The following is a 224025-nucleotide window of genomic DNA, read 5'->3' as shown; positions in this document are numbered from 1 at the left end:
CCTGGTCAACCGGCAGGATAACGGCGTCGGGCACTTTCCGCGCGGCGATGCGCAGCGGCATACCCGAGCCGACGCCGTACTCCCTGGCCTCGTAGGACGCCGTCGAAACCACTGCCCGCTCGGTGGGGTCGCCGCGGCCGCCGATAATCACCGCCTTGCCCGCCAGTTCGGGCCGGCGGAGCACCTCTACGGCCGCGATGAACTGGTCAAGGTCCACATGCAGCACCCACGGTTCATTCACAAGCCCCAGTCTGCCCCGGCCACGGTCTGCGCACCACCGTCTCCGCCGACCGCCGTCGAAATCGCTGGAACGGTGTCCGGACGCTGGAACGTTCCGGCGGCCCGGCATCGTTCCGGCGATCCGGCATCGTTCCGGCGATTGCGGGACTTTCCACATAACGACGGTGGCCCTCGCCCCGGACGGCGGAGGCACCTGAAGCTTGGTGGATGACACAGCTCTCCGCACCTTTGCCACAGCTGCCCGCCGCAGGAAACCTGTGGCGTACTGACCAACTGCATGCCAGCGGACTCAATTCGAGAGCCATCCGGCGCCTCGTCAGCCACGGAGGCCTGGTCCGCCTGAGGTACGGCTGCTACATTCGCGCCTCCTTCTGGGAGAAGCAGTCTGCCGCACTTCGCAGCGTGCAGTTGATCCATGCCCACGCCCACGGGACACTGACTACTTCAACGGGAAGCTTCGTCTACAGCCACACCTCCGCCGCACGCCTTCACAAGCTCTTCCTGTGGAATGCGGACGACCTGATTCACATCCTGCTTCGGGTCCGGCCGTCCAGCGAGCGGCTCGGGAAGGATGTCCGGGGTCACAGCCGGCCCTACACCGATTCGGAAGTAACAACCATCGGAAGGCTTAGGGTGACGGCCCTTGAGCGAACAGTCGTGGACTGCTGCATGATGCTTGAATACCGCCAAGCACTGATACTCGCCGACCAGGCGCTGCGGCTTGGTGCCGACTTCGATCGCATGAAGGCGATGGCCAACAATCTCTCGGGCCATAGCGGAGTAAGAAACCTCCGGCTCGCACTTGCCCACGCGGATGCCAGCGCCGAATCAGCCGGAGAAACGCTGACCCGTGAGCTCCTTGCACGCCTGAAGCTGCCTACGCCCGAGGCGCAGGTCGAGGTCAGGAGCCGGCTGGGCGTGCACCGTCTCGATTTCGCCTGGAGAAAAAAGAAAGTAGCTCTCGAGTTCGACGGGAAGGTCAAATACTTCGACTACGCACCCACGGCCGAGGTTCTGTTCCAGGAGCGGCGCCGGGAGAAGGCACTCACTGAAGACGGGTGGCTGTTCGTCCGGGTGGAGTGGAAGGATCTTTTCCGGGAGCAGGAGTTCAAGAACCGAATCCTCACAGCCCTCTCCCAACCTGACAGCGTCCGGATCGCCGGAACAGTGCCCGGACGCTGAAGCGTTCCGGCTACCCGGCACGTTTCCGGCGATTCAGACCTCCCGGGCGCCGCACAAGCCGGAGAACGACGACGGCGGGCCGCCCCCTAGAGGGTGACCCGCCGCCGTCGTACTAGCGAGAAGTCCTAGCTGTACAGCTCGCTCTTGGGCTGGTTGTTCTTGACCTTCTGCCAGCCCAGCCACAGGACCACCGCGAAGAACGGGATGGTGGCCAGGGTCCAGAGGCCCAGGTAGAAAACCTCGCCGCTCTTGCTCGTCATGGTGTCGAAGCCGATGAGCACGGTGATGGCGAGCAGGCCCACCAGGCCGGCCCAGCTGGTCCACGGCGAACCGGGCATCGGCAGGCTGGACGTCACACCCTTGCGGTGGCGCAGCACAATCTGGCTGGCGAAGATGGAGCCCCAACAGAAGATCACGCCGATGGAGGCCGAGTTCAGGGCCAGGTCGAACGCGTAGGAGCCGCCCAGCCAGATGTTCAGCAGGATGCCCACCAGGTAGAAGGCCGCGATGGCGAGGATGGCCGCGTACGGGACGTGGCGCTTGGACATCTTGGTGAGCCACTGCGGGGCGTGGCCGTTGTTGGCCATGGTGCGGAACACGCGGCCGATCGAGTACAGGCCGGAGTTGCAGGAGGACAGGGCCGCGGTGATCACGATCATGTTCATCACGTCGCCCACCCAGGCCAGGCCCATCTGGCCGAAGACCGTGACGAACGGCGAGGTCCCGGCCACGTACTGGTCGGACGGCAGCAGCATGGCCAGCAGGGTGACCGAACCGACGTAGAACACCACGATCCGGAGGACGACGGCGCGGATCGCCTTGGGCACTTCGCGTTCCGGGTTCTGCATCTCGCCGGCGGTGATGCCCACCAGTTCGATGCCGTTGTAGGCGAAGATCACGGCATTGAGGACCAGGACCATCACCAGGGCGCCCTTGGGGAACATGCCGCCTTCCGCGGCAAACAGGTTCGCTACGGAGGCGTTGCCGTCACCCACCTGGGCGTTGGTGATGACCATAAACGTGCCCACCGCCAGGAAGATCAGGATGGCGCCCACCTTGAGGCAGGAGGCCCAGAATTCGAACTCCCCGAACGCCTTGACGCTGAGCAGGTTCACTGCCACCAGCAGCGCCAGGGCGGCGATTGCGGAGGCTTCCACCGGTACGTTGGGGAAGAAGAACTGGAAGTACAGGCCGATGGCGATCAGTTCGGCGATGCCGGTCATGCCCCAGTTGATGAAGTACATCCAGCCGGAGAGGTAGGCACCCTTTTTGCCGAACATCTCGCCGGCGTAGCTGACGAATGAGCCCGAGGTCTGGCGGTACATGATGAGTTCGCCGAGCGCCCGCATCAGCAGGTAGGCGATGACGCCGGCAATGGCGTAGGAGAAAATCAGGGCCGGGCCGGTGGAGGCCAGGCGTCCGCCGGCACCCATAAACAGGCCGACGCCGATGGCGCCGCCCATGGCGATCATGGTGACGTGGCGCCTGCCCAGCGTTTTGCTGTAACCCTCGGCGCTGAGGGTGGGGTCGACGGCGGTGGATGGTGCCGTGGGGTTCTGGAGATCTGCGGGGGTACTTTGAGGCACAACGGTTCCTTGTGGGTTGGGGGTTGGCCGCATCCGGAACACGGATGATTCCGCTCACAAAATTCGGTGGAATGCCGGTTAGGCAACCGAATGTGGTCGGAATCTCGCGTGGCACCGAAGCTTCGCGCGGCTCGTCTATCCTACAAGACGCGAAGGGGTGCCACGTGACGCGCACTACACGGGCATCTGGAGGACCAGATTCTGCTGCCGGTCCACCGATGCCGTGTACGGGCGCAAATTCTCCGCGCCTGTAGTCGAACAGCCCGTCACCAGGTCAAACGCGTGCTGGTGCAGCGGACACACCACCACGTCAAGGTCGATGGTTCCGTCCGCCAGCGGGCCGCCCTTGTGCGGGCAGACGGCCGGGAGCGCCCGGAGCGAGCCGTCGCGGAGCCGGAACACGGCAACCTGCCCGCCGTCCACGGCAAACGCCCTGCCCTCGCCCAACGGAATCTGCTCCACCGGGCCCAGGACGAAGCTTTTTCCTCCTGCTGTTGCCCCGCCACCCGTCGGACCGCCACCCATCGCACCGCCACCCATCGGACCGGCAGTCATCGGACGGGCACCTGCGGCAGCACCGTCAGCGGCAGGGAGGTGCGGAACTGCCCCGGGGTCATCGGGTCCACACGTTCGATCCAGGGGTCCTCGTAGCTGTCCACCGAGTCCTGCATGGCTGCATCCAACTGCGCTGCAAGCCCCTCCGAATCGGCCACAATCACGTCCCGCAGATGCTCAATGCCAACCCGCGGAACAAACGCATACGTCCGTTCCAGCCAGTTGGCGCGTTCCCGGTAATACTGCATAAACCTCCCGGCGAGGACCTTCACTTCTTCGGGATCCTCAACGGTTGCCAGAAGATCGCCCTTGCGGATATGGGCGCCGGCAGCGCCACCCACATAGATCTCCCACCTGCCGCCTTCCACAGCCACCACGCCAACATCCTTCACCAGCGATTCGGCGCAGTTCCGGGGGCACCCGGACACTGCCAGTTTCAGCTTGGCCGGTGCCTCGATCCCCTGGAAACGCGATTCGATCTCGATGCCCAGCTTGGTGGAATCCCCTGTTCCGTAGCGGCAGAAATCCTTGCCCACGCAGGTCTTCACGGTGCGGAAACTCTTGCCGTACGCGTAGCCCGAGGGCATGTCCAGGTCAGCCCACACCTGTGGCAGGTCCTCCTTGCGGATCCCCAGCAGGTCGATCCGCTGCCCGCCGGTGAGCTTGATCAGCGGGACCTTGTGCTTTTCGGCAACATCGGCGATCCGGCGAAGCTGCTGTACCGAGGTCACGCCGCCTTTCATCTGCGGCACCACCGAGAAGGTGCCGTCGCGCTGGATGTTGGCGTGCACGCGGTCGTTGATGAACCGGGCGTCGCGTTCGTCAATGTACCCGTCAGCCAGCATCATCTTCAGCAGCGAGGCCAGCCCCATCTTGGACTTCGCATCCTCGCCGCCGGGCGCGAGGGCCTGGAAGACGGCCGAGACCGAGCGCAGCCCGCGCTTCCGGATTTCCGCCATCAACGCCGCCTTGTCCAGGGGAATGGCGGGGACGTAATAGTTGGCCGCAGGGTCCTCGTCCACGACTCCGTCCGCAGCCCATTCCACAACCTGCCGAACCAGCAGTTTGCACGAGCCGCACCCTTTGCCGGCGCGGGTGGCGTCCATCGCTCCGGCGACGCTGGAGCACCCGCCCTGCACGGCGTCCACCAGTGTCTTTTTGCTGACGCCGTTGCAGTTGCACACCTGTGCGTCGTCACTGAGATCGGCCACTCCGGTGTCCCCGTCCGGGGTGCCGAGATCGAACATCAGCCCGATCCGTTCCTCAGGCAGGGGCAGCCCGCGGTCGTACGCCTGGGTCAGGTAGGCCACCTTCCGGCTGTCGCCGAGAAGCGTGGCGCCCACCATCTTGTTATCCCGCACCACGATGGATTTGAAGACGCCGCGGCTGGGTTCGGAGAAGACGATGTGCTCGTCGGTGTCGAGTTCCGGCCCCTGCAATCCCATGGAGGCTACTTCGACGCCGGCCACCTTCAGTTTGGTGGCGGTGCGGGAACCCAGGTACAGGGCGGAGGTGTCCGTCCCGGTCACATGGCTGGCCAGGACCACGGCCTGTTCCCAGAGCGGTGCGACGAGGCCGTACACCTCGCCGCGGTGCTGGACGCACTCCCCCACCGCGTAGATATCGTCCTCGTCCTGGACCCGGAGCCGGTCATCCACCACGATGGCCCGCTCCACCGGAAGGCCGCTCAGCACGGCAAGCTCCACGTTGGGGCGGATTCCGGCGGCCACCACCACCATGTCGCAGGCGATCCCGGTACCGTCGCGGAGGCTGACCCCGGTGACCCTGTCGTTTCCCAGCACGGCCGTGGTGCGGCTGCCGGTCAGTACCCCGATACCCAGGGCCTCCACGCTGCGGCGAAGCACCGCACCGCCGTCGGGCCCCATCTGCGCGCTCATCAGGTGCCCGGCCGAATGGACCACGTCCACGTCGATGCCGTGACTCCGCAACCCGTAGGCCGCCTCAAGGCCCAGCAGTCCGCCGCCAATCACCACCGCCCGCCGGTGGTGCTCATGCTGGGCGTACGCCACCATTTTGCGGGTGTCATCGATGGTGCGGAACCCGAAGACGCCCTGCTTGACCTGCCCGCCCGGGGTGTACAGCCCGTCCATGGGCGGCATGTGGGAGCGGCTTCCGGTGGCGATGATCAGGGTGTCGTAGGGCGTCACCCTGCCGTCATTGGAAAAGACGTGCTTGGTGAACCGGTCAATCCGGTCCACCCTGACGCCGGCGTGCAGTGTGATGCCGTTGTCCTGGTACCAGGACAGGGAGTTGAGGAAGATGTCGGCGTCGCTTTCCTCCCCGGAGAGGACGTGGCTGAGCATGATCCGGTTGTAGTTCCCGTAGGGTTCATCGCCGAACATGGTGATGGTGAACTGTCCGGCGCCCCCGCGGGCGAGGATTTCCTCCACCGCCCGGGCTCCGGCCATGCCGTTGCCGATGACCACGAGCCGGCGGCGCACGTGCCCGGCTGGCGCCGGTCCGGACGGCCGGGTCCGCGGGCTGTCCATCACGCTGGTCATCAGTGTTCCACCATGCCCAGGTCGATCACCACGGACCCGCTGACGCCCTCCGGAGCAGCAAGGTGAAGCTCGACGGCGGACCCGCCCTCGATGTCCTCCACCACCCGCAGCGGAACGTGGACGTCGCTCTTGGCGCCGATGGGAAAGTACCGCATGGGCACGCCGTTGCGCAGCAGGACAACCGTGATCAGCTCGGAGCTTGAGTTTCCTCCGCGGAAGTAGAGCGTCTGGTTGATGACGCCGTCCGGGACGTAGTGGGAGAGCTCGCTGTGGATGGGCACTGGCTTTTCCATGCCCGCACCCTGGAAGGGGAAGATGCCTTGCAGGAAAAGGTTCTTGGTCAGCATGGCGTTCCCTTTCGGCCGGCAGCAACTGGTACAGCCCATCCTGCTGCGCCGATGTTTCGGCCGGCCGGTTCCCCGGTAACGATCCCTTAACGCAAAACTCACGGTTTTCCGTAGCCTGGAAGGTTCAGGCGGGAGCGAGCACGCCCTGGTCCATCGAGTAGCGGATCCAGCGGCCTGCGGTCCGGCCGCCATTCCCGGCAGCGGCGTCCCCGGCAGCCGCTCCTCCGGCGGCCTGCTGGCACTCGGCAAACCACTTCCGGAGGGCACGGTCGTGACTGACCATCACCAGCGTTCCAGTGAACCCGGCGAGCGCCGCCTCCAGCTGTTCCACCAGCACGGGTGCCAGGTGGTTGGTGGGTTCGTCCACTATCAGGGTGCCGTAGCCGCCGAGCAGCAGCCGGGCGAGGGCCAGCCTGCGCTGCTGTCCGGCCGAGAGGCTGCCGACCGGAACATGGAACTCGCTGGTGCGGAACAGTCCCAAGCGCAGCAGGGCCTCGGCGTGTTCGTCGATGTTCCCGCCCAGGCCTGTTGCGAAGGCGGGCAGCAGCCGGAGCGACGGACGGGTTGGGAGTTCAAGTTCCTGCTGCAGGTAGCCCACCCGGTCCGGCCGGGAAACACTGCCGCCGGCAGGGGCCAGGGTTCCGGCGAGCACGGACAGCAGCGTGGACTTGCCGGCACCGTTGGGCCCAACGATCAGGATTTTCTCGCCGGCGCGGGCAAGGATGTCGGTGGCCTGGAGCCTTCCCGGGACGGTGACGCCACGGGCGGATAAAACCGGACCATCGGCGCTGTCCGGTGAGGAAACAGCCAGGGATTCCGGCGCGGCGAGCCGCAGCGGCACCGGCGGCTGCTCAACCGGGCTGGCCTCGAGCCGCCGCAACCGTTCCCGGGCATTGCGGACCTGGCTGCTCGCGGCCCGTTCCCAGGTGCCCGTTTTGAAGCCGAACGCCATCTTGTCGGCGTCGCGCTTGCGGCCGTACCCCATGTTCCCGGCCCGCGTTTCCGCCTGCTGCTTCTCCGCGGCCATGGCGTCCAGCCAGCCGTGGTACTGCTGGACCCAGCGTTGGCGCTCGGCGGCCTTCTCCCGGAGGTAGCCGTCATAGCCGTTGCCGTAGCGGGTCACGGTGCGGCGCTCGGCGTCCACTTCGATGACCGTGGCGGCCACCTTGCGGAGCAGCACCCTGTCGTGCGAGACCACCACCACGATGCCGCGGTGGGCCGCCAGCCGTTCCTCCAGCCATGCCACGCCCCGGGCATCGAGGTGGTTGGTGGGTTCGTCCAGGAGCAGGATGTCCGCGGGGTCGGCCAGGACGCAGGCCAGCGCCACGCGTTCCTGCTCGCCGCCGGACAGCGATCCGAGTGTCCGGTTCCGGTCCAGGCCGCCCAGGCCCAGCCGGTCCAGCGCAGCTTCCACCCGGGATTCGGCGGCGTAGCCCTCACGCAGCTGGTACTCGGTCTGCAGCCTGCCGTAGGTTTCCAGGTCGTCGTCTGCGGCGTCGGCCAGCCCGGCCTCGAGCCGGTCCAGCTCCGCTTCCAGCGCGCGGAGGGACTCGAGGGAAGCGTCAATGGCCCCGCCCACGGTGAAGGATTCCGGCAGCCCGTGGGTCTGGGCGAGGTAACCCACCCGGCCGCTGGCGGTGGCGGTGCCCTCCTGCGGCTGTTCGGTCCCGGCCAGGATCCGCAGGAGGGTGGATTTGCCGGCGCCGTTTTCGCCCACCACGGCCACGTGCTCACGGGCGGTGATGGTCAGGTCGATGCCGTCCAGCAGCAGGCGGTCCCCATAGCCGTGGGAGACGCCGGAAAGGTTCAGGTGTTCAGTCAAGGGAAGTCCTCGCAAGCTCCGAAGTGTGGCCGCGGGAGCTGGACGCCTGCATGCGATGCTCGACCAACGGCCTTGGATTTTGGGGGAACAGTCCGGCGCGGCCGGGCTGCTGTCAGGACTTCATCGCTCCAGCCTGCCCGCCGGCGCCTATTGAGTCAAGCGGGGGTTGAGTCACGCTGTTGCCTTCCCAGGCACCCAAGGTACGACGCCGGCACCCACCGAGGGCGCCGCCGTCGTCCGCCCGGAGGTGGTTGGCTTATACGGCGAGCGCCGCCGCTTTCCTGCGGCGGGCCTTGGCCAGCCGCGTACCAATCAGGCCCTGCCGGGGACTGAAGAGATAGACCACGGCGAACACCACGCCCTGGGTGAGCACCACCATGGCCCCGGATGCGGTGTCCAGGTAATAGCTGATGTAGATGCCGGCCAGTGAGCAGACGGCGGAGATCACCGGCGCGATGACCAGCATGCGCGAGAAACGGTCTGTCAGCAGGTAGGCGGTGGCGCCGGGGATGATGAGCATGGCCACCACCAGCACCACACCCACGGTCTGCAGTGCCACTACCGAGGTCAGCGCGAGCAGGCCCAGCAGAAGGGCGCCGAGCCGTTTGGGTGAGAGCCCGATGGCGTGCGCATGGGTGGGGTCGAAGGCGTAGAGGGTGAGGTCGCGCCGCTTGAGGATCAGGATGGCGAAGGCCACCACGCCCAGCACGAGGACTTGGATCAGGTCGGGGACGCTGACGCCCAGGAGGTTGCCGAAGATGATGTGGTTGAGGTCGGTCTGGCTCGGTGTCACCGAAATCAGCACCAGGCCCAGGGCGAACAGGGAGGAGAACACGATCCCGATCGCGGCGTCCTCCTTCACGCGGCTGGTACTGCGGACCACCCCGATCAGGGTGACGGCGACGAGGGCGAAGACGAGTGCCCCCAGCGCAAACGGGGCGCCGACGATGTAGGCCAGCACCACTCCCGGCAGCACGGCGTGGGAGACGGCGTCGCCCATCAGGGACCAGCCGATCAGCACCAGCCAGCAGCTCAGCACGGCGCAGACCACGGCGGCCAGTGCGGTGGTGAGCAGCGCCCGGACCATAAAGTCGTAACCCAGCGGTTCGAGGAGCAACTCCATTATGGGTTCCCCCTCTTGTGGCCCGGCAGTTCCCGGTCCAGCACGTCCAGGCCGAACGCCATGGCAAGGTTCTCCGGCTGCAGCACCACTTCAGGCGGCCCGTGCATCAGGACTTTGTGCATCAGGAGGATCGCTTCGTCGCACAGCTGCGGCAGGGCATGCAGATCGTGGGTGGACACCAGGATGGTGCAGCCGTCGGAGGACAGTTCGCGCAGGAGCCGGGTGATGGTGGCCTCGGATCGCTTGTCCACACCGGCGAAGGGTTCATCCAGGAGCATGGTGGTGGCGCCCTGGGCGATCCCGCGGGCCACGAAGGCGCGCTTCTTCTGGCCGCCAGAGAGCTGGCCGATCTGGCGCCCGGCGTACTGCCCCAACTCCACCCGGTCCAGAGCTTCGTCCACGGCGAGGCGGTCCGCCTTCGAAGCGCGGCGGGTGAAGCCCTGGTGGCCGTAGCGGCCCATCATCACCACGTCGCGAACGGACAGTGGGAACTGCCAGTCAACGTCCTCGCTCTGCGGCACATAGCCGATGCCGCCCTGCTTGCGCGCCTTGGAAGGTGACGCTCCGTTGATCCGGACGGTGCCGGCGTCGGGCTTGATCATTCCCATGATCACCTTGAACAGCGTGGACTTGCCGGAGCCGTTCATGCCCACCAGGCCGCAGATCCGGGCGGGTTCCAGGGCCAGGGACGCCGCGTCCAGCGCCAGGACGTCGCCGTAATGGACGGTGACGTTGTCAACGAGGATGGCCTGCGCGGTCATGGCACAGCTCCTGCGGTGGCTCCGGCAAGTGCTTTGGTGATGAGGCCGGCGTCGTGCCGGATGAGGTCCAGGTAGGTGGGCACCGGCCCGTCCGCCTCGGACAGGGAGTCCACGTAGAGGGTGCCGCCGAACTTGGCGCCGGTGGCCCCCACCACCTGCTGCATGGGTGCATCCGAGACCGTGGATTCGCAGAAAACCGCTGGGACTTTATTGGCCTTGACGTATTCGATCGCCCGGGTGATCTGTTGCGGGGTTGCCTGCTGTTCGGCGTTGACGGCCCAGATGTACACCTCTTTGAGCCCGGCGTCGCGGGCCAGGTAGGAGAACGCGCCTTCGCAGGTGACCAGGGCGCGCTGGTTCTCGGGAAGGCCGGACAGGCTCGTGACCATCTGGTCCTGCACAGCCTGCAGCTCGGCCTTGTAGGCGTCCCCGTTGGCCTTGAAGACTCCCGCGTTCTCAGGATCCAGGTCGCTGAAGGCCTTCACCATGTTGTCCACGTAGATCTGCACGTTCACGGGCGACATCCACGCGTGCGGGTTCGGCTTGCCCTGGTAGGAGTCCTCGCTGATGGACACCACCTCCACACCGTCGCTCACCACGGCATGCGGCACGTCCAGGCCTTCCACGAACTGGGCGAACCAGGCCTCCAGGTTCAGTCCGTTGTCCAGGATGAGGTCCGCCTTGGAGGCTTTCCGGATGTCGCCGGGGGTGGGTTCGTAACCGTGGATCTCGGCGCCGGCTTTGGTGATCGACTCGACGGTGAGCTTGTCCCCGGCAACGTTCCTGGCGACGTCGGCCAGCACCGTGAAGGTGGTCAGGACCACCTTCTTGCTGCCGCCGTCCGTTCCGGTCGCCCCTCCCGAGCAGGCTGTCAGCAGGAGGGAAAGCACGACGGCGGCTGCCGCGGCCAGGCGCAAGCGCTCCTTGCGGAGGGCGGGGGTCCGGGCGGCTACTTTGGCGCACCGAAATAAAAGTTTAGGCATACCGAATATTCTAGGCGACCCCTGAATCCTCCGGCAATGCTGTTACGGCAGTGCAGTGGGATGTGTGGGGATAGGCTGAAACCATGGCCATTGCACACCGCCGACCACCAGCTCCGCAGCCAGAGCTCTACCGGTTTACGGCACTGGACTTCACCACCGCGGGCCTTTACGTGGCGATTGCCGGGTTCTTCGCGGTGGCCGGCCAACTGGTGGAACCGTTCCTGCGCCAGATTGCCCCTACCCCCGCCGCGGCCTCCTATGCCACAAACCTGCTCTTCTATGCCTCGGTGGGAATTCTTGCCCTGCTTGCTGCCCGGCGCGTGGTGGCCCGTGACCTGCGGGTCCTGGCAACCAGGCCGTGGTTCACCCTGCTGATGGTGCCCGCAGCCGTGATCGCGATGATGATCCTCTCGGCCATCGCCGTGGCGGCCAGCGGCAGTGTGGCGACGTCCGAGAACCAGGCGGGCCTGCAGGCGCTGATGCAGCAGGTCCCGGCCTGGCTGATGGTCCCGCTGCTGGTGGTGGTGGGCCCGTTTGTGGAGGAGTACATCTTCCGCCACCTGCTGATCGGCAAGCTGAGCCGGCGGGTCAACATCTGGGTGTGTTGCCTCCTGTCCGTGTTCCTGTTCGCCGCCCTTCACATCGTGGGCCAGGAAGCACTGACCCTGACCGTCCTGCTGCCGTACCTGGCCATGGGGGCAACGCTGGTATTTGTGTATGTGTGGACCGGCAGGAACCTGATGTTCTCCTACTTCGTGCACGCCGCCAAGAACCTGCTGGCAGTGGTTTTTATCTACGCCATCCCGCCCGAGGTCTTCGAACAGCTCCAGCAGGTCCAGGCCTAAAAGCAACGCGGGGTCAGGCACGGCCCAATGAGGCCAATTTTTTGGGCCAAAAGTGACCCCGCGATGCTGTCGCAATGGCCCCGGCCCACGTAGCTTGGTGCCATGGGACTGAATATCCAGATCGTCATCGACTGCCGCGATCCGCACCACCTCGCAGAGTGGTGGGCGGAATCCCTCGACTGGGCGGTGGAACCCCAGGACGAGGGCTTCATCCGCTCCATGATCGAGCAGGGCTACGCCACCGAAGACCAGACAACAACCCACAACGGAAAACTGGTGTGGCGGGATGCGTGTGCCATCCGGCCGACTGAGGAGCTGGAGGCGAAGGCACCGCAGCGGCGGCTCCTGTTCCAGACGGCGCCGGAGGAAAAGACCGTCAAGAACCGGGTGCACTGGGACTTGAACCTGGCAGGCCGGGACAAGGATGACGTGCGGCGGGAACTCGAGGCCCGCGGCGCAACATTCCTGTGGACAGCCAATGAAGGACCGCATTTCTGGCACACCATGGCTGACCCTGAAGGCAACGAGTTCTGCATCAGCTGACCCCGATTACTAGACTTGGACGGTGAGCAACCAAATCCCCGCCCCTGTGTCCGACGTCTTCGATCCCACCCGCTGGCGTGTTGTGTCCGGCTTCGAGGACTTCCAGGACATGACCTACCACCGGCAGGTGGAAAGGGATTCCGACGGCGGCTGGGTGCGTGACCTGCCCACGGTCCGGATCGCTTTCAACCGGCCCGAGGTCCGCAACGCCTTCCGGCCCGGCACCGTGGATGAGCTGTACCGGGCTATGGACCACGCCCGGATGTCACCGGACGTCGCCACCGTCCTGCTCACCGGCAACGGCCCCTCCCCCAAGGACGGCGGCCACTCCTTCTGCTCCGGCGGGGACCAGCGGATCAGGGGCCGGGACGGGTACCGGTATGCCGACGGTGAGACCCAGGAAAGCATCGACCCCGCCCGGGCCGGCAGGCTGCACATCCTGGAAGTCCAGCGGCTGATGCGGACCATGCCCAAGGTGGTCATCGCCGTCGTCAACGGCTGGGCAGCCGGCGGCGGGCACTCCCTGCACGTGGTGGCTGACCTCACCATCGCCTCCCGGCAGCACGGCAGGTTCAAGCAGACCGACGCCACGGTGGGAAGCTTTGACGCCGGCTACGGCTCCGCCCTGCTGGCGCGGCAGATCGGCCAGAAGGCTGCCCGGGAAATCTTCTTCCTGGCCCGCGAATATTCCGCAGAGGACATGGTTCGCATGGGCGCCGTCAATGAGGCGGTGGACCACGAGCGCCTCGAGGAAGTGGCCCTGGAGTACGCCGCTGACATCGCCCGGCAGTCTCCGCAGGCCATCCGGATGCTGAAGTTCGCTTTCAACCTTGCCGACGACGGGCTGGCCGGCCAGCAGGTGTTCGCCGGCGAGGCCACGCGCCTGGCCTACATGACGGACGAGGCGGTGGAGGGCAAGGAGGCGTTCCTGCAAAAACGCGATCCGGACTGGTCCGGCTTCCCGCACTACTTTTAAGGCAGGACCGGCCATGAGTACCGAACCTGCCGGCGCCCGCATCAGCGGCGCCCTCAACATCGATCCCGCGCTGAAGGCCCTTGCTGCAGCCCTTCACGGTGAAGGCCCTGCGGTGGAACTTTCCGTCAACGACCAAGGCCACCTGATGGTGGGCCACGTGGAAACCCCCGGCTGCGACGACGCCGTCGCCGTGGTCCGCACGTCCGGTTCCACCGGGACCCCCAAGGCCACCGTCCTCACCGTTGAATCCCTGGCCGCGTCCTCCATGGCCACGGCCCTGGCGCTCAAGGGCGAGGGCCAGTGGCTGCTGGCGCTGCCCCTGCAGTTCGTCGCGGGCATCCAGGTCCTGGTCCGTTCCCTCTTCGCCGGCACCCGCCCGTGGGTGATGGACATGTCCGGCGGGTTTACCCCCGAAGCCTTCACCGCGGCAGCCCTGGAGCTGACCGATAAGATCCGGTTCACCTCCCTGGTCCCCACCCAGCTGCAGCGGCTGCTGGAGGATCCGTCACCGGAAACACTGGCTGCGCTCCGCCGCTTCAATGCCGTCCTGCTGGGTGGGGCTCCTGCTTCCGCTTCGCTGCTGGCCGCTGCCAGGGATGCGGGCGTCCGCGTGGTCACCACGTACGGTTCCGCCGAGACCTCCGGCGGCTGCATCTACAACGGGTTTCCGCTGGAAGGTGTCTCGGTCCGGGTGGACGGGGACGGCCGGATCCTGCTGGGCGGCGACACCATCGCCGCCGGCTACCTGGAAGCCCCGGACCAGGAGTCCGGCACCTTCTTCGAAGAGGACGGCGTGCGCTGGTACCGCACCAGCGACCTCGGCACCATCGACGAGGACGGCCGCCTCACCGTCCTGGGCCGCGTCGATGACGTGATCATCACCGGTGGCATCAAAGTGTCTGCCGCGCACGTGCAGGAACAGCTGGAAAAGTCCGACGCCGTGGCCGCGGCTTTTGTGGCGGGCGTCCCGTCCGCGGAATGGGGCCAGGCCGTGGCGGCTTACGTGGCACTGGCCGCAGAAGGCCCCGGGACGGGTACCGGGACCGCCTCCGAAAGCGGCGATGACGCACCCAGCCGGGACCACGCCGTCGTCCTTGAACAGGAATGGCACCGGACCCTGGGCATCCTGGCGCCCAAAACCGTGCTCGCCGCCCCCGCGCTGCTCATGCTGCCGAACGGAAAGCCGGACCGGCTGGCCATGGCCGCCGAACTCAACGCCCTGCACGAGGGAAAGTAGAGTAGACCTGCACCACCTGGCAGGACCCCCATCCTGCCGCCTTCCCCAAACCAACGCGAGGTACTGACCGTGGCCACAGCCGCACAATGGATCCAAGGCGCCCGACTCCGGACGCTGCCCGCTGCGATTGCGCCGGTGCTGATCGGCTCCGCCGCCGCCTACGAGATGGATTCGTTCCTCCTGTTCAACGCCATCCTCGCGGCGCTCGTGGCACTCCTGCTCCAGGTGGGCGTGAACTTCGCCAATGACTACTCGGACGGCATCCGCGGCACGGACGATGACCGGGTGGGCCCGCTCCGCCTGGTCGGTTCAGGCGCCGCGAAGCCCGAACACGTCAAATATGCCGCTTTCGGTACGTTTGCTGCCGCCATGGTGTTTGGCCTGGTCCTGGTGGTGATCACCCAAAGCTGGTGGCTGATCCTGGTGGGCCTGGGCTGCGTGATGGCGGCCTGGGGCTACACCGGCGGCAAAAACCCCTACGGCTACATGGGCCTGGGCGACGTGTTTGTGTTTGTGTTCTTCGGGCTGGTGGCCACACTGGGAACCACCTATACCCAGGCAGGGCAAATCAACCTTCCGGCCATCATCGGTGCGATCGGCACCGGGCTGATCGCCACGGCGCTGCTCATGGCCAACAACGTCCGGGATATCCCCACCGACATCCAGGCCGGCAAGAAAACCCTGGCCGTGCGACTGGGCGACAAGCATGCCCGCGAAAGCTACGTGCTGATGCTTGCCGTGGCCATCATGCTGGTGGTGATCCTGGCCCCGGGACGGCCGTGGATGCTGATTGTCCTGCTGCTGATTCCGGCCTGCCTGATGCCTGCGTGGCTGATGATCAATGGCCGCAAACGCAAGAGCCTGATCCCCGTCCTGAAGCAGACCGGGCTGATCAACCTCGGGTACAGCCTGCTGTTCTCGCTGGGCCTGGTGCTCAGCCACGGCTTCTAGGCTTTTGCTGCTGCCCGCCTGCTGTTGCCGGCCGGCTGTTGCCTATTGGGTGCCGCTACGGACGCTTGGGGTCCTTGGCGTCATTGCTGATGGCGATGTCCGGGTTGGCGTCCAGGAGCGCGTCCTCGGCGTTCGCGTCCTGCACTTCGCCCGCTGAACGCAGCGGCTTGGCCTTGCCGGAAAAACGCTGGTGCAGGGCTGCTGCTGCCGCGTCCCGCTGCTTCTGGAAGAACAGGTAGCTCACGGCGAAGGCGATCAGTGCTGCGCAGATGACGGACATCAGCACACCGAGCTGCAGGAGCATAAAAACCACAAACAGGGGCGCGAAGAGTGCCAGGCGGATCAGGGAATATTTCAAAAAGGCCACTATTCAAGTTTAGCCGCCTCCCGCCGAAGGCCCCCGCGCCTCCTGACGATAGACTTAATGGCATGCTCCTCCGTGTGGCTTTGGCCGTGACAGTCCTCGTCATCTTTGTGTATGGCCTCGTGGACGTGATCCGCACTGATGGGCGACTCACCCGGGGAATCTCCAAACCGGCCTGGATTGTGGTCATGATTGTCCTGCCCGTGATCGGCGCAATCCTTTGGCTCCTCATCGGCCGGCCGCGCGGCAGCTCCCCCCAGCAGAGCCAGCGCCATCCCACCGCGCCGGACGATGATCCGGACTTCCTCCGCAACCTTGAAGCGCGCCGGCGCAACCAGGCAGAAGCGGAGCGCCTGAAGCGGCTCAAGGAGGAAATGGACGCCAAGGCGAAGAATCACGGCGACGGCAAGGCCGGCGGCATGGACAAGCACGAAACCGGCAAGCACGAAACAGACGAGCACGATACCGACGAACTTAAGTAGGGGCTTATGGTTCAGGAACCTGAGGGAGAAGACCGGCTGCGGACCACCGCCAAGGGGGCCGCAGCGCCGCCTTCACCCTCAGGACCGCCTGCGCCTCCGCCCAGGCCCGGTGTGTCCTGGTCCGCCCCCGCACCCATCCTCGCCGTCCCGGAGGCGCCGCGCAGCGTCCGGAACGCGAGGCTGCTGTGGATTTTCAGTTTCGTAGCGGGACTTGCCGTCCTCGCCGGATCCTTCATGACCCGCGATTCGCATCTCGAGCGGCTGAAAGCCGTAGTGGAGGGGATGGCGCAGGGCGGGGATGCCGAGGCCGTCACCACGGCAACGGCCGTGGTCTTTTGGGGCAGCCTGGGTGCTGTCCTCCTGGTGATCCTGCTGGAGGCCGCCATGCTGGGCGTGGTGATGGGCCGCAGGGGCTGGGCAAGGTGGGTGCTGCTCCTCCTGCTGGCCGGGCACGCCGTGGTCCTGCTGGTGGCCGCTGCCTTCCTGGTTCCCGACGGCGATGCCGGCAGCTATGTGGTGCTGCTCTGGGGCCTTGGTCTCCTGCTGGCTGTTGCCGGACTGGTGTTCTTCTTTATGCCCTCCGCCAACGCCTGGCTGAAGTCCGGCCGCTAGATGTACTGACGCTGACGTCCTGACGCTAGGCAGGCTGCCCCGCCAGCTGGGCGCATTCAGCGACCACGGCCTCGCAGCTGCGGATGACCACCCTGCAGACTTCGACGGCGGAACGGTCGGTGAACGGGTTTTCCGCCAGGGCATGCCAACGGTCCAGCCGGCGGCGTGCTTCGGCAACCAGCTGGTCCGGGCCTGCATCGGCGTCCAGCCCCAGCCGCACATGTGACGCTGCACCCCAGCCTCCGATCAGGCCTTCGGCTTCAGTTGCAAGTTCCGCGGGAAGGGTGGTGCCGGTGGTCCTCAGCGTAGCCAGCAGCCTCAGTTCGCGGAACTCGTGGGCGTTGACCTGCAGCCGTTCCAGTGCCCCTGCCAGCTGGCCGGTTCCTTCGCGGGGAGACGTCCGCAGCAGCGTTTCCACGCCCACCAGCGCTGTCCTTGCCTTGAGTGCGTCGGCGCGGGCCTGGAACTGGCGCCCCAGCAAGTCAAGCAGCGGGTGCAGTCCGCTGCGCCGGGCGAGTTCGTGCGCCAGCGGCGTGGGCTCGGAAAACCCGTTGCGGATGAGGACCACTGCCAAACGGATGCCGAACACGCCGTACCTCTGCAGCAGCGAGGCGCGCGCCGCCGTCGTCAATCCCTCCGGCCCTGCGGAGCGCAGGAACCGGTCCGCGGACAGCAGCAGCTTTTCCCGGTCTTTCCGTTCCATTCCGGCCAGCAGTTGGAGGGCCTCGAAGTCGGCCTGGCGCATGCTGCGGGCGCTCTGCGCCAGGAGCCCGGCCACCGGGACCACCCCCAAGGCCAGCTTCCGCAGGCTGTGGTCCCGGCGGTATCTTTCGGCGATTTCCCCGGCGGAGAGGAGGGAATCGATCCGCCCGGCGCCCACCTCATCTGCCCGGGAGAGCACAGCCAGGGCATTCACGGTTCCGGACCTCCCCGCCTCGGTGTCCTTGAACGACTCGAGGAACCGCAAGTCGGACGCGTGCATGTGGCGCATCAGGTAGATGATGGCGTCGGCTTCGGACGGCGTGTCCGCCGGGGTGAGGAAGGTGGTGGACCGTGCCGCCACGTCCGTTGAAAGTGACGCGATGCCCGGGGTATCGATCAGGGTCATGTCCCGCAGGCCCGGCGACGGCCATTCCACATCGAGCCGGTCAACATCGTCCGCTGTGATGTCGCCCAGGACAAACACCAGGCGGCCGTCCACGCGCTTGACAGGAAGGCTCCGGGGTTCGCCGTTGACGGGATAGAGGGTGATCCGGGGTGTGTGGCCATAGCGGTACCAGGTGACGATCCGGGTGCATTCAGCAGTATCCGTGGGCGCAATTTCTTCGCCGAGGATGGCGTTGAGGAGGGTGGACTTCCCGGCCTTGACCATGCCGGCGACGGCGATGCGCAGCGGTTCATCCAGCCTCCTGGCATAGCCCTGCAACAATGCCACAGCTGCCGGGTCGTCCTTGTAGACGTCCAGGGCCTGCCCTACGAGGTCCGCCACCCCCTCAATGGTTGAGGCCGTCATCCCACCGCCGCCACAGCCGGTGCCACCTCCAACGTGCGGGCTGGGCCTGTTGGCGGCTCGGAGTCCGAGGGTGCAGGCTTGGCGGCCCGCGCTGCGCTTGCGGCCACTTCGGCGGCCACCGCCTCAGCAGCGCGGGTCAGGGCGTCAACCTTCTTGAGCTCAGCCTTGATCTCGCGGATGCGTACGTCCTTTTCCAGGGTGTAAGTCGTGGCGGCTTTCTGGGCCGCTGACACTGAATCCGCCAGGGAGCGGTGGTGCTCGTCCGCGATCTCCGTGAAGTGGTCCCTGGTGGAACGCTGGACCAGCCGCAGCCGGTCCTTCAACTGCTTGCCCACCTGGAAGGTCACGTCGTCCAGTTGGCGCCGCACCAGGGCCTTAGCCTCGGCCTGGCGCCGCTTGAGCCGGGCTTCCTTGTCCTCCCGGTAGGCCTTGCGCCCCAGCAGGAGGCCGGCGCCCACGGAGAGTGGATTGATGAGGGCCATGCCGAAGATCCCGGTGATAAGGCCGAACATCAGCACGCCGCCGTAAGACCCGCGCATGCCGATCAACACTTTTTGCATGGCATTGACGCGGCCGTCGTCGAGCGTGGGCATATCGTCCACCGGGTCGAGCGCGTCGCCTGAATCCGAGACGTGAAGGACGGGAAGGGTCACCTCGTCCGCCGCAAAATGCTCGGCCACCTGGGCGGCCAGCCACTGCGCCCGCTCGCTGGTCCAGACAAACGTGTCCGATATGGCCGCCGCAGCGCACTCTTCGAGCCACTTGGAAAACTGCGGCCAGGTGGGTCCCGGATCGCCGAGGTCGATCGCTGCCTCGGCCTCGCGCTGGATGCGGCGGAGGCGGTCCCGCAGGTCGTACTCCATATCGGCGATCAGGTCGCTGATGCCGTCGTTAAGGGTGATTTGCCACCTTGCGGACCGTTTGCGAAGCTCGTCAGCCTCCGCCTTGGCCGCTTCAAGGCCGGCGAGCATTTTCGGCGTGTTCTCAGGGTTTTCCAGTGCTTCGAGCTCCGACTGCAGCGACAGGCGGAGGTTCTCGGCGACCGACAGCAGGTCCTGGCTGACGGAGCGGCGCTGAAGGCGCTGCGCCTTGCCCACGATTTCGTCCCGGACGTGCGTGATCAGGCGGGGGAAGCCGGATTCTGAATTCAATTCAGCGTCCTGAAGGCGTGCGGCTTCGAGCCTGAGGTCCGAGGAGACGGCAAACAGCGGAATGTCCGGGGACACCTGGGCCAGGTGCCCCCTGTCGATGTCCTGGACGCGCCGCCAGTCCGGGTAAATATCGGTCTTGGACAGGACACCCACAACGCTGGGGGTAATACGCATGGCCTGGCGCAGGAAGCGCAACTCCGGTTCGGTGTACTCCTGCGACGCGTCCGACACCAGCAGCATGGCATCGGCGGTGGGCAGCGCGGTGAGCGTGGACAGGGTGTGGGAGGAGTTCAGTCCCCCTACGCCCGGAGAGTCAATGACGGTAAGGCCGCCCGTAAGGAGTTTGCGAGGCAGGTACACCTCACCCGCCACAAGCTTTTTGGTGTTTCCGGGGTTGCCCCGCTCGGAAACATAGGAGGGCAAGTCGGCGATGGGGACTGGCCGGCGTTCTATGGTGGTTTCGTCGCCGGCGTCAGAGTCCCCCTTGGGAACAAGGATGGCAGCGGAAGCCGTGTCACCGTAGCGGACAACAGTGGGGACGGAAGTGGCGATGTCGTCGTCGACAGGACATACCGGGGCGTTCACGAGAGCGTTGATGAGCTTGCTTTTGCCTTGCTTGAATTCGCCCACAACGATCACGCGGATGCTGGGGTCTTTCAACCTCTTCAACGTGTGGTCGAGGCGTTTACGAAGATCCGCGCGGTCTCCTGTGCCTGTCAGTTCGAGGCCGTGCTCAACCAGCCTTACGAGTTGCGCTGCCGTCGCCGGTGTTGTTGGTTTGGCCTGTCCTGCTTCTGCCACAGCGTGTCCTTTGCCTCTGGTCTTGATCGGGAACGAGGGGTGGGCCGGGAAGAGCCCGGCAGGAGGTGGATGCCTCCTGCCGGGCGCCTGCCGTACCCCGAGACTAGTTCTCGATGGTGGCGTCGTCGCCGGCGACTGCGGCGTTGACTTCCTCTACATTCACTTCCGTGCTCGACTCCTGGGTGAAGGAATCCTCCACCGTGAAGGAATCCTCGACCTCGATCGGGTTGAAAGAATCTGTCGCAGTGTTGGTGGTGTCGTTGAAGGAATCCTCCAGCTCAACGTCGACTTCAGTGGTCTCCTCGTTGAAGGAGTCCGTGAGGGTGACGTTATTGGTGGTCTCCTCGGTGTTGAAGGAGTCTTCCAGCTCAACATCCACGTCGACGTCGGTATTGATGGACTCGTCCCTGTTGAAGGACTCGTCGATTTCTACGCTCTCATCGTTGAAGGAATCGTCGATTTCGACCTCGGTGTTCGTCGAGTGGTCGTCGTTGAACGAATCCTCAACATCGACATCCAGATCCGTGTTGAAGGAGTCGTCGATATCCGTGTCCGTGTTGCCAACACTGGCATCGCGTCCGGCGTTGATGGAGTTGTCGGTCGAGTTATCCGTTGAGTTGTCCGTGTTGTAGGAGTCCTCGATGTTGTTGGAATCCTCAACGTCCGCGTCGTCGCCGGCTGCGATGGCGCGGTCGCCCGAGGCCACCACGGAATCGTTGTCGAACCACTGCCGGACGTCGCCGTCAGCCCAGATGTTCTGGTTGACCGACTGGTCGGTGATGGTGTCCCGGTCGTCCACCGTGGAGGTGTAGGAGTAGTTGTTCACCACATGGTGCAGCTGCTGGATGGCGTGTGCATGGTCGTCGTTATCGTGGTGCCCGCCGCCGTGCCCGCCACCGGCCGGCGGCGGGGTGTAACCGCCGCCACCGTTATGGTCGGTGCTGGCGCTGTTGCCGCCGGTGTTGTAGTCCCGGTCGAACCGCGAAGCGTTGATCGTGACCGGTGCGTAGTCCAGGACAACCGGCATGGCTGCGTCAACGTCAGCCGAGCAGACGCCCCCAAGGCCATGGTCTTCAAGAACGCGTTCCGGATCATCCAGGAAATCCTGGGCGGCCTGGCGGTCGCCGAAGAGCTGCATCAGGAACTGGACGAGATCGTTTGCGAGTGTCATTTGATGGTCCTCAATCTTCTCGAAAGTTGCGGATCGCCCGGCGTCCTTACCGGGCTTGAATCAAACGTAGGGTTACCTCCGGGGACCGGGCATCGGTCCATTTCCCCCTGCCGGCGATTCCCCCTTCCGGGCAACCGCCGGCAGGTCCGTTAGGGGCTTTAGGGGCTCATTCCTGTTCGGGGGTTTCGGGGGCCAGGGCCAGCCGCAGCCTGGCCAGCAGGTCGGAGCGGCTTTCAGCTCCGAGGCGGCGCCGCATGCGGGCGATGTGGTGTTCGGCAGTCCGCGGGGAAATGTAGATTGCCTCCCCAATCTCCCGGTACGTCTTGCCTTCCAGCACCAGCCGTGCCACTTCCTTTTCCCGCTCGCTCAAACCCGAGCCGTCCGGATGCATGCCGTTGGCCGCTTCGGCCGCCGGGGTGCCGGACTCCGCAACGGGAGCGGTTCCGTTTCCGCCCGGGTTGGACTGCGGGTGAAGATCCCTGGCGCAGGACAGCAGACGCACCATGTCCTTGCGTTCTTCGGCGCGCGCCGCTGCATGTCCGGCCAGCCTGGCGCCTTCCCACGGCATGCCTACCCTGCCCAGGCTCCGCGCTGCCGCCTCAACATCTGCAGGCTGGAAGTTCCCTGCCAGCACCGAAACCCAGGCCTTGCCTGCGCGGGCGAGGACGGCGGCGAGGTGGCTGTGGTTCGCCGCCCGTGCCAGCGCGGCGGCGTGCGGCGCAAGATCTGCCGGGCTCTCGCTGAGCAGCGCCGCCTGGACGGCTGCCCAGTGGAACGGCACCGCCCAGAGGGGCGCATCACCAACGCGCCCCAAAAGCTGGTTCGCCTCGTCCAGGTAATACGCCACCCTGCGGGTCTCCCTAAGCCGGGCGGCAGCGATCATCAGCTCTCCCCACGGCAACAGGCTGTAGAGGTCCACCGCTGTGTGCAGCATCGCTTCGCGCGCCCGCTCCCAGGCCAGGATGAGTTCCGGGATTTCGCCGTTCCGCCGTGCGAGCCCCACTTCCAGCGCCGCGCACAGGAATTCATCGCGCGGGACCAGTGGCCAGGGGTTCGCCTTAGAGGCCTCATTGATGGCAAGCCGGGCGTCGTCCACCTTGTCCTGCTGCATAAGCGACCATGCCTGCAGCAGGAAGAGCCTTGGCTTGGCGGCGTTTCCGCCCTGGCCAGCGGCTGCGGCCGACCGGCACACTGTTTCAGCCAGGTGGGGTTCCCCATGGTGCAGGGCGAGGAGCGCGGCCAGTGCTGCCGGGGTGTCCGGAAGGGGAAGGGCTGTGCCCGCGGCGTTGAGCATGTCCGAGGCGTGGATCAGCACCGGGAGCGCCTGGTGCGGGTCCTGGGCCAGCGACTCAAGGATGCCTTTCCCGGTTTCCGCGAGGGCCGCCGCCAGCAGCGTGGGAGCTGCCGGCGGGGCGTCTGCCCGGAACAAAGAGGCGGCACCGGCTAAATTGCCGCAGCCGATCATGGCGACGGCGGCCATGGGCGCGGAGGGTCCTACCCTTGCCGCACCGAGCCAGCTGTAGGCGTCGGCTCCGCGGGCGAGCATCCCCCGCTGCGCCCACACTGCCGCCGCAACATCCACGCCGCGGCGAACGTCGGGAGGATCAGTGCACACCAGGAGGGTGTCGATGATCCGGGCAGCCGTATCCAGGTCCCCATCGGCTGCAGCAGCCTGGGCACGCCGTGCTGCCATGGCAATGTCATCGGCACCGGCCAGCAGGGCCTCGTCGTAGAGCTGGACGGCCAGTCCTGGATCATGTTCCAGGGCCTTGTCAGCCGCGTGTTCCAGCTCGAGCGCGACGCGGGAGTCGGCCAGGCCGCCACGGGCCAGCTCGCGGGCGAGGTCTCCGAGCGGCTGGCCGTCCGCCGCATACGTGGACACGAGTTCACGCTGGAGTGCATGCACCCTGGCCGTTGACGCCACGGTCAGCAGGGCATGCTGGGCCGGCCCCACCACCGTCCCGTCCGGAGCCAGCAACCCGGTGGATTCCGCCCACTTCACCAGGGCGTCAAGGCTTTCCACCTCGCAGCCGTCAATCTTCCGCTGCAAGTCCGCTGGCAACGGACCCGGTAATACGAAACCTACGGACAGCGCCAGCAGGAGCTCGCGGACCGCCGCGTTTTCGCCTTTGAGCTGCCTGGCCATCTGTTCGGCAGCGTGGGGCGATTGGCCGGGGTTCAATTCCGACGCCAGGAAAACATGGCCTTCCGCGTGTGAATTATGGCCAACCATCCTAGACCGCCGGCACGGTGGGAACGGGTGTCACCGGCTCCGTCAGGGTGGGTGCGATGGTGGGAGCCGGCTCCACTACAGGAGGCGGAGCAATCACGGTGGCCGACGCCGTGACAACAGGTTCCGGGGCGGGTGCCGGCGCCACCGTAGTTGCGGGAGGCGGCGGTGGCGGCGCTTCCGTGGTGACCGGTGGAGGCGGGGGCGGCGCTTCCGTGGTGACCGGCGGAGGCGGGGGCGCTTGCGTTGTGGTGGGATCAGGAACCGGGGTTGTCGGTACTGGCGTCGTAGGATCAGTCGTCGGCAGACCCGTCACCGGATCAGTGGGCGTCGGCGTCGGCGTTGCAGGATCAGTTGTGGTCGGTACCGGCTGGCCCGTCACCGGATCAGTCGTTGTCGGCACCGGCTGGCCCGTCACCGGATCAGTCGTTGTCGGCACCGGCTGGCCGGTCACCGGATCAATGACGGTTGGTGTCCCGGTGGGATTGGTGGTTCCGGCAGCAGTACCGCCGCCCGCGGAACCCCCGCTTCCACCGGCGCCGGCTCCTGAACCGGCAGCAGCGCCGTCTGATCCTGCCGGGCCGTTCCCTGCTGCCGCTTCCTGGGACGGCCGGCTGGTGGGAGAAGCCTCCACGTCGAGGCCCACTACGCTGGCCGCCTCGGCCCTTTTGTTCACCCCGGCTTCGATGCCGGCCAATGGCACGCCCGCTGCCGCAGCCGCCGGCGCACCCGCGCCGCCTCCGCCGCCGCCTGAACCGCCCGCGTCGGCAGCAGCAGGGCCCTCGTCAGCAGCCGCGCCCGCCTCCCCGGGCGCAAAGATGGCTGTCAGCTCACTCAACCCTGCCGGACTCTGCGCCGCAGTGGCAGTAAGGACGGTCACCAAGGCTGCGGCGGCTGCAATTGCCGTCAGCCGGACGGTCGGCTTAGGCGCGTGCGCGCCGCCGTGGCCGTGGCCGTGGGCAGCAGCGGCGGCGGCTGCTGAAAGGGCGCCGCCCGTCGCCGTACCCTTGCGTGACCAGCTGGCATGGTGGGCCACGTGCCCGCTGACCTCCGGGGAGGGAACCGCTTCTGTCGGCGTCTCACCGGCCGCTGCCTGGGCCTCCGCCCGGGCGAGCACCGCGGACACCGCGGCACCGAGGCAGATGGAGGATTTGGGGTCGGCGTCCACGGCGATGGGCCGGTCCAGCGTTTCGGAGATCAGTTGAGCCACCAGCGGGATCCGTGATGATCCGCCAATCAGCAGCACGGCGGAGAGGTCCTCCGGTTCCAGCTCCAGCTGCGCCAGCGACTGCTCCAGCGCCTCGACTGTATCGCGGACCGAATCCTCAATCAGCGCTTCAAAGTCTGCGCGCACCAGGCGGATCTGCTGCTGGAAGCCGGGCAGGAGCACGGAAATGCTGGCCTCGCTGTCCGAGGACAGCGCTTCCTTCGCTTCCACGCATTCGCGCCGCAGTCTTCCCAGGGCACCGCGCACGCCTGCATCGGCAAGGTCAAGCGCGGACAGGACGTCGCCGGTGTGCCCGGCGACGTAGCGGAATACCGCCGCATCGAAGTCGGCGCCACCCAGGTTCTCGATTCCCTCTGGGCGCCCCACCAGCTGGAACCGGTTGCCGCCAGCCTTCCGCAGGACAGCGGTGTCAAAGGTTCCGCCGCCAAGGTCGTAGACGGCGATGGTGCTGCCGGCCTCTACCCGGACCTGCGAGGCGTAGTACAGGGCCGCCGCCTCCGGTTCGGGGACGAGCGAAACGTGGTCCAGGCCTTTGGCGGCAAGGGCCGCCAGGATCACGGAAATCCGGTGGCTGCCCCAGGCAGCGGGGTGGGTGAGGATGACTTCCGACGGCGGAGCTCCCTCGCGCTCCGTGGCCCGGTCCACTACCCAGCGGGCCATCGTGGCGAAGACGTCTTCGGCAGGCAGTGACAAATCCCCCACCGAAATGGGGACAGCATCACCGACGCGGCGCTTGAATTCGCGCACCACCCGGCCGGGGGAATCGAGTCCGCGGCGTTCTGCCGCCTCCCCCACCAGCAGGGAGCCTGTCTCCGGGTAGTACAGCACCGACGGCACTGCTGCACCGCGGAGGCCCAGCGGCAGGGACTCGGGAGCAGGGGAAGCTTCCTGGCCAAATCTGACCACGGCGGCAGCGGTGAAGCTGGTCCCGACATCAATGGCGAGAACGTAGTTCATGGGAACCTCAGGAAAAACTCGCGTTTCGCCTGCAAGCTTCATCACTGGCGAACGTCACCAAGGTAGCATCACGGCACGACGGCGAACACCCCTATTGCTACACCGATTGGTTATTTTCCTGCGGCTCCCCCGAGTTACGGAAGAAACCCCTGTTCAGAGCCCGGAGTACGAGTGAAGCCCGTTGAAGAACTGGTTCACGATAGTGAAGTTGAAGATGACGCACAGGTAGCCGACGATCGAGAGCCAGGCCGCACGTGTTCCAGTCCAGCCGCGGGTTGCGCGCGCGTGGAGGTAGCCTGCGTAAACCACCCAGATCACAAAGGTCCATACTTCCTTGGTGTCCCAGCCCCAGAACCGGCCCCACGCCTTTTCCGCCCAGATGGCACCGAACATCAGGGTGAACGTCCAGCCGATGAAGGCAATGGCGTTGATCCGGTAGGACAGGTTTTCCAGGCTCAGCGCGGACGGCACCAGGCGCATAAAGCCGAGCTTGTCCGCACCCCCGGCTGCAACGGTTTTTTGCCGGTGGGACTGGACCAGCTGCAGGGCGGACATGGCGAACGTCAGGGTGAACAGCGCAGAGGAGAGCACGGCGATGGACACGTGGATGATCAGCCAGTAGCTCTGCAGGGCGGGGACGAGGTGCCCCACCGGGGTCCAGTACGCCACCGAGGCAGCCACCAGCATGATGATGCCCAGGCCCACTACGAACGTCCCGAGGAACCGCAGGTCGCGCCGGATCAGCACCAGCAGGAAGACGGCAATGGCCACGAATGCACCGGTGGTGAGGAATTCGTACATGTTGCCCCACGGCACGCGGCCGGCGCCCAGGGCGCGGGTCAGCACGCCGGCGCCGTGGATCACTGCGCCCAGGACGGTCAGCGCCACGGCCACCCGTGCGGGGGCGCGCCGTTCGGCGGCGTAACGCATATCGCCGTCGGCGGTGATGGCTCCCCCGCCCCCTGCGCCTGCCGGACGGGCAGTGGACGACGACGGCCGTTCAGCCCTGCCCGCCGGTCCGGCCAGGTGGGACTCACTCCGGCTCCCCGCGCCTGCAATGGCCGGCACCTTGACCGACTCTTCAGCCTGCGCGGCTTTGAGGTCGATGGCCCGCAGGGCCTTGCTGCTCTTGGCAAGGTCCCAAGCGAAAGCGATGAAGGCCACCGTGTACGTGCCGGCCGCCAGCAGCATAAAAAGCTCGCTGTACTGGCCCATGGTTTCGTTGATTCCGAACGGCATTACTGGTCCTTTTCGGGCCCGGAGGGGCCGGCTGGGGTGCGTGGGGCGGTGATGGCAGCGCCTGCGTCATTATCGGGGACACGGCTGGGAGTTTGCTGTGATTCGCCGGAGTCCGCATTTTCAGCCAGCTGCCACTCCACGGACAGCAGCTTCCGGACGGCATCCGCTTCACCGGCGAGCCGGTGGTCTTCGCCGCGGGCCAGGAGCCCGTATTCCACCATGGTGCGGCCGTCCTCGTGGGTACCGGTACGGATCCAGACGCGGCGGCGGTTGACGTACAGGGACAGGATCAGGCCGGCTACGGCCAGGAGCGCAAAGATCAGGGCGTAGAGCTGGCCTGGGTTGTGATGGATGTCCACCCCGATGTAGCGCTTCACGCCGTCAAAGCTGATGGTGCCCTTGCCGTCCGGGAGCGTGTAGCTGGTTCCGGGGGCCAGGGTGATGCCGCCGGCGTCAAGGTTGCGGGCGTTCAGCGGGGTCAGGTCCTTGACGTCCAGTTCGAAGACGTTCTGCGGGGATCCGGCATCCAGGCCAAGGTCCCCGTAGTAGGAGTTCAGGGTCAGCTGCGGGTTGAACAGCTCAGGATCGCCGCTGAAGGAAACGCCCTCATTGGAGACGAACGCGGTGGGCAGGAAGAAGCCGGCGAAACCCAACTGGTCCGGTTTGGCGTCGGGGACCTTGATCACCACGGACGAGTAGTAGTTGTCCCCTTGCAGCTTGGCCACCACCGGGCCCTGCATGGCCACGTTGCCGGCGCCGTCCTTGATGGTCACCACCGGGGCGTAGCCGTTGCCGGTGAGGTAGATGCTGGTGCCGCCCAGGGTGACGGGATCGTTGACCTTGAGGATTTCCTGCTTGGCCGGCGCTTCCGGGTTTTCCTTGGTGGTCACGGCGGCGGAGAAGTCGATGGGCTGGCCGAATTTGCCCTGGGATTCGCGGTCGAACGTGATGTCGAACTTGTCCAGCTGGAGGGAGTAGGGCTGGAGCTGGCCGGACTGGAAATTGGTGCCCGGAGTGAACTGGTCGTAACCCACCAGGGTGTTCACGAACGTATCGCCCTCCACCAGGATGCGCTGGCCGCTGTAGCCAAACAGTCCGCCGACGGCCACTGACACCAGCACCCCGATCAGCGAGGTGTGGAACACGAGGTTTCCCACCTCTTTAGCGAAGCCGCGCTCGGCACCGAGGGAGGGGCGTCCGCCGTCGGCGTCGCGCACCTCCACGCGGTAGCCGCGCTTCTTCAGCAGCCCGGCGGCACTGGTGATGGCTTCCGACGCCGGGATCCCGGCGTCGGCCGGAATGACCAGCGTGCCGTATTCGGGCAGGCGCGAAAGCCGCGCGGGGGTCCGTGGCGGCTGGGAGCGCATGGCCTTGTAGTGGGCGATGGCGCGCGGCACCACGCAGCCGATCAGGGAGATGAACAGCAGCAGGTAGATGGCCGAGAACCAGGCCGAGGAGTAGACGTCGTACAGCTGAAAGGTGTCCAGCAGCTTGCCGTAGTCCGGGTTGTCCTTGATGTACTGCGTGACCACGGACGGGTTGGCCGGCCGCTGCGGGAACAGGGACCCGGGGACCGCCGCGACGGCGAGGAGCAGCAGCAGGAACAGCGCGGTGCGCATGCTGGTCAGCTGGGTCCAGGCCCAGCGGAGCATGCCCACGGGCCCCAACGCCGGCAGCGCAGCGTCAGCCTTGGCCTCAGCTACCGGGGTGGAGGACTTTTTCTTTACGTTCACACGCTCGCTCATCAGATCGGCAACTTCACATCGGTTTGGAACCAGTACTGCAGCCCGGTGACCCAGGTTCCCCAGACGCCGCTGGCCATCAGCAGGCCAAGGAGCACCAGGATGCCCCCGCCGGTACGCTGGATGGCCAGGCGGTGCTTGCGGAAGAACGCCATCACGCCCATCCCCCGGCGCAGCGCCAGGGCGATCAGCAGGAACGGGATCCCGAGCCCCAGGCTGTACACAAAGGCCAGGAAGGCACCCTTCGCCGCGGACGAGCCGCCGGACAGGCTCAGGAGCTGGACCGCGGAGTAGGTTGGCCCAATGCAGGGCGCCCAGCCGAGCCCGAAGGTCAGGCCCAGCAGCGGCGCGCCCCACAGCCCGGCCGGCGGCTTGGCATGGATCTTGGCATCACGCTGCAGCCAGCCGAAGCCGCCCATAAACACGATGCCCATCACCATCACCAGGATGCCCAGGAGCTGGGTGATCCAGGCGTTCTGCGGGCCGGTGATCAGGCTGCCCAGCTGACCGAACGCACCGCCCAGCAGGACGAAGATGACGGAGAAACCCAGCACGAACAGGCCAATGCCCACCAGCATCCGGCCGCGCTTCTGCTTTTCCAGGTCCACGCCGGATAAGCCCGTGACGTAGCCGAGGTAGCCCGGCACCAGCGGCAGGACGCACGGGGACAGGAAGGAGACCAGTCCGGCCAGCAGCGCCACCGGAATGGCAAGGAGGAGCGAGCCGTTGAGGATGGCTTCGGCGAAGGGGCTGTTCACGGCTACTCGGCCACGGCGGCAGCGATGAGGGCCTTCAGGGTGCCCTTTTGGATTTCGCCCAGGACGCGGGAGGCCACGCGTCCCTGCTTGTCCAGCACCAGCGTGGTGGGGACGGCTCCGGGGGGAACCAGCCCGGAGACGGCCAGGAGGACGCCGCCGTCCTTGTCGTCAAAGCTGGGGTAGGTCACGTTGAAGGACTTCTCGAAGGCTTCCGCGGTGGCTTTCTCATCGCGAAGGTTGACGCCGTAGAACTGCACGCCCTGGGGCTTGAACTCCTGGTGGAGCTCCTCGAGGATGGGCGCTTCCACCCGGCAAGGGGCGCAGGCGGCGAACCAGAAATTCAGCACGGTCACTTTGCCCTGGAAGTCCGACGGCGTCACGGCAGTGCCGTTGAACAGTGTCCCGTTGACCTGCACGGCGGATTTGCGGTCCGCGGCAGCGAACTCCGTGACGGAGCCGTCGCCGGCAACGTAGTTCTTGTTGTCCCCTGCCCTGGCCTGCTCGGCGAGGGCATCCTGCTGGGCACAGCCCGAGAGGCCCACGGTGAGGGCGGCCAGCGCGAAGCCGCCGGCAGTCAGGACGCTGCGGCGGGAGGCCGCCCGTACGGCCGGATTGTTGCTGTCAGTCACTTCTAGGCTCCAGGGGTGCTGGCGGCACCGGGAAGAAGGGACGCCGCGGGTTCGCTGTACATAACGCGCACAAGTGCGCCGTCGTCGTCGAACACCAGCGACGTGATGGAGGTAAGGGTGCACTCGCGCTTGCGCGGATCGTGCCACAGGGGCTTGCCTTCGGCACTGAGCCGGGTTGCCCAGATGGGGAGCTGGTGGCTGACCATGATCGCCTCGGGTCCGTCCGTCCCGAACTCGCCGTCTGCCAGCTCGATGGCGCGCAGGCGCGCCTCCTGCACGGCTGCCATGACCCGGGCGGCCTGCTGCTTATACGGTTCGCCCCACGAAGGCCGCAGGGGATTAACCAGGCGCGGCCAGTGCTTGGGCCGGCGGAGTTCAGCCTTGGTGACCTTCATGCCCTCGAAGTAGTTCTCCGCTTCGATGATCCGCTCGTCCGTGTGGATCCGCAGTTGCAGGGCTTCCGACGTCGGCCGGGCAGTTTCCTGCGCGCGGTCAAGCGGCGAGGCCGCCAGGTAAGTGATGCGGGCGCCGCCGGCAGCGCGCTGCCGGAAGTGCTCGGCGAGCATGCGGGCCATCTCCTGCCCCAGCTCGGAGAGGTGGAATTCGGGCAGCCTTCCGTACAAAACGCCGTCAGGGTTGTGGACCTCGCCGTGGCGGAGCAGATGGACAGTGGCTTGGGGCATGTTTACCAGTTTCTCAAAGATGGCGTGCGATCCGAAATCTTCTACCCGTTCTTTCTACAAAGAGTAGAACTGAAGTTTATGAAGAAATGTTCCGGGATCGGGAACAAAAGATGCAAATGCATGTTTATAGTAGATGCAGCAGTTAGTTGAGGCTTCAACAGATGAAGCTTCAACACGTACACCCGACAAACAGGCATCACTCCTAAGGAGCAACATCATGGCACTTCCCGCAGACGTCACCACCGGCACCTGGACCCTCGACAACTCCCACAGCGAGATCGGCTTCACCGTCCGCCACGCCGGCATCAGCAAAGTCCGCGGCCAGTTCACGGAAGCCGCCGCCACCCTTGACCTCGCCGAGGACGTGGCCGATTCCAAGATCAGCGCCACCATCAACACCGCCAGCTTTGACTCCGGCGACGCCAACCGCGACGGCCACGTCAAGGGCGAGGACTTCTTCGACGTGGAGAAGTTCCCCGAAATCTCCTTCGTCTCCAACGGCCTGGTGTCCAAGGGCAACAGCTACGAACTGTCCGGCGACCTGACCATCAAGGGCGTCACCCGTCCCGTCACCCTCGAGACCGAGTTCAACGGTGTGGCCGTGGACCCGTTCGGCAACACCCGCGCCGGCGTCTCCGCCGAAACCACCATCAGCCGCAAGGACTTCGGCCTGACCTGGAACGCAGTCCTCGAGACCGGCGGCGTGCTGGTCAGCGACAAGGTTGCCATCAACCTCGAGCTCGCCTTCATCGCCCCCGCGGCCTAATTCTTCAACGGTCAGGTTTCTTCACCTGAAGAACCCGGATTAAACGGAATCCCCGGCACCGGCTTCGGCCGGGGCCGGGGTTTCCGTTTTTAGGTCGTGCCGCCGTTTTGTCCCACCCTGCACCGTGAAGCCAGAACTCGTTGCGCAGGGGCAGTCCCTGCGCAACGAACCGCGAAGTCACTGCGCTCACGGGCCCGCCGCCGGGGTACTAAAACCCGTGGCGCGGCTACAGTGAGGGCCATGAGCAACTTTGAGGATGCCAGATCCCGCAACGGTTTCGCCGCGATGTTCTCGGTGGCCGGCCTTCCCACCGAACTCAAGGTCTCCTTCTGGATCTGGTTCGTCGGCGGCATCCTCGGCCTGCTCGGCGGACTGCTCGGCATGCTCGCGTCACTGACCCTCTTTGCCGCAGCGCCCGGCGCGGCCCTCGGGGTCCTGTTGCTGATGTTGTTGGCGGCCGCCGTGGGCACCGCACAGATCGTCTTTGCCTTGCGGATGAAGGCAGGAAGGCAGTGGGCCCGGCTGGCCCTTACCATCCTCACCGCCGTTACCCTGGTCCTGGCGCTGGCCAACCTGGCGATGCGTATAGGGCAGGGCGGCAACTGGACAGGCTTCCTTATCAGCCTTGCAGCAACGGTCCTGCTGTGGCTGCCCCGGTCACAGGCATGGTTCGCTGCTGCCGGCACCACGCGCGGCAACAGCTGAGCGGCGCGGCAGTCATCTGCGTTTAAGCAGGCGTATCCGCGGAACGGCGGGCGGAATACCTCCCTGGAATGACCCCCAAGCGGCCGGTCCGGGGGTACGGTGGACTTAAGCCATGCTGGGGGTAGGGCGCAGGACCGAAACCCGGCAGCCCACCTGGATCCCGACATGCAAAAGGACAGCTCATGAGTAATCCTCCCGTCCCGCCTCCCGTGCCCAACGACCCCGAGCAGGGCAACCAGCAGCCGCGCTACGGTGAGAACGCTCCGCAGTACGGCCAGCAGCCCGGGCAGAACCCGCCCCAGTACGGTCAGAACGCCCCCCAGTACGGGCAGTCCGGCGCACCCCAGTATGGGCAAAACGCCCCCCAGTTCGGCCAGAACGCTCCCCAGTATGGCCAGAACCCGCCGCAGGCGCCGGGCTACGGACAGCAGCCGTATGGCCAGCAGCCCTACGGCCAGTCCCCCTACGCCCAGTACCCGTCCGAGCAGCCGCAGGCCGCGGGCAGCACCGGTGTGCCGCAGCTGGTCAATATCTCGTTCTGGCTGCTGATCGCTTCGGCCGCGATTTTCGTGATCTCGATGCTCACCGGCCTCACCCAGCTCGATGACCCGGTGTTCCGCCAGACCTTCGAGCAGCAAGTGGAGGGCACCGGAGCGGGAGTCACCTACGAGGACATGAAGGGCGTCATCGCCGGCACGCTGGTGGTGTTCGCCATCATCGGCGCCGGGCTGTACCTGCTGGTGGCGTTCTTCATCCGGAAGGGCAAGAACTGGGCCCGCATCCTGGGCACCGTGTTCGCGGCGCTGTCCATCTTCGGTCTGTTCGGCGTTCCTTCGCTTGGCACCCTCGGCACCCTGCTGGGGATCGCCGCGATCGTGCTGCTGTACCTGCCGGCGTCCGCTCCGTACTTCCGGAAGCCGCAGCCCTTCGCCAACCCGTACGGCGGCGGCATGGGCAACCCCTACGGCCGGTAACCAAGCATTTCCCACACCTGCGGGCGTGGGTTCCGGAACTGCCGGAATCAGGCAGTCTGCTCCGGGGCCTGCGCCCGTTGTGCGTGGTAGGCCAGGATCTGCAGTTCCGTGGCCATATCCACCTTGCGGAGGTTGACCCCCTCCGGTACCTGCAGCATCACGGGGGCGAAACTCAGGATGCTGTGCACTCCGGCGGCCACCACCCGGTCGCAGACGTCCTGCGCCACCGCGGCCGGCAACGCCAGCACCACCATGTTGGCCCCGGTCCGGTGCAGGACGGTTTCCATGTCCGCCACGTCGCTGACCCGCAGCCAGCCCACTTCGTTGCCCACCACCATCTGGTCGGCGTCGAAGATGGCCACAACATCAAAGCCGCGGGATTCGAAGCCGCCGTACCGTGCCAGGGCCTTGCCGAGGTTGCCGGCGCCGACGATGGCGACCTTCCAGTCATGGGTCAGGCCAAGCGCCGCGGCGATGTGCCGGCTCAGGTACTGGACCTCGTAGCCCACCCCGCGGGTGCCGTAAGAGCCAACGTGGGACAGGTCCTTGCGGAGCGTCGCAGAGCTGACGCCGGAGGCTTCGGCGAGGGATTCAGAGGAGACGCGCTCCACCCCCTCGGCCAGCAGGGAGTTCAGGGCGCGCAGATAGAGCGTCAGCCGGGCCACCGCAGCGGGCGGAATCTGTTTGGCCGGCGTGCCCGTGGTCTCCGGAAGGTCCGGGACCGCCTGGGGGGTTGAATCCAGCGAAGCCACCAGTCCCTCCCTCGCATCGCGTTGTGACTCCACTTTAGAGCCCTCCCGCCGTAGCCAACAAAGCAGGGGGAAATAAAGCAGGAAGCAACGATGCCCGCCACATCACCGGTACTGCTTCCCTACTGCGCCATGGCCCGCTGCAGAACGCGTTCCAAACGGATCTCGTCAATCTTCCAGAAATCGCGCTGCACACCGTCCACCAGCACCACCGGAATCTCCTCCGCGTACCGGTCCCGCAGCTCCGGCTGGTTGTCCACCAACTCTTCGGTCCACTCAAGGCCCAATGCGGCAGTAACCCGGCCCACGGCGTCGCGCGCTTCCTCGCAAAGGTGGCAGTCAGCTTTGGTGATCAGGACGACGCGCGGTGTAGCCATGGGTTAACCGTAGTCCCGTTCGCGGTGCCCGGCGACGCCGGCGCCGTCCGCGCAGTGGATTGACTAGACTCGACTCCATGCCCGAGGAGAAGTACGTCGCCGTAGTCACCAAGCCGGTTGCTGCGCCGCAGCCCGGTGAGGCGGCGTTCTTCGATGTGGACAATACCCTCATGCGCGGTGCCAGCCTGTTCCACGTGGCCCGGAAGATGCACCAGCGCGGGGCGTTCACCCTGGCCCAGGCAGCCGGCTTCGCCTGGAAGCAGTTCAAGTTCGTGGCCCGCGGCGAAAACATGGACGACGTCCACGCGGTCCGCGATTCCGCCCTCACCCTGGCGGCGGGCATCACGGTGGATGACGTCAAGGCGCTGGGCGAGGAAGTCTATGACGAGATGATCGCCTCCAGGATCTGGCCCGGCGCCAAGGCCCTCGCCGAGCAGCACCTGCGGGTGGGCCGGCGCGTCTGGCTGGTCACGGCCACCCCTATCGAGGTGGCCACGGTGATCTCCACCCGGCTGGGGCTCACCGGCGCCCTGGGCACGGTGGGGGAAGTTTCCGAAGGCATGTATACCGGCCGCCTGGTGGGCGACATCCTGCACGGCTCCGCCAAGGCCGTGGCGGTCCAAGGAATCGCCAACGCCGAAGAGCTGGACCTCAAGCGGTGCTGGGCCTACAGCGACTCCTATAATGACATCCCCTTACTCACGCTCGTTGGCCACCCGGTGGCCATCAACCCGGACGCCCGCCTGCGCCGCCACGCCCGCGACAACAACTGGCCCGTCTACGACTTCCGGGCAGGCCGGCGCGCAGCAACACTGGGTCTCAAGGCAGCCACGGTATGCGGCGCCGTGTACGGACTCTGGAAGGGCTTTGCCCGCATGCGCGGCCCCCGCGCGTAAGAACCCGGCGTAAGAGTCCGTCGAATCATAGGCTTGTTCGCGAATCCGAACCTTGACGGCCAGGATCTGCGAACAAAACCGGGACAAACCAACAGGAAACAAAAATGCCCGCCGCCTCGGAAGGCGGCGGGCATTTCCACGCTGTTCGAAGTATCTCTACTTCTTGTTGCGGCGCTGGTGACGAGTCTTGCGAAGCAGCTTGCGGTGCTTCTTCTTGGCCATACGCTTGCGACGCTTCTTAATAACTGAACCCACGAAAGTTCCTTACAAACTAGATGCAGTACCTGTCTGATGGAGAATGTTCGTGGACAGAGCTACGAACTGAACAACTGACAGATTCTTACAATGACGTAAAACGTTCCTTAACAGGGTACCGCCTATCCGGGGCGGCTTCTGACCGAATGGCTCCGACCGGCCGAAACGGAGGTTTGCGGCGTAACCGCGTCAGGCGGTTTCGGTGTGGCCGTCCACCACAGCACCCTTGAGGTACTGCTCCACGGCGTTCTCAGGAACCCGGTAGGAGCGGCCGAACCGCACCGCGGGCATCTCGCCGGCGTGGACCAGCCGGTAGACGGTCATTTTGGAGACGCGCATGACCTGGGCTACTTCAGCCACGGTCAGGAACTTCGCGTTGGAGAAGTTCTGTTCTGCCGACATTTCCCTATTTTCCTTTGCTGACGGATGGACAACAGTGACCCCAGGTACATGCCAATGCGGTGTTCCGATGCTGAGCCATCCACCAACCACCTTCTAGATACTCTAGATGTTCCTGTGGCCAATGTGAAAGTAGTGCGCTCCCCTATTTCGCTTCCTAATTAACTCCGCGATCAGCTGCGCGGCGCTTGCGGGCCGAGGCCGCGAGCTGGTCCAGCACGGCCACCGAGACATCCCATTCCATGCAGGCGTCCGTTACGCTCTGGCCGTACACCAGCTCCGACCGGCCGGCAGCATGCTCGGCGACATCGAGGTTCTGCGCTCCGCCTACCAGGAAGCTTTCCAGCATGACGCCGGCGATGGCGCTGGCGGAGGAACCGCCATCCTCCAACTGGGCACCGATTTCCAGTGCCACTTCGGCCTGGCGGTGGTGGCTCTTGCCACTGTTGGCGTGGCTGGCGTCCACGATGAGGCGCGGGTTCAGCTGCTTGCCGGCGAGTTTGGCCGAAGCCGCCTCGACGTCGGCAGCGGAGTAGTTGGGGCCCTTGCGGCCGCCCCGCAGGATGACGTGGGTGTCCGGGTTTCCGGCCGTGGCCACCAGCGCTGCGCGGCCGTCGCCGTCGATGCCGAGGAAGGCCTGGGCTGCCGCGGCGGCACCGCAGGCGTCGATGGCCACCTGGAGGTCGCCGTCGGTCCCGTTCTTGAATCCGATGGGCATGGACAGACCGGAGGCCAGCTGCCGGTGGATCTGGCTTTCTGTGGTGCGTGCCCCGATGGCGCCCCAGGAGATCAGGTCCGCCATGTACTGCGGGCTGATCGGCTCAAGGAACTCGGTGGCCGTGGGCAGGCCCAGCGCCGTGACCTGCTGCAGGAAGTGCCGCGCGGTGCGCAGGCCGGTGACCATGTCATGGCTGCCGTCCAGCCGCGGATCGTTGATCAGGCCCTTCCAGCCCACGGTGGTGCGGGGCTTCTCGAAGTAGGTCCGCATCACGATCAGCAGGTCTTCCTTGTGCTTTTCGGCCTGGCTGACCAGCCGGCGGGCGTATTCCAGCCCGGCCTTGGGATCGTGGATGGAGCAGGGCCCCACGATGACCAGCAGGCGGTCGTCCACGCCGTCCATGATGGCGCGGACCTCATCGCGTCCGCGTTCGACGACGTCTGCCGCCTCAGCTGCCAGCGGCAGGTCCGCGATGAGTTCCTGCGGAGTGGGCAGCGCGGTGAATTCACTGACGCGCAGGTTGGACGTGGATTTCGCCGGTGCTTCGCTGCGGGAGTTGCCGGTGGCGGTAGGGGCGGGGGCTGTTGCGGTGCTCATGTGCGGGTCCTGTTCCAGATGGGAAGCGGGCCCAGTTCAGAACCCGCCGGAGAAACGGCGAAGGGCAGAGAATAATCTCTGCCCTGTTGGCTCTGAAGGAAAGTTGGATGCGTGTCAGCTAGACGCGGGCCCCTCCAGAGCCAACGAAAAATACGCATACCAACGGTTTGTCATGCCATGAACCATAACCGGCAAACCGCCAACCCTGCAAAAGTGTTACGTGGCGTCACGGGAGAGGGAGGCCACCAGCTCCGCATGCTTCTGGTCCGTCAGGCGGTACCAGTACATAATGCCGACGGCGGCCAGCACCAGGGCCCCGGGCAGCAGTCCCGCCGCGGCCCGGATGGCGAGCGTTGCCGCATCGGACTGCTCCGCCGTGCCCGAAACATAGCCGCCCCAGGCCAGTGAGAAGGCCACCAGCCCGCCGCCGAACCCCATGCCCAGCTTCCGCGTGGCGGCCAGGAGCGCGTAGTTGATGCCCTGGACCCGGACGCCGGTTTTCCACTCCCCGTATTCCACGGTGTCTGCGATCAGCGCCCAGGTGAGGATGCTGACCGAGGCAGATGCCAGGAGCCCCAGCACGAGGCCCGCCAGGCCGAGCCATGGCGCGTCCGCAGGCGCCAGGAACACCAGTACGCCGCCCACTACCCCCAGGGCCCCGCCGGCGCTGTAGACGGCACGCTTGCCCCAGCGCGCCACCGGCCGCGGCAGCAGCACGGCCAGGGTGAGGGTGATGAGCACCTGGGCGCCTGCCATCACCGGAAACAGGTCCACCCGGGACAGCACGTCACGGAGGTAGAAGAACTGGGCGGCACCCGTGGCTGATGTGCCGGTAACAAAAAGTATGGAGCTGAGGCACAGGACCACCAGCGGCGAATTGGCCTTCAATGCGGCAATGCTTTGGCCGAGGGTCACTTTGGGGACGCTGCCGGCAACCCGTTCTACGCAGACGGCGCCGGTCAGGACGTACAGCCCGGAGCCAACAACGGCGAAGGCCAGGGTGAGCCAGGTGAAAATCTGCTGCATGTCGTGCCCGGCCCCGAGGAGCGGTGCGATGAAGAAGCCCAGGGTGGCGCCCACTGACAGGCCGCCGATGGTCCTGGCCCCGCCCAGCCGGGCGCGGTCCCTGGCGTCCTGGGTCATGGCTCCCACCAGGCAGCCGTAGGGCACGTTGACCATACTGTAGGCGACGCAGACCAGGCCGTAGGTGCAGTAGGCGTAGAGGAGTTTCAGTGCCGGGTCCGCGTCCGGAACGTGGAACACGGCCACACTCAGCAGCAGGGGAATGAAGCCGAACATCAGGAACGGCCGGAACTTTCCCCAGCGCCTGCTGTGGACTCGGTCCACAATCCGGCCGGCGGCGATGTCCGTGAAGGCGTTGAAGATCCGTGCCACCAGTAGCAGTGTTCCTGCGGCTGCTGCCCCGATCCCCGCGACGTCCGTGTAATAGACAAGCAGGAACATGTTCCCGGTACTGATGATCATGCTGTTGGCGGCGTCGCCCGCGCCGTAGCCGAAAACACTGAGCTTGCTGATTTTCTTCATTGCTTCCTTGTTCTGCGGCATGAGAAACCGTTTTCTCACTCCGCAGAAAGGAACTTACCCCAAAATCTTGCGAAGAAACAGCAGCTGCCTGATCCAGTGGTGCTCCTGGCCCCCTTCGTGGTTGTTGAAGCGGTATACCTCGATCTCCTTGGCCGCCCCGGTTCCCGATGAACCGGTGCCGCCGGAGCCGTAGGCATTGAAGCTGGCGAAGACCGTGGACGGCGGGCAGATGTCGTCCATCTGGGCGGCCGAGTAGAGCGCCGGCACGGTTGCCCTGCGGGCCAGGTTGACGCCGTCGAAATAGCGCAGGACTTCAAGGATGGGCTGGTACCGGTCCCGGTGCCGCGCCAGGAAGGCCGCGATTTCGGGGTACGGGCCGCGCGGGGTGATGTCGATGGCGCGGGGGAAGTCCTGGAGGAAGGGTACGTCGGGCAGCGCGGCGATGACGCCGTCGAGCCTTCCTGCCGCCAGTCCGGCGACGGCCACCACAATGCCGCCGCCCTGGCTGACGCCGGCCAGCACCACCCTGGACGCATCCACGTCCGGGTGGGACTGCGCGGCTTCCACGGCACGGAAGGCATCCACGTACACGCGCCGGTAGTAATAGTCCTCGCGGCTGCCCGCTCCCCTGGTCATCAGGCCGGCGTGCGCCACGTCTCCGGCAGAGGGATGCGGATCGGGCGTCTCGCCCAGGCTGCCGCCGTAGCCCTGGCCGCGGGTGTCCATGATGAAATGCGCATAGCCGGCCTGCGCCCACCGCGTCTCCTGGTTGACCAGCCCGCGCCCGCCGGAATAACCCACATACTGGACCACCACGGGCAGCGTGCTGCCCGCTTCCCGGTTGGCGGGGAGGTGCAGCCAGCCCTTGATGGGGGCGCCGCCGTACCCGGAAAACGTCACGTCGAAGGTATCGATCACCGAGAGGTAGTTCTCCACCGGTTCAAAGGAGGCATCCAGCGGAAACGCCTGCGCCTCCCTGATGGTGGTGTCCCAGAATTCGGCAAAGTCCGCCGGCGGCGTCACGGTGGAGGTATAGCCGCGGAGCTGGTCAAGCGGGAGGTCGAAGAGGGGCATCGATGTCCGTCCTGTCGGTTGAAGGTCCATGAACTGGGGTTTGTCGGTGTGGCAGCGGACCCGGGCTTCGACGGTCAGCGCACGACGATGACGTCCAGGCGGCGGGGCCCGTGCACTCCCTCGACGCGCTCCAGCTCGATATCGGACGTTGCGCTGGGTCCGCTGATCATGGTCAGCGGCCGGGTCCCGTCCAGGCGGCGGAGGGCCTCGGGAAGGATGGCGGTGACGTCCCGCAGATGGACCACGCACACGTGGTGGTCGGGAATCAGCGAGATCGCGCGCCGGCCCTGGTCCGGGCTGCCGTCGAGGATGATGGTTCCGGATTCGGCGACCGTTACCGCGCTGGAGGTCACGACGGCGTCAATCGCGTCGAGTTCCGCCACGGCCCGTACGCCGTGGGCGCCGCCGTCGTACTTGATCCGTGCGGGATCCGTCTCCCAGGCAAGCCAGCCCGGCTCCAGTCCCGCCGGAACAACATAGGACGCGGCGCCGGCAAGCAGCCCCTGGATGGTGGCCGGCACGTCCGCCTCGGCCACCACGGTGACGCCGGCCTTGTAGTCCTCGAGCCGGTCCACCAGGATGTGCGTCAGTTTGTCAGGGCCAAGTTCGACGGCGGAACGGTAGCCGCGGGGAACCTCCGGCACTGCGGGGGAATCCTTCAACGCTGTCCGGACGGCGTCCAGGATGTGGGCGCGGGCGCTCATGCGGTCTCCTCGGGTGCCTTGGGTGCCTCGGGCGACTGGTGTTCCTTGGCCCACCAGTCCCGGAAGGACTGGGACGGGGGTGCCGGGATGTCACGGCTCTGGGTCCAGCCCGCCGCGATGCCTGGCAGTTTCTTGATTTTCTTGTCCCGCCCCGCTGCGAGGCGTCCCAGCGGGAGGAGCTTCTCCGCGGCGCTGAGCCGGCGGCCGTCGGAGAGCAGCCACGACGCTGCTTTGAGCCCGACGTCCATTTGCGCGGGCAGTCCGCCGCGGTGCGCATCCACATCCTTTCCGCGTAGGTGCACCAGGATGTCCGGGATGTTGATTTTGACCGGGCAGGCGTCGTAGCAGGCCCCACACAGTGAGGATGCGTAGGGCAGCGAGCCGTTTTCCTCGGCTTGGATGCCCGTCATGAGCGGGGACAGGATGGCGCCGATGGGGCCCGGGTAGGTGGACCCGTAGGCGTGGCCGCCGGTGCGTTCATAGACGGGGCAGACGTTGATGCAGGCGCTGCAGCGGATGCAGTGCAGGGCCGAGCGCCCCATCTCGTCGGCGAGGGCGTTGGTGCGTCCGTTGTCCAGCAGGACCACATGGAACTTCGAGGGTCCGTCGCCTTCGGTGACGCCGGTCCACAGCGACGTGTAGGGGTTCATCCGCTCGCCGGTGGAGGACCGCGGCAGCAGCTGCAGGAAGACTTCGAGGTCGGAGAACGTGGGCAGGAGCTTCTCGATGCCCATCACGGTGATCAGGGTTTCCGGCAGGGTCAGGCACATGCGGCCGTTGCCCTCGGACTCCACCACGCCGAGCGTTCCGGAATCGGCGATCCCGAAGTTCGCCCCCGAAATCGCCACCCTTGCCGAAAGGAACTTGGCTCGAAGGTGTGAGCGCGCCGCCATGGCGAGCTTGCGCGGCTCGTCGGTCAGCTCCGGATCGACGCCGGGCATCTCCTTGAGGAAGATATCCCTGACTTCGGTGCGGTTCTTGTGGATGGCCGGCACCAGGATATGGCTGGGCTTGTCGTGGCCGAGCTGGACGATAAGCTCGGCCAGGTCGGTCTCGAAGGCGTCAATGCCGTGCTCTTCGAGGTACTCGTTCATGCCGATTTCCTGGGTGGCCATGGATTTGACCTTGACCACTTCATCCACGCCTTCGGCTCTGACGAGGTCGAGGATGATGCGGTTGGCCTCGTCGGCGTCGCGTGCCCAATGCACCACGCCGCCGCGGGCGGTGACGTTGGCTTCGAATGCTTCGAGGAGTTCGGGAAGGCGTGCCATGACAGCGGTCTTCAGGGCACTGCCGGCGTCGCGCAGTTGCTCCCAGTCCGGCAGCTCGCCGGTGACGTTGAGGCGCTTGCCGCGAATGGTGGAGGTGGCGTGCTTCAGGTTCTTCCTGAGCTGCGTATTGCCGAGCTCGCGGCGGGCGGCGGAGGGGAACTTCTCCTGGGCGAACAGGTTGCCTGACCCGGGCCGCAGCCCCGGCATTCCAAGCTGGGTGCGGGACATTACCTGACCATCACTTTCACCGTTTGTCCGGCCGGTCCCGGGACGGCGGCCGGTTCTTGTTCCGTGCTGGCCAGGATTTCCGCCAGGTGGAGGGTGGCTACGCCGTCTCCCTGGCGCGACAGGCCGCCGCCGATGTGCATCAGGCACGAGTAGTCCCCGCCGGCGCACACGGAAGCACCCGTGCTGCGGATGTTCGCCGTCTTGTCCGCCAGCATTGCCGAGGAAACGTCGGCGTTCTTGACCGAGAAGGTGCCACCGAAACCGCAGCACTGGTCGGCTTCCGGCAGGTCCACCAGTTCCAGTCCCTTCACTCCGCGCAGCAGGCCGGCCTGGCGGTCACCCAGCTTGAGCAGGCGCATGCCGTGGCATGAGGGGTGGTAGGTCACGGTGTGCGGGAAGTAGGAGCCAAGCTGCTCCGCGGGGCTGGTGACGCCCAAGACGTCCACCAGGAGTTCGGACAGCTCGTAGGTTTTCTTCCCGACGGCGACCGACCGCTCCTCGAGCCCGGCGTCCCCGGCACGGCGGGCCACCATGGGGTGCTGGTGCTTCACCGACGCCACGCAGGAGCCCGAAGGCGCCACGGCAACGTCGTAGTCCTCGGACTCGAAGGCGCGGACATGGTTCGCTACCACCGGCACGGCTTCCTTGAAGTAGCCGCTGTTGACGTGCATCTGCCCGCAGCAGGCCTGTCCGGCCGGAAACACCACCTCGTGGCCAAGCCGTTCCAGGACCTCTACCGTGGCCTGGGCCGCGCGGGGATACATGCCATCCACAATGCAGGTGGCAAAAAGTGCGATTCTCATGGGTTCGTTTCCGGGGTGTCAGTGCTGTTCAGAGAGTGTGTTTGACGGCTCGTACTGCTCAAGGCTTGTGCCTGCGGCCACCAGGGTACGCAGCCGGGTGAGGCCGCCGTCGACCACTCCGGCCGCGCGCGCCTGTACCAGGACGTTGCCCAAGGCCGTGGCCTCAACGGGTCCGGCGATCACCATTTTCCCCGTGGCGTCGGCGGTGAGCTGGCACAGGAGGCGGTTCTGGGAACCGCCGCCCACCACGTGGACCACCTCGACGGAGCGGTTGGCGAGGCGTTCGGCGTCGCGGATGGTGCGGGCGTACCCGGCAGCGAGGCTGTCCATGATGCAGCGGGTGATGGCTGCCGGATCGTTCGGCAGCACCTCGCCCGTGCGGCGGACGGCCGCCCGGATCCGGTCCGGCATGTTGTCGGGGGCGATGAAGTAGGGATCGTCCGCATTGACCTGAGGCCCGCCGGGCGGCAAGGCAGCAGCCGCCCCCAGGAGTGCTGTGAGTTCCAGCTGGAACCCCTCCTGCGCCCAGGTCCGCTGGCATTCGCTGAGGAGCCAGAGCCCGCCCATGTTGCGCAGGTAGCGGATGGTGCCGTCCACGCCCCGTTCGTTGGTGAAGTTCGCTTCGCGGCTGGCCTCGGTGAGCACGGGATGCTTCAGTTCCAGTCCCACCAGTGACCAGGTGCCGGAGGAGATGTAGGCGAAGTCCTCCGCCTGGGCAGGGACAGCGGCGACGGCGGACGCCGTGTCGTGCGAGCCGACGGCCACCACGCGGGTGTCCTGGGGCAGCCCCACCTGCGCGGCGATGTCCGGCAGGAGCCTGCCCACCGTGTCGCCCGGCTGGACCAGAGGCGGGAACAAGTCCTTCCGCAGGCCTAGGGCGGTGAAGAATTCGGTGGCCCACTCCCCCGCCACGGCGTCAAACAGCCCGGTGGTGGAGGCGTTGGTCGCCTCGGTCCGGCGCTGCCCGGTGAGGAGGAACGCGATCAGGTCCGGGATCAGGAGCGCCTGCAGGCCGTCCAGGTCCGGCTCGGTGGCGAGCTGGTAGATGGTGTTGAACTGCAGGAACTGCAGCCCGGTGGTGGCGTAGAGCCGCGCGGGATCCAGTTTGCGGTGCACGGGTTCGACTGCGGCTCGGCTGCGGTCGTCCCGGTAGCTGAACGGCTGGGCGGTCAGCTCGCCCGCGGCGTTGACCAGGCCGTAGTCCACGGCCCAGGTGTCGATGCCGATGCTGGCCACCCGCTCACCTTGCACGGCGGCAACGGTCGCTGCCGCACGCAGGCCTTCAAGCACCTCGGCGAAGAGCGCGTTGAAATCCCAGCGGAGGCCGCCGTCGATCTCCACCACGCCGTTGGGAAAGCGGTGAACCACTTCCAGCTCCACGCTGCGGTCCGAATCGGCGTGGACCCGGCCCAGGATGACCCGGCCCGAGGAGGCGCCGATGTCGACGGCGGCAAACGCGCTGGCGGGGGCCGCCGCGGAGACTGCCCCGGCCGGGGCAGTTTCGGTGGTGCGGTCGCGGCTCATCGCAGGAAGGCTGCGGCCACTCCGGCGTCCACGGGGATGTGCAGGCCGGTGGTGTGGGACAGTTCGTTGCTGGTGAGGACGGCGGCGGCATTGGCCACATGCTCGGGCAGGACTTCGCGCTTGAGCAGGGTGCGCTGGGCGTAGTACTCGCCCAGCTTCTCCTCGTCCACGCCGTAGACCGCAGCGCGCTTGGCGCCCCAGCCGCCGGCGAAGATGCCGGAGCCGCGGACCACGCCGTCGGGGTTGATGCCGTTGACGCGGATGCCGTACTCGCCCAGTTCGGCGGCAAGCAGGCGCACCTGGTGGGCCTGGTCCGCCTTCGTGGCGGAGTAGGCGATGTTGTTGGGGCCGGCGAACACGGAGTTCTTGGAGGAGATGTAGATGATGTCTCCGCCCAGGCCCTGCGCGATCATGACCTTCGCTGCGGCCTTGGCCACCAGGAACGAGCCCTTGGCCATGACATTGTGCTGCAGGTCCCAGTCCTTCTCGGTGGTTTCCAGCAGCGGCTTGGAGATGGACAGGCCGGCGTTGTTGACCACCAGGTCCACACCGCCGAACGCCAGGACCGCGGCGTCGATCGCGGCTGCGACCTGGGCCTCGTCCGTGACGTCCGCCTGGACGCCGATGGCAACGTCCGGGCCGCCGAGCTCTTCGGCGACCTTCTCGGCGTTCTCCAGGTTCAGGTCGGCGATCACCACGCACGCGCCTTCCGCGGCGAGGCGGGTGGCGATGGCCTTGCCGATGCCCGACGCCGCACCGGTAACCAGCGCGATGCGGGTGGCGTGGGACTTGGGCTTGGGCATCCGTGCCAGCTTGGCTTCCTCCAGCGCCCAGTACTCGATCCGGAACTTCTCGGATTCCTCGATCGGGGCGTAGGTGGAGATCGCCTCGGCGCCGCGCATCACGTTGATGGCGTTGATATAGAACTCGCCGGCAACCCGGGCGGTCTGCTTGTTGGCGCCGAAGGAGAACATGCCCACGCCGGGCACCAGGACGATGGCCGGGTCCGCGCCGCGCAGTGCCGGAGACTCAGCGTTTGCATGGCGGTCATAGTAGGCCTGGTAGTCCTCGCGGTAGTCCGCGTGCAGCTCGTGGAGCCGGGCGATCGAGTCCTCTACCGAGGCGTCGGCAGGCAGGTCCAGGATCAGCGGCTTGACCTTGGTGCGCAGGAAGTGGTCCGGGCAGGAGGTACCCAGGGCGCCCAGGCGCGGGTGCCCGGCTGCTTCGAGGAAGTCCAGGACGACGGCGTCATCGCTGAAGTGCCCCAGCTGCGGCTTGTCCGTGGAGGCCAGGCCGCGGATCACGGGTGCCAGGGCTGCGGCCTTGGCGCGGCGCTCAGCCTCCGGCAGGGCGGCGTACCCGGGAAGCTTGGGGCCGAAGGGCTCGGCCTTGCCGTTGTCCTTGATGTACTTCTCGGCCTGCTCGATGATCCACAGCGAGTTCTGCTCGGCCTCTTCGCTGGTGGCGCCCCAGGCGGTGATGCCGTGCCCGCCCAGGATGGTGCCAATGGCCTGCGGGTTGGCTTCCTTGATCGCGGCAATATCCAGGCCCAGCTGGAAGCCGGGGCGGCGCCAGGGAACCCAGACCACCTTGCTGCCGAAGATCTTGGTGGTCAGCGCCTCGCCGTCCACCGCCGTGGCAATGGCGATGCCGGAGTCCGGGTGCAGGTGGTCCACGTGGGCGGCGTCCACCAGGCCGTGCATGGCGGTGTCGATCGAGGGAGCCGCGCCGCCCTTGCCGTGCAGGCAGTAATCGAAGGCGGCAACCATCTCGTCTTCACGGTCCACGCCCGGGTAGACGTTCTTCAGGGCGTTCAACCGGTCCAGCCGCAGCACCGCCAGGTTCTCCGCCTTCAGCGTGCCCAGGTCTCCGCCGGAGCCCTTGACCCAGAGCAGCTGGACGTCCTCGCCCGTCACCGGGTCTTTCTCCGTGCCCTTGGCGGAGGTGTTGCCGCCGGCAAAGTTGGTGTTCCGCTTGTCCGCACCCAGGCGGTTGGAACGGGAAATCAGGTCTTCAACAGTCTTGTTACTCATAGCTTTTTAGGCGCCCCATCCGGCTTGCTGGCCGCCTACGCGGTCCTCGTTGATCTTCTTCTGGTAACCGCTGGCTTTGAAGGCGGCCAGCGGGTCCGCGGGCAGCCCGCGGGATTCACGCCACTCGGCCAGGACGGGCCGGATGTCGGTGTAGAAGGCATCGTTGAAGATGCCGTTGGCAGCGAGCACGTCACCGGCACGCTGTGCTTCGGCCAGGGCCGCGGTGTCCACCAGCAGGGCCCGGGCAGTCATTTCCTGCACGTTCAGGACCGAGCGGATCTGGCCCGGGATCTTTTCCTCCAGGTTGTGGCACTGGTCCAGCATCAGGGCCACCCCGGAGTCCTTGCCGTAGCCGCCGCCGCGGATCACCTCGTGCATGATGCGGAAGAGCTGGAACGGGTCTGCGGCACCCACGATGAGGTCGTCGTCGGCGTAGAAGCGGGAGTTGAAGTCGAAGGAACCGAGCTTGCCCAGCCGCAGCAGCTGCATCACAATGAACTCGATGTTGGTGCCCGGCGCGTGGTGGCCGGTGTCCAGGCAGACGAACGCCTTCTCGCCCAAGGCCAGGGTCTGGGCATAGGACGTGCCCCAGTCCGGAACATCGGTGTGGTAGAAAGCCGGCTCGAAGAACTTGTACTCGAGCACCAGGCGCTGCTCGTCGCCCAGGGCGGCGTAGATCTCCTGCAGGGACTCGGCCAGGCGGTCCTGCCGGCCCCGCATGTCATCCTGCCCCGGGTAGTTGGTGCCGTCCGCCAGCCAGATCTTCAGGTCCTTCGAACCCGTGGCGTGCATGATCCCGATGCAGTCCAGGTGGTGGTCGATGGCGCGACGGCGCACCGCCTCGTTGGACGAGGTCAGCGAGCCGAACTTGTACTCGTCGTCCTGGAAGGTGTTGGAGTTGATGGTTCCCAGGCCCACGCCCAGGCCGGCCGCGTACTCCTTCAGGGCGGCGTAGTCATCCACCTTGTCCCAGGGAATGTGCAGGGCCACGGTGGGGGCCAGGCCGGTCAGTTCGTGGACCTTGGCGGCGTCCGCCAGCTTCTCCTGCACGGTCCGCGGCGTGCCGGGGGTGCCGAACACCTTGAACCGGGTGCCTGAATTTCCATAGGCCCACGAGGGGACCTCGATGGCAAGCTCCCCGAGCCTGCCCAGCGCCGTTGCTACGTCATTCATGATGTGGTTCTTTCCGGTGTCTTGGTGTGTGGTCTTGGTGGTCTGGCAGTTATGGGACGGCCCCGCTGCTGGAGCGCCTGGTGTCTTTTTGTGGTTGCCAGTGTCAACCGGCGGAGGACTCTGCCGCTGCCAGCTGGCTGTCGAGGTTGAAGACTTCCTCCAGGACCTGGAACCCCTCATCGGGCGCCTGGTCCGTGTTCTCGAAAAGTGTGGCCATTTCCGCCTGCCAGCGCGCGTTCACGTCAGCAAGGGCCATCCTTGCCCTCGCTGCGTCGAAATCGTCGCACTCCAGGTAGCCGATCAAGAGTCCGTCCTCCGCAAGGAAGAGGGAGTAGTTGTTCCAGCCGGCGTCCTTCAGGGCCTGGAGCATTTCCGGCCATACCGCGGCGTGGCGGCGGCGGTACTCGGCCATCAGCGCCGGTTGGACCGACGAACGGAAGCACACCCTCATTTGGAACTCTCCTGAACTCGCGCATCTTTGAATCGTTTCATTGTTACGATTCAAAGTACTCTTGAACGTAAGTAGGTGTCAAGCATTCCGGAGCCCTCTTCTTGGCAGCACCGGCGATGCCCAGGCATGGGGCCCATCAGCACGGAGAATCATGAACCGCACAGCCAGCATCAAGGACGTCGCCAACCATGCCAGCGTGGCGGTGGGCACTGTTTCGAATGTGCTGAACTACCCGGACAGGGTCTCGCAGCGGACCAAGGAACGGGTACTCCGCGCCATCGACGAGCTCGGCTTCGTCCGCAACGACGCTGCCCGCCAGCTGCGCGCAGGCCACAGCCGCACCATCGGGCTGATCGTCCTGGACGTGGGCAACCCCTTCTTCACCTCAGTGGTGCGGGCCGCGGAGGATGCGGCCGCCCTCCAGGGCAGCGCCGTGCTGCTGGGCGACAGCGGCCACGACGCAGGCCGCGAGGCCAACTACATCGACCTGTTCCAGGAGCAGCGCGTCCAGGGCCTGCTCATCTCTCCCGTGGGCGACGTGACCGAGCGCCTGGACCTCCTCCGCGAGCGCGGCGTGCCCACCGTCCTGGTGGACCGGCTGGCGGACGAGGAAAAGTTCAGCTCAGTGGCAGTTGATGACGACGCCGGCGGGTACCTTGCTGCCCGGCACCTGCTGGACACCGGCCGCCGTCGGCTCGCGTTTGTGGGCGGCTCCACCTCCATCCGCCAGGTGGCGGACCGCCTGCAGGGCGCCCGTCGGGCGGTTAAGGAAGAGCCGGACGCCACCCTGGAAGTGCTGGCGTCCGAGGGCATGACGGTCCTGGCCGGCCGCAGCGTTGGCAACACGTTGGTGGAACGGGACCGCAAAGACCTGCCGGACGGGATCTTCTGCGCGAACGACCTCTTGGCACTGGGGATCATGCAGTCGTTGACCATGACACACACCCTCAGGATTCCGGAGGATATTGCCTTGATCGGCTATGACGACATCGACTTCGCCGTCTCCGCCGTGGTGCCGTTGTCCTCCATCCGGCAGCCAACGGAAGCCCTGGGCCGGACAGCCATCGAGCTCCTGGCCGAAGAGGTTGAGGCCCGGAATCCACGGCACCGGGCAGTGATCTTCACTCCGGAACTGGTGGTCCGGCAAAGCACTGGCACCCCGTCCGCGGGCTGACACGGGCAGGCGCTTACCCGTTCTCCTGCTGCTGCAGCCACTGCATCGACTCGGTCCTGGACGTGAAGAACCGGGTGGGGCAGGGCGGGATGTGCACGCCGAGGAAGAAGTTCGCCAGGATCCGGTCCACGGGACTGGCACCCAGGAGGGCGATCCGGTTCGCAGCACAGGGGATGGAAAACACCGAACGTGCCGCCCTGGTGACCGACTCGGTGGTGGCCATGTCCACCAGCATGGGGTACGTCCTGTCCCCCGCTATTTGGTTAACAGCAGCCATGGCCGCCTGGGCATCGTGTTGCTCAATGCGGACTTTAGGTTCCCAGATAAGGTGGATCACGCCGTCGGAACGCAACTCCAAGGTGCCCTTACCGCCATCAACCACTACAGGCTCCATGCCCTGCTCCCCTCCCTGTGCAGACTCCCCCATTCTGCCCCTACTTTGCCACCCCGGGGCCAACTTAGACGCATACCGCGTTCCAAGCACTCTTCCAGCCCGTTCCCAGGCTTCATGGACCGAAGCCACAGGGCCGCAGGATAAGAAGGGAACATGACACATCACGGCAGCCCGGTACCGGCCCTCATTGTCCTGCTGGGGATCGACGGCGCCGGCAAGTCCACTGCAGCCAGGGAAGTGGAAGCGCTGCTGCCGGACATCCCGGTGCTGGTCCTGGGCAACTTCTCCGGGCGGAAAACCATCTCGGCCCTGGCGCAGCGCTTTAATGTGGCCTTGCCGGTCCAGGTTGCGGATGTCCTGGAGACCGCGGTCCGGGTGTTCAATGTCCTGCTCAACCATCTGCGGGCAGCGCGTTTCGACGGCGTAGTGGTGATGGACCGGCACCTGTACTGCCAGCTTGCGCTGCGGAAAGCCCGCGGGATCCGCCGGCGCCGGTTGCTGTCGGCGCTGTTGAGGCTGTTGCCGCAGGCGCAGGCCGTGGTCTACTTCGATGTTCCGGCGAAAGTGGCGCACGAACGGATCATGGTGCGGGGCGAGGACCAGGAGACCCTCGAAGATCTTGAGAAATTCCGCAAGGGGTACGCCGCACTGCCCTGGTATCCGGACTTCACCGTGGTGGGCGCCGGCGGCAGTACCGAGGACAGTGCACGCCAGCTGGGGCGGATTATCGCCGGTATGGCGGCACCCGCTGCGCCCCCGGCCCCGGGCCGGTAACCCGCGGGCATATTCTCTTGCGGCAAACCGTGCCACTGCTCTTGTGGGCCGCGGGGAGCAGAAGCAAGGATTGGTTATGGACGACCTTCGGCACACAGCCAGAGTTTTGCTGCAGCGGAAGGATCTTGGCCTGATCGATCTCTGGGTTCTTTACTGGAACCACGGCGGGCACTGCCATCCCTTTGACTTTGACGCATTTATCCACGATGTGCTGCCAGCGGCGTGGTTCGACATGGGAGCGCTTCAGGAAGCTGTGGAGGAATTGTCCCTGGAGGCGATTGCCTGATCCAGCCCGTACCCCGTCAAGAGGGCTAGATTTCTTCAACCACGAGATTCCGGTAGGCCGCACGCAGCGGAGCCATCTGCCGGAATCCCACGTAGCCACCGCCGAGCACCTTGTCCGAGGGGTCCTGCCAGTCGAAGAGCGGCAGTCCATTGATGGAGAACGCCACCCGCGGCCCGTCCTTCACCACTTCCAGCCGGTAAAAGTCCACAGCGTCCCCCGCCGGCGGCAGCGGGTCCGCGCCCTGTGCCACCAGCTCAAAGCCGGCGCTCTTGCGCAGGTTGCAGGTCCGGAAGGCCCGCTCGGACTCGTATTTGTGCCGGAAATAGGACACGTGGAGGGCATCAATATCACCGGAGTGGTACTGCGGGTAGTAGCCGGTCCGGGGTGTGAGCGCGGGGGAAAACAGGCCCTGCCCGCCGTGTCCGTTGGCTGCGAAGAACAGCATGGCCAGCCCGGGTTCCTCAAGCGGCAGGAACTCCCAGCTGATCCGGATCCCGTCCTGGAAATCCAGCGGGCACCAGAATGTCCAGTGCGCGTGGTCCCCGAATTCCTCGGCGTCCAGTGAGCCGGACAACTCAAGGGCCTGCCCGTGGCTGCCGACATTCAGCGGCCCTTCGGCCACCCAGTCCGCGACGTCATCCGGACCACTGAGCGCGTTGCGGTAAAGCACCTTCGTTCCCATGTCCGCGGCCCCCACTCAGCCGCGGCCCGCCGTCGTACCGGACAACTGTGCCAGGTCCCCCGGCAGCAGCCCCAGCAGCTGAAGCTCGGCTGCCACTTGCCCCGCCACCAGGGCGGCGCCCTGCTGTGAGAAGTGTGTGTTGTCAGTCAGGCCGTCCGGCCAGTAGGCATGCGTCCCGGGTTCGAAATGGCAGAAGAGGGCCTTCGAACCGTCCCGTCCCAGCCGCAGGTAGAGCCCGCGGGTCCAGGCGTTCAGGTCGATGACCGGCACGCCCAGCTCCAGGCCGATCTCACGGACCACTTCCGGATAATCCTCCAGGCTCGCCTCCAGGGCAGCGTCCGACGACGGCCGGGCCAGGAAGTGCCGCCGCTCCACGGAGGTGCACAGGACAGGCAGCCCGCCCAGGGCCCGGACCTGGGCCACCATGGTGCGCAGGTTGGCGGCATAGCCGGTCCGCGCCGCGAGGTGGGGCTTCTTCTGGTCGTTGTGGCCGAACTGGATCAGCACCAGGTCGCCGCCGCCCGCCTCGGCCAGCAGACTGTCCCACAAACCCTCATCCCGGAACGACTCCGTGCTGGCCCCGCCCTTGGCGAAGTTGTGCACGGTGGCTTGCGTGCAGACGTGCGGGGCGAGCTGGGCTCCCCAGCCGCTCATGGGGTACTCGTACGTGGGGCAGTTGGCGACTGTGGAGTCTCCGGCGAGCAGGATTTTCATGCTGTGCTTTCTGTTGGCGGGTCAGCCCTTGACGGAGCCGATGAGCATGCCCTTGGCGAAGTGCTTCTGCAGGAACGGGTAGAAGATGAGGATGGGCAGGGTGGCCACCACAATGACGGCGAACTTGATGCCCTGTTCCGGCGGGATGTAGGTGGGGTCCACGTTGCCCGTGCCCAGGAGATCTGATGCGGCCGTGACCTGGCGCAAGTACATCTGAAGGGTCCACTTGGAGTTGTCGCTGAGGTAGAGCAGGGGTGACATGAAGTCGTTCCAGATGCCCACGGCGTAGAACAGTGCAAAGGTGGCCAGCACGGGTTTGGACAGCGGGAGCAGGATCCGCCAGAGGATCCCGATCTCGGTGGCCCCGTCCATCTTGGCCGATTCCTCCAGCTCAGCGGGGAGTTCCTGGAAGAAGTTCTTGATGATGATCAGGCTGAACGGGTTGATCGCCGCCGGCAGGATCAGGGCCCAGTAGGAGTTCAGCAGGCCCAGGTCCTTGACCAGCAGGAAGGTGGGGATCATGCCGCCGGAGAAGACCATCGCGAAGACCACCAGCGACAGGATCACCTTGCGTCCGCGCAGGGTCTTTTTGGCCAGCGGGTAGGCCATGGTCACGGTGAATGCGAGCTGGACCAGGGTGCCGACGGCGGTGACCAGGATGGTGGTGACCAGCGCCCGGATGAACGCGGGCGTGGAGAAGATGTATTCGTACGAGCCCAGGGTGAGCTGCTCGGGCCAGACGAAGAACGCGCGCCGGGTGATTTCCGCTTCGTTGGCGAAGGACCCTGCGATCACGTAGATGAACGGCAGCAGGGTGATGATGCCGATCAGGGACAGGAAGACGTAGTTGACGGCATCGAAGATCCGCCCGCCGGTGGTGTTGTGGATTTTCATGGCTAGAACAGTCCGCTCTGGTTGAAGCGTTTGGCCAGGGCGTTGGTGCCGAAGATCAGCACGATGCCCACCAGGGATTTGAAGAGCCCCACGGCGGTGGAGTAGCTATAGGCGCCCTGCGTGATGCCCACGAAGTAGACGTAGGTATCGAATACATCAGCCACACTGCGGTTCAGGGCGTTGGTCATCAGGTAGATCTGTTCGAACCCGGTGTTCAGCATCTGCCCGATGGCCAGGATCAGCATCACGATGATGGTGGAGCGGATGCCCGGCAGGGTGATGTGCCAGACCCGGCGGAACCGGCCGGCCCCGTCGATGATGGCCGCCTCGTACTGGTCCTGGTCCACGGTGGCCAGGGCGGCCAGGAAGATGATGGTGCCCCAGCCGGTGTTCTTCCAGATTTCCTGCAGCACAATCAGCGGCCTGAACCAGGCGGGGTCGGACAGGAAATCGATGTTGGTGCCCATTACGTTGTTCAGGAACAGGAACAGCGGGCCGAAGTCCAGGGCGAACAGCAGGAAGCTCAGGGACGCCACGATGGTCCAGGACAAAAAGTGCGGGATGTACACAAGGGTCTGGACCGTGCGCTTGAGGATGCTCAGGCGCACCTCGTTCAGCAGCAGCGCCAGGACGATGGTCAGCGGAAAGGCTATCCCCAGGTTCAGGAACGCCAGGATCAGCGTGTTGCCCAGCAGCCGCGGGAAGTCAGGATTGGCGAAGAAGTCCTGGAAGTGCTGGAACCCCACCCACGGGCTGCCGTTGACACCCAGGAACGGAACGTAGTCCTTGAACGCGATGCTGACCCCGTACATGGGCCCGTACCGGAAGACAGCGAAGTACAGCACGCCGGGAAGCAGCAACAGGTAGAGCCACTTGTAGTGCGCGAAGTGGACGGAGAAGCTGCCCCGCTTCCGGGGAGCGGGCACGGACTGCGCCCGCTCCCCGGCCTGGGTGTCAATGACAGGGGCTGCCATCTACTTGGTGTCCTGCCAGAGCTTGTTGATCTCTTCCTTGACCTTGTCCCCGCCGCTGGTGTTCCACAGCTTGATGGCGTCCTTCAGGCCCTGCTCATCGATCTGGCCGGCAAGGTATTTGATCCGGGCATCGGCCACGATGTTGTCCAACTGGGCGCCCTTGGCCACGTACGTGGCAGAGACGTAGGGGGCGGCGGGGTTGTAGACCGCGCTCTTGAGGTCCTCCGCCATCACTTCGGTGCGCTTGTCGAAGACCTGCTGTTCATACTCGGTGGGCTGCTTGACCGGGTAGAAGGTGTTGCCGGCGACGTTCATGCCCAGCTGCGCGTAGCTCTTGATGTCCGTGGTGACCGCCTTGCCTTCCTCGGTCTCGGGCTTGATGGTGGCAGCCTTGCCGTCCTCCACCGTGAAGTTCACGCCTTCGATGCCGTTGTTGAGCAGCACGGCCACGTCCTTGCCGTTCATGGTGTTCAGGAATTCCAGCACGGTCTTCAGTTCAGCTTCCGTGCGGACACTGGACTTGGGGATGGCCAGGAAGCCGGAGTAGCCGTCGGTGGGGTGGGCGTGGAGTTCGCCGTCGGGGCCTTCGAGGTTGCCCACGAAGCCCACCTTGTTCTGGAAGTTGTTGGGGTCCGCCTGCTTGAACAGGTTGATGAGGACGCTGACGCGCGAGTCGACGTCCACAATGATGCCGCCCTTGCCGTTGAAGAACGGCTCGTTCCACTTGGTGGGGTCGAAGGTGGCAAAGTCCGGATTGATGAGCTTCTCGTCCACCATCTTCTTCACGAACCGGTTGGCTTCGAGGAATTCCTCGGTCTCAAAGCTCGGGACAAGTTTCCCGTCCTTCTCGGTCCAGCGGTTGCCTGCGCCGTACCACTCCTCGATCAGGTCATACGGGCTGTTGGTGCCCAGCGCGCCCCACTTGGGGATGGTGATGCCCCAGGTATCGTCCTGGCCGTTGCCGTCGGGGTCCTGCTCGGTGAAGGCCTTGGCCACCTTGTACAGGTCCTCGGTGGTCTTGGGCGGCTGGAGGCCCAGCTTGTCCAGCCAGTCCTGGCGGAACATGACGGCGGCGCGCATGGGGGCACGTCCGCGGAAGACGCCGTACACCTTGCCGTTGATGCTGGCGTTCTGCTGGATGTCCGGGAAGGTGGTCTTCAGGTTCGGGTAGTCATCCAGCTTGTCCGTCAGGTCCCAGAAAGCGCCGGCTTCAGCGTTCTTGACGAATCCGGGGGTCTTGCCCTGGATGACCATCACGTGCGGGATCTCAGAGGAGGCGAGGGTGATGTTGGTCTTGTCCTCGTAGGAGGCGTTGGGAGCCCACGTGATATTGACGTCCTTGCCTGTCAGCTCCTCGAGCTTCTTCTGCACGGCACCGTCTGCCGACGGCGGCTGGGCCTCGAGGAAGGGAGCCATCACGTTCACCGTGGAAATGTCGGCGGACTGCGTTTCACCCCCGCCGCAGGCCGTCAGGGTGAGTGCCGTGGCGGTAACGACGGCGGCGGCCAGGGAAATTTTTCTGCGGATCATGATGTTCCTTTTCCACTTCTTTGGGGTTTGGTTTTGCCGTCACCGGGCAGCATTCAGCCAGGTAACAGGAAGTCGGTCTTCGTTATGGTCGAGCGGGCGCGCCCAGCGCCGGATTCATCGGGCCGGGAGTGCCTGGCGATGCGCCGGGCCGGCGGCAGGAGCCTGCTGTTGTTCGGCAAGAGCGGCCATGGACTCATCGTTGGCCGTGAAGTAGCGGTCGCACAGCCATCCGGTCAGGAACAGCCAGGCTCCCACGCTGAAAAACGGGATCAGGCCGGGGACTGCGCCACTGGCGTAGACCACGGCGGCGGATACAAAAAGCAGGATGACTGTCCCTGCCAGGTGCCGCACGGCGAACCGCGATGACATCAGGAAGTACTGCGCCAGGGGCAGCTCATACCGCGCATACATCGGAAACAGGTAGCAGACAACGCCCGCCAGGAAAATGGCCCCAACGAACGTGGCGGCTGCGCCCAGCTGGGACGGAAGATCACCGCCCTGTGAGAAGCGGTTCCAGTTCATGGTGAGGGCCACTGCCACGCCAATCACCGGCAGCGCAAGTGCGTTGCCGCGGACAAAGTTCCGGACAAATTCACGGGCGAAACCAGGCAGGAGCCGGGCCGCTTCGCCGGCAGCCCTCTTGCGCACCAGGATCTGGGCGGCAGCGGTGGCCGGGCCGGCCCCAAAGACGCCGAGGCCCAGCACAGTGAAGGTCAGCCACAGCAGGTTCAGGCAGGCGATCCAGAGGAGCGTGTCAAAGAACGAGTACGCGCGGCTGTTCCACGAAGACGCAGGCATGGCACGGCTCCCTTCGGTTCTCCATCGTTGCAGAAACGAGGACTATGGTGGTCCACGTCACGTAGGTAATCGGTTTCTCGAAAATCTAGACGGGTTTACAGGGCAGGTCAAGCCAAATTTTGAATCGTTACATTACTGGACGGAAGCGGTGCCTGTGCTTCACACTGGACCTTGGAAAGCGCTTGCCCCGTGGGTTGGCGTCGAAAAAACTGTGCCCTCCGGGGCGAATGGAGCACCATGGGAACGCCAGCCGCCACAGACGCCGGGACTCAAGCCACCGGGGATACTCCTGCTATCGGACCCAACGGATCCGGCGGCACCGAAGCCACAGCAAGCGGCCGCAAGGAAACATCTGCCGGCCAGCTGTCGCCCGGGCAAGCCGGAGGGCCCGCGGCCAGGGTGGCGCTGGTAGGTGTCCACGGCTTCGGCGCCCACCACCTGCGGAACCTGGAGCGCCTCCAGGCAGCCGGCGTCGTCGATCTTGTTGCTGTGGCCGATCCCAATCCCCCGGCGCCCGGATCGGTCCCGGAAACAACGCACGTCTTCCCGGCCCTGCCGGATCTGCTCGCGGAGACGGGCGGCCTGGATCTCATCATCGTTGCCACTCCCATCCAAACCCACGCACCGCTGGGGCTGGCAGCCCTGGCCACCGCCGCCGACCTTTACCTGGAAAAGCCGCCCGTCGCCTCGCTGGCGGACTTCAACCGGCTGCGCGACGCTGCCGCCGCCTCCGGCCGGAGCGTCCAGATCGGTTTCCAGAGCCTGGGCTCGCACGCGCTGACGGCCATCGAAAGGCTCCTCGCCGACGGCACCATCGGAACGCTGCAGGGCATCTCGGCAACCGGCCGCTGGGTCCGCGACCGGGCGTACTACAAGCGGTCCCGCTGGGCCGGCAAACGTGTCATCGACGGGGTGGATGTGGTGGACGGGGTGGCCACCAATCCCCTGGCCCACGCGGTGGCGACAGCGCTGAGAATCGCCGGGGCCCGCACCACGGCGGACATCGCCTCCCTGGAAACCGAACTGTACCGCGCCAACCAGATCGAGTCCGATGACACGTCTGTGATCCGGATCCGCACCAGCTCGGGCGTGCCCATTACGTGTGCCCTGACGCTGTGCGCCACGGAATCCGTGGAACCGTACGTAACCCTCCAGGGTTCCGCGGGCACCGCCGTCTTCCACTACACCGAGGACCGGCTGACCGTTGAGGCGGCAGCCGGCCGTACCGAGCAGGTCTTTGGCCGGGACGACCTGACCGAGAACCTGCTCGCCCACCGCCGCAGCGGCGCCGCGCTCCTCAGCCCGCTCCTGGACAGCGGCGCCTTTATGCTCGTCCTGGAGGCCATCCGCACCGCCCCGCTGCCGGCACCAATTGACGGGAAGTACGTCCGGTGGGAGGGCGCGGAAGAGGCAGCGCATGCAGTGGTGGTGGACATCGAGGATGCCTTGGAACGCGCAACCGGCCGGCACGCCACATTCAGCGAACTGGGGCTCCCCTGGGCCGCCTCGGCTCCGCACGCCTTCAACCTGCCGGCTTCCTGAACGGCGTCCCGGATGACCCGCCCGCCGGTAGCTGAGCAGCTGCCCGTCGTGACCGTATCCGGCCAGCTCCACGCCACGGGTTTCACCACGGACGGGCTGTCCCCCTGCCTGACGGCACGGCCCCGCCCAACCTTCAGCTGGCTGCTCGGGCAGTCCGAGGACGCCGATCCGTCGCGGGCCCGGCAGACCGGCTACGAGCTTGTGGTCGAGGACTGCGTTGGTGCGCTGTTGTGGAGCTCGGGGCAGGTTGCCTCGGCCCGCTTGTCCGCTGTGTTTGGGGGGCCGGCGCTCGACGACGATAGGGACTACGCCTGGCGGGTCCGCGTGTGGGATGCGGCGGGTATGCCGGGCGCCTGGTCGGAGCCCCAGAAGTTCAATACCGGCCTCACCGACGCCGGCTGGGATGCGGACTGGATCCACCGTGCTCCAGGCGGCCGCCCGCCTCTGGAGGTCCTGGACGGGGCGCTGCGCGTGGCCGGCACACCCATTCTCCCCGTCCCTTGCCTTCCCCTTCAACGCTTCCGGCTGGACGCCCGCCTCCGGCCCGTGATGGGCATGGCCGGGATCCTGCTCCGGACCACCGGCCCCGGAACGGGTTTGCTGCTGGAACTCAGTGCGGCCGGTGACGTAGTGCTGCGCCGGGCCGCCGACTGGGAGATTCCGGCCCTGTCTGTTCCCGCCACCGACGTCCTTGCCACCGCTCAGACTCCTGCCCGCGCCAGCCAGCCCCTGGCGGAGTGGCGGGACGTAACTGTCACCGACGACGGCGAGCAACTCACCGTAGATGTGGACGGCCACCGGCTCCTGGTTGTCAACGAGCCGTCGGTGCCGGGGATACCGGGACGTGTTGCCCTCCACCAGGCCCCCCGGAGCCAGGCCGAATACGCTTCCCTCAGGATCACCGACACCGCAGGCGGACATCCCGGGGAGCCCGTTCTGGACCATCAGTTCGATGCCGGCACGGAGCTAGCGCATGCCTACCGCGCCCACTGGACCGGCACCACGGCCCACCGCCAGCCTGATGAGTGGACGCTGTTCAGCACCACCATCACGCTCACTGGAACAGTTGCGAGGGCTCGTCTCTTTGTGGCGGCGCACCATCATGCCCAGCTTTCCCTGGGCGGGATTCCCTGCCTCAGCACCACGTCCTTCGGCTACCCCGGCGAAGGGTATTACGACGCCGCCGACGTCACCGGGCTGCTCGCCGGGTTCGCCCCGCTGCACACAGCCAAGCCCGCGAGACCAGCCAAACCAGCCAGACCATTCGAGCCAGCCAGGCCGGGCATGGCGCCCCAGGCAAACAGCAACGTGTCCCTCGCGGCGCTGCTCCACTGGTACGGTCCCGGCCAGGGCCGGGCCGCCGGGCTTCCCGGCCTGCTGGTCCGTCTCAGTGTTGACTACGCGGACGGGCGGCGGGAGGTTTTCGCCTCCGGCCCGCACTGGCAGGCGGCCGAGGCGCCGTACCGGCAGTCGGGCTACCGCAACGACGAGGGTGACCCCGTGGAGCACCTGGACGGACTGGCCGCGGCTGCCCTGCCCGCCGTCGAACAACTGCCCCCGGCACTGAGCTACCGCGCCCACCCCTGCCCCGAATTCCCGGGCGTGCACCCGCGCCGGACCCTGCTTGCGGAAGAGTTTATGGCCCCGCAGGCATTCTTGACGGCCGACGACGGAACATTGGTGGCAGACTTCGGCCAGGTCATTCCCGGCCGGCCGGAGGTGGACTTCCTGGACGGCGTTCCCGGCCGCACCGTGATGATCCGGGCCGGATACGTCCTGCGGGCGGACGGCAGGGTGGACGCCGGCAAGACGGCCAGCCAGAACACGGACATGTCCTTCCCTTTCACCCAGTCGGTGGGGCCGCAGCAGTACCGGGCCTCGGTGCACCTGGGCTTCCGGTACCTCGAACTGCCGGCCGTCGAGGCCGGCGACCTGTCCCGGGTAGGGGCAGTGGTGGTGCACGGCCGGCATCCGGCCGAAGGACGCTTCAGCAGCTCCGATGACACCCTCAACGCCGTGTTCCAGCTGCTGCGGGACTCCGCGCTATACGGTGTGCAGGAGCAGTTCGTGGATACGCCCACCCGGGAGAAAGGCCAGTTCCTGGCGGACGCCGTCAACATTTCCTACGCCACCATGTCCCTCTTCGGCGAGCACGCGTACACGGCACAGGCGCTGCGGGAATTCGGCTGGTCGGCGGGCCGCTACTGGACCAGCAATGAAGAGAAAGGCCGCTATAACGCGGTTTATCCCAACGGCGACGGCAAGCGCGACATCCCGGATTTCTCCCTCATGATCCCGGAGTGGGCCGAGGAGTACTGCCAGCGCACCGGAGACCTGGCGCTGGTCACCGAACTGCTGCCGCACCTCTGCGATACTGCGGACTACGCCTTGCGGCACATCCCGGCTGACGGTCCGACGGCGGGTCTGGTCACCACACTCGGCGGCGGCTCCGGCCCCTACCTCCACGGCATCGTTGACTGGCCGGCCCCCGGCCGCTTCGGTTACGACATGGGATGCGCCGCCAAAACCACCGTCAACGCGCAGGCGTATTCGGCACTGATGTCCACGGCGCGCCTCTGTGCCGCTGCCGGGCGCGAGCAAGCCGCCGTCCACTATGCACGGCATGCCCGCGAACTGGCCGCAGCCATCAGTACCCGCCTCCGTGTGGACGGGGTGATGGTGGACGGGTTGCGTGCAGACGGGACCCCCAGCACCCACGCCTCCCAGCACGCCACCTCGTTCCCGCTTTCCCTGGGCATCACGGAGCCGGAGCATGCCGGGTCCGACGCCCGCAGGATCGCTTCCATGGGCATGCGGCAGGGGCCCATGACGGTACACCGCCTGGTCCGCGCGCTGCTCTCCCAAGGCCACACTGACGCTGTCCTGGACCTCCTCACCAGCAAGGACCAGCCCGGGTGGGCGCAGCTCCTGGAGCGGGGCGCCACCTTCACGTGGGAGGCATGGGACCTGGTGGACGGGACCGACTACAGCCAGTCCCACGCCTGGTCCGCATCCGTGGTCAAGGAGATCCTGGAGCACCTGCTGGGCGTGCGGTACGCCTCCGCCGGCGGTTCCGAACTGGTCATTGAACCGCCGCTGTGCCGCTTGGAACACGCGCGCGGCGCCGTGCCCGTGGGCAGCGGCAGTGCGGAGGTCGGCTGGAACCGGAGCGGCGACCAGCTGAAGCTTGAGTGCGCTGTGCCCGCCGGCATCACGGCGGTGGTCAGGCTGCCCGCCGGCACTTACGGGATCCAGGGCCCGACGGCGGGACCCGCCGTCGAACGTTCCGCTCCGGAAAGTGCCGCTACAGCCGGCGCGGATCGCGATGGCGGCACCGCCGGCAGCGGGGTGAAGGTGGAATTCCGCATCCACACGGGAACCTGGACCTTCACACCCGGCGGCTGATTCCCCGCTTAGTCCCAACCAAGTAGCACATAGCTTGTAACGAGACTTGCTGCTACCTGGTTGGGGTGGGCCAGGGCGTTTCTAGTCCCGTTGTTTCCGGGCGTTCCGCCACAGCAGCAGGCCAATGACCGCGGCGGACAGCATTCCCAGCGCGCCGGTGGCCACCAGCCCCAGCCGCACCCCGAACTGCTCCGTCAACCAGCCGGCCAGCAGGCCTCCCATGGCGTGTCCGCCCAGCAGGAGCGGCAGGTACAGGGCCATCACCCTGCCGCGGATTTCCGGCCCTGCCTCGAGCTGGACGGCAGTGGCCGCGCTGGTCAGGAACAGCAGGGTCATCAGGCCCACCACCACCAGCATCACGGTGAAGAGAACGAGGTTTGGCATCAGGGCAGCAACCAGCTGGGCGAGCCCGAAGAGGCCGGCGGCCAGGACGATTCCCTTCCGGCCCAGGCTCCGCAGGCGGGCGGCCAAAAGCGCACCGGCCAGGGCACCAACCGCACTGACCGTGTTGAACAGGCCGAACCCTTCAACCCCGTTGTGCCACACGCGTTCGGCAAAGGCGGCGAGCACCACGGGCCCGTTCATTCCGAACATCCCCAGCAGCCCTGCCAGCGCGATGATCAGCAGCAGCGAGGGGCGTTCCTTGACGTACCGGAAACCGGCCAGGAGCTGGCCCCTCCCCCGCTCCGCCGGGGTACTTTGATGCAACTCCGCGGGGCGGATGGCGGCGATCAAGCACAGGACCAGCACGCAGAGCAGGGAGTTGGCGGCGAACGCCGCTGCTGATCCCGCCTGGGCAATGACGGCCCCGGCCAGCGCCGGTCCTGCCATGGCACCCAGCTGGCCGATGGCGTTATTGAGTCCGATGGCAGGCCGGAGGGCGGCGTCGCCCACCACTTCATTAACGAACACCTGGCTGGCGGGCTGGTTGATGGCTGACGTTATCCCGAGCGCCACGCAGCTGGCGTAGACGGCCCAGACGGTGATGGTCCCGCTCGCTGCCCACGCGGCCAGACCCATGGCGAGGAGTGCGATAACGCCCTGGCACACGAGCATGATGCGGCGCTTGGGAAAGAGGTCCACCAGCAGGCCGCTGAGCGGGCCCACCACCAGCATCGGCAGGAATTGCAGGGCAACAGCCACACCCACCGCGGCGGGACTGCCGGTCAGCTGAAGCACCAGCCAGTCCTGGGCCAGGCGCTGCATCCACACACCCACACTGCCCGTGAACACCAGAGCCAGGAAGAGCCGGTAGTTGCGCTGGGTCAGGGGCTGGTACCACGGGGGCTGGTTCTGCGCGGGACGGAGGGACTGCTCGGAACGCTGGCGGTCGGAAGACACGTCGGACTCAACTCGATAGTGACGGACAGAACCAGGCGTACCTGGTGCGCTTCAGATGGTGGTGCTTCAGGCGCGGTGGGAGCGCAGTTTGACGGCTGCCGCGGCCAGGATCAGGGTGCCGGGGACCACCACGAACAGTGCAGCGAGCATCCAGACGAACACCACTGCCCCGAAGAGCGCGGCAACCAGCAGGAGGGATCCCGTCCAGTCCCGGACGGACACGGCCTGCCCGGATTCGAGAGCGGAGCGCCAGGCACTCCGGCCGTCAGTGTGGGGGCCCGCGAAGCCGGACCAGGCCGCTGAGGTGCGCAGGAGCAGGACGGCGCCTGCGGCGGCAAGGATCAGGGTGGCCGGCAGCACCACTTCCCGGCCGGGCAGCTGCCCCACCCATGCGAGCAAAAGGTTAAGGACAATCACGACGGCGGCTGCCGCCGTCGTGATTCCCAGCTTCCAGCTGCCCGGCAGGGCAGCCTTGAACGTGCTCCAGAGGCTGCGGACGGAGTCGTCCCGGCCGGAAAGGTGCCGTTCCAGATGGGCGATCCCCGCCGCATAGGCGGCGGGGATCGTGACGAGCGGAATGGACAGCACCAGTACCAGCACGCCGGCCAGGAGGGTCTCGGAGAACAGTGCGAAGCGGTTGACCGGGACGGGTTCGTGGTGGTTCGGTGCGGGTGTGGTGCTGTCCATGACGCTCATTTTAAGTATCGGTCTTCCGGTTCTTAGCCTTTGAGGCCCTGGGTGGAGACGCCTTCGACGATGTAGCGCTGGAACACGAGGAAGAAGATCAGTACCGGCAGCAGGGCCAGGACGGACATGGCGATCATGGCGCCGTAGTCCGAGCTTTGGGTCTGGTCCACGAAGAGGCGCAGGGCCAGCGGCAGCGGGTACTTTTCGGGGGTGTTCAGGTAGAGCAGCGGGCCCAGGAAGTCGTTCCAGCTCCAGATGAAGGAGAAGATCGAGGTGGAGATCAGGGCCGGCTTCATCAGCGGCAGCATGATGGAGGTGAAGATCCGGACGTGCCCGGCGCCGTCGATCCTTGCTGCCTCGTCCAGCTCACCGGGCAGGTTGCGCATGAACTGGACCATCAGGAAGACGAAGAACGCGTCGGCGGCGAGGAACTTGCCGATCAGCAGCGGCACGTAGGTGTCCACCAGGCCAAGCTGCTGGAACACGATGTACTGCGGGATGATCACCACGTGGAACGGCAGGAGCAGGGTGGCGATCATCATGCCGAAGAAGATGCTCCGGCCGGGGAACTTGATCCTGGCGAACGCGTACGCGGACACGGACGCCGAGAGGATGGTGCCCACTACCGCACCAATCGCGAGGATCAGCGAGTTGGTGAAGAACTGCAGGGTGGAGACCCCGCCGATGCCCTCCATTGCGGTGACGAAGTTGTCGAAGCTGAAGTTGTTGGACCACAGCGACGTGTTCGCGCCGCCGATTTCGGCGTTCGGCTTGAAGGACGAGGCGATCATCCACAGGCCCGGGTAGAGGACCACGGCCGTGAGCGCGAGGGCCACGATGTGGAAGAGCGTGCTCTTGGCGCGCTTGGTCCCGGCCGATTCGGACTTGGGGTTGTAGTGCGGCACCTGTGCGTCCGGCGTGGACTGGGTGGGGGTTGCCATGGTTGTCATTTTGCATCACCGCTGTAGTGGACCCAGGACTTGGAGGTGCGGAAGAAGATCAGGGTAATGATGCCCACCACGATCACCAGGAGCCAGGCCATCGCCGAGGCGTAGCCCATCCGGAAGTCGCTGAAGCCGCGCAGGTACAGGTAGAGGGTGTAGAAGAGGGTGGAGCCGGCCGGGCCGCCTTCACCGTTGGAGATGATGTAGGCCGAGGCGAAGATCTGGAACGCGTGGATGGTTTCCATCAGCAGGTTGAAGAAGATCACCGGGGAGAGCATGGGCCAGGTGATGTTGAAGAATTTCCGCACCGGGCCGGCACCGTCCATGGACGCCGCCTCGTAAAGGTCCGCCGGGATTTGCTTCAGGCCGGCCAGGAAGATCACCATCGGGGCGCCGAACTGCCACACCGTCAGGAGGATGAACATCGGCATGGTCATGGAGGGGTTGCCCACCCAGCCGCCCAGGTTGATCCCGAAGAAGGACAGGCCCTGGTCCACCGGACCGGAATCGCCGAACATGGCCTTCCAGACGATCGCGATGGACACGGACGCGCCGATCAGGGACGGGGCGTAGAAGGCGGAGCGGTAGAAACCCTGGCCGCGGCGCTTGCTGTTCAACAGCATGGCCACCGCCAGTGCCGCGGCGAGCTTGAGCGGGGTACCGAAAACCACGTAGCCCACGGTCACACCTACCGACTGCAGGAACCGTTCGTCCTGGAAGAGGGTGGTGTAGTTGTCCAGGCCGATCCATTTGGGCGGATCGAAGAGGTTGTAGTTGGTGAAGGACAGGTACAGCGAGGAAATCATGGGCCCGACAGTGAGGGCGATGAATCCCAGCAGCCAAGGCAGCAGGAAGGTGTAGCCGGCACGGGCGTCCGCCCCGCGCTGCTTCGACTTGCGAAGCTGCGCGGGTGCGGACGACGCCGAACGCCTGCTCAGTGTTGGGCTTTGAGTCACGAGTTCATTCCGTCAGTTGTGGACGTCTTGGTCAGACAGTCTGCCTGATCAGGCGTTCTGCTTGATGAGGTCTTCGGCTTCCTTGAACCATGCGTCGGCTGCGCCGTCGATGGTCAGTTTGCCGTAGTTCAGGTCGGAGGAGACGCGCTTGAAGGAAGCTTCGAGGGTGCCGAAGCCGACGATGGGCGGCTCGGGAGCGTCCTTGAGGTACTTCTCGATGGACTTCTCGTAGTCCACCACGAGCTTGTCCGTACCTTCGAAGGTGGTGCCGTCACGCTGGGTCTTGGAAGCAGGAACGCCGCGGGAGGTCTTGAAGATCTGGCCTACCTCGGGGTCGTTGACCATGAAGTCGATGAAGCGGGCTGCAGCGTCCTTGTACTTGGTCTTGGCGCTGGCCACCATCAGCATGGACGGCTTGAGGAACAGGCCCAGGTTGTCCGGGTCATCCGACGGGACCGGAACGAGCTTGAGTTCCTTCGCGCCGCTGTCGCCGAGGTAGCCGGCCATGAAGTTGTCCCAGGTGACCTCGGTGGCGGTGACGTTGGAGCCGAACGGGGACTTGGGGGCGAGCTGGGTGACGCGCTCTTCGGAGACGATGGCGGGAGTGCCGCGCAGGCCGGCGGTGGTGTTCCACCATTTCTTCATGTCGTCCTTGGTGAAGCCGAGCTTGCCGTCTTCAGTGAACGCTTCGATGTTGTTCTGCCGCAGCCAGATGTTGAACATCCACCACACGCCGGTGTAGTCGGTGGAGCCGAAGAGCGCTCCGTTGCTCTTGCCGCCCACCTCGGTGAGGAAGTCGTTGAATTCCTTGTAGGTCCACGAACCGTCCGGCTCGGCGATGCCCAGGGATGCCAGCTTGGCCGGGTCGTAGTAGACGGCGAAAGCGTTGGTGCTGGTGGGGATGCCGTAGGTCTTGCCCTTGATCTGGCCCGAGGGCAGCAGGGACTTTTCAAAGGCGTCGGTGTTGATCTTCACGGTGCCGAGGTCCAGGAGCTGGTTGCGCTGGCCGTAATCGCGCAGGTAGGACAGGTCCCACTGCATAACGTCCGGCAGGCCGCCGCCGGCTGCCTCGGTGGCACGCTTCTGCCAGTAGCCGGCGAAGTCGGTGAAGTTGCCGTTGACCTTGACGTCCGGGTTCTTCGATTCGAACAGGGCAATGGCCTTGCGGGTACGCTCGGCGCGGTCATCGTTGCCCCACCAGGTGTAGTTGATGGTGACTGGCTTCTCCGCGGTGCCGGTTTCCCCTCCCGAGGAGCTGGAGCCAGTTCCGCAAGCCGCCAGTGCCGCGGCAGATGCGGTGCCGACGGCTACGGTGGTGAGGAAATGCCTTCTGTTGATCATGGGAGCCTCCTTGCTCGATGTGTGCAATCCCTCCGCCCAAACTACAACGTGAGTAGTGAGCTGGCTTACACGGCTTCTGAAACGATACAATATAGGCATTCCCGGAAATGGGCAAGCGTTTTCCAAAGATCTGATTTTCGCGCCGGTTCCATCTTCCCAGCAGACAAAGGAGTCCCATGAATTTGCAGGAAACCTCCAGCCCGGCCAGCGTCTGGAACAACATCGAAGGCATCGCCTACGGTGGCGACTACAACCCGGAGCAGTGGCCCGTCAGTGTCCGGCTTGAGGACCTGGAGCTGATGAAGGAAGCGGGTGTGAGCTTCCTCAGCGTGGGTATCTTCTCCTGGGCGTTGCTGGAGCCGGCCGAGGGCACGTACGACTTTGGCTGGCTGGACGAGGTGATGGACAACCTCGCGGGCATCGGCGTCAAGGTTGCCCTCGCCACTGCCACCGCCGCTCCCCCGGCGTGGCTGGTACGGAAGCATCCGGAGATCCTGCCGGTCACGGCTGACGGAACCGTGCTGGGACCGGGGTCGCGGCGGCACTACTCGCCGTCGTCGGCCGTTTACCGCCGCTACGCCACTGGCATCACGCGGGTGCTCGCGGAACGTTACAAGGACCACCCGGCCCTGGCACTCTGGCACGTTGACAACGAACTGGGCTGCCACGTCTCCGAGTTCTATGGCGAAGAGGATGCCGCCGCTTTCCGGGCCTGGCTGGAGCGCCGGTACGGGAGCATTGATGCGCTCAATGCTTCCTGGGGCACTGCATTCTGGTCCCAGAATTATGGTTCGTTCGAAGAGATCCTGCCGCCCGCCGTCGCCCCGTCCACGCTGAACCCGGGCCAGCAGCTGGACTTCCAGCGCTTCAACTCCTGGTCGCTGATGGACTATTACCGGGAGCTCGTTGCCGTCCTGCGCGAAGTAACTCCCGGCGTGCCATGCACCACGAACCTGATGGCATCCAGCGCCACAAAGTCCATGGACTACTTCGACTGGGCCAAGGACCTGGACGTCATCGCGAACGACCACTACCTGGTGGCCGCGGACCCTGAGCGGCAGATCGAACTCGCGTTCAGCGCGGACCTCACGCGCGGCATTGCGGGCGGCGACCCATGGATCCTGATGGAACATTCGACGTCGGCCGTCAACTGGCAGCCGCGCAACCAGCCCAAAATGCCCGGCGAGATGCTGCGCAACTCGCTGGCGCACGTGGCCCGCGGCGCCGATGCTGTCATGTTCTTCCAGTGGCGCCAAAGCTTCGCCGGGTCCGAGAAGTTCCACTCGGCCATGGTGCCGCACGGCGGGCGGGACACCCGGGTGTGGCGCGAGGTGGTTGACCTGGGTTCGGCCTTGAAGCGGTTGGCCCCGGTGCGCGGCTCACGCGTGGAGTCGCGGGTTGCCATCGTGTTCGATTACGAGGCCTGGTGGGCGAGCGAGATCGATTCCAAGCCGAGCATCGACGTGAAGTACCTGGACCTGCTGCGGGCCTTTCACCGGTCGCTGTTCCTGCGGGGAGTGTCCGTGGATATGGTGCATCCGTCGGCGTCGCTGGAGGGGTATGACCTCGTCCTGGTATGCACCCTGTACTCGGTGACTGATGATGCTGCGGCCAACATTGCCGCGGCCGCCTCCGCCGGCGCCACAGTGCTGGTGAGCTACTTCAGCGGGATTACGGACGAGAAGGACCATGTGCGGCTGGGCGGCTACCCGGGCGCGTTCCAGGAACTGCTGGGCGTGCGGGTGGAGGAATTCCACCCTCTGCTGGCGGGCACCCAGCTGAAGCTGAGCGACGCCACGGTGTCGTCGATTTGGAGCGAGCACGTCCACCTTGCCGGCGCGGAAGCCGTGCAGACCTTTACGGAGTATCCGCTTGAGGGCGTTCCGTCGCTGACCCGGCGTGCGGTGGGTTCCGGTGCAGCCTGGTACCTGGCTTCGTTCCCGGACCGGGACGGTATCGAGTCTGTCGTTGACCGGCTGTTGGAAGAGTCCGGTGTTGCGCCCGTTGCGGTTGCCGATCCTGGCGTGGAACTGACGCGCCGCCGTTCCGACGACGGCCGCGCCTTCCTTTTCGCGATCAACCACTCGCGGTCTTCCGGGTCGGTCCAGGCTTCCGGTGTTGACCTGGTCTCCGGTGAGCGGTTTGACGGTACGGTTCCTGCCGGCGGTGTTGTGGTGGTTTCGGAGGACTGATCCGCTTCGGTTATCCACATACTTCAGTTATCCACATAGGAGCGTTGGCACTCAGGTTTTGCCGGCGCCGTTTGGCAGAGTTGACCTATGGAGGCCATTGGGGATCAGCTCGCAGAGTTCGACGGCTCCGCCGCCGCGCCTGCGCTGGTTCCCGATGGTTCCTTAGGCGCTGATGCTGCGCCTCAACCCGGGGTGACGTCTCACGCTTCTCGGTTTGCTGCCCTTGGCGGCAGTTTTGTCAGACCCCCACACGAGAATGGGGTTATGGAAGCCATTGGGGAGCGGCCTGAGTACTACGGCGGTAACGTCGTGGTGCTCGGGCGGGCGGGGGCTGCTACCCCTGCTGCCCCTTCGGGCCTCAGGGTTCCCGTAGTGGACAGTTCCGGTTCTCTCCCGGGCTCATACGCGTACGACGACGGGTCCCGGCTGAGTCCCGGCTGGCGCCTGCACGCTGTGCCCACCGGGGCTGCCGAGCCCACGGTCGCTGATGCCAAATCAGCAGGGTCGGCAGCAGGGTCCACAACAGGGCCCGCGGATGCTGATGCCGAACCAACCGCCTTCGCAGAGGCTGAATCCCAACCAGCGGTGCCACAGCAGGCTGATTCCGCAGTCGCCGCGCCGTCGCTGGCTGATGCCGAGTCAGCGGTGCCCGTAACAGGGCCCGGGGCGGCAGATTCCCTCCGTGCCGCGGAGCCGCTGGGTCTGGCGGAGCTCGGCAGGCTCGTGGCGCAAGCCGCTGCTGCCGCGCCGTCGATACTTGCCGGGGCCAGCTATGTTGAAGCCGCCAAATACGCCGCTGGAGTGGAGGACCTCTCCCGGACTGTGGAGTACCTGCAGGTCCTGTCCGCCGGGACCGTGGACCGAACCCGCACCCAAGCCATCGCCGCCGCGGACACCGCACGCGCCAACCGGTCCCGCACCGGCAAGGGCTGGGTCACCGGCTGGGACAACGGCGTCGAAACCCTCAACGAAACAGACACCAACTGGCCCGGCCCATCTACAGCCCGGGACGCCGGGAACGATGCCGCAACAGGGACCGTCGGGCGGGGCCGGGACCGGGTGATCACGTCACCGGCCGATGACGGCTGCGCCAACACCGGCGAGTCCCTCCGGCTCCTGCTGCGGATCGGCAAAAGCGAAGCCAACCGCCGCCTGGCCCTGGCAAAAGACATCCTGCCCGCCAGCACCCTCACCGGCGACACCATCCCCGCGCCCCGCCAACACCTCGCCGCCGCCCTCACCCCCACACCCACCAGCACCAGCGCCAGCACCGGCGCGGGCACTCCCAACACCGAAGCCAGCACCGGTCCGGAAGACGGCACTGGCACCGGGGACAGCACCGGCAGCGAAGAGCCCGCGGGCACCGACAACCGAGTGCAGGGCACAGCCGCTGCTTGCCCGGCGGTCTCGTCCCGGGCCGGGACCATCATCGCCCTGACCCTGAACCGGCTCCAGCACCTCACCACACCCGCGAAACTGGCCCTGATCGAAGAAAACCTCACCGCCACCGCGGCCACATCAGACCCCGACTTCCTCGCGCGCGTCGCCCGCCGCTGGGCCGACACCATCGACGCCGACGGCACCGAACCCAGCGAAGAAGCCCTCCGCCACACCCAAGGCGCGTTCATCCGCAAACCCCGCCACGGCCTGCACCACCTCGAAATCTTCGCCACCACCGACCAATACGAACACCTCCTCACCGTCATGAACACCGCCACCAACCCCCGCACCACCACAACCAACACCAGCAGTGGCAGTAGCGGCGATCAGGACGGAAACACTCAGGACAGGATCTGGAACGAGAACAACACCGGCCCAGACCTGGACCGGCGCACCCGGCCACAAAAACAACTCGAAGGACTCGTCGGCGCCGCCAAGATTGCCCTGGCCACCAACACCCTGCCCGCCACCGGCGGCAACCGCCCCCAAATCATCGCCACCATCAACTACCAAGACCTCTTCCCCCACCACACCCCCACAAACACCGACCCCGGCACTACCACAGGCACTGCCACAGGCACCGGCACGGGGAACCTCGTGTTCACCGGCCCCGTCGCCGCCGCAACCCTGCGCAAACTCGCCTGCGACGCCGACATCATCCCCGCACTCCTGGGCACCCACGGCGAACTCCTGGACCTCGGCCGCAAAACCCGGCTCTTCACCCCAGCCCAACGCACCGCCCTCACCGCCCGCGACCAAGGCTGCGCCTTCCCCAACTGCACCATCCCCGCACCCTGGTGCGAAGCCCACCACATCACCTACGGGTCCCACCACGGCACCACCAACACCAACAACGGCGTCCTGCTCTGCAGCGGCCACCACCACCTCATCCACAAAGAACAATGGACCATCACCACCCCCAACAACACCCCCTGGTTCACACCCCCAAAACACCTCGACCCCCACCAAAAACCCCAACAAAACACCTACTTCAAACCACCCCCACCACCAACACCCCGCGAATGAACCACGTATGCCCACCAAACCAGCGGACACCCCGCACCGCAGCGCTGCGGCCGGCCCCGTTACTGACCCCACGGCCTCCTTCTGTCACCGAGCATTATTGGGGTTAGCTGCCTAGAAAATTTGCTTCAAGGAGCAGAAGGCTTAAACAGCTCCGTCCCGGGAGGAACCGAAAGGTTCCCGCCGGGACGGAGCTGCCACCCGCCGTCGGACATTCTGGGCGGAGGAGGCGTCCACCCAAGTTGTCCAGAGCCGTGTTGGCGGTGTGAAGACTAACTGCTGATCGCGGACTTCATCTCGTCGTGCGCCTTCTTGCCTGCTTCCTCAGTGGACAGACGCTCGAAGAGAACCTCGGAGGTGTAGCGCTTGATGATTTCCTGGATGGCGCCTGCGCCCTTCGGCGGCGGGGCCGGGGCCTCACCGAGCTCGTCCTTGATCTGGTCGATAAACTTGACCACCTTGACGTCGGACGGTGTCAGCTTGGATTCGATGGCTGCACGGACTTCCGAGTTGGGGTAGACGCCACGGTCGGCCAGGAGGGCCTCGCCGGCCTTGACGTTGTTGGCCAGGAAGTTGATGAACTTGGCGGTTTCCTCAGGGTGCTTGGTGCGTGAGGAGGCCGACCAGAACTGGGATGCCTTGTACCAAAGCCCGGCGTCATCGGCCGAGCCGGTCTTGGTGGGGAACCGAAGGATCTTCAGGTCGCCACCGGAGGCCTTTTCCAGGGCAGGAGCCTGGTTGGACCACCAGAAAGCCATGCCGTTCTTGCCGGTGGCAAGGCCGCTCTGGTCCAGCGGTGCGGCTTCGGCCTCTACTACCTCGGACGCGGACGGAACCGCCTTCTTCTCGCTGAGCTCCTTCAGGAACGCCCACCACTGAGCGATGTCACTTGGCTCAAAGCCCAGCTTGCCGTCAGAGGTGTAAAGGGACTTGCCGTTCTGGCGGAGCCATACACCCAGGGACGCTTCGTCGGTTCCGTAGGCAGCCGCACCGTAGGTGCCCTTCGGGGACTTTGCCGTGATTTCAGCGGCGATGCGCTCGAAGTCCTGCCAGGTCCATTTGGAGTCGTCGGGCAGCGGGACGCCGGCGGCTTCGAAGACCTTGGGGTTGGCCAGGATGGTGGCGGCATTGATACCGGCTGCAATACCCGTCAGGCCGTCCTCGCCCTTGCCGGCATTGAGTGCCGCTTCGTCGAGCTTCGACGTGTCGATCTCGTACTTGGAGAGGTCAAGGAGGGCACCCCGGCTGGAGTATTCAGTGATGTACTTTTCGTCCATTTGGATGATGTCCGGCGCATCGTTTGCGGCGACCTGGGTGGCCAGCTTGTCCCAGTAGCCGCTCCAGTCGCCGAATTCCGGCTTGATCTTGATGTTGGGGTTCTCGGCTTCGAACTCCTTGATGGCTTCCTGGGTCAGCTGGGCCCGCTTATCGCCGCCCCACCAGGAGAACCGCAGTTCAACGGGACCGTCGGCGCTTTGCTGGCCTGATCCCCCGCCGCAGGCGCTGAGGCTCAATGCCATAACGACGGCGGCCGCGGCTGCTGCGACGCCAGTCTTGCGGAAGGGGCGGCGTGCACCCTGGGATGGTGTGGCTGCCGGCTGCTTGCTGGCAGCAGAGGCAGAGCGGGAAAAAAGCGGCACTGGTACTCCGATCTTCTTTGATCATGTTGCTGGGGGTGCGATGGAGGGAAGGAAGTCGAAATTCACTATAGAGCAGAAACCGGAAAGCGTTTTCTGATTCTAATGCTACAAGTCGACAACTTGTAATACAAGATGTTTTTTCAAAGTCTTCCGCGAGCAGAAACGGCCCGTCGGTTTGACGGGCCGTTTCATTGGCGGGACTGTCGGTTCAGCAGGCCGCCAGGCCTGAGAAGCCTTAGCCGGAAGCCTCAGTTGGACGAGCTTGAGGCTATTTGATGCCGGTGGTGGCGATGCCCTTGATCAGGAACCGCTGGCCGAAAAGGAAGACCAGGAACACGGGCAGGAGCGAGACGATGGACATGGCGAACAGCGATCCCCAGCTCGTGGCGGACTGGGAGTCCACAAAGGCCCGCAGGGCTACTGGAACGGTGAACATATCCGGGTCCGTCAGGTAGATGAGGGCGCCGAAGAAATCGTTCCAGGTCCAGATGAACGTGAAGATGGTGGTAGTGGCCAGTGCCGGAACCATCAGGGGCAGGATGACCCGCAGGAAGATTCTGGGGTGGCCGGCGCCGTCAATCCTGGCGGCCTCGTCCAGTTCGCGGGGAATGCCGCGGATGAACTGCACCATCAGGAAGACGAAGAACGCATCCGTGGCCAGCAGCTTGGGAACCAGCAGCGGCCAGAAGGTGTTCACCCAGCCGATCTGCGAGAACAGGATGTACTGCGGAACGATGACCACGTGGAACGGCAGCATGATGGTCAGGAGCATGATGCCGAAGAACAGCTTCTTGCCGGTGAACTGCAGCCGGGCGAAGGCGTAGGCGGCCATCGAGCAGGAGATCAGGTTGCCCAGGATGGAGCCAATGACCACGATGGCCGAGTTGAGCATGTAATGCCCGAAGGGGTGGGTCAGGGCGGACCAGCCGGAGGTGTAGTTGCCCATCTCCAGGCTGTTCAGCCACAGGCCGGGCTCGCGGAAGATCAGCTCGTTGGGCCGCAGCGAGGACACCACCATCCACAGCAGCGGGTAGATCATCAGGCCGCCGGCCAGGATCAGGATCGCGTGCTTGATGAGGGCTTTGGTGCGCTGCGAGCGGCTGAAAGCCAGGGTGCCGCGGGACTCCCGGACTTTGGGCTTGCGGTGGGTCGTAGGCTTGCCGGCGCCGGCTGACTTCTTGTCCGGGGCGGGCAGCTCAAGCTTAGTCGTCATAGAAAACCCAATACTTAGAAGCGATGAAGTTGATGGCGGTGAAGACGCCGATGATCAGCAGCAGGACCCATGCCATGGCGGAGGCGTAGCCCATGTCGAACTGGCCGAAACCCTTTTGGTACAGGTACAGGGTGAAGAACATCGTGGAGTCCGAGGGCCCGCCGTTGCCACCGGAGACGATGAACGCCTGGGTGAACGACTGGAACGAGCCGATGATCTGCAGGACCAGGTTGAAGAAGATGATCGGGCTCAACATCGGCATGGTGATCCGCCAGAACTGCTGCAGCGTGGTGGCGCCATCAACCTTGGCGGCCTCGTAGTACATGTTCGGGATCTGGCGCAGGCCTGCCAGGAAGATGATCATCGGCGCGCCGAAGGTCCAGACGTGCAGCAGAATGATCGAACCAAGCGCCGTGCTGGGGTCCGAAATCCAGCCCGGGCCCTGGATGCCGAACATCGCCAGGACCTGGTTGACCAGGCCGGTGGTGCCGAAGATCTGCTTCCACAGAATGGCCACAGCCACGGATCCGCCGAGCAGGGAGGGCAGGTAGAACACCGACCGGTAGAACGGCAGCCCGCGAAGCCCCTTGTCCAGGACGAGGGCGATCAGCAGTGCCACGGCGAGCTGGAGCGGGACACCGATGAACACGTAGGTGAAGGTCACGCCCAGCGAGTTGTGCAGGCGGGCATCGGAGAGCATCCGGGTGAAGTTCTCCAGCCCCGTCCATTCCGGCGGCTGCAGCAGGTTGTAGTCCGTGAAGGACAGGTAGAGGGACATCAGCATGGGGCCGATGGTGATGGCCACCAGGCCAACCAGCCACGGCAGCAGGAAGATGTAGGCGGCCTTGTTGTCCCGGCCGTTCGCTTTCTTCTCCTCGGCGGTGGCTTTACCCTTCCGCCGGGAGAACGAGCTCAGTTCACTGATGGCGCTCACTGCGGCAACCCCGTTCCGGTCAAGCGCGCCGCTGCAGCCGGCATTCCTGCCGGGCGCGGTGCCCTGGGTATGTGTTTAGCGGCCATGTGGTCTCCTTTGGTCATCGTGGCCTCCACGTTATGGTCATCGCCGGAGCGATCATGGACGCCCACCTGTTCGCGCTTCCCTACGAGGGTGGCATCGGATCGGCGATCGTCCCGCGCGCCACCTGCGGGTGGTGCGGATGAAAAGCGGCTCCGTACCAAAGTAAACGGTTTCTTGACTCTTGTATAGCCCTTTGTTAGTTTTTGAGAAAGCGTTTTCTGTAGCGGGCGTCACATCACCCGTATTACTAAGACAAGGGGCAGGACAATGCGGTTTGGTCTCAAAAAGTCGTCCATGGCAGCAGCCGGAGCATCAGCAGTTCTGGCGCTGGTCCTCACTGGCTGCGGCAGCAGTCCGCAAGCCGGAAAGGTAGGCACGGTCGAAGATCCGGTCACCATCCGCTTCGCCTGGTGGGGCAACGACTCCCGTGCCAAAACCACCCTGGAGGTCATCAAGGATTTTGAGGCCGCCAACCCCACCATCAAGGTGCAGGGCGAAAACACCGAATTCAGTTCCTACTGGGACAAGATGGCCACCCAGATTGCCGGCGGCACCACACCCGATGTCTTCGCCATGAGCGGCGCCTACCCCAGCGAATACGCCACCCGCGGCGTCCTGCTGGACCTGGACAAGGTCAAGGACCAGATCGATACCTCCAAGTTTGCCGCCGGGACCGTGGACCTCGGCAAAATCGAGGACAAGCAGTACACCATCACGGCCGGCGTTAATGCCATGTCCATGGTGATCGACCCGAAAGTCTTCGAAGCCGCCGGGGTGGAACTGCCGGACGATGAAACCTGGACCTGGGATGACTATGCGGACATCGCCGCCGAGATCACCAGGAAGTCGCCGGCCGGAACGTTCGGCACAACTCCCATGGCCAATGACTCTTTCCTGGCCGTTTGGGCCCGCCAGAATGGTGAGGACCTCTATACCGACGATGGCAAGAAGCTGGGCATCAGCGAGGACACCGCCACCAAATGGTTCGAGCTGAACAAGAAGCTGATGGAAACCGGCGGTGCGCCCTCAGCATCCCAGACGGTTGAGGACGGCTCCGCCCAGCCCGAGATGACACTCATGGGCCAGGGCAAGCAGGGCATGAAGATCTCCTGGAGCAACCAGATGAACTCCTACTCCGGTTCACCGCTGGTCATGATGAAGCTGCCCGGCGAAAGCAAGCAGCCGGGATCATGGCTGCGCTCCTCCATGGAATACGCCATCTCCTCCAAGTCCGCACACCCCAAGGAAGCAGCCCTGTTCATCAACTACCTGGTGAACAACGTTGACGCCGCCACCAAGATCAAGAGCGACCGGGGCATGCCCGCCAACACCGAGCTCAAGGCCGCCATCACTCCCCTCCTGAAGGAATCCCAGCAAAAGGAAGCCGAGTACCTGGACCGCCTGGCCGAGATGGACATCGAGCCGCCGCTGCCGTTCCCCGCCGGATCGTCTGCCACCATGGAGGTCCTCAACCGGTTCAATACGGACGTATTGTTCGGAAAAATCTCCCCGCGTGATGCCGCCAAGGGCTTCATCCAAGAGGTCAACTCGAACCTTGGCTAGTCCCTGGTCCGTCCCCCGCCGCCAACAGCAATGACCACATCAACCCAGGAGGCAGGCCAGTGAACCGCAATACCGGCCTGAGCCGTGACGCCATGCCAAGTAATGATGGTCAGTCCTGCCCGGCCTCCCGGCCGCCACGGCCCAGCGCCATCGCCGGCTACGAGGACTGGCCCAAGTACGTCCAGGAGCACCCCCGGTACCAGGCCGCGAGCGCGGCAGCCCAGCAACTGGCCGACGCCCTCGGCGTACCCGGTGCGCTGCCGTCATCTGAGGTGACGGTCCAGTGGGAGGACACGCACGACGGCGTCACTACCTCCCAGCTCAGCTGGCAGCTGGGCTTCGGTCCCCGTACCACTGGCTGGCTGATCCGCCCGGCCGGCGCCGCTGGTCCCCTGCCCGGGGTCCTGGCCCTGCACTGCCACGGGGGCAACAAGTTCGGCGGCGCGGACCGGCTGGTGGAACTCCCCGAGTCCCATCCCTCGGCCCAAACGGCGCGTGCCGGCCACTATGACGGCCAGGCCCTCGCCACGAACATCGCACGGCGCGGATTCGCTGTCCTGGCTCACGACACCTTCGCCTGGGGCAGCCGCCGCTTCAACCTTGGCGTCCCGCCCTGGCGGACGGCTTCGGCTCTCAAGGCGAGGCAGGCGCAATGGCGGGAGGACGGCGTCGTGCCTTCCGACGCCGACCTGTACAACGCCGCCGCCGGATTCCACGAGGACACTGTGGCCAAGACCGCCGGCCTGCTGGGCACCAGCCTGGCCGGCATGGTGGCCCACGACGACCTCGCGGCCCTGGACGTCCTCGCCGGGCTGCCGGGCGTGGACCAGGACAGGCTGGGCTGCATCGGATTCTCCGGCGGCGGCGGCCGCTCCCTGGCCCTCGCCGCACTGAATCCCAGGATCCGGAGCTATGTAGTGACCTGCATGATGACCACCTTCCAGTCGCTCCTTCCCGCCCACTTGGACGCACATTCGTGGCTGCTCCAAACTCCGGGCCTGTGGCGCCTGGGCGACTGGCCGGAGCTGACCGCAAGGTCGGCGGCCAGCCGGCTGCTGGTGCAGTACGCCCTGGCTGACGAACTCTTCCCCGAAGACGGCATGCGCGAGGCCCACGCCATCCTCCAGTCACTGCACCCGCATGGAACCTATACCGGAAGCTTCTGGCCCGGCGGGCATGTGTTCACCTCCCGGATGCAGGAGGAAGCCCTCGAGTTCCTTACCGCCACCCTTCACGGGCAATCCACCTTTCAATCCGCCTCCAGCTTTCAAGGACCATCTTCATGACGCAACCCTCCGCCACAGCGGAAAGCAGGCCTCACGCCTCCGGGGACAACCCGGCCTCCGCTGACCCCGCAGCTGTTCCACGCTTAGCCCTGGTAGGTGTCCACGGCTTCGGTGAACGGCACCTGGCCAACCTGGCACGGCTCGAGGAAGCCGGCGCCGTCGAGCTCGTCGCCGTGGCAGACCCCAACCCGCCCGCGCCAGGACGGCTGGCGGAGTCGGTGGCCGTGTTCGATGATCTGGCACAGCTACTGGCAGCGGACCCGGGCGTCGACGTGGTCATTCTTGCCACCCCCATCCAGACCCATGCTCCCCTGGCCCTCGCCGCTTTGTCTGCCGGCAAGGACGTCTATGTGGAAAAACCGCCCGTGGCGTCCCTCGCCCAGTTTGAACAGCTGCTGGCAGCGGCTGAAACCGCAGGGCGGCGGGTCCAGGTCGGCTTCCAAAGCCTCGGCTCCCACGCGCTGCCCGCCATCCGGAACCTGGTGGACTCCGGCGCCATCGGTGACGTCCTCGGGCTGAGCGCCAGGGGCGAATGGCTGCGGAGCAAGTCCTACTTCAAGCGCTCGCGCTGGGCCGGGAAGCGCAGCCTGGACGGCATCGACGTGGTGGACGGCGTGGCAACCAACGCCCTGGCACACGCGGTAGCCACGGCGCTCCACATGGCCGGGGCCCACACGGTCGCGGATGTCCAGTCCGTGGAGACCGACCTATACCGGGCCCACGCTACCGAAAGCGATGACACCTCCATCCTGCGCGTGCGCACCGCCAGCGGCACCACGCTGCTCTGCGGCCTGACGCTGTGCGCGCCTGAGCAGCAGAAACCGTCCGTGACAGTGCACGGCACACTGGGCGAGATCACGCTGTACTACACCGAGGACGAGGTGGTTATCAGCACCACCGACGGCGAACGCCGCGAAACCTTCGGCCGCACCGACCTCCTGGAAAACCTGCTGGACGCCCGTTCCACCGGCGCGCCGCTGCTGTGTTCGCTCGCTGACACCGGTGCCTTCACCACGGTCCTGGAAGCCATCCGCACCGCACCCGCACCCCAGCAAATCAGCCCGGACCACATCACCTGGGAAGGCGACGGCGACGACGCGCATCCGGTGGTGCACGGAATCGGGCCTCTGCTCGAACGCGCGGCCAAAGCGCAGGCCACGTTCGCCGAACTTGGAGTGCCGTGGGCCCGGAAGCTGCCGCCGGTCCGCACCTTGACGCTCGACGGCCACGACGTCGGGGAGTACCAGGACGGCAGCAGGATCCGCGCGGTGTCTTCGCCGCGGCCCTACCTCCACCCGGTCCGCACCCTTGCCGGAACCGTCGTTACGGATCACCAACCGCTGGACCACGTGTGGCACCTCGGTGTCGGGGTGGCCCTGCAGGACGTGGACGGCATCAATTTCTGGGGCGGCCGCACCTACACCCGTGAGGCAGGACAGTACGTCTGGCGCCCGGACCACGGCAGCATCACGGCCACCTCTGTGGAGGAGACCGCTGCCGGCCACCACGGCGGCCGGCTGCACGAAACATTGAACTGGAACGGGCCCGACGGCACCGCGGTCCTGGTTGAGGAACGCACCTGGGCCTGGTCCGGCGTCGTCTCCTCCGCCTGGCAGCTGTCCCTCGACTTTGCCCTCTCCCCCGCCGGCGGAAAGCCGGTGAGCCTGGGCAGTCCCGGCTCCAACGGACGGCATGAAGGCGGCTACGGCGGCTTCTTCTGGCGGCTGCCCGAGTGCGATGGAGCCAGGGTGTGGACGCCCGCCGCTCAAGGCGAATCCGGCGTGCACGGTTCAGTGGCCCCTTGGCTCGCCTGGGCCGGAGAGTTCGGAGCCGGCAGCGCCACGCTCGTTTTTGTGGCCGCGGAGGGTTGCACCGATCCCTGGTTCGTCCGCGTGGCCGGCTACCCGGGCGTGGGCCAGTCACTTGCGTGGGACACTCCGGTCATCGCCCGGCCGGGCAGCCCCGTCCAACGCAGCATCACCGTTTTTGTGGCCGACGGAATCCTGGGCACAGCAGACATCGAAGCATTGATCAACCGGCAGGGGAACCGTTCATGAGCCAGACAACAACTGAAACCACACCTTTTGCGGGCAGGGCTGCCCCGGCATCCTCGGAAGACCGCGCCGTCAAACGGCGTCGGGTCCTGGACATCCTCGATGCAAAGGGCCGGGATTCGCTGCTGCTGACCACCAACACGGCCCTGACCTGGTACCTGGACGGCAGCCGGGTGCACATTAGCCTGGCCGGGGATCCCATCGCCGCCCTGTTGGTGGACCGCGATGGCGACCACCTCGTCACCTTCAACAACGAAGCCGGCCGTATCGCTGCCGAGGAACTGCCCGCCGGCGTCGCCATGCACACCGTGCCCTGGTACGGCAACCTGCACGAGGCAGCTGCCGCCGTCGGAAGTGCTGGAAGTGGCGCTGCTGGAGCCGGCACGGCACCGCTGGCCGAAGGGGACGTAGCTGCCGAGCTGCGCGCCGCCCGCCAGCAACTGCTCCCGGCCGAGAGCGCGCGCTATGCCCGCCTCAGCGCCGAGGTCGCCGGGATGATGACGGACGTGCTCTCGTCTGCCCGCCCGGAGACCACCGAGTTCGAGCTGGTTTCCGCTCTGGCGGCCCGCATTGTCGCGGCCAGCGCAGAGCCGCTGGTCCTGCTCTGCAACGGCAGCAGCCGCAGCGAATTCCGGCACCCGCTGGCCACGCACTCACCGGTTGGCCGCCGCGCCATGGCAGTGGTGTGTGCCCGCAGGGACGGCATGGTCGCCAACATTACCCGCTGGGTAAGGTTCGACGGCGGCACAGCGGAAGAGCGCGACGCCGAGGCACGCATCGCAGCAGTCGAGGCCGACATCTTCGACGCCACCGTCCCCGGCGCCCGGCTGGACCGGATCTTCGCCGAGATCAAGGCGGCCTACGCCCGGCATGGCTTCGGCTCCGATCAATGGGAGCTGCACCACCAAGGCGGTCCGGCAGGCTACGCGGGTCGCGATCCCCGCGTCACCGCATCCGCCACGGACACTGTGGTCCTGGACCAGGCTTTCACCTGGAACCCGTCCGGACCGGGCGTCAAGATCGAGGACACGGTCCAGCTCACCGCGTCTGGCCTGCAGGTCCTGACCGTCGATCCGCGGTGGCCCTCGACGACGGTCAATGGCCTCCAGCGGCCGGCCACGCTCCAGCTCTAATCAAACGCTCTCTCACTTAATGCGCTGAAAAGCGAAACGCTCTCTCAGTTAATGGGCCAAAACGCGAAACGCTCTCTCAGTCGTAGCCGGTCACCGGCAATCGACTGAGAGAGCGTTTCGTATAAACCAACATCAACTGATAGAGCGTTGGGCCCAACCCCACATCAACTGATAGAGCGTTGGGTTTATAGCCACATCAAGTGAGAGAGGGTTGCTAGGGGAGGATGAGTTCACCGTTCACGCGGCGCGGTATGCGCAGCGGATTGCTTTCGTGCAGGGCCGGGTGCAGGACTGACTCGGGCGCGTCCTGGTAGGCGACCGGGCGCTGGAACCGGCGGACCGCCGTGGCACCCACCGAGGTGAAGAGCGAGGTGGTGGCCGGGTAGGGCCCGCCATGCTGCTGGGCCCAGTTGACGGCGACGCCGGTGGGCCAGCCATCAAAGAGGACGCGGCCGGCGAGTTCGGACAACTGCTCCACCAGCGCCGAGATGTCCTCCCCCGGCTGGGCGTGCACCGTGGCGGTGAGGCTGCCCGGGACCTTGGCGAGGACCGCGGACAATTCCTCCCGGTCCGTGTATTCGATCAGCATGGTGGTGGGGCCGAAACACTCCTCGAGCAACTGCCCAGGGTTCTCCAGCACCTTGGCGGCCGTGGTGGAGAAGACCACCGGGGCTGCGCCGTTGGCCACCGCATCCTGGTCCACGCTGCCGCTGACCACGTCCACGCCCTGCACGGACGCGAAGCTGCGCAGGCCGCCAGGGTAGGCCTCAGCGATCCTGCTGGTGAGCATGCCCAGAGCGGGCTTGTCCTTGCTGGCCTCCGCCACTTGCGCGGCGAAATCCGTCCCGGCCGGGATGAAGACCAGCCCGGGCTTGGTGCAGAACTGCCCGGCGCCCAGGGTGAAGGATCCCGCCAGCCCCTCGGCAAGCCGGGCCGAACGTTCCGCCAGTGCCGCCTCGGTGACCACCACCGGGTTCAGGCTGCCCAGTTCGCCGTAGAAAGGGATGGGCTCGGGACGGGACGTGGCGAGGTCGAACAGGGCACGGCCGCCGGGGATGGAGCCGGTGAAGCCCACCGCTTTGATGGCCGGATCCTGCACCAGGGCTGTTCCCACCTCACGGCCGGTCACCAGGGCGAAGATTCCTTCCGGCGCACCCGCGGCACGGAGGGCCTCAGCCACAATTTCGGCGGTCCGCTCCGAGAGGCGCAGGTGGCCGGAGTGGGCTTTGACGATCACGGAGCAGCCCACGGCCAGCGCCGAGGCGGTGTCGCCGCCGGCCACGGAGAAGGCGAACGGGAAGTTCGATGCCGAGAACACGGCCACCGGTCCGATGGGACGCAGGATGCGGCGCAGGTCCGGCGTGGGCGGGGTGGCGTTCGGGTTCGCGTGGTCGATCACTGCTTCCAGGTACGAGCCCTCGGTGATCACCCGGGCGAACAGGCGCAGCTGGCCGCTGGTGCGTGCCACTTCGCCGGTGAGGCGGGTGGTGCCCAGGCTGGTCTCGGAATCGGCAATCTCCACCAGTTCGGCGGCGTTGGCGTCCAGAGCGTCGGCGACGGCAGTGAGCCAGGCGGCGCGCTGGGCATCGGAGGCAGCCGCCGAGATTTTGGCAGCCTCCGTGGCCGCGGCCGTGAGCTCGGACAAGGAAAGGGTTGCAGTTGTCACGTCAGTTACCTGTTCTGTGGATGTGCGTTCTTCGTTGCGTTCTGTCGTGGCTTACGGTGTGTCCCGGAAACGGAAACCCAGCCCCGGCTGGTCAGACAGCGTCACGCGGCTGTTGCTGAACCGGACCGGCGACGGGCCGGCCAGGATCCCCAGCTGTTCAAAGGACGCCTCCTCCACGTCCTCCACCAGGGTGGGTTCCGCGAGCGTCAGCGCCAGCTGGCCGGACAGCTCCGGGAGCAGGTGCGGCATCACCTTGATGCTGTTGGTCCGCGCAAGTTCAACGATGCGCCGGAACGGGGTGATGCCTCCTACCCGGATGATGTTGGGCTGGATGATGTCCACGGCTTCCGCCTCAATAAAATCGCGGAACCGGTAGATGGTGTGGAGGTTTTCACCCAGGGCGATCGGCACGGGCGAGTGCTTGCGGAGCCGGCGGTAGGCCCAGAGGTCGTCCGCCCGGATGGGTTCTTCGAGCCACTCGAGCCCGTATTCGGACAGGACATCGAGGGCGCGGAGCGTGGTGGGCAGGTCCCAGCGCTGGTTGGCGTCGATCATGAGCTTCCGGTCCGGCCCCAGGACGGAGCGGACCGCGGCCACGCGTTCGGCGTCCTCGCGGAGGTCCGGCTTGCCCACCTTGATCTTTACTGCCTGGTGCCCGGCGGCTATCCACCGTTCGGTCTGGGCCACCAGTTCGTCGAGGCTGTAGTGCAGGTTCACCCCGGAGCCGTAGACCTCGGCGGACTCTTGCCGCTGGCCAAGGAATCCGGTAATTGAGGTGCCGGCGCGGGCAGCCTGGAGGTCCCAGAGGGCGAGGTCCACGCCCGCCATCGCAATAGTGGTCAGTCCCCCGCCGCCGGCCTCGTGCAGGCGCTTCCACAACGCGTCCCAGATCATCTCGGGATGGGCGGGCAGCCCGGTGATAAACGGCGCAATGTCGTAGTCCAGCAGGGCCTTAACTGCCTGGGGACCAATGGTGGGCGTCCAGGAAAAACCGTGCCCCGCGCCGCCGTCGTCCGTCTGGATCTCCGTGGCGATCACGTGGTTCTCCGGCGCCTCAACACCCCAGCTGCGGTGCAGCGGAACCGTGATGAGGCGGCTGGAGAGGCCCGTGATGCGCGGTACTGTGCGGACCGCTACGGCGGCCGGGGCGCTCATCAGCGGCCAGCCAGCTCGTAGCCCCTGGCAAGGATGGCTTTGAGCTGCACGAGCTGCTCCTCGGTGGGGTCAACCAGCGGCGGGCGCACGGAGCCCACCGGCAGGCCGCCCAGGCGCAGGCCCGCCTTGATCAGCGAAACGCCGAAACCGGGGGTCTGGTCACGGAGCCGGACCAGTGGTGCGTAGAAGCCTTCCAGCAGCGCGTTGCGGCGCTCCTCATCACCGGCCGTGTAGGCGTCGTAGTAGGCCTTCGCGATTTCCGGGGCCATGGCGAACGCGGCGGAGGAGTACAGCGGGATGCCGAGGCCGCGGTAGGCGCCCTGGGTCAGTTCGGCGGTCAGCAGGCCGTTGAAGAAGGCGAAGTCCTCGCGCCCGGTGGCGCGGACCGCGGACACAATTTCCTGCGCCAGGCCTACATCGCCGAGGCCGTCCTTGAAGCCGATGACCTTGGGGTTGGCGGCCAGCCGGGCCATGGAAGCGGCCGTGAACTTGGCGTTGCCGCGGTGGTACACGATCACCGGCAGGCTGCTGGCGTCGGCCACCGCTTCGATGTAGGCCACCAGCCCGTCGGTGGGGCCGGTGACCAGGTACGGCGGCAGCACCAGGAGGGCATCGGCGCCGGCTTCCTCCGCAGCGCGGGCGGCGGCGATGGCGTGACCCAGGGGTCCGCCGGCTCCGGCCACTACCGGCACCTTTCCGGCTACAATTTCGACGGCGGCCGTCACCACGGTGCGGACCTCCTCGATGCTGAGGGCATGGAATTCCCCCGTGCCGCAGGCGGGGAAAACGCCCCCCGGCCCGAAAGGAAGGCGCGAACTGATGTGTTCCTTGAGCAGCTCTACGTCAATGGCGCCTTGGGCCGTGAACGGGGTGACGGGGAAAAACAGTACGCCGTCGAATTTCATGGTGTCTCCTTGGCTCCGCTGCCGGCGGCAACCAGCGCGGAGTTCTCGTCGTTGAGGGTGGGGTGGGACTTGAGTTCTGTGCGCCAGCTTCGTGTGGGCTGCCAGCCCAGAAGTTCCCGGGCTTTGGCGATGGAGAAGGCCGGGCTGGTGCCGGTCAGGCCTGCGCTGAGCGCTTCGCTTCCGGGCAGGAATTTGGGCATCAGTTCAGCCAGGGGTGCGGTGGCCAGGGCGTCAGTGGCGCCCACGAAGAAGGTTTCCCCGTTGGGGATAGACGGCATCTTCTCCAGCAGCAGGTCCAGGAAGTCCGCCACGTCCCGTGCATCCACGTAGTTGAACAGCGCAGGTGCGGACAGCGCGGGGTCGGCCAGCCGTTCAGCGAGGGTGTGGCCCTGCTGGGTCGGCGCGCCTTCCCACTCTTCCGGGGAGATCACGTAGCAGGGGCGGAAGGCCGCATAGCGGATCTTCTCGCCCTGGGCTGCGGCGAACGCCTGCACGGTCTGCTCCGCGATGAGTTTGGACAGCGCGTACGCGTTCCACGGTTTCGGCGGCGTCCGCTCGTCCAGCGGGAACGACGGCGGCAGCCACCCCGCGGGCGAGCCGTAGCCGAGTACGGTGGGGCTGCTGGCCGTCACGATCTTCTGGACGCCCACCTCCGTCGCGGCGCTGACCACGGCGAAGGCGAGGCGCGTGTTCGTGGCGAAAATGACGTCCTCGGGCGCGCTGAAAGGCACGGCAATCGCCGCAAGGTGGATGACGGCGTCGGGCGTGGTTTCGCGGAGGAGGCGCAGCGCCTCGCCGGGAGCCAGGAGGTCGGCGGTTTCCTGCACTACTCCGGCGGGCAGCTGGTCCGCCGGAACGGCGTCCCGATCCACTGAGATCACCTGATGGCCCTTTCCGGCGAGTCCGGCAACAACGCTGCGTCCCAGCCGGCCGGAGCCGCCGGTGACAAAAATCCTGCTCATGTTAATCCTTCGAATCCGGCGTCGCGGTCACTTGCCGCGGCGGAGGTCGACGCCGAGGTCCAGGTCCTCGATGCGTACGGGCAGGGAGGTGTCAAGGGAGCGGTTGCCGGCGATGCCCACGGAAACCGAGCGCAGCCCGTCCAGGTAGCCGGAGGGCCGCCCCAGCGGGTCCTCGCCCGGGCCGTTGAAGAGGTCGGAGAGCAGGAGCGCGTCGCCGCCGCCGTGGCCGCCTTCGCCGTTGACGATGGGCACCTCGTAGGCAGCTTCCCAGTGGCGCTGGACCACCAGGCGCTCACCATTGCGGCGGATGGCGTCCTCTTCTTCGATGGGGGTTGCGCTGGGGTCAACCACGGTCTTTTTGTCGGTGCTGCTGGTGACGGCGGCGCGTTCCACCACTTCCAACTCGGCCCGGCCTTCGGTGCCGTTGACGGCCACACGGTAGCCCTCCCAAGGGCTGTGGGCGTTCAGGGAGTAGCTCAGGCGCGGGCCGCCCTGGTACTCCACCACCAGGGCGAGGTTGTCCTCGATGGTGATGCCGCCGGTGAAGACGTCCTGGTCGCGGCGGTAGCCGTCGTAGTGCTCGTTGTCCAGGAAGAGGGCCTTGAGCCGCTCGTCCTCGCGCAGGTCCAGGGTGAAGGGATCCTTCTCCTGCGTTGCCGGGGAATCGGCGTCGGGGGTTCCGCGTTCCGGGCGGGGGCCCAGGCCGCGTTCGGCCGCGTTTTTGTCGCCATAGAACTTCAGGCCGCCGGAAGCGAAGACGTGCTCCGGGACATCGTCGATCCACCAGTTCACCAGGTCGAAATGGTGCGAAGCCTTGTGGATGAGAAGGCCGCCGGAGTTCTTCTTCTCGCGGTGCCAGCGGCGGAAGTAGTCCGCGCCGTGCACGGTATCGAGGACCCAGCTGAAGTCGATGGACGTGACTTTGCCGATGACGCCGCTCTGGATGATTTCCTTGACTGCACTGTTCCGCGGCGAATAGCGGTAGTTGAAGGTGACCACCACGTTACGACCGGTCTCGTGCACGGCCTGGGTAATGCGGCGGCAGCCTTCTGCATCGATGGTGAGGGGCTTTTCGACGACGACGTCCGCCCCGGCGCGCAGTCCCTCCACGATGTAGTCGGCATGGGTGTAGTCCGGGGTGGTGACGATGACGCGGTCGATGTTGTTGGCCTGGATGAAGGCGGTGAGGTCTGCCGGATCAAAGGAAGCAACCGGTCCCGGTGCACCCAGTTCCTGGATGAGCTGCTGGTAGAACTCCACCCGGCCGGGGTTCACGTCGGAGAAGGCGATGAGTTCAGCCGTGTCTGCGTGCTTGCCGAAGATGGCGCGGATGTACATTTCAGAGCGGCCGCCGGTGCCGATGAGGGCGATGCGGGCTTTGCCGCCGTGTCCGGCTGCAGCACCAAGAGCTGTGGCGGTGTCCGCGGCTGCGGGTGCCGTCCCTGCGGCAGTACTCGACTCGGCTGTGTTGACCATGGGGGTCCCTTTCGAAAGCGGTTGTGCCGGCCGCGCCGCGGCCTGTGACGTGCTATAAGTGGCGCTCTTCTGCAGCGATGCAAGAAAGCGTTTTCTCAGTTCGTTATTAGATTTGTACCAACCGGACACGGCATCCGTCAACCATTATCAGGGCTGAGAGAAAGCGTTTTCTAGTACTCGCCCTCCCTTGCCTCGCCCGGAAGGGCAAAAACTTGCGGGAAAACTTGGGAAAACGTTAGAAATCGCTTTCCCGGAACGTTATATGCTGTGAATCAACACGACGTCGGGAAAAGGCGGCACGAACCTGCTTTCGGCACAACAACCGGGGCAGCAGCACGCGCAGGGCCCGCGGCCCGCAGCGCCAAGGAAGGGACCACAATGGTCAGGAGATCGGCATCCGGCAGGATTGGCATCGCGGATGTTGCCGTGAAGGCGGGGGTTTCCCATGCCACCGTATCCCGGGTCATGAACGGGAACTTCACCGTGGACCCGGATATCGCCGCACGCGTCCGCGCGGCCGCCGCAGAGCTGAAGTACCAGCCCAATCCCGTCGGCCGGAGCCTGGCCCTGGGCAAAACCGACACTATCGGCATTGTGGTGCCGGACCTCGCGAACCCCACCTTCCAGGCAATCCTCCGCGGCCTGAGCCGGGCTGCGGCCCAGGACGGCTACCGCGTACTTATTGCTGATTCCTTCGAGGTCTCCAGCGAGGAAACCATTCTTGCCGGCGAGGCCCGCAGGCGCTGCGACGGCCTGGTGTTGTGCGCCCCCCGCATGACCGACGCCGAGCTGGAGGAAATTGCGCCGTCCCTGCACCCCCTGGTGCTGATCAACCGGACCACGGCGGCAGCTGATGTACCCAGCCTGGTAGTGGACTACGGGCAGGGCGTCCAGGACCTCGCCGAGCACCTCGTGGACCTGGGCCACACCCGCCTGGCATTCCTTGCCGGGCCGCCCCGCAGTGCCTCCAACGGCTTGCGGCTCAAGGGCCTGGAAGCGTTCAAGGCGGCGCATCCCCGGGTGGATGTTCGGATGCTGGAAGGTGGCTCCGACTTCGATACGGGACACGAAGCCGTGGACGCCGTGCTGGAAAGCGGCGCCACCGGAATCCTTGCCTTCAACGACCTCGTGGCCATGGGTCTGATGAGCGGGCTGCACGAGCGCGGGTTCGACGTTCCCGGCGACATCTCCGTCACCGGCTTCGATGACATCCCTTTCGCCAGGTACACCACGCCTGCCCTCACCACCGCAGCCGTCCCCATCACCGAACTGGGCGAGCATGCCTGGCACCAGCTCCGCGCGCTGATCCGCAAGGAGGAGAGCGACGCTCCGGGAAGCCGCTATCAGCCGCGCCTCCAGGTCAGGGCCAGCAGCGGCCCGGCCAAGGCACCACGCTCGACGGTGCACGGCTGACCCACTGATCCAAACCCCTGGAGTTTTTGGGCAGATATGCGGACTTTGCTGGCGGCGAAGTCGGCATATCTGCCCAAAAACTCAATGGTCAGGGGCGGGCCGGTACCGTACCTCCGGAGGCCACCCCCGCCTCTTTGTAGTAGCCCTCGATATGTGCGGCAACGAGCTTGGCAGCACGTTCGCCGTCGTGATTCCGCACGGCGGCCAGAATGCCATGGTGCTCCGACCGCAGCCGCGCCGCGGTGGCGTCCCAGTCCGGCAGGTTGCCGGTGAGCCGGGAGGCGTAGCCGGTGATGGATTCCCGCAGGGAGCCCATCATGGCACTGACCACCGCGTTCCCGGCAGCATCCGCAAGGGCGAGATGGAACCGGACGTCCAGGGCCAGGAACTCGTCCACGTTCACAGCGTCGACGTCCATCTTTTCCAGCAGCCGGGCCGCTCCGGCCAGCTCCGGCGAATCGGGCCTTGCATGGGACACGGCCCACGACTCCAGCAACACGCGGGTCTCCACGATGTCCGCCACGGGAAGGTGCTGCGTGGCAACGTGCAGCCGGAGGGCCGAGCCGAGTGCCGCCGTCGGATCTGAAATGACGACGGTCCCGGCCTCGGGACCGGACCCGACTCCGGCGCGCACCACACCCATTGCCTCAAGGATCCTGATGGCCTCGCGGACGGAGGTGCGCGAGACCTGCAGCTGCTCGGCCAGCGCGCGTTCCGCAGGCAGCCGCCCTCCCACTGCCAGCCGCCCCTCGGAAAGCTCGGTCTCGATCCAGGTGAGGACGAGTTGATGGGTCTTCATGAGGCAATAGTAGTTGATGTGGTTGGACCACATGCCCTAGAGTGTGGTTAGACCACAGCGTGCACAAGCACCGGCAGGACCCTGTCACCGGCCCAATGGAGGACGACATGACCCACACCATCCAGCCCAACAACCCGGAAATCACGCCTGCGCCGGAGGCCACGGATGTTCCGTCGACGTCGGCCCCCACGGCTTCCCCCGGCAGGGCCGCGGCCCCCATTCCTGCCGCCTTGAAGCGCCGCCTCCCCAAGTACTCGGACCTCGCTCCGCTGATGCAGTTCAAGAAGCCCGAGTTCAGCAAAGAGGCCAGGCTCAAGCGGGCCAGCACCATCTGGGAGCTGCGGGACATCGCCAAACGGCGCACCCCGCAGGCCCCCTTCGACTACACCGATGGTGCCGCCGAGGAAGAAATCACCCTCCGCCGCGCCCGGCAGGCTTTCCTGGACATCGAGTTCCGGCCCGGCATCCTGCGGAACGTTTCCGCCATTGACCTCAGCACCGAGATCCTGGGCAAGCCTTCCCGGCTCCCCGTAGGCATCGCCCCCACTGGTTTCACCCGGATGATGCAGTCCGAAGGCGAATATGCAGGGTCCCAGGCAGCCGAGGCGGCCGGTATCCCCTACACCCTCTCCACGATGGGCACTGCCTCCATCGAGGACGTCGCCGCCGCGGCACCCAACGGCCGCAACTGGTTCCAGCTGTACCTGTGGACGGACCGCGACCGCTCGCTGGAACTGATCGAACGGGCCGCCAAGGCCGGCAACGATACCCTGATGGTCACCGTGGACACCGCGGTGGCGGGCGCCCGCCTCCGCGACGTCCGCAACGGCATGACCATCCCGCCGGCACTGACCCTCAAGACCGTGCTGGACGCGTCCTACCGCCCCGCCTGGTGGTTCAACTTCCTCACCCACGAGCCGCTGACCTTCGCCTCGCTCTCCCGCTACACCGGCACGGTGGCGGACCTGATCAACTCCATGTTCGATCCCACCCTCACGTTCGAGGACCTGGACTGGCTGCGGGAAACCTGGAAGGGCAATCTGGTGGTGAAGGGCATCCAGACCGTGGAGGACGCCCGCAAGGCGGTGGACCACGGTGCCGACGGTGTGGTCCTGTCCAACCACGGCGGCCGGCAGCTGGACCGCGCACCTATCCCGTTCCACCTGCTCCCCGAGGTCAAGCAGGCGTTCAGCGCGGACAACACCAACGCCGCGATCATGCTGGACACCGGCATCATGAGCGGAGCGGACATCGTGGCAGCCCTGGCCCTCGGCGCCGACTTCACACTGATCGGCCGCGCCTACCTGTACGGCCTGATGGCCGGCGGCCGCGCCGGTGTTGACCGCACCCTGCAGATCCTGGAAAAGGACATGGCCCGAACCATGGCGCTGCTGGGCGTCAGCAAAATCTCCGAGCTCACCCCGGACCACGTGCGACTGCTGAATAAGTAGGCGTCCGGACGCTACTTCTTGCGGCCGAACTTTGGCAGGTTGGGGAGGTTCGCCAGCAGGTCGGCTGCCTTGGTGGCCGCGCGGCCTACAGTGCGGCCGATCTGCTGCGGCACGCTGTCATCGCTGAGCGGCGCAGCAGTTCCGCCGGGAATGACGACGGCGGGACTCAGGTCGGCGCCGTCGGGCGCCAGGACGCCGGCGAAGACAGCGTCCGCTGCCACGGCATCAGCTGCGGTGTGGTCCGCCGGAGCCGCCACGCGCGGGTATGTTTCCCCTGCTGTCGGTGCGGGAACTTCGCTCCTCGCGCCGGCTGGGGCGGCAGGTGCAGCAGGTGACTGCGCCGCGGAAGCTGCCGAGCCGACGTCGAACGTTTCAAGCCAGCTGGCAATCCCCTCCAGGGGCTCGCGGTTCAGCGCGTAGTAGCGCTTCTGGCCCTGCGCGCGCATACTCACCAGCTGCGCCTCACGCAGGACCTTAAGGTGCTTGGAAATGGTGGGCTGGCTTGCCGCCAGTTCCTCCACGAGCTCCCCCACGGCCTTGTCTCCGGAACGAAGGGAGGTCAGGATGTCCCGCCGGGTCGATTCCGCTATGACGGCAAATACGTCGTCTGTCACCATGCCTCCCACCCTAGCGACATATACGCCGAAAGGCATCAACTATTTCGCCGGCCCAAGCCAATGGGAAGCGGGCCCGCGGGAGCGTGATTCTAGTCGAACCAGGGGTCCAGTCCGTGCAGTGGAAACACGGCTTTCCGGGTAGCCATCACGGTGCGGTCCACGGCGTCGTTGGGGTCGAACCCCACTTCCCAGGAGCGCCACCACAGCTCCACGTCGTCGCCCATCAGGCCAGGCGCCGAAGCACCGAACTTCTCCTCAACGTACGTGCGCCAGTCCTCCGGGACCGGAGTCCGCAGCGGTACCGGCCGGCCCGCGGCGATGGCAATCAGGTGGCTCCATGAGCGCGGGACCACCTGCAGCACGTTGTACCCGCCGCCACCGGTGGCAATCCAGCGGTTGTCGCAGCACCGGGCGGCGAGGTTCCCGACGGCGGTGGCCGCCTCCCGCTGCCCGTCCACGCTGAGGTTGAGGTGGGTGAGCGGATCGGTCCGGTGGGAGTCGCAGCCGTGCTGGCTGACGATCACCTCCGGCTGGAATGCCGCCACCAGCTGCGGCACCACCGCGTGGAACGCGCGCAGCCAGCCGGCGTCGCCAGTCCCGGAGGGCAGGGCGATGTTGACCGCCGTTCCCTCTGCTGCGGGGCCGCCGATCTCGTTGGCGAATCCGGTGCCCGGGAACAGGGTGAGCCCGCTTTCGTGCAGGGATACCGTGAGCACCCGGGGATCGTCCCAGAAGATACTCTCCGTTCCGTCCCCGTGGTGGGCATCGACGTCGAGGTATGCCACCTTGCCGATGCCGCCGTCGAGCAGCTTTTGCACGGCCAGTGCGGCGTCGTTGTAGATGCAGAATCCGCTGGCCCGGTCGCGGGAGGCGTGGTGCATGCCGCCGCCGAAGTTGACCGCGTGCAGGGCCGATCCGTCCAGGATCTTTGCAGCGCTTAACAGGGAGCCGCCGGCCAGCCTGGCGGCGGCCTCGTGCATTCCGGCGAACGCCGGATCATCTTCAGTGCCGAGGCCCCGCGATTCGTCGGTCGCATAGGGGTCCTCGCTGACCCTGCGGACGGCTGCCACAAACTCGGCCGAGTGGACGGACTCGAGCTCAGGGTCAGTAGCGACGTAAGGGGCTTCGACGGTGACATGGTCGAGCTCGAACAGCCCCAGGCTGCGGGCCAGGCGTGCGGTGAGGTCCATCCGCTCGGGTGCCATGGGGTGGCCGGGACCGAAATTGTAGGCGGTCATGTCAGCGCCCCACGCCACCGTCGTTGGCGGCGCGGGCTGGCTGAGACCCGGCAGATATGTCATCAATCACAGGCTACCCGAGCCTGCAGCCCTTCCCGCCCGGCCATTACGCGGGCATAAGTGGTTTACTACTGAGGGAAGCAGATTCTTACCGAGGAAAAAGCCACACATGACGCAAAGCCAGTCGAGGCCCCGGAACCCGGCCAGCTGGCATCCCGCCGCACAGGAGCGGGAGGGCCTCTGGGTCCTGACGCGGCTCCGGGACTTCATCGACGAGATTGCCAACACCTCGCCGGCCCGGCTGGCGCTGAGCGCGTTCGCCGGCGTGTGCCTGGTGTTCACGTTCCTGCTCTCCCTGCCCATCTCATCCGCCACCGGCACCGTAACTCCGCCGCACCAGGCTTTGTTCACGGCCGTCTCCGCCGTGTGCGTCACGGGCCTCACAGTGGTGTCGACGGCGGTCCACTGGTCCTTCTTCGGCCAGCTGGTGATCCTGATCGGCGTCTTTATCGGCGGACTGGGCACCCTGACGCTCGCCTCGCTGCTGGCCCTGATGGTCAGCAAACGCCTCGGAGTCCGCGGGAAGATCATTGCAGCGGAGTCTATGAACAATGCGGGCCGCCTTGGCGAAGTGGGTACGCTGCTGCGGATCGTCATCACCACGTCGGTGGTCATCGAAGGAATCCTCGCGCTGGCCCTGATCCCCCGCTTCCTGACCCTGGGCGAGCCCTTCTGGCAATCCGTCTGGCACGGCATCTTCTATGCCATCTCATCCTTCAACAACGCCGGTTTTACCCCGCACTCGGACGGCATTGTGCCGTACGAGACGGACCTGTGGATCCTGGTGCCCCTGATGCTTGGTGTGTTCCTGGGGAGCCTGGGCTTCCCGGTGGTGATGGTCCTGCAGCAGAACGGGTTGAACTGGAAAAAGTGGAACCTGCACACCAAGCTCACCATCCAGGTCTCGTTTATCCTGCTGGCGGCCGGCACCTTCCTGTGGGGGCTGATGGAGTGGGAAAACACGCGGACCATCGGTTCCATGGATTTTGGCGACAAGATCACGCACTCGCTTTTTGCCTCGGTCATGACCCGGTCGGGCGGGTTCAACCTGGTGGACCAGAACCAGATGGAATCCACTACCATGCTCCTGACGGACGCCCTGATGTTCGCCGGCGGCGGTTCAGCGTCGACGGCGGGCGGCATCAAAGTGACCACCATCGCCGTGATGTTCCTGGCCATCGTTGCCGAGGCCCGGGGTGACGCCGACGTCAAGGTCTACGGCAGGACCATCCCGGAGGGCAGCATGCGGGTGGCCATTTCGGTCATCGTTGCCGGCGCCACGCTGGTATCCGTCTCCGCGTTCCTCCTGCTTCACATCAGCGGCGCATCCCTGGACCGCGTACTGTTCGAGACCATTTCCGCGTTCGCCACGGTGGGGCTGAGCACCAACCTCAGCGCGGAAGTTCCGCCTGAAGGCGTCTACGTCCTGACAGCGCTCATGTTTGCGGGCCGTGTAGGCACCGTAACCCTCGCCGCTGCCCTGGCCCTGCGCCAGCGCAGCCAGTTGTACCACTACCCCGAAGAGAGGCCCATCATTGGCTAGTTCCCAAGACGCCCCCAGGCGCCCCGCCCACAATGCTCCGGTGCTGGTGATCGGGCTGGGACGCTTCGGCTCATCCACTGCCGAGCAACTGGTCAAGCAGGGCCGCGAGGTGCTCGCGATCGAACGGGACCGGACCCTGGTGCAGAAGTGGGCTCCCCTCCTGACGCACGTGGTGGAGGCCGACGCCACCAACATCGACGCACTCCGCCAGCTCGGCGCACAGGAGTTCAGCTCCGCCGTCGTGGGCGTTGGCACGTCCATCGAATCCTCGGTGCTGATCACCGTCAACCTGGTGGACCTCGGCATCGAGCACCTCTGGGTGAAGGCCATTACGCCGTCCCACGGCAAAATCCTGACCCGCATCGGCGCCAACCACGTGATCTACCCGGAGGCCGACGCCGGCGTCCGGGCCGCGCACCTCGTTTCGGGGCGCATGCTGGACTTCATCGAGTTCGACGACGACTTCGCCATCGTCAAGATGTACCCGCCGCGCGAAACGGTGGGGTTCACCCTGGACGAGTCCAAGGTGCGGTCCAAGTACGGCGTCACGATTGTGGGCGTCAAGTCGCCGGGCGAGGACTTCACTTATGCGCGGCCGGAAACCAAGGTGTCCTCCAGGGACATGCTGATCGTGTCCGGGCACGTGGACCTGCTGGAGCGCTTCGCCGCCCGCCCGTAAATCTTGAGAGTTTTTGTCCAGATATGCAGGCTTGGGGGCCGCTCAAGTCGGCATATCTGGACAAAAACTCCGGAGGTCAGCCGAGCTGTTTGGTGATCTCCGCGGCCCGGTCTGCCGCCGCCCGGGCTCCGGCGGCAATGATGGACGGGATGCCGCGCTCGTCAAAGGTTGCGATGGCGCGTTCGGTGGTGCCGTTCGGGCTGGTCACCGCTTTCCGCAGGGCCGACGGGTCCGCCCCGGGCTCGGCGAGCATAAACCCGGCGCCGGCCACTGTCTCCCGGGCCAGGAGCAGGGACAGTTCCGCATCCAGGCCCAGCTCCTGACCTGCCGCCGCCATCGCCTCGGCGAGATAGAAGGCGTAGGCGGGTCCGGAGCCGCTGATTGCCGACAGGGCGTCCACCTGTTCCTCCGGCACCTCCACAACGGTTCCGGCGCCTTGCAGGATCTCCTTGACCTTCTGCAGCTGTTCGGGAGTGCAGTTGGTGCCCGGTGAGACCGATACAACCCCGCGTCCCAGCTTGGCGGGAGTGTTGGGCATGGTCCGGATCACGGGCTGGCCGGCCGGGAGGGCGGCCTCCAGCTGGGCGATCGAAACGGCGGCAGCCACGCTGACCACTACGGTGTCCGGCGCCAGTGAGGAACTGATTTCCCGGGCCAGATCGGTGATGCCAACCGGTTTGACCCCAAGGATCACGACGGCGGATCCCTTGGTGGCCTGCTTGTTGTTGTCCGGCTCCTCCTCACCGGCGATCGCGGTGATGCCATGGTGGCGCTCGGCCAGCTCCGCGGCACGCTCTGCACGCCGGACCGTGGCCACGACGTCAGCCGGGTCCGTGCCGGCTTCCAGCAGACCGCCGAGGATGGCTTCGTTCATGGACCCACAGCCAAGGAATGCGATTCGGTTGCTCATGGCTCCATCATTGCAGTTAGATCCGGCACGTGCAGAACTCGTTAAGCGGGCCGCCCTGACGCTCCGGACATCAATTCCGCACGCCGGGAACTTCCCGAAACGCATTCACAGCTGGCTCACATGTTGGGCGCAGGTACCTCACAACTAGCGGCCCTACTGTAGTTAGTACCTCATTGAGGGTGCGAGTGATGCGGCAGGCATGGGGATGCCTGCCAGGGCACCGGCGGACGGGACAGGTTTTCCCCCATTTTCCTGTCTCGGACGCCGGTGCTTCCGCTTTTAAGCCGTGCTTCCGCTTTAGCCGTGCTTCCGCTATTGCGTTGCAGTCTTCCTAAGAAGGTGCTGCGTTCAGACGGCGGCAGCCTGGACGGCCGGCGGCGTAACATGCGGGGCCGGCTCCAAAGGCCCGGAGAACACCAGCTGGTCGAGGCGGCGCAGGATCAGCCCTTCGCGAAGCGCCCACGGACAAATCTTGATTTTCTTGAACTTGAACAGCTCCAGCGCTGCCTCCGCCACCAGCGCACCGGCCAGCAGCTGATGGGCACGGGCTTCGGAAACGCCGGGCAGGTGGAGCCGGTCTTCGGCCTTCATGGCGGAAATGCGCTGTGCCCACACGCCAAGATCGGAACCGTGCAGCTCCCGCTTCACGTAGGGTCCGGCCGCGCTCGGGGCGGCTCCGGCAATCCGCGCCAGGGACCGGAAGGTCTTGGAGGTACCGGCAACAACATTGGCCCGGCCCAGCCCGTCGAATTCCCGGACCGCAGGCTTGAGGGTGGCCCGGATGTAGCGCCGGAGTTCCTTAACGCTTTTCGCGGAGGGAGGGTCCTCGGCCAGCCAGTCCCGCGTCAGGCGGCTGGCGCCCAGCGGCACGGACGTGGCCACTTCCGGCAGTTCGTCCTGGCCAAACGCCATTTCGAAGGAGCCGCCGCCGATATCCAGGTTGAGGATGGGTCCGGCTCCCCAGCCGTGCCAGCGCCGGACGGCGAAGAAGGTCATGGACGCTTCTTCGCTTCCGGTCAGCTCCTGCAGCGTGACGGTGGTTTCGTGCTTGACCCGGGCCAGGACTTCGGGGCCGTTGGTGGCCTCGCGGATGGCGGAGGTACAGAATGCCAGGAGATCCTCGGCCTTGTGCCGGGCAGCGAATTCCCAGGCTTCCAGGACGAATTCGGTGAGTTCGTGCTGGCCCGCGTCGCTGATGCTGCCGTCCGGTTCGAGGTACTGGACCAGGGAAAGCGGACGCTTGTGCGAGGCGAACGGCACTGGCCGCGCGCCGGGGTGGGCATCCACCAGGAGGAGATGGACAGTGTTTGAGCCGATATCAAGGACGCCTAGCCGCATGCTGACATTATTCCCCGTCGGCGCGCTTGAAGTCGCGCTTGATGTTGGCCACGCCCTCGGGGTTGATCTCAAAGCCGTATTCTGCCCCGGGGTTGATGACCATTCCCAGCTCGTCACCAATGTTGGCGATGATCGCGGCGCCCTGCGTGCCCAGTACATTCGGGGCCGCATCCAGGTACTGCTGGTCCACCCGGCTGGGGTGCGAAAAGACGGCAAGGACAGGTTCGCCGTCGGCGTTGGCGAGGACCAGCGGCTCCACCTGGGAATCGACGCCCTCGATATCGTCCGAACTGACGATGTAGACCTCGCTGTTAAGGAAGGACAGGATGACGTCCACAGGACTGGCATCAGGCTGTCCGCCCCGGGCGAGCTTCTCCTCAAGGTCGTTCAGCGGAGTAGTGTCGGCAATGCCTGGCTGTTCAGTCATGCCTCTACCCGATCACGTTCCACTCTTCACCGCAATTCGGCCAATGCTTGCTGCGAGCCGGCTGGGAGGAATCCGGCAGCACAATGTCCAAGCGTGGGCCCACACCGTCCGGGTTCCCTGGCCGAGCTTGCGAGGCGAGGGGGACGGTGGGGCGAACGAGCGAGCACGCAGAGGATTTCTTCCAGCCGGCGCCGAGGCTACTTCTTCGCCGTTGCCTTCTTCTTGGCCGGAGCCTTGCGGGTGGCGGTCCGCTTGACCGGGCCCTTGGCGCGTTTCTCGGCGAGGAGTTCAACAGCCTGCTCCCGCGTGAGCTCCTCCAGGGAAGTGGCGCGGGGAACAGTGATGTTGGTGATGCCGTCGGTGATGTAAGGGCCGAAGCGGCCTTCCTTCACCACGATGTTCTTCTCCGACACCGGATCAGGGCCGAACTCGGCCAGCGGCGGGACGGCGGCACGGGCGCCGCGCTGCTTCGGCTGTGAGTAGATCTCCAGCGCCTGTTCCAGCGTGATGGTGAAGATCTCCTCCTCCGAGCCGATGGACCGGGAGTCGGTGCCCTTCTTCAGGTACGGGCCGAACCGGCCGTTCTGCACGGTGATGAGGTTGCCTTCGGCGTCCTCCCCCAGCACGCGGGGCAGGCTCATGAGCTGAAGTGCCTCATCCAGGGTCACGGAGTCAACGGTCATGGACTTGAACAGGGATCCGGTGCGGGGCTTGGCCTTGACCGGCTTCTTGGGCGGCTTGGGTTTGCCGTTTTTGTAGTACTCCACCGGCTGGGCGGCGATCTGTTCCTCGGTCATCTCGGGGATGATCTCGGTGACGTACGCACCGTAGCGGCCGTTCTTGGCGACGACGGTGTGCCCCGTGTGCGGATCCGTACCCAGCACGCGCTCTTCGGGAGCGGCGGTCTCCATCAGCTCAATGGCTTTGGCCGCGGTCAGTTCGTCCGGTGCGAGGTCCTCGGGCACGTTGGCCCGCGCCGACTCCACAATCTCGCCCGTCTTGGGGTCAACAGTGGCAGCGGAGCTTTCAAGGTACGGCCCGAACTTGCCTACCCGGAGCGTGATTTCGTCCGTGATGGGAATCGAGTTGATTTCCCGTGCGTCGATCTCGCCCAGGTTATTGACGATGCTCAGCAGGCCCGGATCGGCATCCTCGCCGAAGTAGAAGTGCCGGAGCCAGGAGGCGCCCACGGCCTGGCCGTTGGCGATCTTGTCCAGGTCGCCTTCCATGTCGGCGGTGAATTCATAGTCCACGTAGTCGCTGAAGTGCTGTTCCAGCAGCCGGATCACGGAGAACGCGATCCAGCTGGGAACCAGGGCTGAACCCTGCTTCCGGACGTACCCGCGGTCCTGGATGGTGGAAATGGTGGAGGCGTACGTGGAAGGGCGGCCGATGCCCTTCTTTTCCAGTTCCGCCGTCAGTGATGCTTCGGTGTAGCGCGGCGGAGGGGACGTTTCATGGCCGATAGCGATGATGTCGGCTGCGGTGAGGGAATCACCCTTGGCGACGTTCGGCAGGCGGCGGGCTTCATCGGAATCGTCGTCGCCGCGGGTCTCGTCCTTGCCCTCCTCGTAGGCTGCCAGGAAGCCCGGGAAGGTGATCACAGTACCGGAGGCGGAGAACTCAGCGTCACGCCCGTCGGAAGCCACGGCACCCAGGCGGATGGTCGCCGTCGAACCCTTGGCATCAGCCATCTGGGACGCGACCGTCCGCTTCCAGATCAGCTCGTAGAGCCGGAACTCGTCGCCGGAGAGCTGCTTGGCCACCTGGGCCGGGGTACGGAAAGAGTCACCGGCGGGGCGGATGGCCTCGTGCGCTTCCTGGGCGTTGGCTGCCTTGCCGGTGTACACGCGCGGTGACTGCGGGATGTACTCGGGGCCGTACAGCTCCGAAGCCTGGCGGCGGGCAGCCGTGAGTGCTTCATCGCTCAGCGCGGAGGAGTCCGTACGCATATAGGTGATGTAGCCGTTTTCGTACAGCCGCTGGGCCACCTGCATGGTGCTCTTCGAGGAGAACCGCAGCTTGCGGCCTGCCTCCTGCTGCAGGGTGGAGGTGGTGAAGGGGGCCGCGGGGCGGCGCGTGTAGGGCTTGGTGTCCACCGAGCGGACCGTGAAGGAAGCGTCCTGCAACCCGGCTGCCAAGGACGTCGCCAGTTCCTCATTGAGGTGCGCCACGTTCTTGGAGGTGAGGACGCCGTCGTCATTGAAGTCGCGGCCACTGGCCACTTTTGCACCGTCAACGGCCGCAAGCTTGGCCTTGAAGGAGCCGGCGTCGGCACCGAACTGTCCGGTGAGGTCCCAGTAGGAGGCGGCCTTGAACGCCATGCGCTCGCGTTCCCGGTCCACCACCATGCGCGTGACCACTGACTGCACGCGGCCGGCGGACAGGCCGCGGGCCACCTTGCGCCAGAGCACGGGGGAAATTTCATAGCCGTACAGGCGGTCCAGGACACGCCGGGTTTCCTGCGCGTCCACCAGCGCCGTGTCGACGTCGCGCAGGTTGCCCATGGCGCGCTGGATGGCTTCCTTGGTGATTTCGCCGAAGGTCATCCGGTACACCGGGACCTTGGGCTTGAGGACTTCAAGCAGGTGCCACGCGATGGCTTCGCCCTCGCGGTCCCCATCGGTTGCGAGGTAAAGTTCGTCGGCGTCCTTGAGCGCAGCCTTGAGCTCGGTCACCTTTTTCTTTTTGTCCGGTGACACCACGTAGTACGGCTTGAAGTCGTGGTCGATATCGACGGCGAACTTGCCCACGGAGGTTTTCTTCAGCTCGGCGGGGAGCTCGGACGGCTGCGGCAGGTCGCGGATGTGACCAATGGAAGCCTCCACGATGAAGCCCTCGCCCAGGTACTTGGCGATGGTCTTGCTCTTGGCCGGAGACTCCACAATCACGAGTTTCTTGCCGGTTTTGGCCTTGCTTGGCACGGTGCTCCTACAGAAAAAGGTTGCTCGGGCAGATGCGCCCATACTGGCCTAGTTCACCATATTTTGCAGAAATGTGCGCATCCATGTGGAAAAGAGGGGGCTGGGCCAGGGTGCCGCACGCCCTCCAATCCGCGCCTTATTCCATGGCCGGAATCAGGAAGCCGTCCCGGACCAGGTTGGCTGCTTCGGCGAGCAGACCGCCCCGGAAAGTGCCGGCGTCGAACGTTTCTTCCCCGCCCAGCAGCGCCTCCAGGGCACCGGCGATCTGGCCGGCTGTGAGGTCGCCGTCGCAGGCGGAAACAAACCCGGCAAGTTCCGTGCTGAGGAGGTTGGTCCGGCGGAGGCCCGCGCCTTGGCGCAGCAGGATGACGCCGGGGTGTTCGGCGCCCGGCCGCTGGTGCCGCTCCTCGGTCACATCGTCCGCCACCAGCAGGTGCGCATCCTCGATCCTGTTGGCCGCCAGCCAGTCCTGGCGCTCCAAAGCGGCACCCAGGTGCGGGCCGATGGGCTGCTCGATGGGATAGGTGATTTCCTCGAACCGGTGAAAGGCCTGCCCCGGCGAAGCGGGCCGGCGCAGCAGCACCATCCCGAAGCCGATCCCCGCGACGTTCCTGGACGCAAAATCAGCAAGGTAGGCCGCGTACGCGTCCCGGTAATGGTCCTTGTCCCGGCCCTCGGAGGCGTCCCGCAGCCACGTTTCGGCGTACTCCTCCGGGCTGACCAGTTCGCGCTGGATGAACCAGGCGTCCACGCCGGAACCCACCCACGCCTGGGGCCGCTCCTGCCACGCGGTACCGCCGGCCACCTCCCAGTTGCCCAGCATCTGGGCGGTACCGCCCGGGGCCAGGACTGCCGGAAGTTCCGCCACGAGGGCCGCCACAATACCGTCCCCGGGCAGGCCGCCGTCGCGGTACGTGAACTGTTCGGATGAGTCTTCCCCGGCGCTGCGCGGCGTGATGACGAACGGCGGGTTGGAGACCACCAGGCCAAATTCCTCGCCTGCCACCGGTTCCAGCAACGAGCCCAGGCGCATGCTCACCCGGTCCGCCAGCCGGTCCGGGTCCACGGACAGGGCCTGCGCGTTCAGCAGGATATTGAAGCGGGTGAAGGCGAGCGCCCGTTCGGAAATGTCCGTCGCCGTCACGTGCTCGCAGTGATGCAGCAGGTGGAAGGCCTGGATGCCGCAGCCTGTCCCAAGGTCCAGGGCCCGTCCGGTGTGGCGGCGGAAGGTTGTCTGCACCAGGGTGGTGGAGGCCTGGCCGATGCCCAGGACGTGGTCGTGCCGGAGCACGCCTTCCTGCTGGTGCGCCGCGAGGTCACTGGCCACCCACAGTTCGGCGCCGCCGCTGCCGTCCTCGTTCGCGTCCCAGCCGTACGGCCGCAGGTCGGCTTTGGCGGCCAGGAGCGCTGTGCCGGGAACGGGTTCCACCAGCCCCAGGGCCAGCAGGCCTTCCGCGCGGAGGCCCGGCAGGGCGGCGTCGAGCGTTTCCTTCGGCTGCGGCTCGGCGAGCAGCCACAAACGGACGACGGCGGCAAGCGCGTTCGCTGCCTCGTCCCGCCGGACGGCGCGCTCGGCGGCGAGCAGCGCGGGGATGGTCTGGTCCCGGTTCAAGGCGGTGTAGGCGGATTCGCCGAGGAGGGTGGCGACGCCGTCGAGCGTGTATTCCACGGCGCGCAGGTCCGCCGCCAGTGCGGTGAGCAGGTCCGGAAGGTCGCTGCGGGGCGCGTCGGGAGTGTTGCCGGCGGTGAACTCGTATGGGGATTCAGGCACCGCTCAAGTTTAGTGCGGCGGATGCGGTGCGGCTTCTGCGGTGCGGGAGGTGGAACGAACGCGGCCGCCCGGACGGGGTAGCGTTGGAGTATGCCAATAACGCTTTCCGTCCTTCCGCGCGCCCGGAAGCAGCCCGCCGGCCCGAGGCGCTTCCCGCGCACAGCATTGGCACTGGCAGGCCTGGCGGCTGTTGCCCTGGCAGGGTGCTCCCCGGTCGTGTCCATCGAGAATGCCGACGTGCCGCAGTGGCGGGCCACCGCGCTGCCAACAGCGCCCGCCGCCCTGCTGGAAGACGCGGGAAAAATCCTCAACCGGAACCGGATCGTCCAGGAGGCTTCGAACGTCGACGCCGGCCGCTACACCTTGACGGCGACGTGCGAGGGCGGCGGCAAGGCCTTCTTCGCTGTGTCGCTGGACGGGGAAGACGTCGTGGATGCCGGAGCCGCCTGCAACGGCAGCAAAGAGGTCACCAGGATTACGCTGCCGCGCCCAGGGACGTTGCAGGTCAGCACCTCGAGCGTTGATGCTCCCCTGATCTACGCCTACCGTCTGACTCAGGCCGAATAGCTATGGCCCGCAGGGGCGTGCGGGCTTAAAGTCGGAATATGCCCAGTGTGCGGAAATCCTCCGCGCCCAGTCCGGAGCGGACAACCCCGGCGCCGCTGACGCGAAACCCTGCGGCCGCCGTCGTCATCGGTCTTGTGCTCACGGCAGGGCTGGCGCTGGGCGGCTGCGAATACACGTACGACGACGGCCGGTGGGCTGATCCCGCCGACGCGGCGCAGACAGTGGCCCCGGCCCCGGCATTTACCCGCGATCCGCTGCAGCGCGAGCCTGTCAGCGAGGCCGAACTTGGCGCGTGGGTGGCCCGCAGCCTGCCCGATACCGGCGATCCGGTGGTGCACGCGGCGGCCGGATTGCTGGCTGCCGGCGAGGTGCGCAGCGAAACGACTCCCGTGGTGGGAACCGGCACCTACGCTTTGGCGCTGACCTGCCGGAGCCAGCGCCGGGTGAACTTCATGGTGCGCAGCGATGCACTGACCCTGGTTGACCTCGGGCTGAGGTGCGGCATCAACCGGGAAAATGTCATTTATCTCTCCGCCGAAACTGCACTGACCATCACGGTGGAGGCGAGGATGGACGCCAACTACGCTTACCGGTTCCGGCGTCTCTAATACCTGTTGGCCTTCCCCGGGCCGGGTCCTACGCAGCGCAGCCTTCCGGGCAGCGCAGGGTTTCCGGGCTGGAGGCGCACTGGGTGCAGTACAGGGTGAGGGTCCGGCAGCTCAGGTTGGAGCAGTTTTCGAACTTGTTGGTGGGGGCCGAGCAGCGGGTGCATTGCCCGATGGTTTTGGCTTCCTCGCTGAATTCGAGGTGCATCCGCTTATCAAACACGTACAGCGAGCCTTCCCATAGGCCCTGGTCCTTGAAGGTTTCGCCATAGCGGACGATTCCGCCGTCCAGCTGGTACACCTCTTTGAAGCCCCGGTTGACCATCAGGCTGGAGAGCACCTCGCAGCGGATGCCGCCGGTGCAATACGTGACCACCGGCTTGTCCTTGAGGGAGTCGTACTTCCCGGACTCAAGTTCCTTGATGAAGTCGTGGGTGGTGGCGACGTCCGGGACGATCGCGTCCTTGAAGCGGCCGATCTGTGCTTCGAAGGCGTTCCGGCCGTCGAAGAAGACCACGTCTTCCCCGTCCTGCTTCCTGGCGTCCACGAGTTCATGCAGCTCTTCGGGCTTGAGGTGCTTGCCCCCGCCCACCACCCCGTTGGCGTCCACCTTGAGTTCGCCGGGGGCGCCGAAGGAAACGATCTCGTCACGCACTTTGACGCTGAGCCGCGGGAAGTCTTCCGCGCCGCCGTCGGACCATTTAACGTCGATGCCGTGGAATCCCTTGTACTCACGCGTGGTCTTGACGTATTGCTTTACTGCGCCGATCTCACCGCCCACGGTGGCGTTGATGCCGTCCTTGGAGATCAGGATGCGGCCGGTCAGTCCCAGCTTTTCGCAGAGGGCACGCTGCCAGAGCCGTACGGCGTCGGGGTCAGCGATGGGGGTAAAGCCATAAAAGAGGACGATTCGGTTCAAAGCCACGTATTTAAGGGTACCGGCTTGGATTCGAAGGCCATGCCCCGGTTCAGTCCCGGGCGGGCCAGAGGGTGCGCTGGATCACAATTGCATAAGCACCGCGCTTCCGGCCTGCCAACCCCTGTTGCTTGTGACCGGCGTGGAATAGTCTCATCGCATGAGCCCGGAAACCATGGTTAACGACATCACTGGCCTTCTTGAAGTGTGGGTGGCCGGCTGGGCAGGCTGTCGCGGGTACCGGACATCCTCAGAAGGCCGCTTCCCCGCCGCGCTCCGGACTGACACCTCCGGCGAATGGGAATTCTTCGCGTCCGAGCCGACGGACGCTGAATTTGCCGCTCTCGCGGCGAAGACGGCGGAAGTGCCGGCGCGGGTCCTGACCGTCCTGACCAACGACCCCGCCCGTTATTCGGATCTCGCCCGCCAGCACGGGCTGAACGTCACCTCCGACTCCCAGGCCATGATGATCGTGGACATGGAAACCCAGGACGCCGAGGATCCGTGGCTGTCAGATGATGACCTTTCGCTGGCCACGTCCGAGCGGGACGGCGTGCACTACGCCGAGGTGCTCTCCGGTGACACGGTGGCTGCCAGCGGGCGTGTTTTTGTGGTGGGTGATACCGCCGTGTTCGACAAGATCATTACCAACCCGGCCTTCCAGCGGCGCGGACTGGGCAGTTTTATCATGCGGGCGCTGGCGGCGCAGGCATTTGAGCATGACGTCCAGACGGGGCTGCTGCTGGCGTCCCTCGACGGGCAGAAGCTCTATTCGCATCTTGGCTGGACCACTGTTTCCCGCGTGCTGATGCTGTCCGCCTCCCACGACGGTTCCGACTTGTCCCTCAGCTAGTCTGCCGGTTTTCCGCGTTTCCCGGGTTTTCGGGTCTCCGCGTTTCCCCCGAGGGCGAATCCGGCGCTCCCGGCCCGCGGCGGGTGAAACAATATTGGGGTGAACCCCCATGACTCCCTGATTCCCCTGCTGGGCCGCGGCCCGGACCCGGAACAGCTGCGTCATGTCCGCACCATCCCTGCCCGCAAGGCCGTGCACGAGCCATGGCCGTCATGGATCCACCCGGACCTGGTGGCTGCCTACGGGTCGCTCGGGGTGCAGCAGCCCTACCGCCACCAGGTGGAAGCCGCCAACATTGCCCATGGCGGCGGGCACGTTGTGGTGGCCACCGGCACGGCGTCGGGGAAGTCCCTCGCCTACCAGCTGCCGGCCCTGGACGCCATCCACCGTTCCGAGCTGCGGGTTCTTGCCGATCCCGGAAAGATCCACGACGACGGTGCGGTCACCCTGTACCTGTCCCCCACCAAGGCTCTCGCCGCCGACCAGCTGAACGCCATCCGGGCGCTGCAGCTGCCCACCGTCCGCGCGGAAACCTATGACGGCGACACGGACCCGGCCTCCCGGCGGTGGATCCGGGACCACGCCAACTTCATCCTCGCCAACCCGGACATGCTGCACTTCGGCATCCTTCCCAACCACGCCTGGTGGGCGGGGTTCTTCCGGCGCCTTCGCTACGTCATCGTGGATGAGGCGCACAGTTACCGGGGCGTTTTCGGCTCACACGTGGCCAACCTGATGCGCCGGCTGCGGCGCATCTGCGCCTACTACGGTGCCGGCTCCGCATTTCCCGAGCCGGTATTCATCGCCGCTTCCGCCACCGCTTCTGATCCGGATATCTCCTTCGCCCGCCTCATCGGCGCACCGGTTACGGCAGTCTCGGAGGACGGTTCACCGCATGGTGCCACCACCGTGGCGTTCTGGGAACCGGCGCTGACCGAACTCCGCGGCGAGAACGGCGCCAAGGAACGGCGCACGGCCGTCGCCGAGACCTCGGACCTGCTGGCGAACCTCGTGTCGGCACACGTCCGGACCATTGCCTTCATCAAATCCCGCCGCGGAGCGGAGACCATCTCCTCCATTACCAAACGCCTGCTGGACGAAGTGGATCCCAGCCTGCCCCAGCGGGTGGCAGCCTACCGTTCCGGATATTTGCCCGAGGAACGCCGGGCGGTGGAAAAGGCACTGCGGTCCGGCAGCCTGCTGGGTGTTTCCAGCACTTCCGCGCTGGAGCTGGGGATCGACATCTCAGGACTGGACGCGGTCCTGGTCGCCGGTTGGCCCGGCACGAGAGCCTCACTGTTCCAGCAGATCGGGCGGGCCGGCCGGGCCGGACAGGACGCGATCGCGGCTTTTGTTGCCAGTGACGATCCCTTGGACACCTTCCTGGTGAACCATCCCGAGGCCATTTTCGACGTCTCGGTGGAAGCCACTGTTTTCGACCCTGCCAACCCGTACGTGCTGGGACCCCACCTTTGCGCTGCCGCCGCGGAACTGCCGCTCGGCCCTGCTGAGCTGGACCTGTTCGGGAGCACCGCCGAGGCGCTTCTCGACCGCCTGGTGGCCCAGGGATATCTGCGGCGCCGTCCGGCAGGGTGGTTCTGGACCCATTCCCAGAGTGCGGCCGCCATGGTGAACCTGCGCGCCGACGGCGGCGGGCCCGTCAGTATTGTTGATGCCGATACCGGCTCCCTCCTCGGGACGATGGATTCGCCCCAGACCCACTACCAGGCCCATACAGGTGCCGTTTACATCCACCAGGGCGACAGCTACGTGGTGGAGGACCTCAACGAAGACGACCACTGCGTGGTGGTCCGACGCGCCAATCCCGATTACTACACCACTGCACGGGACGTCACACAGATCGAGGTGCTGGAAACCCAACGCACCGCCCGGTGGGGTGACGTCTCCCTGCACTTCGGCGACGTTAAGGTCACCACCCAAGTGGTTTCGTTCCAGCGCAAGGCCCTGATCTCCAACGAAATCCTGGGCGAGGAACCCCTCGACCTCGGCGCGCGGGAGCTGTTCACCAAGGCAGTGTGGTTTGTGGTGGACAACCGGTCCCTCACCGCCGCCGGCCTGATCGAAGCCCAGTTCCCGGGTGCCCTGCACGCAGCCGAGCACGCCGCAATCGGCCTGCTCCCGCTGGTGGCTTCGAGCGACCGGTGGGATATCGGCGGCGTTTCGACTGCACTGCACGCCGACACCGGGGTGCCCACCATTTTTGTGTATGACGGGCACCCTGGGGGTGCCGGCTTTGCCGAGCGCGGGTTCGACAAGGCCAAGGTGTGGCTGGCCGCGACCCGCGATGCCATCATGGCCTGCGAATGCGAATCAGGCTGCCCCTCCTGCGTCCAGTCGCCCAAGTGCGGGAACAAAAACAATCCCCTGGACAAGGCGGCCGCGGTCACCCTGCTCGAGGTCCTGCTCAAGGATGCAACCGAAGCCAAAGCCGAGAGCGTGGAAGCCCAGCGCTGACGCCGGGCCCACGCCGGCGGTGCATGCTCATGGTGGGGGTCCCGCCCGGGCACGGCCGCTCGCCGCACCCAGCATGGTCCGCTCGATCAACTCCGTCTGGACCTCGACGGTCTGGCCCACGCCCTCCGAGCAGCTGACCAGGGTAGCGGCATGCCGTGCCGCTACCTCGGCGGCCACGCTGCACGGTTCCCCGTCGGTGACCCCGCGCAGGGCGTCGGCCGCGGCGAGCGCAGCGAGGTCAGCGGCGGCAGCTGCCCTGCTGGCGAGCACAGCCGACTGCGCCAGGAGCAGCAGCAGTGCCATGGCCATCATCACCACCAAAGCCAGCCCCGCCGCCAGGACCGTGCCCGAACCACGCTCCGGGGTGTCCGGGATCCCGGTCATCCGGTGCCTGCCGCAGCAGCCGCCGGCGCGGTAGCCGGGCCCGGCGCCACCGCCGGCGGCGCGGCCGGGCCCGCCGCAGGCGTTTCGGTACGGGTTGAGGCGCGTGCCGTCAGCGTCCAGGGGATGGAGGACCCCAGCGGGCCGCCTACCCGGTCCGTGACAGTGACGCTCAGCCATTCGCCGTCGGCTGCGACAGCCGCGGACGCCGACGTTCCAGAAAGGGTCCGGACGATCCTCGCCACGGCGGCGGAGTCATCACCGCGGGCGAGTGCCCGGGCCCCTGCCCTGGCTCCTTCCTCCAACCGCAGCTGGGTGACTCCGGCCGCGGCACCTGAGAGCAGCATGGCCAGGAGCAGCAGGACGGCAGGCAGTGTCACCGCAAACTCCGCGGTAACCGCGCCCCGCTCTGTCCGCCGCCGAAGGCACAGCGCGTCCGGCGCGCAGGTCATGGCAAGGCCAGCGCCGTGCGGATCAGGTTCAGCAGGAAGCCGCGGACTTCCTCGCTTCGAAGGATGAAGACCAGCAGTCCGGCAAAGCCGACGGCGGCCAGCGTGGCGATGGCATACTCTGCCGTGGCCATGCCCGCTTCTGATCCCAGCAGCCTCCGGAGGCCGGTGCTGCGCCGGGCGGTGACACCCGGGTAAAGCTCCACCACATTCGCTGGCAATGACACCGAGCCGGCTGCGGGTGTACCAGCAGATCGGGCTGCGGTGGTGCGCCGTTTCGTGTCCTGCCGGGCTGCTGCTAGTGCTGCGGTCCCGGTAGCGTAATGGCGGTCCTGGTTGATGGACATGCGGTGATTCCTTTCGATTGGCCGGCACGGTTGCCGGTGGTTTGACTCTTCCGGGCCTTGCCGCGGGCGGTAAGTCCGGCTGTTGCGTAAGTGGAAAAGGTGGGCCGCTGTGGAGGAAAAGAGCAGCTGTCCCGGCCCGACAGGAACCCGGTGATGCTGAGCCCTCTGGAACGGCACCTGGCGGCAGCGCGGCTATGAGCCCGAGGGCACCAGTGCCAGCAGGACGGGCACCACGCCCAGGCAGATAAAGGCCGGCAGCGAACACAGTCCCAGCGGGACCACCAGCTTGACGCCGAGGGATGCCGCCCGCTTTTCAGCTGCCCGGAACCTTTCCCGCCGAAGCCTTGCCGCCTGGGCGTAGAGGATTGCGGACGAGGGCGCACCTGTCAGCGCCGCAAACCCCAGGGCGTCGCGCAGCTCCAGAATCGCGGGCAGCCTGACGGCCGAGCTCCGCCACGCGGTCTCCCAGTCGGCTCCGATCGCCAGTGCGGAAACGACCGGACGAAGCGACGCGCGGTACTGCGGGGACGCGGAGGCCGAGACAAGATCCAGGGAACGGCCGATCCCGGACCCGGCGTCCAGCATGGCGGCGACGAGTTCAAGCATCATGGCGGTGTCCCGCAGGCCGTCAGGACCATCCCTGTTGCGGAAACCGGCGCGGGCGGACCGGGGATAACCCGCCGAATCCGGTTCTTGGGCCCTGGACAGGGTGATCAGGCGCTTCCGCGGGCGGTCTTTACCAAGGAATACGAGGCAGGCTGCGGCGGCCAACAGGGCCCAGACTGCCAGCGACGCGAGCAATGGCAGGTTCATGGCACTCCCGCTCCTGCTGCTGCCGCGACCAGCCGGGCCGACCAGACCCTGCCCGCGATGGTGAGGGCAATCCCGGCTGCGAGCGCCGCCAGTCCCAGTGGGGTGCCCAGCAGAATGGCCAGCGGATCGACGCCGAGTGCCATGCCGAGCCCCAGCCCCATCAGCGGAAGCCACGTCAAAAGCCTGACTGTGGCTTTGGGCCCTGCAAGTGCCGTCTGGCGGGCGGCGTCGGCGTCGTCCTCTACTTCCAATTGCGCCGTGAACCGGGTCAGCACGTCAGCCAGGGGGCACCCGCTTGCTTCTGCGATGTCGAAGCAGGCGGCCAGCTGGGACCAGATCCGGCACTCCCGGTCCGCCCGGGGAAAGGCTGCGGGCAGGGAGCGCCTGATGGCCTCCGATACAGGAGCCCCTGTGGCCGCGGCGGTGCGGGCGGCTGCCAGCATGGCGATCGATCCCTGGGTAAGCCCGGTAGCCTGCCGCCCTGCACGTTGATGATCCGGTTCGGTCTGCCCGTCCGCCCCGTAAACAAACCACAGCTCATCCCAGAGGCGGGCCGGCGTGCGCCCACCCTTCAGCAGAGCGGCCAGCTGCTGCACCACCAGGGTCATGGGTATCGCCGGGCCGGAGACTGCAGCCTTCCCGGTTCCGGGCCTGGCCCAGCGAAACGCAGGGACCCAGGACTTGCCCCTTGAACCACCAGCAACACCGGACGTTGCGCGGCGGAACCTGCCTGCCGCAGCGTGCGTCGGGCGAAGAATCAACAGCGCAGCCAGCACCAGGACCGTTGCCAGGAAAACAGTCATAAGCCATGCTCCGGTTCAAGTCCCAGGCGTCCGCCCAGTGCGCCCCACGCCGGACCCGCACCGGTGATACCTTCCGTGGCTTCCAGTGCGGACAGGACACGGAGCCCGTCAGGGCCGGCCTCCATAACGCCGATGCACGCCACTTCCCTGCCGCGGCTGGTCCTTTCAACGTGGATCACCACGTCAAGGGCGCTGGCGGCCTGAAGCCGGACACCGTCCGGGTTCAATCCGGCGAGGGCACCCAGCGCTGTAAGCCGCGCAGGGACAGCGGCGGCAGTGTTGGCGTGGATGGTCCCGCCTCCGCCGCTGTGCCCGGTGTTCATCGCCGTCAGCAATTCCCGCACCTCGGCGCCGCGGCACTCACCGACCACCAGCCGGTCGGGCCTCATGCGCAGCGCCTGCCGGACGAGCTCGCTGAGCCCCACTTCCCCGCCGCCTTCAAGGTTGCCGTGCCGGGATTCGAGGGCGACCACATGCGGATGGACCGGGTTCAGTTCGGAGGCATCCTCAATGAGGACCAGCCGCTCCTCCGGGGCACACAACCCCAGGAGGGTGGACAGGAGGGTGGTCTTCCCGGAACCGGTGGCACCACTGATCAAAAAGCTCAGCCGCAGCTCCAGCACCCGCTCCAGGACGTCCCTCATGAGGGGGCCGAACATGCCTGCTGCCTGCAGCTCGTCCATGCTGAATACCCGTTCGCGGCGGATCCTGACGCTGAGCAGGGTTCCCGCCGTCGAAACCGGAGGGAGTACCGCATGCACGCGGTAGCCGCCTGCCAGCCGTACATCCACACACGGTGAACCGTCATCCAGGCGGCGCCCTCCCGCGGCCACAAGCCTGCAGGCCAGGGCCCGCAGTTGGGTTTCATCGCCGAAGGCAACCTGCACGCGCTCGATGCCCCGGCCCCGGTCCACCCACACCGAGTCGGGAGCGTTGACGAAGATGTCGGTGACGGCCGGGTCCCGTGTCAACGGCTGCAGCGGTCCCAGTCCGCTGAGCTCCGCGCTGATGCGTTCAACCGCCGCGAGCGAGCCGGCGGTTCCCAGCAGCTTGCCGGTTGCCTGCACCGCCGCGGCCACGCGTGATGGCGTGACAGCACCGGCTTCGGCCATCATGGACTCCCGGACGGATTCCAACAGTCCTGCGTCAACAGCCTGCCGCTCCACCTGGCGCGGGTCCCGGCGCTGGCCCTGCAGGCGCTGGCCTTCCGCGGGACGCCCTTCCAGGAACCGGGCACCCCGCCGCAGCCCGTCAGCTGATCCCGATCCCCTCGCGGACTGCTGGTTCATCCGAGCTCCCCGGCCGGCATCTCATCACCAAGCGAATCGAGCACCGAAGCGGCAAAATGCCGGACGCTGCGCCGCTTGCCCAGTTCCAGCAGCCGGCCGGACTCCGTGGCGGCACCAACTCCCCGAAGCTCAGGGACGCGGCCCTGCACGGGAAGACCGATGGCCTCGGAGATCAAGGACCCATCCAAGGCAGACCCCGGCCGGCCCCGGACCAGGAGCCCGGCCTCCACCGGCGGGAACTCGTGGAGCAGCCGGACTGCCGCCACCGCCGCCTTCAGCTGGGCCGGGACCACCATCATGATCCGGTCGCAGTCCCAGGCGTAGGACTGCAGCGGCGCAGCGCCCCTGCCAATGTCCAGCACCACCAGTTCATACCCCCGGCGTGCGGCGTCGAGCACGCCGGTGGTGGTGGGCGCGGACACCGGAACGGGCTGTTCACGGCTCGCCGGCCAGGACAGGAACGAAAACCCTCCGGAGACGGGCAGTGCGTCGGACAGCTGGCTGGAATCGATGCTGCCCCGTGCCTCGGAGAGGTCCGGCCAGCGCAGGCCGGGGCTTTCCTCGGCGGCGATAGCGAGTTCCAGCCCGCCGCCCCACGGGTCGCCATCAACGAGCAGTACCCGGGCTCCCATTCCCGCCGCGGCCTGGGCTACCCAGATCGCTGCCGTGGTGGCCCCGGCCCCGCCGCACCCGCCGGTCACGCCCAGGATGATTCCGCCGGGGCCGGGCGCACGGGAGCGGCTGAGGTGGTCCGCCAGCCAGGCCGCGGCATCAGGGAGCACGGCCACCCGCTCAGCTCCCAGCGCTGCCGCCAGATGCCACAGGCTGTCGCCTTCACCGTCCAGACCGACGAGGACGGCCGGTGCCCGCCGCCGGGGCGGCAACTCCCGGATATCACTGCCCACCAGGACAGCGGCCGAAGCGTCCCAGTACCTGGCCCCTTCCAGTGCATCGGCAACAACGCGAAGATGGGCACCGGCCGCCGCCACAATCCGCTCCACCTCGGCGCGTATAACCGGGGATGCGGTGACCAGCAGCACCTCTTCCCCGCTGTCCGGCAGCCAAGCATCGGCCGGCCCTTCCAAACCGGCCGCGAAACCGGGAGGACCGGAAAGAAGCCCGTCCCCCGGGCTCCGGGATGAACGCCTGGCGAGGACCGGATCAGGGGTGGAGGGAGTCAACTCATGCCTGCTCATGGAGCCACTGTCCGCCACCGGCCGGTCAAGGATAAGGAGGTCCCGGCCGTATGTGCACAAAAGCGGCGCCAACGACCCTGTGCAGGACGAGTCCCGGCGGCAAAACGGCCCGGAAAAGACAAGGCAGAATTGGAGCATGTACCTGCTGCTCGCCGCCCACCCCTCCGGCGCGGTCCTGCAGGAACTCACCCAGGCAGGCCAACCGCACCCCGCCAATCCGGAACCGAGGCTGGTCTCGGCAGGTGAGCTGGCCGGCGTCGTCCTTGGGCTGGAACGCAGGCCGCGCGGCGGGCAGCCGCCCCGCTGGATCTGGCACCGCACCCAGGACTGGTATCCCTCCCTTCTCGCGCAGGGGGTGGAACTTGAGCGGTGCCATGACCTGAGCCTGTGCGGGAACATCCTGGCCCTCTCCCAGTTCGCGGCCCACACCGAGTACGCCCGGAACGCCGAAAAGGTCACCCTTGATGACCCCGAGCAGCCGCCCCGTGCGTTGCAGCCGCCCCCGCCGCCGCCGGAACAGGATGCCCTGTTCGATGATCCCCAAACGGGCTCCGAACCCCGTTTCACGCTTGAGGACCTCCGCGCGGAGTACGCTGCCCAGCAGGAAGCCCTGGCCGCTGTAAGCCCCGAAGAGAACCGGCGGAACCGGCTTCAGCTCCTGCTGGCCGCGGAATCCGCCGGCGCGATGATCGCGGCCGAGATGCAGCACACCGGCGTGCCCTGGCGGGAGGACCTGCACGAGGAAATCCTTGCCGATTACCTGGGCCCGCGCCCGCCCCTGGGCCATCGCCCGGCCAAACTCGAGGCCCTGAACCTCGAACTGCGCGGGCTGTTGAACGCCCTGACGCTCAACCCGGATTCCCCGCAGGAACTCATCCGGGCCCTGCACCGGAACGGCATCGAGGTCAAAAGCACCCGGCAATGGGAGCTGAAGGAGTCCAAACACCCGGCCATCGGGCCGCTCCTGGCCTACAAGAAGCTTTCCAGGCTGCACACGGCGAACGGCTGGGCCTGGCTGGACGCGTGGGTGGCCGGCGGGAGGTTCAGGCCCGAATACGTGGTGGGCGGGGTGGTCTCGGGCCGCTGGGCGTCCCGCGGTGGTGGCGCGCTGCAGATTCCCCGCCAGATCCGCGGCGCTGTCCATGCCGATCCCGGCCACAAGCTGATCGTGGCCGATGCTTCCCAGCTTGAACCGCGGGTCCTGGTGGCGCTGGCCCAGGACGCCGTCATGGCCGAGGCTGCCCGGGACCAGGACCTTTACGCGGGGATCGCCGCGAAGGGGTTCGGCGGCGACCGGTCGAAGGCGAAGGTGGCGCTGCTGGGTGCCATGTACGGCGCCACGTCGGGCGAGGCCGGACGCCTCATGCCGCAGCTCACCAGGACCTACCCGCGGGCGGTGGGTTTTGTGGAACAGGCCGCGCGGACCGGTGAGTCCGGCGGGACCGTCACCACCCGGCTGGGCCGCAGCAGCCCTCCCCCTTCGGAACGATGGTTCGCAAGCCAGCGCCCGGCGTCGGCAGAGGAGCAGCGGCGCGCGGAATCGATCGCCCGTTCCAGGGGCCGTTTCACACGCAATTTCGTGGTCCAGGGTTCCGCGGCGGACTGGGCGGCGTGCTGGCTGGCGGAATTACGACGGCGGCTGCGCGCCTTGCGCACAGATGGCCAGCCCGCGGCGGAGCTGGTCTTCTTCCTCCACGACGAAGTGATGGTCCACGCTCCCGTTCACCTGGTGGACGCGTGCATCCAGGCGATCGAGGATGCCGCCTCCGCGGCCAAGGAGCTGTTGTTCGGACCGATCCCGGTGGAGTTTCCGGTGAGCGTGGCAGTGGTGGATTCCTACAACCACGCCAAATAGGAGCGGCGCGTGGCAACGCGAGGCAGGCCTCCGGCGCGACGTTTGTCGAGAGAAGTAACCTACCCGGCAGTAGCTCGCCGGGGCACCGTGACGCGGGTTACAGTCTTGGGGTGACTGAAACAGATCGGTCCAAAGGTTGCTGCAACGACGCAAACACCAGGGGAGGTCCGGCATATGGCGGGCAGGTTTGAAATACATCGGGTTGGGGACGAGTCATACAGGCTTCGGCTTACGGATGCGGAAGGAAACATCGTCGCCGTTTCGCCAAACTTTAAGTCTTTGAACACACTTGTGGAGGGCATCAAGGCGATGCGTGAGAATGCGGCCACCGGCATAGTGGTGGATCTCCGCCAGCAGCAGGCCTAGGCCAAGCAGACTGGCGCTGTCCGGGGAAAAACTAGACACTCATCGGGTGCACCCGGCTCCGGTCCCACGGCACGGCCCAGCCAAGCTGTTCAAAGAGGCCGTTCAGGACGATTCCAGTAAAACCCCAGACCACCACACCGTTGACGGTGAAAGCCGGGCTGTCGAAGGTACGCCCGGCCCGGTGGACTGTGGCCATCACCCGGTTGTCCGGGTCCAGCAGGTCGCGGACGGGGATGCGGAACACCTGCGCGGACTCGGCGTAATCCACCACCCGCACGGGTGAGGGCGAGCGCCACCACCCGAGGACCGGGGTGACGAGGAAGTTGCTGTGGGCCAGGCCCAGCTCCTGCAGGGTGCCCAGGACTTCCACACCGTTGGTGTCGAGCCCCGTTTCCTCTTCGGCCTCCCGCAGGGCCGCCTGAACCGGTGTTTCCCGTGCGTCAATGGCGCCGCCGGGAAATGCCACCTGCCCGGGGTGGGAGCCCAGGGTGTGCGCGCGTTCCAGGAGCAGGACATCGAGGTCGGCCGGGGCCAGCGGTTTGTCCGAAGCGGCAGGAATTTCATCGAGCGCCCCGAACAGCATCAGGACAGCAGCCCTGCGCGCCCGGCTGGCATCAACGGTCAGCGCCGCCCACAGCGGATCGGGCGCCGAGGCCGATCCTGACGCAGCCCTGTGGGCCAAATCAATCAGGTCCCGGCGGGCGCTCACGGAGTCCTCTTTTGCGATTCCATCCTGATTTCAGCCGCCCTGTGGGTTTCGGCCTGCAGTTGGGCCAGGAGGGCTTCATTGCCGGGAGCGAGTTCGTACTTCAGGAGCTTGGCTGCCTTGGCGGGGTCTGTTTCACCCATCCCGTAGCTGGGGCACCAGTTGGCCACGGGGCACGCGCCGCACGCCGGTTTGCGGGAGTGGCACACTCGCCGCCCGTGGAACACCACCCGGTGGGACAGCATGGTCCAGTCCTTCTTCTCGAAGAGCTCCGCGACATCGTATTCGATCTGGACCGGGTCCTCGGACTGCGTCCAGCCGAAGCGGCGGGCCAGGCGGCCAAAGTGGGTGTCCACCGTGATGCCGGGGATGCCGAAGGCGTTGCCCAGCACCACGTTGGCGGTTTTCCGGCCAACGCCCGGCAAGGTAACGAGGTCCTCCAGCCGGCCGGGAACCACGCCGTTGTACTCATCCACCAGCCGGGTGCACAACGCCACAAGGCTCCGGGTCTTGGCACGGAAGAAACCCGTGGGCTTGATGATCTCTTCGATCGCGGCGGGGTCCGCTTCCGCCATGGACCGCGGGTCCGGGTAACGGGCGAACAGCAGCGGAGTGATCTGGTTGACGGTGACGTCGGTGGTCTGCGCGGACAGGACCGTGGCCACCAGCAGTTCGAACGGGTTGCGGAAATCAAGTTCCGCGTGGGCGTACGGGTACTTTTCCGCCAGGGCCCGGTTGATCCGGCGCGCCCGCCTCTTCAGCCCGAGCACGGACTCCGAGGAGACGACGGGCATGCCCGCTGCCTGGCCGGCGGAAGCATTTCCACCGCCGGCCGTGCCGGCATGCGGATCGCTGACGGCCCGTAAAGCTTTGGCCGCCCGGGGCGAGGCCATCTGCTAGCCGCGCTCGATATTGCTGAGGTCGCGCAGCACGCCCAGCCGCCCGTCCGTATGCTGGACCAGGAACTCGTGCCCGCGGTCTTCCAGCGCCAGCACCCAGCCACCGGGCTCGATGACGAAGGCCGGTGCACCGGTGCGCGGATCGAATGCGGTGCGGTGTTGTGCCACGGCAAACCAGAAGGCTTCATGGATGGGCTGCTCGTCCGATTCCTCGGGCCGGTTTGCGGGGTCTACGGTTGCCCCGATCGGAACATCGGCGCGAACCTGCGGATGGACAGCCGTAGCGGCAGGAGGCTCCCCGGAGCCCTGCGCTGCAGGGGCAGAGGCAGCCGGCCCGCCGTGGTGGTTGCCGCCGGTCCGCTGTGCCGCATCCCGGGAAGCCCCGGCACCCGAGGCAGGGATATCGCCCAGCTGCGTCTCCTCCGCTGCGGGCGCGGAAGCGGGGCGGACGACGTCGGACGCCTGGGTTGCGGGGCCGAGGTCACCTTTGGAGCCGAAATCGGATGCTTCCGGGGCGGTGGAGACAGCTGCGGGACCCGCTGCCGGGGCAGCGGCAGCGGTGGCGGTGGCACCAGCGGCCATGCCGGCCGTGGGAACTGCGGCCGTGCCGGCGGTAGGAACTGCGGCTGTGGCGGGCGCGTGGTGCGCAGCGGGCACATGGTTCGCAGCGGGTGAGTGGCGCGTGGCATCGGGCTGCACCGGGAAGGATCCGGCACCGGCACCGCTGAACAGGCCGCCGCTGGAGGCAGGCTTGGAAGCAGTGGACGGAGCCTTGGGCTTTTTGGGAGCGCGCGGTTTGTGGACGGGGACGGCGGCTTCTCGCGCCACCACATGCGCCGGAGCTTCCGCGCGGCCCTGGAAATCGGGCGAGATGTAGGGAAGGAAGCGGCCCAGGACCGTCGCAGCGAACAGGACCAGGGCGCCAATCAGGCCCACCAGCAGGCTGGGAACGTAGGCACCTGCTACGGACAGGAAGAAGAATGCCACTGCGAAGGAGGCCACCACGGATGCGAACTGGTCGACGGACAGCGACCCGATCCGGATTTTCGTGGCGGGGGCAAGCCTGCGTGCGGCAAAGAGTGCGCTAACCACCAGGGGCAGGACAATGCCGAGGCCCAGGAAGAAGAGATTGTTCAGGTTCCACAGGTTGTACCTGCCGCCGAAGATGGGCAGCAGAGACGCGATGAACAAAATGAGGGTGGCGGCGAACACGGCCAGGTCCCGGATGGTGAACGGACCGAGCACGGCCTGGTGGGCAGTGGCGCCCTTCCCTTCAGACGTGGCCGCTTTGCCTGCGTCGGCGGACGGGGCGGCAGTGCTGCCGGATCCCGTCACACTGTCGGGGCCTGTTTTCTGGCCGAAGATCTGCTGGTTCATTCTGTTCTCCTTAGCGTGGCGGCACCGGGACCAGTGGCCCCGAAACCGTGCCGTCGTACAACGGTTCCCTCCCGTCCCGGGCGCCTGCGCGGCCCGGAGGAGAGGGTCCGAAGTGAAGTCACAATTCAAACTCAGCCTAGTCAACAGCCTGAGTGATCACTAGCCGGGAGGGGACGGCGGCCTGTCGCCGCACGTCCATTCACCGCTTAATAAATGCCGTTCACTGGCCCGTCTGTGACAGCGCACACATGCGCCGCCGGGCAAGCATTAGTGTTGGTTCCGGAACAGCTCTTTGCGGAAATTCCGTGACCAGCCGGTGCCCGGCGTCGTGCAGGCGGCGGAGCCCGGCCGGCAGCGGATGTCCGCGCAGCAAAGATCGATGAATGATGAGGTTCACATGTCCCAGGACACTTCAAGCTCCACGGCCACCGCTTCCGCCGGCTCCGGACAAAGCGGGCAGGCCGGCCAGCAGGGCGATGCCTTCGAAAACCTGCTGCACGAGACCCGGACTTTTCCGCCCACTCCCGAGTTCGCCGCTGACGCTGTGGTCAAGGCATCGGAGTATGAGGAGGCCGCCGCTGACCGGCCGGCGTTCTGGGCGAAGCAGGCGCGTGAGCTGCTGACCTGGAGCAAGGACTTCGACGAGGCGCTGGACTGGTCCAACCCGCCGTTCGCCAAGTGGTTCGTCGGCGGCGAGGTCAACGCGGCCTACAACGCGCTGGACCGGCATGTGGAGAACGGCCGGGGCGACAGGGTGGCCATCTACTTCGAAGGCGAACCCGGCGATACCCGCACCTACACCTACGCGCAGCTGACCGAAGAGGTCAAGAAAGCCGCAAACGCGTTCGAATCCCTCGGTGTGGCCAAGGGTGACCGGGTGGCCGTGTACCTGCCGATGATCCCCGAAGCGGTCATTACGCTCCTGGCCTGTGCCCGGATCGGGGCGGTGCACTCGGTGGTGTTCGGCGGTTTCTCGGCGGACGCGCTGCGTTCCAGGATCGAGGATGCCGAGGCCAAGCTGGTGGTGACCGCGGACGGGACCTACCGCCGCGGCAAGCCCAGCGCCCTGAAGCCGGCGGTGGACGAGGCGCTCGCGAACGATGGCCACACGGTGCAGAACGTGGTGGTGGTCAAGCGCAACGGCCAGGACGTGGACTGGACCGAAGGCCGCGACCACTGGTGGGCAGATACGGTGGAAGCAGCTTCCACCGAGCACACCGCGGTGGGCCACGATTCCGAGCACCCGCTGTTCATCCTCTACACCTCCGGAACCACCGGAAAGCCCAAGGGCATCCTGCACACCACCGGCGGATACCTCACCCAGACCGCCTACACCCACAAGGCGGTGTTCGACCTGCACCCGGAGACGGACGTGTACTGGTGCACGGCCGACGTCGGCTGGGTCACCGGCCACTCCTACGTCACCTACGCCCCGCTCATCAACGGCGCCACCCAGGTGATGTACGAAGGAACCCCCGACTCCCCGCACCAGGGCCGCTGGTGGGAGATCATCGAAAAGTACAAGGTCTCCATTCTCTACACCGCGCCCACCGCCATCAGGACGTTCATGAAGTGGGGCCGGGAAATCCCGGACAAATACGACCTCACCTCCCTCCGTGTGCTCGGCTCCGTAGGCGAACCCATCAACCCCGAAGCCTGGATGTGGTACCGGAACGTCATCGGCGGGGACAAGACCCCCATCGTGGACACCTGGTGGCAGACCGAGACCGGCGCCCAGATGATCGCCCCGCTGCCCGGCGTCACCGCGGCCAAACCCGGCTCCGCCCAGGTGCCGCTGCCGGGCGTCGCTGTGGACGTGGTGGACGAGATGGGCGAATCCGTCCCCAACGGCCACGGCGGTTTCCTGGTGATCCGCGAACCCTGGCCCGCGATGCTCCGCGGCATCTGGGGCGACCCCGAACGGTACAAGGACACCTACTGGTCCCGCTTCGAAAACATGTACTTCGCGGGCGACGGCGCCAAGAAGGACGAGGACGGCGACGTCTGGCTGCTGGGCCGGGTGGATGACGTGATGAACGTCTCCGGCCACCGGCTCTCCACCACCGAAATCGAGTCCGCCCTGGTATCGCACCCCGCCGTGGCCGAAGCCGCCGTGGTGGGGGCCACGGACGAAACCACCGGCCAGGCCGTCGTCGCGTTCGTCATCCTCCGCGGCGACGCCGTCGATTCCGGAGACGACATCGTCCAGGAACTCCGCAACCACGTAGGCAAGGAAATCGGTCCCATCGCCAAACCGAAGAACATCCTGGTGGTCCCCGAACTGCCCAAGACCCGCTCCGGCAAGATCATGCGCCGCCTGCTCAAGGACGTCGCAGAAGGCCGTGACCCGGGTGACGCCACCACCCTCTCGGACCCCACCATCATGCAGCAGATCGCGCAGTCGCTCAGAAAGTAACACTGGCTTAGTATCAACTGGCACACTGCAGAATGGCCCTGTTCTCCCTGTTATTCAGGGAAAACAGGGCCATTCCCCTTTTGTGACGATTCAAAAAAACCCGATAGCCAAATGTTATTTCCCGTTCTTCCATGTTCTGTTTTGCGAGGTTATAGTCAGGAGCGTGTGAGGTGCCTCACACGCGGCTATTACTCAAGGGAGAGAACATGGCTTCACAGTTTGACGGGTCTGCAACTGCATTTCCGAGCAGGCGGAGCATCCTCAAGACCGTCGGCGTGGGCGCGGCGGGCCTTGCCGGCATCCCGTTCCTCGCGGCCTGCACCGGAGGAAGCGCCCCGTCCGCCACCGGTTCCGACTCCCCCGGCCTGACCTTCGGTTCCGGGTCCTCCGACGACGTCCCCAAGCGCGCCTACCAGGCCGTCACCGATGCCTTCACGGCCAAGACCGGCAAGAAAGTCACCACCAACGTGGTGCCCCACAACGACTTCCAGAACAAGATCAACTCCTACCTGCAGGGTTCTCCGGACGATACGTTCACCTGGTTCGCCGGATACCGCATGCAGTACTACGCAGGCAAGGGACTCCTTGCACCCATCGATGACGTCTGGGAAACCATCGGCGCCAACTACTCCGACGCCCTGAAGAAGGCTTCCACCGGGCCGGACGGCAAGATGTACTTCGTGCCCAACTACAACTACCCGTGGGGGTTCTTCTACCGCAAGAGCCTGTGGGCCGAGAAGGGGTACGAGGTGCCCGAGACCTTTGATGCGCTCAAGGCCCTCGCCGCGAAGATGCAGGCTGACGGCATCATCCCCATCGGCTTTGCTGACAAGGACGGCTGGCCCGCCATGGGCACGTTCGACTACATCAACATGAGGCTCAACGGCTACCAGTTCCACGTTGACCTGTGCGCGCACAAGGAATCCTGGGACCAGCAGAAGGTCAGTGCGGTCTTTGACACCTGGTCCGCACTCCTTCCCTTCCAGGATCCGGCAGCCCTCGGCCAGACCTGGCAGGACGCCGCGAAAGCACTGGAAGCGAAAAAGACCGGCATGTACCTGCTCGGTTCGTTCGTCACCCAGCAGTTCACGGATCCCGCGGTGCTGGCGGACATCGATTTCTTCGCGTTCCCGGAGATCGCCATGGAAGGCCGCGACGCCGTCGAGGCCCCCATCGACGGGCTCCTGCTGTCCAAGAAGGGCGGGGAGAACAAGACTGCTCGGGACTTCATGGCGTTCCTCGGCACGGCCGAGGCCCAGGACACCTACGCCGCCGTGGACGGGTCCAACATCGCCACCGCCAAGGGGACGGATACCTCCAAGTTCAGCCCTCTCAACAAGAAGTGTGCGGACACCATCGCGGACGCGAAGTACATCAGCCAGTTCTTCGACCGCGATGCCCTGCCGGCCATGGCCAACAACGTGATGATCCCCGCCCTGCAGAGCTTCATCAAGGACGGCAAGATGGACGTCAAGAACCTTGAGGCCCAGGCCAAGACGCTCTACGCCGCGCAGTAGTCCAGGCTGCACGTCCCGCCCCGACCGCGCCGTCAGGCGACCAGCAAGGGAGGGAACGACGACGGCGGTGCAGGCTCCCGCCGTCGTCGTCCCCTTCCAGCGTCCGCACCAACCAAGGGAAGACTTCCATGAGCAGCACCGCACAAGAACTTATCCCGCCCGAGGCGCGGGAACCGGGCGGCGGCCGGATCCGCCGGAGCAGAGGCGGGCGGGTCCGCCGCCTCGCTGGGCGGGACAAAGTGGTCCTGGCACTGATGGTGGGGATCCCCACCCTGATTGAGCTGGTTCTGGTCTGGCTGCCCACCCTGATGTCCGTGGGGCTGAGCTTCACGAGCTGGAACGGCCTGGACCTGGCCGACATCCGCCCGGCCGGCACCGGAAACTACCAATACATCACCCAGGACTATCCGCCCTTCTGGCCGGCCGTGCAGCACAACCTGCTCTGGCTCCTGTTCCTTGCCCTGATCGCCACGCCGCTGGGACTGCTGCTCGCCGTCCTGCTGGACCAGAACATCCGCGGCAGCAAGATCTACCAGAGCATCTTCTTCGCACCCGTGATGCTCTCACTGGCCCTGATCGGCATCATCTGGCAGCTCTTCTACCAGCGCGACAACGGACTCCTGAACTTCCTCCTGGGCACGGCAGGCACACCGCAGGCCGTGGACTGGTTCGGGGACTCCTCCGTGAACATCTGGGCAGCCATGATCGCAGCGACGTGGCGGCACGCCGGCTATGTCATGCTCCTGTACCTGGCCGGGCTGAAGGGCGTGGATCCCAGCCTGAAGGAGGCCGCGGCCATCGACGGCGCCAACTCCGTACAGACGTTCTTCCGCGTGGTGTTCCCAGCAATGCGCCCCATCAACATCGTCATCGTGGTGATCACCATTATCGAATCGCTGCGCGCCTTTGACGTGGTGTACGTCATCAACCGCGGCACCAACGGCCTGGAAATGCTCAGCGCCCTGGTGATCCAGAACCTTGTGGGCGAAGGCCAGGTGATCGGCGTCGGCTCGGCACTGGCGGTAGTCCTGCTGGTGATCTCCCTCGTCCCTATCGTCTTCTACCTCAGCCGCACGTTCGGCAAGGAGAACAAAGCATGAGCACCACCACGGCCCGCCCGGGCACCACCGATACCGCGGCGTTGCGGACCGGCAGCAGGCCCAAGCGCCACTACGGAACGCACATCTTCCTCACGGTGATGGCGGTGATGTGGCTGATACCCCTGGGCTGGTCGCTGTACACGGCCCTCCGTCCGGTGGCCTCGACCAACCAGTACGGCTATTTCAGCTTTGCCGGCGACTTCAACTTCGGCAACTTCGCCCAGGCCTGGACCCAGGGAGGGTTTGCCACCTACTTCTGGAACTCGGTGATCATCACCGTGCCCGCCGTGCTGCTGACGCTGTTCCTCGCCTCCCTCATGGCCTTCGCCGTCAGCCGGGTGAGCTGGAAGTTCAACGTCACGCTGCTCATCATGTTCACCGCAGGCAACCTGCTACCCCCGCAGGTCCTGGCCGCCCCGCTCTTCGAAATGGCCAAGCACTTCGAAGTGCCGTACTCGTTCAGCGACTCCGGAAACATGCTGAACACGTACATCATTGTGATTGCGGTCAATACCGCGTTCCAGATGGGGTTCTGCACCTTCGTGCTGTCCAACTACATGAAGGCACTCTCCGCGGACCTCACCGAGGCCGCCCTGGTGGACGGTGCCGGCATCTGGCGGCAGTACCGGGAGATCATCATGCCGCTCTGCCGGCCGGCCTTCGCGGCCCTCGGCACGCTCCAGGTCATCTTTATCTACAACGACTACTTCTGGCCCCTTATATTCATCCAGAGCGGCAACCGGCTTCCCATCACCACTGCCATCAACAACCTGCAGGGCGAATTCCTCAGCAACTACAACCTCCTGGCGGCGGGCGCCGTTATCACGGTGATCCCCACCCTGGTGATCTACCTGCTCCTGCAGCGGCAGTTTGTTGCGGGACTGACTCTTGGTTCAAGCAAGGGGTAGACCATGATGGAACCTGACGGGGACAGCGCTCCCCCGGCCGCAGCACGAAAGGAACCCCATGCTCCCCGCAGCACGCCACCAGGCAATCGTGGACGCCGTCCAGCGCGAACGGGTTGTCCGCGTTTCGGACCTCGCCCAGCAACTGGGTGTTTCGCTGATGACGGTCCGCCGGGACATCGAGCTGCTGGAGGAAAGCGGCAAGCTGGAACGGATCCACGGCGGCGCCAAGCTTCCCGGCGATGCCAGCACGCACGAGCCCGGCTTCGAGCTGAAATCCACGCAGCTGACGGCGGAGAAGCGCGCCATTGCCGTTGAAGCGGCCGCCCTGGTCCAGGAGGGCATGGCGGTTGGCCTGAGCGCAGGGACCACCACCTGGGCGCTCGCCAAGGAGCTGGTGAACGGCCCGCAGATCACGGTGGTCACCAACTCGGTGCGCATCGCCGACCTGTTCCACCATGCCGCTTCCACCGGCGCCGCCCGCTACAGCTCCACGGTGATCCTGATCGGCGGCCAGCGCACTCCGTCGGACGCCCTGGTGGGCCCCATCGCCACCAGCGCACTGAAGCAGTTGCACCTGGACCTTTTGTTCCTCGGCGTCCACGGCATGGACGCAGTGGCCGGCTTCACCACGCCCAACCTGCTGGAAGCCGAAACGAACCGGGCCTTCGTGGCTGCCTCGCGGAAAACCGTGGTGCTGGCGGACCACACCAAGTGGGGCGTATTGGGAATCAGTTCCATCGCCTCACTTGACGAAGTGGACGAGGTGATCAGCGATCCCGGCCTGGGTTCGGAGGCACAGCGAGTCCTGCAGGAGAAGGTGGGCCGGCTGCGGCTCGCTGCCGCTTAGGGGCAGCCGCAGGACTGCCGGATCTGCAGTTCGGCAGGGAAGATGAGGTGTTCGGAGTCCTGGCCGCGGTGGGCGCCGATGAGGGCGCTGACGGCGGCCTCCGCCATGGCTTTTGCCGGCTGTTTCACCGTGGTGAGCGGTGGCCAGCTGTACTCCGCCTCAGCTGAACCGTCGAAGGATGCCAGGGCGATGTCCTGGGGGATCGACAGTCCCGCCTCATGGAGTGCCCGCAGGATCCCCACCGCCTGCAGGTCCGAGGTGGCAAAAATCGCCGTCGGCCTGGATGCTCCGGCCAGGAGCCGCTTGCCCGCGGCATAGCCCCCTTCGCGCGTGAATGGGGTTCGGACAATGGGGCCTTCCGGCAGGCCTGCCTCGGCCAGGGCCTGCAGCCAGCCCTCTTCACGGCCGTCATAGTAGTTGCCGGTGTTGGTACCCATGGCCAGGGCGATGTTGGTGTGCCCGTGCCCGATCAGATGTTCAACCGCTGCCTTTGCGCCGGCCACCAAGTCAACGCCCACACTGCTGAATCCGGGAGCGTCGGCGCTGTGGTTCAGCAGGACAACCGGAATCTCCGCGGACTCGAGCTCGGGCAGGGCAGGTTCCATCAGAACACTGGAAAGCACCACGCCGTCCACCTGGCGGGCAGCGAGGTTGCGGAGGTTCCGGAGTTCCTTGCCAAGGTTTCCATCGGAATTGGTCAGCACCAGGGCGTAGCCCAGTTCGGCGGCGGCGTCCTCCACGGCGTGGGCCAGCAGCGAGAAAAAGGGGTTGCTGTTGTCCGGGATGACCAAACCTATGGTTTCGCTGGACCCCAGCTTCAGGGCCCGGGCGGCAGCGTTGGGGCGGTACCCCAACCGGCGGATGGCGTCCTGCACCTTGGCTTCCGTTGCCGGCGCCACCTTCTTGGGTCCGCCATTAACCACATAACTCACGACGGCGGTGCTGACGCCCGCGAAGCGGGCAACGTCCTTGCGCGTCACAGGCCCGCGCGGGGCAGGCACTGCCGAAGTGGTCATGGAGTACATGCTAGCTACCAGTTGGCGGGGGCGTCGCCGAAGTCGCGGATGGGCAGCCGCGCGCCGTTTTGCTGCGCCGACTGGTGGGCAACGATTCCGGGCAGGGTGAAGCGGGCCGCCACCCAGGCGTTGACCGGCGGCAGCGTGCCGGTGTTGACGGCGGTGACAAAGTCGTCAACCAGGAAGTGGTGGCTGCCTTCATGCCCGTTCGGCGCACCCTGGAATTCATCCGGCAGCCGCTCTGCGTCATGGACCGGCGACAGACCGGAAACAAAAGCGTCCCGGAGCTCCGGGGCCACGTTGGCCAGGGATGGATCGTCCAAGGGGATGCTGGGCCGCGTTTCCAGCTGCTCCGAGATGTCGTGGACGTTCACCTTGTCCTGCCAGACGGTAACCTTCGCCAGCTGTTCGAAGCTTGCTTCCGTGCCGAAGAACCGGAACCGGGACTCGCGGATGTGGGACGGATAACCCACACGGCGCATCTCATTGGTGCGCATCACGCCGCCGTCATTCAGTTCAAAAAGCGCGGTGGCGTTGGAAAAGTCGTTGCTGAACATGCTGACGTCACGGTCGAACACGCCGTCGTTGCGGTCATCCCGGACCCCCACACAGCTGACGCTGACCGCGTGCGCGGGGACAGCTCCGAGCACGCCGCCGATGGCGTGGGTGGGGTAGAGCATCGGCGGGTAGCTGGCAGTTTCTTTCCAGCGGTCACCGCCGCTGTATTGGTAGGCGTCATAAAAGCCCAGGTCCATGTCGTGGACGTAGTCGCCCTCGGAGTAGAAGATGCGGCCAAAGCGGCCGGCAGCGTGCTGCTCCCGCGCGTACACCGTGGCCGGGTTGTAGTAGCTGGTCTCCCCCATCATGTACACCAGTCCGGTGTCGCGGACGGCGTCGATGATGCGCGCAATCTCTTCTTCGGAGATGGCCATGGGGACGGCCGAGTACACGTGCTTGCCCGCGCGCAGGGCCTGTTCAACCAGCGGCCCGTGGGTCCAGCGCTGGGTGAAGATCGCCACGGCGTCCACGTCGGAGGCGAGGAGTTCTTCGAAACTCCCCCGGGAGCCGGCGAGGTGGTACTGCTCCACGGCATCCGCCGCACGCTCGGGCAGCTCATCCACCACATATACGTCGCTTACCCCGGGGTGGAGGTTGAAAAGGTGTGCGAACTGCCCGCCGAACTGCCCTGCGCCGAGTACGCCGATTGAAAACGTCATTGTCTGCCCTTCGGTTGTGTGAGCACCAAGGCGGCGCTCGTCATCAGGAAGCCAGTGTTGCACCTGCTTCTACTCGAGTCAATAAGCCAGATGTTGAACTGATTCCAGACCCTGACGCCCGAAAAGTAGCTCTTGCCAGTCCTACATCTACTCGTGTAGATTACAGCTCAAGTTGTTACCCCCGTCACAGTCAGGAAAGGGTCGAAGATGACCACCCTTGCCAGGAACCCAAGATCTGTTGCGCCTGCTCCGGACAAGCCCAAGCCCTACACCGGCCTCCGCCGGTTCGGGGACCTCAAGATTGCACTGCTGTTCATCGCCCCGGCCATGATCGGGTTTATCGTTTTCTACGTCGTCCCCACCATCCGCGGCGTGTACCTGAGCTTCACCGAATACAACATCCTGGGAGACCCGGAATGGGTGGGCATCGAGAACTACACGGCCATCGCCAAGGATCCCCTCTTCTGGAACTCACTCGCTGTCACCGGCCAGTACGTCTTCCTGAACATCGTCCTGCAGACCGCACTGGCCCTGGGCCTGGCGCTCCTCATGCACCAGGTGGCCAAATCCACCATCATCCGGGGCGCCCTGCTGCTGCCGTACCTGATGTCCAACGTCATCGCCGCGCTGCTGTGGTTCTGGATGCTCGACTACCAGATCGGTGTGGTGAACCAGTTCATCGAGTGGGCGGGACTTTCCCGGGTGGCCTTCTTCGGCAGTGAAGCGTGGGCCATCCCCACCCAGGCCCTGATCAACACCTGGCGGCACATGGGCTACACCGCGCTGCTGATCTTCGCCGGCCTGCAGGCCATCCCCGGCCATGTGTATGAGGTAGCGAAGCTGGACGGCGCGTCAGCCTTGCAGACGTTCCGCAAGATCACCATTCCGCTGCTGCGTCCGGTCCTGGTCCTGGTGCTGGTGGTGACCGTGATCGGTTCCTTCCAGGTCTTCGACACCGTTGCCGTCACCTCCGCAGGCGGCCCGGTGAACGCCACCCGCGTCATCCAGTACTACATCTACCAGCGCGCCTTCACCGAGTCGGATTTCGGCTACGGATCGGCCATCGCCGTCATTCTCTTCCTCATCCTCGCCCTGGTGGCCTTCATCCAGATGAAGTTCCTCAAGGGCAACGAGTCGGACCTGGACTAAGGAATCCTCCATGACCACCACCGCACGCCGCGCGCAGCTGCCGGCCCCAACCATCCGCCGTCGTACTTTCAACCCCCGGCGCGCCGCCGCCTGGGCCCTGCTGGTCCTCGCCATCGCCGTCTCCGTCCTGCCCTTCCTGTGGGTCCTGCGGACGGCCCTGTCCACCAACAACGCACTGGCCACCAACGCCGCCAGCCTGCTGCCGGCGGAATTCAGCTTCGGCGCCTTCAAACGGGTCTTCGGGCTCCAGTCAGCGGCGGAAGCCGTGGCGGAAGGCGGGTCCGGCGCACAGATCGATTTCTGGATCTACCTGCGGAACTCGATCGTCTTCTCCTCCATCACCACCGCGGGCGCAGTCTTCTTCAGCGCCATGGCCGCCTACGCTTTCGCCCGGCTGCGCTGGAAGGGCCGCAACGCCGTCTTCAGCCTCTTCCTGGGCACCATGCTGGTCCCGCCGATCTTCACTGCCCTGCCGAACTTCCTGCTGATCAAGAACCTGGACCTGCTCAACACGATGCTCGGCATGGTCCTGCCCTACCTCTTTATGACCCCCTTCGCCATCTTCTTCCTGCGGCAGTTCTTCCTGAACATGTCCCGCGAAGTGGAGGAGGCGGCAATGCTTGACGGCGCCAAGCACCTGCGGATCTTCTTCCAGATCATCCTGCCCAACGCCGCAGCCCCCATCGCCACCCTCGCCCTGCTCACCTTCATCGGCCAGTGGAACGAATACTTCTGGCCGCTGCTGGTGGGCTCCCAGGACGACGTGCGCGTGCTCCAGGTGGGCCTGGGCGTCTTCAAGTCCCAGTCTCCGCAGGGCGCACCGGACTGGTCAGGCCTGATGGCGGCAACCCTCATCTCGGCCCTGCCGGTGCTGATCCTCTTTGCCGCCTTCGGCAAAAAGATCGTCAACTCCATCGGCTTCTCCGGCATCAAGTAACCACCACGTCATCCCCCACCCGAAACGGAAAGTAGAACCATGAAGAAAACCCTCGGCGCCGTCGCCGTTGCTGCCGCTGTGGCACTGTCCCTGTCCGCCTGCAGCGGATCCGCCTCCTCGGCGGAGTCCTCCAAGGGCGAGATCAGCTACTGGCTCTGGGACGCCAACCAGCTTCCGGCCTACCAGCAGTGCGCTGACGATTTCACCAAGGCCAACCCGGACATCACAGTCAAAATCACCCAGCGCGGCTGGGACGATTACTGGAGCACCCTCACCAACGGCTTCGTTGGCGGCACCGCCCCGGACGTGTTCACCAACCACCTGGGCCGCTACGGCGAACTCGCCGAAAACAAGCAACTGCTGGCCATCGACGACGCCGTCGAGAAGGACAACATCGACCTGACCGCCTACAACGAAGGACTCGCCGACCTCTGGGTGGGCCAGGACGGCAAGCGTTACGGCCTGCCCAAGGACTGGGACACCATCGGCCTGTTCTACAACAAGGCCATGCTGGCCAGCGCGGGCGTCACCGAGGACCAGATGAAGAACCTCACCTGGAATCCGGAAGACGGCGGCACGTACGAAAAGGTTGTCGCCCACCTCACCGTGGACAAGAGCGGCAAGCGCGGCGACGAGCCCGGCTTCGACAAGAACAACGTTGCCGTCTACGGGCTGGGCCTGAACGGCGGCGGCGACTCCTCCGGCCAGACCGAATGGAGCTACCTCACCAACACCACCGGCTGGTCCCACACGGACAAGAACCCCTGGGGCACCCACTACAACTACGACGACCCTAAATTCCAGGAGAGCATGGAATGGTTCGCCGGCCTTGCTGACAAGGGCTACATGCCCAAGCTGGAAACCACTGTGGGCGCCGCCATGGCTGACACATTCGCGGCTGGCAAGTCCGCCATCAACGCGCACGGTTCGTGGATGGTAGGCCAGTACACGGGCTACAAGGGCATCGAAGTGGGCATCGCCCCCACCCCCGTCGGCCCCCAGGGCGAGCGGGCGTCGATGTTCAACGGCCTGGCCGATTCCATCTGGGCCGGCACCAAGAAAAAGGACGCATCCATCAAGTGGGTGGAATACCTTGCCTCCGCCGACTGCCAGGACGTCGTAGCCTCCAAGGCCGTAGTATTCCCGGCGCTCAAGGCATCCTCGGACAAGGCCGCTGAAGCGTTCGCAGCCAAGGGTGTGGACGTCACCGCCTTCACCGAGCACGTCAAGAACAAGACCACGTTCCTGTACCCCATCACGGACAACACCGCCAAGGTCAAGGGCATCATGGAGCCCGCCATGGACGCCGTCGTCTCCGGCAAGGCGCCCGCAAGCTCCCTCACCCAGGCCAACGAACAGGTCAACGCCCTGTTCAAGTAGCCCCCCAATCCGTGGCTGCGTATGTGGTCGCAGCCACTGCGCCGGATGCCGCCGTTGCCCTCCTCGCGGCGGCGGCATCCGGCCGCCCCTTCCCCTTGCTTTCCTCGCGTGCGTAACTTAAGGCGCACCCCTTAAACCCTGAAAGAGATCCTATGGACCCCCTCCACCTCCGTTCCGCCGGCACCAGCCTGGTGATCAGCTTCAACAGCGGGGAGGCCGAGATCATCCATTGGGGCGCGGATCTTGGCAGCACCCTTCCGGACCTTGCCATCCTCGGTGAGCCGGTCCCGCACTCCGCCATCGACGCCACCGTTCCCGCCGGCCTCCTGCCCCAGGCTTCCTCCAGCTGGCGCGGCCGGCCCGGTTTGCGCGGGCACCGCACGGCCGACGGCGTCTCCGGACTCGACTTCTCGCCGCGCCTTCGCACCGTGGCAGCACGCGCCGAGGGCACCACCGCGGTCATCACGCAGACCGATGCCGACGCTGGAATCACCGTTTCGTCGGACATCACGCTGCACGACGGCGGTCTGCTGGAACTGCGGCATACCGTCACCAATGACGGAACCACCCCCTACCAGCTGGACGAACTGGCCACTGTCCTCCCCGTGGCTCCGGACGCCGTCGAACTCCTTGACCTGACCGGCCGCTGGTGCCGGGAAAACCACCCGCAGCGCCGCAGCATCCAGCAGGGCACCTGGGTACGGACCGGCCGGCACGGCCGCACCGGCCACGATTCATCCCTGCTGCTCGCCGCCGGCACCCCCGGGTTCGGCAACCGCCACGGGAAGGTCTGGGCCACGCACCTGGCGTGGAGCGGCAACCACGAGCAGTTCACCGACACCATCGGCGACGGCCGCACCATGATCGGCGGCTCCGAACTCCTGGGACCGGCCGAGGTCATCCTCGCACCCCAGGGCAGCTACACCACGCCAGCCCTGTTCGCCGCCTACTCGGACCGCGGCCTGGACGGCATCAGCGAGGCCTTCTACAGCTGGTTCCGCTCCCGCCCGCACCACGTGCTGCCCGACGCCGGCGGCGGCAAGCCTCGTCCCGTGGTGCTGAACACGTGGGAAGCCGTCTACTTCGACCACAACCTGTCCGCCCTGATCGAGCTCGCCGATTCGGCCGCGGACCTCGGCGTCGAGCGTTTCGTACTCGACGACGGCTGGTTCCGCGGCCGCCGCGACGACCACGCCGGGCTCGGCGACTGGTACGTGGACGAGACGCTGTGGCCCGACGGGCTTACCCCGCTGATTGACGCCGTCACCTCGCGCGGCATGGAATTCGGCCTGTGGGTGGAGCCGGAAATGGTCAACCTCAACTCGGATGTTGCCCGAGCCCACCCGGAGTGGATCGTGGGCCCGGCGGCCCTGTCCCACAAGGACGGCGGCCGGCTGCCGCTGGAGTGGCGGAACCAGCACGTCATCGACCTGGTCAACCCCGAAGCCTGGCAGTACATCTTTGACCGCATCGACGCCCTGCTGCGTGAAAACAGGATCAGCTACCTGAAGTGGGACCAGAACCGGGACCTGCTCGAACACGGCCACGCCGGCCGCTCCTCCGTCCACGAGCAGACCCTGGCCGCCTACCGCCTCTTCGACGAGCTCAAGAAGGGTCACCCCGGCGTCGAGATTGAAAGCTGTTCCTCCGGCGGCGCCCGTGTTGACCTGGGCATTCTGGAGCGGACGGACCGGATTTGGGCCTCGGACTGCAACGATGCCCTGGAGCGCCAAAGCATCCAGAGGTGGACCGGGCTGGTGGTGCCGCCGGAGCTGGTGGGCGGACACATCGGCCCCACCACCTCGCACACCACGGCCCGTACTCACGATTTGTCCTTCCGTGCCATCACGGCCCTCTTTGGGCATTTCGGTATGGAATGGGACGTCCGGCAGGTCACGGGTGCTGAACGTGAGGAGCTCAAGCGGTTCATCGGCCTGTACAAGGAGCACCGCGACCTCATCCACAGGGGGCTGATGGTCCGCGCGGACGTTCCGGATGAGTCACTGATGCTGCACGGCGCGGTGGCTGCGTCGTCTCCTTTGGCCGGCACGACGGCGGCGCTGTTCGCCTTGGTCAGCACGCGCACCGCTTTCTCCGAACAGCCCGGCAAGGTGGCCATCCCCGGCCTGGAGCCGGACCGCGACTACCGGGTGGAAGCCATCTTCCCGGCACCGGGTGATGCCGACTACGGCCACACTTTCACGCAGGTCCAGCCTCCGGCCTGGCTGGCAGACGGAGCGATAGCCAACGGCCGTTTCCTGGCCGAGGTAGGCCTGCCCATGCCCATCCTCAACCCCGAGCACGCGCTGCTGCTGCACTTCACCGCCCTCTAGACCGGCAGGGCAGCACCGGGAACAAAGCTAAAGCAACGCGGGGTCAGCTAATGCCCATCCAGGCCGCCTGGACGGGCAATAACTGACCCCGCGTTGTTCCATTGGTGATCAAGAACGAACCGTAAGAAATGCGGCCCGGGCCCCCGCACACTAGATTTGCATTCATGAGTGAAGCCACCACCCCAGACAGCCGCGGCACCATCCTGGTAATCAACGGACCCAACCTGAACCTGCTGGGGACCCGCGAGCCGGAAAAATACGGCACGTCCACCCTGGCGGACGTGGAGGAACTGGCCGCCCGCACTGCTCAGGCACACGGGTTCGCGGCCGAATGCGTTCAGTCAAACCATGAGGGCGTGCTGTTGGACGCCATCCACGCCGCCCGGGGATCCGCCGTCGGAATTGTCCTCAACGCCGGCGCCTTCACGCACACGTCCGTGGCACTTCGCGATGCCCTCGCAGCGGTGCAGCTGCCCGCCGTCGAGGTCCACATCACCAACGTGCACCAGCGCGAGGAATTCCGGCACCATTCGTTCCTGTCGCCGGTGTGCTCCGCGGTGATCGTGGGCGCCGGGGTATTCGGCTACAAGCTGGCCATCGACTACCTCGCGGAAGTCCTCTAGCCACCTGCTGCTGCTTCTTGGAGGGCCCTTACTTCTGGATGCACTGTCCAGAGGAAACGGGGGCGCTCAAAGACGCCGCCTGCGAGGCTACAGGGTTGAGGTCGTCCATGGTGATGGCGAAGCCCATCTCCGCGTCGGAGGTCGCTTTCGCGAAGATCACACCGGCCACCTGGCCGTCCGTGGTCAGGAGCGGGCCGCCGGAGTTGCCGGGTTGGACGTTCCCGGCCAGCCGATAGATCTCCTCGGGCGACGGGTTGCTGCCGTAGATGTCCGGCACCAGCACCGTGGTGATGTCCTGGATGGTGGCGGGCCGGGACTGGAAAGGCCCGCCGTGCGGGTAGCCCGCGAACGCTGCCGGGCTGCCGCTGGGCAGGTCGGTGCTCAGCGGCAGCGGCTGGACAGGAAGGTCCTCAACGGCGAGCACGGCGAGGTCGTGTTTGGTGTCGAAGTAGACAACACGCCCGGGCATCGCTCCGCCGTCGGCCATCTCGACCACCGGCTCCGACACGCCCGCCACAACATGGGCGTTGGTGACGATCCGGTCTTCCGAAACCACGAAGCCGGTGCCCGTCTGGTTCTGGCCGCACTGGTAGGCAGTCCCGGCAATTTTCAGGACCGATTCGGCGGCCCGGTTCAGGGCTGGGGTGTCAGTACTGGCGTCCGGCACCGGCACGGCCTGGCCCTGGTCCAGACCTTCAATCAGCGTGGGAATGCCGTTGCCGATCACTTCCGAGCGCAGCTGCGCCATGGTGGCTTTCACGGGGTCCGGTGTCATGCCGTCGATAAAACGGATCACCTTGGAGTCGGCAAGCTGCTGGGAAACAAACGGCACGCCGAGGGAGCCGATACTGAAGGCCAGCATGGACATGACCAGGGCAGAGACCGCCAGGTTCACCGCGCCACCCACCAGGCGGTCAACGGCCCGCAGCGGCCTGATCCGCACGGCGCCGCGGATTTGCCGGCCGACCATGGTGCCGAGTCCATGGCCGAGAACCACCAGCGCGACGGCGGCGGCCACGATGGCCGTCAGCCTCCATCCGGAGTCGGTCACGAAGCCGCTCACCAAAGGGACCGCGAAAAAGGCGGCGATGGCCCCGGCGGCAAACCCGGCAATGCCGCCGACCGTGACGAGGAAGCCGTTGCGCAGGCCGTAGGCCAGATAGGACAGCAGCGCCAGGATCAGGACGATGTCCAGGACAGTCAAGCCGACCACTAAGGCTCCTTATAAGCAGTTGTAGGCTCATTCTAGTGGCGCAGGCTGACAATTTTCTGAGGGCTGCCGCCGCCTCCCCTGCCCGCCGTTGGGGCGTTTTGGCTGCCAAGTTCGTCACAGAACCTTGAAAATTCTGAAACAATGGCACAAGCGCCACAGCCGAAACTTTTATTCAGGAGATTTTATGGACATCGAGGTACTGCGCCGAGCACCACTTTTCGCCACGCTCGACGACGACGCATTCCGTCTGCTGACGGACGAGCTCACCGAGGTGGACCTTTCCCGCGGTGCTTCGGTTTTCCGTGAGGGCGACCAAGGCGACCAGCTCTACTTCATCGTTTCCGGCAAGGTGAAGCTGGGCCGTACCTCCCCGGACGGCCGTGAATCGCTCCTCGCCATCCTCGGCCCGGGTGAGCTCTTCGGCGAAATGGCCCTGTTCGATCCCAGCCCGCGTACCGCCACCGCTACCGCAGTGTCGGAGACCCGCCTGGCCGGGCTGAAGAACGAAAGCCTGAACAACCTGCTCCGCACCCGCCCCGAGGTTTCCGCGCAGCTTCTGCAGGCCCTCGCCCGCCGGCTCCGCCGCACCAACGATTCCCTCTCGGACCTGGTGTTCTCCGACGTGCCCGGCCGCGTCGCCAAGGCGCTCCTGGACCTCGCGGACCGCTTCGGCCGCCCGGCGACGGACGGTGTCCTCGTGGCCCACGAACTGACGCAGGAAGAGCTGGCCCAGCTGGTCGGAGCCTCCCGCGAGACCGTGAACAAGGCCCTCGCCGAGTTCGTCCAGCGCGGCTGGCTCCGCCTGGAAGCCCGCGCCGTGGTCATCCTGGACATGCAGCGCCTCCGCCAGCGCTCCCGCTAGTCTGCACAGCACAAAGGCCGCCCCAAAGGGGCGGCCTTTTGCATGCCGGGGAAGTTTCACCTCAGGCCCAACAACGCCCGCTCACATCTGCCCGCCTTGCTATCGATGCGCGCTCACTTGTGGCCGTCCTCCCGCCAGCGCCCGCTCACATCTGCCGCCTGCGGACTGTGCGAGCGTGACGACCTCCCGGCCTATCTGAGCGCGCCCGGGTTTTGGCAGCCACATCCGAGCGCGCGCCCGGGTTTTGGCAGCCACATCTGAGCGAGCGTCCGGGTTTAGGCAGCCACGTCCGAGCGCGCGCCCGCGTTTTGGCAGCCACATCTGAGCGCGCGCCCGGGTTTTGGCAGCCACATCCGAGCGAGCGTCCTCAACCACGGCCCGCCAACCACCGAAGCGGCGTAAAATTGGGCCTAGAGGTGCATGGCAATGTCCGTGGCTATGGTGGTTGTTTTGATCCTGCTGGGCGTGGCTTCCCTTGCCGCGGTGGTCGGCACGGTGGTCCTGGTGATCCGGGACGGCCGCGGGCAGATTCCGCTGGAACCGTCTGTCAAACCGTGGACAGCCGGGAACCTGCCCAGCCGCCCCTATTCAACGCTGCGCCGCATCTAGCGCCCAGGTTCAGCGTTCGCGCTGGGGGTCTCCGGCCACGGTCTTGGCGGCCTCGACCTCGAGCAGGAGCTTCCCGTCTTCCTCCACAAGCTGCGGCTGGTAGACGTGCGCCTTGCGCTTGTAGCTGAGGTAGGCGATGCAACCGTTGGCCCTGGCCATCTTTTCAAGCATGATCTCGGAGCCGGGCACCAGGAGCTCGCCGAGCGTGCGGCCCACGGTGTTCTCCTGGCCTACCTCGTCGCCCAGGGCAGTGGTATCCCGCCCGGCTAGCACCTCGGCAACGTTAACCCACCGCCCCCACACGCCCTTGCCCTCCAGCAGCGTGGGCTGCTGGTTCAGCGGAACGGTGGCGGCAAAGTAGCGGGTATCGAACCGGCGGTGGGCGAAGTCCGGGCTGCGCCAGTTGACCAGGGACTTCAGCAGGTCGGTCCGCAGCGACAGCCCCCGTTTGCCAAGAAGCTCCGGGAACGTCTTTTCCTGCTCGGCCACCGCGAGGCGGGCGCGCATCCAGTCAGCGGTGGATGTTGCTTCAAAGGTGGTGGCCATATCCGGGCCGGCAAGCAGCAGGCCGGTCTCCTCGAAGAGTTCGCGGATGGCTCCCACCACATGGCGGCGCGCCAGCCCGACGTCGTCCGTTCCCATCTGCTCAGCCCAATGCTGGGGGGAGGGGCCCAGCCAGCCGACGGGATCGTCGTCGGCGGCGTCCAGTGAGCCACCGGGAAACGCGAGGACCCCCAAGGGCGAGGAACCGGGCCGGTAGGCCAGCCAGGTTTCCAGGCCGGTGGGGGAATCACGCAGCAGGACAACGGACGATGCGAGACGGGCGGCCCGAGGGCTCCTCTCGCCGTGTTCAAGCCAGCTCTGCGCTGCCCCTTCAAGGTCTTGAGGGAGTGCAAACAGGCGTCGGGCGAGCTGAGGCAAAGGAAGCGACCGGTCCTAGCTGAATTCCGCTATCAGTTCGACCTCTACCGGAGAGTCGAGCGGCAGAACGGAAACGCCGACGGCGGAACGTGCGTGCTGGCCCGCGTCACCGAGGACGCGGCCCAGCAGTTCCGAGGCACCATTGATCACGCCGGGCTGGCCGGTGAACGACGGGTCCGATGAGACGAATCCCACAACCTTGACGATCCGGGTGATCCGGTCGAGGTCGCCGATGACGCTTTTGACGGCCGCCAGGGCGTTGACGGCGCAGACCGCGGCGTACTGCTGGGCGTCCTCGGGCGAAACGGTGGGCTCGTCGGCGAAGCCTTCGGTGCCGGCAGAAACTTTCCCGGTTGCTGGGAGTTTGCCATTAATAAAAGGCAGCTGGCCGGAGGTGTAGACGTGGTTGCCGGAGATCACGGCAGGGACGTAGGCGGCTACCGGGGGGGCCACCTCGGGAAGGGTCAGCCCCAGGTCCGCCAGCCGCTGCTCAACAGCGGAAACAGGTGTGGCGGCGGTGCCGGACTGGGCTTCTGCGGAGGTGCTCATGCTACTGCTTCTCCCTCTTCAGGTAGGCAACCAGACCGTTTCCGTCCGGTCCGGGGACTACCTGGACAAGCTCCCAGCCGTCATCTCCCCACTGGTCCAGGATCTGTTTTGTGGCATGGATAATGAGCGGAATCGTGGCGTACTCCCATTTGGTCATGAGAGAAAGACTAGTCCTTGCCGGTAAAGTGGAAAACATGGCGACTCGTAAGAACCCATTATTCGACACTGCCACCACCCTTGGAAAGATCCTCGTTTTCCTTGGCGTGAGTGCACTTTGTGGTGTCCTGGTAGCAGGCCTGCTGGTCCCCGCGGCAGCCGTCTCGGGCAGCGCGGCCAGTGGTTCGATCGAGTTCTTCGACACCCTTCCGGCAGAGCTGAAGGTTGATCCGCCCAACCAGACCACCAGGATCCTGGCCGCCGACGGCAGCGAGATCGCCAGCGTCTACACGGAGAACCGGACCAAGGTTGCACTGGACCAGATTTCGCCGTTCATGAAGGAAGCTGTCATCGCCGTCGAGGACAGCCGTTTTTATGACCACGGTGGTGTGGACACCACCGGTATCCTGCGCGCCCTGGTCAGCACCGCGCGCGGCAACAAGCAGGGCGCGTCCACCATCACGCAGCAGTACGTCAACAACGTCCTCAACGCCAACCTCGCCGCCGAGGGTAACGAGGACCAGATCAAGCTCAACGGCGTGAACAAGGGCGTGGGCGACAAACTGCGCGAAATGAAGCTGGCCATCGCCCTGGAGAAGGAGTTCAACAAGGAGCAGATCCTTGAGGGCTACCTGAACATCGTGTTCTTCAACCGCGATGCGTACGGCGTCGAGGCCGCGTCCAGGTTCTTCTTCAGCACCTCGGCCAAAGACCTCTCGCTGCCGCAGGCTGCGCTGCTGGCCGGCCTGGTCAACAGTCCCTCCGCGTTTGACCCCATCGCCAACCCCGACCGCTCGAAAGAGCGCCGCGACCTGGTCCTGGGCCTGATGCTGAACCAGGGCAAGATCAGCCAGGCAGACCATGACGCCGCCGTCGCCACTCCGGTGGAAACCAAGGTGACCCAGCCCAAGCAGGGCTGCGCCTACGCGTCCAGCGCGCCTTACTTCTGCGACTACATCCTGCACCTGCTGGAGAACAACCCGGCTTACGGCACGGACCTCAAGGAACGCCAGCGCCTGATCTACGGCGGCGGCCTCACCATCACCACCACGCTGGACCCGAACGCCCAGGCCGTTGCCCAGGAGCAGGTCAACGCTTCCGCCGGTGCCAACCCGGACAAATGGGGCGCTGCGATGGTGTCCGTGCAGCCGGGCACCGGCAAGATCGTCTCCATGGCGCAGAACACCTCGTTCCTGCCCGGCGAGGGCAGCTTCGATTCCCAATTGAATTTCAATGTGGACAAGCTGGACAAGGACGGCAACGACCTTAACGGCATGGGTGGCGCCCAGCCCGGCTCCACCATGAAGCCGTTCACGTTCGCTGAATGGCTCAATGAGGGCAAGTCCATGAATACCGTGGTGAACTCGGCCCAGCGTGTCTACCCGCTGAGCTTCCCCTGGCGGCACACCTGCGGCAAGGTGACCGGGGGCTACAGCACAGTTCAAAAGAACCAGGGACTTGGCACCGCTGATGACCTGCAGAACGCAGAACCCCAGTGGTACCGGCCGCTCTCCGTTCTTGAAGGCCTCTACAACTCCATCAACACCGTGACCTTCGCTTCCGCAGCCCAGCTGGACTTCTGCGGCATCCAGAAGGTGGTCGACGCCGTCGGGCTCCACAGCGGCCTGCCGTCCCGGGACGGCAGCGAGCCGAACCCCAAGGTGGACATGTCCCTCCTGGGCAACCTGCTGGGTTCCACCCAGACGTCCCCACTGACCATGGCCAGCGCCTTCGCAACATTCGCGAATGACGGCAAGTTCTGTGAAGCCATCGCCATCACGTCCGTCAAGGATGCAACGGGCAAGGATCTGCCCGCTCAGTCCACCAGTTGCCGGGACGCCATCAAGCCCGAGGTGGCCCGTGGTGTGAACTACGCGCTGCAGGAAGTCCTTAACCGGGGCTCCGGCTCGCTCATCCAACCCAGGATCTCCACCCGGACCAGCTTCCCCATCGGCGCCAAGACCGGTACGTCCAACAACAACGGCTCCACCTGGGTTGTTGGCCACACCACCGGCCTGGCCACCGCTGCCTGGTTCGGTGACGCACTGGGAGACCAGGGCCGCGCGGGCCAGAACATCACGGTCAACGGGAAGTTCTACCAGGGCATCGACGGCTACATGATCGCCGGGCCGATGTTCTCCAACTTCATGTCGAAGATCGCCCCGGCCTACGGCACCAATCCGTTCCCGGCGCCGCCGAGCAACCTCCTGAACGGCGGCGGATCCACGACACGGACCACACCGTCCACGCCCCAGGCCACCACGGCTCCTTCCGCACCCGCCACCCAGCCTGCACCGCAGCCGAGCAGCAACGGCAACGGCAACGGGAACGGCAATGGAAACGGGAACGGCTAGCCGCCGATGATGTCAACCAGTGCTTTGGCAGGCCGCGCCCGGACTATCGGGCGCGGCTTTGCCGTCACCGCAGGAGCCGGAGCCACGGCGGGACTGGCTGCTTTCGGGTACGGCCTGTGGGAGAAAAACCAGTTTGTGCTGCGCGAGGAAACCCTGGACATCCTCCCGCCCGGGCAGGCGCCCTTCCGTATCCTGCACCTGAGCGATATCCACTTTGTTCCCGGGCAGGAGAAGAAGGCGGCCTGGCTGGAGTCCCTCGCCAGCCTGGAGCCGGACTTGGTGGTGAACACCGGTGACAACCTCAGCCATATCAAGGCCGTGGACCCGCTCCTGGCGGCGCTCCGCCCCCTCCTGGAGTTCCCCGGCGTTTTTGTTCCCGGCTCCAACGACTACTTCGCGCCCAGCCTGAAGAACCCCGCCTCCTATTTCCTGGGCCCTTCCAAGGTGAAGCCGAAACCGGTCCAGCTGGACTGGCCGCGCCTGCGCTCGGGCTTTGGCATGGGCGGCTGGATAGACCTGACCAACCGGCACCAGTCGGTGGTCCTGAAGGGCATCCGCTTCGACTTCTCCGGCGTGGACGATCCCCACCTGAACCGCGAACGCTATGCCGGCTGGCCCCGCGGCACTGTCAACCAGAACGCCGTGCCGCATCTGCGCGTCGCCGTCATCCACGCCCCGTACCAGCGCGTGTTGGACCACTTCACCGAGGACGGCGCGGACCTCCTGCTCGCCGGGCATACCCACGGCGGCCAGTTGTGCATCCCCGGTTACGGCGCCCTGGTGTCCAACTGCGACCTCCCCACCTGGCGGGCCAAGGGCCTCAATGACTGGCAGAGTAACGGAAGTACGACGCCGGTCAACGTCTCGGGCGGCATCGGCACCTCACGCTTCGCCCCGGTCCGCATCGCTTGCAAGCCTGAAGCGGTCCTGCTCACCCTCACCTCGCCCAACTGACCCGTTGAGCTATCACTTGTGGTTCCCAAACCGGGGTTTTGGGAACCTTATCTGCTAGCTCAAGTGGAGGGCGCGGCGGGGGGTCCATTGCGCAATGCAATAACTGGGCAAGCTTCAAAGGCAGCCCGGAAGCCTGTGAATCGTCTCACGCCATGGCATAGGGTAGTTGCTACGGGAAACTACATTCGTTTTAGAGCTTGAGAAGCGGGCATGGCCAAGCAAACTCCATTTTTTCGATCCATCAGTCGCCTCTACCCCCATGTCCGGCCAATCATCCCCCGGCTTCTGCTGGGACTACTCTGCGCCTTGATGGCCAGCGTTGTTGCCCTTACCATCCCGCAGGTCCTTCGGGTGCTGGTCAATGAATCATTGGAGGCCGGCGGTGCGACGGAAGCGGTCTGGGTATCCGCGGGGGTCATCCTGGTGTTGGGCGTGGCCGAGGCCGGCCTGGTGGCCCTGCGCCGGCAGTTCGTCATCAACCCCGCCACGTCAGTGGAAACCAAGATGCGGATTTCGCTCTACGGCCACCTCCAGGACTTAACCGTCTCCTTCCACGACCGCTGGGGATCCGGCCAGCTGCTGTCCCGTGCCATGACGGACCTGAACTTCCTGCGCCGCTGGATGGCATTCGGCGCCATCATGCTGGTAGTCACCACCCTCACGGTGATCATCGGCATCACCGTGATGTTTGTGATGAGCTGGCAGCTGGCCCTCATCTTCCTGGCCGCCGCCGTGCCCATCATGGCCTACAGCTTCCGATTCCGGACCCGCTTCAGCAGGGTGGCCCGCCGCAGCCAGGACCAGGCCGGCGACCTCGCCACCACCGTGGAGGAATCCGTCCACGGCATCCGGGTGCTCAAAGCATTCGGGCGGAGCCGGGAGGCGCTCGAAAACTTCAATGAACAAGCCGAGGAACTGCGCCAGACGGAAATCGAAAAAGCGCGCCACCAGGCAACATTCACCATGGTGGTCACACTGCTTCCCGAACTCGCCCTCGGCGCGGGCCTGGTGGTGGGCGTGATGCTGTGCGCCAGCGGCCAGCTCAGCATCGGCTCGCTGGTGGCGTTCTTTGCCACCGCGGCCGTTATGGCCTCGCCGGTGGAGTTCTCCGGAATGCTGCTGGCCATGGCGCTCACTGCCAAGACCGCCGTCGACCGACACTTCGAAGTGATGGATACGCCCAACAGCATCACCAGTCCCCCGGAGCCGCGCCGGCCCGGCGAACTGGCCGGCGAGCTACGTTTCAACAGCGCCACCTTCGCTTTCGAGGACGCGCCGGACAAACCCATCCTGAAGGACATCAACCTGGACGTCCGGCCCGGGGAAACGATGGCGCTGGTGGGTACCACCGGCAGCGGCAAGAGCGCCCTGATCCAGCTCGTTCCCCGCCTTTACGATGTGACCGGCGGCGCCATCACGATTGACGGCGTGGACCTGCGGGACTTCGACGTGGAGGAGCTCCGCCGGATCGTCGCAGTGGCCTTCGAAGACACCACGCTGTTCTCCAATTCGGTCCGGGACAACGTCCTGCTTGGCGCTCCAGTACGCACCGACGCCGTCCTCGACGAGGCCCTGGATGTTGCCCAGGCGCACTTTGCGTACTCGCTGCCGGAGGGTGTGGACACCCTGATCGGCGAGGAAGGACTCAGCCTGTCCGGCGGGCAGCGGCAGCGGATTGCCCTGGCCCGCGCCATCGCCGCACACCCCCGCGTGCTGGTCCTGGACGACCCGCTGTCCGCCCTGGACGTGCACACGGAGGAACTGGTGGAAACCCGGCTCCGGGCCGTGCTGAAGGACACCACCACGCTGATCGTGGCCCACCGCCCGTCCACCGTGGCGCTGGCTGACCGGGTGGCGCTGCTGGAGGACGGCCGGATCACCGCCGTCGGCACGCACACCGAACTGCTGGCAAGCAACCACCACTACCGGTACGTCATCGCCAGCCTGGACCAGGAACCGCGGGACCTGGACTCCGAACTGTCCGCCCTCGAGGACCAGGCAGAGGAAGTGACCCGATGAGCAGCACAACCTTCGGCACGGCCAACGAGGACAACGCCCACCTCAGCAAGAGCGACAGCAGGACGGTACGACGGCGGTCGCTGGCTCTGTTGCGCAGCCTGATCCGGCCGGTTCGGCTGCGGTTCTGGCTGACGATTGCCACGGTGGTCCTTTCGCAGGCGGCCCGCGTGGCCGGTCCGGCGTTGATCGCCTTCGGCATCGACAACGCGCTGCCGGCCCTGCAGGCCGGGGACAACCTCCCCCTGGTGTTCACCGGCGTCGCCTACCTGCTCGCGGCGGTGGCGACGGCGGGACTCACCGCTCTGTACGTGACCTCCACCGCGAAGCTGAGCCAGGCCATGCTCCTGGATTTGCGCCTGCGGGTGTTCCGCCACACCCAGCGGCTGAGCCTGGAGTTCCACGAGAAGTACACCTCCGGCCGGATCATTGCCCGACAGACCTCGGACCTGGAAGCCTTACGCGAACTCCTGGATTCCGGCGTCAGCTCCCTGGCGTCCGGCATGCTCTTTATGATCTTCACTGCCGTCACCGTGTTCGCCCTGGACTGGCGCAGCGGCCTGCTGGTGCTGGCCGCGGGTGTCCCCATGTTTTTCCTGGCCCGCTGGTACCAGAAGCACTCCCAGATCGTGTTCCGCGAATCCCGGGTGGTGTCCGCCCGGCTGATCGTGCACTTTGTGGAGACGATGACCGGCATCCGGGCCGTGAAGGCCTTCCGCAAGGAGCAGGAAAACGCTGACCGCTACGGCACCCTCGCCGAGGACTACCGGCTGGTGACCGCCCGGTCCATCAACCTCAACGGCATTTTCCAGCCCGGGCTGGTGCTGATCGGGAACGTGTGCGTGGCCGTGGTGCTGCTTTTCGGCGGGTTCCGTGTGCTCACCGGCGACCTTGCCGTCGGTGTGCTGCTGGCGCTCATGCTGTCCACCAAGCGGTTCTTCCAGCCGGTGGACCAGATGGCGATGTTCTACAACTCCTTCCAGAGTGCCCAGGCAGCCCTCGAGAAGGTATCCGGCCTCCTCGAGGAAGTGCCCACTGTCCGGCCGCCCAAAAATCCGGTGGCACTGCGGAACGCCAGGGGTGCGATCGATTTCAAGGACGTTGAGTTCCGCTACGGCGACGGCCCGCTCATCGTGCCCCGGCTCAACCTGCACATCCCCGCCGGCCAGACAGTGGCCCTGGTGGGCCAGACAGGCGCCGGGAAATCCACGCTCGCCAAGCTGATTGCCCGCTTCTATGACGTTTCCTCCGGCTCGTTGACACTGGACGACGTGGACCTGCGCAACCTGAGTACCACGGACCTGAGGCGGAACATCGTTATGGTCACCCAGGAGGCCTTCCTGTTCAGCGGATCCGTTGCCGACAACATCGCGCTGGGCCGGCCGGAGGCGTCAAGGGCAGAAATCGAGGAAGCAGCGAAAGCGGTGGGCGCGCATGACTTCATCCTGGAACTTCCGGAAGGATATGACACGGATGTCAACAAGCGCGGCGGCAGAGTCTCATCGGGGCAGCGCCAGCTCATCAGCTTCGCCCGGGCGTTCCTGGCCCGCCCGGCGGTGCTGATCCTGGACGAGGCCACGTCGTCACTGGACATCCCCTCGGAGCGGCTGGTGCAGCACGGGCTGGCCCGGCTGCTGGCGGGCACGGACGCCGCCAGCAGGACGGCGCTGATCATCGCGCACCGGCTGTCCACGGTGGAAACCGCGGACCGGGTGCTGGTGGTGCACGACGGCCGGATCGTCGAGGACGGCTCACCCGCGGAGCTGATCGGCGGCGGCGGACGCTTTGCCGACCTGCACGGCGCGTGGAAGGACTCGCTGGTCTGAGCCGGGCTACCGGGCGGCCAGGTCCAGGATTTCGCATCGGGACCCCGCATCGGCTATCCTTGTAAAGTTGCTTTTGCAGCGGATCGGGATGTAGCGCAGCTTGGTAGCGCGCTTCGTTCGGGACGAAGAGGTCGCAGGTTCAAATCCTGTCATCCCGACCATAGTGGAAGAGGGTCTCCTACGGGAGGCCCTCTTTTGCGCTCCCGGGCAACCCGCAAAATGGTAACTTTCCGGTAAAGGGAAAGGCCCCGGAGCAGTTGCTCCGGGGCCTCCCTCGCCTCCTGTGTTGAGGAAGCTATTACATCGGGTCAGGCCAGTTGCCGGTGTACGTGGTGTACGTAGTGTCGGTGTTCTTATCCTTGACCGGCTTTGACATGGGATCGGGCCAGTTGCCCGTGCGTGCTACGGCAACATTCTCCGTGTCGGCGATGGAACCCGCAGACAGAACGGCCGGAGCCGCGGCAGTGAAGGCCAGTGCCCCAGCCAAAGCGGCGGCGGCTGCAATCTTCTTCAACATATATATGTTCCTCAATACGAGTCGGATTCGTTACAAAGTCAGCACTGCCCTTGTTGACATACATTGTAAAATGTTTTCCACAGAGGCTGTCAAGCCTCTGCTGCAAAAGGTGTCCGGAAAAGGAGGAAATCCCGTGGGCAACGGATTCGGGGAGAAGCTCCGGGCGGAGCGGCTTGAGCGCGGACTGACACAGGCTGAACTGGGCAAGGATCTTTACTCCCCCAGTTACATCTCCCTGCTTGAAACCGGCCGTCGGGAACCAACGGCGGAGGTGATTGACGAGCTGGCCAAACGGCTTGAGCTTGCACCCAAGGCACTCGAGGCCTGGAGCCAACCTATTACTGTCAGCGATGCCGAGTACGTCCTGGCCGGCCTGTACGCACGCCAGGCCTGGGACTTGCGGGACTATCCGCTCGCCGCAAGCCACGCGGCCAATGCGGCCCAGATCGCCCTTGACGGCAAGAACACCAGCGCCTGGTGGAACATGTCGTATATGCAGGCCGAATGCCTGATGAAGCACGGCGACCTGAAGGAGTGCCGGGAGATAATCCAGCGCCTGCTGGAGCACCCGATGGCTACGGAGTCGGTGGGCCTGGGTGTGCGCGCCCGGCAGATGCTGGCCACGGTGTGCCAACGCCAGGGGCAGCTGTCAATGGCTGTCAATTATGCGCAGGAGGCCATGGAGCTTTCGCGCCAGCTGCCAAAGAGTTCCACCATCATCGTAGGCGCACTGCGGGTCCTGATCGGCGCTCTCGCGGAGAGCGGCCGGCTGGATGAAGCGTGGAATTCCTGCCAGGACCTGCTGGCCCAGGTTGATGAAAATGCCATGTCCCAGCTCGCCGGCGAGGTGGCATGGGTGGTGGGCAACGTGGCCTTTATGCGGCACGACTACACCGAAGGCGTCAAGCACCACGAACGTGCCGCGAAGCTCCTCTCCCCCGCCAACGACATCGAGCTCTGGGCGCGGTTCAACAAGGCATCCGCCGCGGTGCGGCTCTCGTCTGGAATTGTCGAGCCCGAAACCCTGTCCTCGATTGAACGGGCGGAACTGGCCTTCTCCATTGTCGGCGGAACCAAGAGCGATGAGCTGGAGGTCGCCTTCATCCGGGCCCGCTGGCTGTACCTGACCGGGGACATTGTCGCCGCCGTCGAAAAGCTGCGCGAAATCCACGCCGAACGCAAAGCCCTGGCCAAACACACGGCCGGGGAAGTGTCGCTTCTCCTGGGCAAGTCCTTGAAGGCCGCGGGCGAAGCCGACGAAGCGCTGGTCCACCTTGAGGAAGCCCAGAAGGCCTTCAGCGCGGCAGGAGCAGCGGACCGCGTCCAGCAGGCCCTGGACGCCGTCCTGGAAATCCGGCTTGCCCAGCAACGGGCGGCAGCGGCCACCACGGCCAGCTAAGCCGCACACCACCCGCCCGGAGCCGCTGGGGCTCCGGACAAGCGGGGCATCAGTCAGGCGAAGCTTTTCCCGGTGAGTTTCTCGTACGCCTCGACGTAGCGGCTGCGGGTCCGGTCCACAACGTCGGCGGGCAGTGCCGGCGGAGGTGTATTCGAGGACCTGTCCCAGCCGGATTCTGCGGACGTGAGCCAGTCCCGGACGTACTGCTTGTCGTACGAGGGCTGCGCCTGTCCCGGCTGGTACGTGGAAGCATCCCAGAACCGGGAGGAATCCGGCGTCAGCACCTCATCGCCCAGGGTGATGGAACCGGAGACGGCGTCGTAACCGAACTCCACCTTGGTATCGGCCAGGATAATCCCGCGCTCCCGCGCGATCGCCTCCGCCGTGGTGTAGATCTGCAAGGTGAGCTCGCTCAGCCGGCCGGCGATGTCGTCACCCACCATGCCCACCACGGCGTCGTAGGTGATGTTCTCGTCATGCTCGCCCACCGCGGCCTTGGCCGACGGCGTAAAGATGGCGTGCTCCAGCCGCGACCCGTCCACCAGGCCCTCCGGCAGCGGGATGCTGCACACGGTTCCGGACGCGCGGTACTCCTGCAGTCCCGAGCCGGTGAGGTAGCCGCGGGCAATGCACTCCACCGGGAACATGTCCAGCTTCTTGCAGATCATGGCCCGGCCTTCCACGGCAGCCGGCACCCCCTCCTCCACGGTGGACGCCAGCACGTGGTGCTCCACGGCAAGCTGGTCGAACCACCACAGGCTCAGCTGGGTGAGGATGCGTCCCTTGTCCGGAATCTCGCTGGCCAGGACGTGGTCGAAGGCGCTGATGCGGTCGCTGGCCACCACCAGCACGCACTCCTGGCCCACCCGTTCCACGATCGAGTCGTCGGCGGGCTCGTACAGGTCGCGCACCTTGCCGGAGTAGACATGCTTCCAGCCCGGCAGGTCCAGGGTGGCGGCGTTGAAGCCGCGGGTTGCGGGAGTCTCGCTCATGCTATGCCTTCGCCTTCGTTACGGGCAGTGATCCGGTGGCACCGGACGATACCTTAATCTCACCGCGGGCGGCCTTGCGACCAATGTCCGTGCGGAACTGCGAGCCTTCAAGCTGAACCAGCTCCACGCCGTCGTACGCTTTTTCGCGCGCCTCCACCAGGTCGCTGCCCAACGCAACAACGGCAAGGACGCGACCGCCGGCGGAGATCACCTTGCCGTCCTCGTCAAAGGAGGTCCCGGCGTGGATCACGTGGACGCCTTCGAGCTCCTCCACCTTTTTCAGGCCGCGGATGCGGTCACCGGTGCGGGGTGTGTCGGGGTAGTTTTCCGAGGCGACGACGACGGCGACTGCAGTTTCCTTGGACCAGCGCAGCTCTTCCGCCTTGTCCAGTTCGCCCTTGGCGGCTGCCAGGAGCAGGGCACCGAGGGGGGTCTTGAGCCGTGCCAGCACGGCCTGGGTTTCCGGGTCGCCGAAGCGGACGTTGAATTCGATGACGCGGGTACCGCGGGATGTGAGGGCCAGCCCCACGAACAGTACGCCAACGAACGGGGTGCCGCGGCGGGCCATCTCGTTGACGGTGGGCTGGGCCACGCGGTCGATGACTTCCTGGACCAGGCCTTCGGGAGCCCACTCCAGCGGCGTGTAGGCGCCCATGCCGCCGGTGTTGGGGCCTTCGTCGTTGTCGAAAATGCGCTTGAAGTCCTGGGCCGGTGACAGCGGGACGGTGTTTTGTCCGTCGCAGAGGACAAAGAGGGAAACCTCGGGTCCGTCGAGGAACTCCTCGATCACCACGGAGCCGCCGGCATCGAAGCATGACTGTGCGTGGGCCAGGGCTTCGTCGCGGTTCCTGGTGACCACGACGCCCTTGCCGGCGGCAAGCCCGTCGTCCTTCACCACGTAGGGTGCGCCGAAGGTGTCCAGGGCTGATGCGGCTTCGTCGGCGTTGGTGGCCACCATGGCCATGGCCGTGGGCACGCCTGCTTCCGCCATGATCTCCTTGGCGAAGGCCTTGGACGCCTCAAGCTGGGCGGCGGCCTTGCTGGGGCCGAACACGGGGATTCCGGCTTTGCGGACGGCATCGGAAACACCTGCTGCGAGCGGCGCCTCCGGACCCACCACCACCAGGTCCACGGCGAGCTTGGTGGCCAGGGCCGCTACGGCGTCGGGATCGTTGCCGTTAATCTTGTGGGTGGGGACCAGCTTGCTGATGCCGGCATTGCCGGGGGCTGCATGGACCTCGGATACGTTGGGGTCGGCGAGCAGGGAGCGGACAATGGCGTGTTCGCGGCCTCCGGGGCCGATGACTAGTACCTTCACAGTCTCCAAGGGTACTTTGTGGACCCAGCCCGCTCCTAAGCTGTGTCAGCGGCCGCCAAAACAATCCCGGGAGCGGTCCGCTCCGAACCAGTGTTATGAAAAAGCTCCTGAACTGGCTCAAAGGTCCCACTGCCATGGCCGCACTGGCAGGCGTGGTGGCGGCCGCCGTCGTGCTTGCCGTGGCCGAGCTGGCGGGAGCGTTTTTTACGGCCCGTGCCACCCCCGTGTTTGCCCTGGGCTCCACCTTCATAGACTTCACGCCGTCGTGGATGAAGGACTTCGCCATCGCCACGTTCGGCACCAATGACAAGGCAGCGCTTTTTGTGGGCATGGGCCTCACCATCGCCGTCCTGGCCTGTGTGCTGGGTCTGGTGGCGTACAGGCGGTGGGCGCTGGGCGCGCTGGGGGTCCTGTTGATGGGCGCGGTTATCGTGGCCAGCGTGGTCACCCGTGCCGGCGTAGGCCCGGCCGATGCCATCCCGTCCGTTGTGGGAACGCTCGCCGGCCTGGTGGTGCTCCGGCTCCTGGTGGTCCGGTTGCGGGGCCTGAAGTCGTGGCCCGAAGCGCCGGCGGACTCCGCGGAGCGTGCCGTGCCCGGCGGTGCCAGCCGCCGTCGCTTCTTCGCCGCTGCCGGGATCACCGCGGCGGCTGCCGGCATCGCCGCGACGGGCGGCCGCTTCCTGAGTGCGGCCCGCAGCAATATTTCCCAAGCCCGAGAGGCGCTGCAGCTGCCCGCCCCCGCCAAGGCTGCCGCCGCCCTTCCGGGCGGCGTGCAGTCCCCGGTGCCGGGCGTCCCGTCCTGGCTGACGCCCAATGGTGAGTTCTACCGCATCGACACTGCCCTGAGCGTGCCGGAAATCAACGCCGAAGACTGGGAGTTGCGGGTGCACGGGCTGGTGGAGGAAGAAGTGCGGCTCACCTTCCGGGACCTGCTCGACGCCGACCTGATCGAATCGCACGTAACCCTCACCTGTGTCTCCAATCCCGTGGGCGGCAACCTCGCCGGCAATGCCAAATGGCTTGGCCTGCCCATCCGTGAGGTGCTGAAGCGGGCGCGGCCCAAGGACGGGGCAGACATGGTGCTCTCCACCTCGATTGACGGTTTCAGCGCCTCCACGCCTTTGGAAGTCCTGCAGGACGGCCGCAACGCCATGCTGGCGATCGGCATGAACGGCGAGCCGCTGCCCCTCGAGCACGGCTACCCCGTGCGGATGGTGGTTCCGGGCCTGTACGGTTTCGTCTCCGCCACCAAGTGGGTGGTGGACCTTGAAGTGACAAGGTTCGCGGACAACAAAGCGTATTGGACCGAGCGCGGCTGGTCCGAGCGCGGGCCAATCAAGACCATGGCGCGGGTGGATGTTCCCCGGTCCTTCGCCAAGGTGCCTGCCGGGAAGGTGGCCGTGGGCGGCACCGCCTGGGCCCAGACCCGGGGCATCACCAAGGTGGAGCTCCAGATCGACGACGCGGACTGGGTGGAGGTGGACCTCTCCGCCGAGGCGTCCCTGGTGACCTGGCGCCAGTGGTCCTATGAGTGGGATGCCACGCCCGGCCCGCACTACCTGAAAGTCCGGGCCACAGACGGCACTGGCGAAGTGCAGACCGAGCAGCGGGCCGATCCCGTTCCGGACGGCGCTTCAGGCTGGCAGTCGGTGATGGTCACCGTGGAGTAGCCGGGCATCCGGGATGCGGGCCCCTAGACTGGCAGGATGCCGCATAACCCGCATGCCACCTTTACCGTGGACTCCGCCGTCGAACTGGCCGTGATCGAACGCAGCGGCTTTGTGGAATCCCGGCACATCGGCTCCGCCGTCCTGCTCTCCGCCGACGGGTCCGTCGTCACCGAACTTGGCGACATCAACACCCCGATCTACGCCAGGTCCGCCCTGAAACCGTTCCAGGCGCTGGCCTCGATGCAGTCCGGCGTGCCGCTCCGTGGTGCCCAGGTGGCGCTGGCCTGCGCAAGCCATGTGGGCTCCCTGGACCATATGGACGTGGTGTCCGGCATGCTCAAGGCTGCCGGTGTGCGCGAGGACCAGCTGCAGTGCCCGGAGGCCTGGCCGCAGGACGAAACGGCCCGGAACTGGCTGGTGCGTTCGGAAAAAGGCAAATCGAAGCTGGCTTTCAACTGCTCCGGCAAGCACGCCGCCTTCCTGTGGGCCTGCACGGAAAACGGCTGGGACACGCACAGCTATCTGGAGCCCAACCACCCGCTGCAGCAGCAGGTCCGGGGCGTCATCGAAGAATACACCGGGGAGAAGATCGCGCACCTTGGGATCGACGGCTGCGGCGCCCCGGTGGCAGCCGTTTCGCTCAAGGGCCTGGCCCGGGGCTTCTCTCAGCTGGCCAAGGCGCCCGGCGACCAAAGCTTCAACGCCCGGGCGGCCACCATCGCAACATCGATGCTGGACTACCCGTGGGCTGTCCAGGGCCGCGGCGAGGCCAACACCATTGTGATGGACGAGCTGGAAATCATCGCCAAAATAGGGGCGGAAGGCGTGCTGGCCATGGCCACACAGCAGGGCGTTTCCGTGGCCGTCAAGATCCTCGACGGGAACGTACGGGCCACCTCGCTGGTGGCCCTGACCTTGCTGGCCGCTGCCGGCGCCGTGGAAGTTCCCGGCGTGGCCAGTGTGCTGGAGAAGGTAGTCGAGCCGGTGCTGGGCGGCGGCCGCCCGGTGGGTAAGATCCGGCTGGGCCCCGCGGTGTCGGCGCTCCTGGACTGACTCACTCGACCCACTGGCTGAAGGAAGACTCGAAGCATGGCTGTAGCCCGCCGTCGTATTGACGTTCAAGAAGGCGCCGCCGCGGTGCAGGCATGGCGGAAAGCCGCCGGACCGTCGTCGGACGTTCCTCCCGTTCCGCGGGCCGTATTGGCCACCGCCGTGCGGTACACGCTTGAGGAGGTGACGGCGCGGGCGCCGGGGAATTCGGTGGAGGTGCGGGTGCCGCCGTTCGGCGTCACCCAGTGTGTCGAAGGGCCGCGCCATACGCGCGGAACGCCGCCCAATGTGATCGAGTGCGACGCCGCCACCTGGCTTGCGATGGCTACCGGCCAGCTGAGTTGGGCGGAGGCAGTCGCGGCCGGCAAGGTGGCCGCCTCAGGCCTGCGCGCTGATCTCTCAGCACTCCTCCCGCTTTAGAGTTTTTGTCCAGATATGCAGACTTCCGCGGCCCGGAACCCTGCATATCTGGACAAAAACTCACCGCCGCCAGCCCTGTTTGCGCAGCGCCTCGTTCACCCGCGACACAACCCACTCCGGGCCGCGTTGCATGTCGATCCGGTTGATCTTCACCTGCCGCCAACCTGCTTCGGCAACCCGCTGGTCCCGATAGGCATCCAATGCCTGCTGTTCCGGCGTCAGGTGATGGGCGCCGTCGTACTCAATGCACGTCCGGAATCGCGGGCAGCCAAGGTCCGTCCATACCGGCCGCCCCAGGACATCGTCCACCCGGCAGTTCGGCATGAATTCCGGGAGGCCGGCGTCGTCCAGCATTAACCGCAGCTTGGTTTCCGGCGGTGAGTCCACACCGACGCGCAGGTGTTCAAGGGCTTCCCTGGCCTTGCGTACGCCATGGATCCCGCTGGCGCCGGCCACAAAAGTGCGCAGCTCGGGCAGCGGGATCATCGCACGCTTCGGCTCACCGAAGGTCCTCGCATGTTCACTGATGATGGCGTCGCCGGCAACAATGAGGTCGTCCATAGGCAGGACGGAACCAAGGTCCACCCAAGTCCGGGCCACCGATGTCAGCCGCAGCCCGTCGATGTCGACCAAGTCGCCCTCACGAACCTTGAGCCGGTGCCCGGCGACCCCCTTCCGCCGCGGAAGCGTTCCGCCGCCGCGCCTGGAAAGATGAAGGAACCGGCCGGGCTCGCGGAAGTGCGCACCGGATTTTTTGCCCCACGGAGGCGGGCCGACGGCGGCAGTCACCGGGCCGCCGTCGTCCGGCTGAAACTCAGCCCACGGAGGCAGCGGGATCCGCAGGATCTCGGCGGCGGTGATGAGGCTGCCGAAGGTGTCAGCGCACAGCCGGGTGTGCGAGCGGACAAGAGCGGTCAAATCCGGCGGGCTCGATGTCGGCACCCGGATACCCCTGCTGGGGCGGTGCAGATCCCTGGCCGCGAGCCGGCTCCGGCTCAGGCGGGCGTACATCTCCTCATCCTGGCCGAACGGACGGTCCTCGAACTCTTCCGGCAGGGGCGAGAATCTGCTCATGTTTTATTGAGCCACGCCAATTTTGGCTCCACCGGGTTATCCACAGGTTTGCGCCCTGCCTGCGGAGTTTTTGTCCAGATATGCAGACTTCGGCTGCCCGCAACCCTGCATATGTGGACAAAAACTCCAATGCGTTAGCCGCTCCGGTCCGTCAGCCGCGACCGATGAACGGCATGCCCGCGGCGGTGACCACCACGGACCCCACACTCGCCGAGGCCGGCATGTTGGCCATCATCAGGACCGCCCGGGCAGCATCCTCCACGGGAAACGTGGGTTCCACCCGGCGGCTGCCGTCCGCCTGCAGCGCGCCCTCCCCCACGCCGATGGTGTCCATGATCTCGGTGGCCGTGTTGCCGATATCGATCTGCCCGCAGGTAATGCCGAACGCCCGGCCGTCCAGCTCGATGCTTTTGGTCAGCCCGGTCATGGCGTGCTTGGTAACGGCATAAGCCACCGTCCTGGGCCGGGGCGAGTGCGCGGAGATGGAGCCGTTGTTGATGATCCGGCCGCCCTGCGGATCCTGCGCCTTCATGGCCCGGACGGCGGCCGCTGCGCACAGCATGGAGCCGGTGAGGTTCACCGCCAGCGTGGCGTCCCAGTCGGCCAGCGAAATCTCATCCACGCTGGCCGTCGGGCCGAACACCCCGGCGTTGTTGAACAGCAGGTCCACACGGCCCCACTTCTGGCGGGCGGCCTCGAAAAGGCGCTCGACGTCGTCGGGCCGGGTCACGTCGCAGGTGACCGGAAGGGCGTGCGGATGGCCGTCCGCCGTCTCCACCAGCTGCTGTTCGCGCCGCCCAGCGAGGGCAACAGCGTAGCCGTTGGCCAGGAGAAGGCGGGCCACCGCCCGGCCGATGCCGGAACCCGCTCCGGTGACCACTGCGATGCGTCCCGGGGCCTGGGGATGGTTCAAACTCTTCTCCTGGTGTATCTGTGGCGCCGACGGCTGCGTACGAGAGCGTGCTTCAGAGGGATGCCGGCACGCCAGTGCTGTTCAGCGGCCAGCCTATGACGGTTTTGGGCCGCGGCGCAGCGTAGGTCCGGACTTTGGATGTGGACAGGCGCATGCGGACCAACGATTCGGCGATAGTAACCGCGGACGCGACTCCGTCCACCACCGGCACGCCGGCCCGCTGCCGGATCTGCTCGTCCAGGCCGGCCATGCCGCCGCAGCCGAGCACAATCACCTCGGCCTTGTCCTGGCTGACGGCCAGCATTGCCTGGCTGATGATGGCTTCCACGGCGCGGTCCGGCTCCTCCTCGAGTTCCAGGACAGCCATCCCGCTGGCCCGGACGGAGGCGCAGCGGGCATCAAGGCCGGCAAGTTTGAGCCGGTCCTCGATGAGCGGGACGGTCCGGTCCAGGGTGGTCACCACTGAGTACTTGTGGCCCAGGAACATCGCGGTGCTGGCTGCCGCCTCGGTGATGTCCACTACCGGGACGTCGAGCAGTTCCTGGAGGCCCTCCCGGCCGTGCTCGCCGTACCCGGCCTGGACGACGGCGTCGAACGGCTCCGGATAGCGGGTCACCGCATCCATCACTGCGATGGCGGCAAGGTAGCTTTCGAAGTTTCCCTCGCACGAGTCGGCGCCGAAGCGCGGCGTGATCCCGACGATTTCCGTACCCGGCGACGCGATGCTGCGCGCCTGGGCGGCGATGGAGTCCGTCATGGACCCGGTGGTGTTGACGTTGGCTACGAGGATGCGCATAAGGTCTCCTGACTCAGTGGGTGCTGGCGACGGCGATGGTCTCGCCGTCGCAGTCTTCCAGTTGCTGTGACCGTTCCGCGATGAAGAAATAGACCACAGCTGCGATGCCGGCCGCGAAGAACCAGGCGAACGGTGCTGCCGCCGCCAGTGCCGGGACGAACGCTATGAGGAGCGCGACGACGGCGGCGGGCACCAGGGCGATGATCGCCCGGGGATTGACGCCGTTTTTGTAGTGGTAGGCGCCGTCCGGGGAGGCGGTGTACAGCTGGGGGACGTTGACCTTGCCGCGGCGGATCAGCCAGTAGTCAGCCATCACCACGCCGAACAGCGGGCCAAGCAGGGCCCCGAGGCCGCCCAGGAAGTACACGATGACCAGAGGGTTGTTGTAAAGGTTCCAGGGCAGGATCACCAGCCCGATGACGGCGCTTACGGCTGCTGCCTTGCGGAAGTTCAGGTGCTTGGGAAAGAGGTTGGTCAGGGCATAGACGGGCGCCACGAAGTTGGCCATGAGGTTGACCGCGATGGTCAGGATCAGCAGGGCCAGGCAGGCCAGTACCAGGAACAGCGTGTTCGGGATGGTCTGGACGATGTCCGACGGGCTCTCGATGATGGTGCCGTTGATCTTGAACTGGCCGCCTGCCAGGACCACCACGATGGCGCCGAAGACGAGCATGTTGATGGGGATGCCCCAGAAGTTTCCCCGCACAACGGCCTTTTTGGAAACGGCGGAGCGGGTGAAGTCGCAGAAGTTCAGGACAAAGGTGCCGTAGATCGAGACCCAGAGGGCACCGCCGGCGAAGATGGTGAGCCACATCTGCGGCCCTTCCAGGGCATTGTCCGAGGACCAGGCAATGGCACCGCCGGCTTCGATGAAGATCCAGACGGCGATGGCCGCCATAGTTGCCAGGATGACGGGACCGGCGAACGCCTCGTACTTGCGGATCATCTCCATACCGAAGCTGACAATGACCAGCTGGACGATCCAGAGGATGACGAAAGCGATCCAGCCGAGGGTGGACAGGCCGAGGATGGAGTCCTTGTCCAGCCCGCCGAGGGAGGGGAACATCGCCACGAGCATCACGCGGAACACTACGGAGGCGAGATAGGTCTGGATGCCGAACCAGGCCACGGCGACGGCGCCGCGCAGGAGGCTGGCGATTTGGGCTCCCCGGATTCCGAAGCTGATCCGGCTCATCACGGGGAAGGGGACGCCGGTTTTGACTCCCATAAAACCGGAAAGGGTCAGGAGGCCGAAGAGGAGCGCCGCGCCGATGCCCAGTGCCAGCAGGATCTGCCAGCCGCCGAGGCCCAGGGCGAAGAGCCCGATAGCGAAGGCGTAGTTTCCGAGGCTGTGGACGTCGTTGGCCCACAGGGTGAAGATGCTGTAGCCGGACCAGCTGCGGCCGGCGCGTTTGGTGGGGGCAAGGTCTGAGTTGTAGAGGGTGGGACTGATCGCCTGGCCTGATGCCGCGCTTGCTGATTCGCAAAGGGCGTCGATGCCCGCTGCTGGGTGGCCGGACGGACCTGGCGCCGTTGTCAGGTCAGGAGCTGCGTCAACGCCCGCCGGTGGTGGGGTCTGCATAGGTTGATCTCCAGTTCTAAGGTGTTCCGCGGTGGTGAGCTCGGGCCGGAAAGCCGGTTCTGTTATTCCACAATGCGAAATGAAGATATTGAATAGTGAAAAGAATATGACCTGGATCACCTTAGGTCAAGGAGGGGCCCTGGTTACGGCGGTCACAATCGGGGCGTTCACCCTCGCCCCCGCCAGCCCGCGGCAGTGCAGCAGCCAACCGTTTGACCGCAGCATCGCCCGGAGCTAATCTCGTATAGCAATAATGTTTTCTCACAATACGAAAACATTGCGCCAGTATTCAACGATGAAAAGAGGCTGCCGTGGCTGCAGGAGAAGATAACTCCCATATCCTCAGCGGGTTGACTAACCAGCTGCCTGATCGTGATCCGGAAGAGACCGCCGAGTGGGTTGAGTCCCTGGATTCGTTGATCAGGGAACAGGGCACCGAGCGTGCCCAATACATCATGCGGAGCCTGCTGCAGCGCGCTGGTGCGCAGAGCGTGGGCGTGCCGATGGTGACCACCACCGATTACGTGAACACGATCCCGGCGGACCAGGAAGCGCAGTTCCCGGGCAACGAGGAATACGAGCGCCGGTACCGGGCGTACATGCGGTGGAACGCCGCGGTGATGGTCCACCGGTCCCAGCGGCCCAACATCGGGGTGGGCGGGCACATCTCCACCTACGCCGGTGCCGCGACCCTGTACGAGGTGGGCTTCAACCACTTCTTCCGCGGCAAGGACCACCCCGGCGGCGGGGACCAGGTCTTCTTCCAGGGCCACGCCTCCCCCGGCATGTACGCGAGGGCGTTTATGGAAGGCCGGCTTTCCGAGGAGGACCTGGACGGGTTCCGGCAGGAAAAATCCCGCGCCGGCCACGCCCTGTCCTCCTACCCGCACCCGCGGCTGATGCCGCAGTTCTGGGAATTCCCCACCGTGTCCATGGGCATCGGGCCGATGAACGCGATCTATCAGGCCCAGTCCAACCGGTACCTGCACAACCGGGGCCTGAAAGACACCTCGGACCAGCAGGTCTGGGCGTTCCTGGGCGACGGCGAAATGGACGAGCCCGAATCCCGCGGCCTGCTCCAGCTCGCTGCGAACGAGAACCTGGACAACCTGAACTTCGTGATCAACTGCAACCTCCAGCGCCTGGACGGGCCGGTACGCGGCAACGGCAAGATCATGCAGGAACTCGAAGCGTTCTTCCGCGGCGCGGGCTGGAACGTCATCAAGGTCGTCTGGGGCCGGGAATGGGATGACCTGCTGGCCCGCGACACCGACGGGTCACTGGTAAAGATCATGAACGAAACCCCCGACGGGGACTACCAGACCTACAAGGCCGAATCCGGCGGGTTCGTCCGCGAACACTTCTTCGGCAAGGACCCCCGCACCAAAGACCTCGTCGCGGACCTCACCGATGACCAGATCTGGAACCTCAAACGCGGCGGCCACGACTACCGCAAGGTCTACGCCGCCTACAAGGCCGCCACCGAATTCAAGGGCAAACCCACCGTCATCCTCGCCAAAACCGTCAAGGGCTACGGACTCGGACCCCACTTCGAGGGCCGCAACGCCACCCACCAGATGAAAAAACTCACCCTCGACGACCTCAAGGAATTCCGGGACTACCTCCGCATTCCGATATCCGATGCCCGTCTCGAAGAAGATCCTTACAGCCCGCCCTACTACCACCCCGGCCATGATGCCCCGGAGATTGCCTATCTCCACGAGCGGCGGCGTGCGCTGGGCGGTGCCGTGCCGGAACGGCGGCCGGACCACCAGCCCGTTGAGTTGCCCGAGGCGAAGACTTTCGAGGTCGCCAAACGCGGCACGGGCAAGCAGCATGCCGCCACCACCATGGCCTTCGTCCGGCTCCTGAAGGACCTGATCAGGGACAAGAAGTTTGGGCACCGGATTGTGCCCATTGTTCCGGACGAATCCCGGACCTTCGGCATGGACGCCTTCTTCCCGACGGCCAAGATCTACAACCCGGGCGGCCAGAACTACCTGTCCGTGGACCGGGACCTGGTCCTGGCCTACAAGGAATCCGCCCAAGGCCAACTGATCCACCCCGGCATCAACGAAGCCGGTGCCGTGGCAGCCTTCACCGCCGCCGGCACCGCCTACGCCACCCACGGCGTGCCGCTGGTCCCGGTGTACGTGTTCTACTCGATGTTCGGCTTCCAGCGCACCGGCGACGCCTTCTGGGCAGCAGCAGACCAAATGGCCCGCGGCTTCATCATCGGCGCCACCGCAGGACGGACCACCCTCACCGGCGAAGGCCTCCAGCACGCCGACGGCCACTCCCCGCTCCTGGCCTCCACCAACCCCGCCGTGGTCACGTACGACCCCGCCTACGGCTACGAAATGGGCCACATCATCCGCGACGGCCTCGAACGCATGTACGGGCCCGAATCGGATGACAAGAACGTGATGTACTACCTCACCGTGTACAACGAGCCCATCACCCAGCCCGCCGAACCCGAAGAGCTGGACGTCGAAGGCGTCATCAAGGGCATCTACCTGCTCGCCCCGGCAAAGATCGACGGTCCCCGGACCCAGATCCTGGCCTCAGGTGTGTCGGTGCCATGGGCTTTGGAGGCACAGCAGCTCCTGGCCGACGACTGGGGCGTTTCCGCGGACGTGTGGTCCGTAACCTCCTGGAACGAACTGCGCCGCGACGGCCTCGCCGCCGAAGAGGAAGCCTTCCTCAACCCCGGCCAGCCCGCCCGCGTCCCCTTCGTCACCAAGCAGCTCGAAGGCGCCACCGGCCCGGTCGTCGCAGTGTCCGACTACATGAAGGCCGTCCCGGACCAGATCCGCCAGTTCGTGCCCAACGAATTCGCGACCCTCGGCGCCGACGGGTTCGGCTTCTCCGACACCCGCGCCGCCGCCCGCCGCTTCTTCAAGAACGACACCCACTCCATCGTGGTCAAAGCGCTGCAGATGCTCGCGGCGAGGGGCGGGGTTGAGGAGGGCGCGCCGTCGTACGCCATGGACCGGTACAAACTCCTGGACGTCAACGCCGGCACCACCGGGGGCGCCGGGGGCGACGCCTAGAAGGAACACCCCTCGGAGTTTTTGTCCAGATATGCGGACTTCCAACGCCCGGAACCCTGCATATCTGGACAAAAACTCCATTAGGGTGCAGCTATGGGCAACACGGAGGAGATCAGGGCCACGGGGGTTGTGCTTGCGGCCGGCGCCGGAACCCGGCTCGGCCGGGGCCCCAAAGCCCTGCTCCCCTACCGCGGCCGGCCGCTCGTGGAATCGGTCGCCGGGGCGCTGCTCGACGGCGGCTGCCGGGAGGTGGTGGTAGTGCTGGGCGCCGGTGCCCCGGACGTGGCCACCATCGCCGAACTGGACCGCTACCGGACAGTGGTGAACCACGACTGGCAGTCCGGGATGGGCAGCTCGCTCCTGTTGGGCAACGGCACTGCCGGTCCGGGAGACCATCTCATGGTGGCGCTTGTGGACCAGCCCGGGCTGACGCCTGGAACAGTGGGCAGGCTCCTGGCAGCACACCGTCCGGGCCGGATCACCGCAGCGTCATACGACGGCGGCGACGGCACCGCCCGCCGGGGGCATCCGCTGATCATCGATGCCGCGCTCCGCGTAGCCGTGGCCGGCACAGTAACGGGCGACGCCGGGGCACGCGGCTTCCTGCGCGCCCACCCGGAGCTCGTGGACGAGGTGGACTGCAGCGACCTCTCCAGCGGACTGGACGTTGACACCCCGGAGCAGCTCCACCTCCTGGGCTAGCGGTGAATCGCTCCCGAGCTGAGCAACTCCTCCAGGCCCCGCTTGAAACCGGCTTTTCCGCCATGCGACGGGTGCCGGACCTTCGGTGCATCCACACCGCTGAAGAGCAGGCTGCGGTGTGCCACGTTGCCCACGGCCACCACGGACTCGACGCGGAACAGCTCAGCGAGTGACTGCCAGAACGGCGTTCCCAGCCTTGCGTCTACCGCAGTGGGAGTCCGGTTGGACTGCGGCTTCCCGGGGACGTGGGTATGCCAGGGGCATGCGCTCCAGAGCAGGGGAAGGAACTGCAGTTCGGCCAGCACGTCCCACATCACCGTCGCCGTGGGCTCGGCCGCAACGTCCCCTGCATTCGCAGGCAACGAGTATCCCTTGCCCGGCCCGAACAGGCCGAAGCTGTTGGCCGGCCCCTGGAACATGGTCCGGTTGGTGAACGGAACTCCGGTGATCCTCATACCCCGGAAACCCGGAGCCTCGCCCAGGAGCAGCACCGCGGGCGGCCGCTCCAGCATCTCCTCGAGGTACAGCTCCAGGTTCCGCCGGCGCCCGGCATTGCCCGGAACGCTGCGGTCAAAGAAGTTGTTGCGCCCCGGGGCTGTGGGCACGGCGGCGAGCCGCTCCACAAAGTCGCTGACGGAGTCAGTCACCAAAGCTCCCAGCCGTAAGAGAGCCGCCCGGGGTCCCCGTGGCGAGCGAAGCGAGCCAGGGGGCAGGCGGCGAACGTTACCAGCGCGGGTGGATGGCGTCGCGGAAGTAGTGGTCGTAGATCCAGCGCACGCCGCCGTCGAAATCCTCACTGACACTCGCGGACGCGGCGGCGGCATTCGCTGCCGCCTGCTCAACGTTGCGCGCGCCGGGGATCACTGTGGTGACGCCGTCCTGCGCGGCAATCCAGGCGATGGCAGCCTGGGCAGTGCTCGCGCCGGCGGGGACAATCTGTTGGAACTCGGCCACGGCCTTCAGGCCCAGTTCGTAGTCCACACCCGAGAACGTCTCGCCGACGTCGAAGGAGTCGCCGTTGCGGTTGTAGTTCCGGTGGTCGTTCTCGGCGAAGGAGGTCTCCTTCGTGTACTTGCCCGAGAGCAGCCCGGAGGCAAGCGGCACCCGCGCGATGATCCCCACGTTCGCGGCCTTGGCCGCCGGAAGGACTTCGTCCAGGGGCTTGAGCCGGAAGGCGTTCAGGATGATCTGCACGGAGGCGGTGCCCTCGTGCCGGATCGCTTCCAGGGCCTCGTCGGTGCGCTCCACGCTCACGCCGTAGTTGCGGATGGCTCCCTCGGACACCAGGGTATCCAGGGCGTCGTAGACCTCGGCGTTGCTGTACACGGGAGTAGGCGGGCAGTGCAGCTGGACCAGGTCCAGCGTGTCCGTGCCCAGGTTCTTGCGGGACCGGTCCACCCACTGGCGGAAGTTGGCCAGCGTGTAGTGCTCCGGCTTCTGGTCCACCCGGCGGCCCATCTTGGTGGCCACCGTGATGTCCAGCCCCGGGTTGTCCGCCAGGAACTTTCCGATGGCCTGCTCGCTCTTGCCGTCGCCATAGACGTCTGCGGTGTCGAAGAAGTTCACGCCCGCTTCCACGGAAGCAGCCAGGATCGCCTGGGCCTGGGCCGGGTCGACGTTGCCCCAATCCGCACCAAGCTGCCAGGTTCCCAGCCCCACAATGGACACGTTCCGTCCGGTCTTGCCTAAAATCCGCTGTTCCATCCCTCGACTATATGCAACGATGCAAGGCGGGGTCAGATTTGGCCCTCTGGACGCGCCTCAGGCGGCCTTTTGTGACCCCGCGTTGGTCAGGACAGGCCCGAGCGCTGCAGGTTCGGCACCAGCCCCGCCCCCTTGAGCCCCAGGTAGATCTTGTCCCGGGCGATGGGGAGCGATGCGAAGCGCACGCCGGTGGCGTTCCGGATGGCGTTGGCGAGCGCCGGGGCCACCGGATTGAACGGGCTCTCGCTCATGGATTTGGCACCCAGCGGGCCCATCTTGTCATTGGTGTCGGCGAAGTACACCTCGCTGCGCGGCACGTCCGCGAAGGTGGGAATGTGGTACTGCCGCAGAATGTCGGTGGTCACCCGCCCGGCGTCGTCAATCACCACTTCCTCATACAGTGCCGCCCCGATCGCCTGCGCAATCCCGCCCTCAATCTGGCCGCGGCACTGGCGCGGGTTCACCACCACGCCGGCATCCGCCGCCTGCACGCTTTGCAGGATCTTCAGCTCGCCCGTGCCGCGGTTCACCGCCACCCGGAAGCCGTGCACGTTGAATGCCACGGACCGCGGGGTCCCGCCCCAGCGCCCCTCGGCCGCAAGTTCGACGCCGGCGTCCGCAGCCGCCTGCGCAAGTTCCGCCAGTGCCACGGGAGTTCCGTCAATGACTACGGAGTCGCCGTCGAGAAGGCAGGCGGACGCCTGGGTCTGGTGGATGCCGGCGGCAAAAGCCCGGATGCGCACTGCCAGTTCCTCGGCGGCGGCCAGTGTTGCCTTTCCTGCCACTACCGTCCCGGCGGAACCAAACGCGCCGGTGTCGTGCTCCACCAGGTCGGTATCGGACTGCCGGACCACAACCTTGGCGGCTTCGGTGGACAGTGCCGTGGCGGCCAGCTGGGCGTGGACCGTGGTGGTGCCGTTGCCGAATTCGGCGGTCCCGACGTCGGCCTGGTACGTTCCGTCCGGCAGGAGCCGGAGCCGGGAATGGGCGAAGTGGCCGCGCGGGGGCACGGTGTCGATCATGGAGAGCGCGGTCCCCTCGCCGGTCAGCCATTCAGGTCCCAGCTCATCGAGGCCGGCGGCACGGTACCGCTCCCGGCCGCGCGCCAGTGCGTCGCGGACCAGGCTCAGGCATTGGTCCAGCCCGTAGCTGCCGTAGTGGACGTCCTCCTCGGGATCCGGTTGGGTGGACAGCATCAGGTCGCCCTCCCGCACCATGTTCCGGCGGCGGAATTCGAACGGATCCATCCCGATGCCTGCCGCGAGTTCATCCATGGCGGACTCGATCGCGAAGATCATCTGGCTCAGCCCGTAGCCGCGGAATGCCCCGGCCGGGACCGTGTTGGTGTACATCGCGTGGGCGTCCACCTTTTTGTTGGCGCAGTTGTAGACGCTCAGGGATTCGCCGCAGCCGTGGAACATCACACCCGGCCCGTGGTTGCCGTACGCGCCGGTGTTGGTCAGGACCTCCAGTTCCAGGGCTGTGAGCCGGCCGTCGTTGCTGGTGCCGGCGCGGAGTTTGATGGTGAAGGGATGCCGTGTGGTGGTGGCGGTGAACTGCTCGGTCCTGGTCAGTTCGAGCTGGACCGGCCGCCCCAGTTTCAAGGCCGCGAGCGCCACGATGTCCTCGGTCAGGACCTCCTGCTTGCCGCCGAAGCCGCCGCCTACCCGGCCGGCCATCACGTGGACCTGCTCCTCCGGAAGCCCGAAGACCCGGCACAACGTCCGGCGGACCAGGAACGGAACCTGGCTGGAGGTGCGGACCTGCAGCCGCCCGTCGCTGTCCACCGACGCGATGGCCGCGTGGGTTTCCAGTGCCACGTGCTGCACGCGCTGGGTCTGGTACGTCTGTTCGTGGATGAAGTCGGCCCGGGCGAAGCCCTCGGCCACGCTCCCCAATTCGGAGTGCAGCTCGGCCACCACATTGCGGTCCGGCCGGGAAATGCGCGACGCCGGCCCCTCCTTGTCGCCGTGCACCAGCGGTGCGCCGGGGGCCAGTGCATCCTGCGGTGTGAAGACCGCGGGCAGTTCCTCGTAGGCAACGTCCAGCGCCCGCACACCCGCTTCGGCTGCGGCCACGGTTTCAGCTACCACCGCGGCAACCCGCTGGCCCCGGAACCGCACCACGTCATCCAGCACGCGGGTATCGTCGGGGTCGTCCGTGAACAGTTCGTGCTGCGCGGTGGAAAACAGCTGTTCCGGCGCGTCTTGGTGGGTGAAGACCGCAACAACGCCGGGGACCTTCAAGGCAGCGCCAGTGTCAATGGACAGAACCCGGGCGTGCGCATGCGGCGAGCGCAGGAGCTTGAGGTGGAGCAGGCCCTGCAGCTGGTCCGCCGGGACGTCCAGTGTGTACCGGGCGGTCCCGGTGACCACCGCCCGGCTGGCCGGTGCGGGAACGTCGTCACCAAGCTGTCCCGGGGCAGGATCCGGCTGCCCCTCCCCCGCGATTCCGGAGCCGGGGCCCTGGGGATCGGGGTGGCCGGCGTGCCCGCAGACAGCGTCGGAGATGGCCCGGTATCCCGTGCAGCGGCAAAGGTTGCCTTTCAGGTTCCGCGGCAGGTTTTCCTTCTGGTCGTCGTCGAACGTCGCTGCCGTCATCACCATGCCGGCCGTGCAGAAGCCGCACTGGAAGCCCTGCCGCTCCATAAACTGCTGCTGCACGGGGTGCAGGTCCGCCCCGGCACTTGACGCCAGTCCCTCGATGGTGGTGACGGCATGCCCTTCCGCCCGGACGGCCGGGTAGATGCAACTGTGGACGGGGGTGCCGTCCACGTGCACGGTGCAGGCGCCGCAGTCGCCGCCGTCGCAACCCTTCTTGACGCCCAGGTTGCCCTGTTCCCGCAGGAAGGTGCGCAGGCACTGCCCGGGGCGCGGTTCCGTTCCGGCCGGAACGCCGTTGATCTCGATGGCCATGCTCAGGCCCCTTCCTGCTGTACGTGAAGTCCCGGTGAGTGGAGTCCGCGGTCCAACGGCGGCCAGAAGTCGCCGGAGGCCCGGAGCCCGGGCGCCCCTTCGGGGGCAGCGAGCTCGGCGCGGATCTCCTCCGCCAGGCGGTAGGTCATGTCCCGGCGCCAGGCAGGCAGGCCGTGGATGTCGTGGTGGTAAAGGTCTGCCGGGATTGCCTCATCAAGCGCCGCGGCCAGCGTGTCCGTGTCCGGCAGTGCGTCGAAGCGCAGCTGCACAGGCCGCCGGGTGGCAGCGGTGACGGTGAGGACAAAGGACGTGCCGCCGTCGAACCGTCCGATCAGCAGCACCCCGGACCTGCCGAGGTTGCTCAGCGAGAGGCGCCGGAACGCCACCCGGGAGGCAAGGGCCGACGCCGGGAGCTGGATGCTGCGCAGGAGCTCGCCGGGTGCCAGGCAGTTTTGCGCGTCGCCGGTAACGAACTCGGTGACGGGCACGCTGCGGGCGGCGCCGTCGGGGCCGAGGATGGTGGCAGTGCCGTCCAGCCCGGCGCAGAGCGAAATCAGGGGGCCGGCAGGCAGGGACGTACACAGGTTGCCGCCCACGGTGGACATGTTCCACACCTTGAAGGAGGCCACGAAGGAATCGCAGCAGGGGCGGACCAGCTCCAGGCCGGGCCAGCTGCGGCCTGCGGCTTCGGGCATTTCGGGAAGCTTGTACAGCTCAGCCACCGTGCAGGTGGCGGCGAGTTCGATGCCGGCGTCCGTGACAGTGACCGGGGTCCAGCCTGCGGATCCCAGGTCCAGGAGGCGCTTCAGCGGCTGCGGCCCGAACGCCAGGCTGCCGTAGGAGAACAGCACCGTGCCGCCGGCCAGCCAGGCGTCGCCATCGCGCCATTGCCCGGGGTCGGTGGTGGGAACCACCGACTCGATGGTGTTCATGTCCATGCGATCTCCTGCTGTTTAACATTGTTGGGGGCTGGCACCTTGGCTGGTTTTTCTGCAGTTGGCGCCGCCGGTTGGTGGATGGGGCCGGAGGTTTCCCTCAACGGCTGGTGGGATACTGCTGCGGTGCGGGCTGCGATGAGCTCGGCCAGGACGGAGACAGCTACTTCGGCGGGAGTGACTGCCCCGATGTCCAGGCCCAGCGGCGAGTGGAGCTGGGCGATCCGCTCGGGCCGGACTCCCCGGTCCAGCAGCGCGTCCACCCGTTGCGCGTGGCTGCGCCGCGACCCGAGGGCCCCGATGAAGGCGACGTCCAGCGCCAGCGCGGTGTGGAGCAGGGGAATATCGAACTTGGGGTCGTGGGTGAGGACGCAGATCACGGTCCGGGCATCCACGCGTCCCGCGGCAGCCTCCGCTGCAAGGTATTGATGCGGCCATGCTGCCACCACCTCATCGGCTGTCCGGAACCGTGCCTGCGCGGCAAAGGCTGGACGGGCGTCCACCAGTGTCACGTGGTAGCCCAGGGGTTTGGCAGCAGGGAGGAGCGCGGCGCTGAAGTCGTTGGCGCCGAACACCAGCAGGCGGGCCGGCGCGAGCCGGGACTCCACCAGCACGGCGGCCCCGCCGGCGCACAGGCCGGCACCGGCCAGATCCAGGACGCCGGTGCTGCCGGCACGCAGGAAGGACTCGAGCTGGACAGCCCGGGCCCGTTCTGCGTCCGGGTCCGCGGCCGCGCCCGGCAACAAATCCAGCAGGGCAGCCAGTGCCGGATGCCCGGTCACGCTGGCGGAGCCGGGGTCCGCAATAACGACAGCGTTGCTGCCGCCACCGGCTCGTCCAGCCACATCCAGGTTCCGGACCAGCGCCACCGGCTCGTCCGGCCCGTAAGCTGCCAGCTGCCGGACCGCTTCGCCGAGCGCGCAGCGGTCATCCAGGTTGGCCGGCTCGATATGCACGTCCAGCTCTCCCCCGCAGGTGAGCCCGGCGGCGAAGGCATCCTCGGCACTGAAGCCGAAGGTCTCAAGGCGGGTGACGCCGTCGTCCATTGACTCCAATGCCGCCGCCACAACGGCGCCCTCGACGCAGCCGCCGGAGAGGCTGCCCAGGACCGCGCCGCCGTCGGACACCAGCATGGAAGTGCCCACGGGCCGGGGAACCGAGCCGCTGGCCCGCATGATGGTGGCCACCGCAAACCGCTGATGGGCAAGGGCCGGGGCCCAGCCACTCAGTGAAGGGATCAGGTCAAGCATGGCGGCACTCCTTCTTCCGCGCTGCGGTGGTGTCCATATTGTCGTTCCTATTGGGGGCCGGGCCAAGCATTGGCCCGGCCCCGGTAGTCGGAATGGAGCTCAGGCGCCCAGGAGCAGGTTGATCGGACCGCGGGCGAAGTACACCAGGAACCCGGCGCTGACCACCCACATCAGCGGATGGACCTTCTTCGCCTTGCCGGATGCGGCGCCGATGATGGCCCAGCTGATGAAGCCCACGCCGATGCCGTTGGCGATCGAGTAGCTCAGCGGCATGGTGACGATGGTGAGGAAGGCCGGCAGTGCCACGGTGAACTTGCTGAACTTGATCTCGCGGATCTGCGCCATCATCATCGCGCCCACCACCACCAGCGCTGCGGCGGCTACCTCGAGCGGGACCACGCTGGTGAGAGGGGTGAGGAACATGGAACCGAGGAAGAGGACGCCGGTCACTACCGATGCCAGGCCGGTCCGGGCTCCTTCGCCGATGCCGGCGGCGGAGTCGATGTACACGGTGTTGGAGGAGCCGGAGGTTGCCCCGCCCGCGATTGCCCCGAAGCCTTCCACGATGAAGGCGGATTTCAGCCGGGGGAACGTACCGTCCTTGTGCGCCACGCCGGCGCTCTTGGCCAGGCCGGTCATGGTGCCCATGGCGTCGAAGAAGTTGGTGAACACCAGGGTGAACACCAGCATGGTGGCCGCGAGTCCGCCGATCCTGCCGAAGGCTCCGAACAGGTCGAACTGTCCCACCAGGGCCAGGTCCGGTGCGGACACCAGCTGCCCGGACAGGACCGGGGTGTTCAGGTGCCAGCCGCCGGGGTTGGTGGCGCTCGCGGGGCCGAGGTGCAGGATGGCTTCGACGACGGCGGCCAGGAAAGTGGTGGCCACAATGCCGATCAGCAGGCCGCCCTGGACCTTGCGTGCCACCAGGATGCCCATGGCCAGCAGGCCCACGATGAACACCAGGGTGGGAATGGAGGTGATGGAGCCGCCGTTGCCCAGCTGGACCGGCGGGCCGCCCGCCGTCGCCTTGACGAAGCCCGAGTCAACAAAGCCGATGAAGGCGATGAACAGGCCGATGCCCACCGTGATGGCGGCCTTCAGCTCCTTCGGCACTGCCCGGAAGATGGCGGTGCGGGCGCCGGTGATTCCGAACAGGACAATCAGGATGCCGTTGATCACCACCAGGCCCATGGCCTCCGCCCAGGTGACCTCCTGGATCACGGAGACGGCCAGGAAGGAGTTGATGCCGAGTCCGGCGGCGAGACCGAAAGGCAGGTTGGCGATGAGGCCGAACAGGATGGTCATCACGCCGGCGGTGAGTCCGGTGACGGCGCCCACCTGCGCGGCGGAGAGCCAGCCCCCGGCGACGTCGGTGGGGGCGTTGTCCGCGCTGAAACCGCCCAGGATCAGGGGGTTGAGGATGACGATGTACGCCATGGTGAAGAAGGTGACCAGGCCGCCGCGGAACTCGCGGGCCAGGGTGGAGCCGCGCTGGGTGACCTGGAAGAACCGGTCCAGGAACGAGTCCGACGCCGGCGGTTGGGGGGTGCTGTTCGCGGGCCTTTGGCTGCGGGTGCTTGGAGCCGAATGCTCCTCGTGTGAGTTGTCCAGGATGGTCATGTCAGCCGCCGGGCCTAGTAGTCGATCCTGGTTTCGAGTGTGTTCCAGGTGTTGAACGGTTCCAGCGGGGCGGGGGCCTCGGGATCGTCCAGCACCAGCTTCGAGACCGGCATCAGGGAGTCCCTGTCCTGGTTGTCGAAGTATTCGTAGAAGACGGCGTCATCGAAGCCAACGGAGGCGGCGTCATGCCGATCGGCAGCGAAGACCACCTTATCGACCCGGGCCCAGAGCGCGGAGGCCAGGCACATGGGGCACGGCTCGCAGCTGGTGTAGAGGATAGCTCCGCTGAGATCGAAGGTGCCAAGTTCGCGGCAGGCCGTGCGGATTGCAGTGACTTCGGCGTGCGCGGTGGGATCGTTGTCCGCGGTGACGCGGTTGACGCCGTCGAACGCCCGGCCGTCAGCCGTAACGATCATGGCTCCGAAGGGGCCCCCGCTGTTCAGGACGTTGGCCGTGGCCAACCTGATGGATCTGGCCAAGAACTGTTCGGCCGTGACGGTGGTACTCATGATGCGACTTCCTTTTGCCGGGAAGCCCGTTGCCGCTTGCAGGACCAGTAGAACCAGGTGCGAACGGTTACCAGGCTTCAGCATGTGCTGTGAAGGTTAAGTTGCGCCTGGTAGATAGCTTCCCGGTGACCGGGTGCCCGCCTTTGGCAAGATCGAGATTAGCACCGGATTGTGGGCTGCGCCATAGTTTTCTGGAATTTTAATTTCGCAATGTGAAATCCATGTTTCGCGGGTTTCACCCTGCCGCGGTCATAATCCGCGGCGTTGACGCCGGGGCCTGCGCCTCCTAGCCTAGGTGCCAGCCGCGCCGCTTCCGGGCACTTGACCCCGAGGGCGCGGCCGCCTGGATCAGCAGACAGGGCCTCACTGAGCTGGAATGACACCAACAGCGCTCAGAGAAGGACAGCCATGACGCCATCCGCTTCCCGTTTGTGGATCAAAAACCCGCAGGCAGCTTTTACCGCCAACCACCTCGACGCTTCCGGCGGGCTGGTGGTCAGCGGCGGTGTTATCACCGAGGTTCTTGCCGCAGGGCAGCAGCCGTCCGCGCCGTGCGACAAGACTTTTGACGCCGGAAACCATGTGCTGCTGCCGGGCCTGATCAACACGCACCACCACTTCTACCAGACCCTGACACGGGCCTGGGGTCCGGTGGCGAATGCGCCGTTGTTCCCCTGGCTGCAGAACCTGTATCCGGTCTGGGCGCGCCTCACTCCGCGGGACCTGGAGCTCGCCACCACGGTGGCGCTGGCCGAACTCCTGCTGTCCGGCTGCACCACGGCGGCGGACCACCATTACCTCTTCCCCGCGGGCCTTGAGGATGCGATCGATATCCAGGTGGAGGCCGTCCGCCGGCTGGGCATGCGCGCCACCCTCACCCGCGGGTCCATGACCCTGGGAACGGACGACGGCGGCCTCCCGCCGCAGTCAACCGTGCAGGCAGCCGAGGTGGTGCTGGCCGACAGCGAACGGCTGGTGCACCAGTACCACGAACGGGGCGACGACGCGGTGATCCAGGTTGCCCTGGCTCCGTGCTCACCGTTTTCGGTCACCAAGGAGATCATGGCCGAAAGCGCTGCGCTCGCCGAACGGCTGGACGTCCGGCTGCACACGCACCTGGCTGAGACCCTGGATGAGGAGGACTTCTGCCGGGAAATGTTCGGGCTGCGGACCGTGGACTACCTGGACAGCGTGGGCTGGCTGACGGACCGCACCTGGCTGGGCCACGGCATCCACTTCAGCGACGCGGAGATTGCCAGGCTGGGGGCCGCGGGCACCGCCGTCGCGCACTGCCCCACCTCGAACATGCGGCTGGCGTCGGGAACCGCCCGCGTCCTGGAACTGGAGGACGCCGGAGCGCCCGTGGGGCTGGGAGTGGACGGCTCGGCGTCGAACGATGCCTCGAACATGATCCTGGAAGCGCGCCAGGCACTCTACCTCCAGCGACTGCGGTACGGGGCCGACGTTCCGGTGGAGCGTGCGCTGGGCTGGGCAACCCGCGGTTCCGCGGCGGTCCTCGGCCGTTCCGGACTGGGGCAGCTGGCCCCGGGGATCCAGGCGGACCTGGCCCTCTTCCGGCTGGATGACCTGCGCTTCTCCGGAAGCCACGATCCTGTGGCCGCGCTGCTGCTGTGCGCGGCGGACCGGGCGGACCGGGTGATGGTGGGCGGACAGTGGCGCGTGGTGGACGGCCAGATCCCGGGACTCGATATCGCCGGCCTCATCACGGAACATTCAGCGGCCGCGCGCCGGCTGGTGAACGGCTAGCCACTCTCCGAGCACCGTTCTGCGACGCGCAGGTTCAGCTGCGACGCAGAAAAGGACTGGCGAGACCCATATAAAAGTCTCGCCAGTCCTTTTGCGCAGCGGAATTGAAGGTGCGCGTCGCCAGCGTAGATGCGCGCCGCCGGCTGGGCCTGCTGAAACCTTGGCCCGTTGTGCGCCTGCTATGAACGGCGGCTGAAGCCCGGCAGCGCCTGGACCCAGCGCGAGAAGCGGCCGGGAACGTGCTCCCGGTCCGCCGGAAGGTAGAAGTCCGGATCCGTCCCGCCGCCGAGGGGGAGGTAGAACTCCTGGACTGAAGCTGCCGCCGTGGGTGCCGGTGAAACCGGCGTGCTGTCCTGCTGGTACATCTGTTCCTCCTTCGAGGTCTGGGTCAGTTCCACAAAATGGAAAATAACTTTTGCTATGTGGAAGAGCTTAGGGCCGCCTCCACTGATTCGTCAACGGTCGGCCAAGGATGTGGTCACAAAGGGAATTTTCGTTTTGTGATGTACACCACCGGTTTCCGGAGGTACGCTGGTTGTCAATTCGTGGCGGAGGTCACGTAACCTGGGAGCAGCAGGCAGGGTCGTAATGAGCTGGCATCAATGGATGCCGGCTCTTTTTTGTTGGGTCGGCTCCACCGGAAACGCGCTTGAAATGCGCGCTTAATTTCAGTGATGGAACCTGGGTTCCACTTACCGGAAGTTGGGAAAAGACCATGAGCAGCAAGATCATCCTCGGCGAGAACCAGTACGGCAAGGCCGAGGTCCGGGTCGTCAAGATCACCCGCGACACCGACCGCCACGAAATCGAAGACCTCAACGTCACCTCGCAACTGCGGGGCGATTTCGCGGCCGCACACCTTGAGGGCGACAACGCCCACGTGGTGGCCACTGACACCCAGAAGAACACCATTTACGCCTTCGCCCGTGAGGGCGTCGGCTCGCCCGAGGCGTTCCTGCTTCGCCTCGGCGAGCACTTCACCTCCAGCTTCGACTGGGTCACCGGCGGCCGCTGGGAAGCCGAGTCTTACAGCTGGGACCGGATCCAGGCGCACGGAACCGAGCACAACCACTCCTTCGTGCGCAACGGCCAGGAAGTCCGCACCGCAGTCCTGGTCCGCGACGGCGCCACCACCCACCTGATCTCCGGGCTCAAGGACCTCACAGTCCTGAAGTCCACCCAGTCCGGCTTCGTGGGCTACCCGAAGGACAAGTACACCACCCTGCCCGAAACCACGGACCGCATCCTGGCCACCGATGTCTCGGCCCGCTGGCGCTTCAAGACCGGCACCGACTTCAGCACCCTGGACTTCAACAAGAGCTACGACGACGTCAAGGGACTCCTGCTCGAAGGTTTCACGGAGAAGTACTCCCACGCCCTCCAGCAGACCCTGTTCGACATGGGCACCAAAGTGCTGGAAGCCCACAGCGAAATCGACGAGATCAAGTTCTCGATGCCCAACAAGCACCACTTCCTTGTGGACCTCTCGCCGTTCGGCCTCGACAACCCCAACGAGGTCTTCTTCGCCGCAGACCGCCCCTACGGCCTGATCGAGGCCACCGTCCAGCGCGAGGACGCCACCCCGGCGGACATCGCCTGGTCCGGCATCGCCGGCTTCTGCTAAGCCCGCAACAACACCAACGGGCCCGGAGTTTTTGTCCAGATAAGACGACTTCAGCACCCCTGAAGCCTGCATAGCTGGACAAAAACTCCGGGCACCCACCCACGTCTTTCAACACCGTTAGCCAGACACCGTTAGCCAGACAATGTCGTCTGCCATGAACCAAGAAAGTCTGCCATGAACATCAGAAAGAAACCGGCCGCTGCTGCCGCCGGAAAAGGCACCCGTTCGGCAAGGCCTGAGGACCAAAAGCTCCCCATCGCCAGCACCTTCGCCTACGGTTTCCAGCACGTCCTCACCATGTACGGCGGCATTATCGCCCCGCCCCTGATCATCGGCGCCGCTGCCGGAATGTCCTCGCAGGACATCGGCCTGCTGATCGCGGCCTGCCTCTTTGTCGGCGGACTGGCCACCATCCTGCAGACAGTGGGCATCCGCTTCTTCGGCTCGCAGCTGCCGCTGGTCCAGGGCGTTTCCTTCGCGGGCGTCTCCACCATGGTGGCCATCGTGCACGGCGGCGGCGGTATCCAGGCAGTCTTCGGGTCCGTTATTGCCGCTTCACTGATCGGCCTGCTGATCACTCCGCTGTTCTCGAAGATCATCCGGTTCTTCCCGCCCGTGGTGACCGGCACGGTGATCACCACCATCGGGCTGACCCTGATGCCGGTGGCCGCCAACTGGGCCATGGGCGGCAACAGCAAGGCTGAGAACTACGGCAGCATGGCCAACATCGGGCTGGCCGCGGCCACCATGGCCATCGTCCTCCTGCTCAGCAAGGTGGGCAGCGCCGCGATTTCCCGGCTCTCCATCCTGCTGGCCATGGTCCTGGGCACCCTGATCGCGTTCGCCTTCGGCATGGCTGATTTCTCCAAGGTTGGCCAGGGCGAGATCGTCGCGTTCCCCACCCCGTTCGCCTTCGGCGCCCCGGTGTTCGAGATTGCCGCCATCATTTCCATGCTGATCGTCATCCTGGTCACCTTGACCGAGACCTCGGCGGACATCATTGCCGTGGGCGAGATCGTGGGCACCAAGGTCGACTCCAAGCGGATCGGCGACGGTCTCCGGGCAGACATGCTCTCCTCCGCTATCTCACCGCTGTTCAACTCCTTCACCCAGAGCGCGTTCGCCCAGAACGTGGGCCTGGTGGCCATCACCGGCGTCAAGAGCCGCTTCGTGGTCAGCGCGGGCGGCCTGATCCTGGTGATCCTCGGTCTCCTGCCGGTCCTTGGCCGCGTGGTCGCAGCGGTGCCGACGCCTGTGCTCGGAGGCGCCGGCGTCGTACTCTTCGGCACGGTGGCCGCCAGCGGCATCCGCACGCTGTCCAAGGTGGAGTACAGGAACAACATGAACCTGATCATCGTGGCGGCGTCCATCGGGTTCGGCATGATCCCCATCGCCGCCCCCTCGTTCTACGACCAGTTCCCGTCCTGGTTCGGCACCATCTTCCACTCCGGCATCAGCTCCGCCGCAGTGATGGCCATCCTGCTGAACCTGCTCTTCAACCACCTCAAGGCGGGCAACTCGGAGAACCAGTCCGTGTTTGTGGCCGGAACCGAGCGTGTGGTCCGGGAAGAGGACCTCAAATGCCTGGCCGACGGCGACCGCTTCGAAGGCGGCAAGCTCATCGACTGCGACGGCAAGGAAGTCCGGGTCGAGTCGTCCGAGAAGGCGGCAGAGCACTAGCATCCTGTGCCCGCAACAAAGGCGGCCCGCTTCCGGAAGGAGCGGGCCGCCGTCGCGCATGGCTTCGGGAGTTTTTGTCCAGATATGCAGGGCAAATGACACTTTAAGTCTGCATATGTGGACAAAAACTCCAGGAGGTCAGGTGCGGTTCAGTTCCAGCGAAATGGCTTCGGCGGCTTCGCGGAGGACGGGCACGGCCTTGTCGGCGAAGTGCTCGTCCACGCGGGAGACGGGACCGGAGACCGAGATGGCTGTCGGGGTGGGGGCGTTGGGCACCGCCATGGCGAAGCACCGCACACCAAGCTCCTGCTCCTCCTCGTCAATGGAGTAGCCCCGCTCGCGGATGAGCTTGAGGTCTGCCAGGAGTTCCTCGACATCACCAATGCTCTTAGCGGTGGGCGTCGGCATCCCGGCACGGGTCACGATGCCGCGGACCGTCTCGTCATCCAGCTGCGCGAGGATGGCCTTCCCGACGCCGGTGGCGTGGGTATGGGCGCGCCGGCCCACCTCGGTGAACATGCGCATCGAGTGCAGCGAGGGCACCTGTGCCACGTAGATCACCATGTCCGAGTCCAGCACGGCCATGTTCGAGGTCTCCCCCAGCCGGTCCACCAGCGTCTTGAGCTGCGGACGCGCCACAGCACCCAGCTGCTTGTTCGCACCTTCACCCAGCCGGATGAGCCGCGGGCCCAGCGCATAGCGCCGGTTGGGCAGCTGGCGGATATAGCCCAGGGACACCAGTGTCCGCAGCAGGCGGTGGATGGTGGGCAGCGGAAGGTCTGTGGACGAGGACAGTTCACTGAGCGTCACGTCGCCGCCGGCATCCGTGATGAGCTCCAGCAGTTCGAATACGCGCTCTACCGACTGCACACCGCCCGAGGCTTTTTCTGCCATTCCGTTGTCTCCTACGGCTCGGAATCTGACAACTCTTATCCGCATCGTGAAAAGAATTGCTTAGAACACCCAACATACAGCACCCCGGTTCACTGCGCGATGCCCCGTACCGGTCATACAAGGAGGGCTTGTATTTCCATCTTGCAGATAATAATATCCATAATACGAAAACATTGATTTCGAAAAGACAGACCGGACATGGCCTCACGGAAGGCCCAACAGGAGGACATTCAATGGCGAACCCCAGCCCCGGAAATTCGATCACCCTGCGCGTGGAAGCACCGTCGAGCTTCAGCGCCACCAGCGAGCTTGCTGCAGCGGTGGGAGCGGCGGGCGCCGCCATCACCGCACTGGACGTCAGCGAATCCCACCACGAGACCCTCGTTGTGGACGTCACCTGCAACACCACCGACGACGAACACGCCGCCCGCGTCAAGGACGCCCTCAACGCGCTCGACGGCGTCACGGTCCAGCACGTCTCGGACCGCACCTTCCTCATGCATCTGGGCGGCAAACTGGAAGTTGTCCCCAAGGTAGCCCTGCGCAACCGCGACGATCTCTCCCGCGCCTACACTCCCGGCGTCGCCCGCGTCTGCCTGGCCATCGCCGAGGATCCCGCGGCAGCCCGCAACCTGACTGTGAAGCGCAACACCATTGCCGTTCTCACGGACGGTTCGGCCGTCCTGGGCCTGGGCAACATCGGCCCCGCCGCCGCCCTTCCGGTCATGGAAGGCAAGGCCGCCCTGTTCAAGCAGTTCGCCAACGTTGACGCCTGGCCGGTCTGCCTGGACACCCAGGACACCGAAGAAATCATCATGATCGCCAAGGCCGTGGCCCCCGTCTACGGCGGCATCAACCTGGAGGACATCGCTGCCCCGCGCTGCTTCGAGATCGAGAACCGGCTCCGTGAAGAGCTGGATATCCCGGTGTTCCACGACGACCAGCACGGCACCGCCATCGTCACCCTGGCAGCCCTGGTGAACGCACTGCGCGTGGTGGGCAAGAAGCTGGACGAGGTGAAGATTGTGGTGTCGGGCGTCGGTGCGGCCGGTTCAGCCATCATCCAGCTCCTGAAGGCCCAGGGAGCGCAGCACATCATCGCCGCCGGCCGCTCCGGCGCCATCCACTCCGGCGAGACTTACGGGGACGAACACCGCAGCTGGATCGCGGCGAACACCAATGAGGAAGGCTTCGCCGGCACCCTGCACGAGGCCCTCGCCGGCGCGGATGTGTTCATCGGCGTCAGCGCCCCGCACGTGATCGGCGAGGAGCAGGTGGCCTCGATGGCAGAGAACGCCATTGTGTTCGCCATGGCCAACCCGACGCCGGAAATCGATCCGGTCGTCGCCTCCCGGCACGCCGCCGTAGTGGCCACCGGCCGCAGCGACTTCCCCAACCAGATCAACAACGTGCTGGCTTTCCCGGGCTTCTTCCGCGGCCTGCTCGATGCCGGAGCCTCGGACATCACCCCGGAGATGCTGGTGGCCGCCGCGGAAGCGATCGCCAACCGGGTAGCTGACGATGAGCTCAATGCCAGCTACATTATCCCCAGCGTCTTCGATCCCCACGTGGCCGCCGATGTTGCCTCAGCCGTTGCCGCCGCCGCCCACGCCGCCAACGTGGCAACCGCGGCCGCAGCCAAGGAACTCGAAGACGCCCTGGCCAGCGCCTGATTCACCGCCTGACTTCAGTACAAGGAAAGGACCAGAAATGGCCATCACTGTCACAGACCCCCGGCCCATCGAGCGCGCGGAGGAGATCCTCACCCCGAAGGCCCTGGCCTTCATCGAGGAGCTCCACACCCGCTTCGCCGGCACCCGCAACGAACTCCTGGCTGCCCGTGCCGTCAAGCGCCAGCGCGTGGCGGACACCGGCAAGCTGGACTTCCTGCCGGAAACCCAGGACGTGCGCGACGGCGACTGGAAAGTTGCGCCGGCACCGGCGGCTTTGCAGGACCGCCGGGTGGAGATGACCGGACCCGCCTCACCGGCAAAGATGGCCATTAACGCATTGAACTCAGGCGCCAAGGTGTGGCTCGCGGACCTCGAGGATGCCAGCACCCCCACCTGGGGCAACGTCATCGACGCCATCCTGAACCTCCGCGACGCCGCCCAGGGCACCCTCAGCTACACCTCGGCGGAGGGCAAGGAGTACAGGCTCCGCACGGACGCGCCGCTCGCCGTGGTGGTGGCCCGCCCCCGCGGCTGGCACATGCAGGAAAAGCACCTGCTGCTCAACGGCGAGCCTGCCGTTGGTGCGCTGGTGGACTTCGGCCTGCACTTCTTCCACGTCGCCAAGCAGCTGGTGCTCAACGGGCAGGGACCGTACTACTACCTGCCCAAGATGGAAAGCCACCTCGAGGCGCGGCTGTGGAACGACGTCTTCGTCTTCGCCCAGGACTACCTGGGACTGGGCCAGGGCACCATCCGCGCCACCGTGCTGATCGAGACCATCCCGGCCGCGTTCGAGATGGATGAGATCCTGTACGAACTGCGCGACCACGCCTCCGGCCTGAACGCCGGCCGCTGGGACTACCTGTTCAGTATCATCAAGTACTTCCGCGACGCCGGCGAGGAGTTCGTCCTCCCGGACCGCGCCTCGGTTGCCATGACCGCCCCGTTCATGCGCGCGTACACCGAACTGCTGGTCAAGACCTGCCACAAGCGCGGCGCCTTTGCCATGGGCGGCATGGCGGCCGTGATCCCCAACCGCCGGCACCCCGAGGTCACCGAGGCTGCCTTCGCGAAGGTCCGCGCCGACAAGACCCGCGAGGCAAATGACGGCTTCGACGGCTCCTGGGTGGCACACCCGGACCTCGTGCCCACCTGCCGGGAGGTGTTTGATGCAGTGCTCGGCGACAAGCCGAACCAGCTGGACAAGCAGCGTCCTGAGGTCAACGTGACTGCGGAGCAGCTGCTGGACGTCACCTCCGCCGAGGGCCAGGTCACCGAAGCCGGGCTGCGCCTGAACCTGTACGTGGCCATCGCCTACACGGCGGTCTGGCTGTCCGGGAACGGTGCGGTGGCCATCCACAACCTGATGGAGGACGCCGCCACCGCCGAAATCTCCCGCTCCCAGGTGTGGCAGCAGATCCGCAACAAGTCGGTCCTCGCGGACACCGGCAACACGGTCACCCGCGAACTGGTGGAACGGATCCTGGGCGAGGAAACCGAGCGGCTCCGCACCGAATTCGGCGACGAAGCCTTCCGCCGCTACTACCAGCCGGCCAGTGAACTGATCGCGGACATCTGCCTGTCCGAGGACTACACAGATTTCCTCACCACCCCGGCCTACGAACTGGTGGGCTGAGGCATGGCAGCAGCACCCAAGCCGTCACTGTCCGCCGGGGACCTGGCGGCCATCGACGGGCAGCTGGCCGCCACGGACCGCCTGCTGGAGCAGAACTACCCCGGCGATGACGGCTCCCGCCAACCCGTCCACACGGTGTACGTGCCCGCGGACCGGTTTACGCCGTCGTTCGCTGCGGACTGGGGCGCCGAGGCACTGGCCGCGGCCAGCGCCCACGGCGGACTGGAAAAGCTCGGTGGCCTGCTGGGCCAGGACGCCGCGCTGGCGCAGGCTGTTGCCCCGCGCGTCGAAGCGAAGCTGGCCTCCGAACCGATCGAGGACCTGCGGCTCGATTTTGAGGACGGCTTCGGGGACAGGGGCGACGACGCCGAGGACGCCGCCGCAGTTGCCGCGGCATCCGCTGTGGCCGCCGCAGCCGCGGCCGGGTCCGCTCCCCCGTTCATCGGCATCCGCTTCAAGTGCTTCGAGGCGGCCACCCGCTCACGCGGGCTGCGGACGCTGGACCTGTTCGTTTCGGGCCTGGCGGCGGCGGGCGAGCTGCCGGAGGGCCTGGTCCTGACGCTGCCCAAGGTGACCACCGTGGCCCAGGTCAAGGCCATGGACTACGCCGTCTCCCGGCTTGAGGAAGTACACTCACTCCCGGCCGGGCGGCTCCGCTTCGAGGTGCAGGTGGAAACCCCGCAGCTGATCCTGGGGCCGGAAGGAACGTCGCCCGTGGCGCAGCTGCCGCACGCCGTCCCGGGCCGGATCAGCGGCCTGCACTACGGCACATACGACTACTCCGCGTCGCTGCAGATCTCGGCCGAGTACCAGTCCATGGAGCACCCGGTGGCCGACTTCGCCAAGGAAGTCATGCAGCTGGCCGTGGCCGGAACGGGCATCAGGCTCTCGGACGGATCCACCAATATCATCCCCGTCGGCGACAACGTGGAAAACGCGTGGCGGCTGCACGGCCGGCTGGTCCGCCGCTCGCTGGAACGCGGCTACTACCAGGGCTGGGACCTGCATCCGGCGCAGCTGCCCAGCCGCTTCGCCGCCACCTACGCCTTCTACCGGCAGGGCCTTCCGGCCGCCGCGGCCCGCCTGCGGACCTACGTGGAACGGGACAACGCAGAGCAGACCGACGGCGGCGTGATGGACGAGCCCGCCACGGCCCGCGCCCTTGCAGCGTTCGTCCTGCGCGGCGTCCAGTGCGGCGCAGTGGGTGCCGAGGAAGTCCAGGCGCTTGCCGGCGTCGGAATTCCGCAACTGACCGGACTGGCCCACCCGCGGCTCGCCACCACTTCCAACTCCTAAGTAAGGAACCAGTTATGGGCAAGTACTACTCCCCCACCGGCGGGCTGCCGCCGCAGACCCACCTGACCACCGAGCGGGCCATCGTCACCGAGGCGTACACGGTGATCCCGAAGGGCGTGATGACGGACATCGTCACGTCCAACCTGCCGGGCTTTTCGAACACCCGCTCCTGGATCATCGCCCGCCCCATCTCAGGCTTCGCCACCACGTTCTCGCAGCTGATCGTGGAGATCGGCCCGGGCGGCGGCGCCCCCAAGGCCGAATTCGAAGCCGGCGTGGAAGGCGTCATTTTTGTGACCCGCGGCAAGGTCAATCTCACCCTGGACGGCGAACTCCACCAGTTGGAGGAGGGCGGCTACGCCTACCTGGCCGCCGGTTCGGAGTGGGGCCTGGAGAACGTTTCCAGCGACGTTGTGTCCTTCCACTGGATCCGCAAGGCCTACGAACGCCTCGAAGGGTATGAGGCCAAGTCCTTCGTCACCAACGAACAGGACGTCGAACCGACAGCGATGCCGGACACCGACGGCGCCTGGAAAACCACCCGCTTCACGGACTCCAGCGACCTGGCCCACGACATGCAGGTGAACATCGTGACGTTCCAGCCCGGCGGCGTCATCCCGTTCCCGGAAACCCACGTGATGGAGCACGGCCTGTACGTCCTGGAGGGCAAGGCCATGTACCTGCTCAACAACGACTGGGTGGAGGTGGAGGCCGGCGACTTTATGTGGCTGCGCGCCTTCTGCCCGCAGGCCTGCTACGCCGGCGGCCCGGGCGAGTTCCGCTACCTGCTCTACAAGGACATGAACCGGCAGGTCCGCCTCACCTAAACCCCTCCCCAAAGGGGGAAAATGGGTCACATGGGCACTACCCGGGGCCGGCCGCGGAAGCGGATCGCGGCCGGCCTGTGCACGGTCATGCTGGTGGCATTGACCGCCGGCTGCACCGGAGAACCGCGCCCGCCGGAACCGGACAAACCGCCGGCTTTCACCCTGCTGGAGTCCTTCAGCTCGAGGATGCTGGAGGAAGGCGCACCCGCGGTATTGATCGCCGTCAAGGACAACGGCACCAGCTGGACGCACGCAGCCGGCGTCCGGAACCTGGCGACGGGTGAGCGTGCCGCGGTGGCCGATCCCGTCCGCATCGGCGGCATCACCGAGTCCCTGGTGGCTGTATCGGTCCTCAAACTGGACGACGAGGGCAAACTCGACCTGGACAGCCAGGTCAGCACCTACCTTCCCGAGTTCGGCAGCGTCCTCCACCCGCCGGGGCCCACCACCGTCCGCCAGCTGTTAACGCACGAATCCGGCCTCCCCGACTTCTCCGTCCCCCTCCTGGCCTCCGGAGGGTGGGAGGAAACCATGAACCGGCCGCTCAGCCTGGAACAGCAGCTGTCCCTGGCCGCCACCGTTCCCTGGGAACGCAGGCTGGCGCAGATCTTCAACTACTCACGGTCCGACTATGCCGCCCTGGGGCTGATCATCGAGCGGCTTCGCGGCCAGAGCATCGGCCGGGTCCTGGCAGCAGACGTCGCCCAGCCACTGGGCCTGACGGCCACCAGCCTGGGCGGAGCGCAATCAGCCGCCATGGTCCACGGCTACATCACCGCCGGTGGCCGGCAGCTGGACGCGGCGGATCCCGCCTGGCAGGCCGAACTGCCCGCAGGCGGAGCCGTCTCAACGGTGGAGGAAGTGAACAGGTTCTATGCCGCACTGCTGCAGGGCAGGCTGCTTCCGCCGGACACGGTGACGGCCATGAAGGGCGGCTACTCCCAGTATTACGGTTTTGCCCTGCGCCGGTGGAACAACACCTGCAACAACCGTTTCTACTACGGCCTTCCGGGCGACACCGACGGCTACGGCATGATCGCCATGACCAGCGAGGACGGCAGCAGGCAGCTGACCATGTCGGTTGCCTATCCGCCGGCCCCGCCAACCCTCCAGCTGAACCCGTTGATCTACGAGATGCAGGACGTGGCGCAGGAAGCCCTGAACAGCCTCTGCAGCGATAACTAGGGGTTCAGGACAACCTTGATGCAGCCGTCCTCTTTCTTCTGGAACTTCTCGTACAGTGCCGGAGCCCCCTCCAGGCCCGAGCGGTGGGTGACCAGGTCCATCACACCCAGCGGATCGGCGTCGTCCTCCACGAGGGGAAGGATGTCATCGGTCCAGCGGCGCACGTTGCACTGGCCCATCCGGAGCTGGATCTGCTTGTCGAACATGGTCAGCATCGGCAGGGGGCTGGCCTGCCCGCCATAGACCCCGCTCAGCGAAACCGTCCCGCCCCGCCGTACGGACTCGATGGATGCGTGCAGCGCCGCAAGCCTGTCCACGCCGGCGGTTTCCATTGCCTTTTGCGCCAGTTTGTCCGGCAGCAGGCCCAGCGCCTGGTGCGCGAATCCGGCAACGGGGGAACCGTGCGCTTCCATGCCGACGGCGTCAACCACCGCGTCCGGGCCACGCCCGGCCGTCATCTCGCGCAGCTGGTCCGCTACATCCTTGGTGTAATCGAGCGTTTCGACGCCGTGCCGCGCCGCCATCTCACGCCGCTCGGGAACGGGGTCGATGCCGATAACCCGCAGACCGCGCTGGACCCCGATGCGTCCGGAGAACTGGCCCACCGGCCCCAGGCCGAAGACGGCCAGGGTGCCGCCGGCAGGAGTGTCCGCATACTCCACGGCCTGCCAGGCGGTGGGAAGGATGTCCGAGAGGAACAGGTACCGTTCGTCCGGCAGTTCGGTGCCCACCTTGATGGGGCCGTAGTCCGCGTGCGGGACGCGCAGGTATTCGGCCTGCCCGCCGGGGACGGAACCGTACAGCTCCGAGTAACCAAAAAGGGCCGCGCCGGAGCCCTTGTCCTTGACCTGGGTGGTCTCGCACTGGGACTGCAGGCCCTGGGCGCAGAAGTAGCAGTGGCCGCAGGAGATGTTGAAGGGGACCACCACGCGGTCGCCCTTGCGGAGATTGGTGACGCCGCTGCCCACTTCCTCCACAATGCCCATGGGTTCATGCCCGATGACGTCGCCCTTGTGCATGTACGGGCCGAGCACCTCGTAGAGGTGCAGGTCCGAGCCGCAGATCGCCGTGGAGGTGATCCGGACAATGGCATCGGTGGGCTCCTGAATAACTGGATCAGGTACTTCTGCCACGCTTACCGAGCGTTTTCCTTGCCACGTCAGTGCTTTCACAGTCTCCCTTTCGCTGGATCCGGGGCATGGCGCCCTCTCTTCGACGCTAGCGGCTGGCGGACAAAAAAGTAAGCAGGCTGATGAAACTCTTGTCGTCCCGGCCTGCTGCTCCTAGCGTAGGAAGGGCCAGACCATCAGAGATGACGATTGAAAGAGGAACACCATGTCGCTCTACCAGCCGGAACCTGTTGAGATTTCCACGCGGATGCGTCCCGGAGAATGGACGGAGGCCAGCCTGGAGGAGCTCGTCAACAGCTACCGGCAGCGGATTGTGGAGATGGGTGCCAATCTGGCCGACGTGGTGACGGACATCGAGCGGGGCGACGACGGCGGCGTGCGGGTGGCGGTTTCCTGGGACAAGCCCGCCAATGCGGGTGACGAGGATGCGGTGACCGGAGGGCAGACGCTCTAGCGCGGCTCCGGGATCAGGAGGCTGCCTGCAGCAGCGGGCCGACTGCGCTTGCGGTCAAGTTTTCCAGCAGGTCGCGCGGGCCTGCATAGACTTCCACGGCGCCGGCTTCACGCAGCTCGACGGCATTGACCCCGCCGCAGGTGACGCCGATGGCCGGGATGCCGAGCGCGGCGGCCGCCTTCATGTCCCAGACGGCATCGCCAACAAACACTGCGTCCGCCGCGTCTACGCCCAGAGCCTCGAGCGCCGCTACGAGGATGTCGGGGGAAGGTTTGCTTTCCTCGGCGTCGTTGGCGCTGGTGGCGGCATCGATGAACTCATCAGCGTCCAGGGTGGACTTCATAACCTGCAGGTCCTGGTTGCGTGCGGAGGACGCGAGCGCGATCGCGAGACCCGCCGCATGGCGCTGGGCCAGCAGTTCCCTGGCGCCATCGAACCTGCGCAAGGCGGGCCAGTGGGAGGCGTAGAGCGCTGCATGGCTGGCCATGATTTCAGCATCAAGGGACTTGTCCCGGTCGTCGGGCAGGAGGCTGTCCACCAACCGGTCACCGCCCATGCCCACGAAGTGGTGGATCGACGCCATCGGGATGTCGTAGCCCTGCTGGCGGAAGGCACCCCACCAGGAGATGGTATGGATGTACGAGGAGTCGATCAGGGTCCCGTCAACATCAAAGAGAATCCCCCGGCGGCGGCCGCCGTCAGGGGATTCGTGTTCCTGCGGCGCCATCAGCTGACCGCAGCCCGCTTGGCATCCGCGGCTTTCCTGGCCCGGAAGGCCTCCTCCTTGGCACTGCTCACCGGACGCACGCGTTCCCTGATGACCGTGCCGGCGCCGTCGTGGCTCTTATCCCGAATGAGGCCGGTGCCTGCGATTTCCCGCGCCATTGCCACACCGGCAGCGGCCGCCCTCTTCGTGGGGAAGGTGACCGAGATGGCCATCAGGTTCCCGGTGCCGTCCATCATCCGGACCCTATAGCCGCCATCGGGCGCATCCACGAGTTCAAAATACCCGGCCATTGCAATCACTCCTCCATCAGTCACGGCACTGTGCTTCTGGAAGCACTCCATGAGGTGTTAGTAAGTATACTTATCTAATTCGCGAAGGAGAAGCCGGACGCCCTGCACGCGCCGCCTCAGCGCGTTTCTGCCTTTTCGGGCGGAATGGGGGTGTCACTTCGCCGAACCGTATCCTGATGCAGCTCCAAAGCGCTAGTCACAAGCGCGAAGTGGCTGAAGGCCTGGGGCGTATTCCCCAGCTGCCGGCCGAGCCGGACACCCCATTCCTCGCTCAGGAGCCCCACGTCGTTGCGCAGGTCCAGGAGCCGCTCAAACAGTTGCCGCGATTCCTCATGGCGGCCCGCCCCCAGCAACGCTTCCACCAGCCAGAACGAACATGCCAGGAACACGCCCTCGTCGCCCGGCAGACCGTCGTCGGACTCCGCGGGCCGGTAGCGAAGCACAAACCCGTCCTCGGTCAGCTCCCGCTGGATGGCCTCGATGGTCCCGATCACCCGGGGATCGTCGGGCGGCAGGAAGCCCACCCGCGGAATCAGGAGCAGGCTGGCGTCCAGTTCCGGCCGCCCGTACGACTGGACAAAGGTGTTGCGCTTGGCGTCGAAGCCGTTGGCCATCACGTCCCGGTGGATGGTGTCCCGCAGTTTTTCCCAGCGTTCCACCGGTCCGGGCAGCCCTGATTCGCGGACGCCCTTCACCATCCGGTCCGCCGCAACCCAGGCCATCACCTTGGAGTGGGTGAAGTGCCGCCGCGGTCCACGCATTTCCCACAGCCCGTTGTCCGGCTGGTCCCAGATGGTCTCCAGGTGCTCCATCAGTGCGACCTGAACGTCCCACGCCTCATCGGTGTGCTTAAGCAGCGAGTTTCGGGTGAGCGCAAGGCAGTCCAGCACTTCCCCCCACACATCAAGCTGGAGCTGCTCGGCGGCACCGTTGCCAATGCGGACCGGGGACGAATTTTCGTAGCCCTTCAGCCAGGGCAGCTCCATTTCCGGCAGGCGGCGTTCGCCGTGGATGCCGTACATGATCTGGAGGTCGGCCGGGTCGCCCGCCACGGCCCGGAGCAGCCAGTCCCGCCAGGCGGCGGCCTCGGCGGTGTAGCCGGCGGCCAGCAGTGCCTGCAGCGTCATGGTGGCATCGCGGAGCCAGCAGTAGCGGTAGTCCCAGTTGCGCGGGCCGCCGGGCTGTTCCGGCAGCGACGTGGTCACGGCTGCCACAATGCCGCCCGTAGGGGCGTACGTGAGGGCCTTCAGCGTTACCAGTGAACGGATCACCGCGTCCACGTACTTGCCCTCCACCGTGCACTGGGACGCCCAGCCCCGCCAGAAGGAGTGGGTGGTGCCGAGCACTTCTTCGGCGTCCACAGTGTGCGGCCGGCCCACATGGCTGGGCGCCCAGGTGAGGACAAAGGGCACCCGCTCGCCTGCGTTGACCGTAAAGTCGCTGACGCTGTGCATGTTCTCGCCGTGCAGCGGAGCCGGGGTGACAAAGTAGACGGCGTCCGGTCCGGCGATGGCGTGCAGGCCATATTGGTCCTTGCGCACCCAGGGGATGATGTGGCCGTAATCGAAGCGGAGGGTCAGTTCGCCGTGCATCTTCACGCTGCCGCTGACGCCTTCGACGATCCGGACAATGTCAGCCACCGAATCACGGGGCGGCATGAAGTCGATCACCCGCACCGTGCCGTCCTCGGTGTCCCACTCCGTTTCCAGGATCAGGGTGCCGTCCCTGTAACCGCGCCGGGTGCAGGAGCCGCCGCTTGCCGGTGCCAACAGCCACCGGCCCGCTTCGGGCGTGTCCAGCAGTGCGTTGAAGCAGGCAGGAGAATCGAACCGGGGAAGGCAGAGCCAGTCGATGGAGCCTTCCTTGTTGACCAGCGCCCCGGTATGGAGGTCACCGACTACCGCATAATCTTCAATTCGCGCCATGACCATACCCTGCCACAGCCGGCGCCGGAGTGGACCGTGTAGCCTCGAAGGACGGCAGCAGCGGTGACCGGAGGGCAGGCATGGCAATCCACATCGGAACCTCCGGATGGAGCTACGACCACTGGGAAAACGTCCTCTATCCGCCCAGGCTGCCCGCGAAGGACAGGCTGCAGCATTACGTGGCCCGGTTCCGCACGGTCGAACTCAACGCCAGCTTCTACCGCTGGCCCCGCGACACCACCTTTGCCGGCTGGAACCGGCGGCTGCCCGCCGGGTTCAGCATGTCCGTCAAGGCTCCCCGGGGCCTGACCCACGCCCGGAAGCTGTACGAGCCGGAGGTGTGGCTGGAGCGCATCACCCGGTGCTGGCACGAGCTCGGGGATAAGCGGGCCGTCCTCCTGGTCCAGCTGCCGCCCGGCATGGAGCGGGACGACGCCCGGCTGGACTATTTCCTCGCCGCAGTGCCGGACTGGATCAGGGTCACGGTGGAGTTCCGGCACCCGAGCTGGGAATGCCCGGAGGTGTTCGCGCTCCTGGAGCGGCACCAGGCTGCGTACTGCATCATGAGCGGCGCCAATCTTCCCTGCATCCTCCGGACCACGGCCCCCTTCACCTACGCGCGGCTGCACGGCCCGGACCACCAACACCTTTACGCGGGCTCCTACTCGGATGCGGACCTGCACTGGTGGGCGGACCGCATCCGCGAGTGGGCAGGCAATGGCCTGGACGTCTACGCCTATTTCAATAACGACGGCGGCGGCAACGCTGTGCGGAACGCCGAGACCCTGCGCGGGATCCTTGGCGACGGGTAACGTCACGAAGCCTCAAGGGACGCCCGGTTTCTCCTTGGCCCGCGGCACCCTGTGGCAGAGTGGACCCATGGACTCGGCTCCGAAGAATTCTGTACACAGCACAACCCCTGCCGCGGCGTTGGACGCGCTCTCCGGGAACCAGGTGTTCCGGCTGGCGCACCGGCTCTCCGACGCCTTCAACGACGTCCGGATCAAGCTGGCCAAGCGCTGGAAGTTCGTTCCGCAGACCATCGCCTACCAGGGCTACGGCTCAACCACCCAGGTCAGGGTACTGGGGCGGGTGCTGATGACCCAGAAGCCGCTGCCCGGCAGCAAGGCGGAGCAGGAAGCCCAGAACGGCAACCAGAACGTGCGGGGCTGGCGCGCCTTCACCGGTGTACCACTGCAGTTCACCGACGTCGAAATCACCATCGGCGACGTCGTCACCCATGTCCGGGCGGACCGTGGCGGCCTGATCGACACGGAGGTTGACGTCCAGCTGTCTCCGGGCTGGCACACCGCTGTCCTGCGGGCGGCAGGAACGGACCCCGTTGAGGCGCGGATCCGGGTGATCGCGCCGGATGTGAAGTTCGGCATCGTCTCGGACATTGATGACACCGTGATGGTCACCGCCCTTCCCCGGCCGTTCCTGGCCCTGTGGAACACCTTTGTGCTGAGCGAGCGCGCACGCATGGCCACCCCCGGCATGGCGGTGCTGCTGGACCGGCTCACCATCGAACACCCGGATGCCCCGGTCATCTACCTGTCCACGGGCCCCTGGAACGCCGCGCCCACCCTGGCCCGGTTCCTGAACCGCAACATGTACCCCTCCGGAGCGCTGCTGCTGACGGACTGGGGCCTGACCCAGGACCGCTGGTTCCGCAGCGGCCAGGACCACAAGCACCGTAACCTGGAACGGCTCAGCAGGGAGTTCCCGGACATGCAGTGGCTCCTGATCGGCGACAACGGCCAGCACGATGAAGCCATCTACTCCGGCTTCGCGGCGGAGAACCCGGACAAGGTTGCCGCTATCGCCATCCGCCAGCTGTCCGTGAGCGAGTCAGTCTTCGCCGGCGGCCACTCCGAAGACGGGGACCATACGGCCTCCCGGGTTCCGTGGATCTACTCCCCCGACGGGGCCGGCATGGCAAAGCAGCTGGGCACGCTGGGCGTCCTCTAGAGGCACACTGCCCGCGGCAGCGGGGCTGTCTCCAGCCGCAACCGCTTAGGCGCTGGCACCCAGCGGGGACACGCCGTCGTCGGGCGATTCCGCATCCAGGACCCCCTCGTCGAGCCCGTCAGGCGCAGCGGCTGCCGCAATGGCAACGTCCGCCGCGGCGGCAAGGCTGCGCTCCTCGATGAGCTCCTGGTACCAGAAGTAGGAGGCCTTCGGGGTCCGCTCCAGAGTCTCGCGGTCCACGTGCAACAGTCCGAACGGCTGGTTGTAGCCCGCGGACCACTCGAAATTGTCCATCAGGGACCACACGTAGTAGCCGCGCAGGTCAATTGACTCGGCCTCACCGCCGGGAGCGGTGGCGCGCAGCGCGGCTTCGAGGTGGTCGGAGAGGTACTTCAGGCGGCGCTCGTCCGGGATGAACCGGGTGTTGGTCGATTTGTCCCGGACGATGATGTCCTCGAAGCTGGCCCCGCCCTCGGTGAGGATCACGGGCGGCAGGTTGGGGTACCGTTCGGCCATCTCCTTCAGGGCAACCCGCATGTATTCCGGCTTCACGGGCCAGCCGTAGGCGGTGATGTCCGCTTCCGGCCAGGTTTCCACGTGGAACGGGGTACCTCCGTTGCCGGCCGCGCTGAGGTCGCTGCCCATGGCCTCGGCCATGCTCGCCGGCACTGCGCCGCCGCCCGGGCCCACCGCCACCTTGGTGGGCATGTAGTAGTTGAGCCCGTAGAAATCGAGCGGCTGCGAGATGAGGGCCATGTCCTCCTCCGGGTGCTCGAACGAGCTGAAGAACTTGGCGGCCCGGATCAGGTCCGGATATTTTCCGGTCAGCACGGGGTCGGCGTAGAGCCGGTTCTGCGCCAGGTCCATCAGCCCGGCGCTGACGTAGTCCAGCGGGTTGATGGAGTTCGGGACCATGGGCGAGTAGACGTTGGTCATGCCGATTTCGCCGGGGACCTTCGCGGCCCGCAGTGCCTGCACGGCGAGCCCGTGCCCCAGCAGCTGGTGGTGGACCGTGGGGAACGCGCCCAGGAGGAGATCCTTGCCCGGCGAGTGCAGGCCGAGGGTGTAGCCGTTGGTGCTCACCGTGGCGGGCTCATTGATAGTTACCCAGCGCGCCACCCGGTCACCGAAAGCCTCGGCCAGGATGCCGGCGTACTCCCCCAGGCGGTAGGCGGTGTCCCGGTTCATCCACCCGCCGTCCTCCTCCAGGGCCAGCGGCGTGTCCCAGTGGTAGATGGTGGCCATGGGTGAGATCCCGTTGGCCAGCAGCTCGTCCAGGAGCCGGTCGTAGAAGGCCAGGCCGGCGCGGTTCGCCGGTCCCTTGCCTGTGGGCTGGATGCGGGGCCAGGCGAACGAGAACCGGTAGGAGTCCACCCCCAGCTGCTTCATCAGGGCAACGTCCTGGGGCATCCGGTGGTAGTGGTCGCAGGCTACCCTCGGGCTGTGGTCCTCCACGATGGCGCCGGGCTTGTCAGCAAAGAGATCCCAGGCGGCGGGTCCGCGGCCGTCCTCGTCCAGCGCCCCCTCGATCTGGAAGGCTGCGGTGGCCACTCCCAGGGTGAATCCCGGCGGGATGAGTGCGGCGAGGTCCTTGGCGGAGATATGCATCAGTTCAACCCTTACTACGGACAGGACGGTACCCGCGCCAGTCCCTGGGCCGGCGCGAGGTCAGGACCATATCCTCGCACGATTCCCGGACGGTTAGTGCTCGCCGAACAGGAATTCCTTCGCGTGCGCCACAGCCTTGCGGAAGGCGTCGTTCCGCAGTGTCACCAGGTGCTCCGTTTCGCCGTCGGCCGGTTCAAGGTACCCCGTATAGCCCGGCCGCAGCACCCAGATGTCGCCGGCGGGAGGAAGATAAAAGACGCCGAAGGACCGCTGCTGCTTTTCGTCCGATGTCCACACCGGCACCACGGCCAGGGCCGCGCCGGTTGCCGGGTTGATCCACTGGGCGCGGGGCAGCGGTTCCTCGTGCGCTTCGGGGTCCAGGAACGGCGCGGTGCCTTGGCCCCAGCGCTGTTCGAAACGCTCGTGGAACGCCGGCATCAGGTGTGAGTCGTAGCGGCGCCAATCGCTCATGCAGTTCGCCTCCTCAGGATAGTGTGGTTCCCCCGGCTCTGAACGTAGCCGTTGGGCCTGGATGGTTCCGGCAGCTAGGCCCAGGGCCCGCTTTCCCAGCGCACGGGGCTGATCCGGATGGTGTTTCCGGCGGGTCCGCTCCGGCGCTGGACTTTGCGGACCGGGATATTGCGCGCAGTTTCCGACGCCGGCGCTGCCCGGGCTGCCGGTTCCGCCATAGCCCGGCGGTCGTAGTCCGCCCGGCGTGCCGGATCGCGCAGGACGGCGAAGGCCTCCATAATCCGCAGCAGTTCCGCCTCCGGTGGCGGCGGGTTTGTCCCCGGGCCGCCTCGGTTGGACCTTCCGGCATCCAGGTCCGGGTGATGGCTGCGCAGGAGCGCGCGGTAGGCGCGCGAGATCTGCTGCTGGCTGGCATCCCGCGGGATACGCAGGGCGCCGTAGTAGTCCGGGATCTCGCTCATGTCAGCCCTCCGGTTCCAGATCCGTCCGGATACGGGTGCGGTGCAGGGCCACCGCTTCGGTTGCCCTGCACCGCCGGGACCGTCCTAGCTTCCGATTTGCTGCATCTCGCCCTGCTGGGTCTGGATCTCGATCTTGCGTGGTTTCGCCCGCTCCGCCACGGGGATCCGCAGCGTGAGGACACCCTGGTCGTAGCTGGCCTTGATGGCATCCGTATCGAGGGTGTCGCCCAGGATCAGCTGGCGGCTGAAAACACCGCGCGGGCGCTCGGAGGCCACCAGCTCCACATTGGGCTGGGTGGGGTCCTGCCGCTCGGCGCGCACAGTGAGGACGTTGCGCTCAACATTGAGGTCCAGCGAATCGAGCTTGACGCCCGGAAGATCAAAGGCAACAACGAATTCCCCATCCTCCTGCCAGGCATCCATGGGCATGGCAGCCGGGCGGGCGGCGGTTCCAAAGACCTGCTGCGTGAGCCGGTCCAGCTCACGGAACGGGTCCGTGCGCATCAACATCATTTCCCACTCCTTCAGCTTGTTAGACGTTGGGTCGGTGCCATATCCATCCGCCATGATCTATGGTGATGGATATAGATTTTTTATAGCACCCGTGGGAAACTGAAGCAAGATTGCGGGCAGAAAATTTGGGAGGGCCAATGGCAGAGCAAGAGAGAGGCCGGGCCCCCGCGCCTGCGAAAGGGCGCGCGCTGTATGCGATTTCCGTTGCAGCGGAACTGGCCAACACCGGCCAGCAGAACATCCGCCTCTACGAGACAAGGGGCCTGCTGACCCCGTCCCGCACCGCCGGCGGCACGCGGCAGTACAGCGACGCGGACATCGCCGTGCTGCTCAGGATCGGCGAACTCCTTGAACAGGGCCTGAACCTGGCCGGAGTGGCCAAAGTGCTGGAACTGGAGGAAGCCAACTTCAGGCTTCATCGCGCCCTGAAGCGGGCCCGGTCCCGGCCGCCCGCCTGAGCTGCCTACTCCTGCGGCGTCTCAGCCTTGGACAGCTCGCCGGTGATCCGCTCGCCCGGAACCCTTGCCGTCCGCCAGGTGTCCAGGGCGATCACTCCGCCGAGGATCAGCAGTGACAGGGAGACCGAGGCCAGGGCGTCGCTGAGCCAGTGGTATCCCAGGTACAGCCGGCTGACGGAGGCCAGCACAATGCCGATCCCCGCCACGGTGAACCCAAAAACCGCCGCCTTCCTGTTCTTCCGCCGCGAGTAGATCAGGAACGTTCCCACCAGCAGGAAGTCGCAGGCCCCCAGGACGTGGCCGGAGGGGAACGAGAAGGTGTGGTCTATCCCGAAGAGCATCTGCTCAACCGGCGGACGGGACCGGCGCACGATCTGGAGGATGATCTGCGAAATGATCACCCCGGAGAGCATGGCGGACGCCAGCAGGATGGGTCGCCAGGCGTGCTTGGCGGCGAATCCCCAGGCGACCACTACCACCAGCACGATGATGGGCAGGGCAATGGGACCAAAAACCACGGCCAGGAAGATCATCACCACTGTCAGCGTCTGCGACCTCAGTCCGAGCAGCCAGTCCCGGACAGGGACGTCGGCTGCGGAGAGCCCGTCGGCCTGGACCACGCTGATCAAGGTGGCCACAAAGAGCGCCACGCCGACCGCCGCCAGGATGGCAGCTGCCCGGTACAGGCTGCGCCTGTCCGCCGGGTCCACATACCGCTCCTCCACCACGAACTTGTCGTGGAAGGCCCGCCATCTGCCGGTACTCTTCCCGCTGGTTCCGGAGCCTGCTGATCCCTGTTGTCCCACCGGCACATCCGTCCCTCGGTAGTGAAGTTTGCCTAGGGGAAGATTATCCCTGTTCCGCGGCAGCCGTTATTGTCGCAGCCCGGCGGTACCCTGACTGGATGGGCGTGATGAACGAACTGATTGACCCGCCGGCTATCGCCACCCTCGCATGCATCCTTGCGGAAAGGGCGCCCGGAGTCCGGTGGGAGCGGACCGCTGCCACCGCCGGGGACCTGGGAGACCTCAATTTGCGCGCCCGCACCGATCTGGTGGCCGGGGCGCTGGCAGCGGACATCAGGGAGTGCCGGGAAGGCAAGGCGTTTACGACGGCGGCGGCCGGCTTCCGCGCGGCGCTGCGGTCGCCGGAATTCACCGGCTGGGTGTTGTGGCCCGTTTCGGAGGCGGCTGTCACCCTCGCCCTGGAATCCGGCGCGCCGGAGGACTTTGACGACGCCCTGGCCCTGTTGGCCGAACTGACGCCGAGGCTCACCGGCGAATTCGCCATCCGCCGGCTCCTGGCTAAGGACCCGGACCGCGCCCTGCAAGCCATCCAGGAATGGACGTCGAGCCCGGACGAACACGTGCGCCGGCTGGCAAGCGAAGGCACCCGGCCCTACCTGCCGTGGGCAGTGCGGGTACCCGCCCTGGTCCAGCGTCCCGAGGCCAGCATGCCCGTCCTCGACGCCCTGTACAGGGATTCCTCAGAGTACGTCCGGCGCTCGGTGGCAAACCACCTCAACGACCTTGCCCGGCACGCCCCGGATGCTGTTGTTGCCGCCGCCGGGCGCTGGCTCTCCGCACCAGACGCCAATACGGGGTGGGTGGTCCGCCACGGGCTCCGCACGCTGGTCAAAAAGGGGCATCCCGGTGCGCTGGAACTGCTGGGCTTCACCCCCGCGTCCGTCGCAGTGAACGGGCCGAGGCTTGACCGGGAAACACTGACTATCCCCGGCGAGCTGACCTTCGCCTTTGAGATTTCCAATACCGGCAGCGCCGACGTTCGGCTCGCCGTGGACTACCTCGTGCACTACCGGAAGGCCAACGGCAGCCAATCCGCCAAAGTCTTCAAGATCGCCACCCTGACCCTTGCACCCGGGGAGAGCCGGAGCCTGTCCAAACGCCACGCGTTCCGGCAGATGACAACCAGGGTGCACCATCCGGGACTCCATGCGCTGGAACTGCAGATCAACGGGGCCGTGCACGGGCACACGGAGTTCCTGCTGGAGACGGTTTAGGCCGGACCTAGAAGGAGCCCGTGGTGAACTGCCAGCTGCGGCCGGCGAAGGGGTTTCCGGCCAGGTCGCGTACTGCCGCAGCGCCGCCGGTCACCGTCACGGTGTACTTGGTTTTGCCGGCCAGCGGCTGCTGGGGATCCAGGATCCACTGGTTGGTGGTCCCGTTCCGGTAAACGGAGGCCGGCACCAGGGCTCCGGTAGCGGCGTTCTTCACCGTGAAGGTGGCTCCGGTAACGCCCTGGACGGCCTCGTTGAAGGTGACGCTGATGTTGTTGGTCCGGCGCACCAGCAGGGCGTTGCTTCCGGGGGTGGTGCTGGTAACAACGGGCGCTTGCCCGGTGAGGAAGCTCCAGCTGACAGAGGCCAACGGTGTGCCGGTGCTGCCACGGATGGCTGAGGTTCCACCCACCAGTGTTGCGGTGTACCGGGTATCGGCGGCCAGGCTGGCGGCCGGATCAAGGGTGGCCGTGCGGGTGGTGGCGTTGTAGGTGACGGTGGCAGGGATGGCGGCTCCTGCGGCGTTTTTGAGCACGAACGTCCCGCCCGTGACGCCTTGGACCGCGGCGCTGAAGGTGGCCGTGACGTTGGTTCCGGCCAGAACGGCCGTGGCGTTGTTCCCCGGCGTCACTGCAGTGACGCCGGGCGCGGGGGCGGGTGCCGGGGCAGGCTCGGGAGCCGGGGCAGGTGCCGGTGCGGCTGCAACGCTGCCGGCGAACAGGAGGCGGTTGGGCGTGCCGCTGGTGGCGCCGGTGATCACCCCGGCGGTGGCGCTGGATGTCAGCGTTGCGGCCACCTGGGACGGGGTGAGGGCGGGGTTCTGGGACAGCAGCAGGGCCGCCGCCGCTGCCGCGTGCGGCGAGGCCATCGAGGTCCCGGACATGGACGCGGTGGCCGTGGCGGAGGTGTAGTAGGTCGAGGTGATGCCAACGCCGGGGGCGTAAAGGTCCACGCAGGAGCCGAAGTTGGAGAAGGACGCCTGCCGGTCGGCTGAGTCGCTGGCCGCAACGGTGACGGCGGCCGGCACCCTGGCGGGCGAGCTGTTGCAGGCGTCCACCGCGGAGTTGCCGGCGGCAACCACGGCTGTGACGCCGTCGTTGATTACTGCCTGGATGGCCGCGTCCACGGCGGTGCTCGCGCCCCCGCCCAGGCTCAGGTTGGCCACGGCCGGGGTCCCGGCGGTGTGGTGCGCGGCCACCCAGTCCAGCCCCGCCACTACGTCTGAGTTGTAGCCGGAACCGTTGCAGTCCAGCACCCGCACGGGAACCACGGTGGCACCCTTTGCTGCGCCGTATGTGGAGCCTGCCACTGAACCGGCCACGTGCGTGCCGTGTCCGTTGCAGTCGCTCGAGCCCAGGCCGTCAACCACGGCGGACCAGCCTGCGGCCACGCGGCCGCCGAAGTCGGTGTGCGAAGCCAGGACGCCTGTGTCCACCACGTAGGCCGTCACGCCCGTGCCCGAAGCAGTCCAGGAGTAGGACCCGGACAGCGGCAAGGACTTCTGGTCGATGCGGTCCAGGCCCCACGGTGCCGGCTGCTGCGTTGCGGAGACCCTGACCGGGGCGTCCGCTTCCACCGAGACCACCCGGCCGGAGCGCGCAAGGGCCGCCGCCTGGGCGGGATTGGCCGTGACCACAGCCGCGCGGACCGCGTGCGAAAAGGTGCGGCCGACGGCGAGGCCCTGCGCCCGCAGTCCGGCCGCCTCTGCTGCCACGTCGGCGCCGGCGGCGTACTGGACGATGTAGCGGCCGGTGGCGGCATCGGCAGGCGGAGCTGCCGATGCGGACACGGCGGTGGCGGAAAGTGCGACGGCGGAGACCAGCACTGCTGCGGCAGGCAGCACAAAGGCGGGAGTACGAATTTTGGGGTCCTTGTTTTGGCGTTGCGGGCTGCGCGGGCGGAACATCCATCCGCCCTTACCAAAAGATTAGGGCCCTGCAATGGCCGGAATCCCTGTCCTTGCGGGATCCTGTGCCAACCCTTGGTGATTCCTGTGCCGGTCAGGAATCCCCTAGCTTGCGGCGACTCCAGCGGTGCCCGTCAGGTGGTTCCGCCAGGAGTGTTCGGGCTCGAATCCAAGCAGCCTGCGGGCCTTGTCGATGGACAGCATGGTCTCGTGCTCGCCCAGTTCCTTGGTGACCTTGACGGCGGGGAACACCTCCGCGGCGAGGCTGGCACTGGACCGGCCCATCACCGTGTCCGCGTTGGCGATGATGTACGCCTCGAACCCGGGCCGTCCGTTCTCCAGCGCGCGGGCCACGGCCTGGGCCCCGTCGCGGCCGTCGATGTAGCCCCACAGGTTCCACTTCCGCAAGGTTGCATCGGCGTCGAAGCTGGGGAACCTCGCATAGTCCTCGACGTCCATCACGTTGGAGAACCGCAGGCCGGAGATGCTCAGTTCCGGGTCCCACCGGGTCAGCTCCACGGCCATCTGCTCCTCGAGGTGCTTCACCAGGGAGTAGGTGCTTTCAGGCCGCGCCGGGTACTCCTCGTCCACGGGAATGTAGGGCGGGTCGACGTCGAACGGCAGCCCCAGCACCGTCTCGCTGGAGGCGTACACCACCTTATTGATCCCGGCCCGGCGGGCCGCCTGGAAGACGTTGTAGGTGGAAAGCATGTTGTTTTCGAAGGTGGCCGCGTCCGGGATGATGCCGGGCGCCGGGATGGCACCGAGGTGGACTACCGCATCGAATCCCGTGTGGCGGTCATCCACGCCGAGGAGGACATCGAGGACCTGGCCGTAGTCGCGCAGGTCCACCACCACCAGCCCGGGACTCCGTTCCCCTGCCCGGTCCAGGTTCAGCACCTCGTGTCCGTCCTCGGCCAGCCGCCGGACCACGTGCCGTCCCAGCTTTCCGCTGCCTCCGGTTACTGCCACCCTCATGCGTGTTCTCCCTTTCCGTTGATGAAGCGTTCGACGGCGGTAATCGCCAGTTCAGTGATCTCGCCGGGGTCGCCGCTGCCGTTCACGGAGACGAGCAGTCCGCGTCCCGCGTAGACAGACACCACCTCGTGGGTCTCCCGGTGGTACAGGTCAAGGCGCCGCCGGAACACGTCCACGGTGTCGTCCTTGCGGCCCTCCTTTTGGGCACGCTGCAGCATCCGCTGTTCCAGCTCGGAATCCGGCGCACGCAGTTCGATGACTGCATCGAGGGAGCCGCCCTGGGAGGCCAGTAAGTTGTCCAGCTCCACCACCTGCGGTGCGGTGCGGGGGTATCCGTCCAACAGGAAGCCGGCCCGGACATCGGCGTCCCGGAGGCGGTCCTTGACCAGCTCATTGGTGAGGTGGTCCGGGACAAAATCCCCGCCGTCGAGATACTTGGCAGCTTCGTTGCCCAGTTCGGTCTGCCTGCTGACGTTGCTCCGGAAGATCTCGCCGGTGGAAACGGCGGGGACCCCGAAGTGGCGGGCCAGGTGTTCAGCCTGGGTTCCCTTGCCGGAACCGGGCGGACCGATGATGAGCAGTCTGGTCATGTCTGTTGTCCCTCCGCGGCGCAGCAACCGCTGGTTTCCGGGTCCGCCGCCGGCAGCCCCGGCGCTGCCCTATTCTGCCCACAACAGGGAACACAATGCCAGCCTCGGGGACCGGAAGGGAAGGCTGGCAGCGTGCCGCGCCGGTCCGAAAAGCGGCGTTGTCAGAGGCAAGAGCTGTATATACTTCTGGATATCGGTTTAGCAGCAGGCCGTTGGAAAGTTCTTCGATCCAGCGACCTCAGCCGCTTGCCGCCTCTTTGGGTGGGAGGAGACTGTTGCAGGGTCGTTTAAACCTGAGCGAATGGCACCAGAAAACCGTGGCCAGCGAGTCAACAGCAAAAACCGATACTTCAATAACTGAGCACCTGCATGAACTCGTCCTCAACAGCTCCGACGTTGAGGACTTCCTTAACGAACTGGCGCAGGTGTCTGCCCGCAACCTGTCCGAGCCCGGCGACGAGATGCTCTGCGCCATCACGCTGCTGCGGCAGCGGAAGGCTGCCACAGTGGCCAGCAGCAGTCCGGCCGCCGAGGCCGTGGCGCGGCTCGAATACGAGTTCAACCAGACGCCCAGCATGGAAGCCTCCACGTCGCAGGCAACAATCTCCGTGCCGGACGTGCGCGAGGACGGCCAGTGGCCGGAGTATTCCGCGTCCCTGCTGAGCCAAGGCATCCGTTCAGTCCTGGCCGTGCCGTTCCAGCTGGAGGGTGAGACGAAAGCAGCGCTGCTGCTGTATTCGAGCCGCCCCAACCGCTTTGGGTCCCGGGTGCTGGAGTTCGCCGAGGACTTCGTCAGCCAGACCTCCCTCGCGCTGCGGTTGGCGGTGCGGTTTGCGCATTACAGCGAGACGGCGGCCAACCTCCGGGCCACGCTGGAATCACGGACAGTGATCGACATGGCGGTGGGCATCATCATGGCCCAGAACAGGTGCAGCCAGCAGGACGCCTTTGAGATCCTGAAGACGGCATCCAGCACGCGCAACTCCAAGCTGCATGACGTGGCAGCCTCGGTGGTCAACTCGCTCGGCCAGGGTCCTGCCCGTACCCACTACGACGGGTAGGACCGCGTCAGCCCGCCTCCTCGGGGGCAGGCCGCCCGCCGCCCGCGTCGGAGCCGGCCACCACTGCAATGGCACCAATCAGCAGGGCGGCGTTGGCCCAGAAGATTCCCAGGACGCCCAGCGGCGCGGCAAAAGAGCCTACGGCGACGGGCAGGGTGATCTGGGCCAGGCGGTTGACGGTCATCCGCAGGCCCAGCACCGCCCCGTGGCTGGACGCGGCGGTCAGTGACACCACCCACGCCATGGTGAGCGGCTGCGGAATACCAAGGCCAAGGCCCAGGCCGACCATGACGGCGATGGCTCCGTAGGCCCCGACCAAGGGCAGGAGCGCCAGGGACAGCACCGCAGCGGCAATGGACACGATCAGCATCGCCTTGCGTCCGAAGCGGCCGATAAGCCGGGTCAACCCAAGCCTGCTGAGGACGGATACTGCTGCCCGCAGTGCCAGAAGCAGCCCCACCACCGCTGCGCTGACGTTTTGTTCGGTGGCCCAGACCGGGACAAACGCGTACATCAGGTCCACTGTGACCAGCACCGCCCCGCTGACCACCAACGAACGCCACAGTCCCGGCGCTTTCAGGACGCCCGCCACGCTCACCGGGACTGCGTCCGCCGTGCTCCGGCGCTGGCGCAAGCCGGCATCCGTGCGCCGCAGGAAGAAGTATGCAGGAGTGGCCAGGGCGCTGAACGCCAGGCACACCAAAAGACCCAAAGTGGTGTCCGGCTGCCCGCCGGCGGTGACGCCAAGTGAGGCAACGATGGTTACGGCGGGTGGGCCAATCAGCTGGCCAATCGATGCAGCCGCCGTCAGCGTGCCAAAGGCGCTGTCAGTCGAGCCCTTGGTGCTGACGTGTGCCACAAATGCCTGTTGGCCCACCATCACCAGAAGATGCCCCAAGCCGATGAGGGCGCTGGCCGCCAGCAGCACAGGCAGCCCCGGGAACGCCAGCATGGTGAGGGTTCCGGCTGCGGCCGTCAATAGCCCCAGGAAGGCCATGGCGGTACCGCCGAACCTGTCCGCCAGCCTGCCGGCAGGCAGTGCGGTCAGCAATGCAGGCAGCGCGAAACTGGAGGCCAGGAAACCGAGGAAGGCGGGATCGGCGCCTTGAGACAATGCCCGGTATCCGATGATGAGCCGGATACCCACCCACGAAGCCTGTGCCAGGACAGCCTGGGCACTGAGTGCGGTGCGCCAGTGGGCCGTCACGTCCGAAGCGGGATCTCGTCCGCACCGCCGAGCAGCCGGGTCAAATCATCGACACCGTCACGGACCGCCTTGTATTTGGTGGGCTCCAAGTGGAATATCGCCAGTTGCAGTGCATACGCGAGCACCACGGGAATCACCTGGGTCCGGTACTCGGTATCGTCGCCCCGGCGGGCAGTGATGAGGTGGTCCGGGCTCGGGCGGAAGCGGTAGCCCGGAACATCCGAGATCAGGATGCTTTTACCGCCCCGTCTGGCCGCCTCGGAGACCAGAGTGGGCAACTGCCCGGGCGCCTCGCGCAGGGCGAGGGCGATCAGGGTGCTGTGCTCGTCAAAGCTGATAAAGCGTTCAGCCAGGTCCTTTGGTGTGGTTCCCAGCGTGACCGTTGTGAGCCCCAGCCTGCGCAGGCGCCGCGCGAGCAAATCCCGCGTGGGCTTTTCGTCGTCCCGGGAGAACAGATACACGGTACTGGACTCGTGCAGGGTCAGGGCGGCGGCGTCCAGGTCCTCCTGGGAAACAAAGTGCGGCAGCCGCTTCAGGGCACGGATTTCATCTGCGACGAAGGCGGAAAGATCGTAACCGGACTCCGTGCGCATGATCTTAACCTGATGGTCTTCAGATGTGGACTCATCCGTGCGCAGGTCATTCCGCAGATCCGGGTAGCCGCGGTAGCCCAGCTTCTTTGCCAGCCGTACCACTGTCGACTCATGCGTACTGGCCCGCTCTGCGACTTCCGCGGCGGGGATTCCCGACATGTCATCACCCAGGAGGACGTTCATGACGCGCTCCTCTGAGGCACTCAGCCGGACCGTGCTGCTGGCCACTACTGCTTTGAAACTCACTCTGGCTCTCCTTTGAGATCCCGCTCGGAACAACTGTGATGCTTGACACTCTCTCACGAACATGCAATCCTGTGCAAGATTGCAAGTGACGTTGAATGTCCATCTTGCTTTCCCATTTTCTCCACTTTGCCGCAGAGAGGCGGACAACCAAGATGCAAACCCTCAACGCACCCGTTGCGCTTGAATGGACGGTGGCCGCAGCGGCCGTCGCCGGAGGGCTGGCCATAGCAGTGGTCGGCGCCGGTTACGGGCTGACGAACACCTCCGGCGTGGGGGCCGGGTTCTTTCCCACCGTGGCCGGCACCCTGATGGCCCTTGCCGGCGTTTTGTGGGCGTTCCAACTGGTGGCAGCGCGGCGGCAGGCCGCACCGGCCCCGGTTACCGGCGATGCCATGGAAATGCTGCCGCCCCATCATGAGTCTGAATCAGCACTGGTATCGCTGCTGGATGACGACAACAGTGATGAACCGGACGCACCCGATTTCCCGGACCGCCAAGGATGGGCCCGCGTGGGCATCATCTCGGCAGCCATCCTGCTGGCCGCCCTGCTCCTGCCTTTGCTCGGCTACACCATCGTGATGACGCTGATGCTGGGAGCCATCTTGTTCCTGGTGAGCAAGCGGAGACTCTGGATGGCGGCCCTGGTGGCAGTCGGTGCCGCGCTGGCCTCCCGCCTGGTCTTCGAGGTCTGGCTGGGGACGGCCCTGCCCACAGCCAGCATCGACTTCCTTGCAGGACTGGGGCTGTAGCCGTGGGATTTGACCAGCTCCTGGGTGGCCTCGCCACAGTCTTCACTCCGGAACACCTGCTGTTCGCACTGCTCGGGTGCGTCCTGGGCATGCTGGTGGGCGTACTTCCAGGTTTCGGGCCTGCCGCCGCAGTGTCCCTCCTCATCCCGGTCACGTTCGGCCTTGATGCCACGTCAGCGATCATCATGCTCGCTGCCATCCTCTACGGCGCGGCCTATGGCGGCACCACTACCGCGGTCCTGCTCCGGATACCAGGCGAGGCTTCCTCAATCGCCACCACACTGGACGGCTACCAGATGGCCAAACAGGGCCGGGGCGGCCCGGCTCTGGTCATCGCTGCAATCGCTTCATTCGTCGGCGGCCTGATTGGCGTCATCGGCTTTGTGGTGGTGGCACCATTCAGCCGGCTCGCTTTGGAATTCGGCGCACCGGAACTGTTCCTGGTCTCCCTGCTCGGTTTTGCCCTCATCACCAGCTTCGCAGGCAACAACCCCGCCAAGGCACTGCTCAGCGCCGCCGCCGGGCTCGCGATTGCCACCGTGGGCGTGGACTCCGGCGTCGGCATTGCCCGCTTCACGTTCGACATGCCCGAACTGTTCGACGGGCTGGGACTCGTGGCAGTGGTGATGGGTGTCTTTGGCCTCAGCGAAGTGCTGGGCCAGGCCCAAAAAGGGCCGCTGGGCGTCCCCAGCCCCCTCAAAGTCGCCAGGCTCCTGCCCACCCGCACCGACCTGCGGCGATCGGCGTTCCCGTCCCTGCGCGGATCACTGATCGGGTTCTTTATGGGGCTCCTGCCAGGTTCCCCGGGAGCGGCCACATCCCTGGCTTCCTACGCAGCTGAAAAGAAGATCTCCAAGCGCAGCAAGGAATTCGGCAAGGGAGCCGTGGAAGGCATCGCCGGTCCTGAATCGGCCAACAATGCCCTCGCAGTTTCGTCCATGATCCCGCTGTTCACCCTGGGCATTCCCACCTCCGCCACGGTGGCCATCATGGCCGGCGCGTTCACCATGAACGGGCTGATTCCCGGGCCGCTGCTGTTCCGCGACAACCCTGACGTGGCCTGGGCCATCATCGCCAGCCTCCTCGTGGGTAACCTGATCCTCCTGGTCCTCAACGTGCCCCTTGCCCGGGTCTGGATCGCCGTCCTGAAGGTTCCGTTCCACTACCTGATGGCCGCCATCCTGGCCTTTATGTTCCTGGGTACCTACTCCATCAACGGAAGCGCCTTCGACATCCTCATCATGCTGGGCGCCGGCATCCTGGGCTACATCTTCCAGCTCGTCAAAGTGCCGCTCACGCCCCTGGTCCTGGGACTTATCCTGGGACCGCTGCTGGAGGAGAACTTCCAGCGGTCACTGGCCCTCTCGCGCGGAGACTACAACGTGTTCCTGCAGGGCCCCATCAGCCTCACGCTGATCGGCGTCATTGTCCTGGCCATCCTGTTCGGCGCAGTCCGCCCCCTCATTGCTTCAATGCTGAAGAAAAAGACCCCCACCCCCATCGCACCAAAGGAGCTTGCGAAATGAAAAAACTCACAGCACTGTCCGTCACCGCCCTCGCCGCATCCGTCGCCCTTGCCCTCACCGGCTGCGGCGGCCAGGCCAGCAGCACCTCAACCACGGCAGCCGCCGACTTCCCGAAGGCAGGGTCCACCATCGAGTGGATCGTCCCCTCGGCAGCCGGAGCCGGCAATGACATCCTGGCCCGCATCATCGCACCGGCGATGCAGGAGGACCTGGGCGCGAACATCAAAGTCGTCAACAAAGAGGGCGGCAGCCAGGTGGTAGGCCTGAACTATGTCGCCCAGTCCAAACCGGACGGCCTCACCTTCGGCAACACCAACATCCCGTCCATCCTTGGCCGCTACCTGGATCCCAGCAAGAAGGCGGCCTTCGACCGGAGCAGCTTCACCCCCATAGGTTCCTTTGCCACCAACTCAGTGGTGATCGGCGTCAACAAAGACAGCAAGTACAAGTCCATCAAGGAACTGTTCGACGCGGTCAAGGCTGAGCCCGGGAAGATCACAGCGGGCACCGACTCCCGCGCCGGTGACGACCACATCAACCTGCGCCTCCTGGAAGACGCCCTGGGACTCGACTTCAACATCGTCCACTACAACAGCGGCGCGGACAAAGTGGCGGCGGTCGTTTCCGGCGAAACCGATTTTGCCCTCGGCGGCGTTTCCAGCTTCTTCGGCCAATACAAATCCGGCGACATCAAGCTCCTGTCTGTTATCGAGGACAACCCGAGCTCGTTTGTACCGGACGTCCCCACCATGAAGAGCGCCGGTTACGACGTGAAACCGATGGCCAGCAACTTCGCCCTGTCCGTTCCGTCCAAAACGCCCAAGGACATTGTTGCCAAGCTTGAGTCCTCCCTGAAGAAGGCCAGCGAAAGCGCCGCCGTCCAGGAGAAGCTCAAAGGCGCCGCCACGCAGCCCACCTGGGTGCCTGCCGCCGACGTCAGCAAGATGTGGGAAGAGCGCGAAGCCCTGATCAAGCCGGTCATTGATGAACTCCTCAAGCAGCAGTAACAACACCAGCAGAGAGGCCGGCGAAACCATGCAGGCAGAACACAACTCCCCTCTTGCCACGGCCGAGCTGGTCCGCCGGCTGGCGGCCATCCCGGCGGCCAACATCGGTGACGCTCAGGAGCGCATCGGCGTCGCATCCGCCCTGTCGCCCACCTGGGCCGGAGCCAGGCTCGCCGGGCCCGCCTACACCGTGTGGACCCGGCCGGGAGACAACCTCTTCATCCATAAAGCACTCGAGGAGGCGCAGCCGGGCGAGGTCATCGTGGTCAACGGCGGCGGAGACCAGTCCAGGGCCCTGATCGGGGACATGATCGGCATCCGGGCCAAGAACCTGGGCCTTGCCGGGTTCGTGATCGACGGCGCCGTCCGCGACGCCGACGCACTCGCGGAATGCGGACTGCCGGTCTTTGCCCGCTCGGTCACGCCCGCCGGACCCTACAAATTCGGCCCCGGCCGGCTGCAACTCCCGGTGGCCATCGACGGCGTCGTGGTATCCCCCGGCGACATCGTAGTGGCGGACGCCGACGGTGTGGTGGTGGTGCGCCGGGAAGAAGCGGAACAGGTCCTGGCCGAGGCGGAAAAGATCGAAGCACGGGAAGCGGCAAAACGGATCGCTTTCGAGGGAGCGTCCGTCTGACGCCACAGCACAGCAAGCATGACGGCCGGCCCACCGCGGAGTGGGCCGGCCGTCCTGTCTTAATCCGGGGCGCCTCAGGAATAAAACAGGCCCGCGGCGATAGACTGATGCCTACTTCGCCGGGGGGCTCCAATGGAAAAGAAACGCGTCTGCGTAGTGGTCGAGGATAACGATGATATCCGCGGGCTGGTCACTGTTGTGCTGAAGCGCGCCGGCTTCGAGGTCAGGGCTGTGGCCACCGGCGCCGAGGGCATTGCAGCAGCGGCAGATCCGGCCGTCTCGCTGGTCACCCTGGACCTGGGTTTGCCGGACATGGACGGGCATGTGGTGGCACGCGCCGTCCGTGCCCTGAGCAAGGCTCCCCTCCTGTTCCTCACGGCCAGGTCCGAGAACGACGACGTGCTGGCAGGCATGGCCTCCGGTGCCGCCGCCTACCTCACCAAACCCTTCCACCCCAAGGAACTGCAGGACCTTGCACAACAGCTCTGTCCTGCTCCCGTCCCCGATGCCTCCCTTTCACAGGTTCCGCACATACCCGGCAAATCCCTCTGCTAGTTTGCCTGCCTGAAAATGGGGCACGACTCCTCAGCAGAACAAACTCCGTATAGGCAACCGGTTCCGGCGCGCGCTGGTAACCCCAAACGCTCTCTCACTTAACGTCGCCTTTCACCCAACGCTCTCCCACTTAACGTTGCCTTTCATCCAACGCTCCATCACTTCCGGCGACGGCGGCCTCCCGCCGTCGCCGGAAGTCTGCGCGTTAAGCGCGGGCTACTTGGCGAGGAAGTACAGCAGCGCTTCGTTGACCTCAGCCGCGTGGGTCAGCAGCAGGCCGTGCGGGGCGCCCTCGATCTCCACGTACTCGGCGTCGGGCAGGGCCTTGGCAAACAGGCGGCCGGTCGAGTCGATGGGAAGGATGTTGTCCGCGGTGCCATGGAGGATCAGTGCCGGAACATCGATCTTCGGGATGTCGCCGCGGAAGTCCGTGATCCAGGTGGCCTGTGCGGCAACGGAGGCCGTGGCACCGGCGTTGGATGCGGTGTTCCAGCTGGCATTGACAGCCTCCTGGCTGAGGCGGGGCGTGCCGAGGAACGTGTCGCTGTTGTAGAAGTTCTTGAAGAACTCGGTGAAGAAGGCGTACCGGTCTGCCGTCACGGCCTCTTTCAACCCGTCGAAGACGTCCTGCGGGACACCGTCCGGGTTCTCATCGGTCTTCAGCAGGAACGGTTCCAGGGAGCCCAGGAATGCGGCCTTTGCAACCCGGGCAGATCCGTAATTGCCCAGGTACCGGGCCACTTCACCGGTGCCCATAGAGAAGCCAACCAGCACGGCGTCGTTCAGGTCCAAAGCAGTCAGGAGGGTGTTGAGGTCCGCGGCGAAGGTGTCATAGTCGTACCCCTCGGCGGTCTTGCTCGACTTCCCGAAGCCGCGCCGGTCGTAGGTGATCACGCGGTAGCCCGCATCCAGCAGGGCGGTCGTCTGCTTCTCCCAGGAGGCACCGTCCAGCGGGTAGCCATGGATCAGCACGACGGGCTGCCCCGAGCCGTGGTCCTCGTAGTAGAGCTCGGTATCAGTGCTGTTTTCAGTTCCAACGGTGATGAAGGCCATCGCGGCGGTCCTTTCGAGACTGTGGGATCGGTTCGGGCGGCAAAGCTGCCTGGCCCGCGCAATTCCCACTCTAGGCGCAGAGCACCCGGATCAGACGCACAGCTCCCCCTTCCGACGTCGAACTCCTGCCCAGTGCTCCGCCGTGCCGCGCTCTACTGGGAAGGTTGCGGCAACTCGCAGGATATTTTGGGGTTGACGCCCATGTAATTCAGCGGGCCCGCGGCAATGGTGATTGCTACAGTGCCGGCTTGGGCACAGTTCCCCGGTGCTGCGCCGAAGTAGCCGCGCTGCCAGGCAGCCACGCCTCCGATGATCAGCCATATGACGATAAGTACTCCGACAATCCGCATGATTCCTCCATTGGCCGCGGCGGCTGTGGGATCAATTATGCGCGGTGGACGGCGTTAAGTGAGAGAGCGATTGTGGAAAACCCGCGTTAAGTGAGAGAGCGTTTGTGGAAAACCCGCGTTAAGTGAGAGAGCGTCTGATTTGGCGGCGGGGGAAAGACTGCACCTCCGGGACCGGGGTGGTTACCGGAGCCGGAGGTGCGGTCAGTGCTTTACGTAAGGTCCGTGATCAGGCCCGCGCAGCCTTACCCGGCAGGGCCAGTTTGAAGATTTTGCCCCAGGTGGATCCAACCTGCTTCAGCAGCGGCCCGGTGGTGTACTTCAAGCCGTAGCGCTGGCAGATTTCCCGGACCTTGGGCGCCACCTCTGCATACCGGTTGGACGGCAGGTCAGGGAACAGGTGGTGCTCAATCTGGTGCGACAAGTTGCCCGTCATGATGTGCATGAACTTTGACCCGGAGATGTTCGCAGAGCCGATCATCTGGCGGATGTACCAGTCGCCGCGGGTTTCGCCTTCAGCCATTTCCTCTGTGAAGGTGTCGGTGCCTTCAGGGAAGTGGCCGCAGAAGATGACTGCATGGGCCCAGACGTTCCGTACCGCGTTGGCGGTCAGGGTTCCGTAGAGCGCCTGCTTGCCGGAGCCTGTCAGCATGGCCACAGCGGGGGTTGCGGCGTAGTCCTTGGTGAACTGGGTGACCACCTTCTTGCCGAGGGCCTTGAGGTCCTTCAGCAGCGCTTCCTTGGACTTCGTGCCTTCCTTGAACTCCGTGAGCTCGAGGTCGTAAATGGCGATGCCCCATTCGAAGAGCGGAGCGAGAATGGCATTGAACAGCGGGTTGGCCAGGTTGACGGGCTTCCACGGCTGCTGTTCGTCCATGCGCAGGAGGTTGTATCCGACGTCGTTGTCCTTGCCCACCACGTTGGTCCAGCGGTGGTGGAGGTCGTTGTGGGTGTGCTGCCAGGAGCGCGACGGCGTGACGAAGTCCCACTCCCAGGTGGTGGAGTGGATGTCCGGGTCCCGCATCCAGTCCCACTGGCCGTGCAGGACGTTGTGCCCGATCTCCATGTTTTCGAGGATCTTGGCCAGGCTCAGCAGGGTGGTACCGGTGACCCACGCGGCCTTGTTCTTGCCGACCAGCAGGGCGGCCCGGCCGGAGATCTCCAAGCCGCGCTGGATCTTGATCACGCGGCGGATGTACGCGGCATCTTCCGCGCCGCGCTTGGCCAGGATCTCGTCACGGATCGCATCAAGTTCGCGCCCGAGTTCGGCCACCTGCTCGTCACTGAGGTGGGCGGCCGCGGGCGGGCGGACGGTGGGGCTGCCGGATTCGGCAAGCTTTCCGGGACGGGTCCGTGAGCTCCCGGCGGAGCTGCCGCCGGTGGGTGTGGCCTTGCTGGGTGAAATTACAGACATACCGTGATGCTCCTCAGATTTCGAGGTTGACGGGTCCGGCGGCTGCCGAGACACACGTTTGGATCAGTTGGCCGGGTTCGCCGTGGACTTCCCCGGTGCGGAGGTCACGCACCTGCCCGGACAGGAGTGGAGTGAGGCAGCTGTGGCAGATACCCATGCGGCAGCCGCTGGGCATCAGCACCCCGGCGTCCTCGCCGATGTCCAGGATGGGGGTGTCGCCGTCGGCCTGCACTTCCCGGTCCGAGGCTTCAAACGTGACCAGGCCGCCGTCGTACCCCACACCGCCGGCGAAGGTGGTGTTGAAGCGTTCGATCATCAGGTTGCCGGCGCTGCCGGCCACTGCCACGTCGGAGCCCGGCGCTGCCGTTGTCAGCGCAGCGCGCTTCCACAGCGCCTCGGCGTCGTCCAGGAAACTGTCCGGGCCGCAGGCGTAGGCAGCGCGTTCCTTCCAGTCCGGGCAGATCTCGTCCAGCTGGGCGGTGTTGGTCAGGTCCATGCGGCCCTGTTCGCCGGTGAACCAGTGCGCGAGGCGGAAGTTGGGGAACTGGTCCGCGAGCTCGGCGAGTTCTTCCCGGAAGAGGCTGTCGCCGGGGGTGCGGGCTGAGTGCACCAGGACGACGTCGGCATCCGGACGCCGTGGAACAAGCGTGCGGATCATGGACATCACCGGAGTGATGCCGCTGCCCGCGGTGACCATGAGCAGGGGACGGGGGTGCTCGGGAAGCACGAAATCACCCTGCGGGGGTGCGAGGAAAAGGACGTCACCGGGTTTGGTGGTACGGACCAGCGTGCCGGAGACTGCCCCGACGTCGGTGACCGTGATGGCCGGGTCCTTGCCTGCCGGGGCGCTGAGCGAGTAGGACCGCCAGTGGCGGACGCCGTCGAGCTCGACGCCGATGCGTGCCCATTGGCCTGCAAGGTGTGAGTGCCAGCCGCGGCCGGGCCGGAAAAAGATGGTTGCCGATTGCGCCGTCTCCTGGACCACCCGGGTGACCACGCCGCGAAGCTGCCGCGCCGAGTAGACGGGGTTGAACAGCGCGAGGATGTCTTCCGGGGCCAAGGGCGTAGTAAGCACAGAGGCCGCCTGGGCCAGCTGACGTAGCCGGATCATGGGATAAAGCCTAAAACGGCGCGGGCCATATTTCTCTCTTTCCGTCATATGACCGTTCCGCAGTCACGCTGTAGTGGGGGCGCTAAGCCCCCAAAGCCGCACTATAAGAGTAACGGCTCCGTTATGCAGAAGGTTCCCCTCATTTCAGTAAGCATGCTTAGCATACCCGGGATCCGGGTGCGCGGACTGCAATTTTACGGGGGTGGACGGCGGCGGCGCGGCCGGCGCTTATGGGGTCAGGATCGGGCCGCCTTCCAGCCCAGGGCGGGGACAATGTGGCGGACCACATTGCCCAGGAGCTTGACGTTGAAATCGACGCCGAGCTGGTTGGGCACGGTGAGGAGCAGGGTATCCGCGGCCTGGACTGCGGTATCGGCAGCGAGCTCTTCGGCCAGGACGTCGGGGGCTCCCACGTAGCTCTTTCCGAACCGGGCGGTCAACCCGTCAATAATCCCTACCTGGTCGCGGCTTCCCGCAGGGCGCTGCCGGCAAAATAGCGGCTGTCCTCCTCGTCAGCGATGGGAAGCACACTGCGGCTCACCGAGACCCGGGGTGCGTGCTGATGGCCTGCTGCCGCCCAGGCGTCCCGGAACAGCTGGATCTGTTCGGCCTGGAGTTCGTGGAAGGGAACGCCGGTGTCTTCGGTCAGCAGAGTGGAACTCATGAGGTGCATCCCCATCTCCGCTGCCCAGACTGCGGTCTTCCGGCTGCCGGCACCCCACCAGATGCGTTCGGCCAGCCCCGGCGACTGGGGCTGAATGGGCAACAATCCGACAGCACCCCCGGCGTAGCGGGGGTCCGCTTCGGCCACGCCGGCACCGGTGATGGCCTTCCGGAAAAGTGCGGTGTGCCGCCGGGCCATGTCAGCGTCGGTCTCCCCCGGTTCCGGGCGGTAGCCGAACGCCGCCGCACCCTGCCGCGCCGGCTCGGGTGAACCGCGGCTGATGCCCAGTTGCAGCCTGCCGCCGCTGATGAGGTCCGCTGCCGCCGCTTCTTCCGCCATATACAGGGGATTCTCGTAGCGTCAGAGTAAGCTATTTCCATGACCGACTCACGAAAGGCGCCTCGCGCCGTACTCTACCTAAGATTATCCGCCGTGGTCGACGACTCGACGAGTCTCGACCGCCAGGAGGCCGACCTCCGCGACTACGCCGACCGCCAGGGCTGGGACGTGACTCACGTCCTCGTCGACGAAGGTATGAGCGGCCGGAAGGCCCGCGCGAAGGCGACCGAAGCCGTCCACCTGATCCGCGACGGCGAGGCCGACGTCCTGGCCGTCTGGAAGCTCGACCGCTTCACGCGCCAGGGCTGGGACGGCCTGGGCGAGCTCTCCCGCGCCCTCGACGCCCGCGCCCTGGCGAATAAGCCCGCGCTCTTCGTCGCCCTCCGCGACGGCCTCGACTCCGATCAATCCGCCTTCCGCATGATCGCCGGAGTCCTCTCCGAAGTCGCTCGCGCGGAAGCGGACAACGCCGCGACCCGGATCAAGCACTCGATCGCCTACCGGAAGACGAGCACGAACAAGTACACCGGAGGCGCCGCCGTCCCCTTCGGCTATCGCTCCGTCCCGGCCCCGGACGGCGTCGGCCGCGTCCTGGTCCTCGACGAGGAGGAGGCGGCGATCGTCCGCGAGATCTCCGGCCGCCTCCTGGCAGGAATTGAGCCGCTCTCGCGGATATGCGCCGACCTCCAGGCCCGCGAGATCCCGACGTCAAAGAGCCCGGCCCGGCGAGCCCTCCGCAAGGGCGAGCCCGCCGACGGCCTGGACCGTGGCTTCTGGCGCGCCTCGACGCTCCGCTCGCTCTTTACTTCGGATCTCCTTATGGGCCGCGTCCGGCATCACGGCGACCTCGTCCGCGACGCTGACGGCCTCCCGGCCTCCGTATGGCCGCCCGTCGTCGACCTGGCGACGCTGGAGGGCCTCCGCGTCCGCCTGGGACACGCGCCTAGTCGAGGAGGCCCCGCCCCTGCCCAGCCCCGCAAGGGCCGCGCCGCTCGCCTCCTCTCCGGTATCGCCTTTTGCGCGGAGTGTGACTCGAAAATGTACGTCACGAGCTCGTCCGGCTACCCCATCTACTCTTGCGGCTCTTCCTGGAACGGCGGCTCCTGCCCGTCTCCGAAGATCAAGGCCGAAGCCCTGGAGAACTTCGTCGTCGAGCACGTCCTGAAGATCCAGGGCAACGCCCCGGAGCTCGAACTGATCCAGGAGGCGGACACGGCGACACGAGACGCCGCTCTCCGCGAGGTCGAGGCCGCCCTCCGCGAAGCCTTCGCCCTCCTGGACGAGGACGACGCGGACGATATCGCTCTCTCCGCCCGTATCCGCACGCTGAAGGCCCGCAGGAAGGAGCTCCGCGAGATCCCCGTCGCGACGTCGTCCCGCGTCGTCCCGACTGGCCGGACCCTGGCCGAAGCCTGGGAGGCCGAAGACGATCTCGACTGGCGGCGCTCGATCCTGGACTGGGGCCTGGATCACGTCACCGTCGGCCCTGGCACGACCCGCGCCGGGATCGACCCGTCCCGCGTCCGCTTCTACTGGCCTAACTGACGCCGGAGGCGACCCCTGGAGCCCCTGTCTCGCCGCGAGCGAGGCGGGGGCTCCCGCGTTTACGCCGGAAGCGACGCCGGAGGCGACGTTTACACGGCCTAGCTAGGCCCCTTCGAGTGACGAAGTGACGGATCTAGCGTCACTTCCCTATTACTTCTTAAGACTCTCTCTCCTAGAAGAAGTAATAGAGAGTGACGCTCTTTTCGTCACTTCGTCACTCTGAATTATTTTTCGATTAATTGAGCAGGACCCCGGCCACCGGCCCTCTCCTCCTCTGTCAGATACCCCGACAGAGAAGGAGCCCCTCGAATGGCCCGCACTTTCACCGCCCAGGAGCACCGCGAGGTCGCCCTCGCCCTCCTGGATGAATCCCTGGGCAAGGGCATTGCTTCCCCCGCCCGCTCCGTGATCCTGGCCGAAGCCCAGATCCACGCGACGCTCGCCCTCTCGGCCCCTGCCGAAGAGAAGAAGCCCGCCACGCGCCGCAAGGCCACCACCACGAAGGCCGAAGTCACCGCCGCTGGTAAGTCCTTTGGTGACCTTCCCGAAGAGGGGGCCGCGAAGTGACTCACGAAGAGATCCGCGCCGCCCTGGAAGACGCCGCCGACACTAACGCGATCGTGACCGTGACGAAGGACGACGGCCGGACCTTTACCGGGGCCGTCCACCGGCACGCGACGGACCCGGCGCTCTTCACGATCCGCTCCGGAGGACGGGGCCGCCCCGCCGTCGTGCATCCGGCCGACGTCGAGGACGTGATCTTCGAGTGAGCAAGCCGAAGCCCCTCGCGGTCTTCCGCGACTCCGAAGAGCACCCCATGAACGAAGTCCTCGCGGACTTTATCGGCTCCGTCGTCACCGTGACGCGGAAGGACGGCCGCCGCCACTGGGGCCTCCTCCGCCCGGAGGTCCTGGACGACTACGAGGTCGTTATGCCCGACACCGGCGCCCCGCTGGCGACCTTCGACCGCCAGGAGATCGTCGAGCTCGCCGTCTGGAGCGAGGCGTGACGCCCTTCTTCGCCGAAGCGATCCGCGCTCTCGTGATCGCCCTCCGTCCCTACTTCTCCCGAAAGATCCGCAAATGAAACGCATCCTTGCGGCGATCGTCGCCGTCCTCCTCCTGGTCGTCCTCCTGGTCGCCTGTAGCGATCCGAAGCCAGCTTGTGCCGTCGGCCCTCAGCCCATGCCGGTAAGCATCCCGGCCCCTCGTCCGGCACCTGCCCCGGCGCCCAGGCCCGCCCCGCCCGCTCCTCGCCCGGCTCCGGCTCCGGCGAAGCCCGCGTCGCCCGCTAAGCCCGCTACTCCGGCGAAGCCCGCGAAGCCTCACTCGTCGAGCCACTCCTCGCCGGTAATCATCCCTTGGTTTATCGACGTCGACGACGACGACCCGGTCGACGCTTGCGGCCGTGAGCTCGACGACTAACCCCTGGGCGGCGCTCCAGGAAGCTTTCCGCCGACTGGCCGAAGCCCTGGGCGCCGTCCCCCAGATCTCTTACTCACCTAAACCACTGATTCACAACGGAAAGAAGCCCAGAAAATGACCACTCCCGCCCCGTCCTTCTCCCTGCCCCTGACCGTCCGCGACGCCGACGGCGACAAGCTGACCGTCTCGGCCTCGCCGGAGATCGGGATCGCTCGCGGCGCTGAAGGCGCCCTCGTCCAGACCGTCGAGACGCATCCCGGCGCCTCCCTGGGCGTCTTCGTCTCGAAGGACGAAGCTCCGGCCGTGGCCCTGGCGATCCTGATCTCTGCCGGGATCAATCCGGACGCTCACGGAAACGTCTTCGAGTCTGCCGCCGCCGCCCTGGCGAGCGTCTTCGCGAAGAAGGACCGCGAGGCGAAGCTCGAAGCGGAGGCCCTGGACTTCCTGAACGCCTTCCGCTCGGCGTCCAACCTGGCCCCGCTGGAGGACCTGGGAGCGCTGAACACTCGCGAGGCGTGGCTCCGCGTGGCGAAGCACGCCCGCAAGTCTGCCGCCCAGGCGTCGGCGTGATCGCCCGCTTCCTGGCCTGGGCGAAGGCGTACTTCGAGGAGCGCGCCCTCGCCCAGGCTCCGGCCCCGGAGCGTTACGAGCTCCGGCTCGACCGCTTCGACCTGACGACCGTTTGGCTCCTGGATCACAAGAAGGCCCGCAAGTATCCCTTCCGGGGCCTGAAGGAGGCGGAGACGGCTCTCGGCATGGTCCGGCGCGGCGCCCCGCCCTTCCTCCTGCACCAACCGTTTACACGCGACGATTACCGAAAGGCCCGCTAATGCCTGACTTCCCTACCTTCACCCTGAAGGACTCCCATCACGACACTCTGACGATTGAGCGCGAGAACGACGACCGTCTGGGCGGTGCCGTCGTGGCGAACGTCTCCGCCTCTAACGTCTACGTCCCGCGCGAGCAAGCTCCGGCCGCCGCCCTGGCGATCCTGGAGGCCGCCCAGGCTCACAACCTGGACGGGACCGTCTCCCAGGCGATCGTCTGCCTCCGGTCCCACCTGGCGCACGTCGCGGCCGTGAAGCGCCGCGAGGAGGCCGAACGGGAGGCCGCCGAAGCGAAGGCCCGCCAGGAGCTCGACGCGGCGACCCTCGCCGCGTATAACGCCTTCCGCACGTCTGCCCCGCTGGGCTTCGTGTCGGCGATCGAGTCCCTGGACGAGCTCCCGGAGAGCGTCCGCGCCGCCTGGGGCGAAGCCGTGAAGGCCGCCCGCGCGAGTGCCTAGTCCTTCCTGGCAGGAGCTCCGGCGTCGTCTTCTCGACCACCGGGGCTCCTGCCCTCTTTGCTCCTGGATCGCCCGGACCTCCCGGCGAGCCACTAAACCCCTCCTCCACAACGGAAAGAAGCCCAAAAAATGATCCCTGAGAACACCTTCCAGACGAAGATCCTCTTCGGCCTGAACCTCCTCGGAAAGCACGTCTACGGCGGCACCGTGAGCGCCGCGACGAAGGCGAAGCGCCGCAAGGCTGGCAAGGCCGCGAAGCTGGCCCGGAAGGCGGCACGCTAAATGGCTACCCGCGAGATCGAGATCTCTCAGCACTTCCTCGGCTTCCAGCCTTACGCCCTCGTCCAGATCGAGAGCGACGAGGCAGGAGGCGCCCAGCTTGACGCGGGCGGCTTCGACACGTCCGACCCCCAGGCTCTCCGCGTCCTGGCGAACGCTCTCAGGCGCTCCTCGAAGGCTCTCCGCAAGAGAGCCCGCCAGGAGGCCCGCGAGGCTCGCATGGCCCGCCGTGAACGCCGGAAGGGACACGCCTAATGGCCCGGCACCTGGCCCCGATCGGGAAGACGGTCTTCCGCGTCCTGGAGGAGCTCACGACGACGACCGAATCGGGCGAGAGTAAGCACTCTTACGGATACGGCCCCTACATGACGAAGGGCGCCGCGAAGAGCCAGCGGACCCGCCTCCAGCGCGAGCACGAGGACTATCGCCGGATGGGCTCCCAGAAGCTCACGCTCCAGACGGCGACGATCGACTGGAAGGACGTCGACGAATGAAGCCCCGGATCACGCCCCGCGACTTCCTGGGCGCGGCCGTCGTGAAGCTGGGCCTCGCCCTGGCTTCCCGCGAGTACCGCGAGCAATACGAGGATCTCCTCCGGCGCGGCTACCGGGCGCGAGCCCTGGCCCGCGTGAAGGAGCTCCTCCGCGAGAAGTAGGCCCGAAGAGCCCCCTCCCTTCCTGGGCGGGGGCTCTTTGCGTTGTGGCTTAGTATGGCCGCATGGCTATCGGACTGAAAATGGACCTTGAGTTTGCCCACCCTGAAGACCCGGACGAGGTCGCGACCTTCGCCGACCTGAAACGCTTCGTCAAGCGCGCCGAAGAGAGCGGGCTCGCTGACGATCATCCGATCCTCCCGGAGACGAACGAGCGCGGCGATATTACGGGCTTCTCCGTGTATCTCCCTGTCGACTTCTAGGACCTCTTCCGGCTGGGCGGCGTCGACCGTCCGGCCGGATCTTTGCTCGACTTGCGTAAGGCGTCTTTCGTCGCTTAGACTGTTTACACAAGCCAGGAACACCACGAAGGAGAAGAAAATGGCAACGATCGCAGAGCTCGAAGCAACCGTCGCGGAGAGGGAAGCCGCTTACTACGCCGCCGCTGAGAAGCTGGCCCCGCTCCGTACCGTCCAGGCGGAGCAGGAGTACATTCTGAACGCCCGCCGCGTCGCGGAGGCCCTTTGCGCCGAAGCTGGCGTCCTTATGAAGGGTCCGGCCGTGATCCAGCAGGCCCGCGAGTCCTTCGCGGAACTGAAGGAGCTCGCCCGCGAGGTTTACGACGAGGCCCTGAAGGAGCTCACGCGGGCGCGCGTCGCTCTCTGGCACGCCCAGGCCGCCGCTGAAGAGGCCGCGTAAGGCGCCTTCCATAAGCCCCTCCTCCGAAAGGAAGAGGGGCTTCTTCTTTGAGCAAAGCGAGGCCGGCTGGCCCTCTCCTCTTCTGTAATTGACCCCGATAGAGAGGCCGTCATGGCTACTACCGCAATGCTCGATCAAGTCCTCGGCCGCCTGGGCGAGGCGACGCCGGAGACGCAACCCTTCAGCGACCCGGATCTCGGCGCCGCCTTCGTCCAGGTCGCCCAGGGCATCCTCGCCTTCGTCCAGGCCGCCAGGAAGCCCGGAGGCCCCGGCTACGAAGAGGCCCGCGAGGGCTTGGTCGGCCTGGTCGCCTTCCTGCCGCCCGAAGAGGAGGACGGCCTCCCGAACATGATCCACAAAGTACAGATGGGACTCTGAACATGGCCGACGCAATGAAAGAAGCGCGCCTCCCGAAGTGGGCGCAAGCTGAGCTCCGCGACCTCCGGGTCCGCCTGGAGAACGCCGAAGAGGAGCGCGACGAGCTCCGCGAGGGCATCCTGGGCGAGCCTGGGACGGACACCGTCCTCGACCCTTACGGCTCCGCGCCGATCAACCTCCCGAAGGGCGGCACGATCGAGTTCCGGATCGGCTACGGCCAGGAGGACATCGTCCGCGCCCGCGTGACGGACGAGGGCCTGAACATAAACGGAAACGTTGGGATCGCCGTCCTTCCGAAGGCGACTAACGACGTCGTGATCGGAGTCCGGCGTGACTAAGTTCTCTGAGCTCCCGCCTGACGGCGTGATCCCGGCGAGCGACGTCGAGCGTCCGCCCTGCACGTGCATTACCGCCCCGATCTCCCGCTTCTTCCGCGTGATCGTCGTTTACTCGCCGTTCTGTAACGGCGACGCGAGGCATAAGGAGGCGGCGACTTGTGACTTCGAGCCGGTCTATTAGCGAGGGCCTGGAGCTCGTCGTCGCGAAGTATGACGGCGAGGACGGCCAGGCCGCCCGCCTCCTGGAGGACGCCCTGGCGCGGCTCTCCTGGCGTCTCCGGCACTCCGGTAAGACTTGCTCTAAGTGCCAGCTTGTGAAGCCGCTAGGCGCGTTTACACGCGATCGCCAGCGCGCCGACGGCCTCTCTCCCTGGTGCCGTTTATGCCACGCCCTGAGAAGGGCCGCGCGTTAACGACTCTGGCCCTCTCCTCCTATAGAGGGAAAGATAAAGCCCTTCACTCTTCAGTCCGCGAGCCCCTCTAAATGCTGGGGGCGGGCGAGGAGTGGAGGGCTTTTGTCTTTCCCTCGTGGGGAAGTAGCTCAATAGGTAGAGCCACGGCTTCCAAACCCGTGAGAGTTCCAGGTTCGAGTCCTGGCTTCCCCGCTACGTCCGCCCCCTCTGCTAATGAAACGGCAAGGGGCGGACCTTCAAGCCCCCTCCCTCGACGGAGTTCTGAGCCCCTGCCTCCTCCGTCACAGCCCCCAGGCTCGCCCTACACGCGACCCCCTGGGGGCTTCTTCGTATCCCCTGCCCCCTGCCCGCCGTCGACCTGGAAGGAGCCGCGCTATGGCCTGGGAATCCAGCGACCGGAAGGCGCGCCTCCCCGCTGACTGGAGCACGCGCCGCGTCCGTGTCCTTCGGCGTGACGGCTACAAGTGCCAGGCTCGCGACTCTCTCGGCGTCATGTGTGGTATGCCCGCCAATCAAGCGGATCATATCGAGCCCGGCGACGATCACTCCCTGGAGAATCTCCAGGCTTTGTGTCGCTGGCATCACGCGCGGAAGTCTTCCGCCGAAGGGGCCGCCGCCCGTCGACCTCGTGCTCGTATGCAACGCGAGCCGGAGGCTCACCCTGGGATGCTCTGACTCCGTCGAGCTCGCCTCGCCCCCTGGGGGAGGACCCTCCCCCGCCCCCCGCTCCTTCCCCGGAGAGGCATAGCGTCTCCCTGTGCGCGCGAGTCTGGGGCTTTTCACAAATAGCTAGGCCCCACGCCCGCCCAGGGCGCCCGGAGGCCCTCAACAAAGCCCCTGTGCTTTGTCACGAGCCCTCCAGGAGGTCCTCCCTTGCGCCCAGGCGACTTTATCCTCGAATCTCCGACGAGCCCCTGGGGCTCCGTCGTCGCCGCCGTCGGCGGAGGCCGCTATAACCACGTCCGCCTCGTCGTCGACGAGTCCGGCCGCTCCCTCTCCGCCGAATACGAAGGCGCCAACTGGGAGCCGGACACCTTCGAGGGCGACGTCGTCGTCTCGCCGCCGCTGACCGACGGCCAGCGCGCCCGGATCTCGAAGATCGCCCAGGAGCTCCACGGCACGCCCTACTCCCGGCGCGGCCTGGTCCTCGTCGGCCTCGCTCGTCTCGGCCTCCGGACTCCCTGGATCTCCCAGGAGCTCCGCTGGCCCGACTCCCTTATTTGCTCTCAGCTAGTCGATCTCGCCTGGCGTCGCGCGGGCTTCCACGCCTTCGACGACGGCCGCCAGCCCCAGGACGTCACTCCCGGCGACCTGGCGGACCTGGCCTTCCGGAACGGCTGGCCCGTTTACACGCTCTAGCCCCGGAAGGAGGCGCCGTTATGGCCGGTCGTGGCCCCGCCCCGAAAGAACAGCATCAGCGCGAGCGCGACACGCGCCGCCGCCAGTCCGACGTCGTCTCTGTCTCCCAGGACGGCGAGATCCGGGGGCCTGAGCTCGTCGGCCCCTTCAGCGACGAGACGCACGCCTGGTATCTCGACTGGCGCGTCTCGCCCCAGGCTTCCCTCTTCACTAACACCGACTGGCGCCGCCTCCTCCTCCTGGCGCCGATCGTCGACTCCTACTTCCGCAAGCCTTCCGCCGCCGCGCTCTCTGAGATCCGTCTCAACGAAGAGCGTCTCGGCGCGACCTACGTCGACCGCCTCCGGGCGAAGATTCGCGTCGAGAAGGAGAGCGCCCAGGAGGCCGAAGTCGTCCAGCTTCACGCCGTCACGTCCCGCGAGGACGTCATGGCCCGCATGAGAGGCGATAAGTGAGCAAGCTCGCCCCTGCCGTGACCGCCGAAGTGAGCGTCGAGCCCTTCCCGCTCGACGGCTCCGTGAAGACGCTCGGCTGGGGAGTAATCGCCTGGGCGGAGTCCAACCTCCTCCAGCCTGACGGCGATCAAGCGGGCGAGCCCTTCGTCTTCACGCGCGAGCAATGCAATTTCATCCTGTGGTGGTACGCCCTGGACGCTGGCGGGAAGTTTGAATACCGCCGTGGCGTCCTCCGCCGCGCTAAAGGCTGGGGGAAGTCGCCCTTCCTGGGCGCCCTGGCCCTCGCTGAGCTCTGCGGCCCCGTCCGCTTCTCCGGCTGGGACTCCTTCGGCGAGCCGATCGCGATCGCTCACCCTATGCCCTGGATCGTGATCGCGGGCGTCTCCGAAACTCAGACCGAAAACACGTTCGCCGCGATCCGCGCCATGTGCGAGGACTCCGTCCTGGTCGACGACCTGGGCCTGGACGTCGGCATGACCCGTATCCTCCTGCCTGGCGGCGGGAAGATCGTCCCGATCACCGCCTCCTCGTCTTCCCAGGAAGGCGCCCGTCCTTCGTTCGCGATTATGGACGAGACGCACCACTGGACGAAGTCCAACGGAGGCGCGAAGCTCGCGCGAGTCGTCCGCCGTAACCTGGCGAAGTCCCGCGACGGCGCCGCCCGCGTGATCGAGACGACGAACGCTCACGAGCCCGGCCAGGAGAGCGTCGCCGAAGCGAGCTATCTCGCCTGGCGTGCGATCGTCGAGGGCCGGACCCGCTCGAAGGGCATCCTTTACGACACGAGGCAGGCGCCGGACTCGATCGACCTGGCCGACGAGGCCGCCGTCCTGGCTGGCCTGAAGGCCGCCTACGGCGACGCCTCTTGGGTCGACCTGGAGCGCATCCTCTCCGAAGTGTACGACCCGGACACTCCGCCTGAAGAGGCGCGTCGCTTCTACCTGAATCAGATCGTCGCTGCCGCTGACTCCTGGATCGCTCCGCCCGAATGGATGAAGAATCGCCGGGACGACCTGGCCCCGCTCCGCCTCGGCGAGCCTGGCGCCAGGAAGAAGGGCGACGTCGTGACCCTGGGCTTCGACGGCTCGCTGACTGACGACTCGACCGCGCTCGTCGCGTGCCGGGTCGAGGACGGCGCCGTCTTCCTTCTCGGTATCTGGGAGAAGCCCGAAGGTCCTTCCGGCGTTGGCTGGGCGGTCCCGAAGGATCAAGTCCGCGACCTGGTCGACTTCGCCTTCTCGACCCTGGACGTCGTCGCCTTCTTTAGTGACGTCGCCTACTGGGAGACGGATATCGACGACTGGCGCGATAAGTACGGCGAGAAGCTCGTCGTCAAGGCGACCACTCGCCACGCGATCGGCTGGGATATGCGCGGGCATCAGATGGACACTGTCCGCGCCGTCGAGGTCACTCACCGCGCGATCACTGACGGCTCGCTTCCCTGGGGAGCTCACGAGCTCCTCGGCGGTCCTGGTCGCGGCAAGGTCCGCGCGGAGGAGGTCCTGACCCGTCACGTCCTGAACGCCCGCCGTCGTCCGAACCGCTGGGGCATCCACTTCGGTAAGGAGACGCGCGAGTCGCCGAAGAAGGTCGACGCCCTGGCCTCCCTGGTCCTCGCCCGCATGGCCCGCGCCCGCGTCCTCGCGGAGGGCGGTCTGAAGAAGCACCGGCGCGCCCCTGGCCGCCTTATGGGCTTCTAACCCCATCTATCCCCACTACGCCCGAAGGAGGGCCTCCTATGGCCGTAGACGCCGCCCTCGTCGAGCGACTCGACGGACAACTCGCCCAGGATCTCGAACCGACTAACGGCCGCCTGGGCAAGGTACGCCGCTACCTGAAGGGCGAGCACGACGACCCCTATATGCCGAAGGGCGCGAAGGAGGAGTACCGCCACCTCGCGAAGCGCGCGATCACAAACTGGACGCCGCTCCTTTCGGATACCTACTCGAAGGGCCTCTTCGTCGACGGCTACCGTCCGGCCCGCTCCGGCGACAATATGACCGCCTGGAACTACTGGCAGGAGAACAAGCTCGACGCCCGCCAGAGCATCGTCCACCGTGGCGCGCTCGACTACGGCACGAGCTATAACCTCATTCTGCCGGGAACGGTCCAGACCCGCCGTGTCCCTCTCATGAAGCCGCTGTCCCCGCTCCGCGCTACCGCCTGGTATCGCGACGTCGACGACGACTTCCCGGAGATCGGCCTCCGCCGCGTCGGGACGACGATCGACGGCGCCCGCCTGGTCGAGGTCTTCGACAAGACGAGCCGCTACACCTACGCCCTGCCGAAGGACTCCGGGAAATGGGTCCTCTCGAAGGTCGAGGATCACGGCCAGGGCGTGACGCCTTTCGTCCGCTTCCGTGACCGCCTGGACGACGAGAGCGTCGGGATCATCCGGCCGATTATCAACCTCCAGGACCGTGTAAACGAGGTTGTCTTCGCGACGCTGATCGCGCTCCAGTATGCGAGCTTCCGCCAGCGCTGGGCGACCGGCCTCGTCGTGCCGGAGGACGACGACGGTAATCCCGTCTCGCCCTTCGAGGCGGCGGTCGATCGCCTGTGGGTTAGCGACTCTGACGGAGCTAAGTTCGGCGACTTCGCCCAGACGGAGCTCTCCGGCCATATGTCGGCTTACGAGTCGACCGTCCGGACCCTGGCGGCCGTCTCCCAGGTAAGCCCGAACATTCTTACCGGCGACCTCGTGAACCTCTCCGCCGACGCCCTCGCCCAGATGGAGGCGAGCACTCAGCGGAAGATCTCGGAGTACGAGACGCTCTTCGGAGAGTCCTGGGAAATGTCCTTCCACCTGGCCGCCCAGGCGGCCGGAGATCCTTCCGCCGCTGACGCGGGCGCACAAGTCCGCTGGCGCGACACGGAGGCCCGCTCGCTGGCTTCCACCGTGGACGCGCTGGGCAAGATCGCCCAGATGCTCCAGGTTCCCGTCGAGGCCCTCTGGGAGAAGATCCCCGGAGTGACCGATACCGACGTGACCCGCTGGAAGGAGCTCCGCGACTCCGGCGACGTCCTGGGCGCCCTCGTCGGCGACTTCCAGCGTCAGACCGCCGCGATCGAGGCCCCGGCCACGAGCGAGGAGTAACGGATGGACGGCTTCCAGCTTGCGGACACTCACCGCCGCCAGCAGGTCCAGCTAACCGCTGACGTCCAGCGCCTCCTCGCGGAGGTTTACCGCCGAACGATCGACCCGTCCCGCCTAGACCAAACTTTCCCGGTCTACCTGGCCGCCGCCTCGCGCGTGCTCGGCCAGGGGCGGGCGGCGTCCGACGTCCTGGCTCGCCGCTACTACATGAAAGCGGCGACGGAGGCGGGCCTGGTGCCTGTCGGCCTGGACGCTCCGCCCGCTCCTATGAACCTGGAAGCGGTCGAGACGTCGCTCCGCGTGACTGGCCCGGTCCTCGTGAAGCAACAGGTCGCGAAGGGCGTCCCGCTGGAGTTTGCGAATCAGCTTGGGCTCGCGGCGACGATCGCGGCCGGTAAGCGGATCATGCTCGACGCCGGTCGCGAAATGCTGATCGAGGCGAGCCGACGAGATCCCAACGTCGACGCCTGGGCTCGCGTCTCTGACGGCTCGACGTGCGCCTTCTGCGCCATGCTCGTCTCGCGTGGCCCGGTCTACTCCGAAAAGACCGTCTCCTTCCGCTCGCATGACCGTTGCGGCTGTGGAGTCCGCCTCGTCTTCAAGGGCGAGAAGGACCGCGGATGGAGTAAGGACGCGGCGGCTCTCAATCGCCTTTGGAAAGGCACTGACGACCCGGAGCGGGAGGAGGGCTCGACGCTCACTCTCGCCGAATGGAGAGCGGTCCTGAAGGCCGCCCGGAAAGATCCGGACTCTCCTCTGAATAAGACCTCGACGGCGCCTCTCCGCGCCGTCGCGTGACCCCTATCCACCCTCTCGCCGGAGGCAGGTACTCCGGCGCGACCCGTCCCAGGAGGACGTTTACACAATGGCAGATACAGCCAAGGACGCAAGCCAGGAATCTACCGAAGAGCAGAAGCCAGCCGCTCCGCCCTGGGGCGCCGACTTCGACGCTGAACGGGCCTGGTCCCTCGTCCAGAATCTCCGCTCGGAGAAGGACTCTCTGAAGGGCGAGCTCGCGACCGCAAGGCAGAAGATCCAGGAGATCGAAGCCGGAGAGAGCGACGGCCTGAAGGAGCTCCGGACCCGCGCCGAAGCCGCTGAAGCGCGAGCGAAGAAGGCAGAGCACGAGCTCACCCTCTCGAAAGTGCTGAAGGACTTCCCGGCCCTGGAAGGCTTCGAGGATCTCCTGACTGGAGACGACGAAGCCGCGATCCGCTCGAAGGCCGAACGCCTGGCCGCTATCGGCAAGAAGCCCGAAGAGGGCGAGCCGAAGGACGGCGGCCAGGAAGAGCAGAAGACCGGCGACGATCCCGACGGCCAGGCGCCGGACGGAGAGCAGAAGTCCGGCCTCCCTGCAAAGCCCGAAGCTGATCTCAGCTTGACCCCCGGCCACGGCGGCGAAGAGAAGGTCGCTTTCGACCCCGCCGCTATCGCCCTGGCGGCTCGCCCCGCCTCCCTCTAATCCCCTCCCTGTCCCCTCCTGGG

The 224025-nt window shown here is 66.1% G+C and carries 211 protein-coding genes and 2 tRNA genes (1 of these 213 only partly in view); 98 read left to right on the top strand and 115 right to left on the bottom strand.

Annotation, left to right across the window (positions count from 1 at the left end):
• Window positions 1–241, bottom strand: partial view of a DNA polymerase IV gene (locus ARTSIC4J27_RS03985; RefSeq protein WP_456107066.1) — the 5' portion only. 830 nt of this gene lie to the left of the window's left edge; only the first 241 of its 1071 coding nucleotides appear in the window; the start codon lies at window positions 239–241; its stop codon lies off the left edge, out of view.
• A gap of 206 nt (window positions 242–447) precedes the next feature.
• On the opposite strand from ARTSIC4J27_RS03985, the gene ARTSIC4J27_RS03980 reads away from it, so the two are divergent.
• Window positions 448–1422 carry a type IV toxin-antitoxin system AbiEi family antitoxin domain-containing protein gene (locus tag ARTSIC4J27_RS03980; RefSeq protein ID WP_050053909.1) on the top strand — a complete coding sequence of 325 codons (975 nt, stop codon included), beginning with the start codon at window positions 448–450 and terminating at the stop codon, window positions 1420–1422.
• Between the two features lie 125 nt (window positions 1423–1547).
• Here the strand turns inward: ARTSIC4J27_RS03980 and ARTSIC4J27_RS03975 are convergent, their stop codons facing one another.
• The 8 genes from ARTSIC4J27_RS03975 to ARTSIC4J27_RS03940 all read right to left on the bottom strand — a co-directional run bounded on the left by ARTSIC4J27_RS03975 (window position 1548) and on the right by ARTSIC4J27_RS03940 (window position 11121).
• Window positions 1548–3008 (bottom strand): amino acid permease, encoded by a 1461-nt coding sequence (locus ARTSIC4J27_RS03975; protein WP_050053908.1) that lies wholly within the window; start codon window positions 3006–3008, stop codon window positions 1548–1550.
• A gap of 174 nt (window positions 3009–3182) precedes the next feature.
• Window positions 3183–3533 carry a Rieske (2Fe-2S) protein gene (locus ARTSIC4J27_RS03970; RefSeq protein ID WP_050053943.1) on the bottom strand — a complete coding sequence of 117 codons (351 nt, stop codon included), beginning with the start codon at window positions 3531–3533 and terminating at the stop codon, window positions 3183–3185.
• 26 nt (window positions 3534–3559) lie between these two features.
• On the bottom strand, window positions 3560–6085 hold the full coding sequence (nirB, locus tag ARTSIC4J27_RS03965; RefSeq protein WP_235436517.1) for a nitrite reductase large subunit NirB: 2526 nt from the start codon (window positions 6083–6085) through the stop codon (window positions 3560–3562).
• Entirely contained in the window at window positions 6085–6432 is a 348-nt protein-coding gene (locus ARTSIC4J27_RS03960) for a hypothetical protein (RefSeq protein ID WP_050053907.1), read from the bottom strand. Before ARTSIC4J27_RS03960 ends, nirB begins: the two co-directional genes overlap by 1 nt.
• Before the next feature lie 124 nt (window positions 6433–6556).
• On the bottom strand, window positions 6557–8254 hold the full coding sequence (locus ARTSIC4J27_RS03955; protein ID WP_050053906.1) for an ABC-F family ATP-binding cassette domain-containing protein: 1698 nt from the start codon (window positions 8252–8254) through the stop codon (window positions 6557–6559).
• 256 nt (window positions 8255–8510) lie between these two features.
• On the bottom strand, window positions 8511–9377 hold the full coding sequence (locus ARTSIC4J27_RS03950; protein ID WP_050053905.1) for a metal ABC transporter permease: 867 nt from the start codon (window positions 9375–9377) through the stop codon (window positions 8511–8513).
• Complete coding sequence (locus ARTSIC4J27_RS03945; protein WP_050053904.1) at window positions 9377–10138, bottom strand: metal ABC transporter ATP-binding protein; 762 nt, start codon at window positions 10136–10138, stop codon at window positions 9377–9379. The genes ARTSIC4J27_RS03950 and ARTSIC4J27_RS03945 overlap by 1 nt, the downstream gene beginning before the upstream one ends.
• Entirely contained in the window at window positions 10135–11121 is a 987-nt protein-coding gene (locus tag ARTSIC4J27_RS03940) for a metal ABC transporter substrate-binding protein (RefSeq protein WP_083435300.1), read from the bottom strand. The genes ARTSIC4J27_RS03945 and ARTSIC4J27_RS03940 overlap by 4 nt, the downstream gene beginning before the upstream one ends.
• 83 nt (window positions 11122–11204) lie before the next feature.
• Here ARTSIC4J27_RS03940 and ARTSIC4J27_RS03935 point away from each other — a divergent pair, with 83 nt between their 5' ends.
• The 5 genes from ARTSIC4J27_RS03935 (at window position 11205) to ARTSIC4J27_RS03915 (ending at window position 15673) form a co-directional block, all read left to right on the top strand.
• A complete protein-coding gene (locus ARTSIC4J27_RS03935) occupies window positions 11205–11966 on the top strand; it encodes a CPBP family intramembrane glutamic endopeptidase (RefSeq protein ID WP_050053902.1) in 762 nt (253 codons plus the stop codon).
• A 102-nt stretch (window positions 11967–12068) separates the two neighbouring features.
• The gene (locus ARTSIC4J27_RS03930) at window positions 12069–12509 is read left to right on the top strand and encodes a VOC family protein (protein ID WP_050053901.1); all 441 of its coding nucleotides are present in this window, start codon (window positions 12069–12071) and stop codon (window positions 12507–12509) included.
• Window positions 12510–12531: 22 nt separating this feature from the next.
• Window positions 12532–13485, top strand: coding sequence for a 1,4-dihydroxy-2-naphthoyl-CoA synthase (locus ARTSIC4J27_RS03925; RefSeq protein ID WP_050053900.1), 954 nt, complete (start codon window positions 12532–12534; stop codon window positions 13483–13485).
• Between the two features lie 13 nt (window positions 13486–13498).
• Window positions 13499–14722 carry an AMP-binding protein gene (locus ARTSIC4J27_RS03920; RefSeq protein WP_050053899.1) on the top strand — a complete coding sequence of 408 codons (1224 nt, stop codon included), beginning with the start codon at window positions 13499–13501 and terminating at the stop codon, window positions 14720–14722.
• A 69-nt stretch (window positions 14723–14791) separates the two neighbouring features.
• A complete protein-coding gene (locus ARTSIC4J27_RS03915) occupies window positions 14792–15673 on the top strand; it encodes a 1,4-dihydroxy-2-naphthoate polyprenyltransferase (protein WP_050053898.1) in 882 nt (293 codons plus the stop codon).
• A gap of 55 nt (window positions 15674–15728) precedes the next feature.
• On the opposite strand, the gene ARTSIC4J27_RS03910 is transcribed toward ARTSIC4J27_RS03915, so the two are convergent.
• Entirely contained in the window at window positions 15729–16040 is a 312-nt protein-coding gene (locus ARTSIC4J27_RS03910; RefSeq protein WP_200900745.1) for a DUF4229 domain-containing protein, read from the bottom strand.
• A 62-nt stretch (window positions 16041–16102) separates the two neighbouring features.
• On the opposite strand from ARTSIC4J27_RS03910, the gene ARTSIC4J27_RS03905 reads away from it, so the two are divergent.
• Window positions 16103–16519, top strand: coding sequence for a PLD nuclease N-terminal domain-containing protein (locus ARTSIC4J27_RS03905; protein ID WP_050053896.1), 417 nt, complete (start codon window positions 16103–16105; stop codon window positions 16517–16519).
• Between the two features lie 6 nt (window positions 16520–16525).
• A complete protein-coding gene (locus ARTSIC4J27_RS03900; protein ID WP_235436516.1) occupies window positions 16526–17131 on the top strand; it encodes a hypothetical protein in 606 nt (201 codons plus the stop codon).
• 25 nt (window positions 17132–17156) lie between these two features.
• On the opposite strand, the gene ARTSIC4J27_RS03895 is transcribed toward ARTSIC4J27_RS03900, so the two are convergent.
• The 10 genes from ARTSIC4J27_RS03895 to ARTSIC4J27_RS03850 form a co-directional block, all read right to left on the bottom strand.
• Entirely contained in the window at window positions 17157–18644 is a 1488-nt protein-coding gene (locus ARTSIC4J27_RS03895) for a dynamin family protein (RefSeq protein ID WP_050053894.1), read from the bottom strand.
• A complete protein-coding gene (locus ARTSIC4J27_RS03890; RefSeq protein WP_083435299.1) occupies window positions 18641–20596 on the bottom strand; it encodes a dynamin family protein in 1956 nt (651 codons plus the stop codon). The genes ARTSIC4J27_RS03895 and ARTSIC4J27_RS03890 overlap by 4 nt, the downstream gene beginning before the upstream one ends.
• 103 nt (window positions 20597–20699) lie before the next feature.
• Window positions 20700–21767: an IniB N-terminal domain-containing protein gene (locus ARTSIC4J27_RS03885; RefSeq protein WP_050053893.1), complete on the bottom strand. Its 1068-nt coding sequence runs from the start codon at window positions 21765–21767 to the stop codon at window positions 20700–20702.
• Between the two features lie 166 nt (window positions 21768–21933).
• On the bottom strand, window positions 21934–24000 hold the full coding sequence (locus ARTSIC4J27_RS03880; RefSeq protein ID WP_050053892.1) for a LuxR C-terminal-related transcriptional regulator: 2067 nt from the start codon (window positions 23998–24000) through the stop codon (window positions 21934–21936).
• A gap of 1 nt (window position 24001) precedes the next feature.
• Window positions 24002–26182 carry an Hsp70 family protein gene (locus tag ARTSIC4J27_RS03875; protein WP_050053891.1) on the bottom strand — a complete coding sequence of 727 codons (2181 nt, stop codon included), beginning with the start codon at window positions 26180–26182 and terminating at the stop codon, window positions 24002–24004.
• A gap of 153 nt (window positions 26183–26335) precedes the next feature.
• A complete protein-coding gene (gene ccsB, locus ARTSIC4J27_RS03870) occupies window positions 26336–27421 on the bottom strand; it encodes a c-type cytochrome biogenesis protein CcsB (protein ID WP_050053890.1) in 1086 nt (361 codons plus the stop codon).
• A complete protein-coding gene (gene resB, locus ARTSIC4J27_RS03865) occupies window positions 27421–29166 on the bottom strand; it encodes a cytochrome c biogenesis protein ResB (RefSeq protein ID WP_050053889.1) in 1746 nt (581 codons plus the stop codon). The genes ccsB and resB overlap by 1 nt, the downstream gene beginning before the upstream one ends.
• On the bottom strand, window positions 29166–29921 hold the full coding sequence (locus ARTSIC4J27_RS03860) for a cytochrome c biogenesis CcdA family protein (protein WP_050053888.1): 756 nt from the start codon (window positions 29919–29921) through the stop codon (window positions 29166–29168). The genes resB and ARTSIC4J27_RS03860 overlap by 1 nt, the downstream gene beginning before the upstream one ends.
• A 2-nt stretch (window positions 29922–29923) precedes the next feature.
• Entirely contained in the window at window positions 29924–30550 is a 627-nt protein-coding gene (locus ARTSIC4J27_RS03855; protein WP_050053887.1) for a TlpA family protein disulfide reductase, read from the bottom strand.
• Window positions 30551–30552: 2 nt separating this feature from the next.
• Window positions 30553–31233, bottom strand: a complete 681-nt coding sequence (locus ARTSIC4J27_RS03850; protein WP_050053886.1) for a histidine phosphatase family protein — start codon at window positions 31231–31233, stop codon at window positions 30553–30555.
• Window positions 31234–31450: 217 nt separating this feature from the next.
• Here ARTSIC4J27_RS03850 and ARTSIC4J27_RS03845 point away from each other — a divergent pair, with 217 nt between their 5' ends.
• From ARTSIC4J27_RS03845 to ARTSIC4J27_RS03835, 3 genes are all read left to right on the top strand, one after another.
• Window positions 31451–31999 carry a YceI family protein gene (locus tag ARTSIC4J27_RS03845; protein ID WP_050053885.1) on the top strand — a complete coding sequence of 183 codons (549 nt, stop codon included), beginning with the start codon at window positions 31451–31453 and terminating at the stop codon, window positions 31997–31999.
• Window positions 32000–32239: 240 nt separating this feature from the next.
• Window positions 32240–32704 (top strand): hypothetical protein, encoded by a 465-nt coding sequence (locus ARTSIC4J27_RS03840; protein WP_050053884.1) that lies wholly within the window; start codon window positions 32240–32242, stop codon window positions 32702–32704.
• Window positions 32705–32886: 182 nt separating this feature from the next.
• The gene (locus ARTSIC4J27_RS03835; protein WP_050053883.1) at window positions 32887–33678 is read left to right on the top strand and encodes a heme-copper oxidase family protein; all 792 of its coding nucleotides are present in this window, start codon (window positions 32887–32889) and stop codon (window positions 33676–33678) included.
• Window positions 33679–33725: 47 nt separating this feature from the next.
• On the opposite strand, the gene ARTSIC4J27_RS03830 is transcribed toward ARTSIC4J27_RS03835, so the two are convergent.
• Together ARTSIC4J27_RS03830 and ARTSIC4J27_RS03825 are read right to left on the bottom strand one after the other, a co-directional pair.
• Window positions 33726–34430, bottom strand: coding sequence for a redox-sensing transcriptional repressor Rex (locus ARTSIC4J27_RS03830; protein WP_050053882.1), 705 nt, complete (start codon window positions 34428–34430; stop codon window positions 33726–33728).
• A 119-nt stretch (window positions 34431–34549) separates the two neighbouring features.
• On the bottom strand, window positions 34550–34804 hold the full coding sequence (locus ARTSIC4J27_RS03825; protein ID WP_050053881.1) for a glutaredoxin family protein: 255 nt from the start codon (window positions 34802–34804) through the stop codon (window positions 34550–34552).
• 77 nt (window positions 34805–34881) lie between these two features.
• Here ARTSIC4J27_RS03825 and ARTSIC4J27_RS03820 point away from each other — a divergent pair, with 77 nt between their 5' ends.
• Window positions 34882–35700 carry an HAD family hydrolase gene (locus tag ARTSIC4J27_RS03820; RefSeq protein ID WP_050053880.1) on the top strand — a complete coding sequence of 273 codons (819 nt, stop codon included), beginning with the start codon at window positions 34882–34884 and terminating at the stop codon, window positions 35698–35700.
• 156 nt (window positions 35701–35856) lie between these two features.
• Here ARTSIC4J27_RS03820 and ARTSIC4J27_RS22035 read toward each other — a convergent pair whose 3' ends face one another.
• The 12 genes from ARTSIC4J27_RS22035 to ARTSIC4J27_RS03765 all read right to left on the bottom strand — a co-directional run bounded on the left by ARTSIC4J27_RS22035 (window position 35857) and on the right by ARTSIC4J27_RS03765 (window position 48475).
• On the bottom strand, window positions 35857–35955 hold the full coding sequence (locus tag ARTSIC4J27_RS22035; RefSeq protein ID WP_003792170.1) for a 30S ribosomal protein bS22: 99 nt from the start codon (window positions 35953–35955) through the stop codon (window positions 35857–35859).
• Between the two features lie 189 nt (window positions 35956–36144).
• Window positions 36145–36357: a helix-turn-helix domain-containing protein gene (locus ARTSIC4J27_RS03815; protein ID WP_050053879.1), complete on the bottom strand. Its 213-nt coding sequence runs from the start codon at window positions 36355–36357 to the stop codon at window positions 36145–36147.
• A 154-nt stretch (window positions 36358–36511) separates the two neighbouring features.
• Window positions 36512–37669: a 3-deoxy-7-phosphoheptulonate synthase gene (locus ARTSIC4J27_RS03810; RefSeq protein ID WP_050053878.1), complete on the bottom strand. Its 1158-nt coding sequence runs from the start codon at window positions 37667–37669 to the stop codon at window positions 36512–36514.
• Window positions 37670–37885: 216 nt separating this feature from the next.
• A complete protein-coding gene (locus ARTSIC4J27_RS03805) occupies window positions 37886–39214 on the bottom strand; it encodes a glycoside-pentoside-hexuronide (GPH):cation symporter (RefSeq protein WP_050053941.1) in 1329 nt (442 codons plus the stop codon).
• A gap of 54 nt (window positions 39215–39268) precedes the next feature.
• On the bottom strand, window positions 39269–40288 hold the full coding sequence (locus ARTSIC4J27_RS03800; RefSeq protein ID WP_050053877.1) for an acetylxylan esterase: 1020 nt from the start codon (window positions 40286–40288) through the stop codon (window positions 39269–39271).
• Window positions 40289–40362: 74 nt separating this feature from the next.
• Window positions 40363–40992, bottom strand: coding sequence for a LutC/YkgG family protein (locus tag ARTSIC4J27_RS03795; protein WP_050053876.1), 630 nt, complete (start codon window positions 40990–40992; stop codon window positions 40363–40365).
• Entirely contained in the window at window positions 40989–42491 is a 1503-nt protein-coding gene (locus ARTSIC4J27_RS03790) for a LutB/LldF family L-lactate oxidation iron-sulfur protein (RefSeq protein WP_050053875.1), read from the bottom strand. Before ARTSIC4J27_RS03790 ends, ARTSIC4J27_RS03795 begins: the two co-directional genes overlap by 4 nt.
• Window positions 42491–43294, bottom strand: a complete 804-nt coding sequence (locus ARTSIC4J27_RS03785; protein ID WP_050053874.1) for a (Fe-S)-binding protein — start codon at window positions 43292–43294, stop codon at window positions 42491–42493. The genes ARTSIC4J27_RS03790 and ARTSIC4J27_RS03785 overlap by 1 nt, the downstream gene beginning before the upstream one ends.
• Before the next feature lie 18 nt (window positions 43295–43312).
• Complete coding sequence (locus ARTSIC4J27_RS03780; RefSeq protein ID WP_050053873.1) at window positions 43313–44818, bottom strand: rhamnulokinase; 1506 nt, start codon at window positions 44816–44818, stop codon at window positions 43313–43315.
• Window positions 44815–46851, bottom strand: coding sequence for a bifunctional rhamnulose-1-phosphate aldolase/short-chain dehydrogenase (locus tag ARTSIC4J27_RS03775; protein WP_050053872.1), 2037 nt, complete (start codon window positions 46849–46851; stop codon window positions 44815–44817). The genes ARTSIC4J27_RS03780 and ARTSIC4J27_RS03775 overlap by 4 nt, the downstream gene beginning before the upstream one ends.
• A 6-nt stretch (window positions 46852–46857) precedes the next feature.
• Window positions 46858–48024 carry an L-rhamnose isomerase gene (gene rhaI, locus ARTSIC4J27_RS03770; RefSeq protein ID WP_050053871.1) on the bottom strand — a complete coding sequence of 389 codons (1167 nt, stop codon included), beginning with the start codon at window positions 48022–48024 and terminating at the stop codon, window positions 46858–46860.
• Between the two features lie 103 nt (window positions 48025–48127).
• Window positions 48128–48475 (bottom strand): L-rhamnose mutarotase, encoded by a 348-nt coding sequence (locus ARTSIC4J27_RS03765; RefSeq protein ID WP_050053870.1) that lies wholly within the window; start codon window positions 48473–48475, stop codon window positions 48128–48130.
• A 151-nt stretch (window positions 48476–48626) separates the two neighbouring features.
• Between ARTSIC4J27_RS03765 and ARTSIC4J27_RS03760 the strand changes: the two genes are divergently transcribed.
• Window positions 48627–49649, top strand: a complete 1023-nt coding sequence (locus tag ARTSIC4J27_RS03760; RefSeq protein ID WP_050053869.1) for a LacI family DNA-binding transcriptional regulator — start codon at window positions 48627–48629, stop codon at window positions 49647–49649.
• A 13-nt stretch (window positions 49650–49662) separates the two neighbouring features.
• Here ARTSIC4J27_RS03760 and ARTSIC4J27_RS03755 read toward each other — a convergent pair whose 3' ends face one another.
• The gene (locus tag ARTSIC4J27_RS03755; RefSeq protein WP_050053940.1) at window positions 49663–50043 is read right to left on the bottom strand and encodes a DUF7793 family protein; all 381 of its coding nucleotides are present in this window, start codon (window positions 50041–50043) and stop codon (window positions 49663–49665) included.
• Window positions 50044–50196: 153 nt separating this feature from the next.
• Here ARTSIC4J27_RS03755 and ARTSIC4J27_RS03750 point away from each other — a divergent pair, with 153 nt between their 5' ends.
• A complete protein-coding gene (locus ARTSIC4J27_RS03750) occupies window positions 50197–50817 on the top strand; it encodes an AAA family ATPase (RefSeq protein WP_050053868.1) in 621 nt (206 codons plus the stop codon).
• 76 nt (window positions 50818–50893) lie between these two features.
• Complete coding sequence (locus ARTSIC4J27_RS03745) at window positions 50894–51103, top strand: hypothetical protein (RefSeq protein ID WP_050053867.1); 210 nt, start codon at window positions 50894–50896, stop codon at window positions 51101–51103.
• Between the two features lie 25 nt (window positions 51104–51128).
• Here the strand turns inward: ARTSIC4J27_RS03745 and ARTSIC4J27_RS03740 are convergent, their stop codons facing one another.
• The 6 genes from ARTSIC4J27_RS03740 to ARTSIC4J27_RS03715 all read right to left on the bottom strand — a co-directional run bounded on the left by ARTSIC4J27_RS03740 (window position 51129) and on the right by ARTSIC4J27_RS03715 (window position 56695).
• Complete coding sequence (locus ARTSIC4J27_RS03740) at window positions 51129–51785, bottom strand: DUF1961 family protein (RefSeq protein WP_050053939.1); 657 nt, start codon at window positions 51783–51785, stop codon at window positions 51129–51131.
• A 15-nt stretch (window positions 51786–51800) separates the two neighbouring features.
• Complete coding sequence (locus ARTSIC4J27_RS03735) at window positions 51801–52499, bottom strand: rhamnogalacturonan acetylesterase (protein WP_050053866.1); 699 nt, start codon at window positions 52497–52499, stop codon at window positions 51801–51803.
• Between the two features lie 21 nt (window positions 52500–52520).
• Complete coding sequence (locus tag ARTSIC4J27_RS03730; protein ID WP_050053865.1) at window positions 52521–53393, bottom strand: carbohydrate ABC transporter permease; 873 nt, start codon at window positions 53391–53393, stop codon at window positions 52521–52523.
• Between the two features lie 2 nt (window positions 53394–53395).
• Window positions 53396–54367 (bottom strand): ABC transporter permease, encoded by a 972-nt coding sequence (locus ARTSIC4J27_RS03725; protein ID WP_152683768.1) that lies wholly within the window; start codon window positions 54365–54367, stop codon window positions 53396–53398.
• The gene (locus ARTSIC4J27_RS03720; RefSeq protein ID WP_050053864.1) at window positions 54368–55897 is read right to left on the bottom strand and encodes an extracellular solute-binding protein; all 1530 of its coding nucleotides are present in this window, start codon (window positions 55895–55897) and stop codon (window positions 54368–54370) included.
• A 114-nt stretch (window positions 55898–56011) separates the two neighbouring features.
• A complete protein-coding gene (locus ARTSIC4J27_RS03715; RefSeq protein WP_050053863.1) occupies window positions 56012–56695 on the bottom strand; it encodes a YesL family protein in 684 nt (227 codons plus the stop codon).
• Window positions 56696–56932: 237 nt separating this feature from the next.
• Between ARTSIC4J27_RS03715 and ARTSIC4J27_RS03710 the strand changes: the two genes are divergently transcribed.
• On the top strand, window positions 56933–58237 hold the full coding sequence (locus ARTSIC4J27_RS03710) for a Gfo/Idh/MocA family protein (protein WP_083435297.1): 1305 nt from the start codon (window positions 56933–56935) through the stop codon (window positions 58235–58237).
• Window positions 58238–58249: 12 nt separating this feature from the next.
• A complete protein-coding gene (locus tag ARTSIC4J27_RS03705) occupies window positions 58250–61642 on the top strand; it encodes a family 78 glycoside hydrolase catalytic domain (RefSeq protein WP_050053862.1) in 3393 nt (1130 codons plus the stop codon).
• 81 nt (window positions 61643–61723) lie between these two features.
• Here ARTSIC4J27_RS03705 and ARTSIC4J27_RS03700 read toward each other — a convergent pair whose 3' ends face one another.
• From ARTSIC4J27_RS03700 to ARTSIC4J27_RS03680, 5 genes are all read right to left on the bottom strand, one after another.
• Entirely contained in the window at window positions 61724–62983 is a 1260-nt protein-coding gene (locus tag ARTSIC4J27_RS03700; protein ID WP_050053861.1) for an MFS transporter, read from the bottom strand.
• A gap of 66 nt (window positions 62984–63049) precedes the next feature.
• Window positions 63050–63679, bottom strand: a complete 630-nt coding sequence (locus tag ARTSIC4J27_RS03695) for a hypothetical protein (protein ID WP_050053860.1) — start codon at window positions 63677–63679, stop codon at window positions 63050–63052.
• A gap of 23 nt (window positions 63680–63702) precedes the next feature.
• Window positions 63703–64620: a carbohydrate ABC transporter permease gene (locus ARTSIC4J27_RS03690; RefSeq protein ID WP_050053859.1), complete on the bottom strand. Its 918-nt coding sequence runs from the start codon at window positions 64618–64620 to the stop codon at window positions 63703–63705.
• Entirely contained in the window at window positions 64617–65570 is a 954-nt protein-coding gene (locus tag ARTSIC4J27_RS03685) for a carbohydrate ABC transporter permease (protein WP_050053858.1), read from the bottom strand. The genes ARTSIC4J27_RS03690 and ARTSIC4J27_RS03685 overlap by 4 nt, the downstream gene beginning before the upstream one ends.
• Window positions 65571–65618: 48 nt before the next feature.
• Window positions 65619–66911 (bottom strand): ABC transporter substrate-binding protein, encoded by a 1293-nt coding sequence (locus tag ARTSIC4J27_RS03680; protein ID WP_050053857.1) that lies wholly within the window; start codon window positions 66909–66911, stop codon window positions 65619–65621.
• Between the two features lie 176 nt (window positions 66912–67087).
• Here ARTSIC4J27_RS03680 and ARTSIC4J27_RS03675 point away from each other — a divergent pair, with 176 nt between their 5' ends.
• Complete coding sequence (locus ARTSIC4J27_RS03675; RefSeq protein WP_050053856.1) at window positions 67088–69103, top strand: beta-galactosidase; 2016 nt, start codon at window positions 67088–67090, stop codon at window positions 69101–69103.
• A 264-nt stretch (window positions 69104–69367) separates the two neighbouring features.
• Window positions 69368–71569, top strand: a complete 2202-nt coding sequence (locus tag ARTSIC4J27_RS03670; protein WP_050053855.1) for an HNH endonuclease signature motif containing protein — start codon at window positions 69368–69370, stop codon at window positions 71567–71569.
• Window positions 71570–71838: 269 nt separating this feature from the next.
• On the opposite strand, the gene ARTSIC4J27_RS03665 is transcribed toward ARTSIC4J27_RS03670, so the two are convergent.
• From ARTSIC4J27_RS03665 to ARTSIC4J27_RS03655, 3 genes are all read right to left on the bottom strand, one after another.
• Window positions 71839–73206, bottom strand: a complete 1368-nt coding sequence (locus ARTSIC4J27_RS03665) for an ABC transporter substrate-binding protein (RefSeq protein ID WP_050053854.1) — start codon at window positions 73204–73206, stop codon at window positions 71839–71841.
• 268 nt (window positions 73207–73474) lie between these two features.
• Complete coding sequence (locus ARTSIC4J27_RS03660; RefSeq protein ID WP_050053853.1) at window positions 73475–74419, bottom strand: carbohydrate ABC transporter permease; 945 nt, start codon at window positions 74417–74419, stop codon at window positions 73475–73477.
• On the bottom strand, window positions 74409–75353 hold the full coding sequence (locus ARTSIC4J27_RS03655; protein ID WP_050053852.1) for a carbohydrate ABC transporter permease: 945 nt from the start codon (window positions 75351–75353) through the stop codon (window positions 74409–74411). Before ARTSIC4J27_RS03655 ends, ARTSIC4J27_RS03660 begins: the two co-directional genes overlap by 11 nt.
• A 71-nt stretch (window positions 75354–75424) precedes the next feature.
• On the opposite strand from ARTSIC4J27_RS03655, the gene ARTSIC4J27_RS22715 reads away from it, so the two are divergent.
• The 5 genes from ARTSIC4J27_RS22715 (at window position 75425) to ARTSIC4J27_RS03635 (ending at window position 81473) form a co-directional block, all read left to right on the top strand.
• Window positions 75425–75580: a hypothetical protein gene (locus ARTSIC4J27_RS22715; protein ID WP_161799534.1), complete on the top strand. Its 156-nt coding sequence runs from the start codon at window positions 75425–75427 to the stop codon at window positions 75578–75580.
• A 151-nt stretch (window positions 75581–75731) separates the two neighbouring features.
• A complete protein-coding gene (locus ARTSIC4J27_RS03650; protein ID WP_050053851.1) occupies window positions 75732–77000 on the top strand; it encodes an ABC transporter substrate-binding protein in 1269 nt (422 codons plus the stop codon).
• Between the two features lie 92 nt (window positions 77001–77092).
• A complete protein-coding gene (locus tag ARTSIC4J27_RS03645; RefSeq protein WP_050053936.1) occupies window positions 77093–78286 on the top strand; it encodes an acetylxylan esterase in 1194 nt (397 codons plus the stop codon).
• Complete coding sequence (locus ARTSIC4J27_RS03640) at window positions 78283–80343, top strand: DUF6807 family protein (RefSeq protein ID WP_083435296.1); 2061 nt, start codon at window positions 78283–78285, stop codon at window positions 80341–80343. The genes ARTSIC4J27_RS03645 and ARTSIC4J27_RS03640 overlap by 4 nt, the downstream gene beginning before the upstream one ends.
• On the top strand, window positions 80340–81473 hold the full coding sequence (locus ARTSIC4J27_RS03635) for a M24 family metallopeptidase (protein WP_050053850.1): 1134 nt from the start codon (window positions 80340–80342) through the stop codon (window positions 81471–81473). The genes ARTSIC4J27_RS03640 and ARTSIC4J27_RS03635 overlap by 4 nt, the downstream gene beginning before the upstream one ends.
• Before the next feature lie 214 nt (window positions 81474–81687).
• Here the strand turns inward: ARTSIC4J27_RS03635 and ARTSIC4J27_RS03630 are convergent, their stop codons facing one another.
• From ARTSIC4J27_RS03630 to ARTSIC4J27_RS03610, 5 genes are read right to left on the bottom strand one after another with little or no spacing between them, the layout of a single operon-like run.
• Window positions 81688–83139 (bottom strand): aldehyde dehydrogenase (NADP(+)), encoded by a 1452-nt coding sequence (locus tag ARTSIC4J27_RS03630; protein WP_050053849.1) that lies wholly within the window; start codon window positions 83137–83139, stop codon window positions 81688–81690.
• 51 nt (window positions 83140–83190) lie between these two features.
• Window positions 83191–84294, bottom strand: a complete 1104-nt coding sequence (locus tag ARTSIC4J27_RS03625; RefSeq protein WP_050053848.1) for a mandelate racemase/muconate lactonizing enzyme family protein — start codon at window positions 84292–84294, stop codon at window positions 83191–83193.
• Window positions 84294–85199, bottom strand: a complete 906-nt coding sequence (locus ARTSIC4J27_RS03620) for a 5-dehydro-4-deoxyglucarate dehydratase (RefSeq protein ID WP_050053847.1) — start codon at window positions 85197–85199, stop codon at window positions 84294–84296. Before ARTSIC4J27_RS03620 ends, ARTSIC4J27_RS03625 begins: the two co-directional genes overlap by 1 nt.
• Window positions 85196–86161, bottom strand: coding sequence for an NAD-dependent epimerase/dehydratase family protein (locus ARTSIC4J27_RS03615; protein ID WP_050053846.1), 966 nt, complete (start codon window positions 86159–86161; stop codon window positions 85196–85198). Before ARTSIC4J27_RS03615 ends, ARTSIC4J27_RS03620 begins: the two co-directional genes overlap by 4 nt.
• A gap of 27 nt (window positions 86162–86188) precedes the next feature.
• Window positions 86189–87637, bottom strand: coding sequence for a Gfo/Idh/MocA family oxidoreductase (locus tag ARTSIC4J27_RS03610; RefSeq protein ID WP_050053845.1), 1449 nt, complete (start codon window positions 87635–87637; stop codon window positions 86189–86191).
• Window positions 87638–88015: 378 nt separating this feature from the next.
• Here ARTSIC4J27_RS03610 and ARTSIC4J27_RS03605 point away from each other — a divergent pair, with 378 nt between their 5' ends.
• Window positions 88016–89050 (top strand): LacI family DNA-binding transcriptional regulator, encoded by a 1035-nt coding sequence (locus tag ARTSIC4J27_RS03605; RefSeq protein WP_050053844.1) that lies wholly within the window; start codon window positions 88016–88018, stop codon window positions 89048–89050.
• 88 nt (window positions 89051–89138) lie between these two features.
• Here the strand turns inward: ARTSIC4J27_RS03605 and ARTSIC4J27_RS03600 are convergent, their stop codons facing one another.
• Window positions 89139–89849: a FadR/GntR family transcriptional regulator gene (locus ARTSIC4J27_RS03600; protein ID WP_050053934.1), complete on the bottom strand. Its 711-nt coding sequence runs from the start codon at window positions 89847–89849 to the stop codon at window positions 89139–89141.
• Between the two features lie 107 nt (window positions 89850–89956).
• Between ARTSIC4J27_RS03600 and ARTSIC4J27_RS03595 the strand changes: the two genes are divergently transcribed.
• Window positions 89957–91300, top strand: coding sequence for an alpha-hydroxy acid oxidase (locus ARTSIC4J27_RS03595; RefSeq protein ID WP_050053843.1), 1344 nt, complete (start codon window positions 89957–89959; stop codon window positions 91298–91300).
• An 11-nt stretch (window positions 91301–91311) separates the two neighbouring features.
• Here the strand turns inward: ARTSIC4J27_RS03595 and ARTSIC4J27_RS03590 are convergent, their stop codons facing one another.
• Both ARTSIC4J27_RS03590 and ARTSIC4J27_RS03585 read right to left on the bottom strand, forming a co-directional pair.
• Entirely contained in the window at window positions 91312–91917 is a 606-nt protein-coding gene (locus ARTSIC4J27_RS03590) for an ArsR/SmtB family transcription factor (RefSeq protein WP_050053842.1), read from the bottom strand.
• Between the two features lie 89 nt (window positions 91918–92006).
• Window positions 92007–93218: an acetoin utilization protein AcuC gene (locus ARTSIC4J27_RS03585; protein ID WP_050053841.1), complete on the bottom strand. Its 1212-nt coding sequence runs from the start codon at window positions 93216–93218 to the stop codon at window positions 92007–92009.
• Between the two features lie 106 nt (window positions 93219–93324).
• Here ARTSIC4J27_RS03585 and ARTSIC4J27_RS03580 point away from each other — a divergent pair, with 106 nt between their 5' ends.
• Complete coding sequence (locus ARTSIC4J27_RS03580) at window positions 93325–94758, top strand: TrkH family potassium uptake protein (RefSeq protein ID WP_050053840.1); 1434 nt, start codon at window positions 93325–93327, stop codon at window positions 94756–94758.
• Between the two features lie 40 nt (window positions 94759–94798).
• On the top strand, window positions 94799–95437 hold the full coding sequence (locus ARTSIC4J27_RS03575) for a potassium channel family protein (protein ID WP_172801511.1): 639 nt from the start codon (window positions 94799–94801) through the stop codon (window positions 95435–95437).
• Between the two features lie 76 nt (window positions 95438–95513).
• Here ARTSIC4J27_RS03575 and proC read toward each other — a convergent pair whose 3' ends face one another.
• From proC to ARTSIC4J27_RS03550, 5 genes are all read right to left on the bottom strand, one after another.
• The gene (proC, locus tag ARTSIC4J27_RS03570) at window positions 95514–96347 is read right to left on the bottom strand and encodes a pyrroline-5-carboxylate reductase (RefSeq protein ID WP_050053838.1); all 834 of its coding nucleotides are present in this window, start codon (window positions 96345–96347) and stop codon (window positions 95514–95516) included.
• Window positions 96348–96695: 348 nt separating this feature from the next.
• The gene (locus ARTSIC4J27_RS03565) at window positions 96696–97685 is read right to left on the bottom strand and encodes a Ppx/GppA phosphatase family protein (RefSeq protein WP_050053837.1); all 990 of its coding nucleotides are present in this window, start codon (window positions 97683–97685) and stop codon (window positions 96696–96698) included.
• 7 nt (window positions 97686–97692) lie between these two features.
• On the bottom strand, window positions 97693–98112 hold the full coding sequence (locus ARTSIC4J27_RS03560; RefSeq protein WP_050053836.1) for an SseB family protein: 420 nt from the start codon (window positions 98110–98112) through the stop codon (window positions 97693–97695).
• Between the two features lie 197 nt (window positions 98113–98309).
• Entirely contained in the window at window positions 98310–101036 is a 2727-nt protein-coding gene (gene topA, locus ARTSIC4J27_RS03555) for a type I DNA topoisomerase (protein WP_050053835.1), read from the bottom strand.
• 136 nt (window positions 101037–101172) lie between these two features.
• On the bottom strand, window positions 101173–102807 hold the full coding sequence (locus tag ARTSIC4J27_RS03550; protein WP_050053834.1) for a DUF7059 domain-containing protein: 1635 nt from the start codon (window positions 102805–102807) through the stop codon (window positions 101173–101175).
• Window positions 102808–102897: 90 nt separating this feature from the next.
• Here ARTSIC4J27_RS03550 and ARTSIC4J27_RS03545 point away from each other — a divergent pair, with 90 nt between their 5' ends.
• A complete protein-coding gene (locus ARTSIC4J27_RS03545; RefSeq protein WP_050053833.1) occupies window positions 102898–103374 on the top strand; it encodes a hypothetical protein in 477 nt (158 codons plus the stop codon).
• A gap of 38 nt (window positions 103375–103412) precedes the next feature.
• Entirely contained in the window at window positions 103413–103982 is a 570-nt protein-coding gene (locus tag ARTSIC4J27_RS03540; protein WP_050053832.1) for a hypothetical protein, read from the top strand.
• A gap of 28 nt (window positions 103983–104010) precedes the next feature.
• On the opposite strand, the gene trhO is transcribed toward ARTSIC4J27_RS03540, so the two are convergent.
• The gene (trhO, locus tag ARTSIC4J27_RS03535) at window positions 104011–104904 is read right to left on the bottom strand and encodes an oxygen-dependent tRNA uridine(34) hydroxylase TrhO (RefSeq protein ID WP_050053831.1); all 894 of its coding nucleotides are present in this window, start codon (window positions 104902–104904) and stop codon (window positions 104011–104013) included.
• A gap of 151 nt (window positions 104905–105055) precedes the next feature.
• Here trhO and ARTSIC4J27_RS03530 point away from each other — a divergent pair, with 151 nt between their 5' ends.
• A complete protein-coding gene (locus ARTSIC4J27_RS03530; RefSeq protein WP_050053830.1) occupies window positions 105056–105748 on the top strand; it encodes a GNAT family N-acetyltransferase in 693 nt (230 codons plus the stop codon).
• Window positions 105749–105847: 99 nt separating this feature from the next.
• The gene (locus ARTSIC4J27_RS03525; protein WP_050053829.1) at window positions 105848–108223 is read left to right on the top strand and encodes a DEAD/DEAH box helicase; all 2376 of its coding nucleotides are present in this window, start codon (window positions 105848–105850) and stop codon (window positions 108221–108223) included.
• A 27-nt stretch (window positions 108224–108250) separates the two neighbouring features.
• Here ARTSIC4J27_RS03525 and ARTSIC4J27_RS03520 read toward each other — a convergent pair whose 3' ends face one another.
• From ARTSIC4J27_RS03520 to ssd, 7 genes are all read right to left on the bottom strand, one after another.
• On the bottom strand, window positions 108251–108607 hold the full coding sequence (locus ARTSIC4J27_RS03520) for an Rv3654c family TadE-like protein (protein ID WP_050053828.1): 357 nt from the start codon (window positions 108605–108607) through the stop codon (window positions 108251–108253).
• Window positions 108604–108984 (bottom strand): TadE family type IV pilus minor pilin, encoded by a 381-nt coding sequence (locus ARTSIC4J27_RS03515; protein WP_235436512.1) that lies wholly within the window; start codon window positions 108982–108984, stop codon window positions 108604–108606. The genes ARTSIC4J27_RS03520 and ARTSIC4J27_RS03515 overlap by 4 nt, the downstream gene beginning before the upstream one ends.
• 68 nt (window positions 108985–109052) lie before the next feature.
• On the bottom strand, window positions 109053–109400 hold the full coding sequence (locus ARTSIC4J27_RS03510) for a DUF4244 domain-containing protein (RefSeq protein ID WP_050053827.1): 348 nt from the start codon (window positions 109398–109400) through the stop codon (window positions 109053–109055).
• A gap of 192 nt (window positions 109401–109592) precedes the next feature.
• A complete protein-coding gene (locus tag ARTSIC4J27_RS03505; protein WP_050053826.1) occupies window positions 109593–110213 on the bottom strand; it encodes a type II secretion system F family protein in 621 nt (206 codons plus the stop codon).
• Window positions 110210–111016, bottom strand: coding sequence for a hypothetical protein (locus ARTSIC4J27_RS03500; protein WP_050053825.1), 807 nt, complete (start codon window positions 111014–111016; stop codon window positions 110210–110212). The genes ARTSIC4J27_RS03505 and ARTSIC4J27_RS03500 overlap by 4 nt, the downstream gene beginning before the upstream one ends.
• On the bottom strand, window positions 111013–112305 hold the full coding sequence (locus ARTSIC4J27_RS03495; protein WP_083435295.1) for a TadA family conjugal transfer-associated ATPase: 1293 nt from the start codon (window positions 112303–112305) through the stop codon (window positions 111013–111015). Before ARTSIC4J27_RS03495 ends, ARTSIC4J27_RS03500 begins: the two co-directional genes overlap by 4 nt.
• Window positions 112302–113501, bottom strand: a complete 1200-nt coding sequence (ssd, locus tag ARTSIC4J27_RS03490) for a septum site-determining protein Ssd (RefSeq protein WP_083435302.1) — start codon at window positions 113499–113501, stop codon at window positions 112302–112304. The genes ARTSIC4J27_RS03495 and ssd overlap by 4 nt, the downstream gene beginning before the upstream one ends.
• 136 nt (window positions 113502–113637) lie before the next feature.
• On the opposite strand from ssd, the gene ARTSIC4J27_RS03485 reads away from it, so the two are divergent.
• Entirely contained in the window at window positions 113638–115356 is a 1719-nt protein-coding gene (locus ARTSIC4J27_RS03485; protein ID WP_050053931.1) for a bifunctional 3'-5' exonuclease/DNA polymerase, read from the top strand.
• A 174-nt stretch (window positions 115357–115530) separates the two neighbouring features.
• The gene (locus tag ARTSIC4J27_RS03480) at window positions 115531–115722 is read left to right on the top strand and encodes a YegP family protein (protein ID WP_050053824.1); all 192 of its coding nucleotides are present in this window, start codon (window positions 115531–115533) and stop codon (window positions 115720–115722) included.
• 31 nt (window positions 115723–115753) lie between these two features.
• Here the strand turns inward: ARTSIC4J27_RS03480 and ARTSIC4J27_RS03475 are convergent, their stop codons facing one another.
• From ARTSIC4J27_RS03475 to ARTSIC4J27_RS03465, 3 genes are all read right to left on the bottom strand, one after another.
• Window positions 115754–116431 carry an NUDIX hydrolase gene (locus tag ARTSIC4J27_RS03475; protein ID WP_050053823.1) on the bottom strand — a complete coding sequence of 226 codons (678 nt, stop codon included), beginning with the start codon at window positions 116429–116431 and terminating at the stop codon, window positions 115754–115756.
• On the bottom strand, window positions 116428–117222 hold the full coding sequence (gene nth, locus ARTSIC4J27_RS03470; protein WP_050053930.1) for an endonuclease III: 795 nt from the start codon (window positions 117220–117222) through the stop codon (window positions 116428–116430). The genes ARTSIC4J27_RS03475 and nth overlap by 4 nt, the downstream gene beginning before the upstream one ends.
• A gap of 102 nt (window positions 117223–117324) precedes the next feature.
• Window positions 117325–118704 carry a hypothetical protein gene (locus tag ARTSIC4J27_RS03465; RefSeq protein WP_050053822.1) on the bottom strand — a complete coding sequence of 460 codons (1380 nt, stop codon included), beginning with the start codon at window positions 118702–118704 and terminating at the stop codon, window positions 117325–117327.
• Between the two features lie 397 nt (window positions 118705–119101).
• Between ARTSIC4J27_RS03465 and acs the strand changes: the two genes are divergently transcribed.
• From acs to ARTSIC4J27_RS03440, 5 genes are all read left to right on the top strand, one after another.
• Entirely contained in the window at window positions 119102–121120 is a 2019-nt protein-coding gene (gene acs / locus ARTSIC4J27_RS03460; RefSeq protein ID WP_050053929.1) for an acetate--CoA ligase, read from the top strand.
• 206 nt (window positions 121121–121326) lie between these two features.
• On the top strand, window positions 121327–122637 hold the full coding sequence (locus ARTSIC4J27_RS03455) for an ABC transporter substrate-binding protein (RefSeq protein ID WP_050053821.1): 1311 nt from the start codon (window positions 121327–121329) through the stop codon (window positions 122635–122637).
• 128 nt (window positions 122638–122765) lie between these two features.
• A complete protein-coding gene (locus ARTSIC4J27_RS03450) occupies window positions 122766–123737 on the top strand; it encodes a carbohydrate ABC transporter permease (protein ID WP_050053820.1) in 972 nt (323 codons plus the stop codon).
• On the top strand, window positions 123734–124645 hold the full coding sequence (locus ARTSIC4J27_RS03445) for a carbohydrate ABC transporter permease (protein ID WP_050053819.1): 912 nt from the start codon (window positions 123734–123736) through the stop codon (window positions 124643–124645). The genes ARTSIC4J27_RS03450 and ARTSIC4J27_RS03445 overlap by 4 nt, the downstream gene beginning before the upstream one ends.
• A 58-nt stretch (window positions 124646–124703) precedes the next feature.
• The gene (locus ARTSIC4J27_RS03440) at window positions 124704–125492 is read left to right on the top strand and encodes a DeoR/GlpR family DNA-binding transcription regulator (RefSeq protein WP_050053818.1); all 789 of its coding nucleotides are present in this window, start codon (window positions 124704–124706) and stop codon (window positions 125490–125492) included.
• On the opposite strand, the gene ARTSIC4J27_RS03435 is transcribed toward ARTSIC4J27_RS03440, so the two are convergent.
• Both ARTSIC4J27_RS03435 and ARTSIC4J27_RS03430 read right to left on the bottom strand, forming a co-directional pair.
• The gene (locus ARTSIC4J27_RS03435) at window positions 125489–126517 is read right to left on the bottom strand and encodes a LacI family DNA-binding transcriptional regulator (RefSeq protein WP_407681114.1); all 1029 of its coding nucleotides are present in this window, start codon (window positions 126515–126517) and stop codon (window positions 125489–125491) included. The two genes, ARTSIC4J27_RS03440 and ARTSIC4J27_RS03435, sit on opposite strands and share 4 nt — an antisense overlap.
• Before the next feature lie 5 nt (window positions 126518–126522).
• A complete protein-coding gene (locus ARTSIC4J27_RS03430; protein WP_050053817.1) occupies window positions 126523–127725 on the bottom strand; it encodes a Gfo/Idh/MocA family protein in 1203 nt (400 codons plus the stop codon).
• Between the two features lie 207 nt (window positions 127726–127932).
• Here ARTSIC4J27_RS03430 and ARTSIC4J27_RS03425 point away from each other — a divergent pair, with 207 nt between their 5' ends.
• The 5 genes from ARTSIC4J27_RS03425 to aroQ all read left to right on the top strand — a co-directional run bounded on the left by ARTSIC4J27_RS03425 (window position 127933) and on the right by aroQ (window position 134147).
• Window positions 127933–128874: a carbohydrate ABC transporter permease gene (locus ARTSIC4J27_RS03425; protein ID WP_050053816.1), complete on the top strand. Its 942-nt coding sequence runs from the start codon at window positions 127933–127935 to the stop codon at window positions 128872–128874.
• A gap of 10 nt (window positions 128875–128884) precedes the next feature.
• Entirely contained in the window at window positions 128885–129811 is a 927-nt protein-coding gene (locus tag ARTSIC4J27_RS03420; protein ID WP_050053815.1) for a carbohydrate ABC transporter permease, read from the top strand.
• Between the two features lie 39 nt (window positions 129812–129850).
• Window positions 129851–131191 (top strand): ABC transporter substrate-binding protein, encoded by a 1341-nt coding sequence (locus ARTSIC4J27_RS03415; RefSeq protein ID WP_050053814.1) that lies wholly within the window; start codon window positions 129851–129853, stop codon window positions 131189–131191.
• Window positions 131192–131343: 152 nt separating this feature from the next.
• Window positions 131344–133524: an alpha-galactosidase gene (locus ARTSIC4J27_RS03410; protein WP_050053813.1), complete on the top strand. Its 2181-nt coding sequence runs from the start codon at window positions 131344–131346 to the stop codon at window positions 133522–133524.
• A gap of 164 nt (window positions 133525–133688) precedes the next feature.
• On the top strand, window positions 133689–134147 hold the full coding sequence (gene aroQ / locus ARTSIC4J27_RS03405) for a type II 3-dehydroquinate dehydratase (protein ID WP_050053812.1): 459 nt from the start codon (window positions 133689–133691) through the stop codon (window positions 134145–134147).
• A 28-nt stretch (window positions 134148–134175) separates the two neighbouring features.
• Here the strand turns inward: aroQ and ARTSIC4J27_RS03400 are convergent, their stop codons facing one another.
• Window positions 134176–135360, bottom strand: coding sequence for a MarP family serine protease (locus ARTSIC4J27_RS03400; protein WP_050053811.1), 1185 nt, complete (start codon window positions 135358–135360; stop codon window positions 134176–134178).
• Window positions 135361–135544: 184 nt separating this feature from the next.
• On the opposite strand from ARTSIC4J27_RS03400, the gene ARTSIC4J27_RS03395 reads away from it, so the two are divergent.
• Complete coding sequence (locus ARTSIC4J27_RS03395; RefSeq protein ID WP_009359192.1) at window positions 135545–136222, top strand: Crp/Fnr family transcriptional regulator; 678 nt, start codon at window positions 135545–135547, stop codon at window positions 136220–136222.
• Window positions 136223–136648: 426 nt separating this feature from the next.
• A complete protein-coding gene (locus ARTSIC4J27_RS03390; RefSeq protein WP_235436511.1) occupies window positions 136649–136831 on the top strand; it encodes a hypothetical protein in 183 nt (60 codons plus the stop codon).
• Between the two features lie 9 nt (window positions 136832–136840).
• On the opposite strand, the gene ARTSIC4J27_RS03385 is transcribed toward ARTSIC4J27_RS03390, so the two are convergent.
• The 3 genes from ARTSIC4J27_RS03385 to ARTSIC4J27_RS22440 are packed head-to-tail and all read right to left on the bottom strand — an operon-like array spanning window position 136841 to window position 138458.
• On the bottom strand, window positions 136841–137752 hold the full coding sequence (locus ARTSIC4J27_RS03385) for an NUDIX hydrolase (RefSeq protein ID WP_050053809.1): 912 nt from the start codon (window positions 137750–137752) through the stop codon (window positions 136841–136843).
• A 15-nt stretch (window positions 137753–137767) separates the two neighbouring features.
• Entirely contained in the window at window positions 137768–138301 is a 534-nt protein-coding gene (locus tag ARTSIC4J27_RS03380; protein WP_050053808.1) for a RidA family protein, read from the bottom strand.
• 1 nt (window position 138302) lies between these two features.
• Window positions 138303–138458: a DUF4177 domain-containing protein gene (locus tag ARTSIC4J27_RS22440; protein WP_003797879.1), complete on the bottom strand. Its 156-nt coding sequence runs from the start codon at window positions 138456–138458 to the stop codon at window positions 138303–138305.
• Window positions 138459–138495: 37 nt separating this feature from the next.
• On the opposite strand from ARTSIC4J27_RS22440, the gene ARTSIC4J27_RS03375 reads away from it, so the two are divergent.
• From ARTSIC4J27_RS03375 to ARTSIC4J27_RS03355, 5 genes are all read left to right on the top strand, one after another.
• Window positions 138496–140811 (top strand): transglycosylase domain-containing protein, encoded by a 2316-nt coding sequence (locus ARTSIC4J27_RS03375; RefSeq protein WP_050053807.1) that lies wholly within the window; start codon window positions 138496–138498, stop codon window positions 140809–140811.
• Between the two features lie 9 nt (window positions 140812–140820).
• The gene (locus ARTSIC4J27_RS03370; protein ID WP_407681113.1) at window positions 140821–141765 is read left to right on the top strand and encodes a metallophosphoesterase; all 945 of its coding nucleotides are present in this window, start codon (window positions 140821–140823) and stop codon (window positions 141763–141765) included.
• 210 nt (window positions 141766–141975) lie between these two features.
• A complete protein-coding gene (locus ARTSIC4J27_RS03365; protein WP_050053805.1) occupies window positions 141976–143784 on the top strand; it encodes an ABC transporter ATP-binding protein in 1809 nt (602 codons plus the stop codon).
• Entirely contained in the window at window positions 143781–145607 is a 1827-nt protein-coding gene (locus ARTSIC4J27_RS03360) for an ABC transporter ATP-binding protein (protein WP_050053804.1), read from the top strand. Before ARTSIC4J27_RS03365 ends, ARTSIC4J27_RS03360 begins: the two co-directional genes overlap by 4 nt.
• Before the next feature lie 84 nt (window positions 145608–145691).
• Window positions 145692–145768: transfer RNA gene (locus ARTSIC4J27_RS03355), tRNA-Pro, on the top strand.
• A 137-nt stretch (window positions 145769–145905) separates the two neighbouring features.
• Here the strand turns inward: ARTSIC4J27_RS03355 and ARTSIC4J27_RS03350 are convergent.
• On the bottom strand, window positions 145906–146124 hold the full coding sequence (locus tag ARTSIC4J27_RS03350) for a hypothetical protein (RefSeq protein ID WP_050053803.1): 219 nt from the start codon (window positions 146122–146124) through the stop codon (window positions 145906–145908).
• A gap of 133 nt (window positions 146125–146257) precedes the next feature.
• Here ARTSIC4J27_RS03350 and ARTSIC4J27_RS03345 point away from each other — a divergent pair, with 133 nt between their 5' ends.
• Window positions 146258–147523, top strand: coding sequence for a helix-turn-helix domain-containing protein (locus ARTSIC4J27_RS03345; RefSeq protein WP_050053802.1), 1266 nt, complete (start codon window positions 146258–146260; stop codon window positions 147521–147523).
• A gap of 53 nt (window positions 147524–147576) precedes the next feature.
• Here ARTSIC4J27_RS03345 and ARTSIC4J27_RS03340 read toward each other — a convergent pair whose 3' ends face one another.
• Both ARTSIC4J27_RS03340 and purD read right to left on the bottom strand, forming a co-directional pair.
• On the bottom strand, window positions 147577–148515 hold the full coding sequence (locus tag ARTSIC4J27_RS03340) for a phosphoribosylaminoimidazolesuccinocarboxamide synthase (RefSeq protein WP_050053801.1): 939 nt from the start codon (window positions 148513–148515) through the stop codon (window positions 147577–147579).
• 1 nt (window position 148516) lies between these two features.
• A complete protein-coding gene (gene purD, locus ARTSIC4J27_RS03335; protein WP_050053927.1) occupies window positions 148517–149833 on the bottom strand; it encodes a phosphoribosylamine--glycine ligase in 1317 nt (438 codons plus the stop codon).
• A 95-nt stretch (window positions 149834–149928) separates the two neighbouring features.
• On the opposite strand from purD, the gene ARTSIC4J27_RS03330 reads away from it, so the two are divergent.
• The 3 genes from ARTSIC4J27_RS03330 to ARTSIC4J27_RS03320 are packed head-to-tail and all read left to right on the top strand — an operon-like array spanning window position 149929 to window position 152973.
• The gene (locus ARTSIC4J27_RS03330; RefSeq protein ID WP_050053800.1) at window positions 149929–151503 is read left to right on the top strand and encodes a molybdopterin-dependent oxidoreductase; all 1575 of its coding nucleotides are present in this window, start codon (window positions 149929–149931) and stop codon (window positions 151501–151503) included.
• Between the two features lie 36 nt (window positions 151504–151539).
• On the top strand, window positions 151540–152556 hold the full coding sequence (locus ARTSIC4J27_RS03325) for an asparaginase (protein WP_050053799.1): 1017 nt from the start codon (window positions 151540–151542) through the stop codon (window positions 152554–152556).
• 36 nt (window positions 152557–152592) lie between these two features.
• Window positions 152593–152973 carry a sterol carrier family protein gene (locus ARTSIC4J27_RS03320; RefSeq protein ID WP_050053798.1) on the top strand — a complete coding sequence of 127 codons (381 nt, stop codon included), beginning with the start codon at window positions 152593–152595 and terminating at the stop codon, window positions 152971–152973.
• Window positions 152974–153033: 60 nt separating this feature from the next.
• On the opposite strand, the gene ARTSIC4J27_RS23110 is transcribed toward ARTSIC4J27_RS03320, so the two are convergent.
• The 4 genes from ARTSIC4J27_RS23110 to ARTSIC4J27_RS03300 all read right to left on the bottom strand — a co-directional run bounded on the left by ARTSIC4J27_RS23110 (window position 153034) and on the right by ARTSIC4J27_RS03300 (window position 157338).
• Window positions 153034–154047, bottom strand: coding sequence for an endonuclease domain-containing protein (locus ARTSIC4J27_RS23110; RefSeq protein WP_235436510.1), 1014 nt, complete (start codon window positions 154045–154047; stop codon window positions 153034–153036).
• A gap of 151 nt (window positions 154048–154198) precedes the next feature.
• Window positions 154199–154960, bottom strand: coding sequence for an SDR family oxidoreductase (locus ARTSIC4J27_RS03310; protein WP_050053797.1), 762 nt, complete (start codon window positions 154958–154960; stop codon window positions 154199–154201).
• A gap of 52 nt (window positions 154961–155012) precedes the next feature.
• Window positions 155013–155756: an aspartate/glutamate racemase family protein gene (locus tag ARTSIC4J27_RS03305; protein WP_050053796.1), complete on the bottom strand. Its 744-nt coding sequence runs from the start codon at window positions 155754–155756 to the stop codon at window positions 155013–155015.
• Window positions 155757–155769: 13 nt separating this feature from the next.
• Window positions 155770–157338: an NCS1 family nucleobase:cation symporter-1 gene (locus tag ARTSIC4J27_RS03300; RefSeq protein ID WP_050053795.1), complete on the bottom strand. Its 1569-nt coding sequence runs from the start codon at window positions 157336–157338 to the stop codon at window positions 155770–155772.
• Between the two features lie 311 nt (window positions 157339–157649).
• Between ARTSIC4J27_RS03300 and aceE the strand changes: the two genes are divergently transcribed.
• Window positions 157650–160391 (top strand): pyruvate dehydrogenase (acetyl-transferring), homodimeric type, encoded by a 2742-nt coding sequence (gene aceE, locus ARTSIC4J27_RS03295; protein ID WP_050053794.1) that lies wholly within the window; start codon window positions 157650–157652, stop codon window positions 160389–160391.
• Between the two features lie 93 nt (window positions 160392–160484).
• The gene (nboR, locus tag ARTSIC4J27_RS03290) at window positions 160485–161093 is read left to right on the top strand and encodes a nicotine blue oxidoreductase (RefSeq protein WP_050053793.1); all 609 of its coding nucleotides are present in this window, start codon (window positions 160485–160487) and stop codon (window positions 161091–161093) included.
• Here the strand turns inward: nboR and ARTSIC4J27_RS03285 are convergent.
• The 7 genes from ARTSIC4J27_RS03285 to ARTSIC4J27_RS03255 all read right to left on the bottom strand — a co-directional run bounded on the left by ARTSIC4J27_RS03285 (window position 161090) and on the right by ARTSIC4J27_RS03255 (window position 170026).
• Window positions 161090–161740: a uracil-DNA glycosylase gene (locus ARTSIC4J27_RS03285; protein WP_083435294.1), complete on the bottom strand. Its 651-nt coding sequence runs from the start codon at window positions 161738–161740 to the stop codon at window positions 161090–161092. The genes nboR and ARTSIC4J27_RS03285 overlap by 4 nt on opposite strands.
• Window positions 161741–161816: 76 nt before the next feature.
• Window positions 161817–162797 carry an aldo/keto reductase gene (locus tag ARTSIC4J27_RS03280; protein ID WP_050053791.1) on the bottom strand — a complete coding sequence of 327 codons (981 nt, stop codon included), beginning with the start codon at window positions 162795–162797 and terminating at the stop codon, window positions 161817–161819.
• Between the two features lie 86 nt (window positions 162798–162883).
• On the bottom strand, window positions 162884–165712 hold the full coding sequence (locus ARTSIC4J27_RS03275) for a molybdopterin-dependent oxidoreductase (RefSeq protein ID WP_050053790.1): 2829 nt from the start codon (window positions 165710–165712) through the stop codon (window positions 162884–162886).
• Between the two features lie 2 nt (window positions 165713–165714).
• Window positions 165715–166650: an FAD binding domain-containing protein gene (locus ARTSIC4J27_RS03270; protein WP_050053789.1), complete on the bottom strand. Its 936-nt coding sequence runs from the start codon at window positions 166648–166650 to the stop codon at window positions 165715–165717.
• Complete coding sequence (locus ARTSIC4J27_RS03265; RefSeq protein WP_050053788.1) at window positions 166641–167897, bottom strand: XdhC family protein; 1257 nt, start codon at window positions 167895–167897, stop codon at window positions 166641–166643. Before ARTSIC4J27_RS03265 ends, ARTSIC4J27_RS03270 begins: the two co-directional genes overlap by 10 nt.
• 99 nt (window positions 167898–167996) lie before the next feature.
• The gene (locus ARTSIC4J27_RS03260; RefSeq protein WP_050053787.1) at window positions 167997–169517 is read right to left on the bottom strand and encodes an NCS2 family permease; all 1521 of its coding nucleotides are present in this window, start codon (window positions 169515–169517) and stop codon (window positions 167997–167999) included.
• A 14-nt stretch (window positions 169518–169531) separates the two neighbouring features.
• A complete protein-coding gene (locus ARTSIC4J27_RS03255) occupies window positions 169532–170026 on the bottom strand; it encodes a nucleoside deaminase (protein WP_050053786.1) in 495 nt (164 codons plus the stop codon).
• Between the two features lie 408 nt (window positions 170027–170434).
• On the opposite strand from ARTSIC4J27_RS03255, the gene ARTSIC4J27_RS03250 reads away from it, so the two are divergent.
• A complete protein-coding gene (locus ARTSIC4J27_RS03250; RefSeq protein ID WP_050053785.1) occupies window positions 170435–171793 on the top strand; it encodes an 8-oxoguanine deaminase in 1359 nt (452 codons plus the stop codon).
• 179 nt (window positions 171794–171972) lie between these two features.
• Here the strand turns inward: ARTSIC4J27_RS03250 and ARTSIC4J27_RS03245 are convergent, their stop codons facing one another.
• Window positions 171973–172191 (bottom strand): hypothetical protein, encoded by a 219-nt coding sequence (locus ARTSIC4J27_RS03245; RefSeq protein WP_407681112.1) that lies wholly within the window; start codon window positions 172189–172191, stop codon window positions 171973–171975.
• 317 nt (window positions 172192–172508) lie between these two features.
• Between ARTSIC4J27_RS03245 and pucL the strand changes: the two genes are divergently transcribed.
• Both pucL and ARTSIC4J27_RS03235 read left to right on the top strand, forming a co-directional pair.
• The gene (gene pucL / locus ARTSIC4J27_RS03240) at window positions 172509–173417 is read left to right on the top strand and encodes a factor-independent urate hydroxylase (RefSeq protein ID WP_050053783.1); all 909 of its coding nucleotides are present in this window, start codon (window positions 172509–172511) and stop codon (window positions 173415–173417) included.
• A 174-nt stretch (window positions 173418–173591) separates the two neighbouring features.
• The gene (locus tag ARTSIC4J27_RS03235) at window positions 173592–175097 is read left to right on the top strand and encodes a nucleobase:cation symporter-2 family protein (protein ID WP_050053782.1); all 1506 of its coding nucleotides are present in this window, start codon (window positions 173592–173594) and stop codon (window positions 175095–175097) included.
• Between the two features lie 138 nt (window positions 175098–175235).
• Here the strand turns inward: ARTSIC4J27_RS03235 and ARTSIC4J27_RS03230 are convergent, their stop codons facing one another.
• Window positions 175236–175991, bottom strand: a complete 756-nt coding sequence (locus ARTSIC4J27_RS03230) for an IclR family transcriptional regulator (RefSeq protein WP_050053781.1) — start codon at window positions 175989–175991, stop codon at window positions 175236–175238.
• A 233-nt stretch (window positions 175992–176224) separates the two neighbouring features.
• On the opposite strand from ARTSIC4J27_RS03230, the gene ARTSIC4J27_RS03225 reads away from it, so the two are divergent.
• The 5 genes from ARTSIC4J27_RS03225 to ARTSIC4J27_RS03205 are packed head-to-tail and all read left to right on the top strand — an operon-like array spanning window position 176225 to window position 182608.
• On the top strand, window positions 176225–177664 hold the full coding sequence (locus tag ARTSIC4J27_RS03225; protein ID WP_050053780.1) for an NAD-dependent malic enzyme: 1440 nt from the start codon (window positions 176225–176227) through the stop codon (window positions 177662–177664).
• A 37-nt stretch (window positions 177665–177701) separates the two neighbouring features.
• Window positions 177702–179300 carry a malate synthase A gene (gene aceB, locus ARTSIC4J27_RS03220; protein WP_050053779.1) on the top strand — a complete coding sequence of 533 codons (1599 nt, stop codon included), beginning with the start codon at window positions 177702–177704 and terminating at the stop codon, window positions 179298–179300.
• Between the two features lie 3 nt (window positions 179301–179303).
• On the top strand, window positions 179304–180596 hold the full coding sequence (locus tag ARTSIC4J27_RS03215; RefSeq protein WP_050053778.1) for a DUF6986 family protein: 1293 nt from the start codon (window positions 179304–179306) through the stop codon (window positions 180594–180596).
• Window positions 180597–180610: 14 nt separating this feature from the next.
• Window positions 180611–181423 (top strand): bifunctional allantoicase/(S)-ureidoglycine aminohydrolase, encoded by an 813-nt coding sequence (locus ARTSIC4J27_RS03210; protein ID WP_050053777.1) that lies wholly within the window; start codon window positions 180611–180613, stop codon window positions 181421–181423.
• 30 nt (window positions 181424–181453) lie between these two features.
• The gene (locus ARTSIC4J27_RS03205) at window positions 181454–182608 is read left to right on the top strand and encodes a serine hydrolase domain-containing protein (protein WP_050053776.1); all 1155 of its coding nucleotides are present in this window, start codon (window positions 181454–181456) and stop codon (window positions 182606–182608) included.
• Here the strand turns inward: ARTSIC4J27_RS03205 and ARTSIC4J27_RS03200 are convergent.
• Window positions 182605–183780, bottom strand: coding sequence for a zinc-dependent alcohol dehydrogenase (locus ARTSIC4J27_RS03200; RefSeq protein ID WP_050053775.1), 1176 nt, complete (start codon window positions 183778–183780; stop codon window positions 182605–182607). The genes ARTSIC4J27_RS03205 and ARTSIC4J27_RS03200 overlap by 4 nt on opposite strands.
• A 163-nt stretch (window positions 183781–183943) precedes the next feature.
• On the opposite strand from ARTSIC4J27_RS03200, the gene ARTSIC4J27_RS03195 reads away from it, so the two are divergent.
• Window positions 183944–184192 carry a hypothetical protein gene (locus tag ARTSIC4J27_RS03195; RefSeq protein ID WP_050053774.1) on the top strand — a complete coding sequence of 83 codons (249 nt, stop codon included), beginning with the start codon at window positions 183944–183946 and terminating at the stop codon, window positions 184190–184192.
• Window positions 184193–184205: 13 nt separating this feature from the next.
• Here the strand turns inward: ARTSIC4J27_RS03195 and ARTSIC4J27_RS03190 are convergent, their stop codons facing one another.
• The 3 genes from ARTSIC4J27_RS03190 to ARTSIC4J27_RS03180 all read right to left on the bottom strand — a co-directional run bounded on the left by ARTSIC4J27_RS03190 (window position 184206) and on the right by ARTSIC4J27_RS03180 (window position 187134).
• Window positions 184206–184919 (bottom strand): HAD family hydrolase, encoded by a 714-nt coding sequence (locus tag ARTSIC4J27_RS03190; RefSeq protein WP_050053773.1) that lies wholly within the window; start codon window positions 184917–184919, stop codon window positions 184206–184208.
• Complete coding sequence (locus ARTSIC4J27_RS03185) at window positions 184919–185209, bottom strand: hypothetical protein (RefSeq protein ID WP_050053772.1); 291 nt, start codon at window positions 185207–185209, stop codon at window positions 184919–184921. The genes ARTSIC4J27_RS03190 and ARTSIC4J27_RS03185 overlap by 1 nt, the downstream gene beginning before the upstream one ends.
• Window positions 185210–185325: 116 nt before the next feature.
• Entirely contained in the window at window positions 185326–187134 is a 1809-nt protein-coding gene (locus ARTSIC4J27_RS03180; protein ID WP_050053925.1) for a glycoside hydrolase family 15 protein, read from the bottom strand.
• Window positions 187135–187214: 80 nt separating this feature from the next.
• Here ARTSIC4J27_RS03180 and ARTSIC4J27_RS03175 point away from each other — a divergent pair, with 80 nt between their 5' ends.
• Both ARTSIC4J27_RS03175 and ARTSIC4J27_RS03170 read left to right on the top strand, forming a co-directional pair.
• Window positions 187215–187946 carry a DUF72 domain-containing protein gene (locus ARTSIC4J27_RS03175; protein WP_050053771.1) on the top strand — a complete coding sequence of 244 codons (732 nt, stop codon included), beginning with the start codon at window positions 187215–187217 and terminating at the stop codon, window positions 187944–187946.
• Window positions 187947–188013: 67 nt separating this feature from the next.
• Window positions 188014–189105, top strand: coding sequence for an App1 family protein (locus ARTSIC4J27_RS03170; RefSeq protein ID WP_050053770.1), 1092 nt, complete (start codon window positions 188014–188016; stop codon window positions 189103–189105).
• Window positions 189106–189150: 45 nt separating this feature from the next.
• Here the strand turns inward: ARTSIC4J27_RS03170 and ARTSIC4J27_RS03165 are convergent, their stop codons facing one another.
• From ARTSIC4J27_RS03165 to ARTSIC4J27_RS03150, 4 genes are all read right to left on the bottom strand, one after another.
• Window positions 189151–190713, bottom strand: a complete 1563-nt coding sequence (locus tag ARTSIC4J27_RS03165) for a glycoside hydrolase family 1 protein (protein WP_050053769.1) — start codon at window positions 190711–190713, stop codon at window positions 189151–189153.
• Window positions 190714–190806: 93 nt separating this feature from the next.
• Window positions 190807–191184, bottom strand: a complete 378-nt coding sequence (locus tag ARTSIC4J27_RS03160) for a hypothetical protein (RefSeq protein ID WP_050053768.1) — start codon at window positions 191182–191184, stop codon at window positions 190807–190809.
• 74 nt (window positions 191185–191258) lie between these two features.
• Window positions 191259–191645 (bottom strand): J domain-containing protein, encoded by a 387-nt coding sequence (locus ARTSIC4J27_RS03155; protein ID WP_050053767.1) that lies wholly within the window; start codon window positions 191643–191645, stop codon window positions 191259–191261.
• Window positions 191646–191729: 84 nt separating this feature from the next.
• Window positions 191730–192155, bottom strand: a complete 426-nt coding sequence (locus ARTSIC4J27_RS03150) for an Hsp20/alpha crystallin family protein (protein ID WP_050053924.1) — start codon at window positions 192153–192155, stop codon at window positions 191730–191732.
• Between the two features lie 140 nt (window positions 192156–192295).
• Here ARTSIC4J27_RS03150 and ARTSIC4J27_RS03145 point away from each other — a divergent pair, with 140 nt between their 5' ends.
• The gene (locus ARTSIC4J27_RS03145) at window positions 192296–192616 is read left to right on the top strand and encodes a MerR family transcriptional regulator (protein WP_050053766.1); all 321 of its coding nucleotides are present in this window, start codon (window positions 192296–192298) and stop codon (window positions 192614–192616) included.
• A gap of 5 nt (window positions 192617–192621) precedes the next feature.
• On the opposite strand, the gene ARTSIC4J27_RS03140 is transcribed toward ARTSIC4J27_RS03145, so the two are convergent.
• Window positions 192622–193422, bottom strand: coding sequence for a phosphatase PAP2 family protein (locus tag ARTSIC4J27_RS03140; RefSeq protein ID WP_235436508.1), 801 nt, complete (start codon window positions 193420–193422; stop codon window positions 192622–192624).
• 98 nt (window positions 193423–193520) lie between these two features.
• On the opposite strand from ARTSIC4J27_RS03140, the gene ARTSIC4J27_RS03135 reads away from it, so the two are divergent.
• On the top strand, window positions 193521–194636 hold the full coding sequence (locus tag ARTSIC4J27_RS03135) for a DNA alkylation repair protein (protein ID WP_050053764.1): 1116 nt from the start codon (window positions 193521–193523) through the stop codon (window positions 194634–194636).
• Window positions 194637–194643: 7 nt separating this feature from the next.
• On the opposite strand, the gene ARTSIC4J27_RS03130 is transcribed toward ARTSIC4J27_RS03135, so the two are convergent.
• The 3 genes from ARTSIC4J27_RS03130 to ARTSIC4J27_RS03120 all read right to left on the bottom strand — a co-directional run bounded on the left by ARTSIC4J27_RS03130 (window position 194644) and on the right by ARTSIC4J27_RS03120 (window position 198107).
• The gene (locus ARTSIC4J27_RS03130; RefSeq protein WP_235436505.1) at window positions 194644–196539 is read right to left on the bottom strand and encodes a S8 family serine peptidase; all 1896 of its coding nucleotides are present in this window, start codon (window positions 196537–196539) and stop codon (window positions 194644–194646) included.
• Window positions 196540–196644: 105 nt separating this feature from the next.
• Window positions 196645–197517 (bottom strand): NAD-dependent epimerase/dehydratase family protein, encoded by an 873-nt coding sequence (locus tag ARTSIC4J27_RS03125; RefSeq protein ID WP_050053762.1) that lies wholly within the window; start codon window positions 197515–197517, stop codon window positions 196645–196647.
• Window positions 197514–198107: an adenylate kinase gene (locus ARTSIC4J27_RS03120; RefSeq protein ID WP_050053761.1), complete on the bottom strand. Its 594-nt coding sequence runs from the start codon at window positions 198105–198107 to the stop codon at window positions 197514–197516. The genes ARTSIC4J27_RS03125 and ARTSIC4J27_RS03120 overlap by 4 nt, the downstream gene beginning before the upstream one ends.
• A 317-nt stretch (window positions 198108–198424) precedes the next feature.
• Here ARTSIC4J27_RS03120 and ARTSIC4J27_RS03115 point away from each other — a divergent pair, with 317 nt between their 5' ends.
• Window positions 198425–199168 carry a GAF and ANTAR domain-containing protein gene (locus tag ARTSIC4J27_RS03115; protein WP_050053760.1) on the top strand — a complete coding sequence of 248 codons (744 nt, stop codon included), beginning with the start codon at window positions 198425–198427 and terminating at the stop codon, window positions 199166–199168.
• Between the two features lie 7 nt (window positions 199169–199175).
• Here ARTSIC4J27_RS03115 and ARTSIC4J27_RS03110 read toward each other — a convergent pair whose 3' ends face one another.
• Together ARTSIC4J27_RS03110 and ARTSIC4J27_RS03105 are read right to left on the bottom strand one after the other, a co-directional pair.
• Window positions 199176–200375, bottom strand: coding sequence for an MFS transporter (locus tag ARTSIC4J27_RS03110; RefSeq protein ID WP_050053759.1), 1200 nt, complete (start codon window positions 200373–200375; stop codon window positions 199176–199178).
• A complete protein-coding gene (locus tag ARTSIC4J27_RS03105) occupies window positions 200372–201214 on the bottom strand; it encodes a MurR/RpiR family transcriptional regulator (RefSeq protein ID WP_050053758.1) in 843 nt (280 codons plus the stop codon). Before ARTSIC4J27_RS03105 ends, ARTSIC4J27_RS03110 begins: the two co-directional genes overlap by 4 nt.
• 152 nt (window positions 201215–201366) lie before the next feature.
• Between ARTSIC4J27_RS03105 and ARTSIC4J27_RS03100 the strand changes: the two genes are divergently transcribed.
• The 5 genes from ARTSIC4J27_RS03100 (at window position 201367) to ARTSIC4J27_RS03080 (ending at window position 205688) form a co-directional block, all read left to right on the top strand.
• The gene (locus ARTSIC4J27_RS03100; RefSeq protein WP_161799532.1) at window positions 201367–201963 is read left to right on the top strand and encodes a tripartite tricarboxylate transporter TctB family protein; all 597 of its coding nucleotides are present in this window, start codon (window positions 201367–201369) and stop codon (window positions 201961–201963) included.
• Between the two features lie 2 nt (window positions 201964–201965).
• Window positions 201966–203489 (top strand): tripartite tricarboxylate transporter permease, encoded by a 1524-nt coding sequence (locus ARTSIC4J27_RS03095; protein ID WP_050053756.1) that lies wholly within the window; start codon window positions 201966–201968, stop codon window positions 203487–203489.
• On the top strand, window positions 203486–204496 hold the full coding sequence (locus ARTSIC4J27_RS03090) for a Bug family tripartite tricarboxylate transporter substrate binding protein (RefSeq protein WP_050053755.1): 1011 nt from the start codon (window positions 203486–203488) through the stop codon (window positions 204494–204496). The genes ARTSIC4J27_RS03095 and ARTSIC4J27_RS03090 overlap by 4 nt, the downstream gene beginning before the upstream one ends.
• A 28-nt stretch (window positions 204497–204524) precedes the next feature.
• Window positions 204525–205133: an RraA family protein gene (locus ARTSIC4J27_RS03085; RefSeq protein WP_050053754.1), complete on the top strand. Its 609-nt coding sequence runs from the start codon at window positions 204525–204527 to the stop codon at window positions 205131–205133.
• A 132-nt stretch (window positions 205134–205265) separates the two neighbouring features.
• Window positions 205266–205688, top strand: a complete 423-nt coding sequence (locus ARTSIC4J27_RS03080; protein WP_050053753.1) for a response regulator transcription factor — start codon at window positions 205266–205268, stop codon at window positions 205686–205688.
• Window positions 205689–205904: 216 nt separating this feature from the next.
• Here ARTSIC4J27_RS03080 and ARTSIC4J27_RS03075 read toward each other — a convergent pair whose 3' ends face one another.
• The 6 genes from ARTSIC4J27_RS03075 to ARTSIC4J27_RS03055 all read right to left on the bottom strand — a co-directional run bounded on the left by ARTSIC4J27_RS03075 (window position 205905) and on the right by ARTSIC4J27_RS03055 (window position 210616).
• Window positions 205905–206741, bottom strand: coding sequence for an alpha/beta fold hydrolase (locus tag ARTSIC4J27_RS03075; RefSeq protein WP_050053752.1), 837 nt, complete (start codon window positions 206739–206741; stop codon window positions 205905–205907).
• Between the two features lie 152 nt (window positions 206742–206893).
• Window positions 206894–207091: a hypothetical protein gene (locus ARTSIC4J27_RS03070; RefSeq protein ID WP_050053751.1), complete on the bottom strand. Its 198-nt coding sequence runs from the start codon at window positions 207089–207091 to the stop codon at window positions 206894–206896.
• 226 nt (window positions 207092–207317) lie between these two features.
• A complete protein-coding gene (locus tag ARTSIC4J27_RS03065) occupies window positions 207318–208502 on the bottom strand; it encodes a fatty acid desaturase family protein (RefSeq protein WP_050053750.1) in 1185 nt (394 codons plus the stop codon).
• Window positions 208503–208515: 13 nt separating this feature from the next.
• On the bottom strand, window positions 208516–209613 hold the full coding sequence (locus ARTSIC4J27_RS03060; protein ID WP_050053749.1) for a ferredoxin reductase: 1098 nt from the start codon (window positions 209611–209613) through the stop codon (window positions 208516–208518).
• A gap of 236 nt (window positions 209614–209849) precedes the next feature.
• The gene (locus tag ARTSIC4J27_RS23105) at window positions 209850–210026 is read right to left on the bottom strand and encodes a hypothetical protein (protein WP_235436502.1); all 177 of its coding nucleotides are present in this window, start codon (window positions 210024–210026) and stop codon (window positions 209850–209852) included.
• A gap of 41 nt (window positions 210027–210067) precedes the next feature.
• A complete protein-coding gene (locus tag ARTSIC4J27_RS03055) occupies window positions 210068–210616 on the bottom strand; it encodes an LLM class flavin-dependent oxidoreductase (protein ID WP_235436499.1) in 549 nt (182 codons plus the stop codon).
• A 39-nt stretch (window positions 210617–210655) separates the two neighbouring features.
• On the opposite strand from ARTSIC4J27_RS03055, the gene ARTSIC4J27_RS03050 reads away from it, so the two are divergent.
• From ARTSIC4J27_RS03050 to ARTSIC4J27_RS02935, 22 genes are all read left to right on the top strand, one after another.
• Window positions 210656–212161 (top strand): recombinase family protein, encoded by a 1506-nt coding sequence (locus ARTSIC4J27_RS03050; RefSeq protein ID WP_083435292.1) that lies wholly within the window; start codon window positions 210656–210658, stop codon window positions 212159–212161.
• Between the two features lie 309 nt (window positions 212162–212470).
• The gene (locus ARTSIC4J27_RS03045; RefSeq protein ID WP_050053747.1) at window positions 212471–212728 is read left to right on the top strand and encodes a hypothetical protein; all 258 of its coding nucleotides are present in this window, start codon (window positions 212471–212473) and stop codon (window positions 212726–212728) included.
• Window positions 212725–212931 carry a hypothetical protein gene (locus ARTSIC4J27_RS03040; protein WP_050053746.1) on the top strand — a complete coding sequence of 69 codons (207 nt, stop codon included), beginning with the start codon at window positions 212725–212727 and terminating at the stop codon, window positions 212929–212931. Before ARTSIC4J27_RS03045 ends, ARTSIC4J27_RS03040 begins: the two co-directional genes overlap by 4 nt.
• Complete coding sequence (locus tag ARTSIC4J27_RS03035) at window positions 212928–213170, top strand: hypothetical protein (protein ID WP_050053745.1); 243 nt, start codon at window positions 212928–212930, stop codon at window positions 213168–213170. Before ARTSIC4J27_RS03040 ends, ARTSIC4J27_RS03035 begins: the two co-directional genes overlap by 4 nt.
• A gap of 529 nt (window positions 213171–213699) precedes the next feature.
• Window positions 213700–214155, top strand: a complete 456-nt coding sequence (locus ARTSIC4J27_RS03025; protein ID WP_050053743.1) for a hypothetical protein — start codon at window positions 213700–213702, stop codon at window positions 214153–214155.
• Window positions 214152–214415, top strand: a complete 264-nt coding sequence (locus ARTSIC4J27_RS03020; RefSeq protein WP_050053742.1) for a hypothetical protein — start codon at window positions 214152–214154, stop codon at window positions 214413–214415. The genes ARTSIC4J27_RS03025 and ARTSIC4J27_RS03020 overlap by 4 nt, the downstream gene beginning before the upstream one ends.
• Entirely contained in the window at window positions 214415–214870 is a 456-nt protein-coding gene (locus ARTSIC4J27_RS03015) for a hypothetical protein (RefSeq protein ID WP_050053741.1), read from the top strand. Before ARTSIC4J27_RS03020 ends, ARTSIC4J27_RS03015 begins: the two co-directional genes overlap by 1 nt.
• A 129-nt stretch (window positions 214871–214999) precedes the next feature.
• Window positions 215000–215152 carry a hypothetical protein gene (locus tag ARTSIC4J27_RS22710; protein WP_161799531.1) on the top strand — a complete coding sequence of 51 codons (153 nt, stop codon included), beginning with the start codon at window positions 215000–215002 and terminating at the stop codon, window positions 215150–215152.
• Window positions 215153–215404, top strand: coding sequence for a hypothetical protein (locus ARTSIC4J27_RS03010; protein WP_050053740.1), 252 nt, complete (start codon window positions 215153–215155; stop codon window positions 215402–215404).
• Window positions 215404–215643, top strand: coding sequence for a hypothetical protein (locus tag ARTSIC4J27_RS03005; protein ID WP_050053739.1), 240 nt, complete (start codon window positions 215404–215406; stop codon window positions 215641–215643). Before ARTSIC4J27_RS03010 ends, ARTSIC4J27_RS03005 begins: the two co-directional genes overlap by 1 nt.
• Window positions 215640–215804, top strand: a complete 165-nt coding sequence (locus tag ARTSIC4J27_RS22705; RefSeq protein ID WP_161799529.1) for a hypothetical protein — start codon at window positions 215640–215642, stop codon at window positions 215802–215804. Before ARTSIC4J27_RS03005 ends, ARTSIC4J27_RS22705 begins: the two co-directional genes overlap by 4 nt.
• A 62-nt stretch (window positions 215805–215866) precedes the next feature.
• Entirely contained in the window at window positions 215867–216064 is a 198-nt protein-coding gene (locus tag ARTSIC4J27_RS03000) for a hypothetical protein (RefSeq protein WP_152683765.1), read from the top strand.
• 118 nt (window positions 216065–216182) lie between these two features.
• Entirely contained in the window at window positions 216183–216500 is a 318-nt protein-coding gene (locus tag ARTSIC4J27_RS02995) for a hypothetical protein (RefSeq protein WP_050053737.1), read from the top strand.
• Window positions 216501–216611: 111 nt separating this feature from the next.
• On the top strand, window positions 216612–216878 hold the full coding sequence (locus ARTSIC4J27_RS02990; protein ID WP_050053736.1) for a hypothetical protein: 267 nt from the start codon (window positions 216612–216614) through the stop codon (window positions 216876–216878).
• 2 nt (window positions 216879–216880) lie between these two features.
• A complete protein-coding gene (locus ARTSIC4J27_RS02985) occupies window positions 216881–217216 on the top strand; it encodes a DUF7239 family protein (protein WP_050053735.1) in 336 nt (111 codons plus the stop codon).
• A 530-nt stretch (window positions 217217–217746) separates the two neighbouring features.
• Window positions 217747–217821 (top strand) — tRNA-Trp (locus tag ARTSIC4J27_RS02970).
• 681 nt (window positions 217822–218502) lie between these two features.
• On the top strand, window positions 218503–218988 hold the full coding sequence (locus ARTSIC4J27_RS02960; RefSeq protein ID WP_050053731.1) for a C40 family peptidase: 486 nt from the start codon (window positions 218503–218505) through the stop codon (window positions 218986–218988).
• Between the two features lie 20 nt (window positions 218989–219008).
• On the top strand, window positions 219009–219443 hold the full coding sequence (locus ARTSIC4J27_RS02955; RefSeq protein ID WP_050053730.1) for a phage terminase small subunit: 435 nt from the start codon (window positions 219009–219011) through the stop codon (window positions 219441–219443).
• Entirely contained in the window at window positions 219440–221143 is a 1704-nt protein-coding gene (locus tag ARTSIC4J27_RS02950) for a terminase large subunit (RefSeq protein ID WP_200900743.1), read from the top strand. Before ARTSIC4J27_RS02955 ends, ARTSIC4J27_RS02950 begins: the two co-directional genes overlap by 4 nt.
• Window positions 221144–221181: 38 nt before the next feature.
• Entirely contained in the window at window positions 221182–222540 is a 1359-nt protein-coding gene (locus ARTSIC4J27_RS02945) for a phage portal protein (RefSeq protein WP_050053729.1), read from the top strand.
• Window positions 222541–222543: 3 nt separating this feature from the next.
• Window positions 222544–223338, top strand: a complete 795-nt coding sequence (locus ARTSIC4J27_RS02940) for a VG15 protein (protein ID WP_050053728.1) — start codon at window positions 222544–222546, stop codon at window positions 223336–223338.
• Window positions 223339–223405: 67 nt separating this feature from the next.
• Window positions 223406–224002 (top strand): hypothetical protein, encoded by a 597-nt coding sequence (locus ARTSIC4J27_RS02935; protein WP_050053727.1) that lies wholly within the window; start codon window positions 223406–223408, stop codon window positions 224000–224002.
• The last annotated feature ends 23 nt before the right edge of the window (window positions 224003–224025 follow it).

Origin of the sequence: Pseudarthrobacter siccitolerans (genome assembly GCF_001046895.1) — a bacterium.
In the GTDB taxonomy this organism is placed as follows: Bacteria; Actinomycetota; Actinomycetes; order Actinomycetales; family Micrococcaceae; genus Arthrobacter; species Arthrobacter siccitolerans.
This window is presented reverse-complemented; position numbering and strand designations above follow the sequence as displayed.

What these genes read in the sequence shown, in the direction of transcription:
- ARTSIC4J27_RS03545 (WP_050053833.1), top strand. Translation starts at nt 102,898, where the DNA reads ATGCCAATAACGCTTTCCGTCCTTCCGCGCGCCCGGAAGCAGCCCGCC.
- ARTSIC4J27_RS03520 (WP_050053828.1), bottom strand. Translation starts at nt 108,607, where the DNA reads ATGACCGGGATCCCGGACACCCCGGAGCGTGGTTCGGGCACGGTCCTG.
- ARTSIC4J27_RS03440 (WP_050053818.1), top strand. Translation starts at nt 124,704, where the DNA reads ATGCTCCCCGCAGCACGCCACCAGGCAATCGTGGACGCCGTCCAGCGC.
- ARTSIC4J27_RS02940 (WP_050053728.1), top strand. Translation starts at nt 222,544, where the DNA reads ATGGACGGCTTCCAGCTTGCGGACACTCACCGCCGCCAGCAGGTCCAG.
- ARTSIC4J27_RS03010 (WP_050053740.1), top strand. Translation starts at nt 215,153, where the DNA reads ATGGCTACCCGCGAGATCGAGATCTCTCAGCACTTCCTCGGCTTCCAG.
- ARTSIC4J27_RS03340 (WP_050053801.1), bottom strand. Translation starts at nt 148,515, where the DNA reads ATGAGCGAGACTCCCGCAACCCGCGGCTTCAACGCCGCCACCCTGGAC.
- ARTSIC4J27_RS03085 (WP_050053754.1), top strand. Translation starts at nt 204,525, where the DNA reads ATGCAGGCAGAACACAACTCCCCTCTTGCCACGGCCGAGCTGGTCCGC.
- ARTSIC4J27_RS03820 (WP_050053880.1), top strand. Translation starts at nt 34,882, where the DNA reads ATGCCCGAGGAGAAGTACGTCGCCGTAGTCACCAAGCCGGTTGCTGCG.
- ARTSIC4J27_RS03745 (WP_050053867.1), top strand. Translation starts at nt 50,894, where the DNA reads ATGGACGACCTTCGGCACACAGCCAGAGTTTTGCTGCAGCGGAAGGAT.
- ARTSIC4J27_RS03080 (WP_050053753.1), top strand. Translation starts at nt 205,266, where the DNA reads ATGGAAAAGAAACGCGTCTGCGTAGTGGTCGAGGATAACGATGATATC.
- ARTSIC4J27_RS03900 (WP_235436516.1), top strand. Translation starts at nt 16,526, where the DNA reads ATGGTTCAGGAACCTGAGGGAGAAGACCGGCTGCGGACCACCGCCAAG.
- ARTSIC4J27_RS03120 (WP_050053761.1), bottom strand. Translation starts at nt 198,107, where the DNA reads ATGACCAGACTGCTCATCATCGGTCCGCCCGGTTCCGGCAAGGGAACC.
- ARTSIC4J27_RS03260 (WP_050053787.1), bottom strand. Translation starts at nt 169,517, where the DNA reads ATGACCATCCTGGACAACTCACACGAGGAGCATTCGGCTCCAAGCACC.
- ARTSIC4J27_RS03980 (WP_050053909.1), top strand. Translation starts at nt 448, where the DNA reads ATGACACAGCTCTCCGCACCTTTGCCACAGCTGCCCGCCGCAGGAAAC.
- ARTSIC4J27_RS03885 (WP_050053893.1), bottom strand. Translation starts at nt 21,767, where the DNA reads ATGACACTCGCAAACGATCTCGTCCAGTTCCTGATGCAGCTCTTCGGC.
- ARTSIC4J27_RS03720 (WP_050053864.1), bottom strand. Translation starts at nt 55,897, where the DNA reads ATGATCCGCAGAAAAATTTCCCTGGCCGCCGCCGTCGTTACCGCCACG.
- ARTSIC4J27_RS03725 (WP_152683768.1), bottom strand. Translation starts at nt 54,367, where the DNA reads ATGGCAGCCCCTGTCATTGACACCCAGGCCGGGGAGCGGGCGCAGTCC.
- ARTSIC4J27_RS03755 (WP_050053940.1), bottom strand. Translation starts at nt 50,043, where the DNA reads ATGGAGCCTGTAGTGGTTGATGGCGGTAAGGGCACCTTGGAGTTGCGT.
- ARTSIC4J27_RS03190 (WP_050053773.1), bottom strand. Translation starts at nt 184,919, where the DNA reads ATGGCGCCGCAGGAACACGAATCCCCTGACGGCGGCCGCCGCCGGGGG.
- ARTSIC4J27_RS03750 (WP_050053868.1), top strand. Translation starts at nt 50,197, where the DNA reads ATGACACATCACGGCAGCCCGGTACCGGCCCTCATTGTCCTGCTGGGG.
- ARTSIC4J27_RS03435 (WP_407681114.1), bottom strand. Translation starts at nt 126,517, where the DNA reads ATGTACTCCATGACCACTTCGGCAGTGCCTGCCCCGCGCGGGCCTGTG.
- ARTSIC4J27_RS03160 (WP_050053768.1), bottom strand. Translation starts at nt 191,184, where the DNA reads ATGAGCGATTGGCGCCGCTACGACTCACACCTGATGCCGGCGTTCCAC.
- ARTSIC4J27_RS03715 (WP_050053863.1), bottom strand. Translation starts at nt 56,695, where the DNA reads ATGCCTGCGTCTTCGTGGAACAGCCGCGCGTACTCGTTCTTTGACACG.
- ARTSIC4J27_RS03390 (WP_235436511.1), top strand. Translation starts at nt 136,649, where the DNA reads ATGTCCGTGGCTATGGTGGTTGTTTTGATCCTGCTGGGCGTGGCTTCC.
- ARTSIC4J27_RS03170 (WP_050053770.1), top strand. Translation starts at nt 188,014, where the DNA reads ATGGACTCGGCTCCGAAGAATTCTGTACACAGCACAACCCCTGCCGCG.
- ccsB (WP_050053890.1), bottom strand. Translation starts at nt 27,421, where the DNA reads ATGCCGTTCGGAATCAACGAAACCATGGGCCAGTACAGCGAGCTTTTT.
- ARTSIC4J27_RS22710 (WP_161799531.1), top strand. Translation starts at nt 215,000, where the DNA reads ATGATCCCTGAGAACACCTTCCAGACGAAGATCCTCTTCGGCCTGAAC.
- ARTSIC4J27_RS03050 (WP_083435292.1), top strand. Translation starts at nt 210,656, where the DNA reads ATGACCGACTCACGAAAGGCGCCTCGCGCCGTACTCTACCTAAGATTA.
- ARTSIC4J27_RS03660 (WP_050053853.1), bottom strand. Translation starts at nt 74,419, where the DNA reads ATGACGACTAAGCTTGAGCTGCCCGCCCCGGACAAGAAGTCAGCCGGC.
- ARTSIC4J27_RS02985 (WP_050053735.1), top strand. Translation starts at nt 216,881, where the DNA reads ATGGCCGACGCAATGAAAGAAGCGCGCCTCCCGAAGTGGGCGCAAGCT.
- ARTSIC4J27_RS03735 (WP_050053866.1), bottom strand. Translation starts at nt 52,499, where the DNA reads ATGAAAATCCTGCTCGCCGGAGACTCCACAGTCGCCAACTGCCCCACG.
- ARTSIC4J27_RS03850 (WP_050053886.1), bottom strand. Translation starts at nt 31,233, where the DNA reads ATGCCCCAAGCCACTGTCCATCTGCTCCGCCACGGCGAGGTCCACAAC.
- aroQ (WP_050053812.1), top strand. Translation starts at nt 133,689, where the DNA reads ATGAGTGAAGCCACCACCCCAGACAGCCGCGGCACCATCCTGGTAATC.
- ARTSIC4J27_RS03815 (WP_050053879.1), bottom strand. Translation starts at nt 36,357, where the DNA reads ATGTCGGCAGAACAGAACTTCTCCAACGCGAAGTTCCTGACCGTGGCT.
- ARTSIC4J27_RS03090 (WP_050053755.1), top strand. Translation starts at nt 203,486, where the DNA reads ATGAAAAAACTCACAGCACTGTCCGTCACCGCCCTCGCCGCATCCGTC.
- ARTSIC4J27_RS03835 (WP_050053883.1), top strand. Translation starts at nt 32,887, where the DNA reads ATGAGTAATCCTCCCGTCCCGCCTCCCGTGCCCAACGACCCCGAGCAG.
- ARTSIC4J27_RS03765 (WP_050053870.1), bottom strand. Translation starts at nt 48,475, where the DNA reads ATGAGGGTGTGCTTCCGTTCGTCGGTCCAACCGGCGCTGATGGCCGAG.
- ARTSIC4J27_RS03145 (WP_050053766.1), top strand. Translation starts at nt 192,296, where the DNA reads ATGGCAGAGCAAGAGAGAGGCCGGGCCCCCGCGCCTGCGAAAGGGCGC.
- ARTSIC4J27_RS03500 (WP_050053825.1), bottom strand. Translation starts at nt 111,016, where the DNA reads ATGACTGTTTTCCTGGCAACGGTCCTGGTGCTGGCTGCGCTGTTGATT.
- resB (WP_050053889.1), bottom strand. Translation starts at nt 29,166, where the DNA reads ATGAGCGAGCGTGTGAACGTAAAGAAAAAGTCCTCCACCCCGGTAGCT.
- ARTSIC4J27_RS03635 (WP_050053850.1), top strand. Translation starts at nt 80,340, where the DNA reads ATGAGCCAGACAACAACTGAAACCACACCTTTTGCGGGCAGGGCTGCC.
- ARTSIC4J27_RS03800 (WP_050053877.1), bottom strand. Translation starts at nt 40,288, where the DNA reads ATGCCCCTCTTCGACCTCCCGCTTGACCAGCTCCGCGGCTATACCTCC.
- ARTSIC4J27_RS03235 (WP_050053782.1), top strand. Translation starts at nt 173,592, where the DNA reads ATGAACATCAGAAAGAAACCGGCCGCTGCTGCCGCCGGAAAAGGCACC.
- ARTSIC4J27_RS02990 (WP_050053736.1), top strand. Translation starts at nt 216,612, where the DNA reads ATGGCTACTACCGCAATGCTCGATCAAGTCCTCGGCCGCCTGGGCGAG.
- ARTSIC4J27_RS03805 (WP_050053941.1), bottom strand. Translation starts at nt 39,214, where the DNA reads ATGAAGAAAATCAGCAAGCTCAGTGTTTTCGGCTACGGCGCGGGCGAC.
- ARTSIC4J27_RS03645 (WP_050053936.1), top strand. Translation starts at nt 77,093, where the DNA reads ATGCCAAGTAATGATGGTCAGTCCTGCCCGGCCTCCCGGCCGCCACGG.
- ARTSIC4J27_RS22440 (WP_003797879.1), bottom strand. Translation starts at nt 138,458, where the DNA reads ATGACCAAATGGGAGTACGCCACGATTCCGCTCATTATCCATGCCACA.
- ARTSIC4J27_RS03760 (WP_050053869.1), top strand. Translation starts at nt 48,627, where the DNA reads ATGAACCGCACAGCCAGCATCAAGGACGTCGCCAACCATGCCAGCGTG.
- ARTSIC4J27_RS03180 (WP_050053925.1), bottom strand. Translation starts at nt 187,134, where the DNA reads ATGGCGCGAATTGAAGATTATGCGGTAGTCGGTGACCTCCATACCGGG.
- ARTSIC4J27_RS03580 (WP_050053840.1), top strand. Translation starts at nt 93,325, where the DNA reads ATGACGCAAAGCCAGTCGAGGCCCCGGAACCCGGCCAGCTGGCATCCC.
- ARTSIC4J27_RS03230 (WP_050053781.1), bottom strand. Translation starts at nt 175,991, where the DNA reads ATGGCAGAAAAAGCCTCGGGCGGTGTGCAGTCGGTAGAGCGCGTATTC.
- ARTSIC4J27_RS03810 (WP_050053878.1), bottom strand. Translation starts at nt 37,669, where the DNA reads ATGAGCACCGCAACAGCCCCCGCCCCTACCGCCACCGGCAACTCCCGC.
- ARTSIC4J27_RS03415 (WP_050053814.1), top strand. Translation starts at nt 129,851, where the DNA reads ATGAAGAAAACCCTCGGCGCCGTCGCCGTTGCTGCCGCTGTGGCACTG.
- acs (WP_050053929.1), top strand. Translation starts at nt 119,102, where the DNA reads ATGTCCCAGGACACTTCAAGCTCCACGGCCACCGCTTCCGCCGGCTCC.
- ARTSIC4J27_RS03205 (WP_050053776.1), top strand. Translation starts at nt 181,454, where the DNA reads ATGGGCACTACCCGGGGCCGGCCGCGGAAGCGGATCGCGGCCGGCCTG.
- ARTSIC4J27_RS03425 (WP_050053816.1), top strand. Translation starts at nt 127,933, where the DNA reads ATGACCACCCTTGCCAGGAACCCAAGATCTGTTGCGCCTGCTCCGGAC.
- ARTSIC4J27_RS03795 (WP_050053876.1), bottom strand. Translation starts at nt 40,992, where the DNA reads ATGAGCGCCCGCGCCCACATCCTGGACGCCGTCCGGACAGCGTTGAAG.
- ARTSIC4J27_RS03840 (WP_050053884.1), top strand. Translation starts at nt 32,240, where the DNA reads ATGAGCAACTTTGAGGATGCCAGATCCCGCAACGGTTTCGCCGCGATG.
- ARTSIC4J27_RS03790 (WP_050053875.1), bottom strand. Translation starts at nt 42,491, where the DNA reads ATGTCCCGCACCCAGCTTGGAATGCCGGGGCTGCGGCCCGGGTCAGGC.
- ARTSIC4J27_RS03695 (WP_050053860.1), bottom strand. Translation starts at nt 63,679, where the DNA reads ATGAGCGTCATGGACAGCACCACACCCGCACCGAACCACCACGAACCC.
- ARTSIC4J27_RS03375 (WP_050053807.1), top strand. Translation starts at nt 138,496, where the DNA reads ATGGCGACTCGTAAGAACCCATTATTCGACACTGCCACCACCCTTGGA.
- ARTSIC4J27_RS03485 (WP_050053931.1), top strand. Translation starts at nt 113,638, where the DNA reads ATGTACCTGCTGCTCGCCGCCCACCCCTCCGGCGCGGTCCTGCAGGAA.
- ARTSIC4J27_RS03585 (WP_050053841.1), bottom strand. Translation starts at nt 93,218, where the DNA reads ATGACATATCTGCCGGGTCTCAGCCAGCCCGCGCCGCCAACGACGGTG.
- ARTSIC4J27_RS22705 (WP_161799529.1), top strand. Translation starts at nt 215,640, where the DNA reads ATGAAGCCCCGGATCACGCCCCGCGACTTCCTGGGCGCGGCCGTCGTG.
- ARTSIC4J27_RS03225 (WP_050053780.1), top strand. Translation starts at nt 176,225, where the DNA reads ATGGCGAACCCCAGCCCCGGAAATTCGATCACCCTGCGCGTGGAAGCA.
- ARTSIC4J27_RS03680 (WP_050053857.1), bottom strand. Translation starts at nt 66,911, where the DNA reads ATGATCAACAGAAGGCATTTCCTCACCACCGTAGCCGTCGGCACCGCA.
- ssd (WP_083435302.1), bottom strand. Translation starts at nt 113,501, where the DNA reads ATGAGCAGGCATGAGTTGACTCCCTCCACCCCTGATCCGGTCCTCGCC.
- ARTSIC4J27_RS03945 (WP_050053904.1), bottom strand. Translation starts at nt 10,138, where the DNA reads ATGACCGCGCAGGCCATCCTCGTTGACAACGTCACCGTCCATTACGGC.
- ARTSIC4J27_RS03450 (WP_050053820.1), top strand. Translation starts at nt 122,766, where the DNA reads ATGAGCAGCACCGCACAAGAACTTATCCCGCCCGAGGCGCGGGAACCG.
- ARTSIC4J27_RS03705 (WP_050053862.1), top strand. Translation starts at nt 58,250, where the DNA reads ATGACCCGCCCGCCGGTAGCTGAGCAGCTGCCCGTCGTGACCGTATCC.
- ARTSIC4J27_RS03215 (WP_050053778.1), top strand. Translation starts at nt 179,304, where the DNA reads ATGGCAGCAGCACCCAAGCCGTCACTGTCCGCCGGGGACCTGGCGGCC.
- ARTSIC4J27_RS03920 (WP_050053899.1), top strand. Translation starts at nt 13,499, where the DNA reads ATGAGTACCGAACCTGCCGGCGCCCGCATCAGCGGCGCCCTCAACATC.
- ARTSIC4J27_RS03065 (WP_050053750.1), bottom strand. Translation starts at nt 208,502, where the DNA reads ATGTCTGTAATTTCACCCAGCAAGGCCACACCCACCGGCGGCAGCTCC.
- ARTSIC4J27_RS03255 (WP_050053786.1), bottom strand. Translation starts at nt 170,026, where the DNA reads ATGAGTACCACCGTCACGGCCGAACAGTTCTTGGCCAGATCCATCAGG.
- pucL (WP_050053783.1), top strand. Translation starts at nt 172,509, where the DNA reads ATGAGCAGCAAGATCATCCTCGGCGAGAACCAGTACGGCAAGGCCGAG.
- ARTSIC4J27_RS03505 (WP_050053826.1), bottom strand. Translation starts at nt 110,213, where the DNA reads ATGAACCTGCCATTGCTCGCGTCGCTGGCAGTCTGGGCCCTGTTGGCC.
- ARTSIC4J27_RS03880 (WP_050053892.1), bottom strand. Translation starts at nt 24,000, where the DNA reads ATGGTTGGCCATAATTCACACGCGGAAGGCCATGTTTTCCTGGCGTCG.
- ARTSIC4J27_RS03480 (WP_050053824.1), top strand. Translation starts at nt 115,531, where the DNA reads ATGGCGGGCAGGTTTGAAATACATCGGGTTGGGGACGAGTCATACAGG.
- ARTSIC4J27_RS03510 (WP_050053827.1), bottom strand. Translation starts at nt 109,400, where the DNA reads ATGTCCATCAACCAGGACCGCCATTACGCTACCGGGACCGCAGCACTA.
- ARTSIC4J27_RS03670 (WP_050053855.1), top strand. Translation starts at nt 69,368, where the DNA reads ATGGAAGCCATTGGGGAGCGGCCTGAGTACTACGGCGGTAACGTCGTG.
- ARTSIC4J27_RS03430 (WP_050053817.1), bottom strand. Translation starts at nt 127,725, where the DNA reads ATGACGTTTTCAATCGGCGTACTCGGCGCAGGGCAGTTCGGCGGGCAG.
- ARTSIC4J27_RS03005 (WP_050053739.1), top strand. Translation starts at nt 215,404, where the DNA reads ATGGCCCGGCACCTGGCCCCGATCGGGAAGACGGTCTTCCGCGTCCTG.
- ARTSIC4J27_RS03455 (WP_050053821.1), top strand. Translation starts at nt 121,327, where the DNA reads ATGGCTTCACAGTTTGACGGGTCTGCAACTGCATTTCCGAGCAGGCGG.
- ARTSIC4J27_RS03360 (WP_050053804.1), top strand. Translation starts at nt 143,781, where the DNA reads ATGAGCAGCACAACCTTCGGCACGGCCAACGAGGACAACGCCCACCTC.
- ARTSIC4J27_RS03045 (WP_050053747.1), top strand. Translation starts at nt 212,471, where the DNA reads ATGGCCCGCACTTTCACCGCCCAGGAGCACCGCGAGGTCGCCCTCGCC.
- ARTSIC4J27_RS03380 (WP_050053808.1), bottom strand. Translation starts at nt 138,301, where the DNA reads ATGAGCACCTCCGCAGAAGCCCAGTCCGGCACCGCCGCCACACCTGTT.
- ARTSIC4J27_RS03270 (WP_050053789.1), bottom strand. Translation starts at nt 166,650, where the DNA reads ATGGACATGAACACCATCGAGTCGGTGGTTCCCACCACCGACCCCGGG.
- ARTSIC4J27_RS03365 (WP_050053805.1), top strand. Translation starts at nt 141,976, where the DNA reads ATGGCCAAGCAAACTCCATTTTTTCGATCCATCAGTCGCCTCTACCCC.
- ARTSIC4J27_RS03615 (WP_050053846.1), bottom strand. Translation starts at nt 86,161, where the DNA reads ATGAGCAGGATTTTTGTCACCGGCGGCTCCGGCCGGCTGGGACGCAGC.
- ARTSIC4J27_RS03125 (WP_050053762.1), bottom strand. Translation starts at nt 197,517, where the DNA reads ATGAGGGTGGCAGTAACCGGAGGCAGCGGAAAGCTGGGACGGCACGTG.
- ARTSIC4J27_RS03275 (WP_050053790.1), bottom strand. Translation starts at nt 165,712, where the DNA reads ATGGCCATCGAGATCAACGGCGTTCCGGCCGGAACGGAACCGCGCCCC.
- ARTSIC4J27_RS03650 (WP_050053851.1), top strand. Translation starts at nt 75,732, where the DNA reads ATGGCAGCAGCCGGAGCATCAGCAGTTCTGGCGCTGGTCCTCACTGGC.
- ARTSIC4J27_RS03185 (WP_050053772.1), bottom strand. Translation starts at nt 185,209, where the DNA reads ATGGCCGGGTATTTTGAACTCGTGGATGCGCCCGATGGCGGCTATAGG.
- aceB (WP_050053779.1), top strand. Translation starts at nt 177,702, where the DNA reads ATGGCCATCACTGTCACAGACCCCCGGCCCATCGAGCGCGCGGAGGAG.
- ARTSIC4J27_RS03930 (WP_050053901.1), top strand. Translation starts at nt 12,069, where the DNA reads ATGGGACTGAATATCCAGATCGTCATCGACTGCCGCGATCCGCACCAC.
- ARTSIC4J27_RS03625 (WP_050053848.1), bottom strand. Translation starts at nt 84,294, where the DNA reads ATGAGCGCCCCGGCCGCCGTAGCGGTCCGCACAGTACCGCGCATCACG.
- ARTSIC4J27_RS03445 (WP_050053819.1), top strand. Translation starts at nt 123,734, where the DNA reads ATGAGCACCACCACGGCCCGCCCGGGCACCACCGATACCGCGGCGTTG.
- rhaI (WP_050053871.1), bottom strand. Translation starts at nt 48,024, where the DNA reads ATGAATGACGTAGCAACGGCGCTGGGCAGGCTCGGGGAGCTTGCCATC.
- ARTSIC4J27_RS03150 (WP_050053924.1), bottom strand. Translation starts at nt 192,155, where the DNA reads ATGTTGATGCGCACGGACCCGTTCCGTGAGCTGGACCGGCTCACGCAG.
- ARTSIC4J27_RS03940 (WP_083435300.1), bottom strand. Translation starts at nt 11,121, where the DNA reads ATGCCTAAACTTTTATTTCGGTGCGCCAAAGTAGCCGCCCGGACCCCC.
- ARTSIC4J27_RS03370 (WP_407681113.1), top strand. Translation starts at nt 140,821, where the DNA reads ATGTCAACCAGTGCTTTGGCAGGCCGCGCCCGGACTATCGGGCGCGGC.
- ARTSIC4J27_RS03495 (WP_083435295.1), bottom strand. Translation starts at nt 112,305, where the DNA reads ATGAACCAGCAGTCCGCGAGGGGATCGGGATCAGCTGACGGGCTGCGG.
- ARTSIC4J27_RS03280 (WP_050053791.1), bottom strand. Translation starts at nt 162,797, where the DNA reads ATGGAACAGCGGATTTTAGGCAAGACCGGACGGAACGTGTCCATTGTG.
- ARTSIC4J27_RS03610 (WP_050053845.1), bottom strand. Translation starts at nt 87,637, where the DNA reads ATGGTCAACACAGCCGAGTCGAGTACTGCCGCAGGGACGGCACCCGCA.
- ARTSIC4J27_RS03025 (WP_050053743.1), top strand. Translation starts at nt 213,700, where the DNA reads ATGACCACTCCCGCCCCGTCCTTCTCCCTGCCCCTGACCGTCCGCGAC.
- ARTSIC4J27_RS03825 (WP_050053881.1), bottom strand. Translation starts at nt 34,804, where the DNA reads ATGGCTACACCGCGCGTCGTCCTGATCACCAAAGCTGACTGCCACCTT.
- ARTSIC4J27_RS03875 (WP_050053891.1), bottom strand. Translation starts at nt 26,182, where the DNA reads ATGAACTACGTTCTCGCCATTGATGTCGGGACCAGCTTCACCGCTGCC.
- ARTSIC4J27_RS03540 (WP_050053832.1), top strand. Translation starts at nt 103,413, where the DNA reads ATGCCCAGTGTGCGGAAATCCTCCGCGCCCAGTCCGGAGCGGACAACC.
- ARTSIC4J27_RS03600 (WP_050053934.1), bottom strand. Translation starts at nt 89,849, where the DNA reads ATGAAGACCCATCAACTCGTCCTCACCTGGATCGAGACCGAGCTTTCC.
- ARTSIC4J27_RS03565 (WP_050053837.1), bottom strand. Translation starts at nt 97,685, where the DNA reads ATGCGGCTAGGCGTCCTTGATATCGGCTCAAACACTGTCCATCTCCTC.
- ARTSIC4J27_RS03905 (WP_050053896.1), top strand. Translation starts at nt 16,103, where the DNA reads ATGCTCCTCCGTGTGGCTTTGGCCGTGACAGTCCTCGTCATCTTTGTG.
- ARTSIC4J27_RS03130 (WP_235436505.1), bottom strand. Translation starts at nt 196,539, where the DNA reads ATGTTCCGCCCGCGCAGCCCGCAACGCCAAAACAAGGACCCCAAAATT.
- ARTSIC4J27_RS03710 (WP_083435297.1), top strand. Translation starts at nt 56,933, where the DNA reads ATGGGAACGCCAGCCGCCACAGACGCCGGGACTCAAGCCACCGGGGAT.
- ARTSIC4J27_RS03935 (WP_050053902.1), top strand. Translation starts at nt 11,205, where the DNA reads ATGGCCATTGCACACCGCCGACCACCAGCTCCGCAGCCAGAGCTCTAC.
- ARTSIC4J27_RS02935 (WP_050053727.1), top strand. Translation starts at nt 223,406, where the DNA reads ATGGCAGATACAGCCAAGGACGCAAGCCAGGAATCTACCGAAGAGCAG.
- ARTSIC4J27_RS03350 (WP_050053803.1), bottom strand. Translation starts at nt 146,124, where the DNA reads ATGTTGAAGAAGATTGCAGCCGCCGCCGCTTTGGCTGGGGCACTGGCC.
- ARTSIC4J27_RS03595 (WP_050053843.1), top strand. Translation starts at nt 89,957, where the DNA reads ATGACCCACACCATCCAGCCCAACAACCCGGAAATCACGCCTGCGCCG.
- ARTSIC4J27_RS03175 (WP_050053771.1), top strand. Translation starts at nt 187,215, where the DNA reads ATGGCAATCCACATCGGAACCTCCGGATGGAGCTACGACCACTGGGAA.
- ARTSIC4J27_RS03410 (WP_050053813.1), top strand. Translation starts at nt 131,344, where the DNA reads ATGGACCCCCTCCACCTCCGTTCCGCCGGCACCAGCCTGGTGATCAGC.
- ARTSIC4J27_RS03265 (WP_050053788.1), bottom strand. Translation starts at nt 167,897, where the DNA reads ATGCTTGACCTGATCCCTTCACTGAGTGGCTGGGCCCCGGCCCTTGCC.
- ARTSIC4J27_RS03970 (WP_050053943.1), bottom strand. Translation starts at nt 3,533, where the DNA reads ATGGGTGGCGGTCCGACGGGTGGCGGGGCAACAGCAGGAGGAAAAAGC.
- nirB (WP_235436517.1), bottom strand. Translation starts at nt 6,085, where the DNA reads ATGACCAGCGTGATGGACAGCCCGCGGACCCGGCCGTCCGGACCGGCG.
- ARTSIC4J27_RS03675 (WP_050053856.1), top strand. Translation starts at nt 67,088, where the DNA reads ATGAATTTGCAGGAAACCTCCAGCCCGGCCAGCGTCTGGAACAACATC.
- ARTSIC4J27_RS03740 (WP_050053939.1), bottom strand. Translation starts at nt 51,785, where the DNA reads ATGGGAACGAAGGTGCTTTACCGCAACGCGCTCAGTGGTCCGGATGAC.
- ARTSIC4J27_RS03395 (WP_009359192.1), top strand. Translation starts at nt 135,545, where the DNA reads ATGGACATCGAGGTACTGCGCCGAGCACCACTTTTCGCCACGCTCGAC.
- ARTSIC4J27_RS03605 (WP_050053844.1), top strand. Translation starts at nt 88,016, where the DNA reads ATGGTCAGGAGATCGGCATCCGGCAGGATTGGCATCGCGGATGTTGCC.
- ARTSIC4J27_RS03015 (WP_050053741.1), top strand. Translation starts at nt 214,415, where the DNA reads ATGCCTGACTTCCCTACCTTCACCCTGAAGGACTCCCATCACGACACT.
- ARTSIC4J27_RS03000 (WP_152683765.1), top strand. Translation starts at nt 215,867, where the DNA reads ATGGCTATCGGACTGAAAATGGACCTTGAGTTTGCCCACCCTGAAGAC.
- ARTSIC4J27_RS03560 (WP_050053836.1), bottom strand. Translation starts at nt 98,112, where the DNA reads ATGACTGAACAGCCAGGCATTGCCGACACTACTCCGCTGAACGACCTT.
- ARTSIC4J27_RS03620 (WP_050053847.1), bottom strand. Translation starts at nt 85,199, where the DNA reads ATGAAATTCGACGGCGTACTGTTTTTCCCCGTCACCCCGTTCACGGCC.
- ARTSIC4J27_RS03950 (WP_050053905.1), bottom strand. Translation starts at nt 9,377, where the DNA reads ATGGAGTTGCTCCTCGAACCGCTGGGTTACGACTTTATGGTCCGGGCG.
- ARTSIC4J27_RS03730 (WP_050053865.1), bottom strand. Translation starts at nt 53,393, where the DNA reads ATGAAAATCCACAACACCACCGGCGGGCGGATCTTCGATGCCGTCAAC.
- ARTSIC4J27_RS03640 (WP_083435296.1), top strand. Translation starts at nt 78,283, where the DNA reads ATGACGCAACCCTCCGCCACAGCGGAAAGCAGGCCTCACGCCTCCGGG.
- ARTSIC4J27_RS03465 (WP_050053822.1), bottom strand. Translation starts at nt 118,704, where the DNA reads ATGAACCAGCAGATCTTCGGCCAGAAAACAGGCCCCGACAGTGTGACG.
- ARTSIC4J27_RS03195 (WP_050053774.1), top strand. Translation starts at nt 183,944, where the DNA reads ATGTCGCTCTACCAGCCGGAACCTGTTGAGATTTCCACGCGGATGCGT.
- ARTSIC4J27_RS02995 (WP_050053737.1), top strand. Translation starts at nt 216,183, where the DNA reads ATGGCAACGATCGCAGAGCTCGAAGCAACCGTCGCGGAGAGGGAAGCC.
- ARTSIC4J27_RS03135 (WP_050053764.1), top strand. Translation starts at nt 193,521, where the DNA reads ATGGGCGTGATGAACGAACTGATTGACCCGCCGGCTATCGCCACCCTC.
- ARTSIC4J27_RS03155 (WP_050053767.1), bottom strand. Translation starts at nt 191,645, where the DNA reads ATGAGCGAGATCCCGGACTACTACGGCGCCCTGCGTATCCCGCGGGAT.
- ARTSIC4J27_RS03325 (WP_050053799.1), top strand. Translation starts at nt 151,540, where the DNA reads ATGCCGCATAACCCGCATGCCACCTTTACCGTGGACTCCGCCGTCGAA.
- ARTSIC4J27_RS03250 (WP_050053785.1), top strand. Translation starts at nt 170,435, where the DNA reads ATGACGCCATCCGCTTCCCGTTTGTGGATCAAAAACCCGCAGGCAGCT.
- proC (WP_050053838.1), bottom strand. Translation starts at nt 96,347, where the DNA reads ATGAGCAACCGAATCGCATTCCTTGGCTGTGGGTCCATGAACGAAGCC.
- ARTSIC4J27_RS03305 (WP_050053796.1), bottom strand. Translation starts at nt 155,756, where the DNA reads ATGCGCATCCTCGTAGCCAACGTCAACACCACCGGGTCCATGACGGAC.
- ARTSIC4J27_RS03330 (WP_050053800.1), top strand. Translation starts at nt 149,929, where the DNA reads ATGAAAAAGCTCCTGAACTGGCTCAAAGGTCCCACTGCCATGGCCGCA.
- ARTSIC4J27_RS03060 (WP_050053749.1), bottom strand. Translation starts at nt 209,613, where the DNA reads ATGATCCGGCTACGTCAGCTGGCCCAGGCGGCCTCTGTGCTTACTACG.
- ARTSIC4J27_RS03100 (WP_161799532.1), top strand. Translation starts at nt 201,367, where the DNA reads ATGCAAACCCTCAACGCACCCGTTGCGCTTGAATGGACGGTGGCCGCA.
- nth (WP_050053930.1), bottom strand. Translation starts at nt 117,222, where the DNA reads ATGCCCGTCGTCTCCTCGGAGTCCGTGCTCGGGCTGAAGAGGCGGGCG.
- ARTSIC4J27_RS03690 (WP_050053859.1), bottom strand. Translation starts at nt 64,620, where the DNA reads ATGACAACCATGGCAACCCCCACCCAGTCCACGCCGGACGCACAGGTG.
- ARTSIC4J27_RS03785 (WP_050053874.1), bottom strand. Translation starts at nt 43,294, where the DNA reads ATGAGAATCGCACTTTTTGCCACCTGCATTGTGGATGGCATGTATCCC.
- ARTSIC4J27_RS03165 (WP_050053769.1), bottom strand. Translation starts at nt 190,713, where the DNA reads ATGCATATCTCCGCCAAGGACCTCGCCGCACTCATCCCGCCGGGATTC.
- ARTSIC4J27_RS03070 (WP_050053751.1), bottom strand. Translation starts at nt 207,091, where the DNA reads ATGCGGATTGTCGGAGTACTTATCGTCATATGGCTGATCATCGGAGGC.
- ARTSIC4J27_RS03055 (WP_235436499.1), bottom strand. Translation starts at nt 210,616, where the DNA reads ATGGCGGAAGAAGCGGCGGCAGCGGACCTCATCAGCGGCGGCAGGCTG.
- ARTSIC4J27_RS03420 (WP_050053815.1), top strand. Translation starts at nt 128,885, where the DNA reads ATGACCACCACCGCACGCCGCGCGCAGCTGCCGGCCCCAACCATCCGC.
- ARTSIC4J27_RS03960 (WP_050053907.1), bottom strand. Translation starts at nt 6,432, where the DNA reads ATGCTGACCAAGAACCTTTTCCTGCAAGGCATCTTCCCCTTCCAGGGT.
- ARTSIC4J27_RS03895 (WP_050053894.1), bottom strand. Translation starts at nt 18,644, where the DNA reads ATGACGGCCTCAACCATTGAGGGGGTGGCGGACCTCGTAGGGCAGGCC.
- ARTSIC4J27_RS03300 (WP_050053795.1), bottom strand. Translation starts at nt 157,338, where the DNA reads ATGCAGACCCCACCACCGGCGGGCGTTGACGCAGCTCCTGACCTGACA.
- ARTSIC4J27_RS03210 (WP_050053777.1), top strand. Translation starts at nt 180,611, where the DNA reads ATGGGCAAGTACTACTCCCCCACCGGCGGGCTGCCGCCGCAGACCCAC.
- ARTSIC4J27_RS03530 (WP_050053830.1), top strand. Translation starts at nt 105,056, where the DNA reads ATGAGCCCGGAAACCATGGTTAACGACATCACTGGCCTTCTTGAAGTG.
- ARTSIC4J27_RS03590 (WP_050053842.1), bottom strand. Translation starts at nt 91,917, where the DNA reads ATGGTGACAGACGACGTATTTGCCGTCATAGCGGAATCGACCCGGCGG.
- ARTSIC4J27_RS23110 (WP_235436510.1), bottom strand. Translation starts at nt 154,047, where the DNA reads ATGAGCAGATTCTCGCCCCTGCCGGAAGAGTTCGAGGACCGTCCGTTC.
- ARTSIC4J27_RS02945 (WP_050053729.1), top strand. Translation starts at nt 221,182, where the DNA reads ATGGCCGTAGACGCCGCCCTCGTCGAGCGACTCGACGGACAACTCGCC.
- ARTSIC4J27_RS03780 (WP_050053873.1), bottom strand. Translation starts at nt 44,818, where the DNA reads ATGAGCCGCGACCGCACCACCGAAACTGCCCCGGCCGGGGCAGTCTCC.
- ARTSIC4J27_RS03320 (WP_050053798.1), top strand. Translation starts at nt 152,593, where the DNA reads ATGGCTGTAGCCCGCCGTCGTATTGACGTTCAAGAAGGCGCCGCCGCG.
- ARTSIC4J27_RS02955 (WP_050053730.1), top strand. Translation starts at nt 219,009, where the DNA reads ATGGCCGGTCGTGGCCCCGCCCCGAAAGAACAGCATCAGCGCGAGCGC.
- ARTSIC4J27_RS03775 (WP_050053872.1), bottom strand. Translation starts at nt 46,851, where the DNA reads ATGAGTAACAAGACTGTTGAAGACCTGATTTCCCGTTCCAACCGCCTG.
- nboR (WP_050053793.1), top strand. Translation starts at nt 160,485, where the DNA reads ATGGGCAACACGGAGGAGATCAGGGCCACGGGGGTTGTGCTTGCGGCC.
- ARTSIC4J27_RS03845 (WP_050053885.1), top strand. Translation starts at nt 31,451, where the DNA reads ATGGCACTTCCCGCAGACGTCACCACCGGCACCTGGACCCTCGACAAC.
- ARTSIC4J27_RS03075 (WP_050053752.1), bottom strand. Translation starts at nt 206,741, where the DNA reads ATGGCCTTCATCACCGTTGGAACTGAAAACAGCACTGATACCGAGCTC.